This is a genomic window from Stenotrophomonas sp. YJH_SMC_53, from assembly GCF_059369995.1.
The window spans coordinates 1-206,924 of sequence record NZ_JCAFTF010000008.1 but is presented as its reverse complement, the minus strand read 5'-3'; the positions used below and the strand labels follow the sequence as shown (position 1 = coordinate 206,924).

The 206,924-nt window shown below is 66.6% G+C and carries 196 protein-coding genes, 9 tRNA genes and 2 pseudogenes; 122 read left to right on the top strand and 85 right to left on the bottom strand.

All coding sequences use genetic code 11. The features are described 5' to 3' along the window. Positions 1 to 228, bottom strand: a 228-nt coding sequence (locus tag AC5P7X_RS14820; RefSeq protein WP_495215067.1) for a hypothetical protein, incomplete at its 3' end; no start/stop codon positions are given. 441 nt (positions 229 to 669) lie between these two features. Here AC5P7X_RS14820 and tpiA point away from each other — a divergent pair. From tpiA to AC5P7X_RS14680, 28 genes are all read left to right on the top strand, one after another. Beyond that, a complete protein-coding gene (gene tpiA / locus AC5P7X_RS14815) occupies positions 670 to 1,425 on the top strand; it encodes a triose-phosphate isomerase (protein WP_021203422.1) in 756 nt (251 codons plus the stop codon). A 31-nt stretch (positions 1,426 to 1,456) separates the two neighbouring features. Further along, positions 1,457 to 1,894: a preprotein translocase subunit SecG gene (secG, locus tag AC5P7X_RS14810; protein WP_005417938.1), complete on the top strand. Its 438-nt coding sequence runs from the start codon at positions 1,457 to 1,459 to the stop codon at positions 1,892 to 1,894. Between the two features lie 51 nt (positions 1,895 to 1,945). Continuing rightward, positions 1,946 to 2,030 (top strand) — tRNA-Leu (locus AC5P7X_RS14805). A gap of 111 nt (positions 2,031 to 2,141) precedes the next feature. Further along, on the top strand, positions 2,142 to 2,498 hold the full coding sequence (locus tag AC5P7X_RS14800; RefSeq protein ID WP_005417937.1) for an NADH-quinone oxidoreductase subunit A: 357 nt from the start codon (positions 2,142 to 2,144) through the stop codon (positions 2,496 to 2,498). Next, on the top strand, positions 2,489 to 3,043 hold the full coding sequence (locus tag AC5P7X_RS14795) for a NuoB/complex I 20 kDa subunit family protein (protein ID WP_005417936.1): 555 nt from the start codon (positions 2,489 to 2,491) through the stop codon (positions 3,041 to 3,043). Before AC5P7X_RS14800 ends, AC5P7X_RS14795 begins: the two co-directional genes overlap by 10 nt. A 33-nt stretch (positions 3,044 to 3,076) precedes the next feature. Beyond that, positions 3,077 to 3,826, top strand: coding sequence for an NADH-quinone oxidoreductase subunit C (locus tag AC5P7X_RS14790; RefSeq protein ID WP_005410462.1), 750 nt, complete (start codon positions 3,077 to 3,079; stop codon positions 3,824 to 3,826). Further along, positions 3,823 to 5,130, top strand: a complete 1,308-nt coding sequence (locus AC5P7X_RS14785) for an NADH-quinone oxidoreductase subunit D (protein ID WP_005417935.1) — start codon at positions 3,823 to 3,825, stop codon at positions 5,128 to 5,130. Before AC5P7X_RS14790 ends, AC5P7X_RS14785 begins: the two co-directional genes overlap by 4 nt. A 97-nt stretch (positions 5,131 to 5,227) precedes the next feature. Beyond that, a complete protein-coding gene (gene nuoE, locus AC5P7X_RS14780; RefSeq protein ID WP_005410460.1) occupies positions 5,228 to 5,755 on the top strand; it encodes an NADH-quinone oxidoreductase subunit NuoE in 528 nt (175 codons plus the stop codon). A 4-nt stretch (positions 5,756 to 5,759) separates the two neighbouring features. After that, positions 5,760 to 7,100, top strand: a complete 1,341-nt coding sequence (gene nuoF / locus AC5P7X_RS14775) for an NADH-quinone oxidoreductase subunit NuoF (protein ID WP_005417934.1) — start codon at positions 5,760 to 5,762, stop codon at positions 7,098 to 7,100. After that, on the top strand, positions 7,097 to 9,331 hold the full coding sequence (gene nuoG, locus AC5P7X_RS14770) for an NADH-quinone oxidoreductase subunit NuoG (RefSeq protein WP_053500857.1): 2,235 nt from the start codon (positions 7,097 to 7,099) through the stop codon (positions 9,329 to 9,331). Before nuoF ends, nuoG begins: the two co-directional genes overlap by 4 nt. Then, complete coding sequence (nuoH, locus tag AC5P7X_RS14765) at positions 9,328 to 10,422, top strand: NADH-quinone oxidoreductase subunit NuoH (protein WP_021202065.1); 1,095 nt, start codon at positions 9,328 to 9,330, stop codon at positions 10,420 to 10,422. Before nuoG ends, nuoH begins: the two co-directional genes overlap by 4 nt. A gap of 3 nt (positions 10,423 to 10,425) precedes the next feature. Further along, positions 10,426 to 10,914, top strand: a complete 489-nt coding sequence (gene nuoI / locus AC5P7X_RS14760) for an NADH-quinone oxidoreductase subunit NuoI (RefSeq protein ID WP_005417924.1) — start codon at positions 10,426 to 10,428, stop codon at positions 10,912 to 10,914. Between the two features lie 9 nt (positions 10,915 to 10,923). Then, entirely contained in the window at positions 10,924 to 11,580 is a 657-nt protein-coding gene (locus AC5P7X_RS14755) for an NADH-quinone oxidoreductase subunit J (RefSeq protein WP_005417923.1), read from the top strand. Further along, a complete protein-coding gene (gene nuoK / locus AC5P7X_RS14750) occupies positions 11,577 to 11,882 on the top strand; it encodes an NADH-quinone oxidoreductase subunit NuoK (protein WP_005417921.1) in 306 nt (101 codons plus the stop codon). The genes AC5P7X_RS14755 and nuoK overlap by 4 nt, the downstream gene beginning before the upstream one ends. 7 nt (positions 11,883 to 11,889) lie before the next feature. Beyond that, the gene (nuoL, locus tag AC5P7X_RS14745; RefSeq protein ID WP_053500855.1) at positions 11,890 to 14,055 is read left to right on the top strand and encodes an NADH-quinone oxidoreductase subunit L; all 2,166 of its coding nucleotides are present in this window, start codon (positions 11,890 to 11,892) and stop codon (positions 14,053 to 14,055) included. 23 nt (positions 14,056 to 14,078) lie between these two features. Continuing rightward, positions 14,079 to 15,587, top strand: coding sequence for an NADH-quinone oxidoreductase subunit M (locus AC5P7X_RS14740; protein ID WP_005410452.1), 1,509 nt, complete (start codon positions 14,079 to 14,081; stop codon positions 15,585 to 15,587). Between the two features lie 15 nt (positions 15,588 to 15,602). After that, positions 15,603 to 17,063, top strand: coding sequence for an NADH-quinone oxidoreductase subunit NuoN (gene nuoN / locus AC5P7X_RS14735; protein ID WP_005417915.1), 1,461 nt, complete (start codon positions 15,603 to 15,605; stop codon positions 17,061 to 17,063). Between the two features lie 127 nt (positions 17,064 to 17,190). Continuing rightward, positions 17,191 to 17,267, top strand: a tRNA-Met gene (locus AC5P7X_RS14730). An 82-nt stretch (positions 17,268 to 17,349) separates the two neighbouring features. After that, positions 17,350 to 17,426, top strand: a tRNA-Met gene (locus AC5P7X_RS14725). A 367-nt stretch (positions 17,427 to 17,793) separates the two neighbouring features. Then, complete coding sequence (gene rimP, locus AC5P7X_RS14720) at positions 17,794 to 18,384, top strand: ribosome maturation factor RimP (RefSeq protein WP_005417913.1); 591 nt, start codon at positions 17,794 to 17,796, stop codon at positions 18,382 to 18,384. Positions 18,385 to 18,388: 4 nt separating this feature from the next. Beyond that, positions 18,389 to 19,900, top strand: a complete 1,512-nt coding sequence (gene nusA / locus AC5P7X_RS14715; RefSeq protein ID WP_005417911.1) for a transcription termination factor NusA — start codon at positions 18,389 to 18,391, stop codon at positions 19,898 to 19,900. Between the two features lie 92 nt (positions 19,901 to 19,992). Continuing rightward, positions 19,993 to 22,641, top strand: a complete 2,649-nt coding sequence (gene infB / locus AC5P7X_RS14710) for a translation initiation factor IF-2 (RefSeq protein WP_053499259.1) — start codon at positions 19,993 to 19,995, stop codon at positions 22,639 to 22,641. Between the two features lie 132 nt (positions 22,642 to 22,773). Further along, complete coding sequence (gene rbfA, locus AC5P7X_RS14705; protein ID WP_053499257.1) at positions 22,774 to 23,157, top strand: 30S ribosome-binding factor RbfA; 384 nt, start codon at positions 22,774 to 22,776, stop codon at positions 23,155 to 23,157. Positions 23,158 to 23,264: 107 nt separating this feature from the next. Beyond that, complete coding sequence (truB, locus tag AC5P7X_RS14700; protein ID WP_005417888.1) at positions 23,265 to 24,173, top strand: tRNA pseudouridine(55) synthase TruB; 909 nt, start codon at positions 23,265 to 23,267, stop codon at positions 24,171 to 24,173. Positions 24,174 to 24,346: 173 nt separating this feature from the next. After that, complete coding sequence (gene rpsO / locus AC5P7X_RS14695) at positions 24,347 to 24,607, top strand: 30S ribosomal protein S15 (protein ID WP_005417886.1); 261 nt, start codon at positions 24,347 to 24,349, stop codon at positions 24,605 to 24,607. A gap of 151 nt (positions 24,608 to 24,758) precedes the next feature. Next, complete coding sequence (pnp, locus tag AC5P7X_RS14690; RefSeq protein WP_049413671.1) at positions 24,759 to 26,867, top strand: polyribonucleotide nucleotidyltransferase; 2,109 nt, start codon at positions 24,759 to 24,761, stop codon at positions 26,865 to 26,867. Positions 26,868 to 27,147: 280 nt separating this feature from the next. Beyond that, positions 27,148 to 28,338, top strand: coding sequence for a glycoside hydrolase family 18 protein (locus AC5P7X_RS14685; protein ID WP_053499251.1), 1,191 nt, complete (start codon positions 27,148 to 27,150; stop codon positions 28,336 to 28,338). Positions 28,339 to 28,437: 99 nt separating this feature from the next. Continuing rightward, positions 28,438 to 28,842: a VOC family protein gene (locus tag AC5P7X_RS14680; protein ID WP_005417880.1), complete on the top strand. Its 405-nt coding sequence runs from the start codon at positions 28,438 to 28,440 to the stop codon at positions 28,840 to 28,842. Between the two features lie 24 nt (positions 28,843 to 28,866). On the opposite strand, the gene AC5P7X_RS14675 is transcribed toward AC5P7X_RS14680, so the two are convergent. The 3 genes from AC5P7X_RS14675 to AC5P7X_RS14665 are packed head-to-tail and all read right to left on the bottom strand — an operon-like array spanning position 28,867 to position 30,996. Beyond that, positions 28,867 to 30,426: a PepSY-associated TM helix domain-containing protein gene (locus AC5P7X_RS14675; protein WP_053499249.1), complete on the bottom strand. Its 1,560-nt coding sequence runs from the start codon at positions 30,424 to 30,426 to the stop codon at positions 28,867 to 28,869. Between the two features lie 10 nt (positions 30,427 to 30,436). After that, entirely contained in the window at positions 30,437 to 30,700 is a 264-nt protein-coding gene (locus AC5P7X_RS14670) for a hypothetical protein (protein ID WP_049452537.1), read from the bottom strand. Beyond that, the gene (locus AC5P7X_RS14665) at positions 30,700 to 30,996 is read right to left on the bottom strand and encodes a hypothetical protein (RefSeq protein WP_005410439.1); all 297 of its coding nucleotides are present in this window, start codon (positions 30,994 to 30,996) and stop codon (positions 30,700 to 30,702) included. The genes AC5P7X_RS14670 and AC5P7X_RS14665 overlap by 1 nt, the downstream gene beginning before the upstream one ends. Positions 30,997 to 31,424: 428 nt before the next feature. Here AC5P7X_RS14665 and thrS point away from each other — a divergent pair, with 428 nt between their 5' ends. The 11 genes from thrS to AC5P7X_RS14610 all read left to right on the top strand — a co-directional run bounded on the left by thrS (position 31,425) and on the right by AC5P7X_RS14610 (position 39,875). Beyond that, on the top strand, positions 31,425 to 33,326 hold the full coding sequence (thrS, locus tag AC5P7X_RS14660; RefSeq protein WP_279946236.1) for a threonine--tRNA ligase: 1,902 nt from the start codon (positions 31,425 to 31,427) through the stop codon (positions 33,324 to 33,326). Between the two features lie 48 nt (positions 33,327 to 33,374). Continuing rightward, the gene (gene infC / locus AC5P7X_RS14655; protein ID WP_019660568.1) at positions 33,375 to 33,917 is read left to right on the top strand and encodes a translation initiation factor IF-3; all 543 of its coding nucleotides are present in this window, start codon (positions 33,375 to 33,377) and stop codon (positions 33,915 to 33,917) included. Between the two features lie 266 nt (positions 33,918 to 34,183). Further along, positions 34,184 to 34,381 carry a 50S ribosomal protein L35 gene (gene rpmI / locus AC5P7X_RS14650; protein WP_005410436.1) on the top strand — a complete coding sequence of 66 codons (198 nt, stop codon included), beginning with the start codon at positions 34,184 to 34,186 and terminating at the stop codon, positions 34,379 to 34,381. An 11-nt stretch (positions 34,382 to 34,392) separates the two neighbouring features. After that, positions 34,393 to 34,752, top strand: a complete 360-nt coding sequence (gene rplT, locus AC5P7X_RS14645) for a 50S ribosomal protein L20 (RefSeq protein WP_005410435.1) — start codon at positions 34,393 to 34,395, stop codon at positions 34,750 to 34,752. Positions 34,753 to 34,945: 193 nt separating this feature from the next. After that, a complete protein-coding gene (locus AC5P7X_RS14640; RefSeq protein WP_005417865.1) occupies positions 34,946 to 35,941 on the top strand; it encodes a phenylalanine--tRNA ligase subunit alpha in 996 nt (331 codons plus the stop codon). Positions 35,942 to 36,028: 87 nt separating this feature from the next. Beyond that, positions 36,029 to 38,410, top strand: coding sequence for a phenylalanine--tRNA ligase subunit beta (pheT, locus tag AC5P7X_RS14635; protein WP_495215064.1), 2,382 nt, complete (start codon positions 36,029 to 36,031; stop codon positions 38,408 to 38,410). A 27-nt stretch (positions 38,411 to 38,437) separates the two neighbouring features. Continuing rightward, entirely contained in the window at positions 38,438 to 38,737 is a 300-nt protein-coding gene (locus AC5P7X_RS14630; protein WP_005410432.1) for an integration host factor subunit alpha, read from the top strand. Continuing rightward, positions 38,718 to 39,074, top strand: a complete 357-nt coding sequence (locus tag AC5P7X_RS14625) for a MerR family transcriptional regulator (protein WP_005410431.1) — start codon at positions 38,718 to 38,720, stop codon at positions 39,072 to 39,074. The genes AC5P7X_RS14630 and AC5P7X_RS14625 overlap by 20 nt, the downstream gene beginning before the upstream one ends. 68 nt (positions 39,075 to 39,142) lie before the next feature. Continuing rightward, positions 39,143 to 39,219: transfer RNA gene (locus AC5P7X_RS14620), tRNA-Pro, on the top strand. 117 nt (positions 39,220 to 39,336) lie between these two features. Then, a complete protein-coding gene (locus AC5P7X_RS14615; protein WP_053499245.1) occupies positions 39,337 to 39,537 on the top strand; it encodes a hypothetical protein in 201 nt (66 codons plus the stop codon). After that, complete coding sequence (locus tag AC5P7X_RS14610; protein ID WP_053499243.1) at positions 39,534 to 39,875, top strand: low molecular weight protein tyrosine phosphatase family protein; 342 nt, start codon at positions 39,534 to 39,536, stop codon at positions 39,873 to 39,875. The genes AC5P7X_RS14615 and AC5P7X_RS14610 overlap by 4 nt, the downstream gene beginning before the upstream one ends. Here AC5P7X_RS14610 and AC5P7X_RS14605 read toward each other — a convergent pair. Together AC5P7X_RS14605 and AC5P7X_RS14600 are read right to left on the bottom strand one after the other, a co-directional pair. Then, positions 39,854 to 39,940: pseudogene (locus AC5P7X_RS14605) on the bottom strand (GNAT family N-acetyltransferase); the annotation flags it as partial. The gene AC5P7X_RS14610 and the pseudogene AC5P7X_RS14605 overlap by 22 nt on opposite strands. Before the next feature lie 137 nt (positions 39,941 to 40,077). Further along, positions 40,078 to 40,593: a DUF3011 domain-containing protein gene (locus AC5P7X_RS14600; RefSeq protein ID WP_495215063.1), complete on the bottom strand. Its 516-nt coding sequence runs from the start codon at positions 40,591 to 40,593 to the stop codon at positions 40,078 to 40,080. 242 nt (positions 40,594 to 40,835) lie between these two features. Between AC5P7X_RS14600 and AC5P7X_RS14595 the strand changes: the two genes are divergently transcribed. After that, positions 40,836 to 41,231, top strand: coding sequence for a hypothetical protein (locus AC5P7X_RS14595; protein ID WP_053499239.1), 396 nt, complete (start codon positions 40,836 to 40,838; stop codon positions 41,229 to 41,231). A gap of 12 nt (positions 41,232 to 41,243) precedes the next feature. Here the strand turns inward: AC5P7X_RS14595 and AC5P7X_RS14590 are convergent, their stop codons facing one another. After that, entirely contained in the window at positions 41,244 to 41,936 is a 693-nt protein-coding gene (locus AC5P7X_RS14590; RefSeq protein WP_053499236.1) for an aspartate/glutamate racemase family protein, read from the bottom strand. 86 nt (positions 41,937 to 42,022) lie between these two features. On the opposite strand from AC5P7X_RS14590, the gene AC5P7X_RS14585 reads away from it, so the two are divergent. The 5 genes from AC5P7X_RS14585 (at position 42,023) to AC5P7X_RS14565 (ending at position 44,338) form a co-directional block, all read left to right on the top strand. After that, on the top strand, positions 42,023 to 42,334 hold the full coding sequence (locus AC5P7X_RS14585; RefSeq protein WP_329842383.1) for an ArsR/SmtB family transcription factor: 312 nt from the start codon (positions 42,023 to 42,025) through the stop codon (positions 42,332 to 42,334). Continuing rightward, on the top strand, positions 42,334 to 42,684 hold the full coding sequence (locus AC5P7X_RS14580) for an SRPBCC family protein (RefSeq protein WP_053499234.1): 351 nt from the start codon (positions 42,334 to 42,336) through the stop codon (positions 42,682 to 42,684). The genes AC5P7X_RS14585 and AC5P7X_RS14580 overlap by 1 nt, the downstream gene beginning before the upstream one ends. Before the next feature lie 37 nt (positions 42,685 to 42,721). After that, the gene (locus AC5P7X_RS14575) at positions 42,722 to 43,330 is read left to right on the top strand and encodes an ATP-dependent Clp protease proteolytic subunit (protein WP_005417839.1); all 609 of its coding nucleotides are present in this window, start codon (positions 42,722 to 42,724) and stop codon (positions 43,328 to 43,330) included. A gap of 98 nt (positions 43,331 to 43,428) precedes the next feature. Continuing rightward, on the top strand, positions 43,429 to 44,070 hold the full coding sequence (locus AC5P7X_RS14570; protein ID WP_005417837.1) for a LysE family translocator: 642 nt from the start codon (positions 43,429 to 43,431) through the stop codon (positions 44,068 to 44,070). Between the two features lie 94 nt (positions 44,071 to 44,164). After that, on the top strand, positions 44,165 to 44,338 hold the full coding sequence (locus AC5P7X_RS14565; protein ID WP_005417836.1) for a DUF1328 domain-containing protein: 174 nt from the start codon (positions 44,165 to 44,167) through the stop codon (positions 44,336 to 44,338). A 36-nt stretch (positions 44,339 to 44,374) separates the two neighbouring features. Here the strand turns inward: AC5P7X_RS14565 and AC5P7X_RS14560 are convergent, their stop codons facing one another. From AC5P7X_RS14560 to AC5P7X_RS14550, 3 genes are read right to left on the bottom strand one after another with little or no spacing between them, the layout of a single operon-like run. Beyond that, on the bottom strand, positions 44,375 to 44,707 hold the full coding sequence (locus tag AC5P7X_RS14560) for an SMR family transporter (RefSeq protein ID WP_053499229.1): 333 nt from the start codon (positions 44,705 to 44,707) through the stop codon (positions 44,375 to 44,377). A 33-nt stretch (positions 44,708 to 44,740) separates the two neighbouring features. Continuing rightward, the gene (locus tag AC5P7X_RS14555) at positions 44,741 to 44,974 is read right to left on the bottom strand and encodes a DUF1653 domain-containing protein (RefSeq protein ID WP_005417832.1); all 234 of its coding nucleotides are present in this window, start codon (positions 44,972 to 44,974) and stop codon (positions 44,741 to 44,743) included. Positions 44,975 to 44,986: 12 nt separating this feature from the next. Continuing rightward, positions 44,987 to 45,271 (bottom strand): hypothetical protein, encoded by a 285-nt coding sequence (locus tag AC5P7X_RS14550; protein ID WP_053499224.1) that lies wholly within the window; start codon positions 45,269 to 45,271, stop codon positions 44,987 to 44,989. 402 nt (positions 45,272 to 45,673) lie between these two features. On the opposite strand from AC5P7X_RS14550, the gene AC5P7X_RS14545 reads away from it, so the two are divergent. From AC5P7X_RS14545 to AC5P7X_RS14535, 3 genes are all read left to right on the top strand, one after another. Then, on the top strand, positions 45,674 to 45,880 hold the full coding sequence (locus tag AC5P7X_RS14545; RefSeq protein ID WP_005417826.1) for a hypothetical protein: 207 nt from the start codon (positions 45,674 to 45,676) through the stop codon (positions 45,878 to 45,880). Positions 45,881 to 46,012: 132 nt separating this feature from the next. After that, the gene (locus AC5P7X_RS14540) at positions 46,013 to 46,576 is read left to right on the top strand and encodes a DUF3011 domain-containing protein (protein ID WP_032956176.1); all 564 of its coding nucleotides are present in this window, start codon (positions 46,013 to 46,015) and stop codon (positions 46,574 to 46,576) included. A 171-nt stretch (positions 46,577 to 46,747) separates the two neighbouring features. Continuing rightward, positions 46,748 to 46,951 (top strand): hypothetical protein, encoded by a 204-nt coding sequence (locus AC5P7X_RS14535; RefSeq protein WP_005417823.1) that lies wholly within the window; start codon positions 46,748 to 46,750, stop codon positions 46,949 to 46,951. Between the two features lie 132 nt (positions 46,952 to 47,083). On the opposite strand, the gene dxs is transcribed toward AC5P7X_RS14535, so the two are convergent. From dxs to AC5P7X_RS14500, 7 genes are all read right to left on the bottom strand, one after another. Next, the gene (gene dxs, locus AC5P7X_RS14530) at positions 47,084 to 48,991 is read right to left on the bottom strand and encodes a 1-deoxy-D-xylulose-5-phosphate synthase (protein WP_053499260.1); all 1,908 of its coding nucleotides are present in this window, start codon (positions 48,989 to 48,991) and stop codon (positions 47,084 to 47,086) included. A gap of 105 nt (positions 48,992 to 49,096) precedes the next feature. Next, positions 49,097 to 49,762: an HNH endonuclease gene (locus tag AC5P7X_RS14525; RefSeq protein WP_032954353.1), complete on the bottom strand. Its 666-nt coding sequence runs from the start codon at positions 49,760 to 49,762 to the stop codon at positions 49,097 to 49,099. A gap of 517 nt (positions 49,763 to 50,279) precedes the next feature. Further along, positions 50,280 to 52,070: an acyl-CoA dehydrogenase C-terminal domain-containing protein gene (locus AC5P7X_RS14520; RefSeq protein WP_206620027.1), complete on the bottom strand. Its 1,791-nt coding sequence runs from the start codon at positions 52,068 to 52,070 to the stop codon at positions 50,280 to 50,282. Between the two features lie 64 nt (positions 52,071 to 52,134). Continuing rightward, a complete protein-coding gene (locus tag AC5P7X_RS14515) occupies positions 52,135 to 52,611 on the bottom strand; it encodes an LEA/WHy family protein (RefSeq protein WP_053501243.1) in 477 nt (158 codons plus the stop codon). Positions 52,612 to 52,774: 163 nt separating this feature from the next. Beyond that, positions 52,775 to 53,326 (bottom strand): lipocalin family protein, encoded by a 552-nt coding sequence (locus tag AC5P7X_RS14510; RefSeq protein WP_005417806.1) that lies wholly within the window; start codon positions 53,324 to 53,326, stop codon positions 52,775 to 52,777. Positions 53,327 to 53,486: 160 nt separating this feature from the next. Further along, positions 53,487 to 53,562 (bottom strand) — tRNA-Phe (locus AC5P7X_RS14505). Positions 53,563 to 53,633: 71 nt separating this feature from the next. Next, positions 53,634 to 53,709 (bottom strand) — tRNA-Phe (locus AC5P7X_RS14500). 364 nt (positions 53,710 to 54,073) lie between these two features. On the opposite strand from AC5P7X_RS14500, the gene curA reads away from it, so the two are divergent. Then, positions 54,074 to 55,099, top strand: a complete 1,026-nt coding sequence (curA, locus tag AC5P7X_RS14495) for an NADPH-dependent curcumin/dihydrocurcumin reductase (RefSeq protein WP_329842375.1) — start codon at positions 54,074 to 54,076, stop codon at positions 55,097 to 55,099. 79 nt (positions 55,100 to 55,178) lie between these two features. Here the strand turns inward: curA and AC5P7X_RS14490 are convergent, their stop codons facing one another. Then, complete coding sequence (locus tag AC5P7X_RS14490; protein ID WP_206620024.1) at positions 55,179 to 56,021, bottom strand: bifunctional transcriptional activator/DNA repair enzyme AdaA; 843 nt, start codon at positions 56,019 to 56,021, stop codon at positions 55,179 to 55,181. A gap of 132 nt (positions 56,022 to 56,153) precedes the next feature. Between AC5P7X_RS14490 and AC5P7X_RS14485 the strand changes: the two genes are divergently transcribed. Beyond that, positions 56,154 to 56,915: an SDR family oxidoreductase gene (locus tag AC5P7X_RS14485; RefSeq protein WP_032954356.1), complete on the top strand. Its 762-nt coding sequence runs from the start codon at positions 56,154 to 56,156 to the stop codon at positions 56,913 to 56,915. Positions 56,916 to 56,921: 6 nt separating this feature from the next. Here AC5P7X_RS14485 and AC5P7X_RS14480 read toward each other — a convergent pair whose 3' ends face one another. Beyond that, positions 56,922 to 57,407: a hypothetical protein gene (locus AC5P7X_RS14480; RefSeq protein ID WP_329842373.1), complete on the bottom strand. Its 486-nt coding sequence runs from the start codon at positions 57,405 to 57,407 to the stop codon at positions 56,922 to 56,924. Positions 57,408 to 57,571: 164 nt separating this feature from the next. On the opposite strand from AC5P7X_RS14480, the gene AC5P7X_RS14475 reads away from it, so the two are divergent. After that, the gene (locus AC5P7X_RS14475; RefSeq protein ID WP_005417792.1) at positions 57,572 to 57,742 is read left to right on the top strand and encodes a hypothetical protein; all 171 of its coding nucleotides are present in this window, start codon (positions 57,572 to 57,574) and stop codon (positions 57,740 to 57,742) included. A gap of 60 nt (positions 57,743 to 57,802) precedes the next feature. On the opposite strand, the gene AC5P7X_RS14470 is transcribed toward AC5P7X_RS14475, so the two are convergent. Further along, a tRNA-Ala gene (locus tag AC5P7X_RS14470) sits at positions 57,803 to 57,878 on the bottom strand. A 496-nt stretch (positions 57,879 to 58,374) separates the two neighbouring features. Between AC5P7X_RS14470 and AC5P7X_RS14465 the strand changes: the two genes are divergently transcribed. Then, a complete protein-coding gene (locus tag AC5P7X_RS14465; protein WP_206620021.1) occupies positions 58,375 to 60,705 on the top strand; it encodes a TonB-dependent receptor in 2,331 nt (776 codons plus the stop codon). Positions 60,706 to 60,780: 75 nt separating this feature from the next. Here AC5P7X_RS14465 and AC5P7X_RS14460 read toward each other — a convergent pair whose 3' ends face one another. Next, entirely contained in the window at positions 60,781 to 61,854 is a 1,074-nt protein-coding gene (locus tag AC5P7X_RS14460) for a hypothetical protein (protein WP_053443323.1), read from the bottom strand. A 90-nt stretch (positions 61,855 to 61,944) separates the two neighbouring features. Then, positions 61,945 to 63,024, bottom strand: a complete 1,080-nt coding sequence (gene rnd, locus AC5P7X_RS14455; protein WP_495215060.1) for a ribonuclease D — start codon at positions 63,022 to 63,024, stop codon at positions 61,945 to 61,947. A gap of 84 nt (positions 63,025 to 63,108) precedes the next feature. Between rnd and AC5P7X_RS14450 the strand changes: the two genes are divergently transcribed. Next, a complete protein-coding gene (locus AC5P7X_RS14450) occupies positions 63,109 to 65,001 on the top strand; it encodes a formylglycine-generating enzyme family protein (protein ID WP_495215059.1) in 1,893 nt (630 codons plus the stop codon). 88 nt (positions 65,002 to 65,089) lie between these two features. Then, on the top strand, positions 65,090 to 65,986 hold the full coding sequence (locus AC5P7X_RS14445; RefSeq protein ID WP_495215057.1) for a M48 family metallopeptidase: 897 nt from the start codon (positions 65,090 to 65,092) through the stop codon (positions 65,984 to 65,986). Between the two features lie 619 nt (positions 65,987 to 66,605). On the opposite strand, the gene xseA is transcribed toward AC5P7X_RS14445, so the two are convergent. Together xseA and queG are read right to left on the bottom strand one after the other, a co-directional pair. Continuing rightward, positions 66,606 to 67,937 carry an exodeoxyribonuclease VII large subunit gene (gene xseA / locus AC5P7X_RS14440; protein ID WP_329842366.1) on the bottom strand — a complete coding sequence of 444 codons (1,332 nt, stop codon included), beginning with the start codon at positions 67,935 to 67,937 and terminating at the stop codon, positions 66,606 to 66,608. 44 nt (positions 67,938 to 67,981) lie between these two features. Then, complete coding sequence (queG, locus tag AC5P7X_RS14435) at positions 67,982 to 69,052, bottom strand: tRNA epoxyqueuosine(34) reductase QueG (RefSeq protein ID WP_005417785.1); 1,071 nt, start codon at positions 69,050 to 69,052, stop codon at positions 67,982 to 67,984. A gap of 23 nt (positions 69,053 to 69,075) precedes the next feature. Between queG and AC5P7X_RS14430 the strand changes: the two genes are divergently transcribed. From AC5P7X_RS14430 to AC5P7X_RS14405, 6 genes are all read left to right on the top strand, one after another. Continuing rightward, positions 69,076 to 70,560 carry a bifunctional ADP-dependent NAD(P)H-hydrate dehydratase/NAD(P)H-hydrate epimerase gene (locus AC5P7X_RS14430; RefSeq protein WP_053500620.1) on the top strand — a complete coding sequence of 495 codons (1,485 nt, stop codon included), beginning with the start codon at positions 69,076 to 69,078 and terminating at the stop codon, positions 70,558 to 70,560. Continuing rightward, positions 70,557 to 71,039 (top strand): tRNA (adenosine(37)-N6)-threonylcarbamoyltransferase complex ATPase subunit type 1 TsaE, encoded by a 483-nt coding sequence (tsaE, locus tag AC5P7X_RS14425; RefSeq protein WP_053500618.1) that lies wholly within the window; start codon positions 70,557 to 70,559, stop codon positions 71,037 to 71,039. Before AC5P7X_RS14430 ends, tsaE begins: the two co-directional genes overlap by 4 nt. A gap of 82 nt (positions 71,040 to 71,121) precedes the next feature. Continuing rightward, positions 71,122 to 72,690 (top strand): N-acetylmuramoyl-L-alanine amidase, encoded by a 1,569-nt coding sequence (locus AC5P7X_RS14420; RefSeq protein WP_053500617.1) that lies wholly within the window; start codon positions 71,122 to 71,124, stop codon positions 72,688 to 72,690. A gap of 188 nt (positions 72,691 to 72,878) precedes the next feature. Further along, positions 72,879 to 74,777, top strand: a complete 1,899-nt coding sequence (gene mutL, locus AC5P7X_RS14415) for a DNA mismatch repair endonuclease MutL (protein ID WP_188248786.1) — start codon at positions 72,879 to 72,881, stop codon at positions 74,775 to 74,777. Between the two features lie 11 nt (positions 74,778 to 74,788). Further along, positions 74,789 to 75,718, top strand: coding sequence for a DUF1684 domain-containing protein (locus AC5P7X_RS14410; RefSeq protein ID WP_053500615.1), 930 nt, complete (start codon positions 74,789 to 74,791; stop codon positions 75,716 to 75,718). Between the two features lie 2 nt (positions 75,719 to 75,720). Further along, entirely contained in the window at positions 75,721 to 76,683 is a 963-nt protein-coding gene (locus tag AC5P7X_RS14405) for a TraB/GumN family protein (protein ID WP_005417757.1), read from the top strand. Between the two features lie 74 nt (positions 76,684 to 76,757). Here AC5P7X_RS14405 and phaR read toward each other — a convergent pair whose 3' ends face one another. The 3 genes from phaR to gluQRS all read right to left on the bottom strand — a co-directional run bounded on the left by phaR (position 76,758) and on the right by gluQRS (position 79,152). Then, positions 76,758 to 77,291, bottom strand: coding sequence for a polyhydroxyalkanoate synthesis repressor PhaR (gene phaR, locus AC5P7X_RS14400; RefSeq protein ID WP_005417756.1), 534 nt, complete (start codon positions 77,289 to 77,291; stop codon positions 76,758 to 76,760). A 182-nt stretch (positions 77,292 to 77,473) separates the two neighbouring features. Then, complete coding sequence (phbB, locus tag AC5P7X_RS14395; protein ID WP_005417754.1) at positions 77,474 to 78,214, bottom strand: acetoacetyl-CoA reductase; 741 nt, start codon at positions 78,212 to 78,214, stop codon at positions 77,474 to 77,476. Between the two features lie 17 nt (positions 78,215 to 78,231). Then, complete coding sequence (gluQRS, locus tag AC5P7X_RS14390; protein WP_065178239.1) at positions 78,232 to 79,152, bottom strand: tRNA glutamyl-Q(34) synthetase GluQRS; 921 nt, start codon at positions 79,150 to 79,152, stop codon at positions 78,232 to 78,234. 93 nt (positions 79,153 to 79,245) lie between these two features. Between gluQRS and htpX the strand changes: the two genes are divergently transcribed. Further along, the gene (gene htpX / locus AC5P7X_RS14385; protein ID WP_005417751.1) at positions 79,246 to 80,112 is read left to right on the top strand and encodes a protease HtpX; all 867 of its coding nucleotides are present in this window, start codon (positions 79,246 to 79,248) and stop codon (positions 80,110 to 80,112) included. Between the two features lie 662 nt (positions 80,113 to 80,774). Here the strand turns inward: htpX and AC5P7X_RS14380 are convergent. Then, positions 80,775 to 81,602 carry an inositol monophosphatase family protein gene (locus AC5P7X_RS14380; protein ID WP_005417749.1) on the bottom strand — a complete coding sequence of 276 codons (828 nt, stop codon included), beginning with the start codon at positions 81,600 to 81,602 and terminating at the stop codon, positions 80,775 to 80,777. A gap of 120 nt (positions 81,603 to 81,722) precedes the next feature. Between AC5P7X_RS14380 and AC5P7X_RS14375 the strand changes: the two genes are divergently transcribed. From AC5P7X_RS14375 to AC5P7X_RS14365, 3 genes are all read left to right on the top strand, one after another. After that, the gene (locus AC5P7X_RS14375; protein WP_495215055.1) at positions 81,723 to 82,493 is read left to right on the top strand and encodes an RNA methyltransferase; all 771 of its coding nucleotides are present in this window, start codon (positions 81,723 to 81,725) and stop codon (positions 82,491 to 82,493) included. A 103-nt stretch (positions 82,494 to 82,596) separates the two neighbouring features. After that, a complete protein-coding gene (locus AC5P7X_RS14370) occupies positions 82,597 to 83,472 on the top strand; it encodes a phosphate/phosphite/phosphonate ABC transporter substrate-binding protein (RefSeq protein WP_495215068.1) in 876 nt (291 codons plus the stop codon). Further along, entirely contained in the window at positions 83,469 to 85,595 is a 2,127-nt protein-coding gene (locus AC5P7X_RS14365) for a putative bifunctional diguanylate cyclase/phosphodiesterase (RefSeq protein ID WP_005417742.1), read from the top strand. Before AC5P7X_RS14370 ends, AC5P7X_RS14365 begins: the two co-directional genes overlap by 4 nt. A gap of 67 nt (positions 85,596 to 85,662) precedes the next feature. Here the strand turns inward: AC5P7X_RS14365 and epmB are convergent, their stop codons facing one another. Continuing rightward, positions 85,663 to 86,703 carry an EF-P beta-lysylation protein EpmB gene (gene epmB / locus AC5P7X_RS14360; protein ID WP_111176194.1) on the bottom strand — a complete coding sequence of 347 codons (1,041 nt, stop codon included), beginning with the start codon at positions 86,701 to 86,703 and terminating at the stop codon, positions 85,663 to 85,665. A gap of 96 nt (positions 86,704 to 86,799) precedes the next feature. On the opposite strand from epmB, the gene efp reads away from it, so the two are divergent. The 5 genes from efp (at position 86,800) to AC5P7X_RS14335 (ending at position 91,064) form a co-directional block, all read left to right on the top strand. After that, complete coding sequence (efp, locus tag AC5P7X_RS14355; protein ID WP_005410381.1) at positions 86,800 to 87,366, top strand: elongation factor P; 567 nt, start codon at positions 86,800 to 86,802, stop codon at positions 87,364 to 87,366. A 205-nt stretch (positions 87,367 to 87,571) separates the two neighbouring features. Further along, a complete protein-coding gene (locus AC5P7X_RS14350) occupies positions 87,572 to 88,915 on the top strand; it encodes a TRZ/ATZ family hydrolase (RefSeq protein WP_053500540.1) in 1,344 nt (447 codons plus the stop codon). 24 nt (positions 88,916 to 88,939) lie between these two features. Further along, positions 88,940 to 89,656, top strand: a complete 717-nt coding sequence (gene ubiG, locus AC5P7X_RS14345) for a bifunctional 2-polyprenyl-6-hydroxyphenol methylase/3-demethylubiquinol 3-O-methyltransferase UbiG (protein ID WP_053500538.1) — start codon at positions 88,940 to 88,942, stop codon at positions 89,654 to 89,656. Then, a complete protein-coding gene (locus AC5P7X_RS14340) occupies positions 89,653 to 90,348 on the top strand; it encodes a phosphoglycolate phosphatase (RefSeq protein ID WP_372484015.1) in 696 nt (231 codons plus the stop codon). The genes ubiG and AC5P7X_RS14340 overlap by 4 nt, the downstream gene beginning before the upstream one ends. Before the next feature lie 11 nt (positions 90,349 to 90,359). After that, a complete protein-coding gene (locus tag AC5P7X_RS14335) occupies positions 90,360 to 91,064 on the top strand; it encodes a squalene/phytoene synthase family protein (protein ID WP_065196619.1) in 705 nt (234 codons plus the stop codon). Positions 91,065 to 91,211: 147 nt separating this feature from the next. Here AC5P7X_RS14335 and AC5P7X_RS14330 read toward each other — a convergent pair whose 3' ends face one another. The 3 genes from AC5P7X_RS14330 to yidD are packed head-to-tail and all read right to left on the bottom strand — an operon-like array spanning position 91,212 to position 93,662. Further along, positions 91,212 to 92,060 carry a M23 family metallopeptidase gene (locus AC5P7X_RS14330; protein WP_053500534.1) on the bottom strand — a complete coding sequence of 283 codons (849 nt, stop codon included), beginning with the start codon at positions 92,058 to 92,060 and terminating at the stop codon, positions 91,212 to 91,214. Next, positions 92,060 to 93,406 carry a dihydroorotase gene (locus tag AC5P7X_RS14325; protein ID WP_053500532.1) on the bottom strand — a complete coding sequence of 449 codons (1,347 nt, stop codon included), beginning with the start codon at positions 93,404 to 93,406 and terminating at the stop codon, positions 92,060 to 92,062. Before AC5P7X_RS14325 ends, AC5P7X_RS14330 begins: the two co-directional genes overlap by 1 nt. A gap of 1 nt (position 93,407) precedes the next feature. Next, positions 93,408 to 93,662, bottom strand: coding sequence for a membrane protein insertion efficiency factor YidD (gene yidD, locus AC5P7X_RS14320; protein WP_005417723.1), 255 nt, complete (start codon positions 93,660 to 93,662; stop codon positions 93,408 to 93,410). Positions 93,663 to 93,933: 271 nt separating this feature from the next. Between yidD and dksA the strand changes: the two genes are divergently transcribed. Then, positions 93,934 to 95,160 (top strand): RNA polymerase-binding protein DksA, encoded by a 1,227-nt coding sequence (dksA, locus tag AC5P7X_RS14315; RefSeq protein WP_495215054.1) that lies wholly within the window; start codon positions 93,934 to 93,936, stop codon positions 95,158 to 95,160. 649 nt (positions 95,161 to 95,809) lie between these two features. Here dksA and AC5P7X_RS14310 read toward each other — a convergent pair. The 3 genes from AC5P7X_RS14310 to cysS are packed head-to-tail and all read right to left on the bottom strand — an operon-like array spanning position 95,810 to position 98,937. Beyond that, a complete protein-coding gene (locus AC5P7X_RS14310; protein ID WP_005417718.1) occupies positions 95,810 to 97,057 on the bottom strand; it encodes an MFS transporter in 1,248 nt (415 codons plus the stop codon). Then, a complete protein-coding gene (locus AC5P7X_RS14305) occupies positions 97,054 to 97,506 on the bottom strand; it encodes a SufE family protein (RefSeq protein WP_053499987.1) in 453 nt (150 codons plus the stop codon). The genes AC5P7X_RS14310 and AC5P7X_RS14305 overlap by 4 nt, the downstream gene beginning before the upstream one ends. 54 nt (positions 97,507 to 97,560) lie before the next feature. Then, on the bottom strand, positions 97,561 to 98,937 hold the full coding sequence (cysS, locus tag AC5P7X_RS14300; RefSeq protein WP_053499986.1) for a cysteine--tRNA ligase: 1,377 nt from the start codon (positions 98,935 to 98,937) through the stop codon (positions 97,561 to 97,563). Positions 98,938 to 99,123: 186 nt separating this feature from the next. On the opposite strand from cysS, the gene AC5P7X_RS14295 reads away from it, so the two are divergent. The 12 genes from AC5P7X_RS14295 to AC5P7X_RS14240 all read left to right on the top strand — a co-directional run bounded on the left by AC5P7X_RS14295 (position 99,124) and on the right by AC5P7X_RS14240 (position 110,861). After that, positions 99,124 to 99,687: a glycine zipper 2TM domain-containing protein gene (locus AC5P7X_RS14295; RefSeq protein WP_053499984.1), complete on the top strand. Its 564-nt coding sequence runs from the start codon at positions 99,124 to 99,126 to the stop codon at positions 99,685 to 99,687. Between the two features lie 319 nt (positions 99,688 to 100,006). Continuing rightward, positions 100,007 to 101,017 (top strand): N-acetylornithine carbamoyltransferase, encoded by a 1,011-nt coding sequence (locus AC5P7X_RS14290; protein WP_005417714.1) that lies wholly within the window; start codon positions 100,007 to 100,009, stop codon positions 101,015 to 101,017. A gap of 62 nt (positions 101,018 to 101,079) precedes the next feature. Further along, the gene (locus AC5P7X_RS14285) at positions 101,080 to 102,273 is read left to right on the top strand and encodes an argininosuccinate synthase (RefSeq protein ID WP_329842354.1); all 1,194 of its coding nucleotides are present in this window, start codon (positions 101,080 to 101,082) and stop codon (positions 102,271 to 102,273) included. A 55-nt stretch (positions 102,274 to 102,328) separates the two neighbouring features. Continuing rightward, entirely contained in the window at positions 102,329 to 102,769 is a 441-nt protein-coding gene (locus AC5P7X_RS14280) for a GNAT family N-acetyltransferase (protein WP_053499980.1), read from the top strand. Positions 102,770 to 102,786: 17 nt separating this feature from the next. After that, complete coding sequence (locus tag AC5P7X_RS14275; RefSeq protein WP_053499978.1) at positions 102,787 to 103,884, top strand: acetylornithine deacetylase; 1,098 nt, start codon at positions 102,787 to 102,789, stop codon at positions 103,882 to 103,884. A 76-nt stretch (positions 103,885 to 103,960) separates the two neighbouring features. Beyond that, positions 103,961 to 105,289: an acetylglutamate kinase gene (locus tag AC5P7X_RS14270; protein WP_171957264.1), complete on the top strand. Its 1,329-nt coding sequence runs from the start codon at positions 103,961 to 103,963 to the stop codon at positions 105,287 to 105,289. Between the two features lie 3 nt (positions 105,290 to 105,292). After that, positions 105,293 to 105,895, top strand: coding sequence for a GNAT family N-acetyltransferase (locus AC5P7X_RS14265; protein WP_111176212.1), 603 nt, complete (start codon positions 105,293 to 105,295; stop codon positions 105,893 to 105,895). Further along, positions 105,892 to 106,845: an N-acetyl-gamma-glutamyl-phosphate reductase gene (gene argC / locus AC5P7X_RS14260; RefSeq protein ID WP_005417695.1), complete on the top strand. Its 954-nt coding sequence runs from the start codon at positions 105,892 to 105,894 to the stop codon at positions 106,843 to 106,845. Before AC5P7X_RS14265 ends, argC begins: the two co-directional genes overlap by 4 nt. Positions 106,846 to 106,865: 20 nt before the next feature. Then, on the top strand, positions 106,866 to 108,161 hold the full coding sequence (gene argH, locus AC5P7X_RS14255; RefSeq protein ID WP_053499972.1) for an argininosuccinate lyase: 1,296 nt from the start codon (positions 106,866 to 106,868) through the stop codon (positions 108,159 to 108,161). Continuing rightward, positions 108,161 to 108,424, top strand: coding sequence for a YciI family protein (locus AC5P7X_RS14250; RefSeq protein ID WP_005417692.1), 264 nt, complete (start codon positions 108,161 to 108,163; stop codon positions 108,422 to 108,424). Before argH ends, AC5P7X_RS14250 begins: the two co-directional genes overlap by 1 nt. 11 nt (positions 108,425 to 108,435) lie before the next feature. After that, positions 108,436 to 109,593, top strand: a complete 1,158-nt coding sequence (gene proB / locus AC5P7X_RS14245) for a glutamate 5-kinase (protein WP_053499970.1) — start codon at positions 108,436 to 108,438, stop codon at positions 109,591 to 109,593. Next, the gene (locus tag AC5P7X_RS14240) at positions 109,590 to 110,861 is read left to right on the top strand and encodes a glutamate-5-semialdehyde dehydrogenase (RefSeq protein WP_495215051.1); all 1,272 of its coding nucleotides are present in this window, start codon (positions 109,590 to 109,592) and stop codon (positions 110,859 to 110,861) included. Before proB ends, AC5P7X_RS14240 begins: the two co-directional genes overlap by 4 nt. Positions 110,862 to 110,970: 109 nt before the next feature. On the opposite strand, the gene pgaD is transcribed toward AC5P7X_RS14240, so the two are convergent. From pgaD to AC5P7X_RS14190, 10 genes are all read right to left on the bottom strand, one after another. Further along, the gene (gene pgaD, locus AC5P7X_RS14235; RefSeq protein WP_053499966.1) at positions 110,971 to 111,441 is read right to left on the bottom strand and encodes a poly-beta-1,6-N-acetyl-D-glucosamine biosynthesis protein PgaD; all 471 of its coding nucleotides are present in this window, start codon (positions 111,439 to 111,441) and stop codon (positions 110,971 to 110,973) included. After that, the gene (gene pgaC, locus AC5P7X_RS14230; RefSeq protein ID WP_495215050.1) at positions 111,438 to 112,694 is read right to left on the bottom strand and encodes a poly-beta-1,6-N-acetyl-D-glucosamine synthase; all 1,257 of its coding nucleotides are present in this window, start codon (positions 112,692 to 112,694) and stop codon (positions 111,438 to 111,440) included. The genes pgaD and pgaC overlap by 4 nt, the downstream gene beginning before the upstream one ends. Position 112,695: 1 nt before the next feature. Then, positions 112,696 to 114,582, bottom strand: coding sequence for a poly-beta-1,6-N-acetyl-D-glucosamine N-deacetylase PgaB (gene pgaB / locus AC5P7X_RS14225; RefSeq protein ID WP_329842350.1), 1,887 nt, complete (start codon positions 114,580 to 114,582; stop codon positions 112,696 to 112,698). 1 nt (position 114,583) lies between these two features. After that, positions 114,584 to 116,611 carry a poly-beta-1,6 N-acetyl-D-glucosamine export porin PgaA gene (pgaA, locus tag AC5P7X_RS14220; protein WP_495215048.1) on the bottom strand — a complete coding sequence of 676 codons (2,028 nt, stop codon included), beginning with the start codon at positions 116,609 to 116,611 and terminating at the stop codon, positions 114,584 to 114,586. 343 nt (positions 116,612 to 116,954) lie between these two features. Continuing rightward, positions 116,955 to 118,160, bottom strand: a complete 1,206-nt coding sequence (locus tag AC5P7X_RS14215; protein ID WP_495215047.1) for a CynX/NimT family MFS transporter — start codon at positions 118,158 to 118,160, stop codon at positions 116,955 to 116,957. Positions 118,161 to 118,384: 224 nt separating this feature from the next. Next, positions 118,385 to 118,461, bottom strand: a tRNA-Pro gene (locus AC5P7X_RS14210). Between the two features lie 140 nt (positions 118,462 to 118,601). Next, positions 118,602 to 118,678, bottom strand: a tRNA-Pro gene (locus AC5P7X_RS14205). Between the two features lie 55 nt (positions 118,679 to 118,733). Next, entirely contained in the window at positions 118,734 to 118,850 is a 117-nt protein-coding gene (gene cydX, locus AC5P7X_RS14200; RefSeq protein WP_171957269.1) for a cytochrome bd-I oxidase subunit CydX, read from the bottom strand. A gap of 58 nt (positions 118,851 to 118,908) precedes the next feature. Beyond that, entirely contained in the window at positions 118,909 to 120,060 is a 1,152-nt protein-coding gene (gene cydB, locus AC5P7X_RS14195) for a cytochrome d ubiquinol oxidase subunit II (RefSeq protein ID WP_053501030.1), read from the bottom strand. Positions 120,061 to 120,075: 15 nt separating this feature from the next. Next, on the bottom strand, positions 120,076 to 121,665 hold the full coding sequence (locus AC5P7X_RS14190; RefSeq protein ID WP_053501033.1) for a cytochrome ubiquinol oxidase subunit I: 1,590 nt from the start codon (positions 121,663 to 121,665) through the stop codon (positions 120,076 to 120,078). Positions 121,666 to 121,893: 228 nt separating this feature from the next. On the opposite strand from AC5P7X_RS14190, the gene cydD reads away from it, so the two are divergent. After that, the gene (gene cydD, locus AC5P7X_RS14185) at positions 121,894 to 123,639 is read left to right on the top strand and encodes a thiol reductant ABC exporter subunit CydD (protein ID WP_053501035.1); all 1,746 of its coding nucleotides are present in this window, start codon (positions 121,894 to 121,896) and stop codon (positions 123,637 to 123,639) included. Continuing rightward, complete coding sequence (gene cydC, locus AC5P7X_RS14180) at positions 123,636 to 125,309, top strand: thiol reductant ABC exporter subunit CydC (RefSeq protein ID WP_253135278.1); 1,674 nt, start codon at positions 123,636 to 123,638, stop codon at positions 125,307 to 125,309. Before cydD ends, cydC begins: the two co-directional genes overlap by 4 nt. A 98-nt stretch (positions 125,310 to 125,407) precedes the next feature. Here the strand turns inward: cydC and AC5P7X_RS14175 are convergent, their stop codons facing one another. The 11 genes from AC5P7X_RS14175 to ccmA all read right to left on the bottom strand — a co-directional run bounded on the left by AC5P7X_RS14175 (position 125,408) and on the right by ccmA (position 133,881). Continuing rightward, positions 125,408 to 125,752, bottom strand: a complete 345-nt coding sequence (locus AC5P7X_RS14175; protein ID WP_053501039.1) for a DUF1294 domain-containing protein — start codon at positions 125,750 to 125,752, stop codon at positions 125,408 to 125,410. Next, positions 125,753 to 126,865 (bottom strand): homoserine O-acetyltransferase MetX, encoded by a 1,113-nt coding sequence (gene metX, locus AC5P7X_RS14170; RefSeq protein ID WP_053501041.1) that lies wholly within the window; start codon positions 126,863 to 126,865, stop codon positions 125,753 to 125,755. It lies immediately after the preceding gene. Positions 126,866 to 127,026: 161 nt separating this feature from the next. Then, complete coding sequence (locus AC5P7X_RS14165; protein WP_053497874.1) at positions 127,027 to 128,016, bottom strand: tetratricopeptide repeat protein; 990 nt, start codon at positions 128,014 to 128,016, stop codon at positions 127,027 to 127,029. Continuing rightward, positions 128,010 to 128,459, bottom strand: coding sequence for a cytochrome c-type biogenesis protein (locus AC5P7X_RS14160; RefSeq protein ID WP_495215045.1), 450 nt, complete (start codon positions 128,457 to 128,459; stop codon positions 128,010 to 128,012). The genes AC5P7X_RS14165 and AC5P7X_RS14160 overlap by 7 nt, the downstream gene beginning before the upstream one ends. Positions 128,460 to 128,463: 4 nt before the next feature. Further along, a complete protein-coding gene (locus AC5P7X_RS14155) occupies positions 128,464 to 129,081 on the bottom strand; it encodes a DsbE family thiol:disulfide interchange protein (RefSeq protein ID WP_053497870.1) in 618 nt (205 codons plus the stop codon). Between the two features lie 8 nt (positions 129,082 to 129,089). Then, positions 129,090 to 131,009: a heme lyase CcmF/NrfE family subunit gene (locus AC5P7X_RS14150; RefSeq protein WP_495215044.1), complete on the bottom strand. Its 1,920-nt coding sequence runs from the start codon at positions 131,007 to 131,009 to the stop codon at positions 129,090 to 129,092. Beyond that, complete coding sequence (gene ccmE / locus AC5P7X_RS14145) at positions 131,010 to 131,471, bottom strand: cytochrome c maturation protein CcmE (RefSeq protein ID WP_005417653.1); 462 nt, start codon at positions 131,469 to 131,471, stop codon at positions 131,010 to 131,012. Further along, entirely contained in the window at positions 131,468 to 131,656 is a 189-nt protein-coding gene (locus AC5P7X_RS14140; protein ID WP_005417652.1) for a heme exporter protein CcmD, read from the bottom strand. Before AC5P7X_RS14140 ends, ccmE begins: the two co-directional genes overlap by 4 nt. After that, positions 131,653 to 132,423: a heme ABC transporter permease CcmC gene (ccmC, locus tag AC5P7X_RS14135; RefSeq protein WP_033832945.1), complete on the bottom strand. Its 771-nt coding sequence runs from the start codon at positions 132,421 to 132,423 to the stop codon at positions 131,653 to 131,655. The genes AC5P7X_RS14140 and ccmC overlap by 4 nt, the downstream gene beginning before the upstream one ends. Before the next feature lie 43 nt (positions 132,424 to 132,466). Then, entirely contained in the window at positions 132,467 to 133,162 is a 696-nt protein-coding gene (gene ccmB / locus AC5P7X_RS14130) for a heme exporter protein CcmB (protein WP_006456616.1), read from the bottom strand. Further along, the gene (gene ccmA, locus AC5P7X_RS14125; RefSeq protein WP_423181106.1) at positions 133,159 to 133,881 is read right to left on the bottom strand and encodes a heme ABC exporter ATP-binding protein CcmA; all 723 of its coding nucleotides are present in this window, start codon (positions 133,879 to 133,881) and stop codon (positions 133,159 to 133,161) included. The genes ccmB and ccmA overlap by 4 nt, the downstream gene beginning before the upstream one ends. 103 nt (positions 133,882 to 133,984) lie before the next feature. Here ccmA and AC5P7X_RS14120 point away from each other — a divergent pair, with 103 nt between their 5' ends. From AC5P7X_RS14120 to AC5P7X_RS14110, 3 genes are all read left to right on the top strand, one after another. Beyond that, the gene (locus AC5P7X_RS14120; RefSeq protein ID WP_065186054.1) at positions 133,985 to 135,133 is read left to right on the top strand and encodes a pyridoxal phosphate-dependent aminotransferase; all 1,149 of its coding nucleotides are present in this window, start codon (positions 133,985 to 133,987) and stop codon (positions 135,131 to 135,133) included. Positions 135,134 to 135,147: 14 nt separating this feature from the next. Continuing rightward, on the top strand, positions 135,148 to 135,954 hold the full coding sequence (locus tag AC5P7X_RS14115) for an amidohydrolase (protein WP_111176245.1): 807 nt from the start codon (positions 135,148 to 135,150) through the stop codon (positions 135,952 to 135,954). Positions 135,955 to 136,057: 103 nt separating this feature from the next. Beyond that, entirely contained in the window at positions 136,058 to 136,492 is a 435-nt protein-coding gene (locus AC5P7X_RS14110; protein ID WP_171957279.1) for a hypothetical protein, read from the top strand. 86 nt (positions 136,493 to 136,578) lie between these two features. Here the strand turns inward: AC5P7X_RS14110 and AC5P7X_RS14105 are convergent, their stop codons facing one another. The 4 genes from AC5P7X_RS14105 to AC5P7X_RS14090 form a co-directional block, all read right to left on the bottom strand. Then, positions 136,579 to 136,821: a hypothetical protein gene (locus tag AC5P7X_RS14105; protein ID WP_005417638.1), complete on the bottom strand. Its 243-nt coding sequence runs from the start codon at positions 136,819 to 136,821 to the stop codon at positions 136,579 to 136,581. Between the two features lie 209 nt (positions 136,822 to 137,030). Continuing rightward, a complete protein-coding gene (locus AC5P7X_RS14100; protein WP_005417637.1) occupies positions 137,031 to 138,653 on the bottom strand; it encodes a pseudouridine synthase in 1,623 nt (540 codons plus the stop codon). Then, positions 138,646 to 139,521 (bottom strand): SMC-Scp complex subunit ScpB, encoded by an 876-nt coding sequence (scpB, locus tag AC5P7X_RS14095; protein ID WP_053497859.1) that lies wholly within the window; start codon positions 139,519 to 139,521, stop codon positions 138,646 to 138,648. The genes AC5P7X_RS14100 and scpB overlap by 8 nt, the downstream gene beginning before the upstream one ends. Positions 139,522 to 139,534: 13 nt before the next feature. Then, complete coding sequence (locus AC5P7X_RS14090) at positions 139,535 to 140,440, bottom strand: segregation and condensation protein A (protein WP_005417635.1); 906 nt, start codon at positions 140,438 to 140,440, stop codon at positions 139,535 to 139,537. A gap of 374 nt (positions 140,441 to 140,814) precedes the next feature. Here AC5P7X_RS14090 and AC5P7X_RS14085 point away from each other — a divergent pair, with 374 nt between their 5' ends. The 10 genes from AC5P7X_RS14085 to AC5P7X_RS14040 all read left to right on the top strand — a co-directional run bounded on the left by AC5P7X_RS14085 (position 140,815) and on the right by AC5P7X_RS14040 (position 154,665). Beyond that, positions 140,815 to 141,114, top strand: coding sequence for a YciI family protein (locus AC5P7X_RS14085; protein WP_005417634.1), 300 nt, complete (start codon positions 140,815 to 140,817; stop codon positions 141,112 to 141,114). After that, positions 141,111 to 141,386: a BolA family protein gene (locus AC5P7X_RS14080; protein ID WP_253135290.1), complete on the top strand. Its 276-nt coding sequence runs from the start codon at positions 141,111 to 141,113 to the stop codon at positions 141,384 to 141,386. Before AC5P7X_RS14085 ends, AC5P7X_RS14080 begins: the two co-directional genes overlap by 4 nt. A 148-nt stretch (positions 141,387 to 141,534) precedes the next feature. Beyond that, complete coding sequence (locus tag AC5P7X_RS14075) at positions 141,535 to 142,572, top strand: LacI family DNA-binding transcriptional regulator (RefSeq protein ID WP_005417630.1); 1,038 nt, start codon at positions 141,535 to 141,537, stop codon at positions 142,570 to 142,572. Positions 142,573 to 142,648: 76 nt separating this feature from the next. Next, positions 142,649 to 145,705 (top strand): TonB-dependent receptor, encoded by a 3,057-nt coding sequence (locus AC5P7X_RS14070; RefSeq protein WP_049414530.1) that lies wholly within the window; start codon positions 142,649 to 142,651, stop codon positions 145,703 to 145,705. Positions 145,706 to 145,953: 248 nt separating this feature from the next. Then, the gene (locus AC5P7X_RS14065; protein WP_005417626.1) at positions 145,954 to 147,558 is read left to right on the top strand and encodes a glucoamylase family protein; all 1,605 of its coding nucleotides are present in this window, start codon (positions 145,954 to 145,956) and stop codon (positions 147,556 to 147,558) included. A 4-nt stretch (positions 147,559 to 147,562) separates the two neighbouring features. Further along, the gene (locus tag AC5P7X_RS14060; protein ID WP_053497855.1) at positions 147,563 to 148,903 is read left to right on the top strand and encodes a sugar ABC transporter substrate-binding protein; all 1,341 of its coding nucleotides are present in this window, start codon (positions 147,563 to 147,565) and stop codon (positions 148,901 to 148,903) included. Continuing rightward, on the top strand, positions 148,900 to 149,781 hold the full coding sequence (locus AC5P7X_RS14055) for a carbohydrate ABC transporter permease (RefSeq protein WP_005410323.1): 882 nt from the start codon (positions 148,900 to 148,902) through the stop codon (positions 149,779 to 149,781). The genes AC5P7X_RS14060 and AC5P7X_RS14055 overlap by 4 nt, the downstream gene beginning before the upstream one ends. Next, positions 149,778 to 150,614: a carbohydrate ABC transporter permease gene (locus tag AC5P7X_RS14050; RefSeq protein ID WP_005417620.1), complete on the top strand. Its 837-nt coding sequence runs from the start codon at positions 149,778 to 149,780 to the stop codon at positions 150,612 to 150,614. Before AC5P7X_RS14055 ends, AC5P7X_RS14050 begins: the two co-directional genes overlap by 4 nt. Further along, a complete protein-coding gene (locus tag AC5P7X_RS14045; RefSeq protein ID WP_134955420.1) occupies positions 150,611 to 153,778 on the top strand; it encodes a discoidin domain-containing protein in 3,168 nt (1,055 codons plus the stop codon). The genes AC5P7X_RS14050 and AC5P7X_RS14045 overlap by 4 nt, the downstream gene beginning before the upstream one ends. 2 nt (positions 153,779 to 153,780) lie before the next feature. After that, positions 153,781 to 154,665 (top strand): endonuclease/exonuclease/phosphatase family protein, encoded by an 885-nt coding sequence (locus AC5P7X_RS14040; RefSeq protein ID WP_329842331.1) that lies wholly within the window; start codon positions 153,781 to 153,783, stop codon positions 154,663 to 154,665. A gap of 167 nt (positions 154,666 to 154,832) precedes the next feature. Here AC5P7X_RS14040 and rne read toward each other — a convergent pair whose 3' ends face one another. Further along, positions 154,833 to 158,105 (bottom strand): ribonuclease E, encoded by a 3,273-nt coding sequence (rne, locus tag AC5P7X_RS14035; protein ID WP_329842330.1) that lies wholly within the window; start codon positions 158,103 to 158,105, stop codon positions 154,833 to 154,835. Positions 158,106 to 158,513: 408 nt separating this feature from the next. On the opposite strand from rne, the gene AC5P7X_RS14030 reads away from it, so the two are divergent. Further along, complete coding sequence (locus AC5P7X_RS14030) at positions 158,514 to 159,488, top strand: RluA family pseudouridine synthase (protein WP_188248810.1); 975 nt, start codon at positions 158,514 to 158,516, stop codon at positions 159,486 to 159,488. A 347-nt stretch (positions 159,489 to 159,835) separates the two neighbouring features. Here the strand turns inward: AC5P7X_RS14030 and zupT are convergent, their stop codons facing one another. The 3 genes from zupT to AC5P7X_RS14015 all read right to left on the bottom strand — a co-directional run bounded on the left by zupT (position 159,836) and on the right by AC5P7X_RS14015 (position 161,507). Further along, positions 159,836 to 160,645 carry a zinc transporter ZupT gene (gene zupT, locus AC5P7X_RS14025; protein ID WP_329842328.1) on the bottom strand — a complete coding sequence of 270 codons (810 nt, stop codon included), beginning with the start codon at positions 160,643 to 160,645 and terminating at the stop codon, positions 159,836 to 159,838. A 98-nt stretch (positions 160,646 to 160,743) separates the two neighbouring features. Further along, entirely contained in the window at positions 160,744 to 161,160 is a 417-nt protein-coding gene (locus AC5P7X_RS14020) for an energy transducer TonB (protein ID WP_495215042.1), read from the bottom strand. Beyond that, positions 161,157 to 161,507: a 4a-hydroxytetrahydrobiopterin dehydratase gene (locus AC5P7X_RS14015; protein WP_021203009.1), complete on the bottom strand. Its 351-nt coding sequence runs from the start codon at positions 161,505 to 161,507 to the stop codon at positions 161,157 to 161,159. The genes AC5P7X_RS14020 and AC5P7X_RS14015 overlap by 4 nt, the downstream gene beginning before the upstream one ends. Positions 161,508 to 161,597: 90 nt before the next feature. Here AC5P7X_RS14015 and AC5P7X_RS14010 point away from each other — a divergent pair, with 90 nt between their 5' ends. Both AC5P7X_RS14010 and AC5P7X_RS14005 read left to right on the top strand, forming a co-directional pair. Next, positions 161,598 to 162,197, top strand: coding sequence for an NfuA family Fe-S biogenesis protein (locus AC5P7X_RS14010; RefSeq protein ID WP_049417239.1), 600 nt, complete (start codon positions 161,598 to 161,600; stop codon positions 162,195 to 162,197). 10 nt (positions 162,198 to 162,207) lie between these two features. Then, positions 162,208 to 163,965: a dermokine domain-containing protein gene (locus AC5P7X_RS14005; protein ID WP_111200748.1), complete on the top strand. Its 1,758-nt coding sequence runs from the start codon at positions 162,208 to 162,210 to the stop codon at positions 163,963 to 163,965. Between the two features lie 132 nt (positions 163,966 to 164,097). On the opposite strand, the gene AC5P7X_RS14000 is transcribed toward AC5P7X_RS14005, so the two are convergent. Next, on the bottom strand, positions 164,098 to 164,511 hold the full coding sequence (locus tag AC5P7X_RS14000; RefSeq protein WP_171957288.1) for a barstar family protein: 414 nt from the start codon (positions 164,509 to 164,511) through the stop codon (positions 164,098 to 164,100). Next, entirely contained in the window at positions 164,511 to 164,960 is a 450-nt protein-coding gene (locus tag AC5P7X_RS13995) for a guanyl-specific ribonuclease (RefSeq protein WP_495215040.1), read from the bottom strand. The genes AC5P7X_RS14000 and AC5P7X_RS13995 overlap by 1 nt, the downstream gene beginning before the upstream one ends. 219 nt (positions 164,961 to 165,179) lie before the next feature. On the opposite strand from AC5P7X_RS13995, the gene AC5P7X_RS13990 reads away from it, so the two are divergent. Further along, on the top strand, positions 165,180 to 165,791 hold the full coding sequence (locus AC5P7X_RS13990) for a superoxide dismutase (RefSeq protein WP_005410310.1): 612 nt from the start codon (positions 165,180 to 165,182) through the stop codon (positions 165,789 to 165,791). Positions 165,792 to 165,922: 131 nt separating this feature from the next. On the opposite strand, the gene AC5P7X_RS13985 is transcribed toward AC5P7X_RS13990, so the two are convergent. Beyond that, a complete protein-coding gene (locus AC5P7X_RS13985) occupies positions 165,923 to 166,768 on the bottom strand; it encodes an endonuclease/exonuclease/phosphatase family protein (protein ID WP_032954310.1) in 846 nt (281 codons plus the stop codon). Positions 166,769 to 166,930: 162 nt separating this feature from the next. Between AC5P7X_RS13985 and AC5P7X_RS13980 the strand changes: the two genes are divergently transcribed. Together AC5P7X_RS13980 and AC5P7X_RS13975 are read left to right on the top strand one after the other, a co-directional pair. Next, complete coding sequence (locus AC5P7X_RS13980) at positions 166,931 to 168,496, top strand: POT-type proton-dependent oligopeptide transporter (RefSeq protein WP_206620004.1); 1,566 nt, start codon at positions 166,931 to 166,933, stop codon at positions 168,494 to 168,496. Between the two features lie 7 nt (positions 168,497 to 168,503). Continuing rightward, positions 168,504 to 169,127: a rhomboid family intramembrane serine protease gene (locus tag AC5P7X_RS13975; RefSeq protein WP_005417591.1), complete on the top strand. Its 624-nt coding sequence runs from the start codon at positions 168,504 to 168,506 to the stop codon at positions 169,125 to 169,127. Between the two features lie 48 nt (positions 169,128 to 169,175). On the opposite strand, the gene AC5P7X_RS13970 is transcribed toward AC5P7X_RS13975, so the two are convergent. Continuing rightward, on the bottom strand, positions 169,176 to 169,337 hold the full coding sequence (locus AC5P7X_RS13970) for a hypothetical protein (protein ID WP_162911592.1): 162 nt from the start codon (positions 169,335 to 169,337) through the stop codon (positions 169,176 to 169,178). Positions 169,338 to 169,545: 208 nt separating this feature from the next. Between AC5P7X_RS13970 and AC5P7X_RS13965 the strand changes: the two genes are divergently transcribed. The 4 genes from AC5P7X_RS13965 to AC5P7X_RS13950 all read left to right on the top strand — a co-directional run bounded on the left by AC5P7X_RS13965 (position 169,546) and on the right by AC5P7X_RS13950 (position 172,817). Next, positions 169,546 to 169,848, top strand: a complete 303-nt coding sequence (locus tag AC5P7X_RS13965; protein WP_005417588.1) for a GNAT family N-acetyltransferase — start codon at positions 169,546 to 169,548, stop codon at positions 169,846 to 169,848. Between the two features lie 37 nt (positions 169,849 to 169,885). Next, a complete protein-coding gene (locus AC5P7X_RS13960; protein ID WP_005417582.1) occupies positions 169,886 to 170,767 on the top strand; it encodes a DUF3298 and DUF4163 domain-containing protein in 882 nt (293 codons plus the stop codon). Positions 170,768 to 170,786: 19 nt separating this feature from the next. Then, complete coding sequence (cfa, locus tag AC5P7X_RS13955; RefSeq protein ID WP_053497837.1) at positions 170,787 to 171,902, top strand: cyclopropane fatty acyl phospholipid synthase; 1,116 nt, start codon at positions 170,787 to 170,789, stop codon at positions 171,900 to 171,902. A gap of 150 nt (positions 171,903 to 172,052) precedes the next feature. Next, the gene (locus AC5P7X_RS13950) at positions 172,053 to 172,817 is read left to right on the top strand and encodes a hypothetical protein (RefSeq protein WP_495215037.1); all 765 of its coding nucleotides are present in this window, start codon (positions 172,053 to 172,055) and stop codon (positions 172,815 to 172,817) included. A 62-nt stretch (positions 172,818 to 172,879) separates the two neighbouring features. Here AC5P7X_RS13950 and AC5P7X_RS13945 read toward each other — a convergent pair whose 3' ends face one another. Beyond that, positions 172,880 to 175,048, bottom strand: coding sequence for a M3 family metallopeptidase (locus AC5P7X_RS13945; RefSeq protein ID WP_171957291.1), 2,169 nt, complete (start codon positions 175,046 to 175,048; stop codon positions 172,880 to 172,882). Positions 175,049 to 175,178: 130 nt separating this feature from the next. On the opposite strand from AC5P7X_RS13945, the pseudogene AC5P7X_RS13940 reads away from it, so the two are divergent. Further along, positions 175,179 to 175,658, top strand: a pseudogene (locus AC5P7X_RS13940) (glutathione peroxidase). Between the two features lie 76 nt (positions 175,659 to 175,734). Here the strand turns inward: AC5P7X_RS13940 and AC5P7X_RS13935 are convergent. The 4 genes from AC5P7X_RS13935 to AC5P7X_RS13920 form a co-directional block, all read right to left on the bottom strand. Beyond that, the gene (locus AC5P7X_RS13935; RefSeq protein ID WP_346607542.1) at positions 175,735 to 176,514 is read right to left on the bottom strand and encodes a ferredoxin--NADP reductase; all 780 of its coding nucleotides are present in this window, start codon (positions 176,512 to 176,514) and stop codon (positions 175,735 to 175,737) included. A gap of 80 nt (positions 176,515 to 176,594) precedes the next feature. Beyond that, on the bottom strand, positions 176,595 to 178,448 hold the full coding sequence (locus tag AC5P7X_RS13930) for an ABC transporter ATP-binding protein (RefSeq protein WP_070489845.1): 1,854 nt from the start codon (positions 178,446 to 178,448) through the stop codon (positions 176,595 to 176,597). Positions 178,449 to 178,589: 141 nt separating this feature from the next. Continuing rightward, positions 178,590 to 179,039 carry a carboxymuconolactone decarboxylase family protein gene (locus AC5P7X_RS13925; RefSeq protein WP_053497828.1) on the bottom strand — a complete coding sequence of 150 codons (450 nt, stop codon included), beginning with the start codon at positions 179,037 to 179,039 and terminating at the stop codon, positions 178,590 to 178,592. A 36-nt stretch (positions 179,040 to 179,075) separates the two neighbouring features. Next, a complete protein-coding gene (locus tag AC5P7X_RS13920) occupies positions 179,076 to 179,972 on the bottom strand; it encodes an RNA polymerase sigma-70 factor (RefSeq protein ID WP_070489842.1) in 897 nt (298 codons plus the stop codon). A gap of 147 nt (positions 179,973 to 180,119) precedes the next feature. On the opposite strand from AC5P7X_RS13920, the gene AC5P7X_RS13915 reads away from it, so the two are divergent. From AC5P7X_RS13915 to AC5P7X_RS13905, 3 genes are all read left to right on the top strand, one after another. After that, a complete protein-coding gene (locus AC5P7X_RS13915; protein ID WP_053497826.1) occupies positions 180,120 to 181,637 on the top strand; it encodes a fumarate hydratase in 1,518 nt (505 codons plus the stop codon). Positions 181,638 to 181,759: 122 nt separating this feature from the next. Further along, complete coding sequence (locus AC5P7X_RS13910) at positions 181,760 to 182,098, top strand: hypothetical protein (RefSeq protein WP_005417563.1); 339 nt, start codon at positions 181,760 to 181,762, stop codon at positions 182,096 to 182,098. A gap of 58 nt (positions 182,099 to 182,156) precedes the next feature. Continuing rightward, the gene (locus AC5P7X_RS13905; protein ID WP_053497824.1) at positions 182,157 to 182,792 is read left to right on the top strand and encodes a glutathione S-transferase family protein; all 636 of its coding nucleotides are present in this window, start codon (positions 182,157 to 182,159) and stop codon (positions 182,790 to 182,792) included. A 73-nt stretch (positions 182,793 to 182,865) separates the two neighbouring features. Here the strand turns inward: AC5P7X_RS13905 and arsC are convergent, their stop codons facing one another. From arsC to AC5P7X_RS13890, 3 genes are all read right to left on the bottom strand, one after another. Further along, positions 182,866 to 183,207, bottom strand: a complete 342-nt coding sequence (gene arsC / locus AC5P7X_RS13900; protein ID WP_005417554.1) for an arsenate reductase (glutaredoxin) — start codon at positions 183,205 to 183,207, stop codon at positions 182,866 to 182,868. Continuing rightward, a complete protein-coding gene (locus AC5P7X_RS13895) occupies positions 183,207 to 184,361 on the bottom strand; it encodes a phospholipase A (protein ID WP_070490493.1) in 1,155 nt (384 codons plus the stop codon). Before AC5P7X_RS13895 ends, arsC begins: the two co-directional genes overlap by 1 nt. Positions 184,362 to 184,479: 118 nt before the next feature. After that, on the bottom strand, positions 184,480 to 184,965 hold the full coding sequence (locus AC5P7X_RS13890; protein WP_005417547.1) for a DUF456 domain-containing protein: 486 nt from the start codon (positions 184,963 to 184,965) through the stop codon (positions 184,480 to 184,482). Between the two features lie 235 nt (positions 184,966 to 185,200). On the opposite strand from AC5P7X_RS13890, the gene AC5P7X_RS13885 reads away from it, so the two are divergent. Further along, a complete protein-coding gene (locus AC5P7X_RS13885) occupies positions 185,201 to 185,410 on the top strand; it encodes a cold-shock protein (RefSeq protein ID WP_005417546.1) in 210 nt (69 codons plus the stop codon). A 73-nt stretch (positions 185,411 to 185,483) separates the two neighbouring features. On the opposite strand, the gene AC5P7X_RS13880 is transcribed toward AC5P7X_RS13885, so the two are convergent. Both AC5P7X_RS13880 and AC5P7X_RS13875 read right to left on the bottom strand, forming a co-directional pair. After that, positions 185,484 to 185,978, bottom strand: coding sequence for a glycine zipper 2TM domain-containing protein (locus tag AC5P7X_RS13880; protein ID WP_005417545.1), 495 nt, complete (start codon positions 185,976 to 185,978; stop codon positions 185,484 to 185,486). 136 nt (positions 185,979 to 186,114) lie between these two features. After that, positions 186,115 to 186,549: a cytochrome c gene (locus AC5P7X_RS13875; protein ID WP_053499867.1), complete on the bottom strand. Its 435-nt coding sequence runs from the start codon at positions 186,547 to 186,549 to the stop codon at positions 186,115 to 186,117. Positions 186,550 to 186,628: 79 nt separating this feature from the next. On the opposite strand from AC5P7X_RS13875, the gene AC5P7X_RS13870 reads away from it, so the two are divergent. Further along, complete coding sequence (locus AC5P7X_RS13870; RefSeq protein WP_495215034.1) at positions 186,629 to 187,456, top strand: tRNA threonylcarbamoyladenosine dehydratase; 828 nt, start codon at positions 186,629 to 186,631, stop codon at positions 187,454 to 187,456. 77 nt (positions 187,457 to 187,533) lie between these two features. Here the strand turns inward: AC5P7X_RS13870 and AC5P7X_RS13865 are convergent, their stop codons facing one another. Together AC5P7X_RS13865 and AC5P7X_RS13860 are read right to left on the bottom strand one after the other, a co-directional pair. Continuing rightward, positions 187,534 to 188,307, bottom strand: a complete 774-nt coding sequence (locus AC5P7X_RS13865; protein ID WP_338167518.1) for a TatD family hydrolase — start codon at positions 188,305 to 188,307, stop codon at positions 187,534 to 187,536. Further along, complete coding sequence (locus AC5P7X_RS13860) at positions 188,304 to 188,519, bottom strand: DUF6116 family protein (protein ID WP_005417541.1); 216 nt, start codon at positions 188,517 to 188,519, stop codon at positions 188,304 to 188,306. Before AC5P7X_RS13860 ends, AC5P7X_RS13865 begins: the two co-directional genes overlap by 4 nt. A gap of 163 nt (positions 188,520 to 188,682) precedes the next feature. Here AC5P7X_RS13860 and AC5P7X_RS13855 point away from each other — a divergent pair, with 163 nt between their 5' ends. From AC5P7X_RS13855 to AC5P7X_RS13815, 9 genes are all read left to right on the top strand, one after another. Next, positions 188,683 to 189,525: a glycine zipper 2TM domain-containing protein gene (locus AC5P7X_RS13855; protein ID WP_111177428.1), complete on the top strand. Its 843-nt coding sequence runs from the start codon at positions 188,683 to 188,685 to the stop codon at positions 189,523 to 189,525. A 125-nt stretch (positions 189,526 to 189,650) separates the two neighbouring features. Further along, positions 189,651 to 190,193: a GNAT family N-acetyltransferase gene (locus tag AC5P7X_RS13850; protein WP_049410531.1), complete on the top strand. Its 543-nt coding sequence runs from the start codon at positions 189,651 to 189,653 to the stop codon at positions 190,191 to 190,193. A 175-nt stretch (positions 190,194 to 190,368) separates the two neighbouring features. Continuing rightward, positions 190,369 to 191,025: a glutathione S-transferase family protein gene (locus AC5P7X_RS13845; protein ID WP_032954328.1), complete on the top strand. Its 657-nt coding sequence runs from the start codon at positions 190,369 to 190,371 to the stop codon at positions 191,023 to 191,025. Between the two features lie 61 nt (positions 191,026 to 191,086). After that, complete coding sequence (locus AC5P7X_RS13840) at positions 191,087 to 193,366, top strand: transketolase C-terminal domain-containing protein (protein WP_329842310.1); 2,280 nt, start codon at positions 191,087 to 191,089, stop codon at positions 193,364 to 193,366. A 3-nt stretch (positions 193,367 to 193,369) separates the two neighbouring features. Continuing rightward, positions 193,370 to 195,322: an asparagine synthase (glutamine-hydrolyzing) gene (asnB, locus tag AC5P7X_RS13835; protein ID WP_053499862.1), complete on the top strand. Its 1,953-nt coding sequence runs from the start codon at positions 193,370 to 193,372 to the stop codon at positions 195,320 to 195,322. 66 nt (positions 195,323 to 195,388) lie between these two features. Next, positions 195,389 to 195,949, top strand: coding sequence for an NADPH-dependent FMN reductase (locus AC5P7X_RS13830; protein WP_049410520.1), 561 nt, complete (start codon positions 195,389 to 195,391; stop codon positions 195,947 to 195,949). Positions 195,950 to 196,195: 246 nt separating this feature from the next. Next, on the top strand, positions 196,196 to 197,626 hold the full coding sequence (locus AC5P7X_RS13825; protein ID WP_005417526.1) for a replicative DNA helicase: 1,431 nt from the start codon (positions 196,196 to 196,198) through the stop codon (positions 197,624 to 197,626). Positions 197,627 to 197,873: 247 nt separating this feature from the next. Next, a complete protein-coding gene (locus AC5P7X_RS13820; protein ID WP_005417525.1) occupies positions 197,874 to 198,086 on the top strand; it encodes a hypothetical protein in 213 nt (70 codons plus the stop codon). Further along, complete coding sequence (locus AC5P7X_RS13815) at positions 198,083 to 198,340, top strand: hypothetical protein (protein ID WP_080375107.1); 258 nt, start codon at positions 198,083 to 198,085, stop codon at positions 198,338 to 198,340. The genes AC5P7X_RS13820 and AC5P7X_RS13815 overlap by 4 nt, the downstream gene beginning before the upstream one ends. A 114-nt stretch (positions 198,341 to 198,454) precedes the next feature. On the opposite strand, the gene lpdA is transcribed toward AC5P7X_RS13815, so the two are convergent. The 5 genes from lpdA to AC5P7X_RS13790 all read right to left on the bottom strand — a co-directional run bounded on the left by lpdA (position 198,455) and on the right by AC5P7X_RS13790 (position 206,531). Next, entirely contained in the window at positions 198,455 to 199,891 is a 1,437-nt protein-coding gene (gene lpdA, locus AC5P7X_RS13810; RefSeq protein ID WP_005417523.1) for a dihydrolipoyl dehydrogenase, read from the bottom strand. A gap of 63 nt (positions 199,892 to 199,954) precedes the next feature. Then, on the bottom strand, positions 199,955 to 201,154 hold the full coding sequence (gene sucB / locus AC5P7X_RS13805; RefSeq protein ID WP_053499860.1) for a dihydrolipoyllysine-residue succinyltransferase: 1,200 nt from the start codon (positions 201,152 to 201,154) through the stop codon (positions 199,955 to 199,957). Between the two features lie 40 nt (positions 201,155 to 201,194). Then, on the bottom strand, positions 201,195 to 204,026 hold the full coding sequence (locus tag AC5P7X_RS13800) for a 2-oxoglutarate dehydrogenase E1 component (RefSeq protein ID WP_329842307.1): 2,832 nt from the start codon (positions 204,024 to 204,026) through the stop codon (positions 201,195 to 201,197). Positions 204,027 to 204,212: 186 nt separating this feature from the next. Next, complete coding sequence (locus tag AC5P7X_RS13795) at positions 204,213 to 205,109, bottom strand: GNAT family N-acetyltransferase (protein WP_329842305.1); 897 nt, start codon at positions 205,107 to 205,109, stop codon at positions 204,213 to 204,215. A 9-nt stretch (positions 205,110 to 205,118) separates the two neighbouring features. Continuing rightward, positions 205,119 to 206,531: a ribosomal protein uL16 3-hydroxylase gene (locus AC5P7X_RS13790; protein WP_053499854.1), complete on the bottom strand. Its 1,413-nt coding sequence runs from the start codon at positions 206,529 to 206,531 to the stop codon at positions 205,119 to 205,121. Between the last annotated feature and the right edge of the window lie 393 nt (positions 206,532 to 206,924).

Sequence of the window (206,924 nt, the reverse complement as noted above, 5' to 3'; positions counted from 1 at the left end):
GCAGGCCTCTTTGGCAACCTGCAGCTTGAAGCGCGCGTCATATCTGTTCATGTATCCCTCGGAGGTTGGATCTGGCGTCCAACTCCTGGGGGTCACTTCACCCTGGGGGCTTGGCCGCGGCATCCATGCCGCGGACACCCCGCCATCCGACACCTCTCCGCCTTCGACAGTTTCCCGGTGACGGTTGGTAAATCGCGATTCCCGGTAGGTGTCGACCTTGGTCGACACAAGTAGATCCACGCCATGCGTGGATGAGATCTGTCAGATCGAAGAGGAGTAGGGGTCAGATCCCTTTTCCTGCGGAAAAGGGATCTGACCCCGGCAACCATCCGCAATGCCGCTTTTGCTCTTGCTCTTCTTTTTTCTTTCCGTGGCAGGCGCAACCGCCGGAATGCGTCAGAGGCCGGGCGGGAGGGGATGACGGGGGTGTCCGCGGCATGGATGCCGCGGCCAAGCCCCCAAGGACGGGTTTACGGCGTCCCCCGCCATCCCCACCCGCCCGGCCAAGCCCGCCAATCCAACCGGGCTCTCCGCGACCAACCAAACCCCGCCCCCGGCCACGAGGGGCTGCGCCGTTGGCTGAAAATCCATGTAACCGCTTACAAGGAAACGGATTTTTGCCGCAACGGGTATCATGACCGGCTGACTTCACACAGGAGCCACCCGCTCATGCGCCGCAAGATCGTCGCCGGAAACTGGAAGCTGCATGGCAGCCGTCAATTCGCCAATGAACTGCTGGGGCAGGTGGCCGCCGGGCTGCCGCTGGAGGGCGTGGACGTGGTGATCCTGCCGCCGCTGCCCTATCTGGGCGAGCTGGTCGAGGACTTCGGCGAGACCGGCCTGGCCTTTGGTGCACAGGACGTGAGCAGCAACGAGAAGGGCGCCTACACCGGCGAAGTCTGCGCGGCCATGCTGGTCGAGGTTGGGGCCCGCTATGGCCTGGTCGGCCATTCCGAGCGCCGCCAGTACCACCATGAGAGCAGCGAGCTGGTCGCGCGCAAGTTCGCCGCCGCCCAGCACGCCGGCCTGGTGCCGGTGCTGTGCGTGGGCGAGACCCTGGAGCAGCGCGAGGCCGGGCAGACCGAAGCGGTCATCGCCAGCCAGCTGGCACCGGTGCTGGAGCTGGTCGGCGCGGCAGGTTTCGCCAATGCTGTGGTCGCCTACGAGCCGGTCTGGGCCATCGGTACCGGCCGTACCGCCAGCAAGGAACAGGCACAGCAGGTGCACGCGTTCATCCGTGGCGAAGTCGCGCGTATCGATGCTAGAATCGCCGATTCACTGCCCATTGTTTACGGCGGTAGCGTGAAGCCCGACAATGCCGGGGAACTGTTCGCGCAGCCGGATGTCGATGGTGGGCTGGTCGGCGGCGCCTCCCTGGTGGCCGCGGACTTCCTGGCCATCGCACGGGCGGCGGCCGCGAACTAATCCTAGAAGTATTGTCCGAGGGCGGTTTCCAATGCTGATGTTGATCCTCAATGTCGTCTACGTGCTGGTCGCTGTGGCCATGATCGCGCTGATCCTGATGCAGCGTGGCTCGGGTGCGGCGGCAGGTTCGGGCTTTGGTGCTGGTGCCTCGGGCACGGTGTTCGGTGCGCGTGGCGCCTCGAACTTCCTGTCCAAGTCGACCAAGTGGCTGGCTGTCGTGTTCTTTGGCATCAGCCTCTTCATGGCCTGGTATGCCGGTCACGGCACCCGTCCGGCAGCCGACCAGGATCTGGGTCTGATGTCCGCCCCGGCAGCGGCTGCTCCGGCGGCTCCGGCGGGCGAGCTGCCGGCCGTCCCGAAGGCCGATGCGGTCCCGGCAGCCCCGGTTCCGGCCGCGAATGTGCCGGCTCAGGCGGAATCTTCGGTTTCTGGTGAAGAAAAGCCTTCGGAAGGCTCCCAGAAAGACTGAAGCCGGTTACAATACGCGGCGCATCGGAAAGATAGTCTGATGTGATCGTTTGCCCAGGTGGCGGAATTGGTAGACGCACTACCTTGAGGTGGTAGCGACGCAAGTCGTAGGGGTTCGAGTCCCCTCTTGGGCACCATTTGTAAGTAAAGCGGGTTCGTCTGGCGCGCAAGGCGCCAGGCAGGTTCCCGTCCACTCCCCCATGCCAAAGCGCCTGCAGGCGCGGCGGCAGAGGCAAGAGAGAATCGCTGTGCTGGCCGAATATTTGCCGTCTCTGCTGTTTCTGATCGTTGCCACCGGTATCGGCGTTACGCTGATGCTGGTTGGTCGATTCCTCGGTCCCCGCCGCCCCGATCTGGAAAAGCTGTCACCGTATGAGTGCGGCTTCGAAGCCTTCGAAGACGCGCGCATGAAGTTCGACGTGCGCTACTACCTGATCGCGATCCAGTTCATCGTCTTCGACCTGGAAATCATCTTCATCGTGCCGTGGACCCAGGTCTTCATGGAACTGGGCGCCCGTTCGCTGGTCACCATGGGCCTGTTCGTCGGCATGCTGTTCCTCGGTTTCATTTACGTCTGGAAGAAGGGAGCGCTGGAATGGGAGTGATTCAGACTCTCGATGGCCTCATGAACAACCCGTCGCCGGAAGGCCGGGTTGATGACATCCTGCGGCCGGAAGGCGACAACCCGCTGCTGGAAAAGGGCTTCGTCACCACCAGCGTCGACGCACTGCTGAACTGGGCGCGCACCGGCTCGATGTGGCCGATGACCTTCGGCCTGGCCTGCTGTGCGGTCGAGATGATGCATGCCGGCGCCGCGCGCCTGGACCTGGACCGCTACGGCGTGGTGTTCCGCCCGTCGCCGCGTCAGTCCGACGTGATGATCGTGGCCGGCACCCTGGTCAACAAGATGGCCCCGGCGCTGCGCAAGGTCTACGACCAGATGCCGGACCCGAAGTGGGTCATCTCGATGGGTAGCTGCGCCAACGGTGGCGGCTACTACCACTACTCCTATTCTGTGGTGCGCGGCTGTGATCGCGTGGTGCCGGTGGACGTCTACGTCCCGGGCTGCCCGCCGACCGCCGAGGCGCTGGTGTACGGGATCCTGCAGCTGCAGAAGAAGATCTGGCGTACACAGACCATCGCCCGCTGACCCCTTCACCTGACTAGAGCGCGCCAAGCCCCCATGGCAGAGCAAGCATCCTTCATCGACCGACTCTCCGCACGTTTCGCTGGTGCGAAGGTCATCGTGGTCGAACCCCGCGGCGAAGTGACGCTGGAAGTGCCTGCCGCCGAGTGGCACGCCACCGCCCTGGCGCTGCGTGACGAGTTTGGTTTCGAGCAGGCTGTGGATCTGTGCGGCGTCGACTACCTCGGTTATGGCTCCGACGAATGGGACACCGCTGACGTGTCCTCGCAGGGCTTCAGCCGAGGCGTCGAAGGCAAGGCCCAGGGCCGCTTCGCGTGGGGCGAGTTCCCCACCGAGGAAAACGGTGCCGACGGTGCCCGCCCGCAGCACATGCCGACCCAGCGCTTTGCGGTGGTCGCGCAGCTGCGTTCCTACCAGCACAACCTGATGATGCACCTGCGCTGCTTCGCCCCTGACGAAGCACTGCCGGTGGTGTCCTCGCTGACCGGCATCTGGCCGGGCCTGAACTGGTTCGAGCGCGAGGCGTTCGACCTGTACGGCGTGATCTTCGAAGGCCACCCGGACCTGCGCCGGATCCTGACCGACTACGGTTTCGTCGGCCATCCGTTCCGCAAGGACTTCCCGCTGATCGGCAATGTCGAAGTCCGCTACGACGAAGAAAAGAAGCGCGTGATCTACGAACCGGTCACCTCGGTGGAGCCGCGCGTCGGCGTGCCGCGCGTGATCCGCGACGACGCCCGTCTGCAGACCGCAGAAGGTGAGCGCGCGCAGGAGGCAGTGAAGTGAGCCATGTACACCAGGCCGGCGAAGCATTCGCCAGCAACGCCGCCGAGAGCCGGCAGGAAATCCGCAACTACACCATGAACTTCGGCCCGCAGCATCCGGCCGCTCACGGTGTGCTGCGCCTGATCCTGGAAATGGACGGTGAAACCATCATGCGCGCCGACCCGCACGTGGGTCTGCTGCACCGTGGTACCGAGAAGCTGGCCGAGTCCAAGCCGTTCAACCAGTCGATCGGCTACATGGATCGCCTGGATTACGTGTCGATGATGTGCAACGAGCACGCGTACGTGCGCGCGATCGAGACCCTGATGGGTATCGAGGCACCGGAACGTGCCCAGTACATCCGCACCATGTACGATGAAATCACCCGCATCCTCAACCACCTGATGTGGCTGGGCTCCAACGCGCTCGACCTGGGCGCGATGGCGGTGATGCTGTACGCCTTCCGCGAACGCGAAGAGCTGATGGACTGCTACGAAGCGGTTTCCGGCGCGCGCATGCACGCGGCGTACTACCGTCCGGGCGGTGTCTACCGCGACCTGCCGGACCACATGCCGAAGTACAAGGAATCGCGCTGGCACAAGGGCAAGGCGCTGAAGCAGCTCAATGCTTCGCGCGAAGGCTCGCTGCTGGACTTCCTGGAGAACTTCACCGTCGAGTTCCCCAAGCGCATCGACGAATACGAAACCCTGCTGACCGACAACCGTATCTGGAAGCAGCGTACCGTCGGCATCGGCGTGGTCACTCCCGAACTGGCCCACCAGTGGGGCATGACCGGCGTGATGCTGCGCGGCTCGGGCATTGCCTGGGACCTGCGCAAGAAGCGTCCGTACGCCAAGTACGATGCCGTCGATTTCGACATCCCGCTGGGCAAGGAAGGCGACTGCTACGACCGCTATCTGGTCCGCGTTGCCGAAATGCGCGAATCCAACCGCATCATCAAGCAGTGCGTGGCGTGGCTGAAGGCCAACCCGGGCCCGGTGATGGTGAAGAACTTCAAGGTCGCTCCGCCCAGGCGCGAGGACATGAAGGACGACATGGAAGCGTTGATCCACCACTTCAAGCTGTTCAGCGAAGGCTACTGCGTGCCGGCCGGCGAGACCTACTCGGCGGTGGAAGCCCCGAAGGGTGAATTCGGCTGCTACCTGGTCTCCGATGGCGCCAACAAGCCGTTCCGCGTGCACCTGCGTGCGCCGGGCTTCGCCCACCTGTCCTCGATCGATTCGGTCGTGCGCGGCCACATGCTGGCTGACGTGGTGGCGATGATCGGCACCTACGACCTGGTGTTCGGCGAGGTTGACCGGTAATGCCGTCCGCCACGCCAACGCCCGCTGCAGGCAGCCGGCGCAAGCCGGCGCCGCAGTTTCTGGAATTTCACGTTATGCATTTCGCTGAGGTCGGCCGATGAAGGCGACAGGTAATTTCGAGGCGGCGCGCGACGTCGACCCGATGGTGGTGCTGAGCGACAAGACCCGCGCTCACATCGATCACTGGCTGTCCAAGTTCCCGCCGGACCGCAAGCGCTCTGCCGTGCTGCAGGGCCTGCATGCGGCCCAGGAGCAGAACCAGGGCTGGCTGACCGACGAACTGATCGCCGGCGTGGCCAAGTACCTGGACCTGCCGCCGGTGTGGGCCTACGAGGTCGCCAGCTTCTACTCGATGTTCGAGACCGAGAAGGTGGGCCGCAACAACGTGGCCATCTGCACCAACATCAGCTGCTGGCTCAATGGCGCCGAGGACATCGTGCGCCATTGCGAGAAGAAGCTGGGCATCAAGCACGGTGAATCGACCCCTGACGGCCGCGTCTACCTCAAGCGCGAGGAAGAGTGCCTGGCCGGCTGCGGTGGCGCGCCGATGATGGTCATCAACGGTCACTACCATGAGCGTCTGACCCTGGAAAAGGTCGACGAGCTGCTGGACGGGCTGGAGTAAGGGCATGGCACATCACCACGAATCCAAGGGTCCGGTCGGCCCCGCGCCGCTGCCGCACCAGGTGGTCTATACCACCCTGCATTACGACACCCCGTGGTCGTACGAAAGCTACCTGAAGACCGGTGGCTACGCTGCCCTGCGCAAGATCCTCGAAGAGAAGATCCCGCCGGAGCAGGTCATCGAGATGGTCAAGGCCTCGGGCCTGCGCGGCCGCGGTGGCGCCGGCTTCCCGACCGGCCTGAAGTGGTCGTTCATGCCCAAGGGCAACATGCAGAAGTACATCCTCTGCAACTCGGACGAATCCGAGCCGGGCACCTGCAAGGATCGCGACATCCTGCGCTACAACCCGCATTCGGTCGTGGAAGGCATGGCGATCGCCTGCTACGCCACCGGTTCGACCGTGGGCTACAACTACCTGCGCGGTGAATTCCACCACGAGCCGTTCGAGCACTTCGAGCAGGCCCTGGCCGACGCCTATGCGAACGGCTGGCTGGGCAAGAACATCCTCGGCAGCGGCGTGGACATCGACATCTACGGCGCGCTGGGCGCCGGCGCGTACATCTGCGGCGAAGAAACCGCGCTGATGGAATCGCTGGAAGGCAAGAAGGGCCAGCCGCGCTACAAGCCGCCGTTCCCGGCCAACTTCGGCCTGTACGGCAAGCCGTCAACGATCAACAACACCGAAACCTATGGTTCGGTGCCGGCGATCATCCGCAACGGCCCGGAGTGGTTCAAGGGCCTGAGCCTGACCGCCAACGGCGGCCCGAAGTGCTTCTCGGTGTCCGGCTGCGTGCAGAACGGCGGCAACTTCGAAGTGCCGCTGGGCACCACCTTCGATGACCTGCTGGAGATGGCCGGTGGCCTGCGTCCGGGCCGCAAGCTCAAGGGCGCGATCCCAGGCGGCGTGTCGATGCCGGTGCTGACCGCAGCCGAACTGAAGGGCCTGCCGATGGACTACGACACCATCCGCGCACTGGGCTCCGGCCTGGGTTCGGGCGCGATCGTCGTGCTCGACGACAGCGTCTGCTGCGTCAAGTTCGCCTGTCGCATCAGCCAGTTCTTCCACAAGGAATCCTGCGGCCAGTGCACCCCCTGCCGTGAAGGCACCGGCTGGATGCACCGCGTGCTGGAGCGCATCGTCGCCGGCAAGGCCACGATGGAAGACCTGCACCAGCTGAAGGCAGTGGCCGGCCAGATCGAAGGCCACACCATCTGTGCGTTCGGCGAAGCGGCTGCATGGCCCATCCAGGGCTTCCTGCGCCAGTTCTGGGACGAGTTCGAGTACTACATCGTCAACGGTCATTCGATGGTTGACGGCAAGAAGGTGGAGGCAGCCGCTGCATGAGCGCGCAACCCGTAAATCCGAGCGTCCCACCCGATCACGTCACCATCGAGATCGATGGCAAGTCGCTGGTCGTGCCCAAGGGCTCGATGATCATCCAGGCCGCTGACAAGGCCGGCATCTCCATTCCGCGCTTCTGCTATCACGAGAAGCTGCCGATCGCCGCCAACTGCCGCATGTGCCTGGTGGACGTGGAGAAGTCGCCGAAGCCGGCGCCGGCCTGTGCCACCCCGGTGATGGATGGCATGAAGGTCGCCACCCGCAGCGAGAAGGCACTGAAGTTCCAGCGCTCGGTGATGGAGTTCCTGCTCATCAACCACCCGCTGGACTGCCCGATCTGCGATCAGGGCGGCGAGTGCGAGCTGCAGGACGTGTCGCTGGGCTATGGCCGTTCGGTCAGCCGCTTCAACGAGCGCAAGCGCGTGGTGCCTGACGAGGACATGGGTCCGCTGGTCGCCACCGAGATGACCCGCTGCATCCAGTGCACCCGCTGCGTCCGCTTCACCGCCGACGTTGCCGGTACCTACGAACTGGGTGGCATGTACCGCGGTGAGAACCTGCAGATCGGTACCTTCGACGGCAAGCCGCTGACCACCGAGCTGTCCGGCAACGTCGTTGACGTCTGCCCGGTCGGCGCGCTGACCAACAAGGTGTTCCAGTTCCGCGCCCGCCCGTGGGAACTGACCGCGCGCGAGTCGCTGGGCTACCACGATGCGATGGGTTCGAACCTGTTCCTGCACGTGCGTCGCGGCGAAGTGCTGCGCACCGTGCCGCGCGACAACGAAGCCGTGAACGAGTGCTGGCTGTCCGACCGTGACCGCTACTCGCACCAGGGCCTGTACAGCGAAGACCGTGCGGTCAAGCCGCTGCGCAAGGTCAACGGCGAGTGGAAGGAAGTGAGCTGGGCCGAAGGCCTGGCCGCGGCCGCCGAAATCCTCAAGGCCAACCAGGGCGACAATCTGGGCGTGCTGGTGCACCCGTCGACCTCGAACGAGGAAGGCGCACTGCTGGCCCGCCTGGCCAAGGGCCTGGGCTCGGGCAACATCGACCACCGCATCAACAACCGCGATTTCTCCGACGCCGCAACCGCCGAAGTGTTCGGCCTGCCGCTGGCCGAGATCGAGGGCGCCGACCGCATCGTGGTCCTGGGCAGCAACATCCGCCACGAACTGCCGCTGCTGCACGCCCGCCTGCGCAAGGCGCAGACCACCAAGGGCGCGAAGATCCACGTCGTCAATCCGGTGGACTTCGACTTCGCCTTCAGTGTCGCCGGCAAGCAGATCGTTGCCCCGTCGAAGTTCGTCGACGCGCTGGCCAACGCCGAGCTGCGTTCGGCAGTGCAGGGCGGCAACAACACCGTGCTGATCGTTGGTGGCATCGCCGAGAACCACCCGCAGGCTGCCGCGATCCGCGCTGCCGCGCGTGACTTCGCTGCCGCTACCGGTGCCAAGCTGTGCCGCATCCCGCAGGGCGCCAACGCCGTTGGCCTGACCCGCGCCGGCGTGCTGCCGGCTGGCAAGGACGTCGCCGCGATGCTGGCGCAGCCGCGCCAGGCCTACGTGGTGTACGGCCTTGAGCCGGGCCTGGACTTCGCCGACGCCCCGGCCGCCCGCAAGGCGCTGGCCGGTGCCCAGGTGGTGGCCTTCAGCCAGTTCGCCTGCGCCTCGACCCGCGACGTTGCCGACGTGATCCTGCCGATCGGTGCGCTGCCGGAAATCGATGCCACCCTGACCAACCTCGATGGTCGCGAGCAGTCGGCCCGTGCCGGCGGCAAGCTGCCGGGCGAGGCCCGCGAAGGCTGGCGCGTGCTGCGAGCACTGGGCGGCGACATGGCCCTGGCCGGTTTCGACTTCACCGACCTGGCCGGCCTGCGTGCCAGCCTGGCCCCGGTGTCGGTCACCGTCGCTGCTTCGGCGCAGCCGGCAGTTGCCGGTGAAGGCCTGGAAGTGGCTTCGACCGCCGCGATCTACCGCACCGATGCGGTGGTCCGTCGCGCGCCGGCACTGCAGTCGCATCCGCTCAACAACGCCCCGCGCATCGTGCTGAACGCAGAAGATGCCGCTCGCCTGCAGCTGCAGGAAGGGCAGATGGCCAAGGTCGGCACCGACGCCGGCAAGGCCACCCTGCCGGTGGTGGTCGACGCCCGCGTCGCTGCGGGTTCGGTCTGGATTGAATCGGGCCACGGCGCGACCGCGCCGCTGGGTGCCGCTCGCGTATCGGTGGTGGCTGCATGAACGAATTGCTGTTGAACGCGGTCGACCCGCTGCACCAGTGGCTGCTGGGCCTCGGTGACATCGGCGCGCTGATCTGGATCATCCTGAAGATCCTGGTGATCGCCGTGCCGGTGATCATCTCGGTGGCCTTCTACGTGGTCTGGGAACGCAAGCTGATCGGCTGGATGCACGTCCGTCATGGCCCGATGTACGTGGGCATGGGCATCTTCCAGGCCTTCGCCGACGTCTTCAAGCTGCTGTTCAAGGAAGTGGTCCAGCCGAGCAGCGCCAACAAGGCGATCTATCTGCTGGCCCCGCTGATCACCCTGGCCCCGGCCTTCGCGGCCTGGTCGGTGGTGCCCTTCGATTCGCAGATCGTGCTGTCCAATGCCAACGCCGGCCTGCTGTACCTGCTGGCGATGACCTCGCTGGGCATCTACGGCATCATCCTGGCCGGCTGGGCATCCAACTCGAAGTATGCGTTCCTGGGTGCGATGCGTGCCTCGGCGCAGATGATCAGCTACGAAATCGCCATGGGCTTCGCCCTGGTCGGCGTGATGATCGCCTCGGGCAGCCTGAACCTGAGCAACATCGTGATGGCGCAGGCCGGCAGTTCCGGCTTCTTCGACTGGTTCCTGCTGCCGCTGTTCCCGCTGTTCGTCATCTACTGGGTGTCGGGCGTGGCTGAAACCAACCGTGCGCCGTTCGACGTGGTGGAAGGCGAGTCGGAAATCGTTGCCGGCCACATGGTCGAGTACTCCGGCGGCGCCTTCGCCCTGTTCTTCCTGGCCGAATACGCGAACATGATCCTGATCAGCTTCCTGATCTCGATCTTCTTCCTCGGCGGCTGGCTGAGCCCGGTCCAGGGCTGGGTCGATTTCGGCAATGTCTCGCCGCTGGTCGACTGGATCTGGAAGGGCGGTGCACCGTGGTTGTTCGTCAAGGTGTTCTTCTTCGCCAGTGCCTACATCTGGTTCCGTGCCAGCTTCCCGCGCTTCCGCTATGACCAGATCATGCGCCTGGGCTGGAAGGTCTTCATCCCGCTGGCCATTCTGTGGATCGCGGTTACCGCCGTCATGGTGTTCTTCGGCGTGATTCAAAAGGGCGTCTAAGTGATGAACAGGATTACCCATTACTTCAAGAGCCTGCTGCTGCTCGAACTGCTGGCCGGCCTCTGGCTGACGCTGAAGTACAGCTTCAAGCCGAAGTACACGATGATGTACCCGATGGAGAAGTTCCCGCAGTCGCCGCGCTTCCGTGGCCTGCACGCCCTGCGCCGTTATCCCAACGGCGAAGAGCGCTGCATTGCCTGCAAGCTGTGTGAAGCGGTGTGCCCGGCCCTGGCCATCACCATCGACTCGGCCAAGCGCGAGGACGGCACCCGCCGCACCACCCGCTACGACATCGACCTGTTCAAGTGCATCTTCTGCGGCTTCTGCGAAGAAAGCTGCCCGGTGGACTCGATCGTCGAAACCCACATCCTCGAGTACCACTTCGAGAACCGTGGCGAAAACATCGTTACCAAGCCGCAGCTGCTGGCCCTTGGCGACCGTCTCGAGTCCGAGATCGCCGAGCGTCGTGCCGCCGATGCCGCTTACCGCTGAGGTCGAGAGATGGATTGGGTAAATATCGCTTTCTGGGTGTTCGCCATCGCGGCAACGGTTTCGGCCGGTGCGGTGATCAGCGTGCGCAACCCGGTTCACGCCGTGCTCTGCCTGGTGCTGACCTTCTTCTCCATTGCCTGCGTGTGGCTGCTGGTAGGGGCCGAGTTCCTCGGCGTAGCCCTGGTGCTGGTCTACGTCGGCGCGGTGATGGTGCTGTTCCTGTTCGTGGTGATGATGCTGGACATCGACCCCACCAAGCTGCGTGAGGGCTGGGTGCGCTACCTGCCGGTCGGCCTCATCGTCGCGGTGGCGATGCTGGCGCAGATGCTGATCCTGATCGGCGTCAAGGCACGCTCGGTTACGCCGTTCCCGGCTGACAACGCCGCTGCGGTCGCCGCCGACAGTTCCAACATCACCTGGCTGGCACGCACGCTGTTCACCGAGTACCTGCTGCCGTTCGAGTTCGCCGCCGTCATCCTGACCGTGGCCGTGGTTGCCGCCGTCATGCTGACCCTGCGCCGTCGTACCGGCGTCAAGAGCCAGAACCCGGGCGAGCAGACCATGGTCAAGGCCGGCCAGCGCCTGCGCATGGTCAAGATGGGTGCCGAAGCACCGGTCGTGCACAGCAACAGCAAGCCGGCCACCGGCGAGGAGACCCAGCCGTGATTACCCTTGGCCACATCCTTGCGCTTGGCGCTGTGCTGTTCGCCATCAGCCTGGCCGGCATCTTCCTCAACCGGAAGAACGTCATCGTCCTGCTGATGTCGATCGAACTGATGCTGCTGTCGGTGAACATCAACTTCGTCGGCTTCTCGCGCCAGCTGGGCGACCCGTCCGGCCAGCTGTTCGTGTTCTTCATCCTGACCGTCGCCGCCGCGGAAGCCGCCATCGGCCTGGCGATCCTGGTGACCCTGTTCCGTACCCGCCGCACGATCAATGTCGGCGAAGTCGATTCGTTGAAGGGCTGATCCACAGATGGAAATCACTCTCTCCAAGAGTCTGTTGATCGCAGTGGTGCTTGCGCCGCTGTTCGGCAGCATCATCGCCGGCCTGTTCGGTCGCCAGGTCAAGCGCTTCGGCGCGCAGACCATCACCATCCTCGGCGTCGCGGTGGCCTGCGGCCTGTCGATGTACACGCTCTACCAGCTGCTGTGGGGCGGCGCACAGCCGTTCAACCAGAACATCTACACGTTCTTCGAAGTCGGCCAGTACTCGGCCCACGTCGGCTTCATGGTCGACAAGCTGACCGCGATGATGATGGTGGTGGTGACCTTCGTGTCGCTGCTGGTCCACATCTACACGATCGGCTACATGCAGGACGATCCGGGCTACCAGCGGTTCTTCAGCTACATCTCGCTGTTCACCTTCTCGATGCTCACCCTGGTGATGAGCAACAACTTCCTGCAGCTGTTCTTCGGCTGGGAAGCGGTGGGCCTGGTGTCGTACCTGCTGATCGGCTTCTGGTTCAAGCGCCCGACCGCGATCTTCGCCAACATGAAGGCGTTCCTGGTCAACCGCGTCGGCGACTTCGGCTTCCTGCTCGGCATCGCCGGCGTGCTGTGGGTGTTCGGCACCCTGGACTACTCGCAGGTGTTCTCGCAGGCCGGCATGCTGGCTGATCCGCGCGCCCAGCTGCAGATCTGGGACGGCACGATCCTGGGCATGCAGCTGCTCAACGAGCCGGTGATCTGGTCGATCGCTACCGTCATCTGCATCTGCCTGTTCATTGGTGCCATGGGCAAGTCGGCCCAGGTCCCGCTGCACGTGTGGCTGCCCGACTCGATGGAAGGCCCGACCCCGATCTCGGCACTGATCCACGCCGCGACGATGGTGACCGCCGGTATCTTCATGGTCACCCGCATGTCGCCGCTGTTCGAGCTGTCGCAGACCGCGCTGAACTTCGTGCTGTTCATCGGTGCCACCACCGCGTTCTTCACCGGCCTGATCGGTATCGTGCAGAACGACATCAAGCGCGTCGTCGCGTACTCCACGCTGTCGCAGCTGGGCTACATGACGGTTGCACTGGGCGTGTCGGCCTACTCGGCAGCCGTGTTCCACCTGATGACCCACGCCTTCTTCAAGGCGCTGCTGTTCCTGGGTGCCGGCTCGGTCATCATTGCCATGCACCACGAGCAGGACATGCGCAAGATGGGTGGCCTGCGCAAGTACATGCCGATCACCTTCATCACCATGTGGATCGGTACGCTGGCACTGGTGGGTACGCCGTTCTTCTCCGGCTTCTACTCGAAGGACACCATCATCGAGGCCGCCGAGCTGCACGCGCACCTGTCCGACAACTGGGTGGCCACCTACGGCTACTGGGCAGTGCTGGGTGGCGTGATCGTCACCAGCTTCTACAGCTTCCGCCTGCTGTTCCTGACCTTCCACGGCAAGGAGCGTTTCCGCGACGTGCATCATGACGATCATGGTCACGGCCATGACGCTCACCACGCCGCCGACGCCCACCACGGCGATGCGCATCACGATGACCACGGCCATGGCCACGGTCCGCATGAGCCGCACGAAACCCCGTGGGTGGTGACCTTGCCGCTGATCCTGCTGGCCATCCCGTCGATCGCCATCGGTTTCTTCAGCATCGGTCCGATGCTGTACGGCACCGACTGGGCCGGCCATCATGCCCACGATGCCATCAAGGGCCAGGCGCATACGTTCTTCACCGGAATCGTCGACTTCTACGATCCGGCCAAGAACACCATCGGCTTCCTGGGTGAGGAGTTCCACGGCCCGGTCGCCTTCGCGCTGCACGGCATGATGGCTCCGGCGTTCATGCTGACCGTTGCGGGCTTCCTGCTGGCCGCACTGTTTTACCTGTGGAAGCCGGACCTGTCGGGCAAGGCGCGCAAGACCTTCGCTCCGCTGGTGTCGGTGCTGGAAAACAAGTACGGCTTCGACAAGCTGTGGATCGATGGCTTTGCCGGTGGCAGCGTCAAGCTGGGCAAGGTCTCGCGCTGGATCGACAGCAACATCGTCGACGGCGTGGTCAATCTCTCGGCACGTGTTGTGGACGTTGCAGCCGGCGTGCTGCGTCGTACCCAATCCGGTTTCCTCTATCACTACGCCTTCGCGATGATCATCGGCCTGATTGCCCTGCTGGGCGTGCTGATGCATTACCTGCGTTGATGACCTGTACGGAATAAGAAGACGTGTCGAACTGGCCTCTACTCAGTGTCCTCATCTGGCTGCCGATCATCGGTGGCGCCCTGATCCTTGCGATCCGTGATGCGCAGACCGCCCGCTGGGCGTCGCTGGGCGTAGCGGTGCTGACGTTCGTGGCGAGCCTCTCGCTGCTGAGCGGCTACAACGCGGGCATCGACGGTCTGCAGTTCGTCGAGACCCATGCCTGGATCCCGGCGTACAAGATCGGCTACAACCTGGGCGTGGACGGCATTGCCGTGGCGCTGATCCTGCTGACTACCCTGGTCAGCGTGCTTGCCCTGATCGGCGCCTGGAGCGCCATCGACAAGCGCGTGAACCAGTACGTGGCGGCTTTCCTGATCCTGGAAGGCGTCACGGTCGGTATCTTCGCGGCGACGGACGCGATGCTGTTCTACGTGTTCTTCGAGGCGATGCTGATCCCGATGTTCCTGATCATCGGTGTCTGGGGCGGCCCGCGTCGCATCTACGCTGCGCTGAAGTTCTTCTTGTACACCTTCCTCGGCTCGGTGCTGATGCTGGTGGCACTGATCTACCTGTACATGAAGGGCGGCAGCTTCCAGCTGGCCGACCTGTATGCACTGCCACTGTCGGCCAAGGAACAGACCTGGATCTTCTTCGCGTTCCTGATCGCCTTCGCGGTCAAGGTGCCGATGTTCCCGGTCCATACCTGGCTGCCGGACGCCCACGTGGAAGCGCCGACCGCCGGTTCGGTGATCCTGGCCGCCATCGCGCTGAAGATCGGTGGCTATGGCTTCCTGCGCTTCAACCTGCCGATCGTCCCGGACGCGTCGCAGGAATGGGCCTGGCTGGTGATTGCGCTGTCGTTGATCGCAGTGATCTACGTTGGCCTGGTCGCCCTGGTACAGGACGACATGAAGAAGCTGATCGCCTATTCGTCGATCGCGCACATGGGCTTCGTCACCCTGGGCACCTTCATTGCCCTGTGGCTGGTCCGTGAAGCCGGCAACGCCGATGCCGCCCGCCTGGGCCTGCAGGGCGCCATGGTGCAGATGATCTCGCACGGCTTCGTCTCCGGCGCGATGTTCTCCTGTGTCGGCGTGCTGTACGACCGCATGCACAGCCGCCGCATCGCCGATTACGGCGGCGTGGTCAACGTGATGCCGTGGTTCGCCACCTTCGCCATGCTGTTCTTCATGGCCAACGCGGGCCTGCCCGGTACCAGCGGTTTCGTCGGCGAGTTCATGGTCATCCTGTCGGCCTTCCAGCGCAATCCGTGGATCGCGCTGGGCGCGGCCACCACCCTGATCATCGGCGCCGCCTATACCCTGTGGCTGTACAAGCGCATCTTCTTCGGTGAAGTGGCCAACAGCCATGTTGCCGAACTGAAGGACATCAACGGCCGCGAATGGCTGGTGCTGGGCGTGTTCGCCATCGGCGTGCTGGCCCTGGGCATCTATCCCAAGCCGCTGACCGACCTGATGGAGCCCTCGATCGCGAAGCTGGCGATGCAGATCGCATCCAGCAAGCTGCTGTAATTCCAGGATTTGATGATGACCACCTCGCCGCTGCTGCCATTGACCGCCGCTGACCTGCCACCACTCGCTCCCGAGCTGGTGCTGATCGGCAGCGCCTTCGCCCTGATGATCCTCGACCTGTTCGTCAGCAACCGGAACAAGATCGTCACCCACCTGTTCTCGCTCGCTGCGCTGGCCGTGGTGCTGTTCATGCTGGCCACCGGCGTGGGCGGGCAGGGCGAGGTCTTCCATGGCATGTTCGTGCGCGATACCGCCGCGGACGTGATGAAGACCGGGATCGTGCTGCTCAGCGGCCTGACCCTGGTCTACGGCTGGCGTTACCTGCGTGAGCGCAACCTGTTCCAGGGCGAGATCCCGGTGCTGATCCTGTTCGGCACCGCCGGCATGATGATCCTGGTGTCAGCCGGCAGCCTGCTGATGGTCTACCTGGGCCTGGAACTGCTGGCGCTGTGCTCCTACGCCCTGGTCGCCAGCAACCGCGAGAACGGCCTGGCCTCGGAAGCGGCGATGAAGTACATCGTGCTCGGCTCGCTGGCCTCTGGCCTGCTGCTGTACGGCATGTCTCTGATCTACGGCGCTACAGGCAGCCTGCACCTGGACGTCATCCGTGACGCCATCCCGCACTCGGAAGAGCGCGTGCTGCTGATCACCGGTGCGGTGTTCATGATCGCCGGCGTCGCCTTCAAGCTGGGTGCGGCACCGTTCCACATGTGGCTGCCGGACGTGTACCAGGGGGCCCCGGCACCGATCGCACTGTTCATCAGCTCGGCGCCGAAGCTGGCCGCCTTCGGCATGGCCTACCGCCTGCTGGAAATGGGCGTGGGTCCGCTGTCGACCGAACTGCAGCTGCTGATCGCCGGCCTGGCCGCAGTCTCGCTGGTCATCGGCAACCTGATGGCCATCGCGCAGAGCAATCTCAAGCGCATGCTGGCGTTCTCCACCGTCTCGCACATCGGCTTCCTGCTGATGGGCATCGCCGGTGGTGGCGCACAGGGCTATGCCGCTGCGCTGTTCTACGCACTGGCCTACGCCATCATGTCGACCGCCGCCTTCGGCGCGATCATCGCGCTGTCGCGTGCCGGTTTTGAAGCCGAGAACATCGAGGACTTCAAGGGCCTCAATGCCCGCAACCCGTGGATGGCCGGCCTGGTGCTGTGCATCATGGCGTCGCTGGCCGGCATCCCGCCGTTCCTGGGCTTCTGGACCAAGCTGGCGGTGCTGGGCGCGGCCGTCAACGGCGGCCTGCTGTGGCTGGCCATCCTGGGCGTGCTGTGCGCCGTGGTCGGCTGCTTCTACTACCTGCGCGTCATCAAGGTCATGTACTTCGATGAGCCGGTGGGCGAGGCCATGCCGCGCAACAACGACCGCGTGCTGGGTGTGGTGCTGGGTGTCAATGCCCTGGCGCTGCTGGCCTTGGGCCTGGCCTGGAACCCGATCATGGTCTGGTGCCAGCAGGCATTTGCGCATCTTGCATAAAAGTTGACACAAAGCTGCGCGATTCGTGTAATATGCGCAGCCTGAGTTGTCACTGCAGCGGTTCAGCCAGAACATCGTTGCGGTAGCCCCCCTCGAAAGAGCAGGGCAGCAGTTCAAACACTTCCGGTGCGGGGTGGAGCAGTCTGGCAGCTCGTCGGGCTCATAACCCGAAGGTCGCAGGTTCAAATCCTGCCCCCGCTACCAACTTCGGATCGGCGCCAACCGATTTGATGAATGAGGGGAGGCTTGCAGTTTTTGGAGCAACCGCTCATAATTCCGCTTCTGATGCGGGGTGGAGCAGTCTGGCAGCTCGTCGGGCTCATAACCCGAAGGTCGCAGGTTCAAATCCTGCCCCCGCTACCAAGTAGAGAAATCGCCTTCGAAGTCCTGCTTCGAGGGCGTTTTTCTTTGGGGTCTGCGTCGTTTCTGCGTGATCGGGGTCAGATCCCTTTTCCCGTGGAAAAGGGATCTGACCCCGGGTCCGCACCTTGCACCAGCGCGGTGCAGCCGCTATCATCAGCGGCCTAGCAGTACCCCTGAAGGCGGCCTCCCAGCGGGAGTCCGGACCCGGAAGGAGGGCCGCAACCGGCAGGCAATGCAGGTTGCAACCGGAATCCAGTCACCGGAGTCTTTCCGGAAAAGGGGCCCAACGGGCCCTTTGTCGTTTCCGGGGCGTCATGTTTCCACGCCGGCCAAGGCCGGCACCCAACCATAGAGATCAAGGCAGGCTGTGAGCGACAAGGCAACCGACATCGCGAATCTGCTCGCCCCGACCGTTGTGTCGCTGGGCCTGGAGCTGCTGGGCGTTGAGTATCTGCCGGCCCCCGGCGGTGCGACCCTGCGCCTTTACATCGACGTGCCGCTGGCTGAACAGCCCGAGCGCATCATCAATGTCGACGACTGCGAGCGGGTCAGCCGCGAAGTCTCGGCGCAGCTGGACGTCGAAGACCCGATCAGCGGCAATTACACGCTGGAAGTGTCCTCGCCGGGCGTGGACCGCCCGCTGTTCAACCTGGAGCAGTTCGGCCGCCACCAGGGTGAATCGGCCAAGGTCACGCTGAAGCTGCCGCAGGACAACCGTCGTCGCCTGCAGGGCCGCATCGAAGCGATCGACGAGGCTGCGGGCACCATCACCTTCATCGTCGACAAGGCTGAAGTGGTCGTGTCGGCCGACAACATCGACAAGGCACGGATCATGCCCGACTGGGTGGCGCTGGGGCTGGCCCCGAGCAAGCCGACCGGTCCGGCGCCGAAGCGTCCGAAGCCGAACACGAATTCTTCTTCCAACGAGCCGGCGGCAAAGAAGCCGCGCGCGGAGTGAGCCAATGAGCAAGGAACTGTTGCTGGTAGTCGACGCAGTCGCCAACGAGAAGGGCGTGCCGCGTGAAGTGATCTTCGATGCCATCGAGGCCGCCCTGGCCTCGGCAGCGAAGAAGCGCTATCCCGAGGAGGAAGTGCTGACCCGCGTGGTCATCGACCACAAGGATGGCAGCTACGAAACCTTCCGCCGCTGGGAAGTGGTGGCCGATGACGTGGTCATGGAATCGCCGGATCGCCAGATCCGCCTGATGGACGCCGTCGACGAGGCCGAAGGCGTCGAGGTCGGCGACTACATCGAAGAGCAGATCGAGAACCCGGACTTCGGCCGCATCGCTGCCCAGGCCGCCAAGCAGGTCATCGTCCAGCGCGTGCGCGAAGCCGAGCGCCAGCAGGTCGTGGATGCATGGAAGGATCGCGTGGGTGAGCTGATCACCGGTGTGGTCAAGCGCGCCGAGCGCGGCAACATCTACGTCGATCTCGGTGGCAATGCCGAAGGCTTCATTCCGAAGGACAAGGGCATTCCGCGCGACGTGCTGCGTGCCGGCGACCGGGTGCGCGGCTACCTGGCCGAAGTGCGCTCGGAGCCGCGTGGCCCGCAGCTGTTCATCAGCCGCGCCGCGCCGGAGTTCATGATCGAGCTGTTCAAGCTGGAAGTGCCGGAAGTCGGCCAGGGCCTGGTGGAAATCAAGGCCTGCGCCCGCGATCCGGGCGACCGCGCCAAGATCGCCGTGCTGGCCCACGACCAGCGCACCGATCCGATCGGTGCCTGCATCGGCATGCGCGGTTCGCGCGTGCAGGCCGTGTCCAACGAGCTCAATGGCGAGCGCGTGGACATCGTGCTGTGGAACGACAACCCGGCCAACTTCGTCATCAACGCGATGGCTCCGGCCGAAGTGCAGTCGATCATCGTCGATGAGGACAAGCACTCGATGGACCTGGCCGTTGCCGAAGACCGCCTGGCCCAGGCGATCGGCAAGGGCGGCCAGAACGTGCGCCTGGCCAGCCGCCTGACCGGCTGGCAGCTCAACGTGATGACCCAGGACCAGGTCACTGCCAAGTCGGAGGCCGAGCAGGCTGCCGCCCGCCAGCTGTTCATGGACAAACTGGAAGTGGACGAGGAAATCGCCGGCATCCTGGTCAGCGAAGGCTTCGGCACCGTCGAGGAAATCGCATATGTCCCGGTCGGCGAACTGCTGGCCGTGGAAGGTTTCGACGAGGACATCGTCGAAGAGCTGCGCGCTCGTGCCCGCGATGCGCTGCTCAATGAGGCCCTGGCAGTCGAGGAAGGCCTTGAAGACGGCCAGCCGGCGCAGGACCTGCTGTCCCTGAAGGGCATGGACGAAGCCACCGCATATGCGCTGGCCGGCCACGGCGTGCGTACCAGCGAGGACCTGTCCGACCTGGCCGCCGACGAGGTCATGGACTTCGGCATCGAAGGACTGGATCAGGCGCGCGCCGCTGCGCTGATCCTGGCCGCCCGTGCCGAGGAGATCGCCCGACTGGAACGCGGCGAATGAGCCGGCAATGAACAGGGCCCTGAGCCGCTCAGGGCGTAGAATCCGCGCCACCTCCAGATGCGGGGGGGCGCCCACAAGATCATAGGATCCGAATGTCGCAGCAAACCACCATCCGCAAGCTTGCCGAACTGGTCAACACGCCGGTCGAAAAACTGCTGGAACAGCTGGCCGGTGCCGGCATGAAGTTCAGCGGTCCCGACCAGGTCGTGACCAGCTCCGAGAAGGTAAAGCTCCTGGGCTTCCTTCGTCGTTCGCACGGCAAGCCCGAGCAGGCCCCGGAAGAGACCGATCAGTCTGCAAAGAAGATCACGCTCAACCGCCGGAAGCAGCAGGAAGTGACGGTCAATTCCGGTCGCAGCAAGACGACCGTGAATGTCGAGGTGCGCCAGAAGCGTACCTACGTCAAGGATGGTGCTCGCGCCATGACGCCGGACGAAGAGCGCGCCGACATCCTGCGCAAGCTGGAAGAGTCGCGTGCGCGCAACCTCGCCGAACAGCAGGCCCTGGCCGAGAAGGATCGTCTGCGCGACGAGGCCATCGTCCGTGCCCGTGAGGAAGAGGCTGCCGCCAAGGAACGCGCCGAGGCCGAGAAGAAGGCCGCCGAGGAAGCTGCGGCTGCGGCCAAGGCGGCCGAGGCACTGGCCGCCAGCAAGCCCAAGCGTGCTCCGATCGACGAAACCGCGCCGCGCCCGCCGCGCGCCCCGGCCGCCGCCCCGGCTGCGCCGCGTGGTGCTCCGCCGCCGCCGCCGCGCAACGACGAGCGCAACAACCGCAGCGCGCCGCGCAACGAGCGTGGCCCGGGCGACCGCTTCGCCGGCCAGATGCACCTGTCGGCCGCCGACCGTGCGCGTCGTGGCAACAGCAACAACAGCAATTCGCGTGGACGTCCGGGTGGCCGCAACCAGTCCGGTGGCCGTCGCGACATGTCGCGTGGTGGCAACAATGCCGGTCCGCACGCGTTCGAACGCCCGACCGCACCGGTCGTGCGTGAAGTCGCGATCGGCGAGACCATCACCGTGGCCGACCTGGCGCAGAAGCTCGCGCTGAAGGGCGGCGAGGTGGTGAAGGCGCTGTTCAAGATGGGCGTGATGGCGACCATCACCCAGTCCATCGACCACGACACCGCTGCGCTGGTGACCGAAGAACTCGGCCACAAGGCGATCCGTGCCAACGACAACGATGCCGAAGACGCGCTGCTGGCTTCGACCGGTGAAAACCAGGGCGAAGCCGTACAGCGCCCGCCGGTGGTCACCATCATGGGTCACGTGGACCACGGCAAGACCTCGCTGCTGGACTACATCCGCCGCACCAAGGTTGCCCACGGCGAAGCCGGCGGCATCACCCAGCATATCGGCGCCTACCACGTCGAGACGCCCAAGGGCGTCATCAGCTTCCTGGATACCCCGGGCCACGCCGCGTTCACCTCGATGCGTGCCCGCGGTGCCAAGCTGACCGACATCGTGGTGCTGGTGGTTGCTGCCGACGACGGCGTCATGCCGCAGACCAAGGAAGCGATCCAGCACGCCCGTTCGGCGGGTGTGCCGCTGATCGTGGCGATCAACAAGATCGACAAGTCCGGTGCCGACCCGATGCGGGTCAAGAACGAGCTGCTCTCCGAGCAGGTCGTGGCCGAAGAGTTCGGTGGTGACATCCAGATGGTGGAGATCTCGGCCAAGACCGGCCTGGGCATCGACGACCTGCTGGACGCGGTGTCGGTGCAGGCCGAACTGCTGGAACTGAAGGCCGTCGACGAAGGTCGCGCCTCGGGCGTGGTGATCGAATCGTCGCTGGACAAGGGCCGCGGCCCGGTCGCTACGGTGCTGGTGCAGCAGGGCCGCCTGAAGAAGGGCGACTACCTGGTGTGCGGTATCCAGTACGGCCGCGTGCGTGCGCTGTTCGACGAAACCGGCAAGCAGCCGGAGTTCGCCGGCCCGTCGATCCCGGTGCAGGTCCTGGGCCTGTCCGGTGTGCCGGAAGCCGGAGACGACTTCGTGGTGGTCGAGGACGAGCGCCTGGCCAAGGATGTTGCCCAGCAGCGTGAGACCAAGCGCCGTGAATCGCGCCTGGTCGCCACCGCTGGCAGCCGCATGGAAGACATCATGGCGACCCTGGGCAAGGGCGAGGGCCAGCAGGTCCTCAACCTGGTCATCAAGGCCGACGTGCAGGGTTCGGTGCAAGCCCTGAGCCAGGCACTGGTCGCGCTGTCCAACGAAGACATCCGCATCAACGTGATCCACTCCGGCGTCGGCGGCATCACCGAATCGGATGCCAACTCGGCGGCTGCTTCGAAGGCCACCGTCATCGGCTTCAACGTGCGTGCGGATGCTTCGGCCCGTCGCATCATTGAATCCAACGGCGTCGACCTGCGTTACTTCTCGATCATCTATGACGTGATCGATCAGGTGAAGCAGGTGGCATCCGGTCTGCTGGGCGTGGAGATCCGCGAAGAGATCATCGGTATCGCCGAGGTCCGCGACGTCTTCCGCAGCTCCAAGCTGGGCGCCGTTGCCGGCTCGATGGTCATCGAGGGCGTGGTCAAGCGCAACAAGCCGATCCGCGTGCTGCGCGACAGCGTGGTGATCTTCGAGGGCGAGCTGGAATCGCTGCGTCGCTTCAAGGAGAACGTCGAGGAAGTCCGCAACGGTACCGAATGCGGTATCGCGGTGAAGGCCTACAACGACGTCAAGCCGGGCGACCAGATCGAGTGCTTCGAGCGTATCGAAGTGCCGCGCACCCTGTAATGCTGCAAGGTGGCCCGACCAACGGTCGGGCCCTATCATGTACCTGTAGCGCCCGACCGTTGGTCGGGCGACAATCGAATCAAAGGTAGCGCCCGACCGTTGGTCGGGCGACAACTGAACCAAGAGCTGCTCGTGCCCAAGACTTTCCATCGAACCGACCGTGTCTCCGCCCAGCTGCGCCGTGAACTCGGCACCCTGGTGCACAACGCCGTGCGCGAGCACGGGTTGCCCTCGGTGAGCGTGTCCGACGTGGAAATCACCCGCGACATGGCCCATGCCAAGGTGTTCGTCACCGCCCTGATGCCGGAACGCTCGGCTGAAGCCGTGGCCGGCCTGAAGGAGCTGGGCTACCGCCTGCGCATGGACCTGGCCCGCGCGATGAAGCTGCGCCACGTGCCGGAGCTGCATTTCCACTACGACGACTCGGTCGACCGTGGTGAGCACATCGACAACATCCTGCGCGACCTGCCCGATACGCTGGCCGCGGAGAAGCGTCGCGCGAGCGACGACGAATAACCGCGCGACGCCGGGCATGCCCGGCGTCGTTGCATTCCGGCTGTGCGACGTCTGACGCAGACCGCGCTGCGGCAGCCGAGCATGGCTCGGCCCTACACATTCCTGCCATGACCCGAATTCAGTTCCGCCGCCTGGATGGCATCCTGCTGCTCGACAAGTCGACCGGCATGAGCTCCAACGCCGCCCTGCAGGTGGCGCGCCGCCTGTTCCGTGCCGAGAAGGGTGGCCACACCGGCAGCCTCGACCCGTTGGCCACCGGCCTGCTGCCACTATGCTTCGGCGAGGCCACCAAGATCGCCGGCCTGCTGCTGGGTTCGGCCAAGGCGTACGATGCCGAGATCGTCCTCGGCCAGACCACGGATACCGATGATGCCGAGGGCCAGGTGCTGGTGCAGCGCCCGGTGCCGGCGATCAGCGCCGAGGCCCTGCAGGCTGCGCTGGCGCCACTGACGGGGAACATCCGTCAGCGGGCTCCGATCTATTCGGCGCTGAAGCAGGGCGGGGAACCGCTGTATGTGAAGGCCCGCCGCGGCGAGGCCATCGAGGCTCCGGAGCGCGAGGTCCAGGTGCACGCGATCGAGGTGCTCGAACAGCTGCCCGGGCGCCTGCACCTGCGCGTGACCTGTGGCTCCGGCACCTATATCCGCAGCCTGGCCCGCGATCTCGGCGAACGCCTGGGCTGTGGCGCCCACATCAGCGCGCTGCGTCGGCTGTGGGTCGAACCGTTCCGCGCGCCGGCGATGGTCACCCTGGACCAGTTGCGGGCGATGGCCGAGGCCGGCGACGAGGCGGGCATGGACGCGCTGCTGCTGCCGCTGGCAGCCGGCCTGGCTGGATACCCGCGGGTCGACCTCGATGCCGGGCAGACCCACCGCTTCTGCGTCGGCCAGCGCCAGCGTGACGCGTCCTGGCCGCATGGCCTGGTGGCCGTGTTCGGTCCGGACGATGCTGTCCAGGGCCTGGGCCAGGTCGACGACAGTGGCCTGCTGGCCCCGCAGCGCCGTTTCAACCTCTGACCGGGGCAGGGTGGTTCAGCCCCGGTCCTTGTCCCGGAAGCCCCTGGCCGTTACAATTTCGCGGCCGTTTTCCGGCAACCTGCCTCGCGCAGGTTTCATCCTCGTAGTCCACGGCGAGCCTGGCGGTGCGCGAAGCGCGTTCCTGCCGGCCACGCATCACAGAGAAAAAAGAAATGTCGATCGACACCCAGAAGGTCATTGAAGACAACAAGCGCAGCGCCGCTGACACCGGCTCCCCGGAAGTCCAGGTTGCCCTGCTGACCGCCCGCATCGAACTGCTGACCGGCCACTTCAAGACCCACAAGAAGGATCACCACAGCCGCCGCGGCCTGCTGCAGATGGTCAACCGCCGTCGCAGCCTGCTCGACTACCTGAAGAAGAAGGACGTCGAGCGTTACAAGGCCCTGATCGAAAAGCTTGGCCTGCGTCGCTAAGCAACGAATCCCCCGCGGCGCAGCGATGCGCCGCGGTTTTGTTTTGTAGCACCGCAATCCCCGATTCAGGCCGGAACGATCCGGCCACCCGCTGGCGGCAAGGGTCGCCGACGGTCCAAATTCGCAGACAGCATCCCCAAGGACACCCTCCGTGGCAAAAATCACCAAAACCTTCCAGTACGGCAAGCACACCGTCACGCTTGAGACCGGCGAAGTCGCCCGCCAGGCCAGCGGCGCGGTCATCGTCAAGATGGACGACACCGTACTGCTGGTCACCGCCGTCGCCGCCAAGAGCGCGCGCGAAGGCCAGGACTTCTTCCCGCTGACCGTCGATTATCAGGAAAAGTTCTACGCCGGCGGCCGCATCCCGGGTGGTTTCTTCAAGCGTGAAGGCCGTGCGACCGAGAAGGAAACGCTGATCTCGCGTCTGATCGACCGTCCGATCCGTCCGCTGTTCCCGGAAGACTACAAGAACGAAGTGCAGATCATCGCCACGGTCATGTCGCTGAACCCGGACGTGGATGGCGACATCCCGGCCCTGATCGGCGCCTCGGCTGCCCTGGCCCTGGCCGGCACCCCGTTCATGGGCCCGATCGGCGCTGCCAAGGTCGGCTACAAGAACGGCGAGTACATCCTGAACCCGACCGTCAGCGAACTGGCTGACTCGCAGCTGGAACTGGTCGTTGCCGGTACCTCCAACGCCGTGCTGATGGTCGAATCCGAAGCCGCGCTGCTGTCCGAAGAAGTGATGCTGGGCGCCGTGACTTTCGGTCACCGCGAAATGCAGAAGGTCATCAACGCGATCAACGAGCTGACCGTCGAAGCCGGCACCAAGCCGTCGACCTGGGAAGCCCCGGCCAAGAACGACGCGCTGATCTCCGCGCTGAAGGAAGCCATCGGCCCGCGCCTGGGCGAAGCCTTCCAGGTGCGCGACAAGCTGCAGCGCCGTGACGCCATCTCGGCGATCAAGAAGGACGTGTTCGAAGCCCTGGCGGGCCGCGTGGCCGCCGAAGGCTGGAACCCGGCCGAGCTGTCGAAGGAATTCGGCGAGCTGGAATACCGCACCATGCGTGACTCGGTGCTGGACACCAAGGTCCGTATCGACGGCCGTGCGTTGGACACCGTCCGCCCGATCGCCGTGAAGACTGGCGTGCTGCCGCGTACCCACGGTTCCTCGCTGTTCACCCGCGGCGAAACCCAGGCCATCGTGACCATCACCCTGGGCACCGCCCGTGATGGCCAGGTCATCGATGCCGTTGCCGGTGAGTACAAGGAAAACTTCCTGTTCCACTACAACTTCCCTCCGTTCTCGGTGGGCGAGTGCGGCCGCATGATGGGCCCGAAGCGCCGCGAAATCGGCCACGGTCGTCTGGCCAAGCGCGGCGTGCTGGCTGTCATGCCGTCGCTGGAAGCCTTCCCGTACACCATCCGTGTCGTTTCGGAAATCACCGAGTCGAACGGTTCCTCGTCGATGGCCTCGGTCTGCGGCTCGTCGCTGGCGCTGATGGACGCCGGCGTGCCGGTGAAGGCCCCGGTGGCAGGCATCGCCATGGGTCTGGTCAAGGAAGGCGACCGTTTCGTGGTCCTGTCCGACATCCTGGGTGACGAAGATCACCTGGGCGACATGGACTTCAAGGTGGCCGGTACCGCTGAGGGCATTTCCGCCCTGCAGATGGACATCAAGATCGAAGGCATCACCGAAGAGATCATGAAGCAGGCCCTGCAGCAGGCCAAGGCTGGCCGTCTGCACATCCTGGGTGAAATGGCCCACGGCCTGACCGCTCCGCGTGAGGAGCTGTCGGACTACGCGCCGCGCCTGCTGACCATCAAGATCCACCCGGACAAGATCCGCGAAGTGATCGGCAAGGGTGGCTCGACCATCCAGGCCATCACCAAGGAAACCGGCACCCAGATCGACATCCAGGACGACGGCACCATCGTCATCGCGTCGGTCAACGCCATCGCTGCCCAGGCTGCCAAGGCCCGCATCGAGCAGATCACCTCGGACGTCGAGCCGGGCCGCATCTACGAAGGCAAGGTCGCCAAGATCATGGACTTCGGTGCGTTCGTTACCATCCTGCCGGGCAAGGACGGCCTGGTCCACGTGTCGCAGATCTCCAGCGAGCGCGTCGAGAAGGTCGGCGACAAGCTGAAGGAAGGCGATGTGGTCAAGGTCAAGGTGCTGGAAGTCGACAAGCAGGGCCGTATCCGCCTGTCGATGAAGGCAGTCGAAGAGGGCGAAGGCGCCAGCGCCGAATAATCGGTACTGCTGATCGTGCGGTGGGTGAGGACCGTTGGTCCTCACGCTTTCGCAAATGAAAAAGCGGGCTTCGGCCCGCTTTTTCTTTGCCTCGATGTTGTGAAGAGAAGCTCATCCAGGTCGCTGCATGTCCTGCTGCAGTGCATGATCGCCGCCACGCGGCCATCGTTCTGTCACGGTTGCACGGATCGCACCTGTCCATGGGACGACATGCCGCGACATCCGCACCACAGCCCCATCGGTTTGCTAACGTGACGGCGCCTTTGAACCGGGAGATCCCATGTTCCGCCAGACCGTGGCCGTCCTTGCCGTGCTGATTGCCGGTGCCCTGCCCATTGCCGCGCACGCAGCGCCCGCACAGCCGCCGATCTTCGGCGCCTACTACCCTGGCGGATCGGCCGAGCGCTATCCGGTGTCGAGCATTCCGGCCGAGCGCCTGACCCACCTGTTCTACGCGTTCTCCACCATCGAGGACGGCCGCTGCACGGTCGGTGCGGAAGCGCCGAAGAATTTCGCCGCACTGGCCGAACTCAAGAAGGCGCATCCGCACCTGCGCACGCTGATTTCGATCGGTGGCTGGGGCGCGGGTGGGTTCTCCGATGCAGCGCTGACCGAGGCCAGCCGCAGGCGCCTGGTCGATTCGTGCATGGCGCTGTTCTTCGAACGCCACGCCGGCAGCTTCGATGGCGTGGACATCGACTGGGAATTCCCGGTCAGTGGCGGACCGAAGGAGCTGGCGCATCGCCCGCAGGATCGCGCCAACCTGACCCGGCTTGCGCAGTCCTTCCGCCAGGCACTCGATGCACGCGGTCGCAAGGTGGGCCAGCCGATGCTGCTGACCGCCGCGTTGGCCGCCGGCCGCCTGCAGACCGACGGTCCCTATGATCCAGCGGCGAGCTACGACCTGCCGGCGCTGGCCAGGGTGTTCGATTTCATCAACCTGATGAGCTACGACATGGGCACCGGCTTCTCGTCGGTGTCGACCTTCAATGCGCCCTTGCATGAAGTGCCGGCCGATCCGCTGGCGCCGGAGCTGCGCCGCTGGAACAACGTGGCCGGCGCCGTGCAGTACTACCGTGAACATGGCGTGCCGGCCGACAAGCTGGTGCTGGGCGTGCCGTTCTACGGGCGCGGCTTCAAGGTCACCGGCGATGCACCGGACGGCCTGTATCAGCCCTACAGTGCACCGGCCGATGCCGGCGACTGGCGGGTGATCAAGGCGCGCTATCTCGACCAGCCGGGTTGGACCAGGCACTGGCAGCCGCAGGCGCAGAGCCCGTGGCTGTACAACGCCGGGCAGAAAATCCTCATCAGCTATGAGGACCCGCGTTCGATCGGCCTGCGTGCGCAGTTCGCCCGCGAGCAGGGCCTGGCCGGAGTGTTCATGTGGGAGCTGACCGGCGACGACGAGCAGGCCAGCCTGCTCAACGCCATGCTCGGCCCGTGGCAGAAGGCGCGCATCGGCGATTGAGTCGCCTGCTGGCACCGGGCCGATGCCCGGCGCCATGCCGCAACGCCAGCGACCCGACACCGCACAGTGCGATGACGCCGGCGGCGCTACGCTTTGCGCATGATCCATCTCGAACGCCTGGACCACCTGGTTCTCACCGTCGCCGACATCGAACGCAGCTGTGACTTCTACCAGCGCGTGCTCGGCATGCAGGTCGTACGCTTCGGCGCGGGACGTAGCGCGCTGCAGTTCGGCCAGCAGAAGATCAACCTGCATCCGGCCAATGCGCCACTGCAGCCGCATGCGCTGCGACCCACGCCGGGGAGTGCCGATCTGTGCCTGGTCACGCGCACAGTGATGGTCGATGTGCTGGCACACCTGCAGGCGCAGGCCATTGTGGTGGAGGAGGGGCCGGTCGCGCGTACCGGTGCGCTGGGACCGATCGAATCAGTGTACTTCCGCGACCCGGATGGCAACCTGATCGAAGTGAGTCGTTACCCGGGCGAAGAGCGCCCGCAGCGGTAGCGCCGGCTCGTGTCCGGCGACGCTTCAGTTCGCCCAGACGCTGTTCGGATCGCCGTTGCGGGCGCGGCGCTGGCTGGCGACGGCCAGGCGGGCGAAGCCGAAGGCCATGGCCAGCGCGATGGCATCGATCCAGAACAGCGGCCACTGGCCACGCGCGGCGGCGCGCCACAGCCAGTCACCATTGAGTGCACCGTGCAGGACCGGCACCAGTGCAGTGCTGATCGCTGCGGCCCACAGCAGTTCGCGCGCGGCCTGCGCGGGGCGGCGCAGTGCAGCCCACAGCGCACAGGCTGCCCAGCTGCCGAAGCAGGCCCAGCGGATGCCGTGGTCGACCGCCGACGGTGCCAGCCGCTCCAGCACCAGTGCGGTGACGAACGCGACCGAGATCGCCACGCACAGGCCGATGCACACGCCGACCGTGGCCCGCGCCATGTTCACACCGGCACGTGGCTGTTGTGGCTGGCGACGCTTGCGCCGCGACTCGATCCACAGCAGGTTGCCGGAGTAGAACAGGAACGCACCGCCGAGGCCGAGCAGGAAGTACAGCCAGACCACCACGCCGTTGCCGAACTCACCGAAGTGCAGCGCGTAGGCGGCGCTGAGCGTGGCGTGGTTGGCGTCGCGCTGGCCCGGCAGCTGCGACGCGAGCAGGTTGCCGGTGGCGACGTCCAATGCCACGGCACCAAGCGGGCCGAGGGTGCCACTGGCCTCGCCGGTGATCTCGATCGTGGCGTTGGCATCGCCGCCATTGGCCAGCTTCAGGTAGGCCGGTTCAAAGTTGGCCACGCCCTGCGCGCGGGCCACTTCAAGTGCGCGCGCATGCAGCACGCGCAGGCTGCCCGGTGGCGCCGGAATCCCGCTGGCATCGCGCACCGGCGCAGTGTCCATCGCGGTCGGTACCGCTTGCAGCGCCTTGCCGTCGTAGATCAGCGGATTGAGCAGGGCCATCTGCACGAACACCAGGCACAGCAGGGCGCCCGTGACTGCGAACATCAGGTGGAAAGGCAGGCTGAGCACGCCGATCACGTTGTGCGCGTCCTGCCACAGCTGCTTCAGGTTGCGGCCCGGGCGCAGCGCGAACAGGTCGCCGAACAGCCTCGGCAGGTGGATCACCAGGCCGCTCAGCAGCGCCATGCCATACAGCAGGCTGACGATGCCCATCACATAGATGCCGGCCACCGGCAGGCCGAGGCTGTAGTGCAGTTCGTTGACCAGTTCTGCCAGTCCGGTCTGCGGCGGCGAGGGGCTGCCGGCGATCTGGCCCGGCCAGGCGTAGCGCCAGCTGCCGTCATCGGCCTGCCAGTACGCCAGGGGCTGCGGGTGTTCGGTGCCGGGGAAGGTCATGCCAACGTGGCGGCGGGCCTCCGGGTGTGTCGCCAGTACGTCTTCCAGCAGGTACTGCGCATCGTCCAGGCCCGCCGGCAAGGCGGTGGCTGCGCCCGGGGTCTGCCACAGCGGCAAGTCGTGATGGAACAGGGTCAGCGCACCCGCATAGAAGGCCACGAAAAGGCCGAAGCCGGCGACCAGGCCGACCCAGGTGTGCAGGGTGGTGAACGTGCGCAGCGTCTGCGAACTGAACTTCATGGGGGAGCTCTCATTGCACCGCGCCGGTCAGGCGCAGCAGCCCGAGCACGGCGAAGCCGGCCGCGGCGCTGCCACCCAGAACCAGCCAGGCGCGCAGTGCGCTGCGGAAGCTGAACGCCCACAGGGCGGCCAGCATCCATAACGGGATGAAGGCGATCAGGGTCGGCACCAGTGCGCGCTGCCACGGGCCGGGCGGCAGCCAGGCCAGCAGGCCGGTGGCGGCGGCCGCAAGCAGGAAGCCAGCGATGATGCCGGCGATGGCGCGCGACCACATCACGGCGACTCCGTGCCCGGGCGATGCCAGGCGGCCAGCGCCGGCAGCAGCATCGCGGCGAGCATCCAGGTGCACAGCATCGCCACCAGACCGGCAGCGAAGCCGAGTTCGGCCATCCACAACCACAGGGCAGCAGCGGCGGCGACCAGGCCGATCTGGCGGCCGAGGCGACCGGCGCGGCGCAGGCGGGGCCAACGGCAGTGCGGCGAGGCGGCGTAGAAGGCCAGTGCCGAAAACATCGCTGCCAGCATGCCCAGGCTGCAGAAGCCCAGGGTGGAAAGGCCGACGGTGATCATTGCGGGCGGGCGCCGCGGCAGTGGGCCGGCGAACGCGGGGCACGGGCGGGGCCGGCGGGAGCCGGTCGGAGCGGGTGGCGCATCACGAGGTCCTGGGGGAAGCGGGCAGGCTGGCACGGGGCGGGCTGCGCGGACATGGTAATCATTGCGTTTTCACGCCGCCAGCGCCGGCCATTCAGCGGACCGCACGGCAGCCCTTGGGCTTTCCGGTGCGCTGGTTTAAGATCGTCGCAGACTCCTGACTGGAACAAGGTGGCCCGCGCCCAGCGCCGGCCGAGCGTGCGACATGAGCACTACCACCGCCCACTGTTGACCTGCCCCCGAAGGCCCTGTGTTCCAGGCGCCCTCGCGGCGCTTTTTTATTGCCCGGGCCGCGGCCCGGGAACGCTTTCCAGCCCGCCCCGCGGGCCCCGCACGAAGCCACTGCGATGATCAACATTACCCTTCCCGACGGCAGCCGCCGCGAGTTCGAAAATCCCGTCAGCGTCATGGACGTCGCCCAGTCGATCGGTGCCGGCCTGGCCAAGGCCACCATCGCCGGTTCCGTCGATGGCGTGCTGGTCGATGCCAGCGACGTCATCGACCACGATGCCAGCCTGCGCATCATCACCGCCAAGGACGAGGAGGGCGTGGAGATCATCCGCCACTCCTGCGCCCACCTGGTCGGCCACGCCGTCAAGCAGCTGTACCCGGACGTGAAGATGGTGATCGGCCCGGTGATCGCCGAGGGCTTCTACTACGACATCTATTCCGAGCGCCCGTTCACGCCGGACGACATGGCCGCGATCGAGAAGCGCATGGGTGAACTGATCGCCCAGGACTACGACGTCATCAAGAAGATGACGCCGCGCGCCGAGGTGATCGAGATCTTCAAGGCCCGTGGCGAGGACTACAAGCTGCGCCTGATCGAAGACATGTCCGACGACATCCAGGCGATGGGCATGTACTACCACCAGGAATACGTGGACATGTGCCGGGGCCCGCACGTGCCGAACACGCGCTTCCTGAAGGCCTTCAAGCTGACCCGCATCTCCGGCGCCTACTGGCGCGGCGACGCGCAGAACGAGCAGCTGCAGCGCATCTACGGCACCGCCTGGGCTGACAAGAAGCAGCTGGAGGCGTACATCAAGCGCATCGAGGAAGCCGAGATGCGCGACCACCGCCGCATCGGCAAGCAGCAGGACCTGTTCCACCTGCAGGAAGAAGCCCCGGGCCTGGTGTTCTGGCACCCGAAGGGCTGGGCACTGTGGCAGGTGGTCGAGCAGTACATGCGCAAGGTCTACCGCAGCAGCGGCTACGGCGAAGTGCGCTGCCCGCAGATCCTGGACGTGAGCCTGTGGAAGAAGTCCGGCCACTGGGACAACTACCAGGACAACATGTTCTTCACCGAATCGGAGAAGCGCACGTACGCGGTCAAGCCGATGAACTGCCCGGGCCACATCCAGGTGTTCAACCAGGGCCTGCACAGCTACCGCGACCTGCCGATCCGCTACGGTGAGTTCGGTTCCTGCCACCGCAACGAGCCGTCCGGCGCGCTGCACGGCATCCTGCGCGTGCGTGGTTTCACCCAGGACGACGGCCACGTGTTCTGCACGGAAAACCAGATCGAGTCGGAAGTGACGGCCTTCCACCAGCAGGCGCTGGCGGTTTACCAGCACTTCGGCTTCGACGAGATCCAGATCAAGATCGCGCTGCGTCCGGAGTCGCGCCTGGGTGACGACGCCACCTGGGACAAGGCCGAAGGCGCGCTGCGCTCGGCGCTGACCGCCTGTGGCGTGGAATGGCAGGAGCTGCCGGGCGAGGGTGCCTTCTACGGCCCGAAGATCGAGTACCACCTGAAGGACGCGATCGGCCGTACCTGGCAGCTGGGCACCATGCAGGTCGACTTCATGATGCCGGGCCGCCTGGGCGCCGAGTACGTGGACGAGAACAGCCAGAAGAAGCACCCGGTCATGCTGCACCGCGCCATCGTCGGCTCGATGGAGCGCTTCCTGGGCATCCTGATCGAGCACCATGCCGGCCAGTTCCCGGCCTGGCTGGCACCGACCCAGGTGGTGGTGGCCAACATCACCGACGCCCAGGCCGACTACGTCTCGGGCGTGACCAAAACCCTTGCGGAGCAAGGCTTCCGCGTCAGCTCGGATTTGCGTAACGAGAAGATCGGCTATAAAATCCGCGAGCATACGTTGCAGCGCGTGCCCTACCTGCTGGTCATCGGTGACCGCGAGAAGGAGAATGGGGCTGTGGCGGTGCGTACGCGTTCTGGCGAAGACCTGGGCAGCATGAGCCTGCAGGCCTTCATCGAGCGGCTCCAGGCCGAGGGCGCGTAAGCAAAGGTCCGGTCCGGGCGCACAGGCACCCGGACCGGTTCGATACCCTTGGGAGAACGTAATATCAGCACCCCTGACAACAAACAGAACCGCAAGAATCAGGAAATCCGTGTGCCGCGCGTCCGCGTGATCGGCAGTGACGGAGAAATGATCGGCGTGTTGTCGCGCGACGAAGCGCTGTCCATGGCCGAAGATGAAGGCCTGGACCTGGTCGAGATCCAGCCGCAGGCCGATCCGCCGGTCTGCAAGATCATGGACTTCGGCAAGTTCAAGTTCGAAGCGCAGAAGAAGGCCAGCGAGGCCAAGAAGAAGACCAAGCAGGTCGAGATCAAGGAAGTGAAGTTCCGTCCGGTCACGGACGAGGGCGACTACCAGATCAAGCTGCGCAAGATGCGCGGGTTCCTTGAAGATGGCGACAAGATCAAGGTCAACATCCGCTTCCGTGGCCGTGAAATGAGCCACCAGGAACTGGGTCGTGAAATGGCCAACCGGATCGAGGCCGATCTGGGCGAGGACATCGTCATTGAATCCCGTCCGCGCCTGGAAGGGCGTCAGATGGTCATGATGATCGCGCCGAAGAAGAAAACCTGAGGCCGGACGGGCCGCCTTCCGGGGCGCCTGGCTGAATGGTTCAGGATAAAGGGACGCCGCTGGCGTCCCTTTGCTTTTGCAGGATGCCGGTGAAGTGCCGGCGAAAGGGCTGCAGGGGCTGGTGGCAGGGCGGTTTTGCCTGTATCATGCCCGGCTCGACCCACCCAGGACGGGTCGTACGCCGATCATGGCAGGACGGAAAGAGCGGCCCAGGCCGCCGCCAGATCAGTCAGAAACCAGGGTCATATCCCATCAAGGACATTGCAATGCCCAAGATCAAGACCAACCGGGCAGCGGCCAAGCGTTTCCGCAAGACCGCCTCGGGCAAGTACAAGTGCGGCCACGCCAACCGTAGCCACATCCTCACGAAGAAAGCGACCAAGCGTAAGCGTAATCTGCGTCAGACGGGCCATGTCCGTGCAGAAGACGCAGGCCGTCTGGACCGCATGCTCCCTTACCTCTGAGGAACTGAAAAATGGCACGAGTTAAGCGTGGCGTACAGGCGCGTCGCCGCCACAAGAAGATTCTGGATCTCGCCAAGGGCTATTACAACGCCCGTCGCAAGGTCTTCCGCGTCGCCAAGCAGGCGGTCATCAAGGCACAGCAGTACGCCTACATCGGCCGTAAGCAGAAGAAGCGCAACTTCCGTTCGCTGTGGATCACCCGTATCAATGCGGCTGCCCGCATCAACGGCCTGAGCTACAGCCGCTTCATGAACGGCCTGCTGAAGGCTGGCATCACCCTGGATCGCAAGGTCCTGGCTGACATCGCCGTGCACGACGCAGCCGGTTTTGCTGCGCTGGCCGAAAAGGCCAAGGGCGCGCTGGCGGCATAAGTCCTTCCCGATGCCGTAACCGTTCACTCGGAACGGTGTCAGGTCAAGGCAATGCATGGGGAAGGGCGCAAGTCCTTCCCCATTCTTTTTTGGGTTCCGGCGAGGCCATGGCGGCAGCGCGGGGACGGCGGTGGCGACAGGGGTCGGCCCTTCGCGCATCGCGATGGCAGATCGACTGGAGTTCCGGCCCCCCATGAGCGACATCCAATCCCTCACCACCCAGGCGCTGGCCGATGTGGCCGCCGCACAGAGTCCCGACGTGCTGGAACAGCTGCGCGTGGCCCTGCTTGGCAAGAGTGGCAGCATCACCTCGCAGCTCAAGCAGCTCGGCGCCCTGCCGGCGGACGAGCGCAAGGCCGCTGGTGAAGCGATCAACCAGGCCCGCGACGCGCTGACCCGCGCGCTGGGCGAGCGCAAGGCGCTGCTGGAAGACGCAGCGCTGGATGCGCGCCTGGCCGCCGAAGCCATCGACATCACCCTGCCGGGCCGCAACGGCGACCGTGCCGGCCTGCACCCGATCACCCGCACCCTGGAGCGCATCACCGGCATCTTCGGCCGGCTGGGCTACGAGCTGTCGGAAGGGCCGGAGATCGAGGACGACTGGCACAATTTCGAGGCGCTGAACTTCCCGCCGCACCATCCGGCGCGCGCCATGCACGACACCTTCTACTTCGGCGACGGCCGCCTGCTGCGCACGCACACGTCCGGCGTGCAGGTGCGCTACATGGGCGACCACGCGCCGCCACTGCGCATGATCGCCGCCGGCAAGGTGTACCGCAGCGACAGCGACCAGACCCATTCGCCGATGTTCCACCAGGTGGAAGGCCTGCTGGTGGACGAGCATTCGACCTTCGCCGACCTGAAGGGCACGCTGGCCGAGTTCGTGCGCGCCTTCTTCGAGCGCGACTTCGAGATGCGCTTCCGCCCCAGCTATTTCCCGTTCGTGGAGCCGGGCGCGGAAGTGGACATTGCCTGGCAGCAGCCCGACGGCAGCACCCGCTGGCTGGAAGTGCTGGGCTGCGGCATGGTCCATCCGAACGTGCTGCGCAACGTCGGCATCGATCCGGAGCGCTACACCGGCTTCGCGTTCGGCATGGGCGTGGAGCGTTTCGCGATGCTTCGTTACGGCGTCAACGATCTGCGCGCGTTCTTCGAGAACGACGTGCGATTCCTGAAACAGTTCGCGTAAGCCGCAACCATGTAGAGCCGAGCCATGCTCGGCTGCTCCTAAATTCGCAGGCCCAGGCGCATGCGCCGGGCCCACCAGGGTGACACCATGAAATTCTCCGAAAACTGGCTGCGCAGCCATGTCCCGACCGGCGCCTCGCGCGATGAACTGAGTGCAGTGCTGACCGCCATCGGCCTGGAAGTGGAAGAAGTGACCGCGCTGGGCGAAGGCCTCGATCACGTGGTCGTGGCGCGCATCGTCGAGGCCGTGCGCCATCCCGAAGCTGATCGCCTGCAGGTGTGCAGGGTCGATGCCGGGCAGGGCGAACTGCTGCAGATCGTCTGCGGCGCACCGAACGCGCGCCCGGGCCTGGTCGCGCCGCTGGCCATGGTGGGTGCGCAGATCGGCGAGCTGAAGATCAAGCCGGCCAAGCTGCGCGGCGTCGAGTCCAACGGCATGCTGTGCTCGGCCAAGGAGCTGGGCCTGGACAACGATGCCTCCGGCCTGCTGGAGCTGCCCGATGACGCGCCGGTCGGCCAGGCCCTGGTCGACTACCTGGGCCTGCCGGACGCCAGCATCGAGATCAAGCTGACCCCGAACCGCGCCGACTGCTTCAGCCTGCGCGGCATCGCCTATGACGTCGCCGCCGCCACCCGCAGCGAAGTGCTGGACTTCGCTGCCGAGGCCATTCCGGCAGTCGGCAGCCGTGAGCTGAGCATCCAGCTCGACGCCGGCGCCGAAGCGCCGCGTTACCTGGGCCGTGTCATCGAGGGCGTCAACGCCGCCGCCAAGACTCCGTTGTGGATGGCCGAGCGCCTGCGCCGCAGTGGCGTGCGTCCGGTCTCGCTGCTGGTCGACATCACCCAGTATGTGATGCTGGAGCTGGGCCAGCCGATGCACGCCTACGACCTCGGCACCCTGCAGGGCAGCATTGCCGTGCGCCGTTCGCGCGCGGGCGAGACGCTGAAGCTGCTGGACGGCCGCGATGCGGCGCTGGACGACAGCTTCCTGGTGGTCACCGACGCCGATCGTGCTATCGGCCTGGCTGGCCTGATGGGCGGCTTCGACACCCGTGTCACCGACGCAACCACCGCCGTGTTCCTGGAAGCCGCGCACTTCGCGCCGGCTGCGATCATGGGCCGTGGCCGCAAGCTGGGCCTGCACACCGATGCCGGCCACCGCTTCGAGCGCGGCGTCGATCCGGCGCTGCCGCGCATCGCGATCGAGTACGCCACTCGCCTGGTGCTGGACCTGGCGGGCGGCACCCCGGCGCCGGTTACCGAGGCCGTGCGTGAAGCCGATCTGCCGCAGCCGGCAACCATCGTGCTGCGCCGCGCCCGCATCACCCGCGTGCTCGGCATCACCATCGACGATGCGGAAGTCGAGCGCATCCTGCGCGCGCTGGGCATGAACGTGGTTGCTGCTGCCGACGGCTGGCAGGTGGTCGCGCCGAGCCGCCGCTTCGACATCGCCATTGAAGAAGACCTGATCGAAGAGCTGGCCCGCATCCACGGTTACGAGCAGATCCCGACCACGCTGCCGGGCGGTGCCGCCCGCGTGGCGATGCCGAGCGAGACCCAGCTGGACGCGCTGAGCGTGCGCCGCCAGCTGATCGCCCGTGACCAGCAGGAAACCGTCAATTTCGCCTTCGTCGACGATGCGCTGCTGGCCCAGTGGCAGCTGCGCGACGGCCTGGTGCCACTGGCCAATCCACTGTCGGCCGAACTGGCGGTAATGCGTCCGTCGCTGCTGCCGGGCCTGGTCGCCACACTGGGCCGCAACGCCGCCCGCCAGCTCGGCCGCGTGCGCCTGTTCGAGCTCGGCCGCGTGTTCGCCCAGCAGGCCGGAGATGGCCAACCGGCACCGCTGGAAACGCCGCGCGTGGCGGCAGCTGTCTGCGGTGACGCGCAGGCGGTGCAGTGGGGCCTGCCGACTCGCAAGGTCGACTTCCATGACCTGAAGGGCGACCTGGAATCGCTGGCGGCTGCCAGTGGTGCGGTACTGGAGTTCCGCCCGTCGGCCCGTGCCTACGGCCACCCGGCGCGGTCGGCCGAGGTGTTCCGCGATGGCGTGGCGATCGGCTGGATCGGCCAGATCCACCCGCGTCTGGCCAAGGCGATGGATATCGAGGCCGATGTCTACGCCTTCGAGCTGGATCTGGAACCGCTGACCGCCCGTCGCCTGCCACGTGCCGGCGAGCTGTCGCGCTTCCCGGCGGTGCGTCGCGACCTGGCGTTCCTGGTGCCTGAACAGGTGGCCTGGGCCGATCTGGCGGCCACCGTCCGCCAGGCCGCCGGCCCGCTGCTGCGCGACCTGAACCTGTTCGACCGTTACGTCGGCCAGGGCGTCGAGCCGGGATTCAAGAGTCTCGCTATGGGCTTGATTTTGCAGGACAAGTCGCGCACTCTGACGGACCGCGACGTGGATGCGGTGGTGGCCGAGGCGGTCACTGCCATCGAGCGTGAATACCACGCCCGGATCCGCGGCTGAGCGGACGGCACTCGGGGGTAGCAGGCAATGGCATTGACCAAGGCGGAGATGGCGGAAAAGCTGTTCGACGAAGTCGGTCTGAACAAGCGGGAAGCCAAGGAATTCGTCGACGCGTTTTTCGATGTGCTGCGTGAAGCATTGGAACAGGGACGTCAGGTGAAGCTGTCGGGCTTCGGCAATTTCGATCTGCGGCGCAAGAACCAGCGCCCGGGTCGCAACCCGAAGACCGGCGAGGAAATTCCGATTTCCGCCCGTACGGTGGTCACCTTCCGGCCGGGCCAGAAGCTCAAGGAGAGGGTGGAAGCTTATGCTGGATCCGGGCAGTAATCGCGAACTACCGCCGATCCCGGCCAAGCGCTACTTCACCATCGGTGAGGTCAGCGAGCTGTGCGACGTCAAGCCGCACGTCCTGCGCTACTGGGAAACCGAGTTTCCCAGCCTTGAGCCGGCCAAGCGCCGAGGCAACCGCCGCTACTACCAGCGCCATGACGTGCTGATGGTGCGGCAGATCCGCAGCCTGCTGTACGAACAGGGCTACACCATCGGTGGTGCACGCCTGCGCCTGGATGGTCCCGATGCTCGCGAGGAATCGGCGCTGAGCAACCAGATCATCAAGCAGGTGCGCATGGAGCTGGAAGAAGTGCTGCAGTTGCTGCGCCGCTGATCCAATTTCCATCGTAATCCGCTATACTTCACGGCCCGCCGCACTGGCGGGCACATCGCAGCATCAGTCGGGGCGTAGCGCAGCCTGGTAGCGCATCTGCCTGGGGGGCAGAGGGTCGTCGGTTCGAATCCGGCCGTCCCGACCACTGTGATGAATCAAGAAGCCCGCGCAGCGATGCGTGGGCTTTTTTGTGCGTGCGGTGTATGCTGCGCGCCACTCGTACTACCGCGGCTGCTGAACCCGGTACTCACGAGAACACATCATGGAATCTGCAAGAAACCGTGCCTGGCGTCGCAGCCAGGCCCGCAATCGTGGTGGCGACCGCGCCACGACCGCCTGCCGCTACAAGCCCGAGAAGAGCTGGAAGCTGTTGTATACGCGCGATGCCAAGCTCGCGCGTGCACGCCAGCTGGGCTTCACCTATCCGGTCCTCAGCGCCCGGCAACTGCAGGAACAGGAATGATCAACCTGCTGTTCGTCTGCAGCCGCAACCAGCTGCGGAGCCCGACCGCCGAAGCCATGTGGCGACGGCGGCCCGGCTTCAACGCGCTGTCGGCCGGCACCAGCCCGCACGCACGACGCCCCATCGGCTCGGCGGATATCCGCTGGGCCGATGTCATCTTCGTGATGGAGGCCAAGCACCAGCATCGCCTGCGGGCCGCGTACGCGCGCCTGCTGGAACACAAGCGCCTGCATTGCCTGGACATCCCCGACGACTATCGTTGCATGGATCCGGTGTTGATGGACCTGCTGGACGCAAAGGTGACCACGTATCTCGATCAGCTGCCGGAAAAGCGGTAGATCAGCTCCGGATCGCCTTCGTCCAATCCATGCACGATGCCGCTGTCGATGAAACCCGAGGCGGGCATCACCTCGCGGATATGCAGCATCGTCGAGGAAGGATCGGGGGGTGCCATCGCAGGCTCCTGGACTGGATGCGCCCAGTCCATCGATCACGTCGGCCGTGTCTGCGTATCCGCCAAAGCCAGCGTGTGGTCGGCAGTCAATACACGCGGAACTCGGCACGGCAGCCGTCGCTGACCCACACCCCGCGGCGGTCCCAGCCCCAGTTGCGGTCCTCGACGCACGGCGTCACCGACTTCTGCTTGACCAGGCGCACCTCGCGACGCACGCGGATGCGGCATTCCTTGTCCTTCTGCTCGTAGGACTCGCAGATCAGGCGCTCGCCGTCGTCATCCCGATCACGATCCCGGCCGCGCCCCGGCCAGCGGCTGCGTCCCTGTTCGTCTGCCACGAACTCAGCGCGGCAGCCTTCGGTGACCCAGAGCATGCGGCGGCTCTGGCCCCAGTTCTGGTCCTCGACGCAGCGGGTGACCGACAGCTGCCTGGCCATGCGCATGCGGCCTTCGATCGGGCACTGCTGGGTCTTGTTGAACTGCGACTCGCAACGCAGCGGCGGAATGTGATCGCTGTCGTAGTCCTGGGCGGCCACCGTGGTGGCCACCAGCAGCAGGGCCAGGGCGGAGGTGGCAATGGGCGGCAACAGGCGATGGGTCATGGAGAGCCTCGGCAGGGGGAATGGGCCGCAAGAATGGACCAGCCCGAGGCCGTCGGAACGGATCGTTCCGGCGCTGGCTCAGTGGGGATTTAGTAGTGCGCACCGGCCCATGCAGGGCCTTACATCCCTTATCATCGCGGCACATCCGATCGCATCGGCTTACACCTTCTTACATGTCTCCCACGCATGCCGGCGCAGCCTGTGGCTGCCGTCACTGGCGTGCAGCCGGCTTGCGGAGGAGGATGCGCGGACCACGACGACCACAGGGGGTTGCGTTGATCAGCAGTACCGTCATTCATCGCTCGGCTGGCGCAGAGGCCGGGCAGGTGCGTGTCCTGGACACCACGTTCAAGGGCAAGCATGTGTTCATTGCGTGGGGCCTGCGCGGGCCGGAACTGACCCGCAGCGCAGACCCGCCCGCCACCGTGGCTGCGCGCAAGGCGTTGCACGCCGTGGCCGGCCACAGCGAAGGGCCGCGCAGCCCGGAGGTGTTCATCGCCAACCAGTCGGCGGTGGCGATTACCGTCTATCGGCTGCTGACCGAAGCGCGTTCGGGCGATGCCATCTTCTTCCTGTGTGATTCGCAGGCTGTGGTCGACTGGCTGATCACCGCACTGGAAGTCCAGGGCCAAGGCTGACGCTGCGCGCGGTCAGGCCAGCGCAGCGTCCACCGCCGCAAGCGCGTGCAGGGTGGTCGTGTCGAACAACGGCACCGCACTGTCTTCGGGGCGCACCAGCAGCATGATCTCGGTACAGCCGAGGATGATCGCTTCGGCGCCGCGCGCGACCAGCCGCGCAATCACGCCGGCGTACACCTGCCGCGAGTGCTCGCTGGCCACGCCGGCGATCAGCTCCTGGTAGATGATGTCGTGCACGCAGCGGCGATCATCAGCCTCCGGAACCAGTACCTGCAGCCCGAAGCGGTCCTGCAGCCGGTCGCGGTAGAACGCCTGCTCCATGGTGAAGGCGGTGCCGAGCAGTCCGACCTTGCGGATGCCTGCCTGCAGGATCGCCGTGGCGGTCGGGTCGGCGATATGCAGCAGGGGCAGCGGGCATTCGGCTTCGATCCGGCCGGCCAGCATGTGCATGGTGTTGGTGCAGATCACCAGCAGCTCGGCGCCACCGGCCTGCAGTCGCCGCGCGGCATCGAGCATGTGGTTGCCCAGCACATCCCACTGACCGTCGTGCTGCAACTGCTTGATGTCGGCGAAATCCACCGACCACAGCAGCAGTTGCGCCGAATGCGCGCCACCGAGGCGATTCCGCACCGCCTCGTTGATGAGCCGGTAGTACTGCGCCGAGCTTTCCCAGCTCATGCCGCCGATCAGGCCAAGGGTCTTCATGCATTGCTCCATGCCGGGAAGCCGTCATTGCAGCACAGCAGCTGTGGCAGTTGCACTACACATTAGTAGTTGCTAATGTGTTGATCATGATCGAGAACGCCCTGTTCAAGGCGCTGGCTGACCCCACCCGCCGCCACATCTTCGAAAAGCTGGCCGATGGCGGGCGGCATGCCAGCGCGCTGCGCGAGGGCATTGCGATCAGCCAGTCTGCGATGTCCCAGCACCTGGCAGTGCTGCGCGATGCAGGGCTGGTGCGTGAGCAGCGCCAGGGGCGCTTCGTCCACTATGAAGTCGATCCGCGCGGGCTGGCCCACATCGGACGCTGGCTGCAGCGTTGCCGGGCCTACTGGCCGGCGCGGATGTCCGCACTGCAGAACCTGCTGGAGGAGATGGACTGATGGACGATGTTCTGAAGGAAGCGGCTCCCGCGCTGGTGATGGAGCAGCGGTTGCCTGCGCCACCGGAACGGGTCTGGCGCGCACTGTTCGATCCGGCACTGCGTGAGCGCTGGTTGCCTGCCGCCGATCTTGCCGATCCAAAGCCCTGCCTGTTCGAGGAGGGGCGGGAGCTCGGATTCCGCTTGCGCGATGCACAGCCCCCACATCTGCACAGCCTGGTGTGTTTCCGGCTGCGCGGTGATGAGGATGGGGGAACGGTGCTGACCATCGTGCATCGGCTCACCGACCGGCGCGCGCTGATACCGCCGGCGTCCAACGATGACCATCGCACGGTGATGCGCGCGGCGTGAGCCGGCGCCTGGATCGAACGCTACAGGGAGCAGGCACATGCGGGACAGAATGCAGCTGGTACCGATGGTGGTGGAACGCAGTGAGCGCGGTGAGCGCTCCTATGACATCTACTCGCGGCTCCTGCGCGAGCGCATCATCTTTCTCAACGGCGAAGTCGATGACACCGTATCGGCGCTGGTCTGCGCGCAACTGCTGTTCCTTGAATCTGAAAATCCGGAGAAGCCGATCCATCTGTACATCAACTCGCCGGGCGGGGTGATCTCCAGCGGCTTGGCGATGTACGACACGATGCAATACATCTCGGCCCCGGTGCATACGCTGTGCATGGGCACCGCGCGGTCGATGGGTTCGTTCCTGCTGATGGCCGGCGAGCCGGGTCACCGCGCGGCGCTGGCCAATGCCAGCCTGCATGTGCACCAGCCGCTGGGCGGGGTGCAGGGCCAGGCTTCGGACATCTTCATCCACGCCGAGGAGATGCAGCGCACCAAGCAGCGCATCACCCAGCTGTATGCGCGGCATTGCGGACGCAGTTTCGAGGAGGTCGAACAGACCCTGGACCGTGATCGGTTCATGAGCGCCGAGCAGGCATGCGAATGGGGCCTGATCGACCAGGTACTGGTACGGCGCGACGCGCTCGCGGCCTGAGCCTGCCTCTGTAACCACCGCATCCATGCTGCACTGTGTGTGCCGCGCCAGGCCGGCGCACTCTATGCTGGTTGGATGTTCTGAAGTGGACGCCCGATATGGCCCTGCATACCTGGTGGTGGTTCCTGGCCACGGTCTTCGTGCTGTGCGGGACGCCTGGGCCGAACATGCTGCACATCCTTGGGCGCAGCGTCGGGCTGGGGTTCCGTGGCAGTGTGCCGGCCATGGCCGGCTGCCTGCTGGCGATGCTGCTGGTGCTGGCGGCTTCCGCAGCGGGCCTGAGTGCGCTGTTGCATTCCTCGCCCATGCTGTTCGAGGTGCTGCGCTATCTCGGTGTGGCCTACCTGGCCTGGCTCGGCATCAAGGCGTGGCGCGACAGTTGCCGGCCCGCACCCGCGGTGGCCGATGCTGACGAGGTCACACTGGCGCCGGTACATGGCGCAGGAACGGTGTTCCGCGGCGGCCTGTGGGTCGGCCTGAGCAATCCCAAACTACTGCTGTTCGCCGCAGCGTTCCTGCCACAGTTCGTCGACCCGTCGCGCAGCCAGGCCGTGCAGTACAGCGTGCTGGTGGCGACCTTCGCGGCCTGCGAACTGTTCTGGTACGTGATGTATGCGGCCGGTGGCCACGGCCTGCGCCGTTGGCTCGCCAAGCCATTCGCACGGCGCTGGTTCGAGCGGCTGGTGGGAAGCGTGTTCCTGGCTTTCGCAGTGGCGTTGTTGCGCTTCCGGCCGCGTTGATTCACGCCGCACACGCGGCCCGTTCACGAGCGCCGCATCGGTGGCGGCCTAGCCTGATCGCACCGTTTGCATTCCCTGCAGGGAAAGGATCGACATGATCAAGTGGGCCATCATCTTCGCCATCATCGGCATCATCGCGGGCGTGCTGGGCTTCGGCGGCATCGCTGGCGCCGCCGTGGGCATCGCCAAGTTCCTGTTCTGGGCAGGCATCATCATCGCCGTGGTGCTGTTCCTGATCGGCATGAGCGTGGCGAAGAAGGTCAGCTGAAGAAGGTCAGCTAGCGCCGTTCGCGCAGCAGCGTCTTCAGTGCGCGCTGCTGCGCGAGAACAGATTGATCACCAGTACGCCGGCGCAGATCAGGCCGATCCCGATCAATGCCGGTGCATCCAGCCGCTGCTTGAACACCACCAGGCCGATCAGCGAGATCAGCACAATGCCGACGCCGGACCAGATTGCATAGGCGATGCCGGTCGGCACCGACTTCATGGTGACCGACAGCAGGTAGAAGCACAGCCCATAGCCAACCAGCGCGCCTACTGTCGGCCACAGCCGGCTCATGCCGTCCGAGGCCTTCAGCAGCGACGTGGCAATCACTTCCAGCACGATGGCGGCGGCCAGGTAGATATAGGGGTTCATCGTGGGCTCCGGGTCACTGCGGGTCGCACCGGATCAGTCGTCGATGCGAGCGAAGCGCGCCTGCGGGCCGTGTTCGCCCGGAACCTGCTCGATGAACATCGGGTAGGGGCGTACCCACAGGCCGCCTTCGCCATAGAGTGCGCGATAAAGCACCATCGGTTCCAACGTCTCGCTGCTGCGGACGATGTCGATCACCTCGTAGTCGCCGCCCTTGAAGTGGCGATACCGGCCACGGGCGAGATCGGGCAGGGGAGTCAGCTCAGCCATGGCAGGGCGTGCTCACTTGCGCGCCGGGCTGGCGGGCTTGGCGCAGTACGCGTCGATGGCCTCGGCCGTGTTGGCCAGGCCCTGCGCCTGCGCCAGCTCCCAGGGGCGCTCGCAGCGCTGGCTGTGTTCGCACCACTGATACCCGGCAGAGCCGATACAGCCGTGCGCATCTCGGTCGCCCCCCACCACCGGCGTCGCTGGCGATGCCTCAGCGGCATCAGCGCGCGCGGTCGCCGTGTCCTGGCTGGCACAGGCGGCCAGAGCCAGCAGGGCCGGGATCAGAAGAAGCACCTTCATGTGCGAGCTCCGCGCCTAAAGCGACATTTTCTGTCGCAAATAGCTCGCCAGCAAGCGCTCAATGCACGGCGGCGCGGATCAACTCTTCGATCAGGATCAGATAGCTGGCCACGAAATAGAACTTCAGCAACGTCCAGCGTTGCTGTGAGAAGAAGGTGCGCATGTGGAAGGGGCCCCTGTTGATGACGGTAGTGTGAAGCCAGCCTGACTCCGTGACAAGGATCACGGAATGAACGGGCTAAACGGACTCAGGGATGTGAGGAAAGCCAAGATCCGACGCGAAGGCGCGGCATTTTCGTACAAATCTGATAGGCCATCCCGGAGGCGGTCGCTAGCCTGATGGTGTAACGGCAAGCGGCCCGCTGCCTGCCACTGCACCCTTTCATCCGCAGGAGCCTCCCGATGGTCATCACCGTCCAATGCAATGCCCAGCGCTGGTCCGTACTGCATCCGCAGGTGAGCGACACCACCGGTTACGCCCGGGGCGCCGACGCCTTTGATGCCGCCGCCGCGCTGGCCCTGGAGCATCACCGCCGCACCGGCCAGCGCAGCACGGTGCGGGTCGAGGCGCTTGGCAACACGGTAGACGCGCTTTACGTTGGAGAGTGACGCCAGCCCCCGTAGTGCAGTCAGCCGCGGTTGAGTTGTTTGAATGGGGGAACAACTGCCATCGCGCCTCCCTCTGTGCGCCGGGCCGTGAATCCCGGATGCTTGCGCCATCGTATTCATCTGGAGATCTCGATGGGCAAGGCACTCACCTGGCGCACCCTGGCCTGCACCCTGTTGCCGATGCTGGCGGCCGCCGGCGGCGCCCAGGCGCAGAGCTATGGCTACGGCTACGACGACGACCGCTATGGCGGCCGCGATGGCAGTGGCATCGTGCGCTGCGAGTCGGTCAAGAACCGCAGCAACGAGTGCCGCCTGGATGGCCGCGCGCGGCTGATCCGCCAGTTGTCCGGTTCGCCCTGTGTGGAAGGTGAGACCTGGGGCCAGTCGCGCAACGGCGTCTGGGTCACACAGGGGTGCCGTGCCGAATTCGTCGGTGAATACCGCCGCGGCGGCGGCTGGGGCGGCAATGGCGGCGGCTGGGGCAACGGCAATGGCAACGGATGGGGCGGTGGCGATGTGGTTACCTGCCATTCCAATGGCCACCGGCAGGAGTACTGCGATGCCCGCATCCGCCGGGGCGTGCGCCTGATCCGCCAGGACTCGCGCAGTGCCTGCATCGAAGGCCAGAGCTGGGGCTGGGATCGCCGCGGCATCTGGGTGAGCGATGGCTGCAGGGCGCAGTTCCAGGTGAACTGAGCTTTACGGATTCAACCCATGAAAATCAGAATAATCTGATACAGCTCACATTTTGAACGCCGTATCGTCTGTGATCAGGGCGCCTTGCGTGCCCTGTTTCCCGATGTCGATTGCCGTAGCCGGCATCAGCATCGCGCCGCCGTCGATACGCTGCCTCAAGGAGTGAGCTGCATGTTGATCCGCCTGCAATGCGAACAGCGCCAGTGGCGCGTGCTGCACCCGGATAGGCCGGAGCCAATCGAGTTCCGTGATGGCGCACGAGCCTATGACTTTGCCGAGACCCTGGCCCGCCTGCACTTCGTCGACACCGGGCAGCGCGCCGCCGTCCGCGTGGAGGCCAGCGGGGCGTTCGTGGAAGCGGTCAGTTACGGTTGAGCGTGGGGCGCCTGCCGGGGCGGGCCTGCGGGGTCCGGCCATCCACGCATGGCGTGGAACCACCTGCTTCCACCGTGGAAGGTGCGAGCCTTCGGCTGCACCTTCCCGTGATGCGTGGATTCCTGATCGGCCTCAGCCCGCCGCGCTCAGCGGTGGGCTGCCTGCGGCCAGCTGTGGCCAACGCTTGAGCACGGCGGCGCGGATGCCGGCCGCATCGATACCGGCTTCGGCCAGCAGGTCCTCGCGGCTGGCGTGGTGCTGGTAGCTGTCGGGCAGGCCCAGGTGCAGGATCGGACGCAGCACGCCTTCGGCATTGAGCAGTTCACCGACACCGGAACCGGCACCGCCGGCCACGACGTTGTCTTCGATCGTGACCAGGCCCTCGTGCTGCGCGGCCATGGTCAGCACCAGCTCGCGATCCAGTGGCTTGATGAAGCGCATGTTGACCACGCTCAGGCCCAGTTCGCGGCCGACCTGCTCGGCGGCGGGCACGGTGCTGCCGAAGGCAAGCAGGGCGATGCGGTTGCCCTGCAGGCGCAGCTCGCCCTTGCCGATCGGCAGGGTCGACAGGTCGGTGCCGGCCGCAACGCCGGTACCCGTACCGCGCGGGTAACGCACGGCCGCCGGACCCGGGTGCTGCAGGCCGGTGCTGAGCATCTGCCGGCACTCGGCTTCATTGGAGGGTGCCATCACCACCATGTTCGGCACGCAGCGCAGGAAGCTGAGGTCGAGGTTGCCGGCGTGGGTCGCGCCGTCCGGACCGACCACGCCAGCGCGGTCGATCGCAAACAGCACGTCCAGATCCTGGATCGCCACGTCGTGCACCAGCTGGTCGTACGCACGTTGCAGGAAGGTGGAGTAGATCGCCACCACCGGCTTGCCACCCTGGGTGGCCATGCCGGCGGCGAGGGTGACCGCGTGCTGCTCGGCGATCGCCACGTCGAAATAGCGCTGCGGGTATTCCTTGCTGAAGCGCACCAGGCCAGAGCCTTCGCGCATCGCCGGAGTGATGCCGTAGAGGCGCGGCTCGGCGGCGGCGGCATCGCACAGCCAGTCGCTGAATACATCGGTATAGGTCGGCTTCTTGGCCCCGGCCTTGGCCACCAGGCCCTTGTCCGGATCGAACGGGCCCACGGCGTGGTAACCGATCTGATCGCCTTCTGCCGGCTCGTAGCCCTTGCCCTTGGTGGTCATCACATGCAGCAGCTTCGGGCCCTTGGAGGCGCGCAGCGTCTTCAGGGTGGACAACAGGGCCGGCATGTCGTGGCCGTCGATCGGGCCGGTGTAGTGGAAGCCCATTTCCTCGAACATCGTGGAGGGCACGAACATGCCCTTCCAGTGTTCTTCCCAGCGCTTCACGAAACGCGCCGGGTTGTTCTTCTTGTCACCGAGGATCTTCTTGCCACCTTCGCGCAGCGCGTTGAGCGTACGGCTGCCGGTCGCTCGGCCCAGCATCTTGGTCAGGCCGCCCACTGCCTCGGAGATCGACATGTTGTTGTCGTTGAGGATCACCAGCAGGTTCGGCTCCGGCTCCATGCCACCAGCGTGCATCAGCGCCTCAAATGCCATGCCGGCAGTCATCGCGCCGTCACCGATCACTGCCACAACCTTGCGGTCGTCGCCTTCGGACTGGCGGGCGATGGCCATGCCGAGCGCGGCCGAGATCGAGGTGGAGGAGTGGCCGACGCCGAAGGTGTCGTACTCGCTTTCCTCGCGCTTCGGGAACGGCGCGACACCGTCCTTCTGCTTGACAGTATGGATCTCGTCGCGGCGGCCGGTCAGGATCTTGTGCGGGTAGGTCTGATGGCCGACGTCCCACACCAGCTGGTCGACCGGGGTCTGGTACAGATAGTGCAGGGCCACGGTGAGCTCGATAACGCCCAGGCCGGCGGCGAAGTGACCTCCGCTCTTGCCCACCGATTCGATGAGGTAGGCGCGCAGTTCGTCGGCGACCGCCCTCAATTCGGATTCGTCGAACGTGCGCAGGTCATCCGGTGTCTGGATGCGCGCGAGGCGGGGATAGCGGGCAGAGTCGATCATCATGTTCGCACTTTTTCTGAACGCCCATTTTCGCCCTCAAACGGGGGTGGGGCAAGCAAACGCCGCCGTCCGTGACAGGACGGTGAGGGTTGCATTTTCGGGCGTTCAGGTGCTGAGTTTCGAGCGCTTGGGCAACTGCGCCTTCAGGAAGGCCATCTGGTCGGCCAGGATGTTGCGGTTGGACAGGATCAGGTGCTCGATCCAGCTGGGCCGGTAGGGCACTGCCAGCAGGGGCATGCCGGCCTGCTGCGGGGTGCGGTCGCTCTTGCGCGAATTGCAGTGGAAGCACGCGGTGACCACGTTTTCCCAGCAGTCCAGGCCACCTTTGGACAGCGGCATGACATGGTCGCGGGTAAGCGTCGGGCGGGTGAACTGCTGGCCGCAGTACATGCACAGATGGGCGTCGCGGGCGAACAGGGCCTGGTTGGTCAGGTTCGGCGTGGGGTCGATCGCGCGGGAGCGGGCGTGGCCGCGGGCGGCGATGATCGGGTGCAGGTCCATGCCGCTCTGCAGGCCGCTGAAGCGGTTGGTGCCACCGTGGATGTGCAGGCAGGGATCGCCGAGCGTCCAGGCCACTGCCTCGCGGGCGTAGAGGCAGGCCGCATCCTGCCAGGTGATCCAGTCCAGTACGCGTCCGTGGGCATCAAGCGAGAGCAGCCGGACCGAACCGGGGCGATGCAGCGTCGTGGCGTTGGGCGATGCTTCGGCGCCCGGAGCAGAAAACGGAGCTCCGGCTTCGATCAGACCCAAGCGTGTAGTGTCTGTCTCCATCGGGAGAACAGCTTATACCTGAATGTTGACGATTTGTGTATCGCCGACAGGCGATACACAAATCGTCAACATTCAGGTCCGCGCATTCCGCATCCCAGCCCGCCGATGGCGGGTTGGGATGCCCACGCATTCCTCCTATCCCCTGCGCCGTCGGCGCGCCCCCCTTAACAAAGGGGGGCTTTTCTCCAGATGGATTCCGGTGGTTTTCATCCACGCATGGCGTGGATCTACGCAGATCGCGGGGAACTGTCAGAGGCGGGGCGGTGTGGGTTGGCAGGACCGTTGGCGCCATGGATGGCGCCATCGAGCCCCCAGGGGTGAGGGCGCTTTGCTTGCGAAGCACTGCTTCGCAAGCGCCCGAACGCCCAGCCGCCAGCGGCTGGGCCGGACCGCGGAGCGGGGTTTACGGCGTGTCCTGCCAACCCACACCGCCCCGCCATCCACCGGGATGCAGCTGTTGCTGTTGCGGTCGCCGGCCAGCGGCCGGCACTACCGCGGGTGCCGGGCGTAGCCCGGCTCAGGCGCCGAAGCGCTCGTCGTCCATCGCCATCAGCGGGGCGGCGCCGGACTGGATCGCGGCGGCGTGGCTGAGCGTGCGCGGCAGCACACGGGCGAAGTAGAACCGCGCAGTCTCGCGCTTGCCCTGGGCGAAAGCGGCGCCGTGTGCGCTGGCGTCGGCGGCGGCGACGCTGCGGGCCCACCAGTAGGCCAGCACCACGTAACCCGAATAGAACAGGTAGTCGTAGCTTGCTGCGCCCAGTTCGTCCGGATTGGCGGCCGCGCGCTGCAGCACGTCCATCGTCAGCTTGCCCCATTCGGCGGCCTTGGCGCGCAGCGGGCCAATGAACTCGGCCAGCGCTTCGTTGCCCTCGTGTTCCTTGGCGAAGGCTTCGATCTCGGCCAGCATCAGCTTCAGGCCGGCGCCCTGGCTGGACGCGGTTTTGCGGCCGATCAGGTCCAGCGCCTGGATGCCGGTAGTGCCTTCATACAGCGTGGTGATGCGGGCGTCGCGGGCCAGCTGCTCCATGCCGTGCTCGCGGATGTAGCCGTGGCCACCGAAGCACTGCAGGGCGTTGTAGGTGTTCTCGATGCCCCATTCGGTCTGGCAGGCCTTCGAGATCGGGGTCAGGAAGCTCACCAGGGTGTCGGCGCGCTCGCGCTCAGCGGCATCCTCGGCATGGTGGGCAACGTCGATGAGGGTGGCGGCGTGCAGCGCCAGCAGGCGGCTGCCTTCGACCAGCGACTTCACCGTCAGCAGCATGCGGCGCACATCCGGGTGGACCAGGATCGGGTCGGCCGGCTTGTCCGGGAACCTGGCACCACTCAGGGCGCGCGACTGCAGGCGCTCACGGCTGTACTTCAGCGCGTTCTGGTAGGCGCGCTCGGACAGGCCGATGCCCTGCAGGCCGACCCCCAGGCGCGCGGTGTTCATCATGGTGAACATCGCCTGCAGGCCCTTGTGCGGCTGGCCGACCAGGTAGCCCTGCGCGCCATCGAAGTTCATCACGCAGGTGACCGACCCCTTGATGCCCATCTTGTGCTCGATCGAGCCGCAGCGCAGTGCGTTGCGCTCGCCGACGTTGCCGTCGCGGTCGACCTTGAACTTCGGGGTGACGAACAGCGAGATGCCCTTGGCACCCGGGGGAGCGTCAGGCAGCTTGGCCAGCACCAGGTGCACGATGTTGCCGGTCAGGTCATGCTCGCCGGCGGTGATGAAGATCTTGGTGCCGGTGATCGAATAGCTCCCATCGGCGTTCGGCTCGGCCTTGGTCTTGAGCAGGCCGAGGTCGGTACCGCAGTGCGGTTCGGTCAGGCACATCGTGCCGGTCCAGCGGCCTTCGATCAGCGGCTTGAGGAAAGCCTCGTGCTGCCAGGCCTCGCCATGCTGCTTCAGCGCTTCGATGGCGCCGTGGGAGAGCAGCGGGAAGTTGCCCCACGCCAGGTTGGCGGCATTGATCATTTCGTTCAGCGGCACGCCCAGAGTGTGCGGCAGGCCCTGGCCGCCCAGCTCCGGCGAGGCGGTCAGTCCGGTCCAGCCGCCATCGACGAACTGGTCGTAGGCCTGCTTGAAGCCGGGCGGGGTGGTCACTTCACCGGTGGCCTGGTCGAGCACGCAGCCGATCTCGTCGCCGACGCTGTTGAGCGGGGCCAGCACGGTGCCGCTGAAGCGGCCGGCTTCTTCCAGCACGGCATCGACCACGTCGGCGGTGGCGTCGGTGAAGCCCAGGCGGGCGAACAGGGGTTCGACCTTGAGCACGTCGTGCAGGGCGAAACGGAGGTCGGAAAGCGGGGCGGTGTAGCTGCTCATCGGTACGTCTCGATTTGATCAGGGCAGGGGAGAGCGGCGCCGGGCGCCGCCACGAAAGGCGCGTTCAGCGCAGCACGCCGGGCAGGCCGGGGGCCTGGTTGAGGGTGCTGCGGCTGCTGATGTCGAAGCTGCGCTGCTTCTTTTCCTGCGGCGTGGCCGCCACCGTTCCCTTCAGGCCATAGGCCAGGGTACGGTTGCTGGCCAGCGCATCGGCCACCACCAGGCGCGCGGCCGAGCTGGGCACCAGGTCGACATTGATCACGTCGGCGGAGGTGCCGCCGATGGAGATGCCGGGCTTGGCGTGCAGGGTGCCGGCTTCGTTGTCGCCGACGGTCAGCGCCAGCGAGACGTCATCGAAGGTCATCGGCATCGAGCTGAAGTTCTGCAGGCGCAGGGCCACGGTCCAGTTGCCGTCGGCACGCACGGTCAGCTGCTGCAGGCTGGCCGCCGGTTCCGAAACACGCTTGACGATGCCGTTGTTGCAGGCAACAAGGGCGAGGGTGCACAGGACAATCAAGGCGATACGGAAACGGTGGAGCATGGGCGCAAGTCCTCTGGAGGGGTGCGTTTGGATAAGCATACTACGGCGTATGGTTGTTTGGATCGCCTGTGGCGACCCGTCGCAGAGGGTAGCGCGTGAAGATGGCGGCCGGGCGTGCGCGGTGCCGGACGGCGCGCGCGCGGCGCCGCGGTTGCGACGCGGTTCAATCGGCGGGCGTATCGCGAAGCGGGGCCATCAGGCGCAGCGGGCGCAGGTCGTAGCCCATGGCCTCGGCTTTTTCTTTCAGCGCTTCGAAGCGTGCGCGATCCATTTCCGGCAGGCGCGAGAGGATCCACAGGTACTTCCGGTCCGGTTCACCGACCAGTGCCCACTGATAGTCCGGGTCCAGCGCCAGCACCCAGTAGTCGGCCCAGACCAGCGGGACCCAGCTCAGCCAGTCCGGCGCGAAGCGCACCTGCAACTGGCCGGGATGGCCGGCCACCGCGCGTGCCACGCCTTCGGCGACCACGCGCTCACCGTCGCCGTTGCGGCAGGCGTTGGTGACACTGATGCGGCCATCGCTGCGCAGTCCGTAGTTGGCGGTGATCTCGCCCACGCACTGCTTCTGGAACGAGACCGGAAGATGCGCAATCTCGTGCCACTGGCCGGCGTAGCGATCGATGTCCAGGCGCTCGACCGCGCGCACAGGTTCAGTGGCGATCACCGGGAAAGCGGCCAGCAGCAGGCAGGCGAACAGGGCGGGGCGCAGAGGCATCGGTAGGCTCCAGGCAGGAGTCTGGAGCGTAGGTGCCGCCGCGCGTGCCGGTGTAAATGTTTCGTCAACCGGGCGTGTGCGCAGGCGCCGCATCCGCCACTCGTGCAGTGCGCGAAGCACGGACAAAAAAAAGACCTGCATCTCTGCAGGTCTCGAAAGATGGTGGCCGAAGACGGAATCGAACCGCCGACACGGGGATTTTCAATCCCCTGCTCTACCAACTGAGCTACTCGGCCAAACTGTGTGGCAATCACGATCAACTGCGATTCCCGAAAAAAAGACCCGCATTTCTGCAGGCTGTCGAACGTGGTGGCCGAGGACGGAATCGAACCGCCGACACGGGGATTTTCAATCCCCTGCTCTACCAACTGAGCTACTCGGCCACGTAGTTCATTGCAGCGAGGTCGCTGCCAAGGACGCGCATATTACGGAGGTCAGCCGGCTACGGCAAGCATTTTGGCAAAAAACCTTCACATTGCCGTCTGCGCAGACGCAAGTACTTGATCCGCCGTCGCGGGGCAGGGGGGCGCTGGATGCCGATTCATCCGTGCGCGGTGGCACGGTGATCATCGCGTGCGGCGCAATTCAGCGGGCCACAGTGATCGACAAACGCGGCGTGGCGCGGCCTGCGCGTGGACGGCACCGATACCGGACATGGAACGCTGTTTTCGTGACTCCCATGGGGGAACGCTGCGGCGTAGTGTCGGCGTTCCTTTCCTGATGCTGGCAACAGCAGAGACCGTCGTCATGTCCGACTCATCGACCACCACCCGCATCGTGCTGGCGTCGCGTCCGCAGGGGGCGCCCACTGCAGCCAATTTCCGCCTGGAGCAGGCCGCGCTGCCGCCCTTGGGCTACGGTGAGGTGCTGCTGCGCAATCGCTACCTCTCACTGGACCCGTACATGCGTGGACGCATGGATGAGGGACCGTCGTATGCCGCGCCGGTGGCAGTGGAAGCTGTGATGGAAGGCCAGACCGTGGCCGAGGTATTGCAGTCCAGGGCTGCGGGTGTCGCAGTGGGCGAACAGGTGCTGGCGCCGGGCGGGTGGCAGACCCACGCGGTGCTGCCGGCCAAGGCGCTGGGCCGCCGCCTGGACCCGGCCGGGCTGCCGTTGAGTACGGCGCTGGGGGTGTATGGCATGCCGGGCTTCACCGCCTATTCCAGCCTTCATGAAATCGCCCGCCTGCAGCCGGGAGAGACGCTGGTGGTGGCCGCCGCAACGGGGCCGGTCGGCGCGACCGTGGCGCAGTTGGCCAAGCTGCAGGGCGCGCGCGTAGTGGCTATCGCCGGTGGCGAGGCCAAGCGTGCCTATCTGCAGACGCTGGGCGTGGACGTGGCGCTGGATCATCGCGCGGCTGATTTTGCCGAGCAGCTGCGCGCGGCGGTACCTGCGGGTATCGACGTGTACTTCGAGAACGTCGGGGGCCATGTGCTGGATGCGGTGCTGCCGTTGCTCAACGACTTCGCCCGCATTCCGGTGTGCGGCACCATCGCCACCTACAACAATCGTGGTGTTGCGCAGCCTGGCCCGGACCGCCTGCCGGTGCTGTTCAGCCAGATCCTGCGCCAGCGCCTGACCGTGCGCGGTTTCATCGTGCACGACTTCAAGCACCTGTGGCCGGACTTCGAGCGCGAGATGGCGCAGTGGCTGCGTGAGGGCCGCATCCAGTACCGCGAGGATGTGGTGGAAGGGCTGGAAAATGCACCGGAGGCGTTCTTCGGGCTGCTGCAGGGGCACAACTTCGGCAAGCTGGTGGTGAAGCTGGACTGAGGGCTTGGCCGATGCCGGCCAAGGTTGGCGGCTACCGGAGGTTGGGGGCGCCGACAAGGTCGGCGGCTTGCGGGTCGCGTCAGCCGTTGGCGACCTTTTCCCGGCGCAGCAGTTCGCGCTTGCGTGCCACGCCCCAGGCATAGCCGGACAGGTCGCCGTCGCGGCGCACCACCCGGTGGCAGGGCACCGCCACGGCCAGCGGATTGCTTGCGCAGGCGCGTGCCACCGCGCGGCTCGATTGCGGCGCGCCGATACGCGCGGCGATTTCGGCATATGAGGCCGTCTGTCCGCGCGGAATCTGCTGCAGCGCCTGCCATACACGTTGCTGGAAGGCCGTGCCGCGGATGTCCAGCGGCAGCGTGGCGCCTCGCGAGGGATCCTCGACCAGGCCCACCACCTGTGCCACCAGTTGTTCATAGCCGCTGTCGGCCCCGACCAGTTCGGCCTGGCGGAAGCGCTGCTGCAGTGACTGCAGCAGCGCTTCCGGATCGTCGCCGAGCAGGATCGCGACCACGCCGGTGGCACTGCTGGCCACCAACACGCTGCCCAACGAACTTTCGGCAAGCGCGAAGTGGATGACTTCGCCGCGACCACCGGCACGCCATTGCTTCGGCGTCATGCCCAGCAGCTTCGGCGCGTTCTCGTAGAAGCGACCGCTGGAGCCGAAGCCGGCATCGTGGAAGGCGTCGGTGATGCGTTCCTGTTGTTCCAGCCCGGTGCGCAGGCGGTCGGCGCGCAGCGCGGCAGCGTACTGCTTCGGGGTCAACCCGGTTGCTTCCTTGAAAAGGCGATGCAGACGGGTTGGGCTGCAACCCGCGATCCCGGCCAGTTCCTGCAGCGAGGGTTCGTCGTGGCTGGCTTGAAGGTGGCGGCAAACCCGTTCGACGCGGGCATCGAGGGCGGTGGTGGCGGTGCTGTCCATGGCCGGATTCTGGCACGTGCTGGTTCTGCGGAAACTCCGTTTCCTGCACCGATGGGCCGGGCCCGGAAACGGAGTGTTGGCAGGCGAGAGGCGCGGCATCGTGGCGGCCACTTCACAACCGGTACCACGACCATGCGGCTGAACAACAAGATTGCTCTCATCACCGGTGCCAGCGCCGGCATCGGCCGCGCCAGCGCGCTGCGCTTCGCTGCAGAAGGGGCAAAGCTGGTGCTCAACGCACGGCGGCCGGAGCCGCTGCAGGCGCTGGCCGAGCAGATCCGCGCCGCCGGTGGCGAGGTGGTGGTGCATGCCGCGGACGTGGCTGATCCGGCCACGGCACCGGCGCTGGTGGAACTGGCCCAGCAGTCATTCGGTGGGTTGGACATCGCGCTCAACAATGCCGGCATGCTCGGCCCCGGTGCACCGGCAGCAGAGTTCCCGGTGGATGCGTGGCGCGAGGTGATGGCCACCAATCTCGATGCCGCCTTCCATGCCGCACGCGCCCAGTTGCCGGCGTTGCTGGCACGCGGCGGTGGCTCGCTGGTGTTTGTCGGCACCTTCGTCGGCCACACCGTCGGCTTCCCGGGAATGGCGGCCTATGCGTCGAGCAAGGCCGGCTTGATCGGCCTGAGCCAGGTGATCGCCGCCGAATACGGCGCGCGTGGCGTGCGCAGCAACGTGCTGCTGCCCGGGGGCACCGATACCGAGATGGGCCGGCAGGCGGCACCGACCGGTGATGCGCGTGATTTCGTGCGCTCGCTGCATGCACTCAAGCGCATGGCCAAGCCGGAGGAGATCGCCAATGCGGCGTTGTTCCTGGCCAGCGATGAAAGCAGCTTCGTTACCGGTACCGCAATGCGCGTTGAAGGCGGCGTGTCGATCACCCGAACCTGAGCGCCGTCACGTGCGAGGCGAGTAGCGGACGCCGCTGCTGGCCATGAATCCCTTCGGGTCGAACCGGGCCCAGGCCTCGCCCCAGCTGAAGCGGGCGTGGCCGCCTGCCAGTTTGCGCCCCAGTGCCGTGGCCAAGGTGCGCCGCATGAAAGCGACTTCGGCATCGATCGCGGCCTGGGTCGGCCAGCCGTCTTCCAGTGTTGCACCGGGCAGATCGACGCTCATTGTCACCATGTCGAGGTATTGGCCGTGGAAGCACAGGCTGATGCCAGCGGGTGCACCGCCCAGGCTGAGCCGGTGCAGGCTCAGCCAGACATAGCCGGTGCCGACATCGCGCTCGCCATGCGTCAGCGTGGCGAAGGCGATGCGCGCCTCCTGCGGTGAGAGGCTGGGACAGATCAGGTTCGGCAGCGTGCCGAGCTGGATGCTGCCGTCGGTTGGATTGAGGTTCATCGGCACGGTGTGTGCCGCGTGCTGGGCGGGCGGGGGCATGGATGTACGCGGAATTCGTGCTGCATCGGATTCTGGGCGTGTGTTCACCGTCGCAGCAAGTGGGTTCGTGCACACGCTGTTGGCGCGGGACTGACCTGTGGATTACCCGCCGGCCTCTAGCGTGGGGCAGAACGTCGGCCTGATGCCGATGAGGGAGTAATCAGATGAACGAGCCAGACAAGGATCAGGACCCGAAGCAGGGCATCCAGGAAAGCCGCCAGGACCGGAAGCAGGACAACGTGGCGAAGCAGCGGCCGGGCCAGTGCGACCAACAGGTGCGTGATGCGCATTCGCGCAGCCCGCGCCGCAAGGATGGCGGCCAGGAACCCGGCTAGGCGGATTCCAGACAAGAAAAAACCCGTAGATCGCCAGGATCTACGGGTTCTTCTGAATAGTGGTGGAGCCAAGGAGGATCGAACTCCTGACCTCGTCATTGCGAACGACGCGCTCTCCCAGCTGAGCTATGGCCCCACGGCAGGGCTGCAGTGTAGCGCTGCCTGCCGGGCTTGCCAAGCGCCGGGCAGGGACGACGCAAGGCCTGGATCCACCGCCGTGCCGGCCGGATTCGGGCCAGTGCTTGGCGCAGCAGGGCGAATTCGACAGAGACCAGGCGTTGCGCAAGGCAATGCCGGGGGCGGCAGCAATGAGCAGTCGTCCCGCGAAGCCGTGGCGCCGTAGAAGTAAAGGCCAGAGTTGGTTTCGCAGCGCGCATGCGGGCGACTTGCGAGGGTCGATGTCGCGCTGACCCGGCTGCCAGGAGCTTCGGGGTCAGATCCGTTTTCCCTTGGAAAACGGATCTGACCCCAGGCGCTGCCGGCGGACTGTGCCGAAACCGCTTGTTTCGCCGGGTTCGGGTGCCGCGCAACGAAATCGTAACAATTTGGGGGATAATGGCCGCTTGCGCAGTTTTCCCCCTTTTTGCCGCCCGGCTCGCGCAGGCCGCACGGACGCCTCCTCAGAGCATTCCATGCCCTCCCATTCCGATTCCCGCCGCCTGTCGGGTATGTCGTCTTCCTTCGTTTCCTTCCGCCGCCATCCGCTGGCCCTGGCCTGCGCCGGCCTGGCTCTGGTCGGCAGCTTCGGTGCCGCCGCGCAGGACAGCGCGCCGACCCCGACCGGCCTGGACACGATCACCGTGACCGCCGAACACCGTGAGCAGAACCTGCAGGAAGTGCCGGTCTCGGTGGGGGTGGTACAGGGCGAGCGCATGCGCGACTTCACCGCCGGCGGCGACGACACCCTGCTGGCACTGTCCGGCCGCGTGCCGAGCCTGTATGCGGAAACCACCACCGGCCGCATCTTCCCGCGCTTCTATATCCGTGGCCTGGGCAATATCGACTTCTACCTGGGGGCCTCGCAGCCGGTGTCGATCATCCAGGACGATGTGGTGCTGGAGCACGTGGTGCTGAAGTCCAACCCGGTCTATGACGTGGACCAGGTGGAAGTGCTGCGTGGCCCGCAGGGCTCGCTGTTCGGCCGCAACACCACCGCCGGCATCGTCAAGTTCGACACCCTGAAGCCGACCCAGGACTACACCGGCCGGGTCAGCGCCAGCTACGCGACCTACAACAGCGTGTCGATCGACGGCGGCTTCGGCGGTCCGATCAATGACATCGCCTCGTTCCGCGTGTCGGCGCTGTACCAGCACCGCGATGACTACGTCGACAACACCTACAAGGGCCCGAGTGCCGACGGCACGGTCAGCCCGAAGAAGAACGCGATGGGCGGCTTCGATGACCGCAACGTACGCGCGCAGCTGCTGCTGACCCCGAGCGACCAGTTCTCGATCCTGGCCTCGGCCCACGCCCGTGACTACGAAGGCACCTCGACCCTGTTCCTGCGCGGTGCGCTGACCAAGGGCTCGAACAAGACCGACGTGCCGCGCGACCAGGTCGCCTACGACGAAGCCGACAACAATCCGCAGGCCTACAAGACCTACGGCGGCTCGGTGAAGGCACGTTACGACTTCGGCGCGATCGACTTCACCTCGATCACCGCCTACGAAACCACCTCCGGCTACAGCCGTGGCGACACCGACGGCGGCGCTGCGGTGAACTTCCCGGTGAACGGCGTGCCGAACGGCTACGGCCAGTCGATGGGCCGCATCCGCGACCTGGACCAGTGGACCCAGGAATTCCGCCTGGCCAGCCATGACGACAGCGCGCTGCAGTGGCAGGCCGGTGCGTTCTACTTCAACGGCAGCGACACCACCGACTTCTACCAGCGCGCCTGGTTCCTGCAGGGCGCGGCACGCAACCCGAACAACTGGGTGCGCCTGCGCAACAAGAACACCTCGTGGGCCGGTTTCGGCCAGCTGAGCTACGCCTTCACCGACAAGTTCACCGTCACCGCCGGCCTGCGCCAGACCCGGGACGAGAAGCACACCCGCCTGCTGAAGACGGCTGACACTGCCGCTGGCGTGGTCACCTACAAGGGCCGCACCGACGTCAAGATGTCCGACACCACCCCGAGCTGGGATCTGAGCGCGATGTATCAGATCACGCCGGACGTGAGCGTCTATGCCAAGGTCGCCCGCGGTTTCCGCGGCCCGACCATCCAGGGCCGCTCGGCCGTGTTCAATGCCGACTTCACCACCGCCGATTCCGAGACCATCCTGTCCTGGGAAGCGGGCGTGAAGAGCAGCCTGTGGGACAACCGCCTGCGCTTGAACGCCACCGCGTTCACCTACACCGTCAACGACATCCAGCTCAACGGCAACGATTCGGACGGCAACGGCGTGCTGTTCAACGCCGACAAGGCCAAGGCCTATGGTTTCGAAGCGGACATGGAGCTGCGCCCGATCCCGAACCTGACCCTGAGCGCCGGCCTGAGCCTGCTGCACAGCGAGATCAAGGACAAGCGCGTCTACGCGCAGGTCTGCGGCCTCAACGGCCAGGTGGTGTGCACGGTGAATGACCCGACCATCAAGGTCGGTGCCAACACCTTCGCGCAGATCGACGGCAATCCGCTGCCGAACGCGCCGAAGTACAACGTCAACCTGGCCGCCCGTTACGACTTCCCGGTCAGCGACGCGGGCACCATGTTTGTGTCCACCGACTGGAACAAGCAGGGCTACACCAGCTTCGTGCTGTACGACAGCAAGGAGTTCAACTCCAAGGGTGATTTCGAAGGCGGCCTGAAGATCGGCTACTCGGGCAACTACGGTGCCTACGAAGTGGCGCTGTTCGCGCGCAACATCACCAACGAGAAGAACCTCAAGGGTGTGATCGAGAACTATATGGCTGCGGTCTACAACGAACCGCGCACCGTCGGTGTCTCGCTGAACATGAACTGGTAAGCCTTACCCCGTCGTGTACCGGAAACGGCGCTCATCGAGCGCCGTTTTTCGTTGCTGGCCAGGCATCAGCCGTGCTCAAGGCGTGGCGCTGACGCCCTTGCCCAGCGCTGCATCGGACGGCGCACTGGGGCCCAGCACCTGCAGCTGCATCGCCTCCATCCGCTCCAGTACCTTGCGCTGCTTGCCGTTGAGGCCGCGCGAGGTGATTGCGATGTGCTTGCGCGCAGCGTCCAGCGGCGCGGGTTGGTAGTGCACCGTGAAGCGGCGCAGAGCGCATCCTGTCAGCTTGTCGACCGGTGCGCAGTCGTTGGCGTTGAAATCGATATCGCCGTCGGCGGCAACAATGAAGGGGCTGAGCAGGATCTGCCCTTCGCGGGCAGTGAAGGCCAGTGGCGCGTGGGCCTTGGCGATGACCGCCTGGATGCGTACGGCAGGGATGTCTTCAGGGACGATCCTGTCATCCCAGTAGCCTTCGGTCGGGCGCGAGGTTTCGTAGTTCTGGGTGCCCCATGCCACGCAGTTGCCGGAGGCCACATGCACCGAGATGCAGACCTGCTGGGAGTGCTGATCGGTCAGGACGCCGGGTGGTACCCAGACCTTCTTCCAGGAATAGAAACGGTAATCGACGTCGGCCAGGCGGGTGGCGCCGATGTCCTTCGATACTTCGTCCGTGGTCCCCAGCGGCTTCAGCTTGGCCACGCGGGTGTTCAGGCGGTAGTTCTCCGCACCGTTCAGCAGATAGGTGCCTGGCGGAATCAGATGCACCTCGAACACGTCCATCAACACCGTCCTCTGCGGGCCGGTTTCCAGTTCGTTGGTGTTGAACAGCTGCACATAGCCCTGGGAGGGAATATCCTTGTGCTGGAAGGACACCCGCGTCGAGAACCCGGGTAGGTCGGTCGAGCGGTTGCCCAGATGAAAGCCGGGGACCGGAGAGCCGACGCCTGGCCCGCCGTTGTGCACGACATATGGGGCCGGCACCAGCACGGCAACCAGACCGTCGCGGGTGGCACCGTCAATGATGTCCACCAGCTTGGCTGTGTTCTCCTTTTCCTGTGCATAGGAAAGCGGTGCGGCCTGCCCGGAGCATGCCAGGCCCAACGTGGTTAGCAGCAGTGCGCAGGCGGTCGCGATCTTGAGGGTCTGCATCGACGTCTCCTTGTCAGTACCGCCAAACCCTAGCACGGCCCCTGCAGGCTTGAGGTGCACGGCGCCGGCGTGGTCCGGCGCCTTGTGCCATCAACGTGCGGGCAGCAGCGCCTGCAGCCGCGACTCCAGTTCCTGCTGGCGCCAGCCGGCCAGTGCGGCGGGCCATTGGCGGCGATCCAGGTAGCTTTCCAGATGCTTGCGCGAGGCCAGCACGCCATCCGGCAGACCCAGCTCGCGGCTGCGCTCGGCAACGGCATCCTGCAGCCTCTTCAGTGCCTGCTTGTTGGTGTCGTTGGCGGGCAGTGCCAGCGGTGCCTCGGCCTCATCGGCCAGCGGCGTGTCCAGCGCCTGCCACACCGCGCCGGCGAGCTTGCGCGGTGCCTTCGGGAACTGTTCAAACAGCGTGGCCAGCGCGGCGGCATCGGCCGGTGGCGTGCGTGCCAGCGTGGCGGCCAGTTCGTTGTCCAGGATCCAGCTGCGCGGGCGGTCGCTGCTGCGTGCCTGCACATCACGCCAGCGCAGCAGGCGCAGCAGGCGGCGCTGCGCGGCAGCATCGAGAAACTGCGCTGAGCGCATCGCCAGATGCGGCCAGCGGTCCTCGTCATTGGCGACGCTGGCCAGCAGGCGCTCGCCGTCGTCGTGCAGCCACTGCTGGCGGCCCAGCGCCTGCAACTTGGCATCAATGGCGTCATGCAGCGCGAACAGGTGCTCGACGTCGTCGGCGGCGTATTGCAGTTGCGACTCCGAGAGCGGACGGCGCATCCAGTCCGAGCGGGTTTCGCCCTTGGCCAGCGCCACGCCGGTGATTTCCGCGACCAGCTTCTGGTAGCCCATGCCGCCACCAATGCCGGCCAGCGAGGCGCCGATCTGTGTGTCGAACAGCGGTCGCGGCAACACGCCGCAGGTCCACTTGAAGGCAACCAGGTCTTCGCTGGCGCTGTGCATCACCTTGGTGATCGACTCATCGGCCAGCCACGGCGCCAGTGCCTCGGCCATACCGGGAATCAGCGGATCGATCAGCAGGATGTCCTGCCCGACCGCCATCTGCACCAGAGCCAACTGGGGCCAGAACGTGCGTTCACGGATGAATTCGGTGTCCAGGCCGATGCGGGCCGGACGCTGCTGGAAGTACGCATCCAGCTCGGCGGGGGTGGTGATCCAGGTTGCCACGGGTCAGGGCCTACTACTCGGGTTTGCTCAGGCAGGGGAGAATAGCCTAACGTCGGTCCGCGTCCGTGCCGAAGGAGATCCTGCTTGCGTTTTCCGCTGTCGTCCGTGCTGTGCACCGCTCTGGCCGTGGCCTTGGCCGGTTGCACGCCGTCGCCCTCGGCAACACCGGAGCCGGGGCCGGCTGCTGGCGAAGACGCGCGGCCGCAGGAAGGTTCACTGGCGGAGCCGGCACCGGGAGCGGGGCAGGGTAGCGTCACCATTGCCGGTGAGGATGCCACCGAGGACGTGCAGCGGTGGACACCGCCACGGGTCGACCGGCAGGGCCGCAGCGTCGCCCAGCTGCGCCGCGCAGCCGAAAAGGCGTTCAGCGAAGGGCACCTGTACGAGGACGCCGACGCGGCGGTTCCGCTGTGGCTGGCGGTGCAGGAGGAAGATCCGGATGATCGCCTGGCCCGCAGCGGCTTGCAGCGTGCTCGCCAGCGCCTGCAGCAGCAGGCCGATGCTCTGCTGGTTCGGCCACTACGGCAGCGCGAGGCGCTGGCCGAGGCGAGTCGCCAGGCACTGGTGCTGCTGACCCTGGCGCCGAAGGATGAGAAGGTGCGCGCGCTGCAGGGCCGGGTGGAGCTCGCCCAGCGCGTGGTGGCCTATAACCGTGCCGGCGAGGAAGACCTGCGATCGGGGCGGATCGGCGAGGACGGTGACGGTGCGATCGGCAACTTCCGTGAAGCGCTGGCTCTGGACGAACACAACAGCCGGGCGCGGCAGGGCCTGGCGGCGGCCGAAAGTGGCCTGATCCGCCGGGCCGAGGACGCCGCGCGCGTACGCGACTTTGCCAGTGCGGGCACCTGGCTGGCCGAAGCCAGCAAGGTCCGTGACTCGTCACCGACCATTGCCGATGCCTTCGAGCGCATCGAGCAGATCCGCGCCGCCGCGCTGCTGCAGCTGCGTGATGAGGGCCTGCGCGAGCTGGCCACGCCGCAGGGGCTGAAGCCGGCGCGCGAAAAGCTGGCCGAGGCCCTGCGCATCGCCTTGCCGGGGGATGCGGTGGTGGCCCAGCTGCGCGAACGCATCGATCTGGCCACCCACTACGGCAGCTTCCGTCCGGGCCAGGTGTTCAGCGACGCGATGCGTGATGGTGGGCGCGGTCCGCAGATGGTGGTGGTGCCGCATGGCGGCTTCCAGATGGGCGCGGGTGATGCCGAGCCCGGCTCCACCGACGCCGAGCGCCCCTCCCACTACGTGCGCTTTGACCGCGGCTTCGCGATGGCGATCACTGAGGTTACCGTCGGCGATTTCGAGCGCTATGTGAAGTCGACCAATGCACGACCACGTGCGACCCGGCGCGGCCACTCGGTGGTCTATGACGAGCGCAGCGGCAATTTCATCCGCCGCAGCGGCGTCGACTGGCGTTCGGATTACGATGGCGCGCGTGCACTGGGTAACTCGCCGGTGATGCATGTCAGCGTGCGGGATGCCGAGAACTACGCGGCATGGCTGTCCGAGCAGACAGGACGCAGTTACCGGCTGCCGAGCGAGGCCGAATTCGAATATGCGCTGCGCGCCGGGAGCAGTGGCCGCTACCCCTGGGGAGACGCTGGTACGCCGCCGCCGGGCAGCGGCAATTTCACCGGCAGCAAGGACGTCTCGCCTTCGGGTCGGCACTGGCACAACGCATTCATCGGCTATGGCGATGGCTGGTGGGGACCGGCGCCGGTGGCCAGTTTCCAGGCCAATGCTTTCGGCCTGCACGACATGGCCGGGAATCTGAGCGAATGGGTGGCCGACTGCTGGCACGCCAGCTACCGGCGTGCGCCGTCCGATGGTGTCGCCTGGTTCAACCCGGGCTGCCGGTCGCGGGTGATCCGGGGCGGTAACTGGGCCAATGCGCCCGAGCAGACCCGTGCGGCCTGGCGTCAATCGCAGGATTCGGACACCACCAATGCGCGCATCGGCTTCCGCCTGGTGCGCGGCATCTGAGCGGCATCGGGCTTCACCCGCTGCTGGCGTCCGCGCACTAAGATTGCGCCGTGCCCGCCAGCCGGCGGGGTCTGCTGGAAGACCACCGATGCGCAACGATCCCTTTTCCCGCTCGCCCCAAGGTCCGCAGCGACGCGGCCTGTTCGGCAACATCCGCTGGTGGGTGTTGCTGCTGGCGGCGGGCTATGCGGTGTTCTACTGGTTCTCCAATCGCACCGTCGATCCCTACACTGGCGAGAAGGTGATGATCGACAGCAGCCTGGATGCGCGCCAGGAGACCGCGCTCGGTCTGCTGGCCTACCAGCAGATCCTCTCGCAGGAACGGCCGATGGATCCGAATGCGCCGATCGCGCGCGATGTGCGCGACATCGCGCAGCGCCTGATCGCCAAGGTGGACGTGGTGGAGACCGCGCTGGCACAGGAGCACGGCGTGCAGCCCGCGCATTTCGCGCGGGATTTCCAGTGGGAAGTGAACGTGATCCCGTCCGAGCAGGCCAATGCGTTCTGCCTGCCGGGCGGCAAGATGGCGGTCTACACCGGCCTGGTGCCGGTGGCGCGTACGCGTGATGCGATGGCGGTGGTGATGGGCCATGAGATCGCCCACGCGCTATTGCGCCATGGTGCGCAGCGGATGGCGCAGCAGAAGTTGACCCAGATCGGGCAGATGGCCGGTGCCGCCAGCGGCATGGATGCGCAGCAGCAACAGATGATGATGTCGGCGATGGGCTACGGCTATCTGCTGCCCTATGCGCGCAGCCACGAGACGCAGGCCGATGAAGTGGGGCTGATGCTGGCCGCGGCGGCGTGCTTCGATCCCCGCGAGGCGGTGCCGCTGTGGCAGCGCATGGGCCAGGCCAGTGGCGGCCAGGCGCCGCCGGAGTTCGCTTCCACCCACCCGAATCCGGGCACCCGCATCCAGAACCTGCAGGCACTGATGCCGAAGGCGCTCGAGTACCGGCAGAAGTTCTGCGAGCAGGCAAAGTAGAGGGTGTTCGGCAGGGCTTGCAGCCCTGCACCTGCCGAAGCCAGAGCAACAGCAACAGCAACAGCCGAAGCAAAAGCTGGCTATCCGTGGGATGGCGGGGTGGGTCCGGTTGCGGGAGACGCCGTAAACCCCCAGTCCGGCCCAGCCGCTGGCGGCTGTGCGTTCGGGCGCTTGCGAAGCAGTGCTTCGCAAGCGAAGCGCCCTCACCCATGGGGGCTTGGCCGCGGCATCCATGCCGCGGACACTCCCGCAACCGGACCCACCCCGCCTTCGACAGATGTCCGCGATCTGCCGGAATGGCGCTTGGGGTCAGATCCGTTTTCCGCAGGAAAACGGATCTGACCCCGAATTGATTCGATATCTGAAAGAGATTCATCCACGCATGGCGTGGATCTACCGACCGTCATCGGGACACTGTCGAGGGTGGGGGCGGTGTGGCTGTGCAGGACCGTTGGCGCCATGGATGGCGCCATCGAGCCCCCAGGGATGGGTTTACGGCGTGTCCTGCACAGCCACACCACCCCGCCAAGCTTTCAGCAATCCAGGGCCGCTTTCGCTGTTGCTTCGGCTGTTGCATTTGCCTCTGCGGGTGCAGGGCGCAGCCCTGCCGAACACCCCTCTACTTGACCTGCACGTCGATCACGCCGTCGCCGACGCGGGCCTGCAGGGCGTCACCAGGTTGCACCTGGTCGATGCGCCGCACCAGCGCACCATCGTCGCTGCGGGTCAGGATGCTGTAGCCGCGGGCTACGGTGGCCAGCGGGCTGACTGCTTCCAGTGAACGCGCCAGCCCGCGCAGCCGCAGTGCATCGCGCTCCAGCAGACGCTGCATCGCGGCCTGCGGTCGTCCGCGCAGGGCGGCCAAGCGGCGCTGCATCGTGTCGAGCTGGCGCTGTGGATGGTGCCCGCGCAGGACCGCCGCTGCATGGCGAAGCCGCGCAGCACGGCGCTCCTGCTGCTGGTTGAACGCGGCATGCAGGCGTCGTCCCAGATCGAGCTGGCGTCGACGCAGCAGATCCAGTCGTGCCTGCGGGCTCTGCGCGTTCAGGCGCAACAGCGCACGGTCGGCACGCTGCATCGCCTGCTGCATCGTGTGCCGCTGCAGCTGCACCATGCGTGCCGCCGTGCGGCGCACGCGCAGGGCCAGTTCGCGCTGGTCCGGTACCAGCAGCTCAGCCGCCACCGATGGCGTCGGTGCACGCAGGTCGGCGGCGAAGTCGCTCAGGCTGAAGTCGGTTTCGTGGCCAACCGCAGACACCACCGGGGTGCGGCTGGCGGCGATCGCACGGGCCAGGGCTTCGTCATTGAAGGCCCACAGGTCTTCCAGTGAACCACCACCGCGGGTCAGCAGGATCACGTCGTAGCGGCCGCTGGCATCGGCGGCCTGCAGCAGCCGGGTGATCTGCGCGGCGGCACTGCTGCCCTGTACCAGGGTCGGCAGCAGGTCAACTTCCAGCAGTGGGAAGCGCCGGCCGAGCACGCTCAGCACATCGCGCACGGCAGCGCCGGTGGGCGAGGTGATCACGGCCAAGCGTCGCACGTGCGCCGGCAGCGGCCGCTTGCGTGCCGGGGCGAACAGGCCTTCGGCCTCCAGCCGTGCCTTCAGCTCCTCGAAGGCGCGGCGCAGCGCGCCCTCGCCGGCTTCCTCCATGTGGTCCAGCACCATCTGGTACTCGCCACGGGCGTCGTACAGGGTCACCTTGCCGCGCACCAGCACGCGCATGCCTTCGCGCGGCACGAACTTCAGGTACTGCGCCTTCATCCGGAACATCGCCGCACGCAGCTGCGCGCGCGCGTCCTTCAGGGTGAAGTAGAGGTGTCCGGAGGCAGGACGCGCCACGCTGCCCAGTTCGGCCTCGACCCAGATCGCCGGGAAGCTGCCTTCCAGCAGGTCGCGGGCCAGGGTGTTGAGCTGGCTGGGGGTGAGGATGTCGTTGTTGCGTGGCTGCATGGAAACGGCGTGCTGCGGGCGGAACGGGGGCTCAGGATCGCACGTCAGCGCGCCGTATGCTGGCCCAGTGCCCACTGCACGTGTTCACGCACCAGCGGCGAGGGATCGTCGATGCGGGTCTGCAGGGCAGCCAGCGCTTCGGCCGAGGACGGCGCATTGCCCAGCGCCACGGCGATGTTGCGTAGCCAGCGCTCATGGCCGCTGCGCCTGATCGGGCTGCCTTCGGTGCGGCGCAGGAACTCGGCTTCGTCCCAGGTGAACAGCTGGTCCAGGCGCGCGGTATCGAGGTTGTTGCGCGCGCGGAAATCGGCTTCGTCGGTGCGCTTGGCGAACTTGTTCCAGGGGCAGACCAGCTGGCAGTCGTCGCAGCCATAGATGCGGTTGCCGATCAGCGGGCGCATCTGTTCGGGAATGGCGCCGTCGTGTTCGATGGTCAGGTAGGAAATGCAGCGCCGCGCGTCCAGCCGCTGCGGGCCGGTGATGGCCTGGGTCGGGCAGACATCGATGCAGCGCGTGCAGGTGCCGCAGTGCGCCGTGGCCGGCGTATCGATCGGCAGCGGGATGTCGATGTAGATCTCGCCGATGAAGAACCAGGAGCCGCCATGGCGGTCGATCAGGCAGGTGTGCTTGCCGATCCAGCCGAGCCCGGCGTTGCGGGCCAGTGCGCGCTCCAGGACGGGGGCGGAATCGACGAACACGCGGTAGCCCAGTGGCGCGACTTCGTCGTTGATCTGCGTGGCCAGCTTCTGCAGGCGGTTGCGCATCAGCTTGTGGTAGTCGCGGCCCAGCGCATAGCGCGCCACATAGGCGCGGCCCGGGTCGGCCAGCGTCGCCCAGGCTTCGGTGTCATCCTTGTGGCTGTAGTCCATGCCCACCGAGATCACGCGCACAGTGCCGGGCAACAGCTCGGCCGGTCGTGCGCGCAGGGTGCCGTGGCGCGCCATCCAGTCCATCGTGCCGTACAGGCCCTGACCCAGCCAGTCGGCCAGGTGCGCCTCATCCTCGCCCAGCTCGATACCGGCGATGCCGCAGCGCTGGAAGCCATGCGCGCGGGCCAGTTCGCGGATGCGCTGCACGGCCTGGGCCGGATCGACGGGGGTGGGGGCGAGGGACATGCGCACCAGTATAAAATCCCTGCATGGCCAACCTCGCCGATCTGTTCGATTCCGCTGCCGCGCGTGCGCTTGATGCCCAGGCGTCCACCCTGGCGGGGGATGCTGGCTGGGGACTGATGGCGCAGGCCGGCCAGGCCGCCTGGCAGTGCCTGCTGCAGCATTGGCCGCAGGCGCAGCGCATCGGCGTGGTGGTCGGTGCGGGCAACAATGGCGGCGACGGCCTTGTGCTGGCTCGCCACGCGTTGCAGGCCGGACGCGAGGTGAGGGTGATCGCCCTGCCGGGCAGGGCGCCATCGACCGCGCTGGCGCAGCGTGCAACATCGGAGTTCAGGTCCGACGGCGGCGCCATCACCGAGTTCGACGGCGCGCTGCCCGAGGCCGACCTCTGGGTCGATGCCCTGTTCGGGCTGGGCTTCGATCGCGCGCCGGAGGGTGCGGCGCAGGCGCTGATCGTTGCGATCAATGCGCAGGCGGCACCTGTGCTGGCCCTGGATGTGCCCAGTGGCGTCGATGCCGACCGCGGTGCGATACCTGGCGCGGCAGTGCGCGCGGCGCTGACCCTGCAGTTCATCGTGGCCCATCGCGGGCTGTACACAGGCGACGCGCTGGATCATTGCGGGCACAAGGCCCTGGCACCCCTGCAGTTGCCCGCTGCCGCATGGCAAAGCGTGTCGCCTGCCGTGGAGTACTGGGCGCAGGCACGATTGCCGGCCCTGTTGCCGCCGCGCCGCGCAAATACCCACAAGGGCGAATCCGGCCACGTGCTGTGCGTCGGCGGCAACCATGGCAGCGGCGGTGCCATCGCCATGGCAGCCGAGGCCGCCTTGCGCGCAGGGGCGGGGCTGTTGAGCCTGGGTACCCGCCGCGACCACGTCGCTCCACTGCTGGCTCGCCTGCCCGAGGCGATGACCCACGCGCTGGAAGACGGCGAGGCGCTGCCGGCATTGCTTGACAGGGCAAAGGTGGTGGCGATCGGGCCCGGTCTGGGCCAGGACGAATGGGCGCGCGCACTGTTTGCGCGGGTGCTGGCCAGCGCCAAACCACTGGTGGTCGATGCTGACGCGCTGAACCTGCTGGCGCAGGATCCGCGTGCCTTGCCTGGCGCCGTCCTCACACCGCACCCGGGCGAGGCCGCACGCCTGCTCGGCTGCAGCACCAGCGACATCCAGGCCGATCGCTACGCCTGTGCGCAGACGCTCGCCGAGCGTTTCCACGCGGTGGTGGTGTTGAAGGGCGCCGGCAGCATCGTGGCGGCGCCCGGGCAAACGCCCCGGTTGGTCGCCGCCGGCAATCCCGGCATGGCCGTGGGGGGCATGGGCGACCTGCTCACCGGCATCATCGCCGGCCTGCGCGCGCAGGGCCTGGCCGCCTTCGATGCCGGCGCGGCGGGCGCGTTGCTGCATGCGCTGGCCGGCGACGCGGCTGCCGCTGACGGCGCACGCGGCCTGCTTCCTACTGATCTGCTGGCGCCGTTGCGGCGACTGGCCAACCCGGAACGCTTCCCATGACCGATTTCTTCCTTGCCGACAGCGACGCCACCGAACTGCTCGGGCAGTGGCTGGCGACCACCCGGCCGCCGCAGGCGCTGATCGAACTGCGCGGCGACCTGGGCGCCGGCAAGTCCACAACGGCCCGCGCGCTGCTGCGGGCGCTGGGCGTGCAGGGCGCGATCCGCAGCCCCACCTACACCCTGGTCGAGCGCTATCCGCTGGCCAGTGGCGGTGAGGCGTGGCACCTGGACCTGTATCGCATCGGCCAGGCCGGTGAGCTGGATTTCCTCGGCCTGGACGAGGGCAGCGCGGTCTTGTGGCTGGTCGAATGGCCGGAACGGGGCGCCGGCGCGCTGCCGCCGACCGACCTGGTGGTAGCACTGGAGATCGAAGGACAGGGGCGACGCGCCAGTCTCACCGCGAGCAGCGACGTTGGGCATGAATGGCTGAAACGGCTGCCTCAAGGGGGCGACTTGCAGGCCATTTCTGTCGGCTGACGAGAACAAACGCCGGCAGGTTACGGATTATTAAGGAAAAAGGTGTTGCATTCCGTTCAGCGCGGTGATTGAATCCTGAGCCATGCGCCCGGGGAACCGTCTCATCGCCATCTGTGCCGCCGTCGGACTGGGTCTGGCGAGCGTCAGTGCGTGGGCGGGTGAAGTCCGCCAGGTCCTGCTGAACACCGGCGCGACCGGCACCCGTGCCGAGATCTCGCTGGTCGGCAGTGGCGGCTACAAGACCCTGTCGCTGGCCGGCCCGAACCGCCTGGTGGTCGATTTCCCCGACTCCAGCGCCGTACGCAACCTGAAGATGCCGGCCGCGCAGGGCGTGGTCACGGCGGTGCGTACCGGACAGCCGGTCCCGGGCACTTTCCGTGTCGTCTTCGACCTTGCCGAATCGGTGGCGCCGTTCCGTCCGCAGATGCAGCGCGAGGGCAATGAATCCAAGCTGGTGATCGAATGGCCGGGTGATGGCCCTGCCGTGGCCACCAGCCGCCCGGCGACGCCACCGGCGGTGCAGTCGCAGGCGGCCGCTGTGGGGGGCTCAGTCGCGCCCGCGCCGGCCGAGAACGCGCAGTCGCGCACCGATGCTGCGCGGGCCACCGCCCTGCTGACCGCACAGGTGCAGCAGCAGGCCAGCGCCAGCGCCGCCGCACCCGCCACGCCGACCCCCGCACCGACCAGCGCGCCGGCCCAGGTTGCTGCGGCAGGCGTCGCGGCCAGCAGCACGCCTTCATCCTCGCCGGCTGCAATCCTTGCCGGCCAGCGCACTGCTGCGGTGGTGACCACGCCGCCGGCAACGGCCCCCACACCCGCGCCGACGCCGGCCGAGCCGCCGCGTCCGGCGATGCCCAGCGATGCATCGCGCATCCGCATGCAGCCCGGCATGCGACACCTGGTGGTGGCGATCGATCCCGGTCACGGTGGCCAGGACCCGGGCGCGATCGGCCCGACCGGCAAGCGCGAGAAGGATGTCACCCTGGCGGTGGCGCGTGAGCTGGCCCGCCAGGTCAATGCCACGCCGGGCCTGAAGGCCTACCTGACGCGCGACAGCGACGTGTTCATTCCGCTGCCGATGCGCGCGCAGAAGGCGCGTGCGAACAAGGCGGACATTTTCATCTCGATCCACGCCGATGCGGCTGAAAACCGTTCGGCCACGGGTTCGTCGGTGTACGTTCTGTCGACCAAGGGTGCCTCTTCGCAGCGCGCCCGCTGGCTGGCGGACAAGGAAAACGCGGCCGACCTGGTCGGTGGGGTGCGCCTGCAGCAGACCGAAGGCACCCTGGCCAACGTGCTGCTGGACCTGGCCCAGAGCGGCTACATGAAGGCGTCCGAAGATGCGGCCGGCCACGTGCTGGGCGGTCTGAAGCGGATCGGCAACAACCACAAGCCGAACATCGAGCGCGCCAACTTCGCGGTGCTGCGCACGTCGGACATGCCGGCGATGCTGGTGGAAACGGCATTCATTTCCAATCCGGATGAAGAGCGCCGCCTGACGGACCCGGCATACCAGCGCAAGGTGGCGGGCGCCGTGCTGGATGGCGTGCACACCTTCTTCAGCCGCCAACCGCCGCCGGGCACGTTGTATGCCGCCCGCGCGCAGGCCGAGATCGACGCCGCAGCCACCATGGCAGGCGGCAGCAAGTAAGCCGCCGAAGGCGGGTTGCCGTTTTCTGTAGAGTTGAGCCGCGCCCCATGACCGATGGGCGCCCTTCTGATGAAAGCATCGCCATGCGCGCGGACCCTCCCGCTGGGCACGCGGCATGATTCATGCCCGGCGGACGACGGGCTGCTCCGCTATCATCGACCCATGAAGTCTGCAGCCCATCACCTCCCATGAGCGCGCCTGGTCCGCGTCCGATCCGGCCGTTGCCGGAGATCCTCATCAACCAGATCGCTGCCGGCGAAGTGGTCGAACGGCCCGCGTCGGTGGTCAAGGAACTGGTCGAGAACGCGATCGATGCCGGTGCCAGCCGTGTCGACATCGACCTGGAAGAAGGCGGTGTACGCCTGATCCGTATCCGCGACAACGGCAGTGGCATCGCGCCCGAGCAGTTGCCCCTGGCGGTGTCGCGCCATGCCACCAGCAAGATCGCCGATCTTGACGATCTCGAATCGGTGGCCACGCTCGGTTTCCGTGGAGAAGCGCTGCCGTCGATCGCATCGGTCAGCCGCTTCACCCTGTGCTCGCGGCGCGCGCACGATGAGCATGGTTCTGCACTGCAGATCGAAGGCGGCAAGATCGGCGAGGTGACCCCGCGCGCGCATGCGCCGGGCACCACGGTGGAAGTGCGCGAGTTGTTCTACAACGTGCCGGCGCGGCGCAAGTTCCTGCGCGCCGAGCGTACCGAACTGGGCCATATCGAAGAGTGGCTGCGTTCGCTGGCGCTGGCACGGCCGGATGTCGAGCTGCGCGTGTCGCACAACGGCAAGGCCTCGCGGCGCTACAAGCCGGGCGATCTGTATTCCGATGCGCGCCTTGCCGAAACGCTGGGCGAGGATTTTGCCAACCAGGCCGTGCGCGTGGACCACAGCGGCGCCGGCCTGCGCCTGCATGGCTGGATTGCGCAGCCGCATTATTCGCGCGCGAGCGCCGACCAGCAGTACCTGTACGTCAACGGTCGCTCAGTGCGTGACCGCAGCGTCGCCCACGCAGTGAAGATGGCCTACGGCGACGTGCTGTATCACGGCCGCCAGCCGGCCTATGTGCTGTTCCTCGAACTGGATCCGACCCGCGTCGACGTCAACGTGCATCCGGCCAAGCACGAGGTGCGCTTCCGCGATTCGCGGCTGGTCCACGATTTCGTCTATCGCACGTTGAAGGATGCGCTGGCCGATACCCGTGCCGGCATGTCGGCGCAGGAGATCGGTGCCGGCCCCGCACATCCGGTGGACGCCGCCGCCGTCCCGACGGCATCGAGCGCTGGCGCGTCGGGGTTCGGGCTGGTGCGCGGGGCTGCGCCCGGCTCGGGAGGTGGTGGTGGCGGGTTTTCAGGCTGGCGTCCGCAGCAGCCGCTGGGCCTGCAGGTGGCCGATGCACCGGCCGCCTACGCCGCGCTGTACGCCGCGCCCGCCGGCGTCGAACGCGCAGCGGCGTTGCCGCCGATGCCGAGCGAGAACGGGTTGCCGGTGACCAGTGCCGACGCGGGTGTACCGCCACTGGGCTACGCGATCGCGCAGCTGCATGGCATCTACATCCTGGCCGAGAACGCTGAAGGCCTGATCGTGGTCGACATGCATGCGGCCCACGAACGCATCGGCTACGAGCGCCTGAAGAATGCACACGATGGCATCGGCCTGCAGTCGCAGCCGTTGCTGGTGCCGATCACGCTGGCGGTGGGCGAGCGCGAGGCCGACACCGCCGAAAGCGAAGCCGAGACACTGGCGGCGCTCGGCTTCGAGGTGACCCGGGCCGGCCCCGGTTCGCTGCACGTGCGCAGCATTCCGGCACTGCTGGCGCATGCAGAACCGGAAGGACTGCTGCGCGACGTGCTGACCGACCTGCGCGAGCATGGCCAGAGCCGCCGCGTGGCCAGTGCACGCGACGAACTGCTGTCGACCATGGCCTGCCACGGCGCGGTGCGTGCCAACCGGCGCCTGACCGTGCCGGAAATGAACGCGCTGCTGCGCGACATGGAAATCACCGAACGGTCCGGCCAGTGCAACCACGGCCGACCGACCTGGGCCCGTTTTTCGCTGGCGGAGATCGACCGCTGGTTCCTGCGCGGACGTTGAGGGGAGCATCGATGCGTTATCGGGGAATGGCGGGCCTGCTGGCCGCCGTGGTGTTGGCCGCCTGCAGCCCGGCAACACCGCCGGCGCCGACGGCCGCTGAAGATCCGGCCTACGCGGCCGCGCAGCAGCAATGGCGTGTAGCGCGCTACCAGGACCTGACCCGGCCCGATGGCTGGACGGCCCTGGTCGGCCTGCACTGGCTGCAGAACAAATCCCATTTCGTTGGCAGCGGCGCCACCAACGGCATCCGCCTGACGGTTGGCCCGGACAGGCTGGGCCTGCTGCGTCGCGAAGGGACGCAGTGGTGGTTCACGCCTGAAGCCGGTGTCGATGTCAGCCACGACGGCCAGCCGGTGCGTGGCCGCATCCGCGTCGACACCGACAAGGACGCGCAGCCGACGCTGCTGGCCTTCGATGGCGGCAAGGGCCAGCTCAGCATCATCCGCCGGGGGCCACGGGACGCGCTGCGGGTCAAGCATGCCGAGGCACCTGCGCGGCGTGATTTCGCCGGCCTGCAGTACTGGCCGGGCGGCGCGGACTGGCAGGTGCAGGCGCGCTTCATCGCGCATCCGCCGGGCAAGACCTTGCCGATCGTCGACATCACTGGCTTGACCACCGAGATGCCCAATGCCGGTGCGGTGGAGTTCGAACGTGATGGCCGCAGCTGGCGCCTGGAGGCCATCGGTGCGCCCGGGCAGCCACTGTTCCTGATCTTTGCCGACCGCACCAGCGGCCGCGGCAGCTATCCGGCCGGGCGCTATCTGGATACCGATGCCCCCGCTGCAGACGGCACGGTGCGCATCGATTTCAACCATGCCTACAACCCACCGTGCGCGTTCACCGCCTACGCGACCTGCCCGCTGGCGCCGCCGGAAAACCGGTTGGACCTGCGCGTGGAAGCGGGCGAGAAGGCCTACCACCTGCCTGAAGGAGAAGGCTGACCATGCCGATCAAACACCTGTTCCGTACCGCGCTGTTGCTGGCGGCCTGCGCAGTGGCGCCACTGGCCACGGCCCGCGATGGCCAGGCCAGCCCTGCCGCGGCCGCGGCCGCAACCGCGGCCAAGCCGCCGGTACCCCTGTTGTGGAAAGTCACCGGTCCGGGCGATGCACGCGTGTACCTGCTGGGATCGTTCCATCTGCTGAAGCCACAGGACTACCCGCTGTCGCCCGATGTCGAGCAGGCGTTCGAAGCCTCGCAGCGGGTGGTGTTCGAACTGTCGCCGGAAGACATGCAATCGCCCCAGCTGGCCAGCCGCATGGTGCAGGCTGCGACCCGCACCGATGGCAGCGAGCTGAAGCGTGATCTGGATGCGGCCACCTGGCAGAAGCTGCAGGCTTTTGCTGCCCAGAACCAGTTGCCGCTGGCGCAGATGCAGGGCATGAAGCCCTGGTTCGTCGGCCTGAGCATTTCGATCGGGCAGATGCAGAAGCTGGGCCTGGACCCGGCGCTGGGCCTGGACCGCCACTTCATGGAACGCGCGCAGAAGACCGGCCGGAAGACCGCGGGACTGGAAGATATCGATACCCAGATCGGCATGCTGGACGGGATGACGGTGCAGGAGCAGCGGCAGATGCTGGCCGAAGCACTGGACCAGGCCGGCAAGGCAGATGAGCAGGCGCGGCTGCTGCATGATGCATGGCGTCGCGGCGACGAGCGCCTGCTGTGGACCAAGATGGCGGCAGAGATGCGCCAGCAGTATCCGCAGCTGTACCAGCGCATCAACACCGGTCGCAACGATGCCTGGGTGCCGAAGCTGCAGCCGTACCTGCAGGCCGGGCAGGGCGGTACGCTGGTGGTGGTCGGCACGCTGCACCTGCTGGGCAGTGATGGCGTGGTCGAGAAGCTGAGGGCGAAGGGCTACAAGGTCGAGCGCGTGTGCACGGGGTGCAAGGCCAAACGCTGACGCACCGCTGGAGCGATGCCAAACAAGACGGCGCGCCAGGGGCGCGCCGTTTTCGTATCAGCCGTTGCTGCAGCTCAGCGGCGGGTCTTGCCGCCGGTGCCGGTACCGGTGCCGGGTTCGCCGGGCTTGTTGCCGGTTCCCGTTCCGGTGCCGCCCGGGCGCGGGCCACCGAAGCCGCTGCCCATGCTGCGCTGGAATTCCTGCCACAGCTCCAGGTTGCGCTCGGTCAGCTGGTTCATCATCGCCCACGGGGTCTGGCCCAGCAGGTTGCCCATCTGCTGGCGGAACTGCTGCTGCTGGTCGAGGAAGACCTGCATGCTGCGCTCCAGGTAGTTGCCCATGAAGCCCTGCAGGGAATCGCCGTAGAAGCGGATCAGCTGGCTCAGCAGCTGGGTCGACAGCATCGGTTCGCCGTCCTGTTCCTGGTCGGCGATGATCTGCAGCAGGACCGAACGGGTGAGGTCGTCGCCGCTCTTGGCGTCGCGGACTTCGAAGTCTTCGCCGTCCAGGATCAGCTGGCGCACGTCCTCGATGGTGATGTAGCTGGAGATCTCGGTGTCGTAGAGACGGCGGTTCGGATACTTCTTGATGATGCGGGTCGCAGCCATGAAGCGGTACTCGTCACAGTAGACGCGCAGCATGGCGCAGTGCAGCAGCGGTTGCAACCGCCCCAGCCCCCGCCAGGCTTGGCTTTCAGGGGCGATCATGTTGCGCAGCAAGGGTTTGCGTGCTGCGCAGCATGACCATCGGCAGGGGCCGTCAGCGCATGCCGCAGCGGCCCCTGCGCGGCTTACCAGCCCATGTGGTGGCCGCCGTTGATGTCCAGGTTGCTACCGGTGATCCACGAGGCTTCCTCGGCCACCAGGAAGGACACGCCATAGGCGATTTCCTCCGGCTTGCCGAGGCGCCCGGTGGGGATGTCGGCGATGATCTTGGCGCGCACGTCCTCCGGAACCGCCATCACCATGTCAGTGGCGACGTAGCCGGGCGAAATGGTGTTCACGGTGATGCCGAAGCCGGCGTTCTCGCGGGCCAGCGAAATGGTGAAGCCATGCATGCCGGCCTTGGCCGCGGCGTAGTTGGCCTGGCCGTACTGGCCCTTCAGGCCGTTGATCGAGCTGATCTGGATGACCCGGCCCCAGCCGCGGCGCCGCATGCCTTCGATGACCGGACGGGTGACGTTGAACACCGAATTGAGGTTGGTGTTGATCACATCGTGCCACTGGTCCGCGCGCATGCGGTGGAACGTCGTGTCGCGGGTGATGCCGGCATTGTTGACCAGGATCTCGACCGGGCCCAGCTCGGCCTCGACCGCACGCACCAGCGCCTCGGCGCTGCCTGGATCGGAGACATCGCCCGGGAAGATCGACACGCTGTAGCCGCGCTCGGTCATCGCCTGCTGCCATGCGCGGGCCTTGTCCTCGTCGCGGTAATTGGTGGCGACCCGGTGGCCCTGGTCGGCCAGGCGTTGGCAGATGGCGGTACCGATGCCGCCGGTTCCGCCGGTGACCAGTGCGACGCGAGATGTCATGGAATGCTGTCCGGGAATCAGGTGGGGGAAGGGGGATTCTGCAACATCGGCGCGGAAAGTGCGCCGGCCGGCAACAGGATGTCGGTCCGCGGCAGTCGAGCCGGGTCGAATGCCCGTTGCGCAGTGTGCAGCAGCGCATCCCGGTCATCGGCGCCGTCCAGTGCGGCAGGGGCCTGGCCCAGCAGCTGCCAGAGTGCGCGCAGTACCGGCACCGGTCGTGTACTGTCCACCGGCAGCGACGCCAGCGACTTGGACAGTTTGTGGCCGGGGGCGTCTAGCAGCAGCGGCAGGTGCCAGTAGCGCGGCACGGCCAGGCCCAGCGCCTGCTGCAGCAGGATCTGCCGCGCGGTGGAATCGAGCAGATCGGCGCCGCGCACCACTTCGGTCACCCCCTGCGCGGCGTCGTCGACCACCACCGCGAGCTGGTAGGCCCAGCAGCCGTCGGCACGGCGCAGCACGAAGTCGCCGACTTCGGCATGTACGTCCTGCTGCTGCGGGCCACGCAGGCCATCGTCGAAGCGGACCAGGTTGCCGGGCGGTACGCGGAAGCGGACGGCAGGATCCGGTCGCGGCTGCCGCGCAACGCAGCGGTGGTGGATGCCGCCGCTGGCAGCCAGTTCGCTGCGGCTGCAGTGGCAGATGAAAGCCTGGTCGCTGGCCAGCAACACGTCCAGCGCGGCCTGGTAGGCCTCGCCTCGAGCGCTCTGCCACAGGACCGGGCCGTCGTGGACCAGGCCGAACGCAGCCAGTGCCTGCAGCTGTGACTGCGCGGCGCCGGGTACGGTACGCGGCGGGTCAACGTCTTCGATGCGCAGCCGCCACAGGCCGCCGTGGTGGCGGGCCAGCAGCCAGCTGCCGAAGGCGGCAAGCAGGGATCCGGGGTGGAGCAGGCCGGTCGGCGAGGGCGCGAAGCGGCCGCAGGGAACAATGGCGGTCATGCAGGCTGAATCGTCGGTCAGGTTGGCGCTTGAATTCAAGCTGAGCGCACCGCAAATTGACGGATATCAACCCCTTCCGAGCCGGATTTTCCCATGTTCACCCGTATTGCCCTGTTCCTGGCGACCAACCTCGCGGTCCTGATCCTGGCCGGCATCGTCATGTCGATCCTGGGCGTGGACGCGCGTTCGATGAGCGGCCTGCTGGTGATGGCCGGCATCTTCGGTTTCGGTGGCTCCTTCATCTCGCTGCTGCTGTCCAAGTGGATGGCCAAGCGCTCCACCGGTGCGGTGGTGATCACTGAGCCGCGCAACCAGACCGAGCGCTGGCTGCTGGCCACGGTCGAGCGCCAGGCCAAGGCCGCCGGCATCGGCATGCCGGAAGTGGCGGTCTATGACGGCCCGGAGATCAACGCCTTCGCCACCGGCGCCAACCGCAACAACGCGCTGGTGGCGGTGTCCACCGGCCTGCTGCACAACATGAGCGAGGACGAGGCTGAAGCGGTGCTGGGCCACGAGATCGCCCACGTCGCCAATGGTGACATGATCACCATGGCGCTGCTGCAGGGCGTGCTGAACACCTTCGTGATCGTGCTGGCGCGCGTGGTCGGCGGCATCATCGACAGCGCGCTGTCGGGCAACCGCGAAGGCGGCGGCCGTGGCTTCGCTTACTACATCATCGTGTTCGTGCTGGAGATGGTGTTCGGCCTGTTCGCCACGATGATCTCGATGTGGTTCTCACGCCACCGCGAGTTCCGCGCCGACGCCGGCGGTGCCTCGCTGGCCGGTCGCCAGAAGATGATCGCTGCGCTGGAGCGGCTGCAGCTCAACCACGGCCAGAGCACGTTGCCGACCCAGATTGCCGCCTTCGGCATTTCCGGTTCGACGGCGAAGAAGCTGTTCATGAGCCACCCGCCGCTGGAAGAGCGCATCGCCGCGCTGCGGGCGTCGACGGCGGCGTAAGTCTCCCTACTTCTACGGTAGTGCAGGAACGCCTGGCCCCGCGCCGGGCGTTTTTGTATGTGCGCGCACGCATTGGTGGTGCCGGGATCATTTCCGCGACCGCGGAGGGGTGTCACTTTCTTTGCGCGCAAAGAAAGTAACCAAAGAAACGCTCCGCCGGCCGCGAGCCGACGTGCTGCGCACGCCGGTGCCCAGCGCTTCTCGGCGAATCAGGGGACGGCGCCGAACTCGCTGCGCTCAGACACCGGCGCCTCTTCGCCCCTGATTCCCCTGCGATGCTCGGCTCGCTGAAGGCGGACTGGAAGGTCAAGATCAAGAGCAACAGCATCCACGCGTAGCATGGATCAACCGGGTGTCGCTGTGGCATTTGACCTTGGGTCCGCCTTGAGCGAGCTGAGCACCGCAGGTCTGGCGAGGGCGAAGAGGTGCGGGTGTCTGAGCGCAGCGAGTTCCCGCACCGTCCCTCGACGGACCGAGGAGCGCAGGGTACCGGCGTGCGCAGCACGTCGGCTCGCGCCCCGGCGGCGTGTTTCTTTGGTTACTTTCTTTGCACGAGCAAAGAAAGTGACACCCCTCCGCGGTCGCGGAAACGAATCTCCGTGCGCACAAACGAAAACGGCACCTCGCAGGTGCCGTCTCCATGAACCGCTTTACACGGAACCTCAGAACTTCGCGTCAAACTCCGCCGCGTAACCGGTGTTCACCAGCACCTTCTGCAGCGACTCGGCCACCTTCAGGTTGCCGGCCACGATCTGGTGGGTCTCCGGGCCACGATTGTCCATGCGGCCCAGGGTCGCGCCCTTGAAGTCACAGACCTTGCCGCCCGCCTCGCGGACCAGCAGCAGGCCGGCGGCGATGTCCCACGCCTTCACGCCGGCTTCGAAGTAGGCATCGGCACGGCCGCAGGCCACGTAGGCCAGGTCCAGTGCCGCCGAACCGGTGCGGCGGATGTCCTCGCCGTGCACCAGCAGGGCGTCGACCGCCTTCAGCTGGGCACTGGCGCGGCTGCGCTCGCGCGGGGCGAAGCCGGTGTGGATCATCGTGCCTTCCAGATCCTTGCGGTCGGCCACGCGGATGCGGCGGTCGTTCAGCACGGCACCGGCACCCCGGCTGGCGGTGAACAGTTCATTGCGCAGGGGGTCGAAGATGACCGCGTCGGTCGGCTCGCCGTTCTCGACCAGCGCGATCGACACGCAGTAGTGCGGCACGCCACGCAGGTAGTTGCTGGTGCCGTCCAGCGGGTCGATGACCCACATCTGGCGGCGCTCGCCCTGCACGCCACCTTCTTCACCGAAGATGCCGTAGTCCGGATAAGCGCGCTTGAGTTCCTTGACGATGACCTTTTCCGCGTCCGCATCCACTTCGCTGGCGTAGTCCATCCGGCCCTTCTGCACCACGTTCAGTGCCTCGAGCTTGTTGATGTTGCGCAACAGGACGTTGCCGGCGAGGCGGGCGGCCTTGACCATGACGGTGACGGCGGGTTTCTGCATGGCGTGGGCTCCCGGAAAGGCAGAAGAGATGGACTGGCGGGGGAAAAGAGCGGGTCCGGCGCAGTGGCCGGCCGCACAGTTTACCATTGGTCATCGTCCAGCTCGACCTTTTCCCTGTTCATGTCCCAGTTTCCCACCGCCACCCGCCTCCGATTCGTCCTGGTCGGTACCCAGCACCCCGGCAACATGGGCGCCGCCGCCCGTGCCCTGAAGACCATGGGCCTGGCCCGCCTGGTGCTGGTCGCCCCCGAGAAACCGCTGGACGAGGAGGCCTTCCGCCGCTCTGCCGGTGCCGAAGATGTGCTGGGGGACGCCCCGGTGGTCGCCACCCTGGCCGAGGCCGTGGCCGATTGCCGCCTGGTGCTGGGCTGCACCGCGCGTGCCCGCCGCGTGCAGCTGGAGGAGTACCTGCCGGCCGATGCCGCCGCTCGTGCGGTGGCCAAGGCGGGCGAGGGCGCCGAGGTGGCGCTGGTGTTCGGCCGTGAGCGCACTGGCCTGACCAACGAAGAACTGCAGCTCTGCCACGCGGCGGTGCACATCCCGTCCGATCCGGCGTTCAGCTCGCTCAACCTGGCGGCCGCCGTGCAGGTGCTGGCCTATGAGACACGCATGCAGCTGCTGGGCGCGCAGCCGGCCGCGGACGCCGAGCCCGGTTTCCGCGAACAGGCAGCAAGCCATGAGCAGATGGAGAGCTTCTTCGCCCAGCTTGGCGACACCCTGGACGAGATCGATTTCCACAAGGGCCGCGCCCCGGAATCGGCGATGCGCAAGCTGCGCCGGCTGTTCCTGCGCAGCGAGCCGAGCGAGCAGGAAGTGCGCCTGTTGCGCGGCATCCTTGCCGACACCCAGCGGATGGCGCGGCTGGCACAGGCGGGCAACAAGGACAGCTGACGACGTTCTCATTTTTTCGGGTAGTCTGTCCGGATACCCAGGGGGGATGAAGCCTGTGTCGGGTCTGCGAAGGGCAGTGCAGAGGGGACTGCTGAGCCTGGTCATGATCCTGCTGGCCGGGACGGTACATGCAGCAGCGGACCGGGTGCTGGTGCTGGGCCGGATCAGCGATGATCCCAAGGCCCATTACGAGCAGCTGCAACCGTTGCTGGACTATGTAGTGGCACGCATGCACGACGTCGGCATCACCGAAGGGCGGATCCTGATGGCACGCGACCCGCAGCAGATGGCCAGCTATCTGCGGCGGGGGCGGGTCGACTGGGTCACGGAAACGTCGGGTACGGCGGTGGCACTGGGCCAGCGCAGTGGCGCGCGGCCGCTGCTGCTGACCGAGCGCAATGGCGTGCGTGAGTACCAGACCGTGTTCTTCGTGCGTCGCGACAGTCCGATCCAGCGGATCCAGGACCTGCGCGGGCATCGCCTGGCGCTGCAGAACACGGCGTCCACCAGTGCCTACCTGGTGCCGGTGATGACGCTGCTGCAGGAGGGGCTGGCGCCGCAGATCCTGGCCGGTGTGTGGGACGCGCCGGGCCGGGACAGCGTGGGGTACGTGTTCGCACGTAGCGAGTTGAACATCGCCACGTTCGTGCACAAGGGCATGGTCGAAGTGGGGGCGGTGAGCAGCGTGGACTGGAATGACGAGCGACGGATGCCGACGGCATTCCGGCGCAACTTCCGCGAACTGCTGCGCACCGAACCCTACCCACGGGCGGTGGAAATGGTTCGCGCCGACCTTGACCCGCGGGTACGTGACCGGCTGCAGGACGTCCTGCTGCAGGCGGCCAGCGACCCGCAGGCACAGGGGGCGCTGCATCGGTTTTTCGGCACTTCCGGTTTCCACCGCGTCGATGCGCATGCGCAGCAGCGGCTGGATGAATTGAAACAAGGATTGACGCGCGTGCGGATGGAAGTGGAATGAAGTGGCTCGGCTCGGGAATGCAGGCCCGGTTCCTGCTCGCGATGGGCGGGGCGATGGTCGTGGTGGTGGCGATCCTGGCGGTGTTGCTGGGGCGGCAGGCGGCGATGCAGGGCGAGGTGCGCAACCTCAGTGGTGGCGTCATCCATGAACTGTTCGACCGCAGCGTGCGCAGCCGCGGCGAAGCGATGGCGCGCGAGCTGTCCGACGCGCTGGCCAACCCGCTGTACTACCGCGACCTGGACCAGGTCGGTGCGCTGGTGCGCAGCACCGCACGGCAGCCGGTCGTGCGCTATGTGCTGGTGTTCGACGAACGTGGCCGGCTGGTGCACGACGGCTCGATCGAGGTGTCCGGCTTCGGCCAGCCGATGACCGACCCGCTGGCCCCCAAGGCCGCGGTGGCGCAGGCGCTGGTGGTGCAGGAATCGCCCAAGGTACTCGACAACACCATGCCGATCATGGTCGGCAACCAGCGCATCGGCGGCGTCCGCGTCGGCATGGCGCTGGACGAGGTGCAGCAGCGCGAACAGGCCGCCAATGCCACGCTCGGCGAGCGCCTGCAGCAGGTCGGCAGCCGCCACCTGGGCTGGCTGCTGCTGATGCTGGGCCTGCTGGTGGTGATCGGCGTGGTGGTGATCCTGTACGTGCAGCGCACCCTGGTGGCGCCGATCCGGGACCTGGCCGCTGCGGCGCGCCGCATCGAGGCTGGCGACTACCAGGCGCCGCTGGCCGAGAACACCCGCGACGACGAAGTCGGCGAGCTGGTGCGCGGCTTCGCCCGCATGCGCGATGCCATCGCCCGCCATGACCGCGAGGTGCGGCGCATGGCCTATACCGATGCACTGACCGGGCTGACCAACCGGTTGGCATTCAGGGAGGCGCTGGACCATCGCCTGATGGCCGCGCGCGCATCCAATCATCGGCTGGGCCTGCTGTTTGCCGATATCGACGATTTCAAGCGCGTCAACGATACCCTGGGCCATGAGGCCGGTGACGAAGCGCTGTTGCAGTTCGCGCAGCGCATCGGCAGTGCGGTTACCGAGGCCGGTGGCGATGAAGCCCTGCTGGCCCGCTTTGGCGGCGACGAGTTCGTGATCCTGGTCGGTGATGGCGACGTGGCGGCCAACGCACGGCTGCTGGCCGAAGTGCTGGTGCGCGAGCTGGGCAAGCCGCTGGTGGTGCAGGGCCGGGAACTGTTCCTGGGCACTTCGATCGGCGTGACCCTGTTCCCGGATGATGCCGCCGATGCGACCACGCTGCTGAAGAACGGCGACATCGCCATGTACCAGGCCAAGATGGCCGGCAAGAACTGCTACCGCTATTACAGCCGTGCGATGGACCACGCGGTCGAGCGCCGCGTGCACATGGAGCAGGAGCTGCGCGGGGCCTGGGAGCGCGGCGAGTTGCGCCTGGCCTACCAGCCGATCTTCCGCATGCGCGATCGCCGCATGGTCGGCGTGGAAGTGCTGCTGCGCTGGCAGCATCCGACCCTGGGCACGATTCCGCCGTCGGTGTTCATCGAAGTGGCCGAGCAGAGCGGGCTGATCGAGCTCATCGGGCCGAAGGTGCTGCGTGCGGCCTGCATGGAAGCCTCGCAGTGGCCACGCGGGGCGGGCGGCGATGATCTGTTCGTGTCGGTGAATGTGTCGCCGCGGCAGCTGCGCGGCGGTGAACTGCCGGCATTGGTCGCGCAGTGCCTGCACGAGTCCGGGCTGCCGGCGTCGCGCCTGCACCTGGAGTTGACCGAAACCGCGGTGATCGGCGACGAAATGGTCGCCGCGCAGCTGCTGGACAAGCTGCACCGCACCGGCGTGAAGGTCTGGCTGGACGATTTCGGCACCGGCTTCTCCGGTCTCAGCCATCTTCGGCAGGTACCGGTGGACGGCGTGAAGATCGACAAGAGCTTCGTGGCCGACATGCAGCGCGATCCCGACGATCTGGCGCTGACCACGGCGATCATCGCCATGGCCCACGCACTGGGCATCACCGTGGTGGCCGAGGGCATCGAGCAGCAGGCGCAGTTCGAACTGCTGGTGCAGCGCGGCTGCGATCTTGGCCAGGGCTACTGGCTGAGCCACCCGGTGACCGCCACCGAAGTGGTGCGGATGATCGAATCGGGCCTCTGACCTGCTGCCGTTGTCCTGGGGTCAGATCCCTTTTCCGCAGGAAAAGGGATCTGACCCCGCCCCCGGATTACAGCGGGCGCTTGCTCGGGTCGCCCGGCAGCTCGCGCACCAGTTTCGGAATCAGATAGCCGGACAGGCGTGCGGTCAGGCCGGCAATCAGCGCCTTGGCCTGGGCATCATCCACTTCGAAGTGGGCCACGCCTTCGACCCGGTCCAGCTGGTGCAGGTAGTAGGGCAGCACGCCAGCGGCGAAGCTGCGCTCGCTCAGGTCCTGCAGGGCCTGCACGCTGTCGTTGACCCCGCGCAGCAGTACCGCCTGGTTCAGCAGCTGGGCGCCGACGCCGCGCAGGCGGGCCATCGCCGCGTCCACACTGGCGTCGAATTCATTGGCGTGATTGGCGTGGACCACGATCGCCAGCGGCCATGGCAGGCTGCCCAGCCAGCACACCAGTTCATCGTCCACGCGTTCCGGCAGCACGATCGGCAGCCGGGTATGGATGCGCAGGCGGCGGATATGCGGAATCGCGCGCAGGGCGTCGGTCAGCTCGACCAGCTTGTGCGTGGCCAGTGACAACGGGTCACCGCCGGACAGGATCACCTCATCGATGTCCGGGTCGGCCGCGATGGCGGCTACGGCCTCCTGCCAGCCGCCCTTGGCAGCGTTTTCCGCGGCATAGTCGAAGTGGCGGCGGAAGCAGTAGCGGCAGTTGATCGCGCAGCTGCCAGTGGCAACCAGCAGGGCACGGCCACGGTACTTCTGGATCACCCCGGTAGCCTTCTTGGCGGCACCATCGCCCACCGCGTCGAAGCTGAACCCGGGCGCCGGGCGCATTTCCTCGTCGATCGGCAGCACCTGGCGCAGCAGCGGGTCGGCCGCATCGCCCACGCGCATGCGGGCCACGAAGCCCTCGGGCACGCGCAATGCGAACTGGTCCATGGCCGCCTCCGAGACACCCAGCGCCGCCGGGTCCAGCTGCAGCCGGGCCAGCAGGGCGTGCGGGTCGCGCAGCGCCTGGCGCCAGAGCTGCTGCCAGCGCGCGGGCGCGCCTGGCGACTGGGGCCGGGGGAAGGCGGAAAGCTGCATGGAGAGGGGGCCTGCGGTTATCATGGGGGCAGAAAAACAGTCGCCCACCGGCATCCGGTGGGCTTTCCATTCTAACGGCTCGCCGCACCCGCGGCGTTTCTGCCACTCAGGAGTTTACGCATGGCCAGCTACGGCATGAACGACGTCAAGAACGGGATGAAGATCCTGGTCAACAACCAACCGGCCGTCATCATCGACACCGAATACGTCAAGCCGGGCAAGGGCCAGGCCTTCACCCGCGTCAAGTACCGCCTGATCAAGGACGGCCGTACCCAGGAAGTGACGATGAAGTCGACCGACTCGCTGGATGCAGCCGACGTCGTCGATACCGACATGAACTTCATGTACAGCGACGGCGAGTACTGGCACTTCATGGACCCGGAGTCCTTCGAACAGGTCCAGGCCACCAAGGCTGGCATGGGCGGCGCCGAGAAGTGGCTGAAGGGCGAAGAGTCCTGCGTGGTCACCCTGTGGAACGGCGAGCCGATCTTCGTTCAGCCGCCGAACTTCGTCGAACTGAAGATCACCGAAACCGATCCGGGCGTCCGTGGCGACACCTCGGGCGGCGGCGGCAAGCCGGCCACCCTGGAAACCGGTGCCGTGGTCCGCGTGCCGCTGTTCGTCAACCAGGACGAAGTGATCCGCGTTGACACCCGTTCGGGCGAATACTCCGCACGCGTCAAATAAGGTTCCGGCCGCAGGCCGACCTTGCTGTAGAGCCGAGCCATGCTCGGACACGCGCCAGCGCATTCGCGCTGGCGCTCCCATGATCTGCTTCGGCAGATCATGGGCCCCGCTTCACGGGTCTCCAGACCCCGCCGCTTCGCGGCAGCCCCTGACCCAGGGGCGTGTCCCCAGAAGTATCTCGCCGCCCCCCAGCCAGTGAGCCCGCATGAGCGATAGCCCGCACCTCCCCGAAGCCTGCGACCTGCTCATCGAAGCTGGTCATGTCGTTCCGATCGAGCCGCATGCGGTGGTGCTGGAAGACCATGCCGTTGCCGTGCGTGGCAGCGAGATCGTGGCCATCCTGCCGCGTGCCGAGGCGCGCGCACGCTTCCGTGCCGCGCAGGTGGTCAGCCGCCCCGAGTCGGCGCTGATGCCGGGCCTGGTCAACGCGCACACGCACAACCCGATGACCCTGCTGCGCGGCGTCGCCGACGACCTGCCGCTGATGACCTGGCTGCAGCAGCACATCTGGCCGGTGGAAGCGGCCGTGATCGGGCCGGAATTCGTGGCCGACGGCACCACCCTGGCCATCGCCGAGATGCTGCGCGGCGGCACCACCTGCGCCAACGAGAACTACTTCTTCGGCGACGTGCAGGCCGCGGTCTACAAGAAGCACGGTTTCCGCGCGCTGGTCGGCGCGGTCATCATCGATTTCCCCACCGCCTGGGCCAGGACCGATGACGAATACTTCGCCAAGGCTGGTGAACTGCACGACCAGTGGCGCACCGATCCGCTGATCGGGACCGCGTTCGCGCCGCATGCGCCGTACACGGTCAACGATGCCAACTTCGAGCGGGTGCGTATGCTGTCCGACCAGCTCGACATGCAGGTGCACCTGCACACCCACGAGACCGCGCAGGAGATCAACGATTCGATCAAGCTGCACGGCCAGCGCCCGCTGGCGCGGCTGGATCGCCTTGGCCTGGTCAACGACCGCCTGATCGCGGTGCACATGACCCAGCTGACCGATGCGGAAATCCACCTGTGCGCCGAACGCGGCGTCAGCGTCGTGCATTGCCCCGAATCGAACCTGAAGCTGGCCTCCGGCTTCTGCCCGGCCTGCGCCCTGCAGCGCGCCGGTGTGAACCTGGCGATCGGCACCGATGGCTGCGCCAGCAACAACGATCTGGACATGTTCAGCGAGAACCGTACCGCAGCGATCCTGGCCAAGGCCGTGGCCGATGATGCCACCGCGCTGGACGCGGCCACCACGCTGCGCGCAGCGACGCTGGGCGGTGCCCGTGCGCTGGGCTTTGCTGACCGCATCGGTTCGATCGAAGTCGGCAAGCAGGCCGACCTGGTCTGTGTCGACCTGTCGGCGCTGGAAACCCAGCCGCTGCACAACGTGCTGTCGCAGCTGGTGTATGCCACCGGCCGCCAGCAGGTCAGCGACGTCTGGATCGCCGGCAAGCCGAAGCTGGTGCAGCGCGAGCTGGTCGGCATGGACCTGCCGGGCATCATCGCCAACGCGCGCCAGTGGCGCGAGCGTATCCGTCATATCCGCGCCTGACCCCCGGCGCCGCAAGGACCCCTCATGACTGCCCCCCACGCTTCCTCCAATTTCGATCAGGCCGAGCTGGACAAGTTCGCCGCGCTGGCCAACCGCTGGTGGGATGCTGACGGCCCGCAGAAGCCGCTGCATGCGCTGAACCCGGTGCGCCTGAAGTACGTCGCCGACCGCGTGCCGTTGCGTGGCGCGCGCGTGCTCGACATCGGCTGCGGTGGCGGACTGCTGAGCGAAGCACTGGCGCAGGCCGGCGCCGACGTCACCGCCATCGACCTGGCCCCGGAACTGGTGAAGGTCGCGCGCCTGCATGCGCTGGAAAGCGGCGCCAAGGTCGACTACCGCGTGCAGGCCGCCGAGGATCTGGCCGCCGAGCAGCCGGGCAGTTTCGATGTGCTCACCTGCATGGAAATGCTCGAGCACGTGCCAGACCCGGGCGCGATCATCGACGCCTGCAAGCGCCTGCTGAAGCCGGGCGGCCACCTGTTCCTGTCGACCATCAACCGCACCGCGGCCGCCTTCGCGGTGGCGATTGTCGGCGCCGAGTACGTGGCGCGGCTGCTGCCCAGGGGCACCCACCACTACCAGGAATTCATCAAGCCGGCCGAGCTGGCGCGCTGGCTGCGCGAGGCCGACCTGCAGCTGGTGGATGTCAGCGGCATGGCCTACGAGCCGTGGCGCAACCATGCCCGCCTGAGCAGCCGCACCGACATCAACTACCTGGCCTACGCGGTCAAGCCGGCATGACCTCCGCCCGCTTCCCGCGTGCGGTGCTGTTCGACCTGGATGGCACGTTGCTGGACAGCGCGCCGGACTTCGTCGCCACCTGCAATGCGATGCTGGCCGAGCGGGGCCGGGCAGCGGTCGATCCGGCGCAGCTGCGGCCGGTGGTCTCCAAGGGCTCGCGCGCGATGGTCGGGGCCGCTTTCCCGGACCTGGATGCCGCTGCGCGCGATGCATTGATCCCGGAATTCCTGCAGCGCTACGAAGCGCTGATCGGCCGGCACGCGGTGCTGTTCGACGGCGTGGCCGGCATGCTCGCCGCGCTGGATGAGGCCGGTACGGTATGGGGCATCGTCACCAACAAGCCGGAGTACCTGGCGCGCCTGATCCTGCCGCAGCATGGTTGGCAGCAGCGATGCGCGGTGCTGGTCGGCGGTGACAGCCTGGCCGAGCGCAAGCCGCACCCGCTTCCACTGCTGCACGCTGCGCAGGCCATTGGCATGGCCGCCGAAGACTGCGTGTACGTGGGTGATGACGAGCGCGACATCATCGCTGCACGTGCTGCCGCGATGCCGTCGGTGGCGGCGCTGTGGGGCTACCGCCTGCACAGCGACGATCCGCTGGCCTGGCAGGCCGACGTGCTGGTCGAGAACGCTGAACTTCTGCAACTGGCCAGTCTCTGGCCGACCCGGCCGGCAGCCCCGGCCCAGCCGTAAGGAATCCCGTAGTGAGCAGTACCGCGCTGGACAGTTTCCTCGACAAGTGGCGCAGCCGTTGGCCGGAATGGTCGGTGGCCGCCCCGTTCGTGGCCGAACCGCAACGCGAGCTCGCAGTGGCGTGGTTTGCGCTGCTGCAGGAGTTCGACGACATGCTCAACACCAGCGGCGATCCGCTGCCCGCCGATGCCAAGCTGGCGTGGTGGGGCGAGGAGCTGCGCAGCTGGGCAGGGCATCGTTCGCGCCATCCGCTGGGCCGTCTGCTGGAGCCGGTGCGTGCGCCGTGGGTGCAACTGGCCGAAGCACTGCCGGACCTCGTTGAAGCGCGTACCGTTGCGCTGGATGCAGCCGGTGCCGAGCGTGCGCTGGCCAATTACGCCGACGCCGTGGCCGCAGTGGAAGCGGCCTTGTTTGCCGACAAGCCGCGCACCGGCGCCGGTCGTGCGGTGCAGCTGCAGACCCTGGCCCAGCGCCTGCAGGACGCCGGCGTGGCCGGTGTGCCGCGCAGCCTGTTGGATGAGGATTCCAGCACGGCCGCGCAGCGCTGGGCCCAGTACCTGTTGAAAGGATGGGGCAGCCGCGTGCCGGGTCCGCGCCCGCGGCGCGTGTGGTCGAGCCTGGCGCGCGCACGCGTTGCCGCGCAGGCCGCAGGCAAGCCAATCGAAGCCACCCCGGTGCGCACGTTGCTGCGCGTGTGGTGGGCCGCGCGCGGTTGATCGATTCTGGTGGGTGCGGACCTTGATCCGCATCCTGTCTGTAGAGCCGAGCCCATGCTCGGCTCGGCTCACCGCGCCAGCGCAACAGCAGCCGAGCATGGGCTCGGCTCTACAGAAGCGGGATGCCACTCCAGCGAGTGACGCGCGTTACTTACGCTCCAGCACCAGCAACGGGTCGATGCGGGTGTCGAACCAGTTCATGCCCCAGTGCAGGTGCGGGCCGGTGGCACGGCCGGTGGCGCCGACGGCAGCGATCACCTGGCCCTGCTCTACACGGTCGCCAACTTTTACGTCGATGCGCGAAAGGTGCAGGAAGTTGGAGCTGACCCCGAAGCCGTGGTCGAGCAGCAGCGTGCCACCGGTCAGGTACAGGTCCGGACCGGCGAAGGTCACGATGCCGGCCGCCGGCGCCTTCACCGGGGTGCCGGTCGGCACCGCGATGTCCATGCCGGAGTGACCGGCCCCCGGCTGCCCGTTGTAGACGCGTGCATTGCCGAAGCGGCCGCTGATGCGGCCCTGTACCGGCCAGATGAAAGTCTGGGTGAAGTCGGTGCGGTCGTCATCACGGGCACGTGCGGCGGTCACCTGCGCCTGTTCGCGCTTGATCCGCTCGGCGATCGCCGCCGGCGGATTGACCGTCTTCGGTGGCACCCCGTTGACCCGCTCGGTGGGCCAGTCGCGCGGCGTCACCGCAATGGTCGCGGTCTCGCTGCCACCATCGGGGCGTTGCACCTGTACGCGCAGCGGACCCTTCTCGTCGCGGCCGATGCCGAACACCACGCTGCCGTAGCCGCTTACCCGCAGCTGGCGGCCGGCATACTGCACGCGACTGCCGGCGGGTACCTTGCCGATCACCAGCGCGCCCTGCGACGCACTGGCCGGGAACACCACGCGGCTGTCGATCAGGCTGCCGATGCCATCCTGCGCCTGCGCCGGGGAAGTGGAAAACAGGGGCGCGGCCAGCAGCAGCGCCCCGAGCATCAGTGCCGAGCGCATCAGCGGTCGTAGGTCATGCGCTGGCCGGCGGGTTCACCCACCAGCTTGCTGCCGTCCCACACCTGCTGGCCGTTGACCCAGGTGGAGGCGATGCGCGAGCGGAAAGTGGTGCCCTCGAACGGCGACCAGCCGCACTTGGACAGCACGTCCTCGCGCTTGACGGTGAACGGCACGTCCTCCACCAGCACCAGGTCGGCAAAGTAGCCTTCGCGCAGGAAGCCGCGTTCTTCCACGTCGAACAGCTGCGCCGGCGCATGTGCGAATTTCTGCACCACCTGCTCGCGGGTCAGCTTGCCTTCGTGCACCCGCTCCAGCGCGGCCACCAGCGCGTACTGCACCAGCGGCAGGCCCGACGGTGCCTGCGCGTAGGGCTTCTGCTTCTCTTCCCAGGTGTGCGGCGCGTGGTCGGTGGCCAGCACGTCCAGCACGTCATCGGCCAACGCAGCGGTGATTGCCTCGCGGTCGGACACTTCCTTGATTGCCGGGTTGCACTTGATCAGGTTGCCCTTGGTCGCGTAGTCCGGACGCGCGAAGTGCAGGAAGTGCACGCAGGTTTCGGCGGTGATCTGCTTGCGGCTGCCATCGGCGCGGATCAGCGGGCCCTTCTCGAACAGCGCCAGCTCATCGGCGGTGGAGATGTGCAGCACATGCAGGCGGGTGCCGTGCTTGCGTGCCAGCGACATCGCCAGGCGCGTCGACTTGATGCAGGCTTCGCGCGAACGGATGTCCGGGTGCATGTCCGGGGTCAGCGCATCGCCGTACTTTTCCTGGAAGGCCTTGAGGTTGGCATCGATCATCGGCGTGTCTTCGCAGTGCGTGATGATCGGGGTCGGGCATTCGCGGAAGATCGCGTCCAGCGTTTCCGGGTTGTCGACCAGCATGTTGCCGGTCGAAGCACCCATGAACACCTTCACGCCGGGCGCCTTCTTCGGGTCCAGCGCACGGATCGCTTCCAGGTTGTCATTGCTGGCGCCGTGGTAGAAGCCGTAGTTGGCCCAGGCGCGGCCGCGCGCGAGCTCGTACTTGGCTTCCAGGATGGTCGAATCCAGCGTCGGCGGGTTGGTGTTGGGCATGTCCATGAAGCTGGTCAGGCCACCGGCCACGGCCGCGGCCGATTCGCTGGCGATGTCGCCCTTGTGGGTCAGGCCCGGTTCGCGGAAATGCACCTGGTCGTCGATCATGCCGGGCAGCAGCCAGCGCCCGGCGGCGTCCACCACCTGCTCGCCGTCGCGCGGCGCCAGCCCGTTGCCGATCTGCGCAATGCGGCCGTTCTCGATGCGCAGGTCGCCGTCGAAGGTGCGGCCTTCGTTGACCATCCGGGCGTTGGTGATGAGGGTGGAGGACATGTCAGTGTTTTCCTGTGCAACGGCAAGAGGGGGCGTGGGTGGATTCGGGTACCGGATCGAAGCCGCCGGGGTGGAACGGATGGCAGCGGCCCAGCCTGCGCGCAGCCAGCCAGCTGCCGCGCAGCGGCCCGTGCCGGGAGATGGCATCCATCGCGTATTCAGAACAGCTCGGCACGAAACGGCAGCGCGGCCCCAGCAGGGGGCTGATGAAGCGCTTGTAGAAGCGCAGCAGGGCAATGAGCAGGCGCGAGATCACCCAGTCATCTTATGCCAGTTGGCATGAAGGCCGCATTTGTGCAGGATGGGCCGTTGGTCGCATGTCGCCGATGGCCTGCGACCGGTACCAGCACCCGCGGGTGTTGGCCAGGTTCCGTACCGCGCAAGGCGGTCCGTGTTCGTCGGACTGCCACTTGGGCACCTTGACTCCAGGACTGAATGGAGCAGGGTGCCAAGGTTGCTGCTGCGGGTCGGGTAGGCTATAAAGGCCCGCTTTCCCGGGCCCCGGGGAATCCAAGGAAGAGCGTTTCGTGGCTGCTAAAAAAACTGCAAAGAAGGCCGCAACGGCCGCCAAGAAAACCGCCAAGCCTGTTGTGAAGAAGTTGGCGGCAAAGCCCGTTGCCAAGAAGCCGGCCAGCAAGCCGGCCACCAAGGCAGCGTCCTCGCAACCGGCGGCCAGGAAGGTCACCGCAAAGAAAACGCCGGTCAAGGCAACCAAGCCGGTGGCGAAGAAGGCCGCTGCGCCCGCCAAGGCCAAGCCAGCCGCTGCCAGCAAGAAGGCGCCGGTGAAGAAGACCGTCAGCAAGGCTGCGCCGGTGAAGAAGGCCGCCGCCAAGCCGGTGGCCAGGAAGGCAGCCGCCAAGCCAGCGCCGAAGGCGGTGGTGAAGAAGGCTGCAGCCAAGCCGGTCGCCAAGCCCGTAGCAAAGAAGGTCGCTGCGGCTAAACCGGCCGCCACGCCCGCCGCTGTAAAGAAGGTTGCCAAGAACGTTGCCGCGCCGGCCACAAAGCCGACCCCGGCCCCAGTAGTGAAGTCCGCACCGAAGCCTGCTGCCAAGCCGGCTCCGGCCAAGCCTGTCCCGGCCAAGACCGTGGCAGTGGCGGCAGCCCAGCCGGCCTCAACGCCGGCCCCGGCCGCCGCTCCTGTCGCTTCGAAGGCCCCGCAATCCAAGAATCCCGTGCCCGTTTCGAAATCGCCTGCCAAAACCGCCGTGAAATCCGATTCCGCCCCGAAGACCGTGTCGCGCCCTGTCGGCAAGGTTGCCGTGGCCGTCGCCGCCCGCTCGGCAGCACCGGCCCCGCGCAGCAAGTACAAGGTGGTCGAGTACAAGACCGACGAGGCCACTGGCCGCCCGATCCTGCCGGCTGGCTACAAGCCGTCCTCGGAAGAGGAATACATGAGCTCGCTGCAGCAGGAGTATTTCCGCCAGCGCCTGCAGAACTGGCGCGCGGACCTGGTGGAAGAGTCCAAGCAGACCATCGAGAACCTGCGCGAGGAAGTGCGTGACATCGGCGACGAAGCCGAGCGTGCGACCCGCGAGACCGAGAACTCGCTGGAACTGCGTACCCGCGACCGCTACCGCAAGCTGATCGGCAAGATCGACAGCACCCTGAAGCGCCTGGAAGCCGGCGACTACGGGTACTGCGTCGACACCGGCGAAGAAATCGGCCTGGAGCGCCTGGAAGCGCGCCTGACCGCCGAGCGTACCATCGACGCCCAGGAGCGTTGGGAGCACCTGCAGAAGCAGCAGGGCGACTGATTCCAGTTCGTTGTCTGGTCATGCGAAAAACCCGGCTTCGGCCGGGTTTTTTGTTGGGTTCGTGTTGGCTGTGTAGAGCAGCGCCTTGCGGGTATCGGAGGGAGCCTGCGGGTGGGTCCGGGCAGGACACGCTGCAAGTACATCCCTGTAAGCTCGGCTGCGGCATCCATGCCGCGGACGGTCCCGCCCGGACCCACCCGCAGGCTCTCGACGCATCCCTGCGTGCGCGGCTGATGTAGAGCCGAGCCCACGCTCGGCTCAGGCCGAAGCCGGAGGGTAGGGAAGAGCAAGAGCAAGAACAAGAACCGCCAAGCATGGCTTGGCTCTACCAGGAGCGGTCATGCGTGCGCTCGCGGCTGTGTTGGGTCCGCTTTGTAGCGAGCCGAGCACCGCAGGGGAATCAGGGGCGAAGAGGCGCCGCTGTTTGAGCGCAGCGAGTTCGGCGCCGTCCCCTGATTCACCGAGGAGCGCAGGGTACCGGTGCGAAGCACCGGCTCGCGGATGGCGGAGCGTTTCTTTGGTTACTTTCTTTTCGCGAAAAGAAAGTGACACCCCGCCGCGGTCGCGGAAAAGGGCCGCCGGGCATGGCCCGGCGCTACCAATGCGTCGGCGCACGTAAAGCGGCTGTCGCGGAAACGACGAGCCGACGCTACTGCAGGTCGCGAAGATTCAGTTTCCGCAGCGTTGGGTTCTTCCACGCGGTGATCCCGGCCACGCTCAGCACCGCGAATCCGCCCAGCACCACCGCCGGCACCAGGCCGAGCAGCTTCGCCATCGTGCCGGCATAGAACGCGCCCAGCTCATTGGACGAACTGATGAAGATGCCGTTGATCGACGATACGCGACCGCGCATTTCTTCCGGCGTAGCCAACTGCAGGATGGTCGAGCGGATCACCACCGAGACGCCATCGAACGCGCCGTAGAACAGCAGGATCAGCGCCGACAGCCAGAAGTGCTGCGACAACCCGAAGCTGATCACGCACAGGCCGAAGCCGGCCACCGCGAACAACAGCACGCGGCCGGCATTGCGGTGCAGCGGGTGGCGCGCCAGCCACAGGCCCACGCACACCGAGCCCAGCGCCGGCATCGCGCGCAGGATGCCCAGTCCTTCCGGGCCGTGGTGCAGGATCTCGTGCAGGAACGCCGGCAGCATCGCCACCACGCCGCCCAGCAGCACCGAGAACATGTCCAGCGCCATCGCGCCGACCATGATCCGGTTGCCGACCACGAAGCGCGCGCCTTCAGCGATGCTCTTGAAGATCGGGGCGGCCGGACCGGTATGCACCGGTTCTTCCACCTTCAGCGTGGCCAGGCAGGCCATCGCCACCAGCGCAAAAGCGGTGGCCACTGCGTAGGACAGGCCTTTGCCACCGAAGCCGACCAGCACGCCACCCAGTGCCGGGCCGGCGATCATGCCGGCCTGGAACACCACCGCGCCCAGGCCGGCGCCACGCGCGAACTGGTCACGGGCCAGCACGCGGGCGAACAAGGCGTTGTAGATCGGCGACAGGAAGGCGCGGACCATGCCGGTCAGCGCGATGGCCGCGTAGATCGGCCACACGCCGTCAATCGGCAACCAGCCCATGGCCACGCTGGTCAATACCAGTGCAGTGGCGATCAGCCCGCAACAGGCGACCATGCCCAGCCGACGGCGCGGCAGGTGATCCACCAGGTAACCGGCGAACGGAGCCACGCAGAAGAACGGCACGACCTCGGCCAGGCCGATCAGGCCCAGCGAGAACGGATTGCGGGTGACTTCGTAGATGTGCCAGCCGACAGTGACCGCGACCACCTGGTAGGACAGCATCGCAAAGATGCGGTAGGCCAGCAGCCTGGCGAAACCGGGCCGGGACAGCAGGCCCAGTGCACTGTCTTCGGCCGTGGCGGGCTCGCTCACGACGGGTCGCGCTGCAGCTGCGCCTGCGCCGTCTCACGGATGAACGCCAGCATCGCCGCCACGCCGTTGCTGCGGGTGGGCGAGAGGTGGCGGGCCAGGCCGATGTCCTGGATGTAGCTCGGTTCGGTGGCCAGGATCTCCTGCGCCGAGCGCCCGGAGTACACGCGCAGCGCCAGGAAGATCAGGCCGGAGACAATCGCCGAATCGCTGATGGCATGGAAGCGCAGCGACTGCGCGTTGCCTTCCGGCACGATCCAGACCATCGACTGGCAGCCGAGCAGGCGATGCTCTTCGGTCTTCCATTCTTCCGGGAAGACCGGCAGCTTGCGGCCGAGGTCGATCAGGTACTGGTAGCGCTCGGACCAGTCGCCGAAGAAGCCGAATTCCTCGGCGATGGCGGTCTGGGCCTCGGCGGCGGTGGATTCAAGCGGGAACGGGGAGTCGGTCACAACAGTCTCTACGGTGGGGGCGTGGCCGGCGGACCGGCCACGGGGCAGGGCAGGTCAGCTGCGCTTGCGCGACCAGCGAACGCCCTGCGGGGTGTCATCCAGCACGATGCCTTCGGCGGCCAGCTGGTCGCGGATGGCGTCGGCACGGGCGAAGTCGCGTGCCTTCTTGGCCGCGGCGCGCTCATCGATCAGGCCCTGGATGCGGGCATCGTCGCCGTCATCGCTGGCCGCGGTGCCGAACCACTGCGCCGGATCGGCCTGCAGCAGGCCCAGTGCCAGGCCGGCGCCGAGCAGTTCACCCTTCAGGCGCGCCTGCTCGGCCGGGTCGGTGGCACGACGCGCATCGGCGGCGATGCGGGCCACTTCGGCCAGCGCCTGTGGGGTGTTGAGATCGTCGTCCAGGGTCGCCTCGACCGTGGCCGGAATCACTGCAGTGGCCTCGACCGATGCCAATTCGCGCAGGGTGCCGTACAGGCGGTCCAGGGTGCGCACCGATTGTTCGATCAGCGCATCGGACCAGTCCAGCGGCTGCCGGTAGTGGGCCGACAGCAGGGCCAGGCGCAGCGCTTCCGGCGGATGCTGGCGCACCAGATCGTGCACGCGCTCGATGTTGCCCAGCGACTTGCTCATCTTGGCGCCGCCGAAGTTGAGCATGCCGTTGTGCAGCCAGAAGCGGGCGAAGATCTTGCCGCCGTGGGCGCATTCGCTCTGCGCAAGCTCGTTCTCGTGGTGCGGGAACTGCAGGTCGACGCCGCCGGCATGGATGTCGATGGTCTCACCCAGGTGAGCCGCGGCCATCGCCGAGCACTCGATGTGCCAGCCCGGGCGGCCACGGCCCCAGGGCGACGCCCAGCCGGGCAGGTCGTCGCTGGACGGCTTCCACAGCACGAAATCACCCGGGTCGCGCTTGTACGGGGCCACGTCGACGCGGGCGCCGGCCAGCATTTCGTCGGGGTCGCGGCGCGAGAGCTTGCCGTAGCCGTCGAAGCTGGCCACTGCGAACAGTACGTGGCCCTCGGCGGCATAGGCATGCCCGTTGGCGATCAGCTGCTCGATCATGGTGATGATCTGCGGAATGTGCGCGGTCACCTCCGGTTCGATGTCCGGCGGTACCACGCCCAGCGCGGCCATGTCTTCACGGTAGGCGGCGGCGAACTTGCCGGTGATGGTGCTGATCGGCACGCCCTGCTCGCGCGCGGCGGTGTTGATCTTGTCGTCCACGTCGGTGATGTTGCGGGCGTAGCGCAGCGCGCCGAAACGGCGCCGCAGCAGATCGGCCAGCACCCCGAACACCACCGGGCCACGGGCGTTGCCGATGTGCACGTAGTTGTAGACCGTGGGGCCGCACACATACAGGGTCGGACAGGCCGGGTCGAGCGGAGTGAACGGTTCGAGCTGGCGAGTCAGGTTGTTGTGCAGGCGCAGGGTCATGGGGCTGTGGCTGGGGGACAAGCCTGTGATTTTAGAACGTGTCGGCCCCCTTTGGGGGCACTGGCTGCCACCGGTGGACGCCGGTTCCTCCGGGTGGGGTGGGCAGGAGCAGCGTGGACGGGTAATGTTCAGCCCCTTGCGCTCGCCACTGCCTACACTATTGCCGTGTCCTTGCTCCCGTCGCCAATGAAATCCACCGCGTTGCTGACCCTGGCCTACCTGTCGGCGCTGCCCGCCGTGGTGCTGGCCCAGGAGGCCGAGCCCCGCAACCGGGTGGTGATCGTGGAGAACGTGAAGTTCGACTACGCGCAGGTGCTGAACGTCGAACCCGTGTTCCAGACCCTGCGTGCGACCCGCACCGAAGAGCACTGCGAGCCGGTGTCGACCCGGACCCTGGCCCCGGTGAACGTGACCGGCGAGGAGCCGGTCGAGGACAAGGGCCGGATCAGCCGCTTCTGGGACTCGGTGCGCTCGATGTTCAAGCGCAGTGACGAGGAGGCCGTTGAGGAGGTCGGAACCGAGTCGCCGGCCCCGGCGCCGGCCAACACCGGTCCGATGCTGACCCGCGACTGCCGCATCGTGCCGGTGGGGCGTGAATTCCGCCGGCCCATCGCCTACGACGTGGATTACGTCTACAAGGGCACCAAGTACCGCTCGCGGCTACCGGAAGACCCCGGCAACCGGCTCAAGATCCGGGTGTCGATCACGCCCTGGGTCGGCCCCGAGCAGGGTGCGGCCGGCAATCCCTGATTCTGCGACCGCGGCCCCTTGCGCCGGCCCCGGCCGCATGCAAAGATGGCTGACCATGAAGCTCACCGACTTCCAGCACGACAGCAGCGCAGCCCGACAGGCGTCGGGCATGACCTCGCGTGCGCGTCGACCGGAACCCCACATTCTCGCTGGGTAACCGGAGCTTTTTGCTGTTCGTCCGATAAAAACCCAGCCCGCCGGCTGGGTTTTTTCGTTTCTGCGTTCTGAAAGCTGCAACTGCAACCTTTTCGCTCCACCTTTGGTTCCTGCTTTTCCCTTCCACTGCGTCGAACCCGGCGCCGCCACGCAAGGAAAGATGATGTCCCCCAAGCACTTCCTGAACACCCAGGACTGGAGCCGCAGCGATCTCGACGCGCTGCTGACCCAGGCCGCGCTGTTCAAGCGCAACAAGCTCGGCGACCAGCTCAAGGGCAAGTCGATCGCGCTGGTGTTCTTCAACCCGTCCATGCGCACCCGCACCAGCTTCGAACTGGGCGCGTTCCAGCTCGGCGCCCACGCGGTGGTGCTGCAGCCGGGCAAGGATGCGTGGCCGATCGAGTTCAACCTCGGCACGGTGATGGACGGCGATACCGAAGAGCACATCGCTGAAGTGGCCAAGGTGCTGGGCCGTTACTGCGACATCATCGCCGTGCGCGCGTTCCCCAAGTTCGTCGACTGGGCCTACGACCGCCAGGACATCGTCCTCAACAGCTTCGCCAAGTACTCGCCGGTGCCGGTCATCAACATGGAGACCATCACCCATCCGTGCCAGGAGCTGGCCCACATCATGGCGCTGCAGGAGCACTTCGGCACCCAGGACCTGCGCGGCAAGAAGTACGTGCTGACCTGGACCTACCACCCCAAGCCGCTGAACACTGCCGTTGCCAATTCGGCGCTGACCATCGCCACCCGCATGGGCATGGACGTGACCCTGCTGTGCCCGACCGCCGACTACATCCTCGACGACCGCTACATGGGCTGGGCCGAGCAGAACGTGGCCGAGAGCGGCGGTTCGCTGAAGATCAGCCATGACATCGACAGCGCCTACGCAGGCGCCGACGTGGTCTACGCCAAGAGCTGGGGCGCGCTGCCGTTCTTCGGCAACTGGGAACCGGAAAAGCCGATCCGTGACCAGTTCAAGCACTTCATCGTGGACGAACGGAAGATGGCGCTGACCAACAACGGGGTGTTCAGCCACTGCCTGCCGTTGCGCCGCAACGTGAAGGCCACCGATGCGGTGATGGATTCGCCGCAGTGCATCGCCATCAACGAAGCCGAGAACCGCCTGCACGTGCAGAAGGCGATCATGGCCGCGGTTGCCGGGCGCTGATTTTTTCCGATTCAATCATTTCCGCCGGGCACGGCCCGGCGCTACCAGGACATACCCTCCCCATGAGCAACAAAGACGTCGTTCTCGCCTTCTCCGGCGGCCTGGATACCAGCTTCTGCGTGCCGTACCTGCAGGAGCGTGGCTACAACGTGCACACCGTGTTCGCCGACACCGGTGGCGTGGATGATGAAGAGCGCGATTTCATCGAGAAGCGCGCCGCCGAACTGGGCGTGACCAGCCACGTCACCGTCAATGGTGGCCCGGCCATCTGGGAAGGCTTCGTCAAGCCGTTCGTGTGGGCCGGCGAAGGCTACCAGGGCCAGTACCCGCTGCTGGTTTCGGACCGCTACCTGATCGTCGATGCCGCGCTGAAGCGTGCTGCCGAGCTGGGTACCCACATCGTCGCCCACGGCTGCACCGGCATGGGCAACGACCAGGTCCGCTTCGACCTGGCTGTGAAGGCACTGGGCGACTACCAGATCATCGCGCCGATCCGCGAGATCCAGAAGGAACACACCCAGACCCGCGCCTACGAGCAGAAGTACCTGGAAGAGCGCGGCTTCGGCGTGCGCGCCAAGCAGCAGGCCTACACCATCAACGAGAACCTGCTGGGCGTGACCATGTCCGGCGGTGAGATCGACCGTTGGGAAGCCCCGGGTGAAGGCGCGCGTGGCTGGTGCTCGCCGCGCAGCGAATGGCCGGAACAGGCGCTGACCGTGACCCTGAAGTTCGTTGAAGGCGAAGCCGTCGAACTGAACGGCAAGGCGCTGCCGGGCGACCAGATCCTGGCCCAGCTCAACAAGCTGTTCGCCCCGTACGGCGTTGGCCGCGGCGTCTACACCGGCGACACCGTGATCGGCCTGAAGGGTCGCATCGTGTTCGAGGCCCCGGGCCTGGTTTCGCTGCTGGCCGCGCACCGCGCGCTGGAAGATGCCGTGCTGACCAAGCAGCAGAACCGCTTCAAGCCGGACGTCGCACGCAAATGGGTGGAGCTGGTGTACGAAGGCTTCTACCACGACCCGCTGAAGACCGACATCGAGGCCTTCCTGAAGTCCTCGCAGGCCAAGGTCAACGGCGAAGTGGTGCTGGAAACCCGCGGCGGCCGCGTCGATGCAGTGGCGGTGAAGTCGCCGCACCTGCTCAACGCCAAGGGCGCCACCTACGCGCAGTCGGCCGACTGGGGCGTGGAAGAGGCCGAAGGCTTCATCAAGCTGTTCGGCATGAGTTCGACGCTGTTCGCGCAGGTGAACCGCTGAGATCCCATCGCCCTGGCCCTTTGCGGGCCAGGGCGCACGGCAACCGGATGAAACGATGAGCACGCTCCGCATCAGCACCGATCCGCAGCACCTGGACGTTGCCCTGATCCACCAGTTCCTGTCCACCCAGGCCAATTGGAGCCTGGGCATCGGGCGCGAGGTGGTGGAGCGGGCGATCAATGGTTCGCTGTGTTTTGGCGCCTACCTGGACGAGTCCGGCCAGGTTGCGTTCGCGCGCGTCATCACCGATGGTGCCACCTTTGCCTATCTGGCCGATGTGTTCGTGCTGCCACAGCACCGCGGCCAGGGCTACAGCAAGCAACTGCTGCAGGCGATCATGGCCCATCCGCAGTTGCAGGGCCTGCGCCGCTTCATGCTGGCCACCAGCGATGCCCACCGGCTCTACACCACGTTCGGCTTCAGCGCGCCGGCACGGCCAGAGTCGTTGATGGAAATCATGCGCCAGAACCTCTATGCACCGGCTGCGGCCGAGTGAACACCTTGTTGATTCCCATGACCGACCTGCTTGCTTCCACCCTGTATCACCTGCAGGCGCTGGTGTCCTTCGACACCCGCAACCCGCCGCGTGCGATCACCACCGGTGGCATCTTCGATTACCTGCGCGACAACCTGCCCGGCTTCAACGTCGAGGTGATCGACCATGGCGCCGGTGCGGTGAGCCTGTATGCCGTGCGTGGGACGCCGAAGTACCTGTTCAACGTGCATCTGGACACCGTGCCGGATTCGCCGCACTGGAGTGCCGACCCGCACGTGATGCGGCGCCTGGACGACCGTGTGGTCGGCCTGGGCGTGTGTGACATCAAGGGCGCCGCCGCTGCACTGGTGGCGGCGGCCAACGCCAGCGATGGCGACGCCGCGTTCCTGTTCTCCAGCGACGAGGAAGCCAACGACCCGCGCTGCATCGCTGCATTCCTGGCCCGTGGCCTGCCGTATGAAGCCGTACTCGTGGCCGAACCGACCATGAGCGAAGCAGTGCTGGCGCACCGTGGCATCAGTTCGGTGCTGATGCAGTTCGCCGGTCGGGCAGGGCACGCCTCGGGCAAGCAGGATGCGGCCGCCAGCGCATTGCACCAGGCCATGCGCTGGGGAAACCGCGCGCTGGATCATGTGGAATCGCTGGCTTCGGCGCGCTTTGGCGGACTGACCGGCCTGCGCTTCAATATCGGCCGCGTCGAAGGCGGCATCAAGGCCAACATGATCGCACCGGCTGCTGAGGTGCGCTTCGGGTTCCGCCCGCTGCCGTCGATGGACATCGATGGCCTGCTGGCGACCTTCGCCGGTTTCGCCGAGCCGGAAGCCGCCGTTTTCACCGAGACGTTCCGTGGTCCCAGCCTGCCCGCCGGTGACATTGCCGAAGCTGAGAACCGCCGCCTGCTGGCGCGCGACGTGGCCGATGCGCTGGAGCTGACGATCGGCAATGCGGTGGATTTCTGGACCGAGGCGTCGCTGTTCTCGGCCGCTGGCTACACCACCCTGGTGTTCGGCCCGGGTGACATCGCCCAGGCCCACACCGCCGATGAGTTCGTGACGCTGGACCAGCTGCAGCGCTACACCGACGCCGTGCATCGGATCATCACCGCCGGCGCCTGATCGACCCCACAACGCCGCCATGCCCCGGGCGTGGCGGAACTGCAACGCGGCGACCGCCGCCTGTGACGAAACCGAAATGTCTCCTGCCCTCCAGCCCCACCGCCAGACCCGCCAGACCATCGTGCGCCTGCTTTCCAGCATGGCCAGCGCGAAGGAGATCAGCCAGTACCTCAAGCGCTTTTCGCAGCTGGATGCCAAGCGCTTCGCCGTGGTCAAGGTCGGCGGCGCGGTGCTGCGCGACGACCTCGACGCACTGACCTCCTCGCTGTCGTTCCTGCAGGAGGTCGGTCTGACCCCGATCGTGCTGCACGGCGCCGGCCCGCAGCTGGATGCCGAGCTGTCGGCCGCCGGCATCGAGAAGCAGACCGTCAACGGCCTGCGCGTGACTTCGCCGGAAGCATTGGCGATCGTGCGCCGGGTGTTCCAGCAGTCCAACCTGCGCCTGGTCGAGGCGCTGCAGCAGAACGGCGCACGTGCCACCTCGATCACCGGTGGCGTGTTCGAGGCCGAGTACCTGGACGTGGACACCTACGGCCTGGTCGGCGAGGTGAAGAAGGTCAACCTGGCACCGATCGAGGCCAGCCTGCGTGCCGGCTCGATCCCGGTCATCACCAGCCTGGGTGAAACCGCCGGTGGCCAGATCCTCAACGTCAACGCCGACTTTGCCGCCAACGAGCTGGTGCAGGAACTGCAGCCGTACAAGATCATCTTCCTGACCGGCACCGGTGGCCTGCTGGACGAGGCGGGCAACGTGATCGATTCGATCAACCTGTCCACCGAATACGACCACCTGATCGCGCAGCCGTGGATCCACGGTGGCATGAAGGTGAAGATCGAACAGATCAAGGACCTGCTCGACCGCCTGCCGCTGGAATCGTCGGTGTCGATCACGCGTCCGGCCGACCTGGCCAAGGAACTGTTCACCCACAAGGGCTCGGGCACGCTGGTGCGCAAGGGTGAGAAAGTACTGCGCGCCACCGCCTGGAGCGAGCTCGACCTGCCGCGGCTGAAGGGCCTGATCGAATCCAGCTTCGGCCGCACCCTGGTGCCGGACTACTTCGAAAAGACCAAGCTGCTGCGTGCCTATGTCAGCGAGAACTACCGCACTGCGGTGATCCTCACCGACGAGGCAGAGGGCGTGTACCTGGACAAGTTCGCCGTGCTCGACGACGCGCAGGGTGAAGGCCTGGGGCGTGCGGTCTGGAACGTGATGCTGGAGGAAACCCCGCAGCTGTTCTGGCGCTCGCGCCACGGCAACCCGATCAACCACTTCTACTACGCCGAGTCCGATGGCTGCTACAAGCAGGACCATTGGAAAGTGTTCTGGTTCGGCGCCGATGGCATCGACCGGATCAAGACCTATGTCGATCATTGCGCGCAGCGCGCACCGAGCCTGCAGGGCTGAGCGATGACCAATCCTGACGTTTGGAAGACGGTGCCTACCCTGCGCGGCCAGCATGTGACGCTGCAGCCGCTTCAGCTTGAGCATGTCCCCGGCCTGCGCGCTGCACTCGAAGGCAGCGGCCTGGACCAGCTCTGGTACACCCAGGTACCGTCACCGCAGCGGGCCGAAGCCTATGTGCAGGCCGCGCTGCAGGTGCAGGCCGAAGGCAAGGTGCTGCCGTTCGTGATCTACGATGCGGCGGGTGACATCATCGGCAGCACGCGCTTCTACGACATGGATCCCAGCGTGCCCAAGCTCAGCCTCGGCTACACCTGGTACACGCCGCGCGTGCAGCGCACCGGCGCCAACACCGAAGCCAAGCTGTTGCTGCTGCAGCACGCCTTCGAGGCCATGGGCTGCATCAGCGTGGTGCTGGAAACCAGTTGGTTCAACGTCACCTCGCGCACCGCCATCGCCCGCCTGGGCGCCAAGCAGGATGGCGTGCTGCGCAACCACAAGCGGCACGCCGACGGCACGCCGCGCGACACCGTCATCTTTTCCATCATCGATGCCGAATGGCAGGGCGTGAAGCGCCACCTGCAATACCGACTGGACAGCCACGCATGAACGATTCGACCTTCACCCTGGGCATCGTCGGTGCCCGCGGCCATACCGGCGCCGAGCTGATCAAGCTGGTGGCCGCCCACCCACGGCTGGAACTGGCCTTCGTCTCCTCGCGCGAGCGCGCCGGGCAGCGCCTGTCCGACCACCACCCGGAATTCCAGGGCGAGCTGCAGTACGAAAACCTGGACGCCGACGCAGTGGCGGCCAAGGGGGTGGACGCGGTGATCCTGGCCCTGCCCAACGGCCTGGCCGCTCCGTTCGTGGCCGCATTGGAAGCGGCGAAGCCCGACACCGTCATCGTCGACCTGTCGGCCGACTACCGCTTCGACAACAGCTGGTACTACGGCCTGCCGGAGCTGACCCGCGGCCGGTACAACGGCCAGAAGCACATCAGCAACCCGGGCTGCTATGCCACGGCGATGCAGCTGGCGGTGCATCCGCTGCTGGACCTGCTGGCCGGCCCGCCGCAGTGCTTCGGTGTGTCCGGCTACTCCGGTGCCGGCACTACGCCGTCGGACAAGAACAACGTCGAACTGCTGGCCGACAACCTGATGCCGTATGCGCTGACCAACCATGTGCACGAGCGCGAAGTGTCCGTGCAGCTGGGCGTGGCCGTCGAGTTCATGCCACACGTCGCGCCGCACTTCCGTGGCATCACGCTGACCGCCAACCTGTGGCTGAACCGCGTGCAGACCCGTGAGCAGATCGTCGAGCGCTTCCAGCAGGCCTATGCCGGTGAACCCTTGATCGAAGTGCTGGACGAAGCGCCGTGGGTCAGCCGCATCGCCGGCCGCCACGGTGCCCAGGTCGGTGGCTTCACGCTCGCGCCGGGCGGCAAGCGCGTGGTCGTGGTGGCGACGCTGGACAACCTGCTGAAGGGCGCGGCCACCCAGGCCATGCAGAACCTCAACCTCGCGCTGGGCATCGACGAACTGACGTCGATCCCGCACTGAACACGCATTCCGGAGCCCCCATGGCAGACCTTCTTTGGCAGAAGCCCGGCGTCGCCGTCGACGCCCAGATCCAGACCTTCCTCGCCGGCGACGACGTGATCCTCGACCGCGAGTTCTTCCTGCATGACATCGCTGCCAGCGCCGCGCATGCGCAGGGCCTGCAGCACATCGGCATCCTCAGTGCCGATGAGCTTGCCGGACTTCTGCGCGAACTGGAGATCCTGGCGCAGGACTTCCGCGAAGGCCGCTTCGTGCTGGATACGCAGTACGAGGATGGCCACTCGGCGATCGAAGCGCGCCTGACCGAACGCCTTGGTGATGCGGGTCGCAAGATCCACACCGGCCGCAGCCGCAATGACCAGATCCTGGTCGCCACGCGCCTGTGGCTGAAGGAGAAGCTGCTGCGCGTGGCCCAGCTCAGCGCCGACGTGGCCAAGGTCGCGCTGGACCGCGCGCAGGCTGAGAAGGATCTGCCGATTCCCGGCTACACCCACATCCAGCGTGCCGTGGTGTCCTCGGCCGGAATGTGGTGGGCGGGCTGGGCCGAGGCCTTCATCGACAACGCCATCCGCGCCCGTGACACCCATGCACTGGTCGATGCCAATCCGCTCGGCACCGCTGCCGGCTACGGCGTGAACCTGCCGCTGGACCGCAAGCACACCACCGCCGCGCTGGGCTTCGCGCGCATGCAGATCTCGCCGATCTACGCGCAGCTGTCGCGTGGCAAGTTCGAGCTGGCTGCACTGGAAGCGCTCGGTGGCGCCACGCTGGACCTGCGCCGCATTGCGTGGGACCTGTCGCTGTTCACCAGCGCCGAATTCGGCTTCGTCGCGCTGCCGGCGCAGTACACCACCGGCAGTTCGATCATGCCCAACAAGCGCAATCCGGATGTGATCGAGCTGATGCGCGCCACCCACGCCAGCGTCGCCGCTGCGCGCACCGAGATCGAGCAGCTACTGTCGCTGCCGTCTGGCTACCATCGCGACCTGCAGTCGTCCAAGGGTGCCATCTTCCACGGCTTCGGCCGTGGCCTGGCCGCGCTGGAACTGCTGCCGGCGCTGCTGGCCAATCTGGAATGGCGTGAGGACAGGCTGCGCGCGGCGATTGATTCGGGCATGTATGCCACCGACGTCGCCGTGGAGGCGGCCGTGGCTGGCGTACCGTTCCGCGAGGCCTACAAGGCCGCTGCGGCCGGTGCCGACAGTGCAGGGCAGGGACGCACGCCGGAAGGCAGCCTGGCCGCGCGTGTATCGCCGGGCGCGGCCGCTGACCTGCGCCTGGACGAACTGCGCGCGCGCTGGCAGGCGCTGTCCTGATGGCGGGCACTGTCTACCTGGTCCTGGCGATGCGCCGGCCGGACTTCAACGATGCAGCGGTGCAGCCGCACCGCGATTTCCTCGATGCGTTGCAGGCGCAGGGCAAGCTGCAGCTGACCGGTGGCTTCGCCGATGGCAGCGGTGGCGCCTACGTGCTGTGCAACGTGGACAGCCTGGCGCAGGCGCGGGCCATCGTCGCCACCGATCCACTGGTGACGATGCAGGCCTCCGACCTGACCGTGCACGAATGGAACACCCGCTGAGAGCCTGACCGATGATCCAGCACGCTGCCCATGTCGCCTCGCCGTTCCCCGAACAGGTGCTGCCGCCGTGGCGGCGTGCGGTGCTCAAGGTCGGCAGCAGCCTGCTGGCAGCCGATGGCGGCGGCCTGTCGCCACGCCACGCGCTGGGCCTGGCCCAGTTCGTCTCGGCCAATCTCCTGGGCGGGCGCGAGGTGGTGATCGTCTCCTCCGGCGCGGTCGCTGCCGGGCGCGCGATCCTGCCGCGCGCCGATGAACCGGGCGCAGCGATGGCGGCGCGGCAGGCCCTGGCGGCGCTTGGCCAGGCCCAGCTGATCGGGCTCTGGCAGCGCTTCTTCGAGCGCCCGGTGGCGCAGGTGCTGCTGACCCATGACGACCTGCGCAACCGCCGCCGCTACCTCAATGCACGCGCCACGTTGAGTGAACTATTGCGCCTGGGCGCGTTGCCGGTGGTCAACGAGAACGACACCGTGTCGGTGGATGAGCTCAAGCTCGGCGACAACGACAACCTGGCTGCCACCGTGGCGGCGCTGGTCGACGCCGATGCGCTGTTCATCGCCACCGACATCGATGGCCTGTACAGCGCCGACCCGCGCACCGTGGCCGATGCGCGGCCGTTGCACGACGTGCCGGAACTGGGTGACGAGGTGCTGGCGATGGCGGGCGGCGCCGGCTCGCGCGCCGGTACCGGCGGCATGCGCACCAAGCTGGAGGCGGCGGCGAAGGCCGGACGCCTGGGCATCGAAACCTATCTGTTCAATGGCCGCAGCGGTGACGTGGTGCGCGCGCTGGCGCAGGACCGCCTGTTCGGCACCCGCATCCATGCCGCACGCAGCCGCGAGGCCGCCCGCAAGCACTGGCTGCGGCATGCACCGCTGGCCGAGGGTGTGATCGTCATCGATGCCGGTGCGGCACAGGCGATGCGCGAGAAGGGCGCCTCGCTGCTGCCCGGTGGCATCACCGGTGCAGAGGGCGTGTTCCGCCGCGGCGATATGGTACAGGTGTGCTGGAACGCGCCGCAGGGCCGAGTCTGCGTGGCCCGTGGCGTCAGCCAGTATGCTGCCGACGACGTACGCCGGATTGCCGGCCACCATTCGCGCGACATCCAGGCCGTGCTCGGCTACAACTACGGCGGCAGCGTCGTCCATCGCGACGACCTGGTGCTGCCATGACCGGATTGAAGGACACACCGATGAGCGAGATCGAAGCGCAGGCGCGTGCCTGCCGTGATGCGGCGCAGATCGTTGCCGGCCTCGACGGCGCGGCACGACGCACGCTGCTGCTGGCGATGGCGCAGGCGCTGGAAGTGAATGCAGGGTTGATCCTGGCCGGCAATGCACGTGACCTCGCCGCCGCGCGCGAGAAGGGCGTGGGCAGCGCCATGCTCGATCGTCTGGCACTGGACCCGCCGCGCCTGTTCGCGATGGCCGAAGCCGTGCGCGAAGTGGCCGGATTGCCAGATCCTGTCGGCGAGGTCACCCGCGATGACGTGCGCCCGAATGGCATCCGCGTGCAGAAGGTACGCGTGCCGCTGGGCGTGATCGCGATGATCTACGAGGCGCGCCCGAACGTGACCGCCGAAGCCGCGGCGCTGTGCCTGAAGGCGGGTAACGGCGTGATCCTGCGCGGTGGTTCCGAGGCAATTCACTCCAACACAGCGATCGCGCAGGCACTCGCCGGTGCATTGAAGGCCAATGGCGTGCCGCCGGCCGCCGTGACCGTGCTGACCGACCTGCGCCGCGAGGCGATGCTGCAACTGCTGCAGCTGCATGAGCTGATCGACCTGGCGATTCCGCGCGGTGGCGAAGGCCTGATCCGTTTCGTTGCCGAGCATGCGCGGGTACCGGTGATCAAGCACTACAAGGGTGTCTGTCATCTGTTCGTGGATGCCAGCGCCGACCTGGGCAAGGCCATCGACCTGCTGGTGGATGGCAAGTGCAGCCGGCCAGCCGCCTGCAATTCTCTGGAGACACTGCTGGTACACCGTGACGTAGCCGATTCCTTCCTGCCGCGCGTGGCGCAGGCGCTTGGCCAGCGTGGCGTTCAGCTGCGCGCCGATGCGCAGGCGCAGCCGCTGCTGCCGGGCAGCACGGTGGCGACCGAGGAGGACTACGCCGCCGAGTTCCTCGACCTTGTGCTGGCCGTGCGCGTGGTGGACGACCTCGATGCGGCCATCGCGCACATCCGCCGCTATACCTCCGACCACACCGAAGTGATCGCGACCGCAGACGCCGACCATGCCGAGCGCTTCGTCACTGCGCTGCGCTCGGCGGTGGTGATGGTCAATGCCTCATCGCGCTTCTCCGATGGTGGCCAGCTGGGCCTGGGCAGCGAAATCGGCATTTCCACCACGCGCCTGCATGCCTATGGCCCGATGGGTCTGGAAGCGCTCACCGTCGAACGTTTCGTGGTGCGTGGCGAAGGGCAGACGCGCAAGTAGATCCACGCCATGCGTGGATGCTCTTCGCGGCAGACCCCGGTGCCGACCATGATCGGCACCCACCAGGCACAAGCGCCGACCAGGGTCGGCACCCCACCGGGTTGTCGGGCTACACCACCTCGCGGCGGATGCCGACCGGGCGTGCGTGATCATCCATGTGCAACGTGGCGGCCTTGCAGCCCATCAGGCGTTCGGCCAGCCCCGTGCTGGCACCCAGATCGGCGGCCACTTCGTTGAGGCTGGCCAGTGGCCGCGGCAGGCGGCGTTCGCGGCCACGGAAGCGGGCGCGGTTGTACTCGGCCCAGCCGATCAGCAGCACGCTGGCGCCCAGCAGCATCAGCGGCAATGCCACCAGCACGTAGGGATCGAACTGGCTTTGCCGTTCGTACAGCTGCTGCCAGGCCAGCTGGCCGCCAACCAACCACGAGAACAGGGTCACCAGGGGCGCCCACAGGTAGAAGTAGAAGCCCCAGAACGCCAGCGTGACGAATCCCCAGGCGGTGCGCTGGAAGCGCGGCTGGCGGTGTGGCTTGCGGATCATCCGTGAGTCGAAGCGGTTGGACGGGCGTTGCGCGTTCATCGGATCCCCCGGTCAGGGCTGGTCCAGGTGGCGCGCTTGCTGCGACGGCGCAGCAGTGTCTTCGGCAACGCCACCAGGGTGGTGGAAAGGCTGATCAGCCAGTACGCCATCGGGTACCAGATGACCCAGAAATAGTTGCGTCCAATCTGTGTTTCGTAACGCCGGTCGATGATCAGGCTGCTGGCGAACTGCAGCAGGCAGACCAGCGCCAGGATCACGCCATGCCACTGCGGCAGCAGGCTGGCGATATGCAGCTGCGGCGGCAGCTCGACGAACTTGCCCAGTGCCCACAGCAGCACGATGAACAACATGGTGTAGGCCCAGATCACGCTCAGCACGTACTCCAGAAGCACGCCCCACATGCGCCGCTCTTTCCAGTGCAGCAGCGAGCGCGCGTGGCGCAGCATTACCTCCACGCCGCCCTGGGCCCAGCGCAGGCGCTGCCGCCACAGGCCCTTGAGGGTCTCCGGCATCAGGATGAAGCACAGCGCATTGGGTTCGTAGCGGATGTCCCAGTGCGTGCGCTGCAGGCGCCAGCTGATGTCGATGTCCTCGGTCACCATGTCATCCGACCACCAGCCGACCTGATGCAGGGCGGTACGGCGGAAGCCGGCGATCACCCCGGAGAGGGTGAAGATGCGCCCGTATACGCGCTGCGCGCGCTTGATCATGCCGATGATCGAGGAAAACTCGGCCACCTGCAGGCGTCCGAGCAGGGTGGAGCGGTTGCGGATGCGCGGGTTGCCGGTGACCGCACCGACCCGGTTGCCGCTGACCAGGTGCCAGATCATCCAGTGCAGCGCATGTTCCTCCAGCATTGCATCGCCGTCGATGCACACCAGGTACTCCGAGCGAGCGGCCAGTGCGCCCATGCGCAGCGCATTGGCCTTGCCCAGGTTACGATCCAGGTGCAATACGCGCAGCCGCGGGTGCCTTGCCGCCAGCACATCCAGCCGCGCGCCGGTGTCATCGCTGCTGCCATCATCGATGGCGATCACTTCGTAGTCGGCGGGGTAACGCTGGGCCAGCGCCGCAGTGAGTGTGTCATCCAGATTCTCTGCCTCGTTGTGGCAGGGCACCAGCAGGCTCGCGAAGGGGGGATCGACCATCAATGGAGGGTCGTTGCGCGGGCGCGAGTGGCGTTCGCGCCGGTAGTAGTAGTAGAGGCCGCCGGACATCCAGAAGAACGCCATCACCATCGGGTAGTAGAAAGCGAACTGGAACAGGACCTGCAGCAGCGGATGCATGTCCATGTCACTTCTCCGGGTACGGGAAGGTGCCGGCGGACATCGCCGCGCGGGCATCGCGGGTGGAGGGCTGGTCGGCGATGAAATCGTCCGGGTACCAGGCGAAGTGGTGCACGCCCTGTGCCTGCAACTGGCGGATCTGTGCGCGCAGGCGCTCGGCGGGAATCGGTTGCCCGTTGCGCCAATCGACGGTCTGCAGCTCGAACAGGGTGTGCTGCAGCTGCGGGTCGTGTGTGCGTACTGCGGCCAGCAGCTGGTCCAGCCAGCGCTCGGGGTGCTTGCTGCCTTCCATCCACGGCATCGCCATCAGCGCGGTCTGGTCATAGGCCTTGTTGAACAGGTCCAGGCGCTGCGCGAACCAGGCCTCGCTCTGCGGGCGGAGTACCGGCTCAGCGTACAGGTTGCGCACGGTGGCCAGTTTCGGGCGCCAGCGTTGCGCGCTGTCGCGCAGCGCCAGGGTGAAGCTGATCAGCGCCTGCGTGCGCGCACTGCCATCGCCGCCGGCTGCCAGTGCCGGCAGCTCGGTGTCGCGCAGGTAGCCGTCGTCATGGAACAGCAGGCCTTCAAAGTAGGAATTGACCGCCAGATCCTCGTAGATGTCGAGCATGATCTGGCGGGCTTTCGGGTTGGTGAAGTCGAGCCGGTACATGCCGTCGGCATCGCCGTTGCGGATCGCCAGCGCCTTGCGCTGCGCCGGGTCGGGCAGCTCGAAGCCAAGCACCGGCAGCCATGCGTAGACCTTCACGCCGGCGCGGGATTTCAGTTGCCAGGCGACGCGGCTGAACAGGTCCGCCCGCATCGGCATGTGACGGTTGGGGAAGTACAGCGCATCGGCCGTGTTGTTGCCGTCCGGATCGGCGAACGCCTGCAGGTAGACGTGCGTCGGCGCGATGCGCTTGACCCGTTCGACCAGCGCATCGAGGTTGCGTGCCTGCTGCGCCGGGTCAGCGTCGTAGACATCATCCAGGTCGATCTGCAGGGCACGGATGCCATCGAGCGCGACATCGCGGCGCAGCTCGTAGGCCAGGCCTTCCACGGTCGGGTTGTCGCTGACCAGGAAGCGCGCCAGGCCATGCAGGTCGCTGGCCACCGGCGTGCTGCGGCCCTCCAGATCGAAGGACACCGGCATGCCCAGCTGTTCGGCGATGTCGTTGCTCAACTGGTTGTAGGCCGCGTACGGCCAGACGATGGCGCGCGGGCGCACGCCCAGGTGCTGCTCGATGCGCTGCACGCTGCGCGCGAGGTCGGTGCGCAGGCGCTGCTCATACTGCGCTTCAGTCTCGTAGCTGTGCGTGGCCGGGCTGTAGATGCGGGTGACCACGGCGGGCGTGGAATTGCCCTGTGGATTGGCGAGCACGCCGTGGTGCAGGTCATCGGTGTGGCTGGCCACTTCGATCAGGCCGCTGTCGTGCATCTGCTTCAGCTGCGCCCAGGTGACGAAGTCATCGCGGCCGAACGGCCGGTACCCGTAGTCGATGGTGCGTCCCGGAGCCATGTCCACGTAGTCGGTGATTACCGCCACCAGTGCCGGGTAGCGGTAGGCCTGCAGCAATGGGAAGGCCTTGTCGTAGACGCTGCGCAGGCCGTCATCGAAGGTCAGCAGCACAGGCTTGGGCGGCAGCGTGGCCCGCCCCTGCGAGGCATCGATCACCTGCGACAGCGAGACCGGGTGGTAGCCATGCGCGCCGAGCCAGTCCAGGTGTGCGGCGAAGTTCTGCGTGCTCACCGCATAGGTATCGGCATCGCCCTTGGCCGCGACCTGGTCGCGGATGTCGTGGTAGCTGAGGATCAGCAGGCCATTGTCGATCGCATCGAGATGCGCGGCCTGCTGCGCGAACGCCGGCGGCATGGCGGCCAGCAGCAGGAGCACGATCAGTCGCAGGAAGCAGGCCATGTCAGTCTCCCCAGCGCAGTGCGGCTTCGAAGCCGATATGACGCTCGCGGTGGCCGTCGTAGACCGGCCGCGACCAGCGCACGCCGTATTCGAGCACGCGGCCCGGGCCCAGCTGCCACTCGTGCATGTAGGACACCGTCGGCACCAGCGCACTGCCGAAACCGTCCTGCCAGTAGTCGCCCAGCGAGACGGTCAGCCGGTGCCGGAAGTGGCGCTCGTAGTGACGCCACAGCTGCTGGTCGATGCGCAGGCCGATCTCGACCATGCGGTCGCGCTTTGGATTGAAGTAGGGCGCGTCGTCGCGGCTGCCGCGGCTGGTATAGGCACTGGCCAGGCCATCGAGCAGCCAGCGCGGGCGGGTCAACAGGCGCTGTTCAATGCTGGTGCTGAACAGTTCGCGATGGTTGCCGTCGTCGTAGCGGAAGCGGCTGGCACCGAGCATCCAATGGGTGAGCTCGCTGCGCCGGTAGTCCACCTGTGCGCTCACGCTGTCGGCGGTGATGCCGGCCGCGCGTGCCTGCATCGAGGCATCTGGATCATTGCGCGCGGCCACCAGGCCGGCGTGCCAGTAATCGTTGAACTGCCAGCCGATGCCGACCCGCAGGCCGGTATCGCCGATGTGGTCGTTGGCGCGCAGGACGGCCGCTTCCGCATCCAGCTGCCCGAAGCGGTAGCGCACGCCCGCACCCAGCCACAGGGGATCGATGCGCTGGTCCTGGAAATCGGTCGAGCGCCGGTCGGCCAGGGCGAACAAACGCCAGCGGTCATCAAGGATCGGTGTCTCCACTTCCACACCATAGTGGCGATCGTTGTTGCCCAGTGGCGAGGTGCCACCGCCACCGGAGCTGCGGCCGATGTCGGTCCATGCCTTCAGCTGCCAGCCGCGATGCGCACGCCAGGCCTGGTCCATGCGTTCGACAGCCGGTTGGGTGGGATAGCGTGCGACCAGGTCATCGTGCAGCGGCCGCGCCAGGTCGTCGCGCTGCAGGGCGACGTAGGCCTCTTCCATGCCCAGTCGCGGTTCGATGTCACGCGGGTCCAGCACGTGTGCCATCTGCTGCCGCTGCAGCGCCCTGCGTGGCCAGCCGCGCATCATGTAGACGCTGCCCAGCGCACTCTGCAGGCCTCCGTTGCCGGGTGCGATGTCCACCATCGACTCCAGCTCGTGCTGCGCGGTGACCAGGTCGCCGCTGTAAGCGCGCACCATTGCCAGGTTGAGATCGGCCTCGTAGCGTGACCAGTTCGCGTACGGTGATTTGCCATTGCTCCAGCGCCACGCCGGCTCCTTGTCGCGCCATGCCTGCAGCAGGTCGATCGCTTTTTCCTGCTGCTCGCTTTCCAGGTAGGCGTAGGCCAGTTCCGAATGTGAGGCGTCGCGCGCCGGATCGCCAGCGACGGCTGCCTGCAGTACGGGAATGGCTTCTTCCGGGTGCAGGGTGCCCATCAACGAATCGCCCACGGCAGGCAGCACGTAGTCGGGCAGGGTGTGGCCTTCGGCCTGCAGGGCTCGTGCTTCCTCGCGGACCTGCGCATGGCGGCCCAGCCGGTTGAGCAGGATCAGCCGGTCCATGCGGATGCGCAGTGGCGCCTGCGAGGGCGGGGTGCCTTCGCCGCCGATGTAGCGCTGCATGCGCGCCAGGGTCGATTCGGCTTCTTCCAGGCGGCTGTCCTCGCTGCTGCTGTAGGCCAGGCTCCAGACCACGAGTTTGGCCAGGTAGTCGCCTTCCAGGCGCTGCTTCTGGGCGTCGTCGAACAGCTGCGGCCGCTGCTGGTACAGCTCCCAGGCGCGCCAGGCATTGCCGATGTCGCCCAGGGTCAGCACGCGCAGCTTGAACAGCAGATCGTCGTTGGGCTGCTGCTGGTTGGCGCGCTCGATCGCGCCGAGCGCATCCAGCCAGCGGGCCTGGTCGCGATAGCGGCCGATCTCGGCCAGGGCCGCGTCGCGGTCGGACGGAGCCGCGCTGCTGGCCCAGGCCAGAGCGGTGCATGCGAGGCCGACGCAGAGCGCCAGCCGGCGGTGGACAACCATTGGGGACCCCCTTGGCTTCCTAACCAGACAACCCGTGAAAATGTGACGCAAATCACATGCCAGTGCTTGGCGTGGCCGTGGCCCGCGTCACTCCCTTCGTGCATTCCCGCCCAGCGAAGACGGATACAACCCGGACAGCGACCTGCAATGTCTTGTCTGAAACGAGAGTCCCCCGCGCACCGAGTGGTGGCCTGGGCGGCGCCGCCGCCCCCATGCCCGGTGCCGGCACGCGGCAAGGAAGGGCATTCGTGGGCACTATCCGCCCGCAATTGTCAGTCCGGCGTCAAAATTTCCCCGGTGTCTGACGAGCGGTAGGCGGGGCCGTCTGGCGGCCCCGGCCGGGCTACCAGAGGTCTTCCAGCTTGCGGGGCTTGCAGGCGACCCACGAGGCGCAGAGCATCAGGGTGGCGCAGCCGAACAGGAAGCTGAACGGGAGCATCCAGCCATTGCTGACGGTATGCAGCCAGCCGACCAGGAACGGGCCCAGGCAGCTGAAGCTGTAGCCCACGCCCTGCATGAAGCCCGACAGCGCGGCCGAGCCGGCCGGGGTGCGGGTGCGCAGGTTGATCAGGGTCAGCGCCAGCGGGAAGGTGGACGGGCCGACGCCGAGCAGGCAGGCCCACAGCAGGGGAGCCTTCATCGGCGCCAGCAGCAGCCCGGTGAAGGCGATCACGAACGAGAAGAAGCCGATCAGCACCAGCGGGAACGGGTTCTGCATGCGTACCGCCATCGATGGAATGACCAGTGACGGCAGCAGGCCCAGTGCCGAGAACACCGCTACCATCACGCCACCGAATGCAGGCGTGCCACCGGCCTCGACCACGATGCGCGGCAGCCAGGTGAACATCGAATAGGTCATCAGCGAGGTCATGCCGAACATCAGCGTCATGCTCCAGCCCAGCGACGTGCGCCAGACCTTTCCGTGCGGCTGCGCGGTGGGATCGGCGGCATCGGCCAGCGGTTTCGGTGCGCGCCTGGCCAGCACCAGCCACGGCAGCGCGGCGGCCAGTGCAAGCAGCGCCCACATGCCCAGCGACACGCGCCAGCCTGCAGCGTTGGCCACCGGTACTGCCAGTAGCGCCGGCAGCATCGTGCCCAGCTGCAGCACGCTGATGTAGAGCGTGCTCATGGTGCCGACCTTGTTGGCGAAGTAACGCTTCACCAGCGGCGGCACCACCACGTTGCCGATGCCCATGCCGGCCAGCGCGATTACCGAGCCCAGCAGCAGCGTGCCGACGTTGCCGGCGCTGGAGCGCAGCAGCAGGCCGGCCATCGCCATCAGCATTGCCAGCAGCGTAGTGCGTTCCAGGCCCAGGCGCCGCGCCAGTGCCGGCGTGGCCACGCCGAACAGCGCGAACGAGGCGGTCGGCAGCATGCCCAGTACGCCGGTCATGGTGGTACCGAAGCCGAACTGCTGGCCGAGCACGTCCAGCAGGGGCGTGATCGACGTTACTGCGGTGCGCAGGTTGATCGCTGCCAGCAGGATGGCGGCGAAAGCCAGCACGCGCCCGTGCAGCAGCGACGGCGAATCGGAAGTGGAGGAACTCATCGGTGGTCCTTGCAGGTGTCGCACGCCGCGGCAATGGCATGCAGCGCCGGCATCGGTCTACGCCGAAGCGGCAGGTGGGGGAGTGGTGGCTGCAGGTGGGCCGGCAGCGCGGCCATTGTACGTGTGCGCCCCGGCAAGGTCCCGTCATGCGGGCGGCCTGGCGCCGGGTACAAAAAAACCCGGAGGACAGTGATGTCTTCCAGGCTTCTTGGTGACCACCGAAGTGGTCGGGGAGACAGGATTCGAACCTGCGACCTCTACGTCCCGAACGTAGCGCTCTACCAGACTGAGCTACACCCCGAAGGGAGCCGCCTATTCTAGCGATTCACCCCGATGGCGGCAAGGGGTGAATGCTGTTTTCTTCACACTGCCGAAGCAGTGCCACCTCAGGGAACAAAAAAGCCTGGATGACTTCACCAGGCTTCAATGCGACCACGTGAGTGGTCGGGGAGACAGGATTCGAACCTGCGACCTCTACGTCCCGAACGTAGCGCTCTACCAGACTGAGCTACACCCCGAAGGAGCCGCCTAAGATACCGTGTGAAGGCCAGGGCGGCAAGGTTTTTTTACGGCTCAGTGACGATTTTCCTTCTCGACGCGGTTCTGCTCGCGGGCTTCGAACCACATGCCGTTGAGGATGGCCACCGTCGAAGCAAGGCCGGCACCGAGAATCCAGGCGAAATACCACATGATCAGTCTCCTTCATTCCGGGTAGGTGCCGACCGTTGGTCGGCACTCGTGCAAGCAATCAATACGCGTTCGGGTTGTTGCCCATCTCTTCGGTGGTGGTCTTGCCCTTCAGCACGCGGTACACCCAGGTGGTGTAGGCGAGGATGATCGGCAGGAACACCGCCGTGGCCAGCAGCATGATCCACAGGGTCAGGTGGCTGGACGAGGCATCCCACACGGTCAGGCTGGAGGTGGGCTGGCTCGAGGACGGCAGCAGGAACGGGAAGATGGCGAAGCCGACGGTCAGGATGATGCCGGCGATGGCCGCACCGGAGGCGATGAAGGCCAGGCCACCACGACGGGCACGCAGCAGCACCGCACTGGCCAGCAGACCCGCCAGGCCGAGCAGCGGGGCCAGGATCGTGGCCGGCATCGCGCTGTAGTTGCGCATCCAGCCACCGGCGGCGCCGAGTTCGGCGGTCTTCAGCAGCGGATTGGTGGCGCCATCGGTAACCACCTGCGAGGTGATCTGGTAACCCGGCAGGCCGAAGGCCACCCAGGCGCCACCCACTGCGAACAGCACGAAGGCGATGATTGCCGCGATGCTGCCGAAGCGGGCCGCACGCTCGGCCACCGGGCCGTCGGTCTTGATCACCAGCATGGCCGCACCGTGGGCGACCAGCATCGAGACGCTGAGCAGGCCGGCCAGCAGCGCGAAGGGCATCAGCAGGCCGAAGAACGAGCCGGTGTAGAAGATGCGCATGCTGTCATCGAAATGGAACGGAACGCCCAACAGCACGTTGCCCACGGCCACGCCCATGATCAGTGCGGGAATGAAGCCACCAATGAACAGCGCCCAGTCCCAGGTGTTGCGCCAGCGTTCGCTGGGCATCTTGCTGCGGAACTTGAAGCCGACCGGACGCAGGATCAGGGCGAACAGGATCACGAACATCGCCAGGTAGAACCCGGAGAAGCTGACCGCATACAGCGGCGGCCAGGCGGCGAAGATCGCGCCGCCACCCAGGATCAGCCACACCTGGTTGCCTTCCCAGACCGGGCCGATGGTGTTGATCACCCGGCGGCGCTCGGCATCAGTGCGGGCGACGAAGGGCAGCAGGGTGCCCACGCCCAGGTCGAAACCATCCATCACGGCGAAGCCGATCAGCAGGATGCCGAGCAGCAGCCACCAGATCACGCGCAGCGTGGTGTAGTCCAGAAGAATGAAATCCATCTTGGTTCTCCTGCCTCAGGCCTGGCCGGCGGCCGGCGCCGAGGCATTGTGGGAAGCATGCGGCTGGGGCGACTGCAGCGACGGCAGCAGTTCGTCCGGCCCCTTGCGGATCGCCTTGAGCATCAGCTTGATCTCGACCACGATCAGCGCGGTGTAGATCGCGGTGAAGCCGGCCAGGGTCAGCACGATTTCATGCAGGGCCAGGCCCGATGCCGCATAGAAGGTCGGCAGCACGCCATCGACCGCCCACGGCTGGCGGCCGTATTCGGCGACGAACCAGCCGCACTCGATCGCGATCCACGGTGCCGGCAGCGTCCACAGGGCCAGCTTGAGGAACCAGCGCTTGTCCTGGAAGTTGTTGCGGCACGAGTAGTAGAAGGCCAGCGCGAAGAAGGCGATCAGGTAGAAGCCCAGGCCGGCCATCACGCGGAAGGTCCAGAACAGCGGCATCACGCGCGGCACCGTGTCCATCGCCGCCTGCGAGATTTCCTGCGGGGTGGCGTTGAGGATGTCATCGCGATAGCGCTTGAGCAGCAGGCCGTGGCCCAGGTCCTGCCAGTGGCGGTCGAACATCTCGCGCGCTTCCACGTCGTTCTTGTTCGCACGCAGGCGTTCCAGCGCGCCGTAGGCGAGCTGGCCACCGCGCACGCGGTGTTCGGCGCGCTCGACCAGTTCCAGGATGCCCGGAATCGGCTGGTTCAACGAACGGGTGGCGATCAGGCCCATCAGGTACGGGATCTTCACCGCGTAGTCGTTCTGGTGGGTGTCCTGGTTCGGGATGCCGAAGGCGGTGAAGTCGGCCGGCGCACGCTCGGTCTCCCACATCGCTTCGATCGCGGCCAGCTTCATCTTCTGGTGTTCACTGGCGGCGTAACCGCTCTCGTCACCCAGCACCACCACCGACAGCGAGGACAGTAGGCCGAACGCTGCGGCCACCGCGAACGAACGACGGGCCAGGTCCTTGTGCTTGTTGCGCAGCAGGAACAGGGCGCTGATCGCCATCACGAACACCGCACCGGTCACATAACCGGCGCTGACGGTGTGCACGAACTTGGCCTGCGCCACCGGGTTGAACACCACCGCCATGAAGTCGACCACTTCCATGCGCATGGTTTCCGGGTTGAACACCGCACCGGTCGGGTTCTGCATCCAGCCGTTGGCGACCAGGATCCAGATCGCCGACAGGTTGGTACCCAGCGCCATCAGCCAGGTCACCATCAGGTGCTTGACCTTGGTCAGGCGGTTCCAGCCGAAGAAGAACAGGCCGACGAAGGTGGCTTCCAGGAAGAAGGCCATCAGGCCTTCGATGGCCAGCGGCGCACCGAAGATGTCACCGACGTAGTGGCTGTAGTAGGACCAGTTCATGCCGAACTGGAACTCCATGACGATGCCGGTGGCGACGCCCATGGCGAAGTTGATGCCGAACAGGACGCCCCAGAACAGGGTCATCCTGCGCCAGATCTCCTTGCCGGTCATCACGTACACGCTCTCCATGATGGCCACCATGAAGGACAGGCCGAGGGTGAGCGGTACGAATAGGAAGTGGTACATCGCGGTCAGCGCGAATTGCAGCCGCGACAGTTCTACGACTGTCTGATCAATCATGGCCTGGCTACCTCGTTGGATAGTGCCGTTGCAGGTGGCGGGAAGGGTGGTCTACGACGTGAATGATGTGACCGACTACTTCAAACAGCCTTGATCCAGATCAATGTATGAACAGGTGCCCCGGTTGATCGTATGCCAACCTGATGAAGACTGCGACTGCTGGCCGCAGAGGCCGGCCATTGCCTGCGCCTACAATGCCGTGTCTCCCCCGTTGCCCGTGAAGACCCCTTGAGCGCTGCCGAAACCTCCTCCGTCGCCCTGTCCCAGGACGCCGAAACGACCCGCCAGCGGCGCGCCCGCAGCGCGTGGCTGGCCGATCTGGCGCGGCCTGCTCGAGGCCGCCAGCGGCTGGCGGCACTGTGCATCAGCCTGTCCGGTGCCCTGTTGATCGGCCAGGCGGCCGCCATCGCCTGGCTGGTGCAGCAGGTGCTGGTGGAGCGCGCGCCGCTGGCCTCGGGGTTGCCGGTGCTGGGCGGTCTGGCGGCGATCCTGGTGGCGCGCACGCTGCTGGGCAGCGCCACCCAGGCCGCCGCCGGTGATGTGGCCGATGCCGCGCGGTTGGCCCTGCGTGAACGCGTGTTCGGACGCCTGCTTGGCCATGGGCCGCTGTGGCTGCGCCAGCGCCGCACCGGCGAACTGGGCGAACTGATGCTGCATCACGCTGATGCGATCGAGAGCTATTACAGCGGTTTCCTGCCGGTACGCACCGAAGTGGTGGTGGTGCCGCTGCTGATCCTGGCCGCCGTAGCCTGGGTCGACTGGGTGGTGGCGCTGATCCTGCTGTTCACTGCACCGTTGGTACCGTTCTTCATGATGCTGGTGGGCTGGGGGGCCGAAGCGGCCGGCCGCGCGCAGCTGGGTGAGCTGGCGCGGATGAGCGGCCATTTCGCCGATCGCATCAAGGGCCTGGGCCTGCTGCGCCTGTATGGCCGCGGCGAGGCTGAGCTGGAGGGGATCGAGGCAGCTGCCGAAGGCGTGCGCGTGCGCACCCTGAAGGTTCTGCGCATCGCTTTCCTGTCGTCCACGGTGCTGGAGTTCTTCGCCTCGGTCAGCGTGGCGATGGTCGCCCTGTACCTCGGGCTGAGCTATCTGGGCATGATGTCGCTGCATGCAGCGGTACCGACGCTGGGGGCGGGCCTGTTCTGCCTGCTGCTGGCGCCGGAATTCTATGCGCCGCTGCGACGGCTGGCCGCGCACTACCACGACCGTGCCAATGCCCTGGCTGCCGCTGCCGAGGTGGAGCGCCTGCTGCAGTCGCTGCCCGATGAGCAGGGCCTGATCGAGAACGAAGCTGCGCCGCTGGCGGTGGAACCGGCCGAGGCCGCGCTGCCGCCGCTGCGGGCACAGGGGCTGGTGCTGCGTCCGCTGGGCGCGCCGCACGATGTGCTGCAGGATCTGGACGTGCTGCTGGAACCGGGCCAGCGCCTGGCCCTGGTCGGTCCCAGCGGTGCAGGCAAGAGTACGTTGCTGGAGGCTCTGGCCGGTTGGCTGCCACCGCGTGCCGGCAAGCTGCAGGTGCGTCCCGGCGTGCAGGTGGCCTATGCCAGCCAGCGTCCGTACCTGTTCCACGGCAGCATCGCCGACAACCTGCGCCTGGCCGATCCCGGCGCCAGCGATGCGCGCCTGCGCGCGGTGGCCGAGGCTTCGCAGGTATTGCAGTTTGCGCAGCGCCTGCCGCAGGGGCTGGATACGGTGATCGGCGAACGTGGCTTCGGCCTGTCCGGTGGTGAGGCGCGTCGCATCGGCCTGGCCCGTCTCCTGCTGCGTGATCCGCAGGTGCTGCTGCTGGACGAACCCACCGCGTTCCTGGATGCCGATACCGAAGCGGCATTGCTGCGCAGCCTGGCGGCATATGCACGTGGCCGCAGCGTGGTGGTCGCCACCCACAGCCCGGCGGTGATCGCCTGGGCCGATCGTTGCCTGCTGTTGCCGGAAGGCCGCCTGGTGGAACCGGCACAGGCGGTGCGCGCATGAGCCGTTCGCCCGATTCGCTGCGCGCGGTGTTCCTGCGCCATCGTCCGCGCCTGTTGCTGACGATCCTGTTGTTGTGGACCACGATGCTGGCCGGCACTGCATTGCTGGGCCTGTCCGGTGGTTTCCTCACCGCGGCCGCGCTGGCCGGTGCCGCAGGCCTGGGGCAGGGATTCAATTTCTTCTCGCCGTCTGCGGGTATCCGTGGCTTGACCCTGGCGCGCATCGTGTCGCGCTACTTCGAAAAGCTGGTGGGCCACGATGCCACCCTGCGCATCGCCCGCGATCTGCGCGTCTGGTTCTTCCGCCGCGCGCTGCCACTGGCGCCGGCACGGCTGGGGGCTACGCGCACCGGGGAGCTGCTGGCGCGCCTGCTGGGCGACATCGGCGAAGTGGATGGCCTGCTGGTACGGGCGATCGGGCCGCTGGTGGCGCTGGGTGCGCTGTCGGTGGTGGCGGTTGCATCGGCTGCGCTGATCCTGCCGTCGGCGTCAGTCCTGCTGGCGGTACTGGCGCTGCTGATCGCCTTGGGCGTGCCGTGGCTGGGCGTGCGGGGCCACGATGAGGAAGAAGCGGACCGCGCCGCGCATCGCGCCGCATTGCGCACCGCGGCCTTTGAAGGGTTGGAAGGGGCGGGAGATCTGGCCGCGCTGCATGCCGATGCCGCGTGGCAGCTGAAGGTGCGCGTGGCAGCCAAGCAGCTGGCCTCGCGCGACCGCCGCCGCCGTTGGCGCCTGATCGCGGCCTCGACCCTGCACGGCCTGGTGGCGGGGCTGGGCCTGGTGGCGATGCTGGCGCTGGCCCTGTCCGCCGCCGAACAGCAGCGCATTGCGCCGGAGATGGCGGCGGGCCTCGTGTTCCTGACCGTGGCGTTGATCGAACTGTGGGCCGGCATGGGCCTGGCCTGGCAGTCGCTGCAGTCCGGGCGCATTGCCGCCGATCGCCTGCAGGCGATCATCGAGCAACCGCCGACGGTGGACGATCCGCAGGTGCCACAGCCGGTGCCGCAAGCCGCGCGCGTGCATTGGGACAATGTGCATTTCCAGTGGCCGGGCGCGGCGCGGCCGGTGCTGACCGGCCTCCAGCTGACCCTGGCGCCAGGCGAACGCATTGCCATCCGCGGCGACAGCGGCAGTGGCAAGACCACGCTGTCCAGCCTGCTGCTGCGGCTGTGGGATCCGCAGCAGGGGCGAATCACCTATGGTGGCCGCGATCTGCGCGACGTCGCCCAGGCTGAGTGGCACCAGCAACTGGCGTGGCTGCCACAGAACGCACCGGTGTTTGCCGGCAGCGTGGCAGAAAACCTGCGGTTGGGCGATCCCGATGCCAGCGACGCCGCCTTGTGGGCGGTCCTCCGTCGCGTGCGCCTGGGCGACTGGGCCGAGCGCAACGGTGGCCTGCAGGCCTGGGTGGGCGAGAACGGCGCGACGATGTCGGCCGGCCAGGCGCGACGGCTGGCGCTGGCGCGGGCACTGCTGCGCAACGCGCCGATCCTGCTGCTGGACGAACCAACCGAAGGGTTGGACGTGGATACCGCACGTGCGCTGCTGCAGGATCTATCCGGGTTGCTGGACGGGCGCAGCCTGTTGATGATCACCCACGACGACCTGCCCGAAGGCGTGGTCGATGCGCAGTACCGGTTGCGTGATGGGGTGTTGGAGCGCGAAGCGTGAAAACACCCCGGTAGTGCCGGCCGCTGGCCGGCAACCACGCATCCGCGTCGAACATCATGACGTTGCCGGCCAGCGGCCGGCACTACCCATTCGAACGGTTACCGCGAGAACTCGCGCAGCAGTACCGCGATCGAGGCCACGTTGGCCAGCACGCACAGCCAGAACACCCATTGGAACGCGGCCTTGCGATGCTTGTGGCGGAACATCGCCTGGCCCAGCAGCGCGCCGGGCCAGCCGCCGGCGAACGCCAGCAGCTGCAGCGTGCGTTCGGGAATCCGCCACTGCTTTCGCTGCGCCGCGCGCTTGTCATGGCCATAGAGGCCGAACGACACCGCGCTGGCCAGCAGGCACCACCCACCCAGCCACAGCGGCAGCACGCCGCTGATCATCAATGCAGCCAACGCGCCGAAAGCAGCCAGCGCGAGATTACGCCGCCACGCCACTTACAGCGCGTCGAGGAAGCCGCGCACGGCCGGGCCGAAACGCTCGAAATCGACGAGGAAGGCGTCGTGGCCCTGCGGCGATTCCAGGCCGATGAAGTGCGCATCGGCACCGCCGGCGCGCAGGCCATCGGCAATCTGTTGCTGCTGCTGCACGGGGAACAGGATGTCGGTGTTGGCGCCGATCGCCAGCGCCTTCCCCACCCGGATCTTCGCGAGCCCGGCCAGCACGTCGCCGTCGGCATACTCGGCCAGGTCGAACCAGTCCATCGAGCGGCTCAGGTACAGGTAGCAGTTCGGATCGAAGAAACGCACGAAGCGCCGTGCGTGGCCTTCCAGATAGCTTTCCACCTGGAATTCCAGGCCGAACGGATCGTCGTCGGTCTGGTCCGAATCCAGCCGTACGCGGCCGAAGCGGCCATCCCACTCCAGTGCGGAGCGGTAGGTGATCACGCCCAGCTTGCGCGCCATGCGCATGCCGGACTCGGGGTACTCGGCATCGTCGTAGTGGCCGCCATTCCAGCGCGGGTCAAGGCGGATCGCCTCGCGCTGAAGCGAGCGGATGGCGATCGAGAACGGCAACGCCTGCGCGCTGCCGGAAATGTTGACGTGGCTGCGCGCGATGCCCGGATGCAGCATCAGGATGGCAAGGGCCGTCATGCCGCCCATCGAGTTGCCGACCACGCAGGCCAGTCGCTCGATGCCCAGTGCACGCACGACGTCGACGGCGGCGCGGGCGCCGTCTTCGACCGACAGCTCGGGGAAGCCCAGGCGATACGGTTCGCCCGTGGCCGGGTTGAGCGAAGCGGGGCCGGTCGAGCCCTTGCAGCTGCCCAGCGAATTCACGCACACCACGAACCAGCGGTTGGTATCGATCGGCTTGCCGGGGCCAACCATCGCTTCCCACCAGCCCGGTGCCGGGTTGGCCTCGTTGGCCGCCGCATGCGCATCCGGCGACAGGCCGGTCACGATCAGGATCGCATTGCTGGCATCGGCGGCCAGCGTTCCCCAGGTCTCGTAGGCCACCCGTGCGCCATGCAGGGCGCCACCGCGCTTGAACGGGAAGGGCGAGGGCAGAGCGTGGAAGCGGGTGCCGGGCGGGATGAATTCAGTCATGCGGGCATTCTAGCGGGGCCGCATGTGGAGCTGGCGACACGCTGGCTTCCATCGGTGCCCGTATCCACGCATGGCGTGGATCTACTGTAGAGCCGAGCCGATGTTCGGCTGGCGGGCGCCGGCAACCCAATCGCAGCCGAGCATGGGCTCGGCTCTACAGGTCAGGGAAACCGCAGTTCCACCACGCCTTCATGCGGCAGGCTTACCTTCACCGGAACGCTCTGCAGGTCATCCTCGCTGCGGTTGGCGCTGCCGCTGCGCGAGATGCGTGCCAGCACTTCCACTTCGCGATGGGCCGACAGCGGTGCGGTTGGCATCGGGCTGTCACCGTCGCCCAGCGCAATCGTGGCCGGGAAGCCGGCCAGCGGCAGCTTGCGAGCGGCCACCGGCATCGGCGGTCCATCCACGGCGCGCGCCAGTACGAACACCTGGGTGCTGGCGGGCCAGTCGGCGTTCTTCAGTGCCGGCAGCTGCACGCGCACCTGCAGCAGCGCCGCTGGCGCCGCAGCGCCAGCATCGGGCGCCTGGCCAGCGGCCTCGCGGGCAATCGCGATCTGCGCCTGCAGCGCACGCGCGGCACCCGGTTCCAGTCGCGGCAGCAGGCCGCTCCACACGTCCGCAGCCTCGGCGTTCTTTCCGCGCTGCCGCAGGGCAATGCCCAGCAGCCAGCTGGCGCGCTCGGCGTCGGGGGCCTGTGTACGTGCCTGCTGCAACCAGGCCATCGCGGTGTCGTCGAACTGCTTGCCGGCATCAGCCTGCGCGCGCGCCTGCGCGGCTTCCACCAGCACGCCCGGATCATCCGGTGCCAGTTCGGCGGCCTTCGCGAAGGCGTCTGCCGCAGCTGAGGCATTGCCCAGTTCGGCCTGCGAACGCCCGAGCAATGCCCAGCCATCGGCACGCTGAGGGTCGCGCTTCAGTGCATCCTGCAGGGCCTGCACGCCATCGCGCAGGGTGGCTATCGACGGCGTCGGCTGCACCTGTGCTGCACGCGGATCACCGACCAGCAGGTACAGGCAGGCACCGGCCACGCCCAGTGCGAACACGCCGACCACGAAACCGCGACGACCTTGGTGGCGCAACGGCCACAGCACCAGTGCTGCCATCAGCGCAGCAACCAGGCCGGCCAGCACCGGCAGCCAATGGTTCACCATTCGTCTCCTTCATCGGCCTTGCCGGCCGGTGCCGCGCCGACGGTGCGTCCACGTCGGCGGACGATGCCCAGCACCACCAGTGCACCGGCGCCGAGCATCAGCAGGGGACCGCCCCACAGCAGCCAGGTGCCCGGCTGCAACGGTGGTTGATAGAGCACGAACTCACCGTAGCGGGCGACCAGGAACTGCTTGATCTGTGCGTCGTCGTGGCCCTGCTGCATCAGCTGCAGCACCTCGCGGCGCAGGTCCTGCGCGATCTGCGCATTGGAATCGGCCAGCGACTGGTTCTGGCACTGCACGCAGCGCAGCTGCGCGGCCAGGTCATGGAAGCGGCGTTCCTCGGCATCATCGCGGAACTGCAGCGGCTGCGGATCGTGCAGCGGCTGCTGGGCCAGCGCGGACAGCGGCACCATCAGGAGCAGCAGCGCCAGCAGCCAGCGCATCGGCTCAGGGCGCCGTATGCAGGGTGTTGCCGGCACTGCCCTGGGCCTTCTCGATCTTCTGCAGTGCCGGGATCAGCTTCTCGTCGACCACGCGCTGGGTCATCGCGCCACTGTACTTCCAGCGCACGATGCCACTGCCATCGACCAGGAACGTCTCCGGTGCGGCGGTCACGCCCCAGTCGATCGCGGTGCGGCCCTCGACGTCACTGAGCACCACCATGAACGGGTTGCCCAGCTGTTCCAGCCAGTGCAGCGCGTCCTTCGGATCATCCTTCCAGTTGTAGCCGATCACGCGCACGCGCTTGCTCTCGGCAAAGCGGGTCAGCACCGGATGTTCTTCGCGGCAGGCCGCGCACCAGCTGCCCCAGACGTTCAGCAGATAGGGCGCACCGCGCAGGTCGTCGCTGTGTACGATCATTTCCGGGTCATGCAATACCGGCAGCGCGAAGGCCGGCGCCGGCTTGTCGATCAGTGCCGACGGCAGCACGTCGCGCTGCGGGTCGCCCGATTTCATCACCCCGTAGATCATCAGCCCGAGCAGGCCGAAGAAGAACAGCACGCCGATCACGATGGCTACCGGCGGCAGCGGGCGGGAGGGGCGCGGGGCGGGGGACTCGGACATGGGAACTCCTACGGACGACGGAAACGGCGGTCGGCGGCGGTGATGAATCCGCCCAGGGCCATCAGCAGCGCGCCCAGCCAGATCCAGCGCACGAACGGCTTGATGTGCACCCGTACCGCCCATGCATTGTTGCCCAGCGGCTCGCCCAATGCCACGTAGACATCGCCGTCGAAGCGTGCATCGATGCCGGCCTCGGTCATCACCTGGCCGCCGCTGGCGTACTGGCGCTTCTCCGGATGCAGCAGGGCCAGCTCGCGGCCGTCGAGGAACACGCGCAGGTGGCCGCGGTCGGCGATGAAGTTGGGGCCTTCGCGATGGTCCACGCCCTCGAAGCGCACTTCGTGGCGACCGATCACCAGCTGCTGGCCAGGCGCCAGCGCCACTTCGCGTTGCACGTTCAGCGCTTCCACCAGCAGCGCACCGGCCAGGAACACGGCGATGCCGGCGTGGGCGACGTTCATGCCGAGCATTTCGGCGGTGAAGCGGCCATTGCCACGTAGGCGCTGCCAGACGAAGCGCCCGGTGCCGAGTGCGACCCAGGCCGCAGCGGCGACGCCGATGCCGGCCTTCCAGCCATTCTGCGGTGCCTGCCACCAGGCCAGCGCGCCCAGCAGCAGCGACAGGCCCAGCCAGGGTGCCAGCAACGCGAAGGCGCGCGAGGGCTGGTCACGCTGCCATTTCACCAGCGGGCCGAACGGCAGCAACAGGATCATCGGCGCCATCAGCAGCAGGAACAGGCTGCCGAAGTAGGGCGGGCCGACCGAGATCTTGCCCAGCGACAGCGCATCGGCCAGCAGCGGGTACAGCGTGCCGAGCAGTACCATCGCGCAGGCGGTGGCCAGCAGCAGGTTGTTGGCCAGCAGCAGGGTCTCGCGCGAGGTGGCGGTGAAGCCACGGCGTGGATCATCGGCATCCACGCTCAGCTGGCTGGCGCGCAGCGCATACAGCAGCAGGCTGCCGCCGACCAGCACCGACAGGAACACCAGGATGAACAGGCCGCGCGAAGGATCGGCAGCGAACGAATGCACGCTGGTCAGCACGCCCGAGCGCACCAGGAAGGTGCCCAGCAGCGACAGCGCGAACGCGGCGATCGCCAGCAGCAGGGTCCAGCTGCCGAAGGTGCCGCGCTTTTCAGTGACGGCCTGCGAATGGATCAATGCCGCACCGACCAGCCACGGCATGAAGCTGGCATTTTCCACCGGGTCCCAGAACCACCAGCCGCCCCAACCCAGCTCGTAGTAGGCCCACCAGCTGCCCAGTGCGATGCCCAGGGTCAAAAAGCCCCAGGCGACGTTGGTCCACGGCCGCGTCCAGCGCAGCCAGCGCGCATCCACGCGACCTTCCAGCAGCGCGGCAACCGCGAAGGCGAAGGGCACCGCGAAGCCTACGTAGCCCAGGTACAGCATCGGCGGATGGATGATCAGCCCCGGGTCCTGCAGCAGCGGGTTGAGGTCGCGGCCTTCCAGCGGCGCCGGGTTCAGGCGCAGGAACGGATTGGAGGTGAAGATCAGGAAGGCGAGAAAGCCGGCGCTGACCACGCCCATCACTGCCAGCACGCGCGCCTGCACCGGTGCCGGCAGGTGCCGCGAGAACAGCGCCACCGCGCCGGTCCACAATGCCAGCACCAGCGCCCACATCAGCAGCGAGCCCTCATGCGCGCCCCACACCGCCGAATAGCGATAGATCAGCGGCAGCAGCGAATTGGAGTTCTCGGCCACGTAGCGCACCGAGAAATCCTGCTGCACGAACGCGGCGGTCAGCACCGCGAAGGCGCCGGCCAACAGCAGCAGCTGCGCGAAGGCGGCAGGCCGCGCCACTGCCATCCATGCCGCATTGTTGCGATGCGCACCGACCAGCGGCAGGCCGGCCTGCAGCAGCGAGGCCAGCAACGCACACAACAGCAGGATCTGACCCAGTTCGGGCAGCACTCAGCGCACCTCGGGGGCCGTCACCGGCACGTCGTGCTTGCGATGGGCATCGCCCATCTTGTCGGCCACTTCCTTCGGCACGTACTTCTCATCGTGCTTGGCCAGCACTTCGTCGGCGACGAAGACACCGTCCTGCAGGCGGCCACTGGCGACCACCGCGGTGCCTTCGGCGAACATGTCCGGCAGGATCCGCGAGGTGGTCACCGCCAGCTGTGCATCGCCGTCGGTCACCTCGAAGCGCGCCTCCAGCGAGCCCACCGGGCGGTTGAAGGAGCCCTTCACCACCATGCCGCCCAAGCGGAAACGCGACTGTGCATCGACATCGCCGCGCAGCACTTCCGAAGGGGTGTACAGGTAGGCGATGTTGCGCTCCAGCGCCATCGCCACCAGCGCGGTGGCCAGGCCGGAGGCGAGCAGGGCCAGCAGCACCCACACCAGGCGGCGACGCTGCACCGGGGTCATCGTTCCAGCTCCGTCGACAGCGTCGTCGCCGCGTCCTGCCTGCCAGCGCGGGTCTGCTGCCGCTGCTGGCGGGCCAGTGCCAGCCGGCGCGCCACGCGCAGGCGCAGCCACGAACCGAGGGCATCGGCGCTGAGTACCAGCACGAATACGGCGTAGGCGCCGATCACATAGGGCAGGTGGGTCATGGCTGGGCCTCCCGGGAGGCGCGCGCGGCATCGACACGGCCGCCGACCCAGGCCTTGCCGGCCTCGCGGTCGAGATTGTCGGCGCGGGCCTTGGCCAGCACCGAACCGGCGAACCAGAATTTGGTGCCGATCACCATCCACCACAGCGGCGCGATCATCGCGCTGCTGATCGCCGATTCACCGAACACGTTGATCGACTGGCGCTGGTGCAGGCCGCCCCACCAGTCCACCGAATAGCGGATCACCGGCAGCAGGCTGACACCTACAATGGCCAGCAGGCCAGCGGCGCGCGCGGCGCTGCGGCGGTCTTCGATGGCGTGGTACAGGCCGATCACGCCCAGGTACAGGAACAGCAGTACCAGTTCGCTGGTCATGCGCGGGTCCCAGTCCCACCAGGTGCCCCAGGTGCCCTTGCCCCAGATGCTGCCGGTCAGCAGGGTGATGAGGGTGAAGCCGGCGCCCATCGGCGCGCAGGCCATGGCCAGGATCTCGCAGACCTTGATCCGCCAGATCAGCGCGATCGCGGCATACAGCGCCATCAGCGCGAACACGAACAGGCTCATCCAGGCACTGGGGACGTGGATGTAGAGGATGCGGAAGCTGTCCAGCTGCTTGGCTTCCGGCGGCACCACCAGCAGCGCCTGCCACATGCCGACCAGCAGCACCGGCACTGCGGCGAGGTAGAACACCCGCGACCAGCGGGCAGCGAAACGGTCGAACGTGGGAGGCGAACCGAGTTGGTGGAACCAGCGGACAATCGGATTCATGCGTGGCGGCTATCCAGCAGGGGTGGATTGGCTCTCAGCTCGGTCAACTCAGAGAAATACGTATTGCAGCGGCGGTGGCCAGCGGCGCCAGCACCAGCGCGACCAGCAGGCCGGCGCCCAGCATCAGCAGCGCACCGACCGGATCCTGCCCGCGCCCGGCTGCCGCCAGGCTGCCTGCGCCGAACACCAGCACCGGCACGTACAGCGGCAACGACAGCAACGCCACGAGAATACCAGAGCGCCGGATGCCAACGGTCAGTGCAGCGACCACGCCACCGATCAGGCTCAGCAACGGCGTTCCCAGCAGCAACGATGCCAGCAACATCGGCAGCTGGTCATGCGGCAGATGCAGCATTTCGGCCAGCAGCGGGCTGACCACGATCAGCGGCAGTGCCGTGGTGGCCCAGTGCAGCAGCACGCGCACCAGTACCAGCCAGGCCAGCGGCACCGGCGCCAGCAGCCACTGTTCCAGCGAGCCATCTTCGGCGTCGGAACGGAACAGCGAATCCAGCGACAGCTGTCCCGCCAGCAGCACGGCCAGCCACAGCACCGCGCCGGCGGTGGCGGCCAGCAGTTGTGGCTCACGACCCTGGGCCAGCGCGAACAGCACCACCACCAGCACCGCGAACAGCAGCGGCTGCAATGCGTCGCCGCGGCGGCGCCAGAGCAGGCGCAGGTCGCGCTTGAGCAGGGCGCCTGCGGTCTGCCACAGGCCTGGTTCGGTACCCGGCGCGATCATGCGGCACCGCCGAGGTCGAGCTGGCGGGTGCGCACCGGCGGTGCGGCATAGGCGCCATGGGTGGTGACCAGCGCAGCGCCCCCGGCGCGCAGGTGCGCCGAAATCATCCGGTTGACCAGGGTGATGCCCTCCAGGTCGAGGTTGGCATAGGGTTCGTCGAGCAGCCACAGCGGCGCCGGCGACAGCCAGATGCGCGCCAGTGCCAGCCGCCGCTTCTGTCCGGCCGACAGGTGGCGTACCAGAGTGTCCTCGTAACCGGCCAGGCCGACGATGGCCAGCGCGTTGCCGGGCATCTGCCGCGCACGGCGGCCGTGCAGGCCACACAGGAAGTGCAGGTTTTCCAGCGTGCCGAGGTCCGGCTTCAGCGCCGGCAGATGGCTGAGATAGGCGACATAGCGCGCACGCTCTGCGTTGCTGGCCGGCTTGCCGTCGATCCGCACCTGGCCGGCGCCGGGCCGGGCCAGGCCGGCCAGAACGCGCAGCAGGGTGGTCTTGCCGGCGCCGTTGCCACCCTGCACCAGCAGGGCTTCACCCGCGTCCACATGGAAGTCCAGCGGGCCGAACACCGGCTCGTCATTGCGGGAGAAGCTCAGGCCGCTGGCGGCCAGCAATGCAGGGGTGTTCAAGGGGCAGGGGTCTTCATGCCGGAGTGCGGTCGCAATTGTAGCGGTGAATGCTGTCCCGGTAGCGCCGGGCCATGCCCGGCGGCCGCAAGGCATATGCAAAGAGCCGCCGGGCATGACCCGGCGCTACCGGCTGAACCCACAGTCGCAGCGTGGATTTCGTACACTTCTGGGCCTCGTTCCCCCAGACTCCAGGCCGATGCAACCCACCACCAAGCTGCCCAAGGTCGGTACCACGATCTTCACCGTGATGTCCCAGCTCGCCGCCGAACACGGCGCGGTCAACCTGGGCCAGGGTTTCCCGGACTTTTCCGCGCCGCAGCGCCTGATCGATGAGACTGCCAAGGCGATGGCCGCCGGGCTGAACCAGTACCCGCCGATGACCGGCGTGGCCCCGCTGCGCCAGGCCATCGCCCAGAAGGCGCTGGACTGCTACGGCGCGCAGGTGGATGCGGACAGCGAGATCACCGTCACCAGCGGCGGCACCGAGGCCATCTTCAACGCCATCCACGCCGTGGTGCGTGCGGGCGAGGAAGTGATCGTGCTCGACCCGGCCTACGACTGCTACGAGCCGGCGATCGACCTGGCCGGCGCCAAGGCGGTGCATGTGTCGCTCGATCCGCAGACCTTCGCCGTCGATTGGGATCGCGTGCGTGCAGCGATCTCCCCGCGCACCCGCATGTTGATCGTCAACACCCCGCACAATCCGTCCGGCGCGATGCTGTCGGCGCAGGACATGCAGGCGCTGGCCGAACTGCTGCGCGGCACGCAGATCTACCTGATTTCCGATGAAGTGTATGAGCACATCATCTACGACGGCCGTCGCCATGAGTCGGCGCTGCGCTACCCGGAGCTGCGCGAGCGCGCATTCGTGATCTCCAGCTTCGGCAAGACCTACCACTGCACCGGCTGGAAGATCGGCTATGCGATCGCGCCGCCGGCGCTGACCGCCGAGTTCCGCAAGGTGCACCAGTACAACACCTTCACCAGCTTCGGCCCGGCGCAGTACGGTTTCGCCGCGATGATCCGCGATGAGCCGGAACACCACCTGGAACTGGGCGCGTTCTACCAGGCCAAGCGCGACCGCTTCCGCGAGCAGCTGGCCAGCACCCGCCTGAAGGCGCTGCCGGTACCGGGTGGCTACTTCCAGCTGGTCGACTACTCGGCCATCAGCGACCTGCCGGACCATGAGTTCGTGAAGTGGCTGACCATCGAGAAGGGCGTGACCGCCATCCCGCTGTCGCCGTTCTACGAGACTCCTCCGGCCGGCCAGCGCCTGGTGCGCCTGTGCTTCGCCAAGAACGAAGCGACCATGGACGCGGCGATCGAACGCCTGCGCCTGCTGTGAGCGGAGCCGTAGACATGCAGGACCTGCGCATTTCCCTCGTCCAGGGCGACACCCGCTGGCACGACCCGGCCGGCAACCGTGCCTACTATGGCGCGCTGCTGGCGCCGCTGGCCGGCAGCACCGACCTGGTGATCCTGCCGGAGACCTTCACCAGTGGTTTCTCCAACGAGGCCATTGCCCAGGCCGAAGGCATGGACGGCCCGACCGTGGCCTGGGTACGCGAGCAGGCCAAGGCCTTGAATGCCGCGGTGATCGGCAGCGTGCAGCTGCGCGACGGCGAGGGCGTCTACAACCGCCTGCTGTTCGCCACGCCCGATGGTGACCTGCAGTACTACGACAAGCGCCACCTGTTCCGCTACGGCGGCGAGCACGAGCGTTATGCCGCCGGCCGTGAGCGCCTGAGCGTGGAATGGAAGGGCTGGCGGATCAATCCGCAGGTCTGCTACGACCTGCGCTTCCCGGTGTTCTGCCGCAACCGCTACAACGTCGAGCGTCCGCAGCAGCTGGACTTCGATCTGCAGATCTTCGTGGCCAACTGGCCGTCGGCGCGCGCCTATGCATGGAAGACCTTGCTGCGCGCGCGCGCGATCGAGAACCTGTGCTTCGTGGCGGCGGTAAACCGCGTCGGCGTGGACGGCAACCAGCTGCACTACGCCGGCGACAGCGCGGTGATCGACTTCCTCGGCCAGCCGCAGGTGGAGATCCGCGAACGCGAGCAGGTGGTGACCACCACCATCTCGGCCGATGCCTTGGCCGCGCATCGCGCGCGTTTCCCGGCGATGCTCGATGCCGATGCCTTCCACCTGGACGAACAGGCCTGAGCCGCGGCCTGAACACCGCCGCACCAGCGCGCGCGCCTGCATCCAACGTGCACGCGCGCGCTGCTAGATTCGCCGGCAGTCCGACCGAACTGGAAGTCCTGCCATGAACAAGCCCTTCGCCCTGCTGTTGGCCCTGTCCGCCGCAGCGTTGGCCCCGGCCGCGCACGCCGCCGGCAACCTTGATTGCCAGCTGCGCTACAACCTGTCCGGCTGGTCACTGATCTACAAGACCGCCTCCGGCAATGGCACCGTGAGCTGCAGCAACGGCTCCAGCCTGCCGGTGCGCATCGAAGTGAAGGGCGGCGGCCTCACTGTGGGCAAGTCGAAGATCACCAATGGCCGTGGCAGCTTCACTGGCGCCGTCAGCGTCAACGAGCTGTTGGGCACCTACGCCTCGGTCGGCGCGCATGCGGGTGCCGTGAAGTCCAGCAACGCGCAGGTGATGACCAAGGGCGACATCTCGCTGGCCCTGTCCGGTACCGGCAAGGGCTGGGACCTGGGCGTGGACGGCGCCGCCTTCACCATCAGCCGGCGCTGATTCCCCAAAAAGGGGACGGAGGGGATTAAGTCGCTTTCGCCCCTTTGAGGCAAAAACGACTTAATCCCCTCCGTCCCCTTTTTGTATCAGATGCCGTCGGTGTTGGTGCGCACGATCAGCTTCCAGCGGATGTCGCCCTCGTGGGGCGCGTGCTGGTGATGGGATTGGGGCGGGAATGGATCGTTCTTGTTGCACGTCACTTCACGCTTGCAGCCCTTGCACCGATAGATGCCTGACGCCTGGACCTTCTCGGCCGGGCCATGCGTGTCAGTCCATACCTGTGTGACCTTCTCTGCCTGCAGGTGCGCTGCTTCGGTGTACCACGCCATCGTCAATGCCTCATGTTGCGGGTGAGGGTTCACGATAGGCGTTCATCGCGTTGCTCGCGTCGACCTATGGCACTAATTGCACGTTTTCAAAGAATTCCTAGCTCACGCTTTTCATCCGCGCATGGCGTGGATCTGCCAACGGATCGACCCACCAGACAAAGAAAAACCCCGGCCTGCGCCGGGGATTTTCTTTTCAGCGTGGCCTGTGATCAGCCGCCGCGTGGGCCGCTACGGCGCGGGCCGCCGGGACCGCGATTGCCACCGGGGCCACGGTTGCCCCCCGGACCGCCGGGACCACGGTTACCGCCCGGGCCACGGTTGCCACCACCACCCGGACCACGACCGCCCGGACGGGCGCCCTGTGCCGGCTTTGGGCTGCCATACGGGTTGAAACCCGGGGTTGCATGGTCGGACGGGAAGCTCGGGGCGTTGCCCGGATGACCGTACGGGTGCTTGTTGCCCTGGCCCTGCGAGCGGTTGCCGGCACCGGCCGGACGACCCTGACCGCCTGCGCCGCCACGGCCTTCACCACCGAAACCGCCACGGCCCTGGCCGCCACCGGCGCCCGGGCCCTTCGGCTTGCCGTACGGACGGCCTTGGCCGCCTGCGCCCGGACCTCGGGCACCCGGGCCACGTGCGCCCGGGCCGGCATTGCGATGGCCGCTCGGGCCGGTGCTCACGCCATCGGGCACGTACCAGGTGCGGAACGCGGCCGGATTGCCTTCCGGCAGCGAACGGTCATTCTTTGGCGCGCGCTGCTTGAACGGCTTCTGCGACTGCTTGGCCGCTGCTTCACCGCTGACCGTCAGGCCGCCCTTGAAGCCGCCACCCTTGCCGCCGCGACCACGGCCGCGGTCTTCGCGGACGTTGTCGAAACGGCGCAGCTCGCGACCTTCGTCAGCGGTGTTGTGGCCATTGACGTAGGCATTGCCGCGGCCACCTTCGCGCACGCGCACGGTGGTCTTTGCGGCGCGGCGCTGGCCGATCACCGGCTGCAGCGTCAATGCCGACGGAGCGCCTTCTTCCAGCTTCAGCTGCGCACGCAGCGCTTCCACCTGAGCGGTGCCCAGTTCCACCGAATGGCCACGGGCCAGTTCGCGCGGCAGGCTCACCTTGCCATAGCGGGTGCGCTTCAGGCGGCTGACTTGGCAGCCCTGCGATTCCCACAGGCGGCGCACTTCGCGGTTGCGGCCTTCCTTCACCACGACGCGGAACCAGTCGTGAGAATCGGTGCCGCCGATGCGCTCGATCTCATCGAACTTGGCCGGACCGTCTTCCAGTGCGACGCCACGGCTGAGGCGGTCGACGATGGCGTCGGAGACCTTTTCCTCGCCTTCCGGTGCACGCACGCGCACCACATACTCGCGCTCGACCTCGAACGACGGGTGCATCATGGCGTTGGCCAGCTCACCGTCGGTGGTGGCCAGCAGCAGGCCGGTGGTGTTGATGTCCAGGCGGCCGATGGCGATCCAGCGCGCGCCCTTCAGTGGCGGCAGCGACTCGAACACGGTCGGGCGGCCTTCGGGATCTTCGCGGGTGGTCACCTGGCCTTCCGGCTTGTTGTAGACCAGCACGCGCGACGGCTCGGCCAGGGCAGTGGCGACGAAGCCGCGGCCATCCAGTTCGATCCTGTCGCCGCTCTTGACCGACATGCCGGTCTGCGCGACTTCACCGTTGACCTTGACCAGGCCTTCGGCGATGCGCTGTTCCAGCGCGCGGCGCGAGCCGAGGCCGGCCTGGGCCAGCACCTTGTGCAGGCGCTCTTCCAGCTTGAACTGTTCGGAGGTGGCTTCGCGCTTCAGCGAGAGCTTGTTACGGGGGGTGTCACTCATCAGTTTTGCTCCGGCCGACGGTTTCGAGGTCGGCCTCTGGTTCGGAATCGGCTTGGTCAACAGCCACGGTCGTCATCGCGACGGCGTTGTCTTCGCGTTCGTTCACTGGCACCGCGCGCTCGCCCGGCGCGGAATCGGGGTGCCCATCATCGAGGGGCGAAGGTGCTTGCTCATCGGAGGCCGATGCAGGGGCTGCATTGGCGGAATCGGGGGTGTCACTGCCGGCCAGGCCGGCGTCATCGTTCGCGGCAACGCCATCGGCGCTGGCCGAGATGTCCGGACCCTCGGCACCGGCCACGGCCGGTGCATCACGGTCCAGGGCCAGCTGCGGTTCCAGCTCGCCCAGGTCCTTCAGTTCCGACAGCGGCGGCAGTTCGTCCAGTCGCTTCAGCCCGAAGTAGTCCAGGAAGCCCTTGGTGGTGCCGAACAGCGCCGGCTTGCCGGGCACGTCGCGGTGGCCGACCACGCGGATCCATTCGCGTTCTTCCAGCGCCTGGATGATGTTGCTGCTGACCGCCACGCCGCGCACCTGCTCGATCTCACCGCGGGTGATCGGCTGCCGGTAGGCGATCAGCGCCAGGGTTTCCAGGGTGGCGCGGGTGTAGCGGGTCTTGCGTTCGGTCCACAGCCGGCTGATCCAGCCATGTACTTCGCTGGTGACCTGGTAGCGGAAGCCGGAGGCGACCTCGACCAGTTCCACGCCACGACCTTCGCAGGCCTCGCGCAGGCGCTCCAGCGCACGTTCGATGCTGCCCGGCGGTGCCGGTTCCTCTTCCGGAAACAGGTCCTTCAGCTGGGCCAGGGTGAGTGGCTGGCTGGAGGCCAGCAGGGCACCCTCGACAATGCGGTCGATCAGCGATTGATCCATCGGCAGTCAGCGCTCACTCGTTGGCATTGGCGGCGTCGTTGTCGTCAAACTCGCTGCTGAACTGCAGCGGCGCGTTGGTGTTGCCAGCAGCCAGCGACTTCACGTAGATCGGCGCCAGCGGTTCTTCCTGGACGATGTCCAGCAACTGTTCCTTGGCCAGTTCCAGCACTGCCAGGAACGTAACAAGCACGCCCAGCTTGCCTTCTTCGGCGGTGAACAGCCCTTCAAAACGATAGAACTTGCCGTCTTCCAGGCGTCCCAGTACTTCGCCCATGCGTTGCCGCACACTCAGTGCTTCGCGCTTGATGGCGTGGCCGCTGAACAGCTCGGCGCGCTTGAGCACGTCGTGCAGGGCCAGCAGCATTTCCTTCAGGTCCACCGGCGGCGGCAGCTTCACCGTGGCGCGCTCGGGCATGAAGGCATGCGCCACCGTCGTGTCGCGGTCCTGGCGGGGCAGGGCGTCGATGTCCTCGGCGGCCTGCTTGAAACGTTCGTACTCCTGCAGCCGGCGCACCAGCTCGGCGCGCGGGTCGGCCTCATCGCCTTCCTCGCTGACCGGGCGCGGCAGCAGCATCCGCGACTTCACCTCGGCCAGGATCGCGGCCATCACCAGGTACTCGGCCGCCAGCTCGAAGCGCAGCTCGCGCATCACGGTGATGTATTCCACGTACTGCCGGGTGATTTCGGCCACGGGAATGTCCAGCACATCCAGGTTCTGGCGGCGGATCAGGTACAGCAGCAGGTCCAGCGGGCCTTCGAAGGCGTCCAGGATGACTTCCAGCGCGTCCGGCGGGATGTACAGGTCCTGCGGGATCTGCAGGACCGGTTGCCCATGCACCACGGCCAGCGGCATTTCCTGCTGCTGGGGGGCGGGCGGCCGGGTTGGCGGGTTCGCGTCGAGCGCGAGTTCGGAAGTCATCTAATGGACATCAGGATTGCAACGGACCAGTCGCGGCACCGGGTTCGCCGGGCCAACGCCACGGAGCCCCAGGGCACCAGACGCGCCGGGATCGGCGCGATTCCACACATATCAAACAGCAGGACGCGCCGCAGTAAACGGCAGCGACAGAACTACGGGGAGGTCGTCTACGTGGCCCGGCCAGGTGGTCCGGTTTGAAGCAGCGGATCTGTCGTCGGGGGCTGCGTGGCCGCAGAAACCAACGGGCTGCTGCATCCAGCCACGTGCAATGGAGTCTAGGGTAAGCCTTTGCTGCGCCAGTGTCCAGCCGGACCGGGGCAGGGGCTGCATTGGCTAGAATCGGCGGACCCGACAATGCAAGCGAGGAAATGCCGGTGTGGTATGTGATCGAAGGGTATGACGGCCAGGATGTGCTGGCGCAGCGGCTGCAGGCGCGGCCGGAGCATCTGGCGCGGCTGCATGCGCTGCGCGACGCGGGACGCCTGCTGCTGGCCGGGCCGTGCCCGGCGGTGGACAGTGAAGACCCGGGCCCGGCCGGTTTCAGCGGTTCGGTGGTGATCGCGCAGTTCGAGTCGCTGCCGCAGGCCCAGGCCTGGGCCGATGCCGACCCGTACGTGGCTGCAGGCGTCTACACCCGCGTTCAGGTCCGCCCGTTCCGCAAGGTGCTGCCGTGAACGCGGAACGGATCGAGCGGATCCGTGATGCGCTGCAGCAGGCGTTGGCGCCGAGCGTGCTGGAGATCGAGGACGACAGTCATCGTCACGCCGGCCATGCCGGTGCGCGCGACGGGCGCGGCCATTTCAACGTGCATGTGGTCAGTGAGCGCTTCGCAGGACTGGCTCCCTTGGCCCGGCATCGCGCGGTCTATGCCGCGCTGGGATCGATGATGGAAACCGATATCCACGCGCTGTCCATCCGCGCACATACCCCGTCAGAACAGGGCTGAGTCCTTGTCCCGCACTGTCCTGGCCGGTCCCTGCAGGCCTCGCCACGGACAGATTTTCATGTCCATTTCGGGACATTCGCCTAACGGACTGTTTACAAGCCTGGATGGAAACGCTTACATTCCGCGCCAATGCTGGTAGGTCCAAGCCGTGGAGGGCGGCTTCGTGAACAAGGCAGCTATCACAATCAAAGACGTCGCACGCGAAGCCCGGGTCTCCGTGGCCACGGTTTCCCGCGCGCTCAACGGACATGAAAATGTCGCCGAACCGGTCCGCCAGCTTGTGCTGGAGGTGGCCGCACGGCTGCGTTACACCCCGCACGCCGCCGCCCGCAGCCTGAGCAGCCGCCGCACCAATACGGTGGGCGTGGTGCTGCCTGACCTGTACGGCGAGTTCTTCTCCGAGCTGATGCGCGGCATTGACGGGGTGGCCCGCAACCGCCGCCAGCACCTGCTGGTGTCCAGCTACCACGGTGACCAGGAACAGCAGGGCGCCGCCCTGCGTGCCATGCGCGGCCGCGTCGACGGCCTGCTGGTGCTTTCGCCCTATGCCGAGAGCCCGGGCTTCCTGACCGACAACCTGCCGCAGTCGTTGCCGACGGTGTTGATCAACACCTACCTGCCCGGGCAGGACCACCCGGTGCTGAGCATCGACGACCACGCCGGCGCAATGGCGATGACCCGCCACCTGCTCGACGCTGGTCACCGGCGCATTGCATTCATTTCTGGCCCGGACCTCAACTTCGACGCGCGCGAGCGCCTGCGCGGCTTCCGTGACGCGCTGGCGGCTTCTGGCGGTGGCGCCGAAGGCATCGAGTTGCCCGGTGATTTCGACGAAGCTTCCGGCCATCGTGCCGGTCAGGAGTTGCTGGCAGCCGGAGCGCTGCCCGATGCCGTATTCGCCGCCAACGACATGATGGCCCTGGGCTGCCTGTATGCGTTCACGCAGGCAGGGGTCCGCGTCCCGGCCGATGTGGCCTTGGCGGGTTTCGATGACATTCCACTGGCGCGTTTCGTCCACCCGTCGCTGACCACCATGCAGGTCAGCATCGCCGAGCTCGGCGACCGGGCCATGACGCGTCTGATGCAGTTGATGGACGGCACCTCCACGGATGGGGCAGGGGACAAGCAGACCCTGGTTCCCCGCTTGATTGTTCGCGATTCCACCACTCCGCCATCCGGCCGTTGAAGCCAGAGGCGTTCCTTCTTTTTTGATTGATCGCAGGGACCGCGCAAGCGGTTACCGCCACCCGGAGATTGAGTTGATGATGCATACCACCTTCCGCATGCCGGCGCGCCGGCTGCTGAGCACCGCCCTGGTCAGCTGCCTGATGCTGGCTGCCGCCCCCAACGTCATGGCGCAGTCGGCCAACGCCAGCCTGCGCGGCCAGGTTGCCGGTGCCCAGGCCGGCACCGAAGTGACCGCCACCAACGTCGCCACCGGTACCGTCCGCCGTGGCACCATCCGCGCCGACGGCAGCTACTCGCTGATGGGCCTGGATCCGGGCACGTACAACGTGGTCGCCAACGGCCAGACCCAGAAGGTCACCGTCACCGTAGCCTCGACCGCGACGCTGAACTTCGCCGGCGCGGCCAGCAGCACCCCGGGTTCGACCGCGGCCACCAACCTGGACACCGTCAACGTTGTCGCGCCGACCCTGCTGCAGGAAGTGCGTACCTCCGAAGTCGGCAAGACCGTCAGCCTGCAGCAGATCCAGACCACCCCGCAGGTGTCGCGCAACTTCCTGGAGTTCGCTGACGCGGTGCCGGGCCTGATCTTCACCCGCGACGCCAAGGGCAACACCTCGCTGCGCGGCGGCGCCACCAATGCCGACGGCACCAACGTCTACATCGACGGCGTGGGCCAGAAGAGCTACGTCAAGGGCGGCGGCGTGGCCGGCCAGTCCGGCAGCGCCGGTAACCCGTTCCCGCAGCTGGCCATCGGCGAATACAAGGTCATCAGCGGCAACTACAAGGCCGAGTATGGCCAGGTGTCGAGCGCCGCCGTGACGGCTGCAACCAAGTCCGGCACCAATGAGTTCAAGGGTGAGGCGTTCTACCGCTACACCGATGAAGACATGCGTGCCAAGACCCCGGCCGAGCGCCAGGGTGGCAAGGAGAAGATGGTCTCGGCCGAGAAGGAATACGGCTTCGCCCTGGGCGGCCCGATCATCCAGGACAAGGCGCACTTCTTCGTGACCTACGAAGCCAAGCGCTTCGACCTGCCGGTCACCATCGCGCCGGATGGCGCGGTCACCGGCGCTGCCGGCCTGCTGCCGCCGGCCGGCGCCGCCGGCCTTGGCCCGGCCAGCCAGCCGTTCCAGCAGGACCTGATCTTCGGCAAGATCGACTTCGAGCCGACCGACAACGATCGCATCGAGCTGACCTTCCAGGACCGCGACGAAACCCAGTCGCAGTTCAGTGGCCAGACCTCGCCGGAAGCCGGCCGTGAAGTGGTCAACACCGACCGTCGTTACGCCCTGCGCTGGAACCACAGCGGTGAGCGCTACTACAACGAGTTGATGGTCACCCACGAAGACTCGTTCAACAACCCGACCCCACTGACGCTGGCCAACGGCATCACCTACACCGCACCGGACGGCCCCGAAGACCGCACCATCGTGAAGATCGGTGGCGCCTCGGCACTGGATTCGCAGGTGAAGGGCCAGAAGGGCTGGTCGATCGAAGACAACCTGACCCTGGATGGCATCCAGTGGGCGGGCGATCACACCATCAAGATGGGCGTGAAGTACAAGCAGATCGACCTGTACGCTTCCGATGCGGCGCAGATCAACCCGACCTTCACCTACTCGCTGGGTGATCCGGACTTCCCCGATTCCATTCCGTACAAGGCGCAGTTCGTCAAGCCGGTGACCGGCGTGACCGGCGTGTCCGGCGAAGTGCGTTCGAAGTCCAAGCAGTACGGCGTGTTCATCCAGGACGACTGGCAGGTCAACGACCACCTGCAGCTGAACATCGGCCTGCGCTGGGACTACGAAAAGACCCCGTCCTACCTGGACTTCGTGACCCCGCAGCAGGTGGTCGACGCCATCTATTCGCAGGATCCGCGCGCTCCCGCCGGCCAGACCTATGCCGATTCGCTGGCACTGGGCGGCCTGGACATCAGCGACTACATCAGCAACGGTCACAACCGCAAGGCATTCAAGGATGCCTGGCAGCCGCGCCTGGGCTTCTCGTATGACATCAATGCCGACGAGCAGCACGTGATCCACGGTGGTGCCGGCCGTTCCTACGACCGCGACCTGTTCGACAACCTGCAGCTGGAAACCACCAAGCTGGCCCTGCCGCAGCCGACCATCTACTTCCGCAACCCGGCCACCGGCGCCTGCATCAACGGCCAGGCTGCCTGCTATGACTGGAACCCGAACCTGCTCAACGGCATCGGCAACCTGCAGGCACTGGTCGGCGCGACCAGCAATGCCGGCCTGGAAGTGGACCTGCTGAACAACAAGCTGAAGGCGCCGTACTCGGACCAGTTCAGCCTGGGCATGAGCAACCAGATCGGCGACTGGCTGACCGACGCCACCATCGCTCGTACCTTGAGCTACGACGGCTTCGCCTTCACCTTGGGCAACCGCTATCCGACCGGCCAGTTCTTCGATGATCCGCGCCTGTGCGGTGGCACCTCCCCGGGCCTGAGCCAGGCCTGGAGCTGCAACGTACCGGGCTTCGGCAGCCTGATCATCGGCCAGCAGGGCATCAAGACCCGTGCCACCCAGGTCCTGCTGTCGGCGCAGAAGCCGTTCACCAAGGAAAGCGGCTGGGGCACCTCGATCGCCTATACCTGGACCACCGCGCGCCACAACCGCGACATCAACGAGAAGTACGCCTTTGATCGCGGTCTGATCGGTGATTACCCGACCATCCGCTCCAACGGCGCACCGCGCCACCGCCTGGTGGTGACCGGTTCGTACGCGGGCTTCTGGGGCATCACCTTCGGCGGCAAGATCACCTTGGCCACCCCGACCGCCGTCAACGACTGGTACCCGGTGATGCAGGCCAGCGGCTACACCCTGCCGACTCCGCAGGCGGCCGTGCCCAACGCCACCGGCAAGTTCCTGGTGGGTGGCAAGATCTTCGGCTACCGTTCGGTCGACCTGCAGGCGACGAAGACGTTCAAGCTGGCGGGCAACACCGAGCTGTACGCCCGCTTGGACATCATCAACGTGTTCAACTTCGACAACTTCTCCACCTACAACTACGTCAAGACCAACGGCAAGCTGCAGGCCAGCTACAACGAGACCGGCGACATCATCGGTACGCCACGCCAGGTCAAGGCCGAAGTGGGCTTCCGCTTCTAAGCCTGGGCGGTGATGCATGACCCGATGCCGCCGGCTCGCCGGCGGCATCGATCGTGTGAAAACGGCAATGGCCGGCCCCGTGCCGGTCCATTGCCCACGCCGCTGCCGGGCAGGGGGCAGCGGCGTGGGCAATGATCGCGGTGTCAAACCACGTTTTTCGTGGTTTTTTAAGAGCGCATCTTGTAAACGATTTCAGATCATTGGACGGTATGCTTTCCCATCGATCAGACCACCGGAGGAACCGCGCCATGCAGGCACGCCATCTGTTGTCCGCGGCAGCGTTGAGCCTGGCCGTCGCCGCCTGCCAGCCGGCCCAGCAGGAGCCTGCCAAGCCGCGTCCGCCGGTGATCCTGATCGAGGCCGATGCACCGCCGCGGCCGATGAAGCCGGAGCTGCCGCCGCTGTTCGATGACATCGAGCGCCGCACCTTCCAGTTCTTCTGGGACACCACCAACGAGATCAATGGCCTGACCCCGGACCGCTATCCGTCGCGGCCGTTCGCCAGCATCGCGTCGGTGGGTTTCGCGCTGACCGCCTATCCCATCGGTATCGAGAACGGCTGGGTCAGCCGCAACCAGGCGATCGACCGGACCCTGACCACCCTGAAATTCTTCCGCGACGTGCCGATGGGCCCGCAGCGCACCGGCAAGGCGGGCTACAAGGGTTTCTACTATCACTTCCTGGACATGCAGGAAGGCCGTCGCTACGACAGCTGGGTCGAACTGTCCTCGGTGGATACCGCACTGCTGATGATGGGCGTGCTGTTCGCACAGTCTTACTACGACGGTGACGATCCGCGCGAGAAGGAAATCCGCCAGATTGCCGATACCTTGTACAAGAAGGTCGACTGGCCGTGGCTGCAGCAGCGTGCACCGCTGATCTCGATGGGCTGGTTCCCCGAGAGCGGCTTCATCGACCACGACTGGATGGGCTACAACGAGGCGATGATGGTCTACATCCTCGCCCTGGGCTCGCCCACGCACCCGGTCAGCCCGGACGCGTGGACGGTGTGGACGCGCACCTATGACAACGACTGGGGTGTCTACCAGGGGCAGGAATACCTGTCCTTCGGCCCGCTGTTCGGCCACCAGTACAGCCACGTCTGGATCGATTTCCGCGATATCCAGGACGCGTACATGCGCGAGCGCGGCAGCACCTATTTCCTCAACAGCCGCTCGGCCGCGCTGGCCCAGCGCGAATACGCCATCGCCAACCCGATGCAGTGGAAGGACTATGGCGAGAACGTCTGGGGCCTGACCGCCAGTGATGGCCCGCAGAACACCACGCAGGAGTACCGCGGCGAACAGCGCCAGTTCCGCCATTACTCCTCGCGCGGCGCCGGCCTGCGCGAGAACTTCGATGACGGCACCATTGCCCCGACTGCGGCGATCGCCTCGGTGGTGTTCGCGCCCGAGCAGGTGATCCCGGCCACGCTGGAAATGCACAAGCGTTACGGGGACTACATCTATTCCAGCTACGGCTTCCTGGATTCGTTCAATCCCAGCTTCAACTATGACATCCCGATCAAGACCGGTCGCCTGGTGCCGGATCGCGGCTGGGTCGCCAGCGACTACATCGCCATCGACCAGGGGCCGATCCTGACCATGATCGCCAACTACCGCAACGACTTCGTCTGGGAAGTGATGAAGAAGAATCCGTACATCCGCAAGGGCCTGGAGCGGGCCGGATTCAGCGGCGGCTGGCTGGCGCCGGAAGGGTCGTTCCAGCCGCTGGAACTGCAGAAGGACGAAAAGGCCGCGGCAGCACGCGCGGTGGGTATCGCCGAATCACGCGCGGCTGCCGCGCAGGAACAGAAGAACAATGCCAACCGCACCACAGGCCAGGGCAAGTAACCTGATGCCGAACTGGATCGACCGCCTGCGCCGCTGGGCGCTGCCTGCCCTGGCCGCCCTGGCCGTGGCCGGCTGCGCCCGCACCGAACCGGGCACCACCACCGTGCGCTTCTGGGCGATGGGCCGCGAAGCCGAGGTGGTCAGCGAGCTGATCCACGAGTTCGAGGCCGAAAATCCCGGCATCAAGGTGGATGTGCAGAACATCCCGTGGACCGCCGCGCACGAAAAGCTGCTGACCGCGTTCGCTGCCGACGGACTGCCGGACGTGTGCCAGCTCGGCAATACCTGGGTGCCGGAGTTCGCCGAACTCGATGCATTGACCCCGCTGCAGCCGTTCGTGCAGCGCTCCACCGTGGTCGACCCGAAAGATTACTTCCAGGGCATCTGGGACACCAACGTGATCCACGGTGAGCTGGTCGGCGTGCCGTGGTACGTCGATACGCGCCTGATCTACTACCGCAAGGACCTGCTGGCCAAGGCCGGCTACGACCACCCTCCGCGCACGTGGCCGGAGTGGGAGGAGCAGATGGCGGCGATCAAGCGCATGCAGGGCCCGAACCGCTACGCGGTGCTGATGCCGATCAATGAGTTCGAGCAGCAGCTGTCGCTGGCCCTGCAGCAGCCCGATCCGCTGCTGCGCGACGACGATACCCGCGGTAATTTCGCCAGCCCGGGGTTCCGCCGCACGCTGTCCTTCTACGCCAACATGTTCGAGCAGGGCTGGGCGCCGAAGATGTCCGAGACACAGATCTCCAACGTCTGGGATGAATTCTTCCGCGGCTTCAACGTGTTCTACATCTCCGGTCCCTGGAACATCCGCGAGTTCAAGAAACTGCAGCCGAAGGAACTGGAAGGACAGTGGGGCACCGCTGCGCTGCCGGGGCCGGACGGTCCGGGCGCGGGCATCGCCGGTGGCACCAGCCTGGTGATCTTCCGCAAATCGCAGCAGAAGGAGGCGTCCTGGAAGCTGATCGAATTCCTGTCGCGCCCGGAAATCCAGGCACGCTTCCATTCGATCATCGGCGATCTGCCGCCGCGCCGCAGTGCCTGGAACGCGCCGTCGCTGGCCAACGATCCACTGGCCGCCGCGTTCCGTGATCAGCTGGAGCGGGTCAAGCCGACGCCGAAGGTGCTCGAATGGGAGCGCATCGTGCAGGAAATGCGCATTGTCACCGAGAAGGTCGTGCGCGGTGGCCTGCCGCAGGACAAGGCCGTGGCCGAACTGGACCAGCGCGTGGACAAGGTGCTGGCCAAGCGCCGCTGGATGCATGAACAACAACGCCTGCAGGAGCGCGCGCCGTCGCCGCGCTCGAGCAGCGCAGTGGCCGCCGGGAGCGCGCAATGAAACGTACTTCGCTGGCCGGCTGGATCTTCGCCGGCCCCTCGCTGATCGTGCTGGGCGTGTTCTTCGGCCTGCCGGTCGCCTCGGCGCTGGCGCTGAGCGTGACTGACTTCGACCTCTATGCACTGGCCGACAGCAGCAACCTGCGCTTCGTCGGCCTGGGGAACTACATCGACCTGCTGCAGACGCCGATGTTCTGGAAGTCGCTGTGGAACACCACCTACTTCGTGTTGATCGGCGTACCGTTGTCGATCGGCGTGTCGCTGGGCGCGGCCATGCTGCTCAACGCACCGGCCGCGCGCTTCAAGGCGCTGTTCCGTACGGCACTGTTCGCGCCGGTGGTGACCACGCTGGTGGCGGTGGCGGTGATCTGGCGCTACCTGTTCCATACCAGCTATGGCCTGGTGAACTACGGGCTGGGCCACCTGGGTATCAGTCCGATCGACTGGCTGGGTGATCCCAACTGGGCAATGCCGACCATCATGCTGTTCGCGGTGTGGAAGAACTTCGGTTACAACATGGTGATCTTCCTCGCCGGCCTGCAGGCGATCCCGCATGACCTGTACGAAGCCGCGCGCATCGACGGTGCTTCGCGCTGGAAGCAGTTCCTGCACATCACCCTGCCGATGCTCGGCCCGGTACTGCTGGTGGTCGGGGTGATCACCGTGTCCGGCTACTTCCAGCTGTTCGCCGAGCCGTACGTCATGACCCGCGGCGATCCACTGCAGAGCACCGTCAGCGTGCTGTATTTCATGTTCGAGGAAGGCTTCAAGTGGTGGAACCTGGGACGCGCATCGGCTGTAGCGTTCCTGCTGTTCCTGATCATCCTGGCGGTGACCACCGTGATGCTGCGTTTCGGTCGCAAGAGGCAGTTGGTATGAGTCGTGAAATCGGCCAGTCGCGCTGGTATCCGTGGATGATCAATGGTGCGCTGCTGGTGCTGGCCCTGGTCAGCCTTGCACCGCTGCTGTGGATGCTCTCGGTCTCGTTCATGCCGCAGGGCGAGGCCAGTCATTTCCCGCCGCCACTGCTGCCTTCGAGCATCACCACGCACAACTACCACGAGCTGTTCGCGCGCACCGGCATGGGCGGCAACTTCGCCAACAGCCTGCTGGTGTCGCTGGCTATCACGCTGGGTTCGCTGCTGCTCAACACCATGGCCGGCTACGCCTTCGCCAAGCTCAACTTCGTCGGCCGCGAGCGCCTGTTCCAGGTGCTGATGGCAGCGCTGGTGATTCCGGCGCAGGTGGCGATGCTGCCGCTGTTCCTGCTGATGAAGCAGCTGGGCCTGGTCAACAGCTTTGGCGGAGTGATCGTGCCGGCGCTGGCCAGCGTGTTCGGCATCTTCCTGGTGCGCCAGTACGCGCGTTCGATCCCGGACGAGCTGCTTGAAGCGGCGCGCATCGACGGCGCGGGGGAGCTGCGCATCTTCTTCCAGATCGTGCTGCCGATGCTCAAGCCGGTACTGGTGACCCTGGCGATCTTCACCTTCATGGGTGCATGGAACGATTTCATGTGGCCGCTGATCGTGTTGACCGACCAGGAGCACTACACTTTGCCGGTGGCGCTGGCCACCCTCTCGCGCGAGCACATCATGGACGTGGAAATGATGATGGCTGGCGCGGTCGTCACCGTGGTTCCGGTGCTGGCACTGTTCCTGGTGCTGCAGCGTTACTACATCCAAGGTCTGTTGCTGGGGAGCGTCAAGGGATGAAGCGAGCGATCGCCGTTGGACTGGGCCTGTTGTGGACTTCCCTGGCGATCGCCGCACCACCGGCACTGCCGGCGCCGAAGGTACTGGACGATTTCGACGACATCGGCGCCTGGAAGCTGGTGCTGTCCGACCAGGTCAGCGGTTCGCTGCGGCCGGTGAGCGGTGCCGGTGGCGGCCGCGCGCTGTGCCTGGACTACGATTTCCACAAGGTGTCGGGCTACGTCGGCATCCGCCGCGCGCTGGGCATCGAGTACCCGGCCAACTACCGCTTCGGCTTCCAGCTGCGGGGAGATTCGCCGGGCAACGACCTGCAGTTCAAGCTGATCGATGCCAGCGGCGATAATGTCTGGTGGGTCAATCGCCCGGGCTACAGCTTCCCCAAGGCGTGGACGCCGGTCGAATACCGCCGTCGCCAGATCGACAAGGCGTGGGGGCCGTCGCCGGAGAAGGAGATGGCGCGCAGCGCTGCGGTCGAGTTCACGATCTACAGCAAGGTCGGCGGCCGCGGCACGGTGTGCTTCGACAAGCTGACCCTGCAGGGCCTGCCGCCGCAGGATGATTCGGCGCTGGTGCCATCGGTGATCGCCGACACCGCCACCGCGCTGCAGGACCGGATGATTGACGGAAAGAGCGATACGTTCTGGATCAGTGGCGGGGTCAAGCAGCAGACCATCAGCCTGGACCTGCACAAGAGCCGCGAGATCGGCGGTGCGGTGATTGACTGGCTGCCGAACCTGGAAGCCAATCGCTACACCGTGCGTACGTCCGAGGATGGCCGGGACTGGCGCACCGTGCGCGAGGTGGCCGGCGGTGCGGGCGGCCGCGACTGGCTGGCGCTGCCGGATACCGACGCGCGCTACGTGCGCTTCGATCTGCACGATGGCCCGAACTGGCGCTATGGCATCCGTGACATCACGCTCAAGCCGCTGGCGTTCGCGGCCACGCCGAACGCATTCCTGTCCTCGGTGGCGGCCGACCTGCCGCGCGGCTCGCTGCCGCGCGCATATGTGGGCGAACAGCCGTACTGGACCCTGCTTGGCCTCGATGGCGGCCAGGAGCAGGCACTGATCAGCGAGGACGGTGCGCTGGAACCGGCCAAGGGCAGTTTCAGCATCGAGCCGTTCATCCGCGTGGACGGCAAGTTGCTGGACTGGTCGAAGGTGGCCATCACCCAGTCGCTGCAGGATCGCTACCTGCCCATCGCCAATGTCGACTGGGTGCACGAGAAGGCAGGCCTGGCGGTAACCAGCTTCGTGCAGGGCACGCCGGAGCGCGCGCAGCTGATCGGTCGCTACCGGTTGAGCAATCCGGACAAGGTGGCGCACGAGTACACCCTGGCGCTGGCGATCCGGCCGTGGCAGGTGAACCCGCCGACCCAGTTCCTCAACACCGTCGGCGGCTTCAGCCGCATCGATGCGCTGGATGTGGGCGAACAGCTGGTGCGCATCAACGGTGAGCCGCGCATCTATCCGTTGCAGGTGCCGGATGCGCGCTTCGCCAGCACGTTCGATGGCAAGCTCGACGCGATGCATCTGGCCTCCGGGAAATACCCGGCCAGCACGGCGGTGAAGGACAGCACCGGCATGGCGTCCGGTGCGCTGCTGTATACGATCAGGCTGGAGCCTGGCCAGAGCCGAGAAGTGGCGGTGGTGTTGCCACAGACCGGAGGCTGGGCGCCGCAGGCGCTGGATGTGGCCAAGGCGCAGGCGCAGGTCGCAGAGCAGTGGCGGCAGAAGCTGGGGGTGGTCTCGTTGCAGGTACCGGCTGCGGGCCAGGCACTGGTCGATACCCTGCGCACCGCCGTGGCGCACATGCTGATCTCGCGGGTCGGCCCGCGACTGCAGCCGGGCACGCGCTCGTACGCGCGCAGCTGGATCCGCGATGGCGCGATGATTTCCGAGGGCCTTCTGCGCATGGGGCGCAGTGATGCGGTGCGTGATTACATCAACTGGTATGCGCCCTATCAGTTCGAGAATGGCAAGGTGCCGTGCTGTGTCGATGCACGTGGCAGCGATCCGGTGCCGGAGAACGACAGCCATGGCGAGCTGATCTACAGCATTGCCGAATATGGGCGCTATACCGGTGACAGCACCTTCGCCGAACTGATGTGGCCGCATGTGCAGGGCGCCTACAACTACATGGAGCAACTGCGCGCCAGCGAGCGCACGGACGAGAATCGGGCGCGCAATCCGGCGTTCTACGGGATGATGCCGGCCTCGATCAGCCATGAAGGCTATTCGGCCAAGCCGATGCATTCGTACTGGGACAATTTCTGGGCGTTGCGCGGCTACAAGGATGCGGCATCGCTGGCGGCCCAGCTGGGCAAGGTCGAAGCCATGCAGATTGCCGAATCGCGTGACCAGTTCCGTGATGACCTGCAGGCCTCGCTGCTGTCGGCGATGCAGCAGCACAACATCGATTACCTGCCGGGCTCGGCCGAGCTGGGCGATTTCGATGCGACCTCGACCACCATCGCGCTGGCTCCGGGCGGTGAACAGGGGCGCCTTCCGCAGCAGGCGCTCGATGCCACTTTCGAGCGCTACTGGAAGGAATTCGTGGCCCGTCGGGACGGCAAGCGCGAGTGGAAGGACTACACGCCCTACGAGTGGCGCAACGTGGCCGCCTTCGTCCGCCTTGGCTGGCGCGATCGCGCCTGGCAGGCGACTGAGTTCTTCTTCAAAGACCGTGCGCCGCAGGCCTGGAACCAGTGGGCCGAAGTGGTCTCGCGCACGCCGCGCAAGCCGTTCTTCGTCGGTGACCTGCCGCACGCCTGGGTCGCTTCGGACTTCGTGCGCTCGGCCCTGGACATGTTCGCCTACAGCCGTGACATGGACGATGCGCTGGTGTTGGCCGCCGGCATTCCGACCGCCTGGCTGCAGGGCGACGGCATCGCTGTGCAGGGCCTGCGCACGCCGCAGGGCCAGCTCAACTACCGCCTGCAGCGCAGCGACAAGCAGCTGGTGCTGGAGGTGCAGCCGGGCCTGGTGCCACCGGTCGGTGGCGTGGTCTTGCCGTGGCCGTACGCCGGTGATCCGGGCGAGGCGACCATCAACGGCGAAGCGGCCGAATGGACCGACAGGGAACTGCACGTGCACCAGCTGCCGGCGCGGGTCGAGATCGATGTACCGGGCGCGGTGCGCCGCGCCGAGCGCAAGGGGCAGTAACGATGAAGCAGCAGGGGGGAAGGGTGCGCACGGCCGTGCGTGCCCTGGGACTGGCCATTGCATTGGCATTGCCGGGTGCCGTGATGGCAGCCGTGCCAACCGCCGCGACAGCGGCTGACATCGCCAGCGCACCAGGCATGAGCATGGTGACCTTCAACCTGCATCACGACCGCGAGGACTGGCCGAGCCGCCGCCGCACCATCCTGGCCGAGCTCAAGCGCCTGCAGCCGGATGCGGTTGCCCTGCAGGAGGTGATCCAGCGCCGCAACGTGCGCAACCAGGCGCAGTGGCTGGCCAGCCAACTCGGCTACAAGTACGTGTTCGTGTCCACCGATCCGGTGGGTGCGCCGAAACGTTACGGCAATGCGCTGCTGACCCGGCGGCCGATCCTCGCCCAGGGCGAGCACCTGCTACAGCCGCTGGACGACTACCGGACGGTCGCCCATCTGCGCATCAATGTGGACGGCAAGGCGGTCAACGTCTATGCCACCCACTTCAACGAGCGCAGCGACGAAAATGGCCAGCGCATCCGTCGCACCCAGGTCGAGGACCTGCTGCGCTTCATCGCCAGCACCTCAGCCGGCGTACCGGTGGTGATCGCGGGCGACTTCAACGCGCTGGTCGATGCCAGTGACCTGAGCGAGCTGCGCAGCCATTACGGTGACAGCTACGGCAGCGTGCACGTCAACACCGACCTGGCCGGGGTCAGTACGCTGAACAGGCACTACTACCCGGTGGCCTCGCGGATCGACCACATCTTCTTCCAGCAGGACGCGATGGTCGCACGTGAGGCCAAGCTCCTGTTCGACCAGCCCGATGACAGCGGTCGCTGGGCCTCGGACCATTATGGCGTGTGGACCCGCCTGCAATTCGCTCCGGCGCACTGATGTCCTGGTAGGTGCCACCTTTGGTTGGCACGGACGTGTCCGCGTTCGCTCCAACAACGGCGCCGACCAGGGTTGGCCTCTACCAGAGCGCTGCACGCGCCCGGCGCACAAACAGAAACGGCGGGGATCATCGATCCCCGCCGTTCTTTCACGCGATCAAAGCGCGATCAGTTCGCCGGCGGCGTGCGCTTGGCGCCTTCTTCGCCTTCTTCGTCGGCCTTGGCTTCGGCCGCCTGGGCTGCCGCATCGGCGTGGCCATCGGCGACCGGATCGATCGACGGTGTCACCACTGCATCGGCGACCGGGGCCGCAGCTTCCACCGGTGCCGCTTCAACTGCCACCGGCGCGACCGGCTGTTCGGCGACCGGTGCAGTCTCGACGACCGGTTTGGCTTCAACCGCAGGAGCGGCTTCCGCCACCGGGGCAGCCTCAACGGCCAGCGGCTTGGCTTCGACCGCCGGAGCGGCTTCAGCGATCTCCGGCTTCGATTCCACGACCGCAGCAGCCTCGGCCTCGGCCACGGCCGACTTCACTTCGAGCACCGCAGTGGCTTCAGCGACCGGGGCAGCCTCAACCACCACCGGCTTCGCTTCGACGGCCGGGGCTGCCGCTACCACTGGCTGGGCCGGGGTCGCAGCGTCGATGGCATCAAGCATGCTGGTCTGCACCGGCGACGCCGCCGGTTCGGCCTTGGCGACGGCTTCGACCGGAGCCTGTACCTTCGCCACGACCGGTGCAGGAGCGTCGATCACGGCGCTGCTCACCACTGCGACCGGCGCGGCGACAGCAGCGGCGGCGGCGCGGACCGGCTTCTCGGCTTCGGCAGCGGTCGGTTCGGCTTCGTCATCGAATTCGAACTCCGGCTGCGAACGCGCCGGCTGTGCCGCGGCCACCGGAGTGGTCCCGGCAACGCTGTCGTTGCTCTGCCCGGCGACATCAGCGGCATCGGTGTCATCACCGTCGTCCGCGTCGTCCTGATCATCGCCCAGGCCATCGCTGCCGGCAGCGTTCTCGGCGCCACCACGACGGCGGCGACGGCCACCACGACGGCCACGGCGGCGGCGGGTTGCGCCTTCACCGGCCTGCTCGCCGTTGGCGTCGAGGGCAGCCTCTTCACCGGTCACGGCAATCGCCTCGGCCTCATTGCCGGCGTTGGCAGTGCTGTCGGCCGGTGCAGTGACTTCCGCCGGAGCGGAGGCAGCCGGTGCAACCGGCGCAGTGGCTTCCTGCGCGGTCACGACATTGGCAGCGACGGCCGTAGCGGCTACGGCTGCCGCCACGGCCTCGGCCGGCAACTCGGCGGCGCTGCGCTGCGGCTTTTCGGCCGGCTTGTCACCGTCCTGCTGCTGGCGCGGCTGCTTGGGCTGCTTCAGCTTCGGCTGGTTCTGGCCCTGGCCCTGCTGCTCGTTGCGCGGCTTGTTCTGCTGCTGCGGCTGCTGCTGGCCATCCTTCTGCTGCGGCTCTTTCTGCCTGCCCTGCTGCGGCTGCTGCTGGGCATTGCCGTTGTTGCCGTTGCGGCCGTCCTTGTTGCGCTGCTCACCACGGTCCTTGCGGTTGCCGCCATCCTTCTGCTGCTGCGCGTTGCCGTTGCCACCGTTGCCACGGTTTTCGTCGCGACGGTCCTTGCGATCCTTGTTGCGATCCTTGTTGCGGTCCTTGCGACCACCGTCCTGCTGCTGGCGCGGAGCCGGGGCGGCCGGAGCCGGCGCCGGCGCCGGCTCGCCACCGAACACGCGCTTGAGCCAACCGATCACGCCGCCGCTCGAAGCCGGCGCCACGGGCGCTGCCACGACCGGAGCCGGAGCGGCTGCAGCCGGAGCCGCTTCCTCGCGCACCGGGGCGGGAGAGGTGTGCTTGACCTGGGTCACTGCCGGCGGCGGGATGTTCAGCTGGCCCTTGGTCAGGGCGTGCACCGGCAGCTTGCGCGGGGTGCCGCGCTGGTAGCTGGGCTTGCTGCTCTCTTCACCGAGCTCGTTCTCACGCAGGCGGGTGACCGCATAGTGCGGGGTGTGCAGCTGCTCGTCGGCGACGATCACGATCGGCGCTTCGTGGCGTTGCTCGATCTCGCGCAGGGCGCTGCGCTTCTCGTTCAACAGGTAGTTGGCGATCTCCACTGGCGCCTGGACCAGCACCTGCCCGGTGTTCTCCTTCATCGCGTGCTCTTCGGCGACGCGGATGATCGACAGCGACAGCGACTCGACGCTGCGCATGCGGCCGTGGCCGTCGCAACGCGGGCAGACGATCTGGCTGGATTCGCCCAGGCTCGGGCGCAGGCGCTGGCGGCTCATTTCCAGCAGGCCGAAGCGCGAGATGCGGCCGACCTGCACGCGGGCACGGTCGTACTTCAGCGCGTTGGCCAGGCGATTCTCGACCTCGCGCTGGTGCTTGTTGGAGGCCATGTCGATGAAGTCGATCACCACCAGGCCGCCCAGGTCGCGCAGGCGCAGTTGGCGAGCCACTTCCTCGGCCGCTTCCAGGTTGGTCTGGAACGCGGTGTCCTCGATGTCGCTGCCCTTGGTGGCGCGCGAGGAGTTCACGTCGACTGCGGTCAGTGCTTCGGTCTGGTCGACCACGATCGAGCCACCCGACGGCAGGCGCACGTTGCGCTCGTAGGCACCTTCGATCTGCGACTCGATCTGGAAGCGGTTGAACAGCGGGATGTCGTCCTTGTAGTGCTTGAGCTTGCGCAGGGTCTGCGGCATCACCTGCTGCATGAACTCGCGGGCGTGCTCGTACATCTCCTCGGTGTCCACCAGGATCTCGCCGATGTCGGCGCGCAGGTAGTCACGCAGGGCGCGCACGATCAGGCGTGATTCCTGGTAGATCAGGAACGGGGCCGGCTTGCTCAGTGCGGCTTCGGCGATGGCGCGCCAGACGTTGAGCAGGTAGTCCAGGTCCCACTGCAGCTCTTCCGCATCGCGACCGACGCCGGCGGTGCGGATGATCACCCCCATGTCGTCGGGAATGTTCAGCTTGTCCAGGGCCTCCTTCAGCGCGGCACGGTCTTCGCCCTCGATGCGGCGGGACACACCGCCGGCGCTGGGCGAGTTCGGCATCAGCACCATGTAGCGGCCGGCCAGCGAGATGAACGTGGTCAGGGCGGCGCCCTTGTTGCCACGCTCTTCCTTGTCGACCTGGACAACGATCTCCTGGCCTTCCTTCAGCAGCTCGCGGATACCGGCCTTGTTGTGGTCGACACCGGCCTGGAAGTAGTCGCGGGAAATCTCCTTCAGCGGCAGGAAGCCATGGCGGCCACCGCCATACTCGACGAAGGCGGCTTCCAGCGAGGGCTCGATGCGGAAGATCCGGCCCTTGTAGATGTTGGACTTCTTCTGTTCCTTCGACGGCTGTTCGATGTCGATGTCATACAACGACTGGCCATCCACGATGGCAACACGCAGCTCTTCAGCCTGCGTGGCGTTGATCAGCATTCGCTTCATTGTTGCGTTCCTCGCAAGCGGCTACCGCGCGGAACGCCATGGGGTTTCGCCTCTGGACACGGCTCGCCGCCCATTCGCGCAAGCGCGGGGAGGGCGGCTTGGGTTTCCAGCGCTACGACACCACGGCAGGCCGCGGGAGCGCTTCACTCTTATGGGTTTTTGGGTGTTGCAGGGCCGCAGGCAGCTGTCAGCCAGGCTGGAGCGCCACGCGGGACATGTTCAGCACGGTTGCGTGTCAGGCATCCGGCGATGGCCGGGAAGGCCGGTGAGCCGCTAACATGGCCGCCCCGCGGGCGGTGGTCGCGCACTGTGCCGGATTCGTCGGAAGCTGGGCTTCTGGCCCTGAGTAACTTCCAACGAAATCAATCCCTTATCTCGCCCCCCGAGTGTAACAGAATAAACAGCCTGATGACCGCCCAAGACCCGACCAAACCCGCTGGCGACAAGCCTTCCGTGCGCATGATCACCGTTCCCGCCGACCGCGCCGGCCAGCGCCTGGACAACTTCCTGCTCGGCCAGCTGAAGGGAGCCCCGCGCAGCCTGGTGTACAAGCTGGTGCGCAGTGGGCAGGTTCGGGTGAACGGCGGCCGCGCCAAGGCCGAGCGCAAGCTGGAGGCGGGCGATGAGGTGCGTGTGCCGCCGGTCCGTCTCAGCGAGGAAGGAGACAAGGCCGGTCCGCCGGAGGCGTTCATGCGCCGCCTGGAGCAGGCCATCGTCTTCGAGGACGCCCGGCTGCTGGCCCTGAACAAGCCCTCCGGCGTGGCCAGCCACGGCGGCAGCGGCATCAGCTTCGGTGCCATCGAGACCCTGCGCGCCTTGCGCCCGGGACAGACACTGGAGCTGGTCCATCGGCTGGATCGCGACACCTCGGGCCTGCTGATCGTGGCCAAGAAGCGTTCGGCACTGAGCGAACTGCAGGCGCTGTTGCGTGAAGACCACGGCGCCGGCATCCGCAAGCGCTATCTGACCCTGCTGGCCGGCCGCATGCCGGACGGTGTGATGACCGTCGACGCGCCGCTGCACGTGGGCCTGCGCCAGGGCGGCGAGCGCCATGTACAGGTCAATGCGATCGGCAAGGAATCGATCAGTCACTTCCGGGTGCTGGAGCGCCGCGGCGGCCATTCGTACTGCGAGGTGCGCATCGAAACCGGCCGCACCCATCAGATCCGCGTGCATGCCCAGCATCTGGGTCATCCGGTGGCCGGTGACGACAAATACGGCGATCCTGCGGTCAACAAGCGGCTTCGTGAGCAGATCGGGCTGAGGCGGCTGTTTCTGCACGCGGCCTCGCTGGAGTTTGCACTGGATGACGGCAAGAGTCCGTATGTGCTGAACGCGCCGCTGGCCGATGAGCTGGTCGAGGCGCTGGACCGGCTGCGCTGACGGCGGTTCGGCGGCGCCGGGTGCTTGGTCGGCGCCGTCGCTTCCCTGCGGAGAGTGGGCTTGTCGCTTTCTTTGCTCGTGCAAAGAAAGTAACCAAAGAAACACGCCGCCATCCGCGAGCCGGCGCCGCGCGCCGGTGCCCTGCGCTCCTCGGTCCGCCGAGGGACGGCGCGGAACTCGCTGCGCTCAGACACCCGCGCCTCTTCGCCCTCGCCGGACCTGCGGTGCTCGGCTCGCTACAAGGCGGACCCGGACATCCGCAGCGTAGGCCCATACCCGCCCGTGACCTCTCGATACTGTGGGACGTACCAGCCGCGAGGGGGCTCAGCCCGTTGGCTGCAAACCCCTCACCACTTGAACAGCACCAGGCTGATCGCCAGCGTGCCCATGCCCGCCACCAGCCCATAAACGGTCTCGTGGCCCTTCGCATAGCGCTTGGCGGCCGGCAGCAGTTCATCCAGTGCCAGGAACACCATCACGCCGGCAATCAGCCCGAACACCCAGCCGAAGGTGGCGTGCGAAAGCGACCCGGACAGCAACCAGTAGCCGAGCGCCGCGCCCACCGGCTCGGCCAGACCCGACAGCAGGCTGGCGCTGAATGCATAGGCCTTGTTCTGGGTGGCGAAGTACACCGGCACCGCGATCGCGATGCCCTCGGGGATGTTGTGGATGGCAATCGCAAAGGCCAGTGGCATGCCCACCGACGGGCTTTCCAGCGTGGCGAAGAAGGTCGCCAGCCCTTCCGGGAAATTGTGCGCGGTGATCGCGACGGAAGTCAGCAGCGCCACCCGCTTCAGGTACTCGCGGCTGTTCTCGCGGAACGCGGGATCCTGCTTGTCCAGGCTGTCATGCGGGTTGGGAATGAAGTGGTCGATCATCACGATCACGATCACGCCCAGCAGGAACGCGAGGGTGCCGTAGGTGAAACCGGTGCGCTCGCCATGGGCCAGTGCGAACGAAGCAATGGACTTGTTGAGTATTTCCGACAGCGACACATAGACCATCGCGCCGCCGGCGAAGGCCAGGCCGAAGGCCAGCAGGCGCGGGTTGGGGCGGCGCGAGAACAGCACCAGCAGGCTGCCGACCGCAGTGGCGAGGCCGGCCGCGAGGGTGACCGCCAGCGCAATCCAGATGTTTTCGGGGGGAATCTGCAGCATCTACCGACGCAGTCCTGGTCAACAGACAACCGCCCCGGACAGGACCGGGGCGGCGAGGGCGAGGCGGGCGCCGGCTGGCCTCGTCGGGTTGCGTGCGATCAGCCGCCGCGGCGCAGGCGCTCTTCAATGGCGAAGCACTGGTCCGGCTTCGGCTGCGGCGGGTTGAAGCTGACCGGCACCTGGATGGTGGCCGGCACCGGCTGGCCATTGCGTGTCGCGGCCTTGAACTGCCAGCCCTGCACGGCGGTTTTGGCCAGTTCGTCCAGCTGCGGGTTGCCCGCGCCAGTCAGCAGGGCGACCTCGCTCGGCTTGCCGTCGGTGCCGATGGTCACCTTGAACGTACTGGTGCCGCCCACGCCCATGCAGGCCAGTTCAAGCGGGTACTGCGGCGGCGGCGTCTTCACTGCTGCGACTTCGGTCGGCGGTGGCGGCGGTGGTGTCGGCGGTTCGGACGAGCCGCAGCCGGCCAGGCCGGTCGCAGCGATCAGGGACAGGCTCAGCAAGCGTACGTTCATGGCAGTTGCTCCGTCAGGGCCGAAGTCTTTGCCGCGCAGATGAAGTCGTTCTCGCTCAGACCGCCCACGTCATGGGTGGAAAAGCGCACGACCGCGCGGTCGTAGTGCACGCCCAGGTCCGGGTGGTGGTCCTCGCGATGGGCAATCCAGGCCAGCGCGTTCACGAAGGCCATGGTGGCGTAGTAATCCTTGAAGCGGAAGGTGCGCGTCAGGGCCTGCCCGCCCTCGCTCAGCTCCCAGCCGGGAACCTGCGGCAGCAGTTCGGCCAGGCGGGCTTCGCCGAGCTTGTGGTCGCTGCCTTTGCGTGGCACGCAACGGGCCTGGGCCAGTGGAATCAGGTCGGCCATGGGAATCTCCACCTCGTGTTGACTGAACAATGCGCCGGACGGTGTATAAACCGAATGAGCGGCTGACGCTTACTTGGCTAGAATAGCCTGATGATCCAGATCTCCGACACTGCCCAGACCCATTTCCGCAAGCTGATCGAACGCGAGGGCGTGCCTGGCATGGGCGTGCGCCTGAGCGCGGTCGACCCCGGTACCCCGCGCGCCGACGCCCGGCTGGAATTCGCCGAACCCACCGACCTGCTGGGCGACGAGTGGGCGGTGGACTGCGATGGCTTCACCCTCTATGTCGATGCCGGCAGCGTTGGCTGGCTCGACGGCGCAGAGATCGACATCGTCGCCGGCACCGCCGGTGCCCAGCAGTTGACCATCAAGGCGCCGCGCATCAAGGGTGAAGCGCCCGGTGATGCGGCCTCGCTGGTCGAGCGCGTGCACTGGGTGGTGGAGAACGAAGTCAATCCGCAGCTGGCCTCGCATGGCGGCAAGGTGGCCGTGCAGGAAGTCTCGGCCGACGGCGTGGTGCTGCTGCGCTTCGGTGGTGGCTGCCAGGGCTGCGGCATGGCCGACGTGACGCTCAAGCAGGGCATCGAAAAGACCCTGATGGGCCGCGTGCCGGGCGTGACCGCCGTGCGCGACGCGACCGACCACGACAGCGGCCACGCGCCGTACATTCCGCGCGACAACGTCGCCTGATCGCTGACGCGTGCCTCTGACCCGGGCCGAGCAACTCATCGATCTGCTGCTGGCCCGCCAGCAGCCCCGCGCCGTCCTTGAGAAGACCACGCGCCTGCCTTATGGCTGGGCGTTGTGGCTGCGCTCGCTGGGGCCGCTGCCGCGGCCGTTGCATGCCGGCGAAGTAATTGCGGTGTTGCTGCCGCGTCCGCTGCCCGGCCGGCCAGGCCAATCGCCGCAGCTGTCGCTGTGGCAAGCGTTGCGCCGTCTGTTCTGGCAGGACTGGGACGCTGCGCCGCGCGACCAGCGCTGGATGCGCTGGACCTCGGCACTGATCAGCGCACTGCTGCACCTGCTGTTCTTCATGCTGCTGCTGTGGGTGGCGGTGATCCGCACCACTGCGCCAGACGAAGAGGGTGCCGAGGGTGAGCGCGTGCAGGTGGAGTTCGTCGGCCGCGCGACCCAGGAAGGCGGGGGCGATCAGCCAGGCGCCGAAGTCGCTGCGGCCGCTGCGGCAGGTCGGGTTGCGACGGGGCAGCAGACGGGTGCCGCCACAGCTCCTGCCCCGCACCCGGCGGCTGCCGAAGCCGCCGCATCTTCCCCTGCATCCGCGCCGACCGCCAGTGTTCCTCCGCCGCCTGCCGAAGCCGAGCCGGCGCCGGTTGCCGCGCCGCCGCCTTCACCGGTCCAGGCCACCGAGGTGGCGCAGGCCAGCACGGATTTCGTGGTGCCGCCGGTCAGCGTGCCTCGAACCGAAGTCAGCGTCGTACCGCGTGACAGCACGCCCGTAGTGCGCGAGCGCAGCGTGCAGCCGGTGCAGGCGCCGCCGACGCCAAGCCAGATGCGCAGCCCGGAACTGGCCGTGCGCACGCCGCAGGTGCGTGACATCCAGGTGCGCGAACGCGAAGTCAGCATCGTCGAAGCGCCCGTCGCACCCAAACCGCTGCGCAGCCCTGAAATGCAGGTGCGCGTGCCACAGCAGGACGTGCAGGTGCGTGAACGTGAAGTGCAGGCCGTGGCCGATCCGCAGGTGCGGATGGCGGCGGTGGCCGGGCGTGAGCCCGCCGTACGCGCGCCCACCGGCCGTGATGTACAGGTGCGGGAGCGTGAAGTGGCCCCGGCACCGGCGGCGGCACCGGCATCCTCCAGTGGCAGTGCCTCCGTGACGCCTGCGGCTGCGGCGCAAGGCAGCGCGGCGCAGACGAGCAGCAGCACGCGTCCGTCGGCCTCCAGCAGCACGGCAAACGCCGGAGCGCGCCCGGCGCCCAATCCAGGCAACTGGGCCACGCCTGCCAAGGGCGACGACTGGGGTTCATCCAGCCGTAACCGTGACGGTGCCAGCAGTGGCGCCCGCCAGGCCAGCACTGCCGGCAAGGGCAATGGCCTGTTCAATGCCGATGGCAGCGTGCGCGTGCCGGGCCAGGACGGCGATGGCCACGCCGAGCGCGGTGCGCCCGGTGGCGCCAACGACGGCTGGAGCAAGGAGCGCATCGCGCAATCGGGCACATGGCTGAAACGTCCGCCGTACGACTACACGCCGACGTCGTTCGACAAGTACTGGGTGCCACAGGAATCGCTGCTGGCCGAATGGGTGCGCAAGGGCGTCAAGGCGATGGAGATTCCACTGCCGGGCACCAACACGAGGATTTCCTGCGTCATTTCGATCCTGCAGGCCGGCGGTGGCTGTGGCCTGACCAACCCCAACATGCAGGACCAGCCGGCCGTGGCACGGCCGCCGCCGGACATTCCGTTCAAGAAAGAACTGCAGGAAGATAACGGGAGCCGCTAGGACGGCGCATCCACGCATGGCGTGGATCTACTGTGCATCCAGCTGCGCCGGGTAGATCCACGCCATGCGTGGATGATCCATGCGGGGACACGCCCATGCCGACCAAGGTCGGCCTCTACCAGGGCGTTGCCCCTACGCGCTCTGTGACAGGAACACCCAGAACGGTACATCGCGACCGACCCAATCGCGGCTGGCTTCATCCATCACGTCCAGCAGGGTGTCGAAGTCCCTCTGTGCGTTGGCACGCAGTGCATCCACGTCGGCCAGGAACAGCGCGTAGCCGTTGGCCGGCAGCCATTGCAGATCACGCAGATTGTCTGACAGTGCATCCCAGTTGCCGCCGAAACCGGCCGGGAAATCCAGTTGCGCGGCGAGCCGGGCGAGCAGGGTGCGCTTGTCCGTCACGCCTTCCAGATCAATGCGGATCACCTTGAGGCTGGCATCGCGCATTGCTGCGGCCAGTGCGCCGATGTCATCGCTGTCGATGGCATAGACGCCGGCATTATTGATGTCGTGCAGGCCGAGGCCGAAATCATCGTGGCTCATCACTGCGCTCCTTGGGCCGGTACGGTGAAGCTGCGGAACGATTCGTAGTGGTCGTCGGTGTAGTACCACGCCTCCGGCGGATCGCCGCCGGTGACGATGCGGCGCGTGCCACGCGTGCGTGCGCCGGGGGTGTCGACGGTGTACTCGCGGTAGTAGCCACGCGGACGTTGCGGCAATTGCTGTTCACGGTTGCCGAAGGTGCTGCCGTCCTGGCGGTGCGGGAATGGACCGCCTCGTTGGATCAGGGCAATGGTCTGGCGTGCTTCGGTGGGCAGGAACGCGGGCAGGCCGTGGTCACCTGCACCGGGCGCGGCCGGCGCAGGCGCGGCGGGTGTGCCCTGCAGGTCCGGTGCGAACTGTGGCGTCGGCGGCCGCTGCAGGAAATGGTTGGCGAGCAGGCCGAGCAGCAGCAGGGCGATGGCGGTGATCAGCAGCCGGGGGTTGCGCATGGGCAGGGGCGGGCGAGGGTGGTGCACGCACTGTAGCGCCTGCGCGCTGCATGGCGCATGAGGAGGGTGCCGCGTCACTGCTGCGTAACAATTGCCGTCGTGCTCACTGGCAGGACGCAATTTCCTTTACATCCCCCTTGGTAATCTGCGGGTCTGTCCCCATCATTCACGGCGCACCGCCCGACATCGTCGGGTGCCCTCGCAATCAGGAGATGCATCATGGCCTACACCCTGCCCAAGCTGTCCTACGCCTACGACGCGCTGGAGCCGCATATCGATGCGGCAACGATGGAAATCCATCACACCAAGCATCACCAGACCTACATCAACAACGTCAACGCGGCGCTGGAAGGCACCGAATACGCTGACCTGCCGGTCGAAGAGCTGGTGAAGAAGCTCAAGTCGTTGCCGGAGAACCTGCAGGGTCCGGTGCGCAACAACGGTGGTGGCCATGCCAACCACTCGCTGTTCTGGACCGTGATGGCCCCGAACGCGGGCGGCAACCCGGTGGGTGACGTGGCCAAGGCCATCGACAAGGACCTGGGCGGTTTCGACAAGTTCAAGGATGCCTTCACCAAGGCGGCGCTGACCCGTTTCGGCAGTGGCTGGGCATGGCTGAGCGTGACCCCGGACAAGAAGGTCGTGGTCGAGAGCACCGGCAACCAGGACAGCCCGCTGATGGAAGGCAACACGCCGATCCTCGGCCTGGACGTTTGGGAGCACGCGTACTACCTGAAGTACCAGAACCGCCGCCCGGAATACATCGGCGCGTTCTTCAACGTCATCGACTGGAATGAAGTCGAGCGCCGTTACCAGGAAGCGATCGCCTGATTGCGGTGATGGGATGAGTGGGAAGGCCGGGGGAGACCCCGGCCTTTCCTGTTGCAGGATTCATTCGGTAGCGCCGGCCGCTGGCCCGCAATCGTGTGGTCCCCGGGGAGCCGGCCAGCGGCCGGCACGACCTATTCGGCAGTGGCCGTATCGTCCTGCAGGCGCAGGGTTGCCAACACGCCCAGGCGCAGTCCGGGCAGGTCGCCGTCGGCGGGCAGCAGGATCGGCTGCTGGCGGATGCCGCCGAAGTGCTTGACCTGGAACAGCACGTCCAAGCCGTGGCCACTGGCGCCGCCACCACTGGCTGCAGGCGGCTCGGCGCGGCCGCCGGGATTGCGCCGTGCCGGCTGGAAGCCGGGCGTGCTACGCACCAGCTCCACCGTGCTGGCCGAAAAGTCGCCCGCGATCAGGCTGGGCATGCCTTCGGCGGTGGCGCCGATCCAGGTCATCAGGTCGCTGGTCTGGTGTTGGCGGGCGGTGGCCTCGTCCGGGTCCGGGCGCAGCCGCGCCACATAGATGTTGACCAGCGCCTCGCCCAGCTTCAGCCGCATCATGCCGGCCGCACTGAAGGTGCCGGGAGGATGCAGCAGGGTCACGCCGTCCTCGCTCACCGGCAGCCGGGTCAGCATGGCGTTGCCATGCCGCAGTGGCTGGCTGGGTGGGTCGGCGGTGACGAAGTCGCAACTGTAGCGCAGCCGGCTGGCCAGCCAGCAGGCCGGGTTGCGGCCTTGCTGCTGCAGCACCTGCTGCACCGAGATCACGTCCGGCTGCAGGTCGGTCAGCAGTTGTGCGACCTGCTCGCGGCGTTGCTTCCATTGCGCGTCATCGCGGCTGGGCAACTCCAGCGCGGCCACGGTCAGCTGCCGGGGCGCGCTCTCACTGGCGGCGGCCGGCGCCTGCGGCCGCGCCTGTACCTGCAACGCCGGCAGCAGCACGAGACAGCTGAGCAGGAGGCGGGCGGGGGCGAGGGGGCGCATAACGATAAGTTTACGCTTTTGTCGTGCAGGTGCCGTGACTTCCGGCAGGGCCTGCACTGCCTGCCATGGATTGGCACCGTTGTCATGCAGCCCTGCAGCGTGCTTCGCAAGCCCCGGTTCCGGTAACCTTGCGCCTTTCGCTTTGCAGGAATGCCTTACAGGATGAGCCACGACGCAGTCGCCCCCATCGCCGGCCAAGGAAAGATGCCGCGCCAGATTCCGTACATCATCGGCAATGAGGCCTGCGAACGGTTCAGTTTCTACGGGATGCGCAACATCCTGGTGCAGTTCCTGATCACCTCGCTGCTGCTGCAGGAAATCACTGCGGAAGGCCGTGCCGGTGAAGCCAAGGACATCATGCACAGCTTCATGATCGGCGTGTATTTCTTCCCGCTGCTCGGTGGCTGGCTGGCCGACAGGTTCTTCGGCAAGTACCACACGATCCTCTGGTTCAGCCTGGTCTACTGCGCCGGCCACCTGTGCCTGGCGCTGTTCGAGAACAGCCGCGAGGGCTTCTTCCTCGGCCTGGGCCTGATCGCGCTGGGTGCCGGTGGCATCAAGCCGCTGGTGGCCTCGTTCATGGGCGACCAGTTCGACCAGAGCAACAAGCACCTGGCCAAGATCGTCTTCGACGCCTTCTACTGGATCATCAACTTCGGCTCGCTGTTCGCCTCGCTGCTGATCCCGCTGGTACTGAAGAACTGGGGGCCGCAGTGGGCGTTCGGTATCCCGGGCATCCTGATGTTCATTGCTACCTTCGTGTTCTGGCTGGGCCGCAAGCGCTACGTGCTGGTGCCGCTGCCGCCGAAGGATCCGCATTCGTTCGCCAACGTGGTGCGTACCGCGCTGACCACGCGCGTGGCCGGCCAGGGCCGTCCGGGCCTGGTGATCGCCGTGCTCGGCCTGGCGCTGGCTGCAGCCTCGTTCGGCCTGGTCGGCTCGCTGGGCATCGTGATCTGCCTGTGCCTGGCGCTGGTGTCGATCCTGGCGGGCATCGGTGGTGGCACCTGGCTGCAGCTCGATCGCGCCCGCGGCCAGCATCCGGCCGAAGCCGTGGAAGGCGTGCGCTCGGTGCTGCGCGTGCTGGTGATCTTCGCGCTGACCACGCCGTTCTTCTCGCTGTTCGACCAGAAGGCCTCGACCTGGGTCCTGCAGGGCCAGCAGATGCAGATGCCGAGCTGGTTCACCGCCTCGCAGATGCAGGCACTGAATCCGCTGCTGGTGATGATCCTGATTCCGTTCAACAACCTGGTGCTGTACCCGGCCCTGCGCCGCTTCGGCCTCGAGCCGACCGCGCTGCGCCGCATGACCGCCGGCATCGCCTTCAGCGGCCTGGCCTGGATCGTGGTCGGCGGCATCCAGGTGGTGATGGACGGCGGCAACGCCATGTCGATCTTCTGGCAGATGCTGCCGTATGCGCTGCTGACCTTCGGTGAGGTGCTGGTCTCGGCCACCGGCCTGGAGTTCGCCTACAGCCAGGCGCCGCAGGCGATGAAGGGCGTGGTGATGAGCTTCTGGAACCTGACCACCACCATCGGCAACCTGTGGGTGCTGCTGTCGAACGCTGCCGTGCGCAACGATGCCGTGACCCACAGGATCGCCAGTACGGGCCTGAGCGAAGCGGCGTTCCTGATGTTCTTCTTCGCCGGTTTCGCCTTCGTCGCGGCGTTGGCCTTCGGTTGGTACGCGAAACGCTATCGTATGGTCGACAACTACCGTAGCGCCTGAGCCTGACATGACCCCCGTCAATCTGCTGTTGATCGCCATCACCGCCATCCTGTCGTGGATGGCGTTCAACAACCGCAAGCTGGCCGATCGCCTGATCCTGTGGCCGCCGGCCGTCGACCGCCATCGCCAGTACGACCGGCTGGTGACCTATGGCTTCATCCACGCCGACTGGTCGCACCTGATCTTCAACATGATCACCCTGTTCTTCTTCGGGGGATTCATCGAGAGCGTGATGGTGCAGCTGACCGGCAGCTACCTGACCTACCCGGCGTTCTACATCGGCGCGCTGCTGGTCTCTATCCTGCCCAGCTACCTGAAGAACCAGAAGAATCCGAACTACCTCAGCCTCGGGGCATCCGGTGCGGTGTCGGCGGTCCTGTTCGCCTTCATCCTGATCAAGCCGTGGTCGATCATCCTGGTGTTCTTCATCCCGGCACCGGCGATCATCTATGCCGCGTTCTACGTCGGCTACAGCATCTGGATGGACAAGCGCGGCGGCGATCGCATCAACCACAGCGCGCACCTGGCAGGTGCGGCGTTCGGCGTGATCTTCATGCTGGCCATGCAGCCGAGCATCTTCAACCACTTCCTGCGCGAACTCTCCAACCCGACCTTCCGCCTGGGCGGCTGAAGCGTGCCAGGGTCGGATCCTGCGGATCCGACCCCGGCGTATCCGGTTTCAGGCCTGGGTCGTGTGGCCGTAGGTATCCAGCAGGCGGGCGAATACTTCCTCGCCGATGCGCTGGAAATCCTGATCCTCGGTCTGCCCTTCCACCGCCAGTTGCAGCAGGCCCTCCAGCAGGGCGCGGTCGGTATCGGAATGGGAATCGCTGGCGTGCATGGGAGCCTCCACGGTGGTGAGCATGATCAACGGTCGCAAGGGTCGTGCCAGCCTGGCCGTACCCGGCCATAGGCGATAGCGGCCGGCGCCCCTCCAGCTTGAGGGCGAAAACTGACGTGAATGGACTGGACTTGCCCCTGTTCAGGCTTCACGCGATCATGGCGCCCGGCTGCGCACCATCCACGCAGTCGCCGCAGGAGACAGTTCCATGGCTTCGGTCACGCCCCCCGGTCTGGCCTACGAGGTCGAACACGATCTGGCCAACCACCGCTTCACCGCCCGTGTGCGAGGACAGCTGGCGGTGCTGGACTACCAGATCAAGCGCAAGCGCATGGTCATCACCCACACCGAGGTGCCTGAGCCGATCGCCGGCCGTGGCATCGCCGGTGAACTCACCCGCGTGGCACTGCGTTTCGCCCGCGAGCAGAAGTACAAGGTGGTGCCGGCATGTTCCTACGCCGAGGCCTTCCTGCAGCGGCACGAGGAGTACCACGACCTGCTCGTTGGCTGAATGCCAGCGGGCCACGCTTCAGCCATGGCAGGCGATGATGTACAAACATGAACAGGGGATCCCGATGAAGATTGGAAACAACCGGCCACTGCACGGCAGCGTGCTGGCCGGCGTGGTGGGCGTGCTGTTGCTGGCCGGTTGCCAGCGTGAAAGCGAGCCGGCGCCGGTAACCGACGCGGCGCCCGCCGCCGAGGCCACCGCCGCCGGCGAGACGCCGGCCACGGAAGCGCCGCTGGACCTGCGCGACGTGATCGAAAACAACGAGCGCGAAGTGGTGGGCATCAGCTACCCGGCCGGTATCGACCGCTACCCCGGCCTGGCGCGCGCGCTGCAGAGCTATGCGACGAGTGCACGCAGTGACCTGCAGCAGGCGCTGGACGGGCTGGGCAATGACAAGCCGACCATGCCCTACGAGCTGTCGCTGAGCTTCGAGAAGCTGCTGGAAACCCCGCAGCTGGTGGTGGTCAGTGCCGATGGCAGCCGCTACACCGGTGGCGCCCATGGCGAACCGCTGGTGGCGCGCTTCGTATGGCTGCCGCAGCAGCAGCAGATGCTCAGTGCCGACAAGCTGGTGACCGATGCCAAGGGCTGGAAGGCAATCAGCGATTTCGTCTCCGACCAGCTGCGCGAACGCGTGGCCACGCGGCTCAGCGGCGAGGACATGGACCCGGCCCAACTGCAGGAATCGCTGCGCAACGCATCGCGCATGATCGCCGACGGTACTGGCCCGCAGGCCGACAATTTCAGCCAGTTCCAGCCACTGACCGACGACAAGGGGCAGATCACCGCGCTGCGGTTTGTTTTCCCTCCGTACCAGGTGGGTCCATACTCGGACGGCACCCAGACCGCCGATGTACCGGCGGCGGTGCTGTTGCCGCACGTGGCCAAGGACTACGTGGAGCTGTTCGCACGCGGTTGACCGCAGTCGAGGAGGTGGCGTGGATACAGGGTTGCAGGAGCGGGTCGCCGGCCTGCTCCACGAAGCCGGGGTCCGCATCGGCGGTACCCAGCCACAGGACATCCAGGTGCATGACCCGCGCTTTTTCGCGCGGGTCATGGGCCACGGGTCGCTCGGCCTGGGCGAGAGCTACATGGAAGGGTGGTGGGATGCGAACGTCCTGGATGAATTCCTCGTCCACCTGATGCAGGCGCACCTGGATGAACGGGTGCACGGCTGGCGCGAAGTGGCCGATGCGCTGAAGGCGCGCCTGTTCAACCTGCAGGCGGGGCAGGGCAGCTACGAGGTCGGGCGCCGTCATTACGACCTGGGCAACGATCTCTACCAGGCCATGCTCGGCCAGCGCCTGGTCTACAGCTGTGGCTATTGGCGCAACGCCGATGATCTCGACGCCGCACAGGAAGCCAAGCTCGACCTGGTCTGCCGCAAGCTGGGCCTGCGCCCGGGCCAGCGCGTGCTGGACATCGGCTGCGGTTGGGGTGAAGCGCTGAAGTTCGCCGTTGAGCGCTACGGTGTCAGCGGCGTCGGCGTGACGATTTCGCAGGAGCAGGCCGAGTTCGCGCGGAACCTGTGCGCAGGCCTGCCGATCGAGATCCGACTGCAGGACTACCGCGAGCTGGACGAACCGTTCGATGCGATTTTCTCGATCGGCATGTTCGAGCACGTCGGTGACAAGAACTACGCGGGCTTCTTCGAGGTGGCCAAGCGCTGCCTGTCGCCGCGCGGCCTGCTGCTGTTGCACAGCATCGGTACCAACATCTCCCGGCATCGCACCGATCCGTGGATCGCGCGCTACATCTTCCCCAACTCGATGCTGCCGTCGGCGGTGCAGATCACCCGGGCGTTCGAAGGCCGTTTCGTACTGGAGGACTGGCACAACTTCGGCACCGACTACGACCTGACCCTGCAGGCCTGGCGGCGCAACGTAGAGGCGGCGTGGCCACGGCTGGATGCGCGCTACGACGAGCACTTCCGCCGCATGTGGCGCTTCTACCTGGCCGGGTCGATGGCGACCTTCCGTTGCCGGCATGCGCAGTTGTGGCAGCTGGTGCTGTCGCCGGAAGGCGTGCCGGGCGGGTACGTGGCGCCACGGTAGTGTTGCGTCGGGAGAGAGGGATAGATCAGGCCTGATACGACACTCATTGACGTTGACTACGGGTATTGCACGGTCTGCTCTCCGCAAGGGTGCCGACGACGCTAAGCTGTTGGGTCGGCGGCATTACCGCATTCCTGAAGGCGTTGCAGCATGGGTTGGGACATCACCTACCATCCAGTCGCGGACTCGGAAATCCGTGGCCTCTATTTCCGTGCGCTGGAGGACGCGACGCTGGTTGAGCCGCTGCAGCAGCAATTCCGGATCGAGCCGTTCTACATGGAGCAGCTGCAGGAACGCATCGACGAGGCTCGCTCGATCAGCGCAGACGTGCCCTTCGAGAAGGGGCATGCTTTGTACCTGGCGATCGTGGCCGGTCACCTGCGCCGGTATCACTATCTTCGCGGGAGCGCCCTTTCGTTCTTCATCGACGATCCGGTGGTTGCCCGCTATTTCGCGGACTGGCGGCAACTGGTGCCGCCACAGTGGGCGGACGCCGCTGCAGGCAACCACCTGCGCGAAAACTACGGTGGTGGTGTGTTCATCACGCATGACCGGCTGAAGCAGATGCGCGCGGACTACGCCACGGACAATGACCTGCGCGCGCGTCTGCACGAGCTGTTCTCCGATGGTCGACTGGCCGTGTTCTGGAGCGTTGTCGATGATGCCATCGGCAAGGGATGCGGATTGCTGGAAGCAAGCGAGGTGGTCGAGCCGAATCCGATGGACCTCAACGCATCGACCAGCATGAGCAATCTGCTCAACTGCGCCCCCGATGGCGCGTTGCTGTACGCAGAGGCCGTCGCGGCGCAGCTGGCGCAGTTCGTGCCGGAAACCCTGGATACGGATACGGATACGGATACGGCTCCGGCGGCAACCACGCAGAAACGATGGTGGGAACGATTGTTCCGGCGATGACCTCAACGAAAAAACCGCCCGGTCTCCCGGGCGGTTTTCGTTTCAGGCGACTGCGCTGGCGATCAGTTGCCGGCGCCGGTCAGGCCACGCTTTTCCAGCAGCGGTTCGATCTGCGGCTCGTGGCCGGCGAAATCGCGGAACAGCTGCATCGCGTCGACGCTGCCGCCCTTGGACAGCAGGGTGGCACGGAAGTGGTCGCCGTTCTTGCGGCTCAGGCCGCCATTGTCCTTGAACCACTTCTGGGTGTTGGCATCGAGCACTTCCGACCAGATGTAGGCGTAGTAGCCGGCCGAATAGCCGCCCATGATGTGGCTGAAGTACGGGGTCTTGTAACGCGGCGGAACCGGAGCGTAGTAGATGCCGTCCTTCTCCAGTGCGGCGCGCTCGAAGGCCATCACGTCCTTGGCCGCCGGCACCTGGTCCGGGCCGATCTGGTGCCAGTTCTGGTCCAGCATCGCCGCGCCCAGGTATTCGGTGGTGGCGAAGCCCTGGTTGAACTTGGCCGCCGCCAGCACCTTGTCCAGCAGCGCCTGCGGCATCGCCGAACCGTTCTGGTAGTGCTTGGCGTAGTTCTTCAGGATGACCGGGTTGTCCGACCACATCTCGTTGACCTGGGAGGGGAACTCGACGAAGTCACGCGGCACCGAGGTGCCCGAGAAGTACGGGTACTTCACGTTGGAGAACATGCCGTGCAGGGCGTGGCCGAACTCGTGGAAGGTGGTGTTCACCTCGTCCCAGGTCAGCAGGGTCGGCTGGCCGGCCGGCGGCTTCGGAATGTTCAGGTGGTTGGCGACCACCGGCTTGAAGCCGGTCAGCTTGGACTGCGAGACGTAGGAGTTCATCCACGCACCACCGCGCTTGGAGGCGCGTGCATACGGGTCGAAGATGAAGATCGCCAGCTGGCTGCCGTCGGCGTCGAACACGTCGTAGACGGTGACGTCATCGTGGTAGACCGGCAGGTCGGTGCGCTGCTTGAAGGTCAGGCCGAATTCCTGGCCCGCGGCGTAGAACACGCCGTTCTCCAGCACGTTCTTCATTTCGAAGTACGGCTTCAGCTGCGACTCGTCGAAGTTGTACTTGGCCTGGCGCACCTTCTCGCTGTAGAAGGCCCAGTCCCACGGTTCCAGCTTGAACGTCGGCTTGCCGGCGGCCTTCTGTTCCTGGTCGATCATCGCCTGCAGGTCGGCAGCTTCACGCTTGGCGTTGGCCACCGCGGCCGGGGCCAGCTTGCCCAGCATTGCGTTGACCGCTTCGGGGGTCTTGGCGGTCTGGTTGGTCAGGTTGTAGGCGGCGAAGTTCGGGAAGCCCATCAGCTTGGCCTTGTCGGCACGCAGCTGCATGATGCGCGAGACCAGCGCGGTGTTGTCGAACTCACCGCCACGGCTGCCACGGCTGACCGACGCTTCGTAGATCTTCTGGCGCAGGGCGCGGTTGGCCAGGTTGGTCAGCGGCGGCTGGCCGGTGGTGTTGAGCAGGGTGATCACGTACTTGCCGTCCTGGCCGCGGGCTTTGGCGGCTTCGGCGGCGGCGGCGATCTGCTCCTTGGACAGGCCGTCCAGCGCCTTGACGTCGTCGACGGTGATTGCCGAAGCGTTCACTTCCGACTGCACGTTCTGGCTGAACTTGGTGCCGAGGTTGGCCAGCTCGGCGTTCATCTCCTTCAGCTTGGCCTTGTCGGCCTCGGACAGCTTGGCGCCTGCGCGCACGTAGTTGTCGTAGTACTTCTCGACCAGGCGCACGCCTTCGGCGTCCAGGCCCAGCTGGCTGCGGGTGTCATACAGCGCCTGGATGCGGGCGAACAGCTTGCCGTTCAGCGCGATCGCATCGCTGTGCGCGGCGAATTTCGCCGAGTAGTCGGCCTGCAGCTTCTTGCGGGTGTCGTTGGTATCGGCACCGACCAGGCTGAAGAACACGGTGGTCGCGCGGTCGAGGATGTCACCGCTCTTTTCCAGGGCGATGATGGTGTTGTCGAAGGTCGGCTTGGCCTTGTTGTTGGCGATAGCCTCCACTTCCTTCAGCTGCTGCGCCATGCCGGCGTCGAAGGCCGGGGCGAAGTCGCTGTCCTTGATCCTGTCGAACTGCGGATAATGCAGGGGCAGCGGGCTTTCGGCGAAGAACGGATTGGCCTGCTGGGCATGGGTGCTGGCAGACGGGGTGACGGCGCTGGCCGAGAAGGCGGGCAGGGCAAGGCCGAGGGACATGGCCACGGCAAGGGCAAGGCGGGTGGTCAAGGCAGGGACTCCGGTAAGGCAAACAAGGGCCCGAGGGTAACCCGGCCGGCGGCGCCCGCACTTGTGTCAAAAGGCATGTTGCCGGCTCCGGGCGCGGGTACCATGCATTCACCGCCCACGGCCCGCCATCATGACCAGCGCCTACGATTTCAGCTTCCGTGACCTCGACGGCCAGCCGCAGGCGCTGGCCCGTTATCAGGGCCACCCGTTGCTGCTGGTGAACGTCGCCAGCCGCTGTGGCTTCACCCCGCAGTACACCGGCCTGGAACAGTTGTGGCAGGACTACCGCGAGCGCGGCCTGGTGGTGATCGGCTTCCCGTGCAACCAGTTCGGTGCGCAGGAGCCGGGGGACGCGGCGCAGATCCGCCAGTTCTGTTCGCTGGACTATCCGGTCAGCTTTCCGCTGTCGGAGAAGATCGAGGTCAACGGCGAGGGCGCTGATCCGTTGTGGGCCTGGATGACGCACGAAAAGCGTGGCCTGCTCGGCAGTGCCCGCATCGAGTGGAATTTCAGCAAGTTCCTGGTCGATCGCTAGGGGCAGGTGGTGTCGCGGCATGCGCCCACCACCCGGCCAGAGCAGTTGCGCAGCGCGATCGAAGCGCTGCTGTGAGGTAGTGCCGGCCGCTGGCCGGCAACCCCGTGGTGCCAGGAAGAGCCGGCCAGCGGCCGGCACTACCGTTGCAGCATCATTTCTCGACGAACGCGCGCTCGAACACGTAGTGGCCCGGTTGGCCGATGCGCGGCGAAACCTGGAAACCCCGGGCATCGAGCACGGTGCGAAGGTCGGCCAGCATCTGCGGGCTGCCGCAGATCATCGCGCGGTCGTTTTCCGGGCTCAGTTCCGGCAGGCCGAGGGTGCGCTGCATCTCGCCGCTCTCCATCAGCTGGGTCAGGCGGCCCTGGTTGGCGAACGGCTCGCGGGTGACGGCCGGGTAGTACAGCAGCTTGTCGCCGATCATCTCGCCGAGGAACTCGTGCTCACGCAGTTCCCTCTCGAAGTAATCGCGGTAGGCCAGGTCCCTTTCGTAGCGCACGCCGTGGCACAGGATCACCTTCTCGAAGCGCTCGTAGGTTTCCGGGTCCTTGATGACCGACAGCCACGGCGCCAGGCCGGTGCCGGTGCCCAGCAGGTACAGGTTCCTGCCGGGATGCAGGTCGCTGATCAGCAGGGTGCCGGTGGGCTTCTTGCCGACCAGTACCTTGTCGCCCGGCTTGATGTGCTGCAGGCGCGAGGTCAGCGGGCCGTCCTGCACCTTGATGCTGAAGAACTCCAGCTGTTCTTCCCAGTTGGCACTGGCAATGGAATAGGCGCGCAGCAGCGGTCGCGCCTCGGTTTCCAGGCCGATCATCACGAACTGGCCGTTCTCGAAGCGGAAGCCGCTGTCGCGGGTGGTGGTGAAGCTGAAGTAGGCATCGGTCCAGTGACGGACCTCAAGCACCGTTTCGGCGCCGAAAGCGGAGGACATGGGCGTATCTATCGAAAGTCGTCGGGGGTAATTCTATCTCAAATGAGACAAGTTCTCATTGGGCGGAACGAGAGGCGTTCTCAGCGGTAACCCGCCGCCTGCAGCTCGAACAGCTCGGCATAGCGGCCGCCCTGCGCCATCAGCTGCGCATGGGTGCCGCTGGCCTCGATCCGGCCATCGGCCAGCACCAGGATGCGGTCGGCCATGCGTACCGAGGAAAAGCGGTGGGAAATCAGTACTGCGGTGCGATTATCCGCCAGTTCCCTGAACCGCTGGAACACCTCGAACTCACTGCGGGCATCCAGCGCTGCCGTTGGCTCATCCAGGATCATCACCTGCGCATTGCGCATCCATGCGCGGGCAATGGCGATCTTCTGCCACTGGCCACCGGACAGGTCCACGCCCTGCTTGAAGCGGCGGCCGATCTGCTGGTCGTAGCCGCCGGGCAGGTCGTCGATGACTTCCTCGGCCATGCCGCGTCGCGCCGCATCAGCGATGCGTGCCTGGTCGTCCATCGCCTCGACCTGGCCGACGCCGATGTTTTCGCCGGCGCTGAGGTTGTAGCGCACGAAGTCCTGGAAGATCACCCCGAGGTTGGCGCGCAGGTCATCCAGGTCGTAATCGCGCAGGTCGCGGCCATCGAGCAGGATGCGGCCTTCGTCCGGTTCGTACAGCCGCGCCAGCAGCTTCACCAGGGTGGTCTTGCCGGCGCCGTTCTCGCCGACCAAGGCCAGCACTTCGCCGGCGTGCAGCTGGAAATCCAGGTGACGCACCGCCCACTGTTCGGCATCGGGGTAGCGGAAGCCGACGTTCTCGAATACGAAGCCCTGGCGGATCGGTTGCGGCACGCGCACGGCCCCATCGCGCGAGTGGATTTCCGGCTGGATCTGGAAGAACGAGAACAGGTCATCCAGGTACAGCGCCTGGCTGGCCACCTGCGAGAAGCCGATCAGCAGGCCTTCCAGCAGCTGGCGCAGGCGCAGGAAGCTGCCGGCGAGGAAGGTCAGGTCGCCGATCGAGAAGTCCCCACGCACCGTGCGCCATGCGATGTAGGCGTAGGCGGTGTAATACCCCAGCGTGCCCAGCGCAGCCAGCAGCGTGCCCCAGAACGCGCGGCGCCGTGCCAGGGCGCGGTTGGCCTGGAACAATGCCACCGACAGGCGCCGGTAGCGCTCCACCAGGAAGCGGTGCAGGTTGTAGATCTTCACTTCCTTGGCCGTTTCCACGCTGGCGCCCAGCTGGCGCAGGTAGTCGAGCTGGCGGCGCTCGGGCGTCCACTCGAAGTTGAGGCTGTAGCCGGCCGCGTTGAAGTGCGATTCGCCGATGAAGGCCGGCACCAGTGCCAGCGCCAGCAGCAGGATCAGCCACGGCGCGTAGACCAGCAGGCCGACGGCGAGGCTGGCCACGGTGATCGCGTCCTGCACCTGGCCGAACAGCTGGCTCATCAGGTTCATCCTGCCCATGGTCTGGCGGCGCGCACGGTCCAGCTTGTCCTGCAGGTCCGGGTCTTCGAAATCCTCCAGGTCCAGCGTCGCGGCGTGTTCCATCAGACGGATGCTGGTGGCGTTGGCGAACAGTTCGGAAAGCAGAACGTCGGCATAGCTGACCAGCCGGCCGAGCAGGTCTGAGGCGATGGCCAGGCCGAATTCCAGTGCCAGCAGGCCCAGCAGTGGATTGAGCAGGCCGCTGGACAGCGCCTCGCCCAGCGGCGGGAAGCCGGCATCGTGCTGGCTCAGGTGCAGGGCGCTGTCGATGATCAGCTTGCCGACGTAGAGCATCGCCACCGGCAGCAGCGCACGGATCAGGCGCAGCCCCAGGCTGGCCAGGGTCAGCGCCGGACTGGTCTTCCAGATCATGCGCAGGAAGGGGGGCAGATTGCGCATCGCCCTGAAGCGCTGGCGCAGGCTGGGTTTCTTCGCGGCGGCAGTAGGCATGCCGCCATTGTGCGCGCGCACGGCGTGCAGATGGGGTCAGATGGGGTCAGATCCCTTTGCAGCGCAAAGGGCTCTGACCCCACCACCGCGCCTCGGAGTCAGAGCCCTTCGCCATGCGAAGGGATCCGACCCCGCTCTCCGTTACGGCAGCGGTGGCAGCAGCCCCGCACCCAGCCGGTTCCAGGCATTGATCACCGCAATGCCCATGCTCAGGTCGCTGATGCCCTTCGCATCGAAGTGCGGTTCCAGTGCATCGAACGCCGCTTGCGACGGCGCTCCGTCGGTCAAGCGGGTCAGCGCCTCGGCCCAGCCCAGTGCTGCGCGTTCGCGCGCATCGAAGAAGCGGCTTTCGTGCCAGGCGGGCAGGGTGTCCAGCTTGCGCGGCTCGATGCCACCCTTGCGCAGCGCGGTGCCGTGCATGTCCATGCAGTAGCCGCAGCCGTTGAGCTGCGACACGCGCAGGAACACCAGTTCCATCAGGGTCGGGTCGATCGAGCTGTCATGCACCGCCTGGCTGGTGGCCAGCAGGCCCTTGAAGGCCTCGGCGGCCAGGCGGGTGTAGGGGACGCGGGGGAAGGTGTGATCGGACATCGTGGGCTCCACGGCGGCCACGATGGCCGCCTTTCATCACAAGGACGCCGCAGCGTCGCGGTGCGTGACAACCTTCGGCAATTTTTCTGGATTCAGCACGCTGTACACGTTGGCGATGCGACCATCGACCACTTCGATGGTGGTGATCGAGTGCAGGCGGTCACCCTGGAAACGCAGGATCGCCGGTTCGCCGTTGACGTAGCCCAGCTGCGCCGGATGCGCCGCGCCGCGGCGGGCGATGGCCCAGAACAGGCGGCCGATGCGTTCGGCGCCCAGCAGGGGCCGTACCGCCGCAGTGACTACGCCACCGCCGTCGGAGACCAGTACCGCATTGGCGTGCAGCAGGGCCTGGATCGCTTCGCTGTCGCCGCGCTGCGAGGCATCCATGAAGCGCGTCAGCAACTGCCGGTGCTGGATGGCATCGGCGTTGAAGCGCGGCCGTCCGGCCTGCAGGCGCTGCCGGGCACGGTGCACCAGCTGCCGGCAGTTGGCTTCGCTGTGGCCGATCAGGTCGGCGATCTCACGGTAGTCGTGGTCGAAGGCCTCCTTCAGCAGGAAGGCGGCGCGTTCTTCGGGGCCGAGCTGTTCGAGCAGGGTCAGGAAGGCGACCGAGACCTCGTCGGCCAGCGCATGCAGCTGGGCCGGGCCGGGCGAGGGGTCAGGCTCCAGGGTGACCGCCAGCGGTTCGGCCAGCCATGGGCCGACATAGTGGACACGCTCGCGCTTGGCCGCTCGCAGGCGGTCCAGGCCGAGCCGGGTGGTGGTGGTGACCAGCCAGGCCTCTGCATCGCGGACGCTGGCGGGATCGGCGCCGGACCAGCGCAGCCAGGCGTCCTGGACCACGTCTTCGGCGTCGGCGCGGCTGCCGAGCAGGCGATAGGCCAGCGCCATCAGGCGCGGGCGGTGGGTCTGGAAAACGGTTTCGGCGTTCATGTGGGCAAGGACGCCGCAGTGGCGCGTGGCGTGACAGAGCGTCGGGGGGAATCTTGCCGGCCAGCGGCCGGCACTACCACCCCGGGGCCGGGGGAGGGGGTAAAATGGGCCGATTACCCCCGCCAGCCTCGAGCAAGCGAGCAAGCCGTGACATCGATCAAGCAGGAAGACCTCATCCAGTCCATCGCCGACGCGCTGCAGTACATCTCGTACTACCACCCGGTCGACTACATCAAGAACCTCGCCGCCGCGTACGAGCGCGAGGAGTCGCCGGCCGCGAAGGAAGCGATGGCCCAGATCCTGATCAATTCGCGGATGTGCGCCGAAGGCCACCGTCCGATCTGCCAGGACACCGGCATCGTCACCGTGTTCCTGGAAATCGGCATGGACGTGCGTTGGGATGACGCCACCATGGGCGTGGAAGACATGGCCAATGAAGGCGTTCGCCGCGCCTACATGCATCCGGACAACAAGCTGCGCGCCTCGGTGCTGGCTGATCCGGCCGGCAAGCGGATCAATACCAAGGACAATACCCCGGGCGTGGTCAACGTCAAGGTGGTGCCGGGCAACAAGGTCGACGTCATCGTTGCCGCCAAGGGCGGTGGTTCGGAAGCGAAGACCAAGTTCGCCATGCTCAACCCGTCCGACTCCATCGTCGACTGGGTGCTGAAGACCGTGCCGACCATGGGCGCCGGCTGGTGCCCGCCGGGCATGCTCGGCATCGGCATCGGTGGCACCGCCGAGAAGGCGATGCTGCTGGCCAAGGAGGCGCTGATGGAACCGATCGACATCACCGAGCTGCAGGCCCGTGGTGCCTCCAACCGCATCGAGGAGCTGCGCCTGGAGCTGTATGAGAAGGTCAATGCATTGGGCATCGGTGCGCAGGGCCTGGGCGGCCTGACCACTGTGCTGGACATCAAGATCAACGACTATCCGACCCATGCGGCCAACCTGCCGGTGGCGATGATCCCGAACTGCGCCGCCACCCGCCATGCGCACTTCACCCTGGATGGCAGTGGCCCGGTGATGCTGGACCCGCCGTCGCTGGAAGACTGGCCGAAGCTGACCTATGACGCGTCCAGGGGCACCCGCGTGGACCTGGACACGATCACCCCGGAAGACGTGGCCAGCTGGAAGCCGGGCCAGACCCTGCTGCTCAACGGCAAGCTGCTGACGGGTCGCGATGCCGCGCACAAGCGCATGGTCGACATGCTCAACAAGGGCGAGGAACTGCCGGTCGACCTGAAGGGCCGCTTCATCTATTACGTCGGCCCGGTCGATCCGGTGCGCGACGAAGTGGTGGGCCCGGCCGGCCCGACCACGGCGACCCGCATGGACAAGTTCACCGAGCAGGTGCTGGCGCAGACCGGTCTGCTGGGCATGGTCGGCAAGGCCGAGCGCGGCCCGGCCGCCATCGAGGCGATCAGGAAGCACAAGTCGGCCTACCTGATGGCCGTTGGTGGTTCGGCCTACCTGGTGTCCAAGGCCATCAAAGCCGCCAAGGTGGTCGGTTTCGCCGACCTGGGCATGGAGGCGATCTACGAGTTCACCGTGCAGGACATGCCGGTGACCGTGGCGGTGGATTCCACCGGCGAATCGGTGCACAAGACCGGCCCGCGCGAATGGCAGGCCCGCATTGGCAAGATTCCGGTGGTTGTGGAGTAAGCCCTCCATCCCGGACCAGACAACGGCGCCCCTGTGGCGCCGTTGTTGTGTGGGCAGAAGGATTAACGCGCCTGTAGCCTCTGCTCTGCTACGGTCGGTACACCCTCGCACAGGACGTGTCCATGGCCCTGCATCGGTTCATCGTGGTAGGCGTGCTGCTGGCCCTGGCCGGTTGCAGCACCCCGGCGTCATACGAAGGCGCGGATTTCCCAGCATCCGCGCAATGCCGCGTGCAGTGCCAGGCCGGCTATCGCAGCTGCATGGCGCAGAATGACTCCCTCGGCAGCCGCCAGAGCAACTGCGAGCAGCAGGTGGTGCCGGCGCCGGACAAACGCTGCAAGGACGTGGACAATCCGGACCTGCGCCGTGCCTGCGAACTGAAGACGCACGACTGCGCGATGCGCGCGCCGATGATGTCCTGTGGCGAGCGCCGGGATTCCTGCATGAGCAGCTGCGGCTGAGCAACGATCGCGCGCGTGGGCGCATAATCGGCTGATCCCCCTGCACAGGATCTTCCGCATGAGCACCATGCTGTATGGTTCGACCAGTACCGCCGCGCTGGTCGTGCACTGGCTGCTGATCGAGCTCGGCATCGAGCATGAACTGGTGCTGCTGGATTTCGACGCGCGCGAGCACAAGTCGGCGCAGTACCTGGCGCTCAATCCGGCCGGTGTGGTGCCGACACTGTTGATCGATGGCTTGGTACTGACCGAAGCGGCGGCCATCGCCCTGTACCTGGCCGATCGCCACCCGGAGGCCGGCCTGCTCCCGGTACCGGGCACGCCGCAGCGTGGCGATGCCTATCGCTGGATGTTCTGGTGTGCCAATACGCTGCAGCCGGCCTATCGGGCCTGGTTCTATCCGCATGAAATGGCCGGCCAGGCGAACGTTGAGGCCAGCCGCGAGAGGGCGCGTCAGCGGCTCGAAGCGGCTTGGCAGCACGTTGCCGCTCACCTGCAGGCGCACGGCCCGTACCTGCTGGGCGCCACGCCCTGCGTGGTCGACTACATGCTGGTGATGTTGATGCGCTGGTCGCGCAACATGCCCAGGCCCAGTGACACCTGGCCAGTGCTCAAGGCGCATGCCACCTCGATGAAGGCGCGCCCGGCGTTCGCCGAGGTCTACCGCCGCGAAGGCATCACCGATTGGCGGTAACCAAAAAAGGGGACGGAGGGAATTAAGTCGTTTGTGCACAAACGACTTAATTCCCTCCGTCCCCTTTTCCGGGTTACAGGATCTCCAGCACTGTTTCCGGTGGGCGGCACAGCCGCGTGCCCTTGGTCGTGCGCACCACGGGGCGATTGATCAAGCGGGGATGTTCGCTCATCGCCGCCAGCAGCGTGGCGTCGTCGGCGCCGTCCAGGCCCAGTTCGGCGAACAGCGCCTCCTTGCTGCGTACCAGTTCCTGTGCGTGCAGCCGGGATTCGGCCAGTACCTGGCGCAGCGTGGCTGCGTCCGGCGGGTTGCCCAGGTAGTCGATCACCACCGGCTCGAAGCCCGCATCGCGGATCAGTTTCAGTGCGCCGCGCGAGTTGCTGCAGGCCGGGTTGTGCCAGATCGTCACGTCCATCAGAACCACTCCAGCAGAGACACGCCCACACCCACGTAGGTGGCCTTGTGGTTGTAGTCGATCAGGCTTTCGCCGTAGCCGTCGAAGACCTGCACATGGCCACGCAGCAGGTTGCTGATCGGGAAGCCGTAGTCCAGCTGCAGCGCACCGTGCGAACGGCTTCCGGTGCGCAGTGAATGGCGCGCCATCAGCGAGACCTCATGCCCATTGCGGTTCCAGGTCAGGGTGGCGTCGCCGCGGCCCATGTAATCCTCGATGTCCGGATTGTTGTCTTCGCTGCGGCTTTCCGGAATGCGGTACCAGGGACGCAGCACCAGCGCCCAGTTCTCGCGGTCCAGGCCGATGTTGAGCATGACCCGGTTCCAGCTGCGTGACAGCGGGTCGGCGCGGCCATTGGACTGGTGGTTCAGTGCGATGCCGGTCATGCGCCCGCGCCAGCCACCGATCGAGTAGCCGTTGCGGAACACCATCATCACTTCCGGCTCGTAATTGGTTTCGCGGAACGGGCGCGAATCCTCGCTGTTGTAGGCCTGCCAGCGCGAACTCTGGGTGTAGCCGGCCCAGATGTCGCCGTTGTCGCCGAACAGGTTCTCGACGATCTTGGTCTTGAAGCTGATCTGGAACTTCAGCTCGGCACTGTCCAGTACCTGCGGGGTGGTCACGCTGTTGGCCGGGTTCGGCGAGTGCGGCATGGTGTTGCGATCGCTGGTCCAGAAGGCGGGCAGCAGGTACACCGGCTTGTAGGCGCGCAGTTGGAACGGCCCCAGCTTGGAGTCCTCGGCCAGTTCCCAGCGGCTGTCCAGCAGCGAACCGCGGCCGGCGTTGGCCAGCGCGCTGTCCGGCGTCGCCGGGCGGAACAGGTCGCTCACCCGCTCGCGCAGCTTTTCCTCGCCCTGGCTCACGCGCGCGGTCTGCCGTTCTTCGCGGCGGGCCTGTGCAGCCGCTTCGGCGGCAGCATCAGCGGCGGCGGTAGCCTCCGGGGTATGCCCGAACAGGCGGTCATAGCAGGCCAGCCGGGCCGCGTCGGTGGTAATTGCCGCGCACGCGGCCGGTGAGGTATCGGCGGTAGGCGCGAACTCCTGCGCAGCCAGCGGTGCACTGGCCAGGGCAAGCGCCAGCGGCGCCAGACGGGGAAACAGCGTGGGGAGGGTCATTGCAGCAGGCCCTTCGATGAATTCGGGAATCACACAGTGTGGCGGCTGTGCCGGATCGCGGCCAGCCCCACGGTTTATGCACGGTCACAGCGTGCGCGTGGCGTGAAGGCCAGGTGGCTCAGAAGAACCAGGCGAACGCGAACAGGCCCAGCATCGCGATCACAACCGCCAGTTTCAGTGCCAGGCCAAGCAGGATGCCGAGCCAGGTGGCCAGACCGACCCTGGTCGAGCGGCCGAGTTCGCGGGTGTGCCAGTACTCGCCGAGCAGGGCACCGACCAGCGGTCCGGCGAACAGGCCGATGGGCATGAAGAACAGGCCGACGATGCTGCCGACGAAGGTTCCCCACAGCGCCTTGCGGCTGGCACCGACACGCTGCGCGCCGACCACCGTGGCCAGCACGTCCACCAGCAGCGAAAGCAGGGTCAGTACCCCAAGCGCGACCAGGGTAGGCCAGCCGACGTGGGCAAAGCCGTCGGCCCAGGCGGCCAGCAGCAGTCCGATGAACACCAGCGGGATGCCCGGGAGGGCCGGCAGGATGATGCCGGCGATGCCTATCAGGACAAAAATGACCGCTAGCAGATACAAGATGAATGAGAGTCCCATGCTGTCCCGTATGGAGTCCGTTTTGGGGTTGACAGTGAAAGATTTTGCCAGTTGCTTTTTCGTTTTGGCCGGGTTAAGTTGCAGTCGCTGAGCTTGGCAAGGTCACCGTGGATCGTGGCCTGATGAAGCAAGATCTTCCCGATCCGCTGCATCGATGCACCTCGCTTCCCCCTTGCTTGTCAGCCGCCCACCAGGCGTTTCCAACAACAAGAGAGAGTCAAAGGGAGTTAGTGAGATGGCTGATCGCGAGACCGGTACCGTAAAGTGGTTCAACGATGCGAAGGGCTTCGGCTTCATCAGCCGGCAGAATGGCGAGGACGTGTTCGTGCACTTCCGCGCCATCGAGACCCAGGGCTTCAAGAGCCTCAAGGAAGGCCAGAGTGTGAGCTTTGAAGTCGTGCAGGGCCAGAAGGGCCTGCAGGCTGACAAGGTCCAGCCGATGTAACACCTGCCGTCCGTCGGCATGAAAAAAGGCCCGCGCAAGCGGGCCTTTTTCTTTGCCTTTGGCCCGCTGCAGGTCAGCGCAGGATGACCTTGCCGTTGACCACGCGCACATAGGTGTTCTCACGGATGCCACCCAGGTCACGCTGGTTGACCACGATGGTACGGCCATCATCCATGCGCACGCTGATGTCGTAGGTATCGCTGGTCACATTCTTCTGGATCTGGTTGCCGGCCAGGGCGCCACCGACTGCGCCTGCAGCGGCGGCAATGTTCTTGTTGCCACGGCTGCCACCGGTGTGGTCGGAGATTTCATGGCCGGCCACGGCGCCAACGATGCCGCCGAGGATCGCGCCGGTCGCGCTGGGCGCGGTGCGGCCCGAGGGCACGGTGTTGATGCGGGTGACGATGCCACAGTCCGCGCAGCGGCCCTGGTTGTAGCCGCCGTTGTTGCCGTAGCCGCCGTTGTTGTAGCCGTTGTTGTAACCACCGCCACTGTAACCGGGCGAGGTGGCACAACCGGCCAGCGCGAGGGTAGCGATGGCGCTGGCGGCGATGAGCTGGATCTTCATGGGGCGTCTCCTGGCCGTGAAGGCGGGTATGTTGGGTGGTACTGCGTCATGCAGCAGGGTGGACGAATCCTCTCCCTTCGAACGTGAACAACGCGCCAACCACGCACCCGATGCCCGGCTGCAGGATGAACGCGCCTCAGCGGAAATCCTGGTGGCAGGCCCGGCAATCGGCCTGCAGCGTTTCCACGAGCTGGGCCAAGGCCCTGCAGTCGCCTGGCGGTGCAGCCAGCGCCGTGTTGAGGTTGCCGCGAAGTCGGCTGGCGTGCTGCTGGAACTGCGTGCTGTCCTTCAGCCCGGGAAACGCCAGGTCCAGGTCATTGGACAACAGGCGTAGCGCCTGCAGCCGCGGCACGCTGTCGGCCAGGCTGCAGCGGTTCTGCTGCTGGGCCCGCTGCAGCAGCTGCGACTGCCGCTGCATCACCTGCATCAGGCTGTCCGGAAACGGGTCGCGACGCGCCTGCAGGGCGCGGCCTACCATCACCGTGGCGACCAGGCCGATCAGCAGGCCCAGGCACAGTACGAACAGGTAGCGATGGGTAGGGGACAGGCGGCGGGGCGGGCTGGCGTTCATGCGGGCTCTCCGGGCATGCAACGGTGGGTTCGACGCCGGCGTGCTTTGGGCGCTGGCACCTGCACGTTAAAATAGCCCGATGAACGAACAGGTCAAACAACGCTTTGCCGGCATCGAACGGCTCTATGGCGTGGGTGCGCTCGAGCGCCTGCAGGGCAGCCGCGTGGCGGTGGTCGGCATGGGCGGCGTCGGCTCGTGGGTGGTGGAGGCGCTGGCCCGTTCGGCGGTCGGTCATCTGACCCTGATCGATGCCGACGACATCTGCGTGTCCAACACCAACCGGCAGCTGCCGGCGATGGAAGGCAATTACGGGCGCAACAAGGCCCAGGCGATGGCCGAGCGCTGCCGTGCGATCAACCCGGGGATCGACGTCGACGCCGTGCAGGCATTCTTGACGATGTCCAACATGGCTGAGCTGCTGGACCGCGGGTTCGATCTGGTGATCGACGCCTGCGACAGCTTCCGGGTCAAGGTCGAGACGATCGCCTGGTGTCGCCGCCGCAAGCTGCCGCTGCTGACCGTCGGCGCTGCCGGTGGCCGCACCGACCCGACCCTGGTACGTATCCGCGATGTCTCGCGCACCGAGCATGACGCCATGCTGGCGCTGATCCGCAAGAAGCTGCGCAGCGAGTTCAACTTCCCGAAGAACGCCAAGCGCTATTTCGGCGTGCCGGCGGTGTATTCGCTGGAGAATGTGAAGTACCCGCAGGCCGATGGCAGCGTCTGCGGCATTCGTCCGAACCTGGGTGCCGATGCGGCGTTGAAGCTGGACTGCGGCGCCGGTCTGGGCGCGGCGACCCACATCACCGGCGCGTTCGCCTTTGCGGCGGTGGGCAAGGCGCTTGAGATGCTGCTGGAGCCGAAGAAGGCGAAAACCGAGGTGACCGAGGCCCACGCCGACGCGTGACGGTGGTGCCGGCCGCTGGCCGGCATCGGGTTCGTCGCCGTCGTTACAGCGTGCCGGCCAAGGTCGGGCCCCCGCCGTCACACTGCCGGCAGCGCGAACAGCCGCCGTGCATTCTCTGTCGTGGCCTGTGCCAGGGCCTCCAGCTCCATTCCGCGCAGCGCGGCCACGTGCCGGGCAATGGTTGCCAGCCGTGCCGGTTCGTTGCGCTGGCCGCGGACCCCTGCGTCGGGCTGGTCGGGCGCGTCGGTTTCCAGCAGCAGCTGCTCCAGCGGCATTCCGCGTACCAGCCGTTGCAGGCGCTGCGCCCGCTCGTAGGTCAGCGGACCGCCAAGGCCCAGCAGGAAGCCGTGCCTGTGCAGTTGCGCGGCCTGTTCGGGGCTGCCGGAAAAACTGTGCACCACGCCGCGCAGGCCGCCGACGCGACGGATCGCGGCGATCACCGCATCCACCGCGCGTCGCGCGTGCACGATCACCGGCAGATCGAATTCTCGGGCCAGTTCCAGCTGGCCGATGAAATACGCCTGTTGAGCCTCGGCATCCAGTCCTTCGACGAAGAAGTCGAGGCCGCATTCGCCGATCGCGCAGGGGCGTTCGCGCTCGATCCACTCGCGCAGCAGTGGCAGGTGCCCAGGCTGGTGATCGGCCAGGAACATCGGGTGCAGGCCGAAGGCCGGGTACAGCCCGGGCGCCTGCTGGCAGACCTCGCGCAGTTTCGGCCAGCTGGCAGCGGTGACCGCTGGCACCACCTGTTGGCGCACACCCACGGCCTGCGCCCGCTCGATCACCGCGGCACGGTCAGGGTCGAACGCGCTCGCGTCGAGATGACAGTGGCTGTCGACCAGCACGCTCAACGCTGTTCCAGCGGCGGTGGCGTGGTGGCGTTGCGGCTCTTCCAGTTCGCCAGCAGCAGCGTGCCGAAGCCCAGCACCAGCTCATCGATGAACGGGATCGGGTCCGGGATGAACAGCGTCAGCACGAACAGGCCGGCGGTGAGCTTGAACAGGGTGGGGTAGCGCAGCCGGCGCGCCCATTGCAGTACAGGCAGCAGCATCGGGTTGGCCATGGCGGGGATCCTCGTGGGGAATATGCAAACGCTACCACGGGCCCTGCATTTCCCGATGCTGAATGGGTTACAGCAATGAGCAGGAAATGTGGAGATTCCGTTCAGGCAGCGCATGCTGCAATCTGTCCCGAGAACGTTGCGGATGGTCCGCAAGGAGCAGGTCATGAAAAGCACAACTACAACTGTCCTGGTCGCAGCGGGCGCGCTGCTGGTTGGTGGCATCGCCACCGCCGCCTTCATGAAGAGTGGCGACCGCTCGCCCGACTCCATCAGCGCCGCAACCCCCAATGGCGAGTCGCGCCTGGTCGATGGCAACGCCACCGACGATGGCGTGCGTGGTGACCAGCTCGACCCGTCCGCGCCGCGCGGGCTGGAATATGCCGATGTGCTGAAGGTCGACCCGATCACCGAGAAGCAGAAGGCCTATGCCACCGTGATCGGCACCGATCCGGTGCGCGAGACCTCCACCACCCAGACCCCGCACGAGGTCTGCCAGGACGTGACGGTGCAGGAACGCCTGCCGGAGCGTGATGGCAACGTCGGCGGTACCGTGGTTGGCGCGGTGGTGGGTGGCCTGCTCGGCAACCAGGTCGGTGGCGGCAACGGCAAGAAGGCCGCGACCGCAGCCGGTGCGGTGGCCGGTGGCTTCATCGGCAACCAGATCGACAAGCGCCATGTGGGTGGTCGCGTGGTCAATCGTACCGAGCGCCAGTGCCACACCGAAACCGCAACGTCCGAGTCGAGCCGCGTCACCGGTTACAACGTGACCTATCGCAACGAGGACGGCACCACCGGCACCATGCGCATGGCCAGCAAGCCGGGCAGCCGCATCGCCATGGGTACCAATGATGTGGTGAAGGGCTACAACGTGACCTATCGCTATGATGGCGCCGAGAAGACCGTGCGCATGGACAACAAGCCGGCCAGCGATCGCCTGCCGGTGGTCGATGGCCAGCTGGTCACGCAGACCGCTGCTGCCGGCGCCACGGCGGCCACGCGCCAGTAATCCAGAACACCCTGCTGCACCCGACGGGCCGGCTCATGCCGGCCCGTTTCGTTGTGCGCACGGGCATTCATCCGTGGGCAAAGGGAATCGACCATGATGGACGCCCCCTTCGACAAGGAGTCGGCATGAGCATCTTCGACCTGCGCCTGGAAACCGAGCGGCTGATCCTGCGCCCGCTGCTGCGCGAGGACTACGAACCGTACCTGGCATTCTGTGCCGACGAGGAAACGATGCGCACCCTGGGGGGTGTTCAACCGCCCTCGGTGGCATGGCGCGGCTTCTGCAGCCTGGCCGGCGCCTGGCAGCTGTTCGGCTTCTCGATGTTCAGCGTGATCGAGAAATCCAGCGGTGACTGGATCGGCCGGATGGGACCGTGGCAGCCGCAGGACTGGCCTGGAACCGAGGTCGGTTGGGGTATTCGGCATGCCAGCTGGGGCCGGGGCTATGCACCGGAAGCGGCGGTTGCTGCCATCGACTGGGCATTCGACACGCTGGGCTGGGACGAGGTGATCCACACCATCGCCGAGAACAACGACAACTCGAGGGCGGTCGCGCGCAAGCTGGGCAGCACGCTGCTGCGCATGGGAGAGCTGCCGCCACCGTACAACGACAAGCCGATGCAGATCTGGGGCCAGTCGCGCGAACAATGGCGCCAGCGCGCGCGCTGAGCGTTGCAGGTAGTGCCGGCCGCTGGCCGGCAACCTCGATGTGGCAGGATTCGTGCGATTGCCGGCCAGCGGCCAGCGTTACCGTGGTGCCATGCTGCATCCGCGCTTGGCATTCACCGGCGGGCTTGCCAGACTGCGTGCAGCTGGCCGCCGGCCGGATCCGAGGAAGCAGGCAATGGTGGAAGAGCGCGTCCCGTTGACGGTGCATGGCATGTCGGTGTCCGGCAATTGCCACAAGGTCCGCCTGCTGCTGGAGCAGCTCGGCAGCCGCTACCGCTGGGTGGAAGTGGACAGTGCCCATGGCCAGACCCACACCGCCGAGTTCCTTGCGCTCAATCCCAACGCCAAGGTGCCGTTGATCGTCCGCGACGATGGCCGCGTGTTGACTGAATCCAATGCGATCCTGTTCTGGTTGGCCGAAGGGACGCCCTACCTGCCCACTGACGGTTGGGAACGTGCGCAGGCATTGAGCTGGATGTTCTTCGAGCAGTACACGCACGAGCCCTGCGTGGCGGTAGCGCGCTTCATCCGCGGCTGGACACCGCCCGATTCACCGCGCCGTGCTGAACTGCCACGCCTGCACGAGCGTGCCGCCACCGCGCTGGCCGTGATGGAGCAGCACCTGCGCGAAGCGCAGTGGTTCACCGGCAGCGCATACGGCATCGCCGACATTGCGCTGTTCGCCTATACCGACGTGGCAGGCGAGGGCGGCATCAGCCTGGCGCCCTTCCCGGAAGTGCGCGCCTGGCTGCAGCGCGTGCGTGCGCAGCCGCGCTTCGTGGCGATGCCAGCGGTGACCGCCGAGGTGCGCGCGCGCTTCGAGGCCGCCTGATCCCACAGGATAGTGCCCGGCGTTGCCGGGTGGAACGCAACAACGACACGGAGGGTGTTCGATGTTTGCTGTGGTTCCAGATCCGATTCCTGCGCGCATGCGCGTGCTCAACCGCGCCGAAGTGTGCGACGCCAATTTCCTCGACGCGGTGCGTGGCTGGCGAGGCACACCGCGCGCACGTCCTGCGCCGGACGCGCCGATCCTGCCGGGCAGCACGCTCAGCGCTGCGGCCTTCGGTGAGCTGTTCGATTCGCAGCTGGCCAGCCGCCAGCTGGACCTGATGGCGCGCGTATTGCGCGTGCAGAACAAGGTCTTCTATACCATCGGGTCGTCCGGCCATGAAGGCAACGCGCTGCTGGCGCGGGCCTGCCGGCATACCGACCCCGCATTCCTGCACTATCGCTCCGGCGCCTTCATGGTCGAGCGCTCGCGCCAGGTGCCGGGCATCGACCCGTTGCGCGATGCGGCGCTTTCATTCGCGGCCAGCGCCGATGACCCGGCCAGTGGCGGCCGGCACAAGGTTTGGGGCAGTAAGCCATTGTGGGTATTGCCGCAGACCTCGACCATCGCCTCGCACCTGCCGAAAGCGCTGGGCACCGCGCTGGCCATCGAGAGTGGCAAGCGGCTGGGCCATGCGCTTCCCATTCCGGCCGACAGCATCGTGCTGTGCTCGTTCGGCGACGCCTCGGCCAACCATGCCACTGCGCAGACCGCATTCAACACCGCGATGTGGGCGGCCTACCAGAAACTGCCGGCGCCAATCCTGTTCGTCTGCGAGGACAACGGGCTGGGCATCTCGGTGAAGACGCCGGACGGCTGGATTGCCGAGCGCTTCAGCCACCAGCCAGGGCTGGACTATTTCTTTGCCGATGGCCTCGACCTGGCCACTGGGCACGCCCAGGTGCAGGCCGCAGTGGACCACTGCCGGCGGACGCGGCGACCGACCTTCCTGCATCTCCGCACCACGCGCCTGATGGGCCACGCCGGCACCGACTTCGAGGTGGAATGGCGTGCATTGCCGGAATTGTGCGCGGCCGAGGCACAGGATCCGCTGTTGCGCTCGGCGCAGATCGCGTTGGAATCGGGCTGGATGGATGCAGCCGCCATCGAAGTGGCCTACGAGACGATGCGCGCGCGCTGCATGGCCGCCGCTGCCGATGCCGAAGGCCGTGCGAAGCTGCAGTCGCTGCAGGAGGTCATGGCGCCATTGGCACCCTATACGCCCGCAGCGGTGCAGGCCGAAGCCCGGCGCGAGGTCGCCGACGAAGCGCGCGAGGCACTCTATGGCGGTACCGAGGCCTTGCCGGAACGACAGGCGCCACGGCATCTCGCGATCCAGATCAACCACGGCCTGCTGGAACTGCTTGCGAAGTATCCGCAGAGCCTGCTGTTCGGCGAGGACGTGGCTCAGAAGGGCGGTGTCTACACCGTCACCAAGGATCTGCTGCGCCGCTTCGGTCCACGCCGGGTGTTCAACACGCTGCTGGATGAAACCATGATCCTGGGCATGGCGCAGGGCCTGGCCAACCTGGGCATGCTGCCGATTCCGGAGATCCAGTACCTGGCCTACCTGCACAACGCCATCGACCAGCTGCGTGGTGAAGCCTGTTCGCTGCAGTTCTTCTCCAACGACCAGTACCGCAACCCGATGCTGGTGCGGGTGGCCGGGCTGGGCTATCAGAAGGGTTTCGGCGGGCACTTCCACAACGACAACTCGATCACCGCGTTGCGCGACATCCCCGGGCTGGTGGTCGGCTGCCCCTCGCGCGGTGACGATGCGGTGATGATGCTGCGCACGCTGGCCGCATTGGCGCGGGTGGATGGGCGCGTGGCGGTGTTCCTGGAGCCGATCGCGCTGTACATGAGCAAGGACCTGCACGAAGCAGGGGATGGCCAGTGGCTGTTCGACTACCCGGCACAGGGCCAGGCGCTGGTGCCGGGCGAGGGCCGGGTGTATGCACCGGAGGCCGGAGACCTGGTGATCTACACCTATGGCAATGGCGTGCCGATGGCGTTGCGCGCGGCGCGGGCGATCGAGCAGCAGCTGGGCTGGCAGGTGCGGGTGGTCGACCTGCGCTGGCTGGTACCGTTGGATGCCGGCTTCATCGCGGCCCAGGCCGCGAGCGCGCGGCGGGTGCTGGTGCTGGACGAAGGCCGCCACAGCGGCGGAGTGGGTGAGGGCGTGGTCACGGCACTGGTCGAGGCCGGCTTTGGTCACCTGCCGCTGCGCCGCGTCTGTGGCGCCGACACCTACACGCCACTGGCAGGGGCAGCAATGTTCGGGCTTCCAAGCGACAATGCGGTGATTGGCGCCGCCCTCGACCTGGCGCAGGAACCCTGATGCATGTGTGGATTGGCGGGAATGTTGTTGCCGGCGCCGCTGGCGTCGGCCGAGGCGCTGCAGGCGCAGGCGCTGGCCATGGGCCAGGCGCTGCACCATCGCGGGCCGGATGATGGCGGCAGCTGGGTCGATGCCGAGGCGGGCATCGCGCTGGCGCATCGACGCCTGAGCATCCTCGACCTGTCCCCGCTGGGCCACCAGCCGATGGCCTCGGCGGACGGCCGCTACGTGATGGCCTACAACGGCGAGGTCTACAATTTCGCGGCCCTGCGTGAACAGCTGGAGCCGCTGGGGCACACCTTCCGCGGCCATTCCGACACCGAAGTACTGCTGGCGGCGATCCTGCAGTGGGGCGTCGAAGACACCCTGCAGCGCTGCAACGGCATGTTCGCCATCGCGCTGTGGGACCGTCAGGATCGTTGCCTGTGGCTGGCCCGCGACCGCGTCGGCAAGAAGCCGCTGTACTACGGCTGGGCCGGCGACGCGCTGGTGTTCGGTTCGGAACTGAAGGCGCTCTGGCAACACCCGGCGTTCGACAACGACATCGACCGCGATGCGCTCACCTTGCTGCTGCGGCTGGATTACATCCCGGCGCCGCACAGCATCCACCAGCGCTGCTACAAGCTGATGCCGGGCCGGGTGCTGCGGCTGGATGCAGCGGCTGTGGCCGCTGGCGCCGCGGCACACCGCCCGGAGCAGGCGCAGCGCCCGTACTGGGATGCGCGTGCACGCATGCAGGCGGCGTTGGCCGCCCCGTTCCAGGGCCGCATCGAGGAGGCCGAGGAACAGCTGGATACGCTGCTGCGCGATGCGGTGGCGCTGCGCATGGTGGCCGACGTGCCGGTCGGCGTGTTCCTGTCCGGCGGCACGGACTCATCGCTGGTGGCAGCGCTGATGCAGGCGCAGAGCGGGCAGCCGGTGCATAGTTTCAGCATCGGCTTCACCGACTCGGGACATGACGAAGCTCCGCTGGCCAGGGAGCTGGCGGCTCATCTCGGCTGTGATCACACCGAGTTGTACGTCAGTGGCGCCGACGCGCTGGCGGTGGTGCCTCAGTTGCCGGCGATGTTCGATGAACCTTTTGCCGATGCGTCGCAGGTGCCGACCGCGCTGGTGGCACGGCTGGCACGGCAGGGCGTGACCGTCGCGCTGTCCGGCGACGGTGGCGATGAGCTGTTCTTCGGCTACACCCGCTATGTACGCGCGCTGCGCAACTGGCAGATGCTCGGACGCGTGCCGGGGCCGCTGCGGCGCTGGATGGGCGCACGCTCGCAGCAGCAGGGCGAGGCCTCGCGGACCGGTGGCCTGGCGGCGCTGCTGGCCGAGACAGGCGCACGTGGCATCGGCGACGTCTACCGCAACCGCATCTCGCGCTGGCGCGACCCTGCCGCGGCGGTACCCGGTGCGCAGGCGGCCGGCAGCTTCTACGACCTGGCCGATCCGCTGCACGGCGCGGGGACACCGGCCGACGCGATGATGCTGGCCGATTTCGTGACCTACCTGCCCGATGACCTGTTGTGCAAGGTCGACCGGACCTCGATGGCGGTCAGCCTGGAGGCGCGCGCGCCATTGCTGGACTGGCGCGTGGCCGAGTTCGCCTGGTCGCTGCCGCTGGGCTTCAAGCGCAGTGAGACGACCAGCAAGGTGCTGCTCAAGCGCGTGCTGGGCCGTTACGTGCCGCATTCAATGGTGCACCGTCCCAAGCGCGGTTTCGGCGCACCGGTCAGTGACTGGTTGAAGGGCGACCTGCGACCCTGGGCAGAGGACCTGCTGCAGCCGGCGCGGCTGGAGCGTGAGGGCGTGCTGTCGGCGGCGGCGGTGCAGCCGCTGTGGCAGCAGTTCCTGGGGGGGCAGCGCAAGTGGCATACCCACTTGTGGAACGTGCTGATGTTCCAGGCCTGGCAGGCGCATTGGCGGCAGGCGCGGACCGGCGTGACCGGCGTGACCGGCGGCTGATCTTCACCGGATGGCACGGGCCTGGCGACTAGGCTGGGCCTCCCGCACCGTGAGGAGTATGTCCCGATGTCCGTCCCCACCATCGCCGTGTTCGTTGGCAGCCTGCGCAAGGATTCCTGCAACCGCAAGCTGGCCCATGCGCTGGAGAAGCTCGCCGGTGATCGCGCGCGCTTCCAGTACGTGCAGATCGGCGATCTGCCGTTGTACGACCAGGATTTCGACGCTGATTATCCGCCGCAGGGCACCCGGCTGAAGGATCAGGTGCGCGCCGCCGACGCGGTGCTGTTCGTGACACCCGAGTACAACCGGTCGGTGCCCGGCGTGCTCAAGAACGCCATCGATATCGGATCGCGCCCGTACGGTGACAGTGCGTTTGCCGGCAAGCCGGCGGCGGTGATCGGCGCCTCCATCGGCCAGATCGGTACCGCCGTGGCCCAGCAGCACCTGCGCAACAGCCTGGCCTTCCTGGACATGCATGTGCTGGGCCAGCCCGAGGCATTCATCCACTTCAAGGACGGCCTGATCGATGCCGATGGCACGATCCACAACGAAGGCACGCAGAAGTTCCTGCAGGGCTACGTGGACCGGTTCCTGGCGTTGATCGCAGTGCACGTCAAGGGCGATTGACGCCTGCGGGTCAGAGTCCCCTGCGTCGCAGGGGATCCGACCCCGGGGCGTTGATCTGCGATAATGTCCCGCTCGGGCGCCGCAACGGCGCCCGTCGCAGGCAGTGCGACGCTTTCACGCCAGTCTGGCCAGGTACCGGCGGATATCCCCCGTTTTCCCACGGCTTATCCACAGGCTTGTCCATGGCTGCCGGGGTCGGCACATGCCTACACTCGTCTGGCCCACTTTTGCAGGAAACACCGCAGCATGTCCGCTCGTCCCGGCTTCCGTTCCAACCGCAGAGAGCGCGGTGATGGCTTCGATCGCGATCGCGACGAGTCGCGCATCGACCAGTTGCGGGTACCGCCCCATTCGGTGGAAGCCGAGCAGGCGGTGCTGGGTGGCCTGATGCTGGCGCCCGAGGCGTATGACCGTGTCAACGACCAGCTGACCGAAAGCGACTTCTATCGTCGCGATCACCAGATGATCTATCGTGCGATCCGCGAGCTGTCCGAGCGCGAACGGCCGTTCGACGCGGTGACGCTGGGCGAGTGGTTTGAATCGCAGGGCAAGATGGAACTGGTGGGTGACGGCGCCTACCTGATCGAACTGGCCAGTACCACGCCGTCAGCTGCCAACATCGTGGCCTACGCCGAGATCGTGCGCGACAAGGCGGTGCTGCGGCAGCTGATCCAGGTCGGCACCGACATCGTCAACGACGGTTTCCAGCCGGAGGGGCGTGACAGCAGCGAGCTGCTGGCCTCGGCGGAAAAGAGCGTGTTTGCAATCGCCGAACAGGGTGCGCGTGGCCGTACCGATTTCGTGGCCATGCCCGGTGCACTGAAGGATGCCTTCGAGGAGCTGCGCAACCGCTTCGAGAACGGCGGCAACATCACCGGCCTGCCGACCGGTTACAACGATTTCGACGCGATGACCGCTGGCCTGCAGCCGACCGACCTGATCATCCTCGCGGCGCGCCCGGCAATGGGCAAGACCACCTTCGCGCTGAACATCGCCGAGTACGCGGCGATCAAGTCGAAGAAGGGCGTGGCCGTGTTCTCGATGGAAATGTCGGCGTCGCAGCTGGCGATGCGCCTGATTTCCTCCAATGGACGCATCAACGCGCAGCGCCTGCGTACCGGCCAGCTGGAAGACGAGGACTGGAGCCGCGTCACCAGCGCGATCAAGATGCTGAAGGAAACCAAGATCTTCATCGACGACACGCCGGGCGTGTCGCCGGAAGTGCTGCGTTCCAAGTGCCGCCGCCTCAAGCGCGAGCATGACCTGGGCCTGGTGGTGATCGATTACCTGCAGCTGATGAGCGTGCCGGGCAACAGCGAGAACCGCGCGACCGAAATCTCGGAAATCTCGCGTTCGCTGAAGGGCCTGGCCAAGGAACTGAACGTGCCGGTGATCGCGCTGTCGCAGCTCAACCGCTCGCTGGAAACGCGTACCGACAAGCGCCCGGTGATGGCCGACCTTCGCGAATCGGGCGCAATCGAGCAGGACGCGGACATGATCGTGTTCATCTACCGCGACGACTACTACAACAAGGAAAACTCGCCGGACAAGGGCCTGGCCGAAATCATCATCGGCAAGCACCGTGGTGGCCCGACCGGCTCGTGCAAACTGAAGTTCTTCGGTGAGTACACCCGCTTCGACAACCTGGCCCACGACTCGGTCGGTTCGTTCGAATAGCGGTCATGCCGGCCGCTGGCCGGCAACCACCATCGGGCGAGCCAAGGCACCGGCAGGAGCTGCTGTCAGCGCGGGTTCCATGCGGTCGCCACGAAGCGCAGCCGGGCATGGGCATGGGCGTGGCGTTGCACTGCGCTGGGCCGGTTTCATCGCCGCCAGCCCGGTTTCGTCGCAAACTGTTTGCCGGCGCCAGGGTAGGGCGCCAAGGTGTCCGCAGGCGGCAGGGTGCCGTCCCAAGGAGACCGTGATGAAGACCCTGTTCGCGCTCGGTGTGTGGTGCCTGCTGTTCGTACTGTGCTGGCCGCTGGCGATCCTCGCCCTGATCGCCTGGCCGTTCGTGTGGCTGCTGAGCCTGCCGTTCCGACTGGTCGGCATCACCTTTTCGGCGCTGTTCGCCTTCCTGCGCGCGCTGTTCATGCTGCCGGCGCGCATGCTCGGTGGCCGGGCGGTGCCCGCATGAGGGCGCTGGTGCTGGTCGGTCTGGCCCTGTTGGCGGGCCCGCTACAGGCCGCTCCTCCAGCACCGCCTTCGGTGTGGCTGGAGCGCCAGCAGGCAGCCGGTGCCGACGAAGCGAATGCTGCTGGGGCGAAGGCTTCGACGCGGCCCGGGGACAGGGAGCGCTGCCGGGTCACGAAGGAATGGAAGGTCGGCGAGACGGTGGTGCAGCATCGCATCTGTGACGATCCACCGAAGAAGCCCGCTGGAAAGGTGTAGCGCCGAGCCCAATGCTAGGCGCTACAGGAAAATGAGCAACAAAAAACCCCGCCGAGGCGGGGTTTCTTGAATCCGGGTGAAGCCGGCCAGCGGCCGGCACTAGCAGGTGGACGATCAGTTCGCTTTGTGGATGGCGCGCTTGCTGACCGCCATCGCGGCGTCGTGGATCACTTCCGACAGCGACGGGTGGGCGTGGCAGATGCGGGCCAGGTCATCGGCCGAGCCGCTGAACTCCATGGTCAGCACGCCTTCGTGCACCAGTTCGGAGACGTTGGCGCCAACCAGGTGCATGCCGAGGATGCGATCGGTTTCGGCATGGGCCAGGATCTTCACGAACCCCGCCGGCTCGATCATCGCTACGGCACGGCCGTTGGCGGCGAACGGGAAGCTGCCGGCCTTGTACGGAATGCCCTCGGCCTTCAGCTGGGCTTCGGTCTTGCCGACCCAGGCCAGTTCCGGCTCGGTGTAGATGACCCACGGGATGGTGTCGAAGTTGACGTGGCCCGGCAGGCCGGCGATCAGCTCAGCCACCGCGATGCCTTCCTCGAAGCCCTTGTGCGCCAGCATCGGGCCGCGCACGCAGTCGCCGACCGCCCACACGCCGTTGACGCCGGTGTGGCAGTGCGCGTCGACTTCGATCTGGCCGCGCTCGTTGACCTTGACGCCGGTGCCTTCGGCCAGCAGGCCCTTGGTGGCGGCGCGACGGCCGACGGCCACCAGTAGCTTGTCCACGGTCAGGGTCTTTTCGCCTTCCGCGTCAGTGTAGGTGACGATGACTTCCTTCTTCTTGCCCTTGCCGGTGATCTCGGTCTTGGAAACCTTGGCATTGAGCTTGATGTCCAGGCCCTGTTTCTTGAATTCCTTGGCAGCGGCCTTGGCCACTTCGGCGTCGGCAGCCGCCAGGAACTCCGGCATGGCCTCAAGGATGGTGACTTCAGCGCCCAGGCGCTTCCACACGCTGCCCAGTTCCAGGCCGATCACGCCGGCACCGATCACCGCCAGGCGGTTCGGCACTTCGGTGAAGTCCAGGCCGCCGACGTTGTCGACGATGGTCTCGCCGTCGAACTTGGCGAACGGCAGTTCGATCGAATCCGAACCGGCCGCGATGATGACGTTGGTGCCCTTCAGCTCGACTTCCGAACCGTCGTGCTGCTTCACCTTGACCACGTTGCCCGGCTGCAGCTGGCCGAAGCCGTAGTAGGCGGCGACCTTGTTGGCCTTGAACAGCATGCCGATGCCGCCGGTGAACTGCTTGACGATCTTGTCCTTGCGGCCAATCATCGCCTCGACGTCAATCTTGGCATCCTTGAAGCTGATGCCGTGGTCGCCAAAGATGTGGCCCATGTTCCAGAACTGGCGCGAGGAATCGAGCAGCGCCTTGGACGGGATGCAGCCCACGCGCAGGCAGGTGCCGCCGAGGGCCGGCTTGCCGTCCTTGCCCAGCGCTGCGTCGATGCAGGCGGTCTTCAGGCCCAGCTGGGCCGCGCGGATGGCAGCGTGGTAACCGGCCGGGCCGGCACCGATGACGACGACGTCGAATTGTTCAGCCATTGAATTATTCCTTGATGCATTACCAGAACCCCTCCGCGCAGGCGCGGAGGGGCGGGAGGTTTCTTACAGGCCGAACAGCATGCGGCCCGGGTTTTCCAGCTGGTTCTTGATGTCCACCAGGAACTGCACCGAGTCCTTGCCGTCGATGATGCGGTGGTCGTAGGACAGCGCCAGGTACATCATCGGCGCGATCACGACCTGGCCGTTCTGAGCGATCGGACGCTCCTTGATGGCGTGCATGCCCAGGATGGCGCTCTGCGGCGGGTTGATGATCGGGGTCGACAGCAGCGAACCGAAGGTGCCGCCGTTGGTCACGGTGAAGGTGCCGCCCTGCAGTTCTTCCAGGCCCAGCTTGCCGTCACGTGCCTTCTTGGCGTAGTCGGCGATGGTCTTCTCGATGTCGGCGAACGACATGCGCTCGACGTTGCGCAGGACCGGCGTGACCAGGCCCTTCTCGGTCGACACGGCGATCGAGATGTCCGAGTAGCCGTGGTAGATGATGTCGTCGCCGTCGATCGAGGCGTTGACCAGCGGGAAGCGCTGCAGCGCGTTGGCAGCGGCCTTCACGAAGAAGCTCATGAAGCCCAGCTTGATGCCGTGGGCCTTGACGAACTCGTCCTGCAGCTCCTTGCGCGCCGCCGACACCTTGGACAGGTCGACTTCGTTGAAGGTGGTCAGCATGGCGGTGGAGTTCTTCGACTCCATCAGGCGCTCGGCGATGCGCTTGCGGATGCGGGTCATCGGCACGCGCTCTTCCGGACGTGCACCACCGGCCTTGCCGGCGCCGCCGTTGCGGGCGAAGTTGACGATGTCTTCCTTGGTCACTGCACCACGACGGCCGGTGCCGTCGACGTCGGCCGGGTTCACGCCTTCGGTGATGGCGGTGAAGCGGGCGCCCGGCGGCAGGGTGTCGGCGGCCGACTTGGCAGCCGGAGCCGGAGCGGCGGCAGCGGCCGGAGCAGCGGCGGCCGGTGCGGCTTCAGCCTTCTTCTCTTCAGCGGCCGGGGCCGGAGCCGCAGCCACGGCGCCTTCTTCGATGATCGCCACGACCTGGCTGGAGGTCACGGTATCGCCTTCCTTGAACTTGATTTCCTTCAGCACGCCGTCAACCGGCGACGGCACTTCCAGCACGACCTTGTCGGTTTCCAGGTCAAGCAGGTTTTCGTCGCGCTTGACGGCGTCGCCCACCTTCTTGTGCCAGGTGGCGATGGTGCCGTCGGCGACGGATTCGGGCAGTACCGGGGCTTTGACTTCGGTGGCCATTGCGGGAGCTTCCTGGTTTGTCTTCTAAATAGGGGGAGGATTATTCAGCGAACGTGTCGTTGAACGGGTTGACCAGTGCGTCGGCAATCAGCTGCTGCTGTTCGCGGACGTGGTCAGCCATGTGACCGGCAGCCGGCGACGCCGAACGTGCGCGACCGGCGTAGTGCAGGTTCTGGCCATCGGCCAGGCAGAACTGCAGGTGGTGGCGGATCTGGTACCACGCGCCCTGGTTCTGCGGTTCTTCCTGCGTCCACACCACGTCGGTGGCCTTGCCGTACTTCTTCAGCTCGGCAGCCAGCAGCGCACGCGGGAACGGATACAGCTGCTCCACGCGGATGATCGCCACGTCGTCCTGGCCACGCTTGGTCTGGTCTTCCAGCAGGTCGTAGTAGACCTTGCCCGAGCACAGCACCACGCGCTTGACCTTCTTGGCATCGGCATTGGCGTCGCCGATCAGGTGCTGGAACTCGCCATTGGCCAGTTCGTCCAGGGTCGACACGGCCAGCTTGTGGCGCAGCAGCGACTTCGGCGACATCACCACCAGCGGCTTGCGGGTGGTCATGTGCAGCTGGCGACGCAGCATGTGGAAGGCCTGCGCCGGGGTCGACGGCACGACAACCAGCATGTTCTCCAGGGCGCACAGCTGCAGGAAGCGCTCCAGGCGCGCCGAGCTGTGTTCCGGGCCTTGTCCTTCATAGCCATGCGGCAGCAGCAGGGTCAGGCCGGAAATGCGGCCCCACTTGGCTTCACCGGCGGCGATGAACTGGTCGATCACCACCTGGGCACCGTTGGCGAAGTCGCCGAACTGGCCTTCCCAGATGCACAGCGTGTTCGGATCGGTGGTGGAGAAGCCGTACTCGTAGGCCATCACCGCTTCTTCGCTCAGCAGCGAATCGATGACGGTGGCCTTCTCCGGCGAATCCACCAGCTGCCGCAGCGGCATGTAGTAGTTGTCGGTCTTCTGGTCGTGCAGGATCGCGTGGCGGTGCGTGAACGTACCGCGGCCGACGTCCTGGCCGACCAGGCGCAGCGCATGGCCTTCGTCGAGCAGGGTGGCGTAGGCCAGGTTCTCGGCAAAGCCCCAGTCGCCCGCGATCTCGCCGGCGGCCATCTTGCGGCGGTCGTCGTAGACCTTGGCCACGCGCGAGTGCAGCTGCACTTCGTCCGGGATGGTGTTGATCAGCTTGGCCAGCTCGACCAGCTTGTTCTTCTCGACCTTGGTCGAGACCGGGTCGGACAGCTTGCCTTCCAGCAGCTTCGGCCAATCGACGAACAGCGGGCTGGTCGGCGGAGTCTTCTCGACCTTGGCCAGCTCGGTGGTCACTTCACCGGCGTCCAGCTTCTCGCGGTAGGCATCGACCATGGCCTTGCCGGCACCGGCGGCGATCACGCCCGCCTTTTCCAACTGCTCGGCATACATCTCGCGGGTGGTCGGGTGCTTGCGGATCACCTGGTACATCAGCGGCTGGGTGATCGCCGGCTCGTCGGCCTCGTTGTGGCCCCAACGGCGGTAGCACATCAGGTCGATGACCACGTCCTTGGCGAACTTCTGGCGGAACTCGAAGGCCAGCTGCGCGGCGAACACGACGGCTTCCGGATCATCGCCGTTCACGTGCAGCACCGGGGCGGCGATCATCTTCGCCACGTCGGTGGCATAGCGCGTGGAGCGCGTATCCAGCGGGTTGGAAGTGGTGAAGCCGACCTGGTTGTTGACCACGATGTGCACGGTGCCGCCGACGGCGAAGCCGCGGGCCTGCGACATCTGGAACAGCTCCATGACCACGCCCTGGCCGGAGAAGGCCGCGTCGCCGTGGATCAGGATCGGCATGACCTGCTTGCGTGCGGTGTCCTTGCGGCGCTCCTGGCGCGAACGCACGGAACCGGCCACGACCGGGTCGGCGATTTCCAGGTGCGACGGGTTGAACGCCAGCGCCAGGTGCACCGGGCCACCGTCGGTGGCCACGTCGGCGGAGAAGCCCATGTGGTACTTCACGTCGCCGGCCGACGCGTGCTCGTCGTGCTCGAACTTGCCTTCGAATTCGTCGAACAGCTTGCGCGGGTTCTTGCCCAGGGTGTTGACCAGCACGTTCAGGCGGCCGCGGTGGGCCATGCCGATCACCACGTCCTTGACGCCATCCTTGCCGGCGCTGCGGATGATGGTGTCCATCATCGGGATCAGCGAGTCGCCGCCTTCCAGCGAGAAGCGCTTCTGGCCGACGTACTTGGTGTGCAAGTAGCGCTCCAGGCCTTCGGCCGCGGTCAGGCGCTCCAGGGTGCGGCGCTGGGTTTCAGCGTCCAGCTGGTAGTTGCCACCGGCCGCTTCCAGCTTCCTGTAGATCCACTGGCGTTGCTCGACCTCGGAGATGTGCATGAACTCCGCACCGATCGAGCCAGTGTAGGTCGCCTTCAGGCGTGCGAGCAGGTCGCGCAGCTTCATGCGCGGCTGGCCGCCGACGCCGCCGGTGCTGAACTCGCTGTTGAGATCGGCATCGGACAGGTTGTGGAACGGCAGGCCCAGGTCCGGGGTGTTCACCGGCGCGGCCAGGCCCAGCGGATCGAGGCGGGCGTCCAGGTGGCCGCGCGAGCGGTAGGCGGTGATCAGACGACCGACATTGCGCTCGCGCTCGTCGCCCGCACCGGTGCCGGTGCCAGCTTTCAGCGCATCCTTGGCCGCGTCCGCGATGTGGGAGATGACGGCCGAGTGCGGAATGTCACCTGCTTCGCGGCCCTTGAAGCCGTCGAAGTAGGTTTTCCATTTGGGATCGACACTATCCGGGGAGACCAGGTACTGCTCGTACAGGTCCTCGACATAGGAGGCGTTGCCGCCGGCGAGTTGCGAAGATTGCGCAAACTGCTTCAGTTGATTGTCCACGATGGAGGGTGTTGATTCGCTTTGTGGGGTATGGCTTCAGAAGGACCCGGCAGGAAGATGAATAGCCCTGCGCGGGCGCGTTCAAACAGCCAAATTGTACCCCCAACGGGACACGAAGGGGCACCACTGCGGGCATCCCACGTCCGCCGGTGCCGGTTCCAGACAGGTTGGGTCAGCGGCGCCGGCTCAGATGCCGAGCGCGCGCAGTTCGCTGCAATCGCGCGAACGGTCCCAGACGCGCTGCAATTGCTGCCCGAACGGCTGCGAACGTGCCGGCAGCGCGATACCGGCCTCGCCGTCGAGGCGATGGCCGATCAGACGAAAGTAGAAGTCGCCCGCATCGTTGAGCAGGCAGGAAGAGGCCAGCGCGCGGTCGACCGGGTCGCTGACCTCGCGGAACTGGATCACGCTTGGCAAGCGCTGGGCCAGCGCCAGCAGCGGTGCCCCGGCAGAGGCGATCGCAGCGGCATCGTGCACGATCACCCGCAGCTGCTTGTCGTGGCGGGCGGTGACGAAGCGGCGCAGGGCGGCCTGCACCGGCGCCGCGTCGAGCAGTCCCGGGTCCAGCTGGCGGCTGTGCAGCCACAGCTGGCGGCGGGCGCGGTGGACGATGGCCGTGGTAATGGCCACCGCCTCGGCGCGGCAGTCGATCGCGCCGGTCGCGCCCAGCCGGCGGCGCATCTGCTGGTGGCCGATGCCGGCCTCCTCGAACGCCTCGCCTTCCGGCAGGAAGCCCTGGCGGGCATAGAAATCGCGGGCGGGTAGTTGGGCGTGCAGGTGCAGCTCGGCCAGGCCGAGCCTGCGCCCGGCCTCGACCAGTGCCTCCAGCAGGGCCTCACCGACCCCGTGGCTGCGATGGCTGGCCAGCACGGCCATACGGCCGATGCGGCCGTCCGGGGCCAGCCGGCCGGTGCCGACCGGCTGGTTGTCACTGTCCAGTGCCAGCACATGGACGCTGACCGGGTCCAGCGCATCGCGTTCCAGTTCCGCTGCGATGCCCTGTTCCTGCACGAACACGCGTTGGCGCACGTCGTGGATGGCAACGTGGGCGTCGGCGTGGCTGACCTGCTGGACCCGGATCATGGTGAGGGCTCAGGCCCGGCCAGTGCTGTCGTCTTCGTCGTCGTCCTCGAAGTTGACGATGACCTCGATACCGTCGTCGTGCACGGTCACGGAGTGGACATCGTCGGACACCGCGTCGGCGTCGATCGCGTCGACGCGGTCACGGCCTTCGACCACTTCGCCGAGGACCACGGCGTCTTCGCCGTCGTCCTCCTCTTCAGCGTCGTACACCTCGTTCGGATCGATCAGCTGGAACACGCCACCGACCAGCAGCTGCTGGAGCACGGCACGGCCCTTGTCGGACAGGCCGCGATAGGCGGCGGCGTCGAGCTGCTCGGCTCCGGCCAGGCGCTGGGCGTCCTTCACCGGCAGCGCGAAGTCCTGGCCGCTGACGTACAGGCTGGCGCCGCGCTTGGCCCGGCGCCAGGCCAGGCGTGCCCACGGGTGGCGCTGCAGCAGCAGGCCGGAGGCCAGCGCCTGGACCACTTCCTCCGGTGCCGGTGCGGCCTGGTGGGCCATCACCTCGCCGGCGGCGCGGTAGGTGGTGATGAAGCGACCGAACCAGTCACCCAGCTTGTCCGGGTCGTTCATGCGGATGGCGTTGAGCGCGGTGATCACCCGCGCCATCGCCACCGTGTCGATTTCGTTCGGGTCGGCCGGCACCTTGAGGTCGGCATCCTGGTAACGGATGTTCTCGTCGGCATCGGCGATCAGGGTGTCGAGGTAGTCGCTGATCAGCTCGGCCGAGGACGGCGCGCGCATGCCGAAGGAGAACGTCAGGCAGGGATCCTCGGCGACGCCGTGGTGCGGCACGTTCGGCGGCAGGTACAACATGTCGCCCGGCGCCAGCACCCAGTCGTGGGTCGGCTTGAACACCTTCAGCAGCTTCAGTTCCACGTCCGGGCGGAAGCCCAGCGGTGGCTGCTTGCCCTTGATCGATTCGCTGGCGTCGATCTGCCAGCGGCGGTGGCCGTGGGCCTGCAGCAGGAACACGTCGTACTGGTCGACATGGGCGCCGACCGAGCCGCCGGTGGCGGCGAAGCTGATCATCACGTCATCCATGCGCCAACGCGGCAGGAAGCTGAAGTGCTCGATCAGGGCGCGCACGTCCGGGTCCCACTTGTCCACGTCCTGCACCAGCAGGGTCCAGTCGTGGTCGGGCAGGGCGGGGAACACGTCTTCCTGGAACGGGCCGGTGCGCACGCGCCAGCCGTCCCGGGTCTTGTCGTGCTCGATCAGGCGCGCCAGCACGCCTTCCTCGCAGGCCAGCCCGGCCAGGTCTTCCGGCTGCACCGGGGTCTGGAAGTTGGGGAAGGCGTTGCGGATCAGCAGCGGGCGTTTCTGCCAGAAGTCGCGCAGGAAGGTGGCCGGCGCCATCCCCAGCGGCTGGCCGGGGCGGGCGGTGACTTCGATGAGGGGGGCGGAGGACTTGCGGGCGGCCATGGGGGGAATCCTTGCAGCGGAAAGCGGGAGGGGCGGCGTGGCGGGCCGCCAAGGTCTCCATTGTCCGCCGTTCGTGGGGATTGCGCACGTGCGGTGGTTTGTCGCGGGGTGTCCGGCCAACGGCGGAGCCCCTCGTGGCGGGGGCTGGGTGGGTCGCTGAAAGCAAAAGCCGGGTTTGGCCGGGCGGGTGGGCTGCGCGGGGGACGCTGCAAGTACGTCCCTGTAAGCTTGGCCGCCGCATCCATGCGGCGGACTGATCTGGCCCCCTGAAAACGGACGCCATGAAGCCGTTTCAGGCGGCAGGCCGAAGCTGCCGGGCGTAGTTGTTAGGCGAGTGGTAGCCCAGCGCCGAGTGTAGCCGGGCTGGATTGTAGAAGCCGTGGATGTAAGCAG

Excerpts from the sequence above, each read along its gene's own strand:
- AC5P7X_RS14555 (WP_005417832.1), bottom strand. The coding sequence starts at position 44,974 with ATGGCTGAGCTGACTCCCCTGCCCGATCTCGCCCGTGGCCGGTATCGC.
- pgaD (WP_053499966.1), bottom strand. The coding sequence starts at position 111,441 with ATGAACGCGCAACGCCCGTCCAACCGCTTCGACTCACGGATGATCCGC.
- AC5P7X_RS14665 (WP_005410439.1), bottom strand. The coding sequence starts at position 30,996 with ATGATCACCGTCGGCCTTTCCACCCTGGGCTTCTGCAGCCTGGGCATG.
- AC5P7X_RS14420 (WP_053500617.1), top strand. The coding sequence starts at position 71,122 with ATGCGCCCGGGGAACCGTCTCATCGCCATCTGTGCCGCCGTCGGACTG.
- AC5P7X_RS13790 (WP_053499854.1), bottom strand. The coding sequence starts at position 206,531 with ATGGCCGCCCGCAAGTCCTCCGCCCCCCTCATCGAAGTCACCGCCCGC.
- phaR (WP_005417756.1), bottom strand. The coding sequence starts at position 77,291 with ATGGCTGCGACCCGCATCATCAAGAAGTATCCGAACCGCCGTCTCTAC.
- AC5P7X_RS13930 (WP_070489845.1), bottom strand. The coding sequence starts at position 178,448 with ATGCCTACTGCCGCCGCGAAGAAACCCAGCCTGCGCCAGCGCTTCAGG.
- zupT (WP_329842328.1), bottom strand. The coding sequence starts at position 160,645 with ATGCTGCAGATTCCCCCCGAAAACATCTGGATTGCGCTGGCGGTCACC.
- AC5P7X_RS14515 (WP_053501243.1), bottom strand. The coding sequence starts at position 52,611 with ATGCTCCACCGTTTCCGTATCGCCTTGATTGTCCTGTGCACCCTCGCC.
- AC5P7X_RS14120 (WP_065186054.1), top strand. The coding sequence starts at position 133,985 with ATGCAACCCACCACCAAGCTGCCCAAGGTCGGTACCACGATCTTCACC.
- AC5P7X_RS14615 (WP_053499245.1), top strand. The coding sequence starts at position 39,337 with ATGGAATCTGCAAGAAACCGTGCCTGGCGTCGCAGCCAGGCCCGCAAT.
- phbB (WP_005417754.1), bottom strand. The coding sequence starts at position 78,214 with ATGACATCTCGCGTCGCACTGGTCACCGGCGGAACCGGCGGCATCGGT.
- proB (WP_053499970.1), top strand. The coding sequence starts at position 108,436 with ATGATCCAGCACGCTGCCCATGTCGCCTCGCCGTTCCCCGAACAGGTG.
- AC5P7X_RS14105 (WP_005417638.1), bottom strand. The coding sequence starts at position 136,821 with ATGGCGTGGTACACCGAAGCAGCGCACCTGCAGGCAGAGAAGGTCACA.
- rpmI (WP_005410436.1), top strand. The coding sequence starts at position 34,184 with ATGCCCAAGATCAAGACCAACCGGGCAGCGGCCAAGCGTTTCCGCAAG.
- AC5P7X_RS14575 (WP_005417839.1), top strand. The coding sequence starts at position 42,722 with ATGCGGGACAGAATGCAGCTGGTACCGATGGTGGTGGAACGCAGTGAG.
- AC5P7X_RS14380 (WP_005417749.1), bottom strand. The coding sequence starts at position 81,602 with ATGCAGAAACCCGCCGTCACCGTCATGGTCAAGGCCGCCCGCCTCGCC.
- AC5P7X_RS13920 (WP_070489842.1), bottom strand. The coding sequence starts at position 179,972 with ATGAACGCCGAAACCGTTTTCCAGACCCACCGCCCGCGCCTGATGGCG.
- AC5P7X_RS14015 (WP_021203009.1), bottom strand. The coding sequence starts at position 161,507 with ATGGCCGACCTGATTCCACTGGCCCAGGCCCGTTGCGTGCCACGCAAA.
- AC5P7X_RS14290 (WP_005417714.1), top strand. The coding sequence starts at position 100,007 with ATGTCCCCCAAGCACTTCCTGAACACCCAGGACTGGAGCCGCAGCGAT.
- AC5P7X_RS14475 (WP_005417792.1), top strand. The coding sequence starts at position 57,572 with ATGAACGAGCCAGACAAGGATCAGGACCCGAAGCAGGGCATCCAGGAA.
- AC5P7X_RS14625 (WP_005410431.1), top strand. The coding sequence starts at position 38,718 with ATGCTGGATCCGGGCAGTAATCGCGAACTACCGCCGATCCCGGCCAAG.
- AC5P7X_RS14370 (WP_495215068.1), top strand. The coding sequence starts at position 82,597 with ATGATCCTGCTGGCCGGGACGGTACATGCAGCAGCGGACCGGGTGCTG.
- pgaA (WP_495215048.1), bottom strand. The coding sequence starts at position 116,611 with ATGGTTGTCCACCGCCGGCTGGCGCTCTGCGTCGGCCTCGCATGCACC.
- AC5P7X_RS14480 (WP_329842373.1), bottom strand. The coding sequence starts at position 57,407 with ATGCCCCCGCCCGCCCAGCACGCGGCACACACCGTGCCGATGAACCTC.
- AC5P7X_RS14545 (WP_005417826.1), top strand. The coding sequence starts at position 45,674 with ATGGTCATCACCGTCCAATGCAATGCCCAGCGCTGGTCCGTACTGCAT.
- AC5P7X_RS13960 (WP_005417582.1), top strand. The coding sequence starts at position 169,886 with ATGTACAAACATGAACAGGGGATCCCGATGAAGATTGGAAACAACCGG.
- AC5P7X_RS13905 (WP_053497824.1), top strand. The coding sequence starts at position 182,157 with ATGAGCACCATGCTGTATGGTTCGACCAGTACCGCCGCGCTGGTCGTG.
- AC5P7X_RS14110 (WP_171957279.1), top strand. The coding sequence starts at position 136,058 with ATGAACAAGCCCTTCGCCCTGCTGTTGGCCCTGTCCGCCGCAGCGTTG.
- AC5P7X_RS14535 (WP_005417823.1), top strand. The coding sequence starts at position 46,748 with ATGTTGATCCGCCTGCAATGCGAACAGCGCCAGTGGCGCGTGCTGCAC.
- AC5P7X_RS14680 (WP_005417880.1), top strand. The coding sequence starts at position 28,438 with ATGATCCATCTCGAACGCCTGGACCACCTGGTTCTCACCGTCGCCGAC.
- AC5P7X_RS14410 (WP_053500615.1), top strand. The coding sequence starts at position 74,789 with ATGCGTTATCGGGGAATGGCGGGCCTGCTGGCCGCCGTGGTGTTGGCC.
- AC5P7X_RS14155 (WP_053497870.1), bottom strand. The coding sequence starts at position 129,081 with ATGTCCGAGTCCCCCGCCCCGCGCCCCTCCCGCCCGCTGCCGCCGGTA.
- AC5P7X_RS14580 (WP_053499234.1), top strand. The coding sequence starts at position 42,334 with ATGGACGATGTTCTGAAGGAAGCGGCTCCCGCGCTGGTGATGGAGCAG.
- tsaE (WP_053500618.1), top strand. The coding sequence starts at position 70,557 with ATGACCGATTTCTTCCTTGCCGACAGCGACGCCACCGAACTGCTCGGG.
- AC5P7X_RS13875 (WP_053499867.1), bottom strand. The coding sequence starts at position 186,549 with ATGAACGCCAGCCCGCCCCGCCGCCTGTCCCCTACCCATCGCTACCTG.
- nuoI (WP_005417924.1), top strand. The coding sequence starts at position 10,426 with ATGAACAGGATTACCCATTACTTCAAGAGCCTGCTGCTGCTCGAACTG.
- rne (WP_329842330.1), bottom strand. The coding sequence starts at position 158,105 with ATGAAGCGAATGCTGATCAACGCCACGCAGGCTGAAGAGCTGCGTGTT.
- AC5P7X_RS14520 (WP_206620027.1), bottom strand. The coding sequence starts at position 52,070 with ATGAGCAGCTACACCGCCCCGCTTTCCGACCTCCGTTTCGCCCTGCAC.
- AC5P7X_RS14795 (WP_005417936.1), top strand. The coding sequence starts at position 2,489 with ATGGGAGTGATTCAGACTCTCGATGGCCTCATGAACAACCCGTCGCCG.
- AC5P7X_RS14275 (WP_053499978.1), top strand. The coding sequence starts at position 102,787 with ATGACCGACCTGCTTGCTTCCACCCTGTATCACCTGCAGGCGCTGGTG.
- nusA (WP_005417911.1), top strand. The coding sequence starts at position 18,389 with ATGAGCAAGGAACTGTTGCTGGTAGTCGACGCAGTCGCCAACGAGAAG.
- AC5P7X_RS14165 (WP_053497874.1), bottom strand. The coding sequence starts at position 128,016 with ATGGTGAACCATTGGCTGCCGGTGCTGGCCGGCCTGGTTGCTGCGCTG.
- AC5P7X_RS13910 (WP_005417563.1), top strand. The coding sequence starts at position 181,760 with ATGGCCCTGCATCGGTTCATCGTGGTAGGCGTGCTGCTGGCCCTGGCC.
- AC5P7X_RS14060 (WP_053497855.1), top strand. The coding sequence starts at position 147,563 with ATGCCGAACTGGATCGACCGCCTGCGCCGCTGGGCGCTGCCTGCCCTG.
- AC5P7X_RS14215 (WP_495215047.1), bottom strand. The coding sequence starts at position 118,160 with ATGAGTTCCTCCACTTCCGATTCGCCGTCGCTGCTGCACGGGCGCGTG.
- AC5P7X_RS13845 (WP_032954328.1), top strand. The coding sequence starts at position 190,369 with ATGGTGGAAGAGCGCGTCCCGTTGACGGTGCATGGCATGTCGGTGTCC.
- nuoF (WP_005417934.1), top strand. The coding sequence starts at position 5,760 with ATGGCACATCACCACGAATCCAAGGGTCCGGTCGGCCCCGCGCCGCTG.
- AC5P7X_RS13985 (WP_032954310.1), bottom strand. The coding sequence starts at position 166,768 with ATGCGCCCCCTCGCCCCCGCCCGCCTCCTGCTCAGCTGTCTCGTGCTG.
- AC5P7X_RS14055 (WP_005410323.1), top strand. The coding sequence starts at position 148,900 with ATGAAACGTACTTCGCTGGCCGGCTGGATCTTCGCCGGCCCCTCGCTG.
- AC5P7X_RS13975 (WP_005417591.1), top strand. The coding sequence starts at position 168,504 with ATGACCCCCGTCAATCTGCTGTTGATCGCCATCACCGCCATCCTGTCG.
- infB (WP_053499259.1), top strand. The coding sequence starts at position 19,993 with ATGTCGCAGCAAACCACCATCCGCAAGCTTGCCGAACTGGTCAACACG.
- AC5P7X_RS13990 (WP_005410310.1), top strand. The coding sequence starts at position 165,180 with ATGGCCTACACCCTGCCCAAGCTGTCCTACGCCTACGACGCGCTGGAG.
- AC5P7X_RS14525 (WP_032954353.1), bottom strand. The coding sequence starts at position 49,762 with ATGGAGACAGACACTACACGCTTGGGTCTGATCGAAGCCGGAGCTCCG.
- AC5P7X_RS13860 (WP_005417541.1), bottom strand. The coding sequence starts at position 188,519 with ATGGCCAACCCGATGCTGCTGCCTGTACTGCAATGGGCGCGCCGGCTG.
- AC5P7X_RS14340 (WP_372484015.1), top strand. The coding sequence starts at position 89,653 with ATGACCTCCGCCCGCTTCCCGCGTGCGGTGCTGTTCGACCTGGATGGC.
- epmB (WP_111176194.1), bottom strand. The coding sequence starts at position 86,703 with ATGATAACCGCAGGCCCCCTCTCCATGCAGCTTTCCGCCTTCCCCCGG.
- AC5P7X_RS14465 (WP_206620021.1), top strand. The coding sequence starts at position 58,375 with ATGCCCTCCCATTCCGATTCCCGCCGCCTGTCGGGTATGTCGTCTTCC.
- AC5P7X_RS14510 (WP_005417806.1), bottom strand. The coding sequence starts at position 53,326 with ATGCCTCTGCGCCCCGCCCTGTTCGCCTGCCTGCTGCTGGCCGCTTTC.
- AC5P7X_RS14430 (WP_053500620.1), top strand. The coding sequence starts at position 69,076 with ATGGCCAACCTCGCCGATCTGTTCGATTCCGCTGCCGCGCGTGCGCTT.
- AC5P7X_RS14265 (WP_111176212.1), top strand. The coding sequence starts at position 105,293 with ATGACCAATCCTGACGTTTGGAAGACGGTGCCTACCCTGCGCGGCCAG.
- AC5P7X_RS14115 (WP_111176245.1), top strand. The coding sequence starts at position 135,148 with ATGCAGGACCTGCGCATTTCCCTCGTCCAGGGCGACACCCGCTGGCAC.
- nuoL (WP_053500855.1), top strand. The coding sequence starts at position 11,890 with ATGGAAATCACTCTCTCCAAGAGTCTGTTGATCGCAGTGGTGCTTGCG.
- asnB (WP_053499862.1), top strand. The coding sequence starts at position 193,370 with ATGTGTGGATTGGCGGGAATGTTGTTGCCGGCGCCGCTGGCGTCGGCC.
- AC5P7X_RS14460 (WP_053443323.1), bottom strand. The coding sequence starts at position 61,854 with ATGCAGACCCTCAAGATCGCGACCGCCTGCGCACTGCTGCTAACCACG.
- AC5P7X_RS14790 (WP_005410462.1), top strand. The coding sequence starts at position 3,077 with ATGGCAGAGCAAGCATCCTTCATCGACCGACTCTCCGCACGTTTCGCT.
- ccmC (WP_033832945.1), bottom strand. The coding sequence starts at position 132,423 with ATGAATCCGATTGTCCGCTGGTTCCACCAACTCGGTTCGCCTCCCACG.
- AC5P7X_RS13855 (WP_111177428.1), top strand. The coding sequence starts at position 188,683 with ATGAAAAGCACAACTACAACTGTCCTGGTCGCAGCGGGCGCGCTGCTG.
- AC5P7X_RS13925 (WP_053497828.1), bottom strand. The coding sequence starts at position 179,039 with ATGTCCGATCACACCTTCCCCCGCGTCCCCTACACCCGCCTGGCCGCC.
- AC5P7X_RS13970 (WP_162911592.1), bottom strand. The coding sequence starts at position 169,337 with ATGCACGCCAGCGATTCCCATTCCGATACCGACCGCGCCCTGCTGGAG.
- mutL (WP_188248786.1), top strand. The coding sequence starts at position 72,879 with ATGAGCGCGCCTGGTCCGCGTCCGATCCGGCCGTTGCCGGAGATCCTC.
- AC5P7X_RS14325 (WP_053500532.1), bottom strand. The coding sequence starts at position 93,406 with ATGTCCTCCACCCTCATCACCAACGCCCGGATGGTCAACGAAGGCCGC.
- AC5P7X_RS14190 (WP_053501033.1), bottom strand. The coding sequence starts at position 121,665 with ATGATTGATCAGACAGTCGTAGAACTGTCGCGGCTGCAATTCGCGCTG.
- ccmE (WP_005417653.1), bottom strand. The coding sequence starts at position 131,471 with ATGACCCCGGTGCAGCGTCGCCGCCTGGTGTGGGTGCTGCTGGCCCTG.
- AC5P7X_RS14350 (WP_053500540.1), top strand. The coding sequence starts at position 87,572 with ATGAGCGATAGCCCGCACCTCCCCGAAGCCTGCGACCTGCTCATCGAA.
- AC5P7X_RS14030 (WP_188248810.1), top strand. The coding sequence starts at position 158,514 with ATGACCGCCCAAGACCCGACCAAACCCGCTGGCGACAAGCCTTCCGTG.
- cydB (WP_053501030.1), bottom strand. The coding sequence starts at position 120,060 with ATGGATTTCATTCTTCTGGACTACACCACGCTGCGCGTGATCTGGTGG.
- AC5P7X_RS14280 (WP_053499980.1), top strand. The coding sequence starts at position 102,329 with ATGAGCACGCTCCGCATCAGCACCGATCCGCAGCACCTGGACGTTGCC.
- AC5P7X_RS13965 (WP_005417588.1), top strand. The coding sequence starts at position 169,546 with ATGGCTTCGGTCACGCCCCCCGGTCTGGCCTACGAGGTCGAACACGAT.
- AC5P7X_RS14405 (WP_005417757.1), top strand. The coding sequence starts at position 75,721 with ATGCCGATCAAACACCTGTTCCGTACCGCGCTGTTGCTGGCGGCCTGC.
- AC5P7X_RS14285 (WP_329842354.1), top strand. The coding sequence starts at position 101,080 with ATGAGCAACAAAGACGTCGTTCTCGCCTTCTCCGGCGGCCTGGATACC.
- AC5P7X_RS14365 (WP_005417742.1), top strand. The coding sequence starts at position 83,469 with ATGAAGTGGCTCGGCTCGGGAATGCAGGCCCGGTTCCTGCTCGCGATG.
- AC5P7X_RS14755 (WP_005417923.1), top strand. The coding sequence starts at position 10,924 with ATGGATTGGGTAAATATCGCTTTCTGGGTGTTCGCCATCGCGGCAACG.
- rplT (WP_005410435.1), top strand. The coding sequence starts at position 34,393 with ATGGCACGAGTTAAGCGTGGCGTACAGGCGCGTCGCCGCCACAAGAAG.
- gluQRS (WP_065178239.1), bottom strand. The coding sequence starts at position 79,152 with ATGACCGCCATTGTTCCCTGCGGCCGCTTCGCGCCCTCGCCGACCGGC.
- lpdA (WP_005417523.1), bottom strand. The coding sequence starts at position 199,891 with ATGGCTGAACAATTCGACGTCGTCGTCATCGGTGCCGGCCCGGCCGGT.
- AC5P7X_RS13950 (WP_495215037.1), top strand. The coding sequence starts at position 172,053 with ATGGGTTGGGACATCACCTACCATCCAGTCGCGGACTCGGAAATCCGT.
- argC (WP_005417695.1), top strand. The coding sequence starts at position 105,892 with ATGAACGATTCGACCTTCACCCTGGGCATCGTCGGTGCCCGCGGCCAT.
- AC5P7X_RS14610 (WP_053499243.1), top strand. The coding sequence starts at position 39,534 with ATGATCAACCTGCTGTTCGTCTGCAGCCGCAACCAGCTGCGGAGCCCG.
- arsC (WP_005417554.1), bottom strand. The coding sequence starts at position 183,207 with ATGGACGTGACGATCTGGCACAACCCGGCCTGCAGCAACTCGCGCGGC.
- AC5P7X_RS13935 (WP_346607542.1), bottom strand. The coding sequence starts at position 176,514 with ATGTCCTCCGCTTTCGGCGCCGAAACGGTGCTTGAGGTCCGTCACTGG.
- pgaC (WP_495215050.1), bottom strand. The coding sequence starts at position 112,694 with ATGGACATGCATCCGCTGCTGCAGGTCCTGTTCCAGTTCGCTTTCTAC.
- AC5P7X_RS14550 (WP_053499224.1), bottom strand. The coding sequence starts at position 45,271 with ATGAAGGTGCTTCTTCTGATCCCGGCCCTGCTGGCTCTGGCCGCCTGT.
- thrS (WP_279946236.1), top strand. The coding sequence starts at position 31,425 with ATGATCAACATTACCCTTCCCGACGGCAGCCGCCGCGAGTTCGAAAAT.
- AC5P7X_RS14570 (WP_005417837.1), top strand. The coding sequence starts at position 43,429 with ATGGCCCTGCATACCTGGTGGTGGTTCCTGGCCACGGTCTTCGTGCTG.
- ccmA (WP_423181106.1), bottom strand. The coding sequence starts at position 133,881 with ATGCCTTGCGGCCGCCGGGCATGGCCCGGCGCTACCGGGACAGCATTC.
- AC5P7X_RS14045 (WP_134955420.1), top strand. The coding sequence starts at position 150,611 with ATGAAGCGAGCGATCGCCGTTGGACTGGGCCTGTTGTGGACTTCCCTG.
- AC5P7X_RS14010 (WP_049417239.1), top strand. The coding sequence starts at position 161,598 with ATGATCCAGATCTCCGACACTGCCCAGACCCATTTCCGCAAGCTGATC.
- AC5P7X_RS14100 (WP_005417637.1), bottom strand. The coding sequence starts at position 138,653 with ATGAGTGACACCCCCCGTAACAAGCTCTCGCTGAAGCGCGAAGCCACC.
- AC5P7X_RS13825 (WP_005417526.1), top strand. The coding sequence starts at position 196,196 with ATGTCCGCTCGTCCCGGCTTCCGTTCCAACCGCAGAGAGCGCGGTGAT.
- pgaB (WP_329842350.1), bottom strand. The coding sequence starts at position 114,582 with ATGGCCTGCTTCCTGCGACTGATCGTGCTCCTGCTGCTGGCCGCCATG.
- curA (WP_329842375.1), top strand. The coding sequence starts at position 54,074 with ATGTCCGACTCATCGACCACCACCCGCATCGTGCTGGCGTCGCGTCCG.
- AC5P7X_RS13995 (WP_495215040.1), bottom strand. The coding sequence starts at position 164,960 with ATGCGCAACCCCCGGCTGCTGATCACCGCCATCGCCCTGCTGCTGCTC.
- tpiA (WP_021203422.1), top strand. The coding sequence starts at position 670 with ATGCGCCGCAAGATCGTCGCCGGAAACTGGAAGCTGCATGGCAGCCGT.
- cydC (WP_253135278.1), top strand. The coding sequence starts at position 123,636 with ATGAGCCGTTCGCCCGATTCGCTGCGCGCGGTGTTCCTGCGCCATCGT.
- AC5P7X_RS14685 (WP_053499251.1), top strand. The coding sequence starts at position 27,148 with ATGTTCCGCCAGACCGTGGCCGTCCTTGCCGTGCTGATTGCCGGTGCC.
- AC5P7X_RS14250 (WP_005417692.1), top strand. The coding sequence starts at position 108,161 with ATGGCGGGCACTGTCTACCTGGTCCTGGCGATGCGCCGGCCGGACTTC.
- rpsO (WP_005417886.1), top strand. The coding sequence starts at position 24,347 with ATGTCGATCGACACCCAGAAGGTCATTGAAGACAACAAGCGCAGCGCC.
- dxs (WP_053499260.1), bottom strand. The coding sequence starts at position 48,991 with ATGATCGACTCTGCCCGCTATCCCCGCCTCGCGCGCATCCAGACACCG.
- cydX (WP_171957269.1), bottom strand. The coding sequence starts at position 118,850 with ATGTGGTATTTCGCCTGGATTCTCGGTGCCGGCCTTGCTTCGACGGTG.
- AC5P7X_RS14590 (WP_053499236.1), bottom strand. The coding sequence starts at position 41,936 with ATGAAGACCCTTGGCCTGATCGGCGGCATGAGCTGGGAAAGCTCGGCG.
- AC5P7X_RS14160 (WP_495215045.1), bottom strand. The coding sequence starts at position 128,459 with ATGCGCTGGCTGCTGGCGCTGCTGCTCCTGATGGTGCCGCTGTCCGCG.
- AC5P7X_RS14375 (WP_495215055.1), top strand. The coding sequence starts at position 81,723 with ATGTCCCAGTTTCCCACCGCCACCCGCCTCCGATTCGTCCTGGTCGGT.
- secG (WP_005417938.1), top strand. The coding sequence starts at position 1,457 with ATGCTGATGTTGATCCTCAATGTCGTCTACGTGCTGGTCGCTGTGGCC.
- AC5P7X_RS13870 (WP_495215034.1), top strand. The coding sequence starts at position 186,629 with ATGAACGAACAGGTCAAACAACGCTTTGCCGGCATCGAACGGCTCTAT.
- metX (WP_053501041.1), bottom strand. The coding sequence starts at position 126,865 with ATGACTGAATTCATCCCGCCCGGCACCCGCTTCCACGCTCTGCCCTCG.
- AC5P7X_RS14050 (WP_005417620.1), top strand. The coding sequence starts at position 149,778 with ATGAGTCGTGAAATCGGCCAGTCGCGCTGGTATCCGTGGATGATCAAT.
- nuoH (WP_021202065.1), top strand. The coding sequence starts at position 9,328 with ATGAACGAATTGCTGTTGAACGCGGTCGACCCGCTGCACCAGTGGCTG.
- AC5P7X_RS14670 (WP_049452537.1), bottom strand. The coding sequence starts at position 30,700 with ATGTGGTCGCGCGCCATCGCCGGCATCATCGCTGGCTTCCTGCTTGCG.
- AC5P7X_RS14090 (WP_005417635.1), bottom strand. The coding sequence starts at position 140,440 with ATGACTTCCGAACTCGCGCTCGACGCGAACCCGCCAACCCGGCCGCCC.
- AC5P7X_RS14675 (WP_053499249.1), bottom strand. The coding sequence starts at position 30,426 with ATGAAGTTCAGTTCGCAGACGCTGCGCACGTTCACCACCCTGCACACC.
- nuoN (WP_005417915.1), top strand. The coding sequence starts at position 15,603 with ATGACCACCTCGCCGCTGCTGCCATTGACCGCCGCTGACCTGCCACCA.
- AC5P7X_RS14295 (WP_053499984.1), top strand. The coding sequence starts at position 99,124 with ATGAAATCCACCGCGTTGCTGACCCTGGCCTACCTGTCGGCGCTGCCC.
- AC5P7X_RS13820 (WP_005417525.1), top strand. The coding sequence starts at position 197,874 with ATGAAGACCCTGTTCGCGCTCGGTGTGTGGTGCCTGCTGTTCGTACTG.
- AC5P7X_RS14540 (WP_032956176.1), top strand. The coding sequence starts at position 46,013 with ATGGGCAAGGCACTCACCTGGCGCACCCTGGCCTGCACCCTGTTGCCG.
- AC5P7X_RS14485 (WP_032954356.1), top strand. The coding sequence starts at position 56,154 with ATGCGGCTGAACAACAAGATTGCTCTCATCACCGGTGCCAGCGCCGGC.
- AC5P7X_RS13795 (WP_329842305.1), bottom strand. The coding sequence starts at position 205,109 with ATGATCCGGGTCCAGCAGGTCAGCCACGCCGACGCCCACGTTGCCATC.
- AC5P7X_RS13850 (WP_049410531.1), top strand. The coding sequence starts at position 189,651 with ATGAGCATCTTCGACCTGCGCCTGGAAACCGAGCGGCTGATCCTGCGC.
- argH (WP_053499972.1), top strand. The coding sequence starts at position 106,866 with ATGGCAGACCTTCTTTGGCAGAAGCCCGGCGTCGCCGTCGACGCCCAG.
- AC5P7X_RS14140 (WP_005417652.1), bottom strand. The coding sequence starts at position 131,656 with ATGACCCACCTGCCCTATGTGATCGGCGCCTACGCCGTATTCGTGCTG.
- AC5P7X_RS14560 (WP_053499229.1), bottom strand. The coding sequence starts at position 44,707 with ATGAACCCCTATATCTACCTGGCCGCCGCCATCGTGCTGGAAGTGATT.
- AC5P7X_RS14490 (WP_206620024.1), bottom strand. The coding sequence starts at position 56,021 with ATGGACAGCACCGCCACCACCGCCCTCGATGCCCGCGTCGAACGGGTT.
- nuoE (WP_005410460.1), top strand. The coding sequence starts at position 5,228 with ATGAAGGCGACAGGTAATTTCGAGGCGGCGCGCGACGTCGACCCGATG.
- truB (WP_005417888.1), top strand. The coding sequence starts at position 23,265 with ATGACCCGAATTCAGTTCCGCCGCCTGGATGGCATCCTGCTGCTCGAC.
- ubiG (WP_053500538.1), top strand. The coding sequence starts at position 88,940 with ATGACTGCCCCCCACGCTTCCTCCAATTTCGATCAGGCCGAGCTGGAC.
- sucB (WP_053499860.1), bottom strand. The coding sequence starts at position 201,154 with ATGGCCACCGAAGTCAAAGCCCCGGTACTGCCCGAATCCGTCGCCGAC.
- pheT (WP_495215064.1), top strand. The coding sequence starts at position 36,029 with ATGAAATTCTCCGAAAACTGGCTGCGCAGCCATGTCCCGACCGGCGCC.
- xseA (WP_329842366.1), bottom strand. The coding sequence starts at position 67,937 with ATGCAGCCACGCAACAACGACATCCTCACCCCCAGCCAGCTCAACACC.
- AC5P7X_RS13840 (WP_329842310.1), top strand. The coding sequence starts at position 191,087 with ATGTTTGCTGTGGTTCCAGATCCGATTCCTGCGCGCATGCGCGTGCTC.
- AC5P7X_RS13830 (WP_049410520.1), top strand. The coding sequence starts at position 195,389 with ATGTCCGTCCCCACCATCGCCGTGTTCGTTGGCAGCCTGCGCAAGGAT.
- AC5P7X_RS14040 (WP_329842331.1), top strand. The coding sequence starts at position 153,781 with ATGAAGCAGCAGGGGGGAAGGGTGCGCACGGCCGTGCGTGCCCTGGGA.
- queG (WP_005417785.1), bottom strand. The coding sequence starts at position 69,052 with ATGTCCCTCGCCCCCACCCCCGTCGATCCGGCCCAGGCCGTGCAGCGC.
- AC5P7X_RS14270 (WP_171957264.1), top strand. The coding sequence starts at position 103,961 with ATGTCTCCTGCCCTCCAGCCCCACCGCCAGACCCGCCAGACCATCGTG.
- AC5P7X_RS13980 (WP_206620004.1), top strand. The coding sequence starts at position 166,931 with ATGAGCCACGACGCAGTCGCCCCCATCGCCGGCCAAGGAAAGATGCCG.
- ccmB (WP_006456616.1), bottom strand. The coding sequence starts at position 133,162 with ATGATCGCGCCGGGTACCGAACCAGGCCTGTGGCAGACCGCAGGCGCC.
- AC5P7X_RS13815 (WP_080375107.1), top strand. The coding sequence starts at position 198,083 with ATGAGGGCGCTGGTGCTGGTCGGTCTGGCCCTGTTGGCGGGCCCGCTA.
- AC5P7X_RS14585 (WP_329842383.1), top strand. The coding sequence starts at position 42,023 with ATGATCGAGAACGCCCTGTTCAAGGCGCTGGCTGACCCCACCCGCCGC.
- AC5P7X_RS13895 (WP_070490493.1), bottom strand. The coding sequence starts at position 184,361 with ATGACCCTCCCCACGCTGTTTCCCCGTCTGGCGCCGCTGGCGCTTGCC.
- nuoG (WP_053500857.1), top strand. The coding sequence starts at position 7,097 with ATGAGCGCGCAACCCGTAAATCCGAGCGTCCCACCCGATCACGTCACC.
- cysS (WP_053499986.1), bottom strand. The coding sequence starts at position 98,937 with ATGACCCTGCGCCTGCACAACAACCTGACTCGCCAGCTCGAACCGTTC.
- AC5P7X_RS14630 (WP_005410432.1), top strand. The coding sequence starts at position 38,438 with ATGGCATTGACCAAGGCGGAGATGGCGGAAAAGCTGTTCGACGAAGTC.
- AC5P7X_RS14240 (WP_495215051.1), top strand. The coding sequence starts at position 109,590 with ATGACCGGATTGAAGGACACACCGATGAGCGAGATCGAAGCGCAGGCG.
- AC5P7X_RS14070 (WP_049414530.1), top strand. The coding sequence starts at position 142,649 with ATGATGCATACCACCTTCCGCATGCCGGCGCGCCGGCTGCTGAGCACC.
- AC5P7X_RS14065 (WP_005417626.1), top strand. The coding sequence starts at position 145,954 with ATGCAGGCACGCCATCTGTTGTCCGCGGCAGCGTTGAGCCTGGCCGTC.
- scpB (WP_053497859.1), bottom strand. The coding sequence starts at position 139,521 with ATGGATCAATCGCTGATCGACCGCATTGTCGAGGGTGCCCTGCTGGCC.
- AC5P7X_RS14595 (WP_053499239.1), top strand. The coding sequence starts at position 40,836 with ATGCGCGGACCACGACGACCACAGGGGGTTGCGTTGATCAGCAGTACC.
- efp (WP_005410381.1), top strand. The coding sequence starts at position 86,800 with ATGGCCAGCTACGGCATGAACGACGTCAAGAACGGGATGAAGATCCTG.
- AC5P7X_RS13890 (WP_005417547.1), bottom strand. The coding sequence starts at position 184,965 with ATGGGACTCTCATTCATCTTGTATCTGCTAGCGGTCATTTTTGTCCTG.
- htpX (WP_005417751.1), top strand. The coding sequence starts at position 79,246 with ATGTTCACCCGTATTGCCCTGTTCCTGGCGACCAACCTCGCGGTCCTG.
- AC5P7X_RS13880 (WP_005417545.1), bottom strand. The coding sequence starts at position 185,978 with ATGAAGATCCAGCTCATCGCCGCCAGCGCCATCGCTACCCTCGCGCTG.
- AC5P7X_RS14445 (WP_495215057.1), top strand. The coding sequence starts at position 65,090 with ATGCGCAACGATCCCTTTTCCCGCTCGCCCCAAGGTCCGCAGCGACGC.
- AC5P7X_RS14565 (WP_005417836.1), top strand. The coding sequence starts at position 44,165 with ATGATCAAGTGGGCCATCATCTTCGCCATCATCGGCATCATCGCGGGC.
- AC5P7X_RS14000 (WP_171957288.1), bottom strand. The coding sequence starts at position 164,511 with ATGAGCCACGATGATTTCGGCCTCGGCCTGCACGACATCAATAATGCC.
- AC5P7X_RS14330 (WP_053500534.1), bottom strand. The coding sequence starts at position 92,060 with ATGCGCTCGGCACTGATGCTCGGGGCGCTGCTGCTGGCCGCGCCCCTG.
- AC5P7X_RS14640 (WP_005417865.1), top strand. The coding sequence starts at position 34,946 with ATGAGCGACATCCAATCCCTCACCACCCAGGCGCTGGCCGATGTGGCC.
- AC5P7X_RS14600 (WP_495215063.1), bottom strand. The coding sequence starts at position 40,593 with ATGACCCATCGCCTGTTGCCGCCCATTGCCACCTCCGCCCTGGCCCTG.
- AC5P7X_RS14020 (WP_495215042.1), bottom strand. The coding sequence starts at position 161,160 with ATGAACGTACGCTTGCTGAGCCTGTCCCTGATCGCTGCGACCGGCCTG.
- AC5P7X_RS13885 (WP_005417546.1), top strand. The coding sequence starts at position 185,201 with ATGGCTGATCGCGAGACCGGTACCGTAAAGTGGTTCAACGATGCGAAG.